This is a genomic window from Sphingomonas sp. SP4, assembly GCF_058313375.1.
This window is the reverse complement of record NZ_JBZFLE010000002.1, coordinates 925,673-1,147,508: the sequence shown is the minus strand read 5'-3', so window position 1 is coordinate 1,147,508 and position 221,836 is coordinate 925,673. Positions and strand designations below refer to the sequence as shown.

Here is a 221,836-nt window from a genome sequence, read left to right as displayed (position 1 = left end):
CCAGTACTGCGACAAACCGCCTCATCATCAAGTGGATTGCCCTCACCCGCGTGCAGCAGCGACGCCCGAATCATCGCCAAACGCCCACATACGTTCCAAATTGTAAAAACTTCTCACTTCGGGACGGAAAATATGCACGATTACGTCGTCCGCGTCGAGAAGCACCCAATCGGCGGCCGGCAGGCCCTCGATCCGGACGTTGCGTCCGAACTGCTCCTTGATCTTGTCGGCGAGCTTCGTCGCCATCGATGCCACCTGCCGCGTCGAGCGGCCGGAGGCGATCACCATGTGATCGGCGATGTTCGACTTTCCGGCGAGAGGGATGGACACAACCTCCTGCGCTTGGTCGTCGTCGAGCGATTGAAGCACGAGACGGTGGAGGTCTTCGACGTCATTGGAGTTGCTTCCGGCTTTGCCGGCGGCGGTCTCATCGGGACGTTCGGTCAAGGGGTCTCCTAGAGGACATTGGCGAACCGAAACGAGTAGAACGCTCGGGATGAGCATTCGTTCGCAGGTGCCAGTTGGGGTGTTGCGCGCGAATGGCGGTAGCGGACGTCGGATCGGGCGGCAGGCGAAGGAAAAGGATCGCCGGTGCACTCCAGTCCGTCCAGTGACTCGCCTGGCTGGAAGGATGGACGAACCTCCGCAACCAGCCCATCGCGCGTGCCGCGTGGGCAGCTGGATCATAACCGGGCCTGCGAATCACCGCAATTGGGAGTTCGCGGGCTAAGCCCCTCCAATCGCGCCAGAGGTGAAAATTCGGCAGAGTGTCGCTTCCGAGCAACCAAATGAAACGATGCTCAGGGAAACGGCGCTTCAGTTTCCTCACGGTATCGATGGTGAAACGCGTACCCTCGTGATGTTCGAAGTCTGTAGCGAAAATCGGCGCGCGGCACGCCATTCGCTGCGCCGATGCGAAACGGGCCTCAAACGGCGCCATGTCCTTGGCGCCTTCCTTCAAAGGATTGCCTGGTGACACGATCCACCAGACTTCATCCAACCCAAGCGCCCGCATGGCCTGAAGGCTGATGTGCCGGTGCCCGCGATGAGCCGGGTTGAACGAACCGCCGAGGAGGCCGATGCGCGCCATGAACAGCAGCTAGCATGCGTTGTTGAGGCCGCCTAATAGAGCGGCAGGGGTAAAGTGGATGGGCAATCTCGAAGCACTCGGAGACGCGGTAGCGGGCGGCCTGGTCGGCCGGGCGGTCGAGCCCAAGGCCGGCGAAGGGTTGGACGGCCATACCCATGAGGCCAATTGCCTGAACTGCGGGGCGCCGCTCGATGGACCCTTCTGCCATGAATGCGGCCAGCACGCGCATGTCCACCGCACTTTATCGGCCTTCTTCCACGACTTCGCGCACGGCGTGCTTCATTTCGAAGGCAAGATCTGGCGGACGCTGCCGCTGCTCGCCTGGAAGCCCGGAGAGCTGACGCGGCGATATATCGACGGGCAGCGTGCCCGCTTCGTCTCACCGATCGCGCTTTTCCTTTTCTCGGTCTTCCTGATGTTCGGGGTGCTGAGCCTGACCGGCAATGCGAACCCCCACATTGGGTCCAACAACGATCTGGCCGAAGCCGAAAGAGCCACGGTCAAGGAGATCGCAAGGCTTCAGAAGAAGCGTGCCGACCCCGCGACCGAACAGGCTGATCTCAAGGAAATCGATGAGGACATTCAAAGCGAGAAGAACGACCTCGCTCTGATCGAGGATCTTCAGAAGCGCGGCGTCACCGAGGCCACCTTCAAGCAGTCGACGGAGCACTTCACCAGCAGCGTTCCACTGATCGAGGAGGCCTATCACAAAGCGAAGAAGAACCCAGACCTGTTACTCTACAAGCTTAAGAGCAACAGCTACAAATGGAGCTGGGCGGTCATCCCTCTGTCGGTACCGTTCGTTTGGCTGCTCTTCCCGTTCAGCCGGCGCTACCGGCTCTACGACCATACGGTCTTCGTCACTTACTCGCTCAGTTTCATGACGATTTTGGTGTCGGTGGGCACCTTATTGGCGGTGGCAGGAGTCAACGCGATCGCGCCGCTTTTCCTCTTCATCCCGCCGATCCACATGTATCGCCAGCTGCGCGGCGCCTACAATTGCACGAGGTGGGGGGCGCTGTGGCGCACCACCGTCCTCGTCTTCGTCGCGGTGATCGTCCTCTGCGCGTTCATCCTGATGATGGGCGCGCTCGGGATCTTCGACTAGGCGCCAGCCGCGGCAGGGCCGCCGATCGTACCGGCCTTCGGACGCTTCGCCTTCGGGATCGACGAGCCTGCCGAAGGAATGGCCGGGCCCTTGGTGCCGCCACGGTCGATCGTCTCGCCCGCGAGCACCTTCTTGATCTCGTCGCCCGAGAGCGTCTCATATTCGAGCAGCGCCTGGGCCAGTTTCTCGAGTTGCTCGCGATGCTCGTCGAGGAGGTGCTTCGCGCGGGAGTAGCCGTCCTCAACGACCTTGCGGATCTCGTTGTCGATCGCCTGAGCGGTCTCGTTCGACATCTGGCGCGACCGATTCACCGAGTAGCCCAGGAACACTTCCTCTTCGGGCTCCGCGTACTGAAGAGGGCCGAGCGCATCCGACATGCCCCAACGTGTGACCATGTCGCGCGCAAGCTGCGTGGCATACTGGATGTCCGACGATGCACCCGACGACACCTTGTCGTAGCCGAAGATCACTTCCTCGGCGACGCGGCCGCCCATGGCGACGGCAAGGTTCGCGTACATCTTGTCGCGGTGATAGCTGTAGCTGTCCCGCTCCGGCAGACGCATGACCATGCCGAGCGCGCGCCCGCGCGGGATGATCGTGGCCTTGTGGATTGGATCGGACGCGGGCTCATGCAGCGCGACGACGGCGTGACCGGCCTCGTGATAGGCCGTCATGCGCTTTTCGTCCTCGGTCATCACCATGGACTTGCGCTCGGTGCCCATCAGCACCTTGTCCTTGGCCTCCTCGAACTCCTGCATCGCGACGAGCCGCTTGCCCTTGCGCGCAGCAAGGAGTGCCGCCTCGTTAACGAGGTTTGCCAGGTCGGCGCCTGAGAAGCCGGGCGTGCCGCGCGCGATGACGCGAGCGTCGACGTCCGGAGCCAACGGAACCTTCTTCATGTGGACGCTGAGAATCTGCTCGCGGCCGTCGATATCGGGACGGGGCACGACGACCTGACGGTCGAAGCGGCCCGGGCGCAGCAGCGCCGGATCGAGCACGTCCGGACGGTTGGTCGCGGCGATGATGATGATGCCTTCGTTGGCTTCGAAGCCGTCCATCTCGACCAGCAGCTGGTTGAGGGTCTGCTCGCGCTCGTCGTTGCCGTTGCCGAGGCCTGCACCGCGGTGGCGGCCGACCGCGTCGATTTCATCGATGAAGACGATGCAAGGTGCCGACTTTTTGGCCTGGTCGAACATGTCGCGGACGCGGCTGGCGCCGACGCCGACGAACATCTCAACGAAGTCCGAGCCGGAGATAGTAAAGAATGGAACGCCCGCCTCACCCGCGATGGCGCGGGCGAGAAGCGTCTTACCTGTACCCGGAGGACCAACGAGCAGCGCACCCTTCGGGATCTTGCCGCCCAGGCGCGCGAACTTGCCCGGGTCCTTGAGGTACTCGACAATCTCCTGAAGCTCTTCGCGAGCCTCGTCGATGCCAGCGACGTCCGCGAAGGTCACGCGGCCCTGCTTTTCTGTGAGCATGCGCGCGCGGCTCTTGCCGAAGCCCATCGCGCCGGAGCCGGCGTTCTTCTGCATCTGACGCATCACGAAGAAGCTGATGCCGAGGATGAGCAGGAAAGGCAGCGAGTTGTAGAGCATGTACAGCCAGATGCTGGTGCCTTCATCGCCCTTCGCCTGGACCGCGACGCCCTTCGAAATCAGAAGGTCCGTGACCTTAGCGTCAGCCGGAGCCGTGGTGTGGAAGGTTTCACCCGTGGAAAGCTTGCCTGTGATCTGCGAATTGCTGCCCGCCGCATTGGCGATCGTGACCGCGCGGACATTGCCCTCGTTCACCTGCTTGACGAAGTCGGAGTAGGCGACCGAATTGCCGGTCTGCGAACGCGATCCGCCGTCGATCAACTGGACGAACAGGACGAGTGCGAACAGCACACCGACCCAGATCAGCAGGCTCTTCGTCCAGGGATTGCCAGGCTTCTTGTCTTTGTCGTTCATCTCTCGTCTTTCGGGGCCGCGGGTGTCCCACCCTCAATAGCTTGCGTCTAAAATAGGCTCATTGAGACTAATAACAATGCGAGCCTTGTAGCGAGGTGAACGCCTTCGTCCCGGAATTGGCCATCAGGCTCCCAGCGCTTGCTTCTCAGGATAGGGCGTCGAGTCATCCGCGCGGTCACGGAGGCCAAGGCGATTCCGAAGAGCAAACGCTAGAAATGCCCCCATCGGGATCAGCCAGAGCACACGCATCGAATACCGATCATGAGGCGTCGAAATCGCTCCGCAGACGAAAATGTCCGCTCCGATTCCCAACAGCAAGACTGCAAGGAAGAGTCTTAGGCTCTTGTCATTTTCTCGCCGGAGAAAGGTCCAGATCACCAAACCAAAACCGAGGAGCGTCGCTGCCAGTGAGGCGAATTCCGTCGCGCGGACGGGCATCGCGTGGCGGTAAGCGCGGCTGCTTTTGAACTCGTCAGCCGCGCGGCGCGGAAGCTTGCCGATCAGGTCGCCGTCGAAGCTATTGAATTCGCTCAACTGCCATTTTCCGGCTTGGTCGATGACCGATCCTGCGGTGCTGCGGATGACGTCGAGCGGCCGATCCGCGATTACTGCGAGTACGAAGCGTGGCTCCTCACCCGCAATGCGCCGGCGCTCGTCATTGCTGACCGTCGAGAAAATGCCCTCGTTTTTCGTCTCCCCCCACAACATCCCGTCGCTCGAATGCGAAAGGCGATCGAGGTGATTGCAAAGGGCGAAGCCGCTCCCCGGGCATGTTTCCTTCAGATATGCGGCGCCGGGACCATCGGCGATTATCCGCGCCATCAGGAAAGGTGGCCGGACGGGCGCATCGCCGCTGGCTGCTTTCACAGCGCCCGCAAATAGCAGCTCGCCAATTATGCCAACGCCAATAGCGCATGCAACTACGCCAATCGACCGAAGGTCGGGGATTCGCCAGAGCAGCCGAGCGCCAAGCAGAATCGCGACCACGATCAACAAGATCAGGATGTTCGAGCTATGCGTCAGCGCGCTCCAACAGAGCATACTGAACCAGAAGAACTTTTCGCTCGAACGAAGTGGCGGAGAATGCACGAGCAAGTGGGCCGCGGAAAGTATGCCGAGGCCGACGAATATGTCTGGCGTCAGATAGCCGGTGAAGAATGCGAGCGAACTTGCAACCGCTAGCAAGATCGTAAGCCCCAGAAACGGACGCAACGGATCACGATGGTTACGGATGCAGCGGCTGACCGTAAGATAGAGGCATAGCGAAGCAAGGATTGCTTGAATCATCGCCGCCAGGCGAAGTCCTGCTATGCGGTCCGCAATGTAGAGGAACGCCCCATAATAAATGGAGCGACCAGAAAGCGTCGCGGGACGGGCCTGGTCCTGCGGCTGAGTCGACGGAATTGCACCAGCCGGCCTCGCAGTGGGTTGGTAGCGATCGATAAAGCGATCGGTCCAGTCGGTGCTCACGCCGAAGATTTTGAACGCGGCCGCATCGGCACCGCGGACATAAGTCGTCGTATCTGAGAGGAAGAAGGGCGATCGATTGACTAACGTCGGCCAGAGTAGGAACAGCGCACCTAGCAGGACCACAGCCGCCTTCACGAACGGACTGCTCGAGGCGCGTGGCCTACCTGGCGAGACTGTCTCGGCCTTCACGCGCTTAACGCCCCCAAATCAGTCCCCGGTTCCTCAAGAACGCTTCGCGACAAGAAAGTGTCAATCGCCGATTGGTTTGCCGGCTCGAAAGCGGACATTAGCAAGCTGTCAGGGCCTGCGTGGAGGTGCTCTGCCGAAGCGCCATTCTTCGCCGCCCCGACATAGCACGCCACGGATTGAAGCTTGGCCTCCCCTGTCGAGCACCTGCATCAGCTGGCTGAGCTCTCGACCTCGTAGCTCGGCATCGCCTTCCGTCGCGAGGCGCCCAACGGCATTCTGCACAATACGGCGGCGAATCTCGGTCGGAGCTTCGGAAGGCCGGTAGACGATTTCCGCACCGCCATTCGTCACCGAATGTGCCCATTCCTGCCTAGCAGCCCAATCAAGCGCGGCTTCGGCATCTCCCAGATGAGCCGCGCTCGCCGCGATGGGATCCGCATCAAGCCATTGGGCTTCCGCCAAGGCGCGGCGCATGCGCACCCGTTCGAATTGCTCGTCTTCATTGCTCGGATCAGCGGCCGGATCCAAGCCGGCTGCGGAGCAGATTTCAGCAAGTTCTCGCCGTCGCCAGCCGAGTAATGGCCGAAGCAATGGAACGTCGCTGCCCGGAATGGTGGCCAGCGGCCGCATGCCGGCTAGACCGCGAACACCCGCGCCTCTGATCAGTCGCATCATCAGTGTTTCGGCTTGGTCGTCGAGGTGATGGGCGGTCACGAGGGCATCGAGCTGCCGTTCCTTCGCCCACTGCTCGAGCAGTCGATAGCGTTCCTCGCGGGCGCGCTGCTGGATGGCGGATTTGGGCTTGTCGTTCCACTCGGCGGTAAGGATGGCATGCGGGACACCGAGCCGTCGGGACAAGGCCCCCACATTTTCCGCTTCGGCGCGGCTTTCAGCCCTAAGCGCGTGATCGACCGTAGCTGCTTCGATCCGCCCCGGCCGAGCAGCAGCCGCAAGAAGCAGCAGCGCAACGCTGTCGGGTCCGCCTGAAACAGCAATACCGATGCGCGCATCGCGCGCGATCAGCGCGTCAATGTCGCGGGTGAAGCGCTCAACTTGTGCTGGGTCGGGAGCCATCCCGACCGCATTAGCACATTAGCTGCACCGCGCCTGAGCTTTGGCGTCCGTCTCGAGCTTCTTGAGGTCGGGGCGGATCTTGGCCCCGTAAACTGCATCCAGCTCCTGGTATGCCTTGCAGGCCTGACCCGGCTGGCCGAGCTTCATCAGCGCTTGCCCGAGATAAAGCAGGCTGTCGGGCGCGCGCTCTCCCGCCGGATTGTTGCGGTAGTTAGCGAGCAAAGCCTCGGCAGCAGCGCGCGAATCCCCCTTGTCGAGGAGCGAACGCCCGATGAGATTGTTCGCGTAGCTGACCCGGCGATGCTTCGGATAGGCTGAAGTAAAGGCGCGCAGCGACGTGATCGCCTGGTCGTAATTGCCCGCCTCCCAAAGCTTGAAGCCTTCGGTGTAAGCATCCTCGCCGGGATCGCCCTCCGGCCTCGCGGCCCCAGTAGTAGTTGGCGGCGTGACGCCCGCGCTGGCGCCCTTGGGCGGCTTCGAGTTGGTTGGCTTCTGCGTCGCCGGTTTGGGCGTGGGGGCAGTCGTAGCAGGCTGCGTGACGACGGGCGCGACCGTGGCGGCCTCGCTCATCCGCTGTTCGAGCGCACCGATGCGCTGATCCTGATCACTTCGCGCCTTCGCGAGATCGGCCTGAATCGTCTGCAACCGGTGGCTATTCTCCTCCGATTGCCTGAGCATATCGGCCATCTGCCGCTCCAGCGCGTCGAGCCGCTGGTCGAGCGTCGCTACGGACGATTGGGTCGCAGCGGGCTCTCCGGCAAAGCCAGCCGTGTCGGCAGGGCGACCGCGCGGAAAGACTTGGCGCTGCACCTGCTCGACCTGGCGCTCGAGCCGATCGATCCGCTGCTCGGGGGTCGCCACCTGGCGCTGCGCGCTGGCACCCGCGGACATGAGCGCGACGCCTGCGCAAGCGAGCAAGCTGAACTTACGAATTGATTCCACGGGACTTCCCCACCCTGAACGTAACTCGACTGTGCCCCGCGGCGCCTTTCGCCGCGATGAATCCTATTCGCCCGTGTTCGTCGTCGCAGGCGCCTCGGTTGCCGGCGCTTCGGCGGCCGGGGTTCGAGTTGGTGCTAGACTACGGGGGCGAGCACGCTGCGGCGCTGGCGTCGGCGCGGTTGCGGCCGGCGGAGGCGATGCCGGAGCGCCGGCACCAGCCCTCATCAAATCGGCCGGCAACAGGCTGACGTTGCTGACTGTCATAGCTGGAGCGCCAACCGCGGGGGCAACCTGATTGCCGACCTTCACCTGGAGCGCTTCCGGCTTACCTGTCTTAAGCACCGGCGCGGTTGCGGTTGTCGGCACAGCATAGGTCTGCCCAGGCTGGAGCATTCCCGAGTAGATCGTGGGACCACCCTTTTCGCTCACCTGGAACCAGACCGGCGCTGTCGCGACGAGCACGACGGGCTGCCCAGCCGGGGGTGCAGGTGAAGGCTGCTGCTGTGCAGGCTGTAGCGATGCCGGTGCTTGGGCGACTGCCTCAGGCACGTTGGTCGTCTCATCCGGCTGCTCGAGCGAGCGGTTGTTTAGCCAGCTCATCAGCGCCACGAGCACGACCAGGCCGACTATCGTGCCGATCACCAGCCACTTCGGCATGCTGCGGCGCGGATCGGCAGGCTCGAACGTCTCGACCGTGTTGGCGGTGAATCGCTGGCCGCCCATTTCGGCACGAAGCTGATCGCCAATCTCTGTTCGATCCAGCCCCACCACGCCAGCATAGCTCTTGGCGAAACCGATCGTGTAGGTCGGTGTGGGCAGGGAGTCCCAGTCAGCGACTTCGATGCTTGCGAGGTGCCGCTGTGGGATGCGCGTTTGGGCCGCAACATCCTCAAGGCTCAGCTTCTGCTTCTCGCGCGCGGCACGTAGGCGCTCACCGACCGTAGGCTCCTCGGCCTCGACTGGAATCTCTTCGACGGCTTCGACTTCGGGATCGCGCTTGGGCATATGTTCTGTTTGAGGGATGGGGCGGAGGTGTCAACCGTCCTTCACCGTCAAGATTCAACCGATGACGACGTTATGCTTCCGCGCCCAGTCGGCCAACGCCTTGCGAACATCCCTCGGAGGCTTCGCCAGTATTTGATCGAGCCGGCTGCGGACAGCCGCCGCGTCGAGCGAGCGGACCATCGCCTTTACCGGGCCAACCCCTGCCGGCGTAATCGAGAACATCTCCGCTCCCAATCCGATGAGCGCCATGGCCTCCAGCGGGCGCCCAGCCATTTCACCACAGATTCTCACCGGCACGTTCGCTGCACGTGCCGCATCGAGCACGCGCTTGAGGAAACGCAGGATCGCCGGGCTCAGCCAATCGTAGCGTTGCGCCAGGCGAGGCTCCGACCGATCTGCAGCGAACAGGAATTGGGTCAGGTCGTTTGTGCCGATCGACAGGAAATCCACGCGCGGCAGCAGCTGGTCGAGCATTTCCGCGAGGCTCGGTACTTCCAGCATCGCGCCGAACTCGATTTTGCTCGGGACTGGCCGGTTGGCCTTTACGGCCCATTCCACTTGTTGTTCGAACAGAGCGCGCGCCTCTTCATATTCCCACGGCTCCGAGATCATCGGGAACATGACGCGGAGCACCTTGCCGCCGGACGCCTCAATGAGTGCGCGCGCCTGCGCCTTCATTAGAGTAGATCGTTCGAGCGAAAGCCTCAGAGCCCGCCAGCCCATCGCCGGGTTCTCGGCCTCGTCCTGCACGTCGTGAAGATAGGGAAGCGCCTTGTCGCCACCGATATCGACGGTCCGGAACACCACCGGCTTGTCGCCCGCGGCCTCAAGGACCTTGGTGTAGAGCCGCTGCTGGCGGTCGCGTCCCGGCAGGGTTGCGGAAACGAGGAACTGGAACTCGGTCCGAAACAGGCCGATCCCGTCCGCTCCGCTCATCGACAGACCGGCAGCGTCCTCAGCCAAACCGGCATTGACCATCACGCTGACCTTCACCCCGTCGCGGGTCTTTGCGGGCAAATTCTTGATCGCGGCGAATTCGGCCCGACGCTTCTGGCTCATTGCCATGCGATGTTCGAAGCCAGAGAGCAGCGCGCGATTGGGACGGATGATTACGCTGCCATTGTCCCCGTCGACGAGGATGGGCTCGCCTTCCTCGACGCTATGGCGAATGTCGTGGAGACGCCCGAGGACTGGCACGCCGATGGCGCGCGCAACGATCGTCATGTGCGAGGTGAGCGAGCCCTCCTCGAGCAGCACGGCCTTAAGCTTGCGCCGGTCGTACTCCAGCAAGTCGGCGGGTCCGAGGTTGCGAGCAATCAGCACCGTATCGCGAGCGAGCCCACTCTGTGCCGCCGTACCCATCCTGCCGGAGACGATCCTCAGCAAACGACCGGAGAGATCCTCCAGATCGTGCATGCGTTCCTGGAGAAGCGGGTCGTCGATTTCGAGCATGCGCGCTCGGGTTCGCTGCTGCACTCGCTCGATGGCCGCCTCGGCGGTGAGGCCGCTGTCGATCGCCTCGTTGATCCGCCGTGACCAGCCCTCGTCGTAGGCGAACATACGATAGGTCTCGAGGATCTCCTTATGCTCGCCGGTCGTCCCGAACTCCGCCTCGCGCGCCATATTGTCGATCTGCTCGCGCATCCGGCGGAAGGCTGCATAGACCCTCGCGCGCTCAGCCTCCGTGTCCTCGGCGACGGTATGCTCGACGACAACACGCGGCTCGTGGAAGACCGCTTCTCCCTTTGCCATGCCAGCCACAAGTTTCAGGCCAGGAAGGCGTAGCGGCCCGGCGCTGCGCAACCGCCCGCGCCGCGAGCCGTCGGTCAGACGAGCTGCCGCAATCATTTCCGATAGTACCATCGCCACGGTCTGCAGCGCTTCGATCTCGACGTCCTCGTAGCGGCGCGGTTCCGCATGTTGGACCGCCAGAACCCCGATCGGGCTTTCCAGCCGAACGATCGGCACGCCGGCAAAGCTGTGGAAGCGCTCCTCGCCCGTCTCAGGCTTGTAGGCGAAGGCAGGGTGCTCGGCTGCTTCGGCCAGATTGAGGATGCGGCCTTCGGCAGCGATCGTGCCAACTAGGCCTTCGCCCATCCGGAGCTTAGTGACGTGCACCGCTTCTTTCCGAAGGCCGTGCGTGGCGAACAGTTCGAGCGAATTGTCGCGCAAAAGATAGATCGAGCAGACGTCGCTTCTCATAGCCGCAGCGATCAGGTCCACCACGTGATCGAGCTTCGACTGCGCCGAACCGCGCTTCGCCATGATCTCGTGCAGACCCGTCAGGATCTCTCGAGCGGAGGCGGCGGCGGTCGGTGGCATGGCCGTGCGCTATCAGATGCAAGGCTTCCGCGCCAAGCCGAAGCAGACGCGTCAAACAAATCCGCTAAGCTTGGCTCGTGGAAGAGGTCGATCTCCTCGTCGTCGGCGGCGGCATCAATGGCGTGGGCATCGCTCGCGACGCGGCGGGCCGCGGATTTTCCGTGATGCTGGTTGAGAAGGACGATCTTGCGAGCCACACTTCGTCGGCCAGCAGCAAGCTGATTCACGGCGGCCTGCGCTACCTCGAACAATATGAGTTCAGGTTGGTCCGGGAGTCACTCGCGGAGCGCGAGATTTTGCTCCGAGCTGCACCTCATATCGTCGAACCCCTGGAGTTCATCCTTCCGCTGACGAGCTCGTCCCGTCCGGCGTGGATGCTCCGCACCGGCCTCTTTCTTTACGATCATCTCGGGGGCGCGCGGTCTTTGCCCGGAACCAGTCGGGTCCGGCTGGCCGGGGATCACCGGGGAGAAGGCCTGCGGTCCTCACTGCAAGATGGCTTCAGCTATTGGGACGCGCGGGTTCAGGACAGTCGTCTCGTTATCCTGAATGCCGTCGACGCAGCCGAGCGAGGGGCGACGATCCTGACCCGGACCGAGTTGGTGTCGGCGCGCCGCGAAGGCGAGCATTGGATCGCCCGAATCCATCAGCCCGGCCACGAGCGAAGCGTGAGGACTCGCGCACTCGTCAACTCGGCGGGTCCATGGGTCGTCGACTTGTTCGAGCGAGCTGCCGGCGTGAAGCCTCAACACCACGCGAGGCTGGTCAAGGGCAGTCACGTCGTCCTTCCGCGACTGCACTCTGGCAATCACGCCTTCATCCTGCAGAATCCGGATGGGCGGGTGGTCTTCGCAATTCCCTTCGAGGGGCATACACTCGTCGGGACGACCGACGTCGAGATAGGGGGACCGCTGGATCAGCCCAGCATTACGGACGAGGAGATCGACTATCTCCTCTCTACGATCGCTCGCAACTTCAATGCGAAGCCAAGCCGCGATGACATCGTCTGGAGCTTTGCGGGAGTCCGAGCGCTCGCCGACGATGGCGATTCTAACGCCTCGGAGGTCACCCGCGATTATGTCCTCGATGTGGACGGTTCCCGACGAGAAGCGCCGCTGCTCAGCGTCTACGGCGGCAAGATCACGACTTATCGACGGCTCGCCGAACAAGCCTTGGATCGCTTGACCAAGTACCTCCCGAAGGCAGCAGGTGCTTGGACGGCTAGAGCAGTTTTACCTGGCGGCGATCGACCGGATCTCAATGCCTACATCAGCGAGCTCTCGAACCGCTATTCAGCGCTGCCCTCCGATCTCATCGCACGCTTGGCTCGAACATACGGCACCCGAACCGAACGGCTGCTTGATGGCGTCGAAACGATCGACGACCTGGGACAGCATTTCGGCACTAGTCTCTATGCTCACGAAGTGGACTACCTCGTGGGGCACGAGTGGGCGCGGACTGCCGAGGACATTTTGTTCAGACGAACCAAGCTCGGGCTGCAACTAGGCCTGGCAGAAGTCGGCGCGCTGACGAGATATCTGAGCTAGCCGCGGCTCTCCAGCGCCGAAGCAGCTTCGTCGACCAGTTCCTCGATGATCGCGGCTACGGGCTCCTCGCGATTGACCATGCCCACCGATTGGCCCGCCATGACCGAGCCGCTTTCCACATCGCCGTCGATCACCGCTCTGCGCAGGGCGCCCGCCCAATAATGTTCGATCTGGAGCTGCGCCTCGGCCATTTCGATGGCGCCTTCGTCGAGCTTCTGCGCAACCTCGCGCTGCTTGGCGGCGAAGTTGACCATCTCTTGATTCTTGAGCGCACGCACTGGGATCACCGGCAACCGCGGGTCGATTTGCACCGACGGAATCGCGTCGCGGGCCGAGGCACGGATGAATGCCTTCTTGAAGTTCGGGTGCGCGATGCATTCCGTCGAGCAGACGAACCGGGTTCCAAGCTGCACGCCTACGGCGCCCATCTCGAGATAAGCGGCAATCGCCTCGCCGCGTCCGATCCCGCCGGCGACGAATACCGGAATGTCCTTGCTCACCGCGGGGAGGATTTCCTGCGCAAGGACGGAGGTCGACACCGGACCGATATGACCGCCGGCCTCCATGCCTTCGATCACCAGCGCATCGACGCGCGACCGCATCAGCTTCTTCGCCAGCGCTAGCGCGGGCGCGAAGGCGGTCAGCTTGGCGCCGCTTGCCTTGATCCGGTCGATGGCCCCCGCGGGCGGAAGCCCACCCGCAAGTACGACATGGCTTACCCCGTGCTTCGCGCAGGTGTCGATCAGCTCCGACAGCTGCGGGTGCATCGTGATGAGATTTACCCCGAACGGCCGGTCGGTGCGCTTCCTGGTCTGTGCGATCTCGGTATCGAGCAACTCAGGGCTCATCGCGCCGCAAGCGATCACACCGAAGCCGCCGGCATTGGAGATGGCCGAGACGAGATTGCGTTCGCTGATCCAGCTCATCGCGCCGCCCATGATGGCAACTTCGCAGCCCAGGAACTCGGTCCCGCGATGCATCAGCTCCTTAAGCCGCGCATGGCCGACGGATGCGTGAACCGCACGAGCTTCCGCAATCAAACCCTCACCGCTCATGCCGCTTTCTCCGCATCCAAACCAAATGCAGTGTGGAGCACACGCACGGCAAGCTCGGTATATTCCTCCGGGATGAGGACGGAGACTTTGATCTCCGAAGTCGAGATGGCGAGAATGTTGATCCCGCGCTCAGCCAGCGTCTCGAACATCTTAGCCGCGATGCCTGCGTTGGAACGCATTCCGATGCCCACCGCGCTCACCTTCACCACGTCCGTATCGGTCATCAACCGATCGAAGCCGATCCCTCCCTGCGCCTTCTCCAATTCGGCGACGGCATGCGCCAGGGAGGCGTTCGGCACCGTGAAAGTCAGATCGCTGGGCGCACCTGTGCCGGCACCGCTCTGAACGATCATGTCTACGTTGATGTTGGCAGCGGCGAGCGGCGCGAAGATCGCAGCAACCGTCCCCGCTTTGTCGGGCAGCCCGGTCAGCGTGATCCGAGCCTCATTCTTGTCGTGGGCTATGCCCGTGACGAGCTGCCGTTCCATCTTGAGCTCCTCAATCTTGTCATCGCCGACAATCAACGTGCCGGGTTTGTCCTCGAAGGACGAAAGGACTTGCAGCGCCATATTGTAACGCATGGCGAGACCGACCGAGCGGGTCTGCAGCACTTTTGCACCGACCGACGCCAGCTCGAGCATCTCTTCGTAGGTAATCGCCGCCAGCTTTTTCGCCCGCGGGACGATGCGCGGATCGGTGGTGAACACGCCTTCGACGTCAGTGTAGATGTCGCAGCGGTCCGCTTTTACCGCCACTGCAAGAGCAACGGCCGACGTGTCAGAGCCTCCGCGGCCAAGCGTCGCGAGATCACCTTCCGCGGTGACACCCTGAAACCCCGGGATAACCGCGATCCCGCCCTTGGCGAAGACGCCCTCCAGGATGTCGGCCTCGATATGGTCGATCAGTGCCGAGGAGTGGCCGGAAGCCCGGATGGGCAATTGCCAGCCCATGTACGAACGAGCGTTCAGGCCCATGCCCGACAAGGTGATGGCGAGAAGCCCGGACGTGACCTGCTCGCCCGACGCCACGACCACGTCATATTCGCGAGGATCGTATAGCGGGGCCGCTTCCTTGCAGAGCTGGACAAGACGATCCGTCTCGCCGGCCATGGCGGAGACCACCACTGCAACCTGGTTGCCGGCGTCCGCTTCGCGCTTCACGAGTTGGGCGACATGGCGGATCCGCTCGATGCCCGCCATCGAGGTGCCGCCAAATTTCATCACGATGCGCGCCATTGCGCGCGGCTCTTAAACGCTGGTTCCGTCTGCGCAACCGCCGAGCCATTCCGGCATGGAGTCTGCGGCGATCAACCGATTGATACCGATCCGCGGTCGCACGATTGCCCAGCGATCGCCGTCGACCAGCACCTCGGGTGTCAGGGGACGAGAGTTATAGGTGCTGGACATGGCGGCTGCGTAAGCGCCCGCCGTGCGGAAGACGACGAGGTCGCCAGCCTCGACGCGATCCATTTCGCGGGAGGTGGCGAACGTGTCTCCAGTCTCACAGACGGGGCCGACAACGTTGGCGGACCAGCGTCCGCCCGAAGGCCGTACCGCGTCGATCTTGTGCCAGGCGTCGTATAGTGCGGGCCGCATGAGATCGTTCATCGCCGCGTCCACGATCACGAAGGGGCTGGTGACACCCGGCTTGATCCGGATCACCTTCGACAAGAGCACACCCGCATTCCCCACAATCAGCCGGCCAGGCTCGAACACCAGCCTTGCTCCCCAGTCACTCGCGAGCCGCCGCACCATCGCCCCATATTCCGCCGGGCTCGGCGGTGGCGCGGCTTCAGGATCGTAGGGAACGCCGAGACCACCGCCGAGGTCTGCGACGCGAATGTCATGCCCCGACCCACGCAGGCTTCGGATCAATTCTCCCACCAGCGCGAAAGCTTTCTCCAATGGATCGAGCGTGGTCAGCTGACTGCCGATGTGAACCGCCACGCCTTGGACCGAGAGGCCGGGCAGCGCACCGGCGCGCGCATAGGCATCGACGGCCTCGCCGATCGCGATTCCGAATTTGTTCTCCGCGGATCCGGTCGTGATCTTTGCATGCCCACCGGCCGTCACGTCCGGATTGACCCGAAAGCCGATCGGAGCTGTGCGGCTCATTGATGCAGCGACAGCGGACAAGGTCTCCGCTTCCTCGACCGATTCGAGGTTGAACTGATAGAGCCCGCCCTCGAGCGCGAGGCGCATCTCCTCCTCGGTCTTGCCGACGCCCGAAAATACGATCTTCTCAGCGGGTACGCCCGCCGTCCGTGCCCGGATATACTCGCCCCCCGACACCACGTCCGCCCCAAGGCCTGCGCCTGCCAATGTCGCAATCACGGCGCTGTTGGGGTTCGCCTTCACTGCGTAAGCGATGAGCGGATCGCCGAGGGGGCTCAGCGCCTCGTTCATTGCCTGTGCGTGCCGAAGCATGGTCGCCGTCGAATAGACATAGACCGGCGTCCCGACCGCAGAACCGATCGCCGAAAGCGGAACGTCCTCGCAATAAAGTTCGCCGTCGCGAAGTTCGAAATGGTCCATGCGCCCCCAACGCACAGCTCCCTTTCACTTTTCAACCCTTCGGCGCATTGAGCGGCCATGACCCAGTCGAGCATCGTCCCCAAAGAAGCCGAACTCTTCGGCAAGCTAGCAGCGGACTGGTGGGACCCGAACGGCTCTTCGGCCATGTTGCACAAGCTCAATCCGGTGCGGCTGAAGTATATTCGCGACCAGATCGACCAGCATCTGCAGTGCGACGAATGCGGGCGCACGCCGCTGACCGGCAAGACCGCGTTGGACGTCGGCTGCGGCGCAGGCCTTCTTACAGAGCCTTTGGCAAGGCTCGGGGCAACCGTCACCGGGATCGACGCCTCGCCCGAGGTCATCGCCATCGCGCGCGACCATGCTTCCCGGCAAAGCATGGAGATCAATTATCGTGCGGGAGACGTACAGGAGCTTGAAGGCCAGTTCGATCTGATCACCTGCATGGAGGTGATCGAGCATGTCGCCGACCCGGCCGCCTTCGTGAAAGCCTTATCGAAGCGCCTGGCGCCCAACGGCCTACTTATTATGTCCACGCCCAACGCGACCGGCTGGTCACGACTGATGATGATCACAATCGGCGAGGGCTTCGGGCAGGTTCCGAAGGGCACGCATGACTTCGACAAGTTCCTGGCGCCGGAGAGGCTGAAGGGCCTGCTCGGAGAAGCCGGCCTCAAATGCCTCGATGTCGAGGGCATCGCCTGGTCGCCGACACGCGGGCTGCACCTCAGCGACGATGTGAGACTTAACTACCTTATCTCCGCGGTACGCGCCTGAGCTTGGCTTAAAACGGAATTCCAATCGTCAGCATCAGCCGATTGCTTTTCTCACCGTCCGGCATCCCCGCTGACTCTACATGCGCATTCGCATTCACACCCGGGCCCAGCGTCGTCTCCGCCCGAATTTTCTTTGCGTCATACTTCTCGGGCAGCTTCGGGAGACGGTACGGATTGTCTCCCTTCGGCTTGGCGCAAACAACGATTTCGCCTGGTGATGTTGGCGTGCAGTCGGGGTTGGGAACAGCCGCGGCCGATGCTGCCGCGAGGAATTGAAAGACCGCGATCACGATGCGCGAATGAGCTGACTCACCGAAAGCTCCCCATCAATACTCGGCAAAACAGCCTTACAGGATCGGCTCGGCGCAGGAAACCAACGCCCCGCGCTTAATCTCCATTAACCATATGGCCCAAACGCGTGAGCTGCCTAAGCCTTTGAAATCTAGTTTCATAAGGCCGGGGGGCCGACCATGCGTTCACTGTTCAATTTCGCGTCGCGCGACATCGCCATCGACCTCGGGACGGCGAACACCGTCGTCTATCTCGCTGGCCAGGGCATCATCACCAGCGAGCCATCCGTGGTCGCGATGGAATATGAAAATGGCGTCCGGAAAGTCCGCGCCGTCGGCAACGACGCCAAGCTGATGATGGGCAAGACCCCCGCGAACCTGCGCACGGTGCGTCCGCTTCGCGCCGGCGTAATCGCGGACCTCGAAGTCGCGGAGGAGATGATCAAGCATTTCATCCGCAAGGCTCATGGCGGCCCCAGCCGCTTCTCGCGGGGTCCGGAAGTCGTGATTTGCATTCCGTCGGGCGCAACTTCCGTCGAGCGCCGCGCGATCCGCGACGCTGTCACCAATGCTGGGGCCGACCGGGTTTCTCTGATCGAGGAGCCGATGGCCGCAGCGATCGGTGCAGGCCTGCCGGTCGCTGAGCCCGTCGGGTCGATGGTCGTGGACATCGGCGGCGGCACAACGGAAGTGGGCGTCATCTCGCTGCAAGGGCTGGCGCTTTGCCGCTCGGCTCGCGTTGGCGGCGACAAGATGGACGAAGCCATCGCCTCCTACGTCCGCCGCAATTACAATCTGCTGATCGGCGACGGCACCGCCGAACGGGTCAAGCTGGAGGTCGGGTCCGCAGTTCGCCCGGGTGACGGGCAGGGTTTGACGACGCTCGTTCGAGGCCGGGACGTCGGACGCGGAATGCCTGGCGAGGTCGAGCTCAATCAGGCGCAAATCGCCGAAGCTTTGAGCGAGCCGGTGAACCAGATCGTAGAGGTCGTCCGCACAGCTCTCGAGCACACCCAGCCCGAGATCGCCGCCGACGTCATCGATCAGGGCATCACGATGACTGGCGGCGGCTCGCTCCTGCGTGACTTCGCGACGGTGCTCCAGGACTGCACCGGCCTGCCCGTGCGCGTCGCCGACGACCCCATGAGCTGCGTCGCGCTCGGCGCCGGCCGTACGCTCGAAGACCAGGTTTTCAGGGGAGCGCTCATCCCCGCTTGAGGTCGGCGCGGCGCTTCCCCCTCTCCCCAGCCCTGGAGCGCCGCGCCGCAACCTGCATCGGAGGTTCAGCGATCTGCTCCCGGCCTAACTTAGGTTAAGGCGCAAACTGCAGCGGCTCCCCAGTCTGCCTTACATGGATACGAGTGAGCTGAAAGTTCGGCTCGGTCGGATCCTCGCGGAAGAAGAGGGCGACGGGCCCATCGATTGGTTGAGAGTCGAGAACCTGTCGCATGCGTTGCTGGGCGAGTTGCAGATGCCCGTTCCTCTCATTGTGAACGAGTATCTGCGAGGTTCGGAACGACGCCAACAAGACATGGTCTTTGGGCATGCCCAACGCGGGCAACTGTTGGATTACCTCCGGAGCAAATCCGAGCCCAGCCTCTAGAAGTCCACCTTGTCGTAATGGCTGGGGGGAACGATGACCTCCATCCGCTCGCCGAGCAGCGGGCGGAAGCATGGGCGCGACTTCATCACGGCGTACCAGTCCTTGGTCTGCTTGTGCCCGCGCCAGTCGAGCGCTCCGAGATAGTCGATGACGCTGAGGTGCGCCGCGGCCGTGAAGTCGGCGAGGCTCAGCCCTGGTCCCGCGAGCCAGCGGCGGTGATCGAGCAGGTAATCGAGATAATCGAGATGCTCCGAGGCAATGCGCATTGCCTCCCGAAGGATGCGAGTGTCGGGGCTCTCACGGCTGACCAGGCGCTTGCGCATCCGCTCGTTCATCAGCGGCTCGACAGCCTCACGATAGAGTTTGATATCGAACCATTCGGTCATCCGACGGATTTCCGCACGCAACTGCGCATTGCCGTGGATCATCGGCATGCGATCGATGGTCTCGTCGAAATATTCGACGATTGGCTGTGAGCCAATCAGCGTGACGCCTTGGTCGGGCTCGACCATCACCGGCGTCTCGCCGGCCGGGTTCAGATCGATGAACTCGTCGCGCTTCTCCCAGGGGTTTTCGCGCACCAGTTCATGGCCGACGCCCTTCTCGGCGAGGACGAGCCGGACCTTGCGAGAAAAGGGACACAGAGGAAATTGGAAAAGCTGCCACATTTGCGGGCAGCTTTAACGCATGCGGCCCCCGCGTCTAGCGCTTGGGATAGTTGGGATCCGGCATATTCGCGGCAGCGCGTTCGAGCGATTTGCTCGCCTGCTCTAGGCCCTGCATCATCCCGGGGAGGGCCTGACCCATCGCCTTCATGCTCTGATGGATCATCGGCCCCGCCTGCGCCATCTGCCGCTGGAAGTCGCGATCGAAATTCGGATCGTGCTGGCGTGCGACGTCGCGCACCGTCATGTGTCGTTCGGCAGGGGTAGCTTGCCGCCCCTCGACCGCAGCCTGAACTTCACCGACCGGTAGATTTAGGAAAGCGCTCGACATTGCCTGCATCACGTTCGTCAGCTTGTTCGCCGTTGCCGGGTCGTTGAGCGTGCGCTGGATCTCGCGCGTATCCGGCATGGATTGTGCGAGCGCCGGCGACGCAACAAACAATAGAGGGAGCAGAATCAGACTCTTACGCATGCCCGCAGCTTATCACTCTGCCGACGGCAGATAAACTCAGCGCATCAGCAACCAGGCCAAGGCCACGGCGCCCGCCACGATGCGGTACCAGGCGAAGGGCGCGAAGCCGTGGCGAGAGATGTAGTGGACGAAGGCTTTCACCACGACGATTGCGACGACGAAGCTAACGACGAAGCCGACCGCGACGGTCCCAAAGCCGACGCCGCTTGCGCCCGCCATCAGAGTGTCATGATGCTTCACCAATTCGAGCGTCGTTGCCCCGACCATGGTGGGAATTGCGAGGAAGAAGCTGAACTCAGCGGCCGTGCGGCGCTCGACGCCCAGGCTGAGGCCGCCCATGATCGTCGCGCCCGAACGGCTGACGCCCGGTATCATCGCGAGGCACTGGACCAGCCCGACGCCGATCACGGTCTTGAGCGGCATCTCGGCGACGCCGACGATGTCCGTACGCTTCACCATCTTCTCGATCACCAGGATCGCGATGCCGCCGAGTATGAAGGCGATCGCGACGACGATCGCATTGCCGAGCAAGGCCTCGATCTTGTTTATCAGGAGGAAGCCGAGGATGGCCGACGGCAGGAACGCGATGATGATGTTACGGACGAAGCGAAACGACATCGGATTCCGCTTGATCAGCCCTTCGAGCACCGCCCAGAACGTCCGCCAGTAGAGCAAGACGATCGCAAGGATCGCGCCCAGCTGGATGATGACATTGAATGCTGCCCATTTCTCGGCGTCGAAGCCGAGCAGCTCGGTCGCAAGAATGAGGTGGCCCGTCGATGAAACCGGCAGAAACTCGGTGACGCCCTCGACGATGCCGAGGATGATTGCGATCAGCAGGATTGGCATCGCCTAGGCGTCGAGGCTCACGTGGTCGCCGTCAAGTTAATCCGCCGTCCGGCGAACTTTCCGCCCTTGTTGAACCGGCCGAGCCATTCGTAACCCACCGCGGCGAGCGGCGTCGGCTTGATCCCGAAGGCCTCGAGGCCGGGGAGCTCTCCGCTCGGCACATTGTCGCGCTGGAGCATCAGCCACTGGTCGCGCGAGAGCGGGGCGCCGGGCAGCCATCCGAGATAGGAGAGGAGGTCCGCAAAAACGTCCGGCGTCGGAACGATGTCGGTCTTCTGGCCTGTCAGCTCGAGGATCGCCTGATGCAGCTCGACCATGCTCATGACCTGGGGTCCGCCGATCTCATAGATCTTTCCGCCGTGGGTCTCTGGTTCCAGCGCCGCAAGCGCGATCGCCTCGCCCAGATCCCGGACATAGACCGGCTGGAACTTGCGTTTCGAGGCAATGACGGGAAGGAATGGCAGCCGCGCCATATTGGCAAAACGGTTGGTGAGCTCGTCTTCCGGACCGAACACCAGCGACGGACGGATGATTGTGGCGCTCGGGAAAATCCTGCAGATCGCCTCTTCGCCTTCGCCCTTCGTGCGACCGTAGTTGGACGCCGAGCCCGTGTCCGCGCCGATGGCAGAGACGTGGACCAACGACTTCACGCCAAGTTCACGAGACGCTTCAGCGACGTGACGGGCACCCTCGACATGAACTCTCGCCATTTGGCGTCCGAATGCGCCGCAGAGGTTCACGACGGCGGTGCAGCCGCGGATCGCGTGGCGGACCGCCTCTAGGTCGGTAATGTCGGCCTTCTCGAATCCGAACTGGCCGACCTGAGCCAGCGGCTGAATGAAATAGGCGCTGCGCGGGTCGCGGCTCGTCACCCGAACCCGGACGCCGCGCTTGAACAGGGATTCGCACACATACCGGCCGACGAATCCGCCGCCGCCGAATACCGCGATCTGGTCTTCTGCATGGGTGATCATGGGGTGGCGCGATAGCCTTAGCGTTCCTAGATTGACAAGGCAGGGCGAGCGCCTTTAAGCGCCGCCGCCTGCCAGAAAACAGACGCACCGTGCCCAGGTGGCGGAATTGGTAGACGCACCAGCTTCAGGTGCTGGCGCTCGCAAGGGCGTGGAGGTTCGAGTCCTCTCCTGGGCACCATTGCGCTGTATCCCAACGTTTCCGGACGTGTGACAAAACGGCAGAAATCTGCTAAAAATCAGCATCTTATGTCGCTCATTGTGTCTGACTGTGTCCCGGTATCCCAACTGAGTTGGGGGCATTTTTGGGGGCATGTGCGACTTCAAGGCTGGAGAAGCAGATGCCACTTACGGATGCTCAGGTACGCGTTTTAGCGCCCACGGGCCGGAACTATCGCGCCTACGATGATCGCGGTCTGTACGTTGAAGTGAGTCCGACCGGGTCGAAGCGCTGGCGATACAAGTTTCGTTTCGCGGGTAAGGAGAAGCGCCTAGCACTCGGTGTGTATCCGAAGATCAAACTGGCGGACGCCCGCAAGAAAAGAGATGCGGCTCGCCTCCAACTTGATGAAGGCAAGGACCCCTCGCTTGAGCGCAAGCGCGAGAAGGCCGGTAGACACCTTGCTGCTGCCAACACCTTCTCGTCAGTAGCTGAAGAGTTTATCCGTAAGCGTGAACGGGAGGGCCGAAAAAGCGCGACCATTAAGAAGATGCGCTGGTTCCTGTCCTTGCTTGAGCCCGCGATTGGCTCATTGCCTCTGAACGAAATCGATCCCTTGCTAATGCTGGCTCCTCTGAAGCAGCTGGAAGAGCGGGGGCTCCTCGAAACAGCCAAGAAGTCGCGGAGCTTTGCCAGTCAAGTATTCCGTCATGGAGCGGTGACTAGGAGGCCAACATCGAACCCTGCTGACCTACTTAGAGGCGCACTGATCGCGCCGCAGGCCAAGCACTATCCCGCATTGCTAGACCGGGCTGGGCTCTCAGCGTTTTTCAGGTCCGTAGACCAGTATCAAAGCCCCGTCACCCGGCTGGCACTCAAGATTTTGCCGCACATTTTCCTGCGCCCGGGTGAAATCCGGCTGGCGACCTGGGACGAGATTGATTTCGACAAGGCAGTCTGGGTGGTACCCGCAAATCGAACGAAGATGGCTCGAACGCATTTCGTTCCTCTGACCACTACGGTAATCGACCTACTGCGCGAAACGCATCGACTCACCGGTCCAACGGGTTACGTATTTCCGTCAATACACACGCGTCGACGCCCCATGAGCGAGAATACTCTCAATGGCGCGCTCAGGCGGATGGGCTTCAGCAAGAACGAAGCAACCGCACATGGTTTCAGATCGACTGCTTCGACCTTCTTGAACGTGAGCGGTCAGTTCAGTGCCGACGCGATTGAAAGAGCGCTGGCGCACGCACCGAAGAACGCGGTTCGCGCAGCATACCATCGCGGTGATCACTGGGATGAGCGCGTTCGGATGGCACAGTGGTGGACTGATTTCCTCAACGATCTTCAAGCGGACGAGTCTGCGAAAGAGCAATTGCAATCAATTGCACGAAAGCTCGAACTTGACGCCATCTCTCAATCGGAGAGGCACGACTCCATGACTGACATCATGGAGTATCGCCTTGAGCACTCTAATCACGATTGCTGAATTTCAGCGCACAATGAAAGTCAGCCGATCCACGGTCTACCGACTGATGGAACGCGGCCAAATTCGGCACCTTCACATTGGGCGAGCGGTCCGCATCCCCTCGGAAGATGTCGAGGTCCTTCTCGAACAGCTGAGTTCAGCTGCAAAGCTTCGCCTGCCGTGAAACTCAGTCTCGAACACGCCTCTCTAGTAGTTGAAGAAGCAGCTGCTGGAAGCAGCTCATCCCCTCTCAAAACGAAGGCTAACGTGACTCTTACAACGGCTGAGATGAAGCAGCGCGCGAGGGCCTCGAAGGCCCTCTCGAACGCGCGTCAGCGCTGCAACAATCCGAAGAATAAGGATTACAAGTGTTACGGTGCAATGGGCGTGAAGGTGCTCATTGGCTCAGTGGATGAGTTAATTGCGTGCATAGGGCTGCCACCAACCGGCCATTCGTTGGATCGGATCGATCCTCACGGCCATTACGAGGCGTGCAATGTCCGATGGGCTACTAACGCTGTTCAGGCCAACAATAAGAAGGCCTCAAAAGGAGGTTCCACCGCCTCGCTCCAAACGTTGATTACTCAGAACAAGTTCTTGGTGAAGCAAGAAGAGCAGAGGCCGAAGAGTACTGCCGCGTGGTGTGCGCTCGTGGAGTCGTTCAGCCGTGGAAAGCTATCGGCATCACTGAATACTGAGTTGCAGGAAACCCTGGGACTCGCGAAGTCTGCTCATTCAACGTTCGCGACGCACTACGTCCAATTTGGCTGCGAGAAACAGATCGTCTTTCGGCTTCCCGCACTATCGCTGCCGCATTCCATAGTTGAAGCACGGGGACCGTTGAAGCACGCGCCTAGCGAAAAGCACGTCAGCCTTTTTCGGAAACACGGGCTCCTATTCGGCCTCAGCCAGTTAGAGAGCGGACTAAATGTGCCTGCCCAAAGCCGATCCGATATCGATGGACTTACCAAAGCCGACAGCGCCCCTGGGATAACGTTCGTAGGCCGCCCATCGAGCGATGATCTTCGAAGCGGTTGGTTCGAAGTGTGGATGCTCGCTGCGGCGAGCCGACTGGTGCATATAGGGATCGGAACGGCGTTCTTTCCGGCGCTCACTTGTCTAGAAGTGCTCACCGAACTCGGCGGCCCAAGCAAATGGGATTTTTACAGGCATCCGCTGCTGGATGCTCGATTGGTTTTCATTCCGGATTTTCAGCTTGATTGTGGCGCTTGGGGATTTCTCGATGCGTCACAATTTGCGACGCTAGAGAAGCTTCTCAAATACCGCCTGGTGAACGGACACAAGACCATTGTGGGAGTGCAGGCCCCAGGGAAGCTGCCTCCAAGGCTTCAGAAATTACTTTTGGGCGTGTTCAACGTTCGTGCGATAGCAAACGGAACGACGCCAGCGGCCTGGCATCATGCCAACGAAGGAAGTTTTGCAATCAATTGCACTAATTTTTCCGCTGAGGTCGCATGAGGCGCAAATCGACCGATGATCCAATATAACCTTTTGCGCTTGGGAAGAACTCTAGCAATCTACCAGACAGCTCCAGCGTAACCTTGGACCCAATCCTATCGGCAGTCGCTTGGACAAACCTCGGACAATTTTCAGACAATCTCGGACAGTTTTGAGCTGATCAGGCTGTCCGAAACCTGTCCGGGGGCACCAATAAAGAGTGTCCAAGACAGTGAATTTGGACACCATGAAGGGATTGGCGCAACGACGCCATAATTACCCAAATACGGAGTAAAAGTATCTTCGTTTTCAGACAGTTACAGCTTTGTGCAATTAATTGCACATTTTCTTTGATCGGCTGAAAACTTAGCTACGCTCAAGTGAGGGGTATCTCCGGTTTGAGCCTCCCGAAGGAGGTTGAATGTCCGCGAAACTGTCGCCGATTGATCTGCGATTGGACCCCTGGTCTGCCAGTTCCCTGCTGCAAAAGGCGATACGCCGGGGAGAAGGCGAACTCGCGCAATTGGCAGCCCGTGCCTTCCACCGATTTAGAGGACCCTCGATATGGCACCGGCTATGCACGATTGCCGTCGAAGATATCGGCGTTGGCGATATCGACCTCCTTCATGAGATAGTTCGGACGGGAACCGACAAAAAGCTTCGCTCAGTGCTCGCCGACGACTCAGAGCTAATCGACGGCCTGTGCGTGCGAATGGCGGCAGCGAAGAAAGATCGGTGCGCTGATTATCTATACTGCGCGGTCACCAAACTGCCTGAAGCCCAAATTGAGCGCGTTGCGCTCGGAGGAAGCAAAGTCGAGGAACTGTTTGAGATTGCAACTGACGACGCTTTGCCTTTGGTTCGGCGCGGCGTTTCAGTTCTTTTGGGCTGCGAAGTTGCAGAAGGTCGAAAATGCGAGACGGCGCGTCTCGAACGATTTCTGACCGCCATGGCGTTTGAGGAGCCTGATTTGGAAGACGCCGTGCGGCGTCTTTCCTTCACTAGAGTTCACCCATTTTACACCCTTCTGCCTCTGATCTCGTGCCTTCGGCGACGCTCATGCGCGCCGGCCACTGTCGTTGAAGATGAATTGCCTCCGACCGTCATCCTGAATGGCATCCCACTCTATACCTTCGATAAGCATACTGCGGCGGGCAAAGCTGCCATCGCGAAGCTTGTCACTGAGAACGTCAGGCTAAGGGCAACGCTTGGGAGGTGGGTACCACGAGACCGATGGGTAGAGGTGACGGAAATCGCCGCGTTCTATGCCGATGCTGCGCCGGTCGCTCGACGCCTGAATTGGCCGACCGGCATCCTGCTATCCGAGTTGGGCTTTACAGCAGACATGCTGGATGCGGGCTGTCAGATCGAAGGTATGGCTGATGTCCTGAGTTGCCTAAGGGAAACGCTCCCCGACCTAAATCGGTTAAGAAAAGGCGCGGCGTTTCGAGTTTGTGCGGCCTAGAGGGTATTCAGAAGCCAATTGGAGCTTTCACGGTGATCGATCAGATCAGGCATACCGCCGCGACGTTGTTTTGATTGATCAAAGGTGCTCTGGTGCATCTCCGTGTAACACTTGGGAAAGGCGAGTGACGCATTGTCGAAGCCACTCGTCATCCGGCAAAGCCATCCCTTGGAGGCGCTCCCGAAGCAGTTCCTCTGACACAAATCGCTCGATTACTCCTCGTTCGACGACCCACCCGGGTGGGACCATCAGGGCGGCGAAATTCACCAAAGCTTGAGGGTCTTCGAGCTGGTCCTCGGCTGTGCTCCTGAGCTCAGGCGTCCAGCTGTTCGATTGCTCTAGAGCGAAGAGGGCATCAGCATCCTGCGAACCGCTAAGCCACCGGCCGTTGAACACCCACTCGCGATAACGGGGTAGTTCCGCCGCTAATAGCTCCCGGGTTTGATCGCGGTCGAATATGGTAGGCCCACCCCGCTCCGCCTGCCCTTCGATCATTCCGAAAGCAAACATGTGATAACGCAATGTGTCTGGCACCAGTCCGAAGTCGCCTGAGGCTCTCAATGCCGAAATGATACTTTGTGCGCGCGCACGCTCGTTCTCCCCGCGCGCACCGAAATCGACTAGGATTTCACGAAGGTCTCGCCCGATACTCCGCCCCTGCGTTCTTGTGGGCTGATCCCCGCGATCAACTTCGGCTGCCAGGGCGAGCCAAGCCGCATTGTCGTGCTCTTGGGGCAACTGCGGAAGCAACCTGTAAACCTGGCCTGCGAAGTCAGAGAGCCTACCCGCCTCCCGATACCGAGATAGGGCTTCGACCGTTGGATTTTGCCAATATTGGAAAACATCCCGACGGGACACCTGGAATGGTGGGTCTCCGAGATACAGCATCGTAAGGAGGTTTCGCCTCTGCTGGACCCGTCCAAATCGTACTTGATCTTGGGCAGCTCCTTCCCGAAGAACGGGGAAGAGAAAGGTCAGCAGCCCACTGACGCCCTCGGTCACATTCCCGAACACTAGTGGAACAGTCGGGCGACCCTCCGGCCTGCCCCTTTCGATCATCCGAGCCATGCTAGCGGCGTCATTCACAACCGCATCCAGGTCATCCCCGATCTGGTCACGCACGGCTGCAGCTTTTGTGCAAAGAGCAGCATAGCAGAGGACGTCTATCGAGTTCACCTCGCCAGCAACCATTGGTTCCATGGCCGTAAAGCTGCTGAGAAGGCGCTTAATATCTCTCGGCGTATCCAAAACTGGCCATAGGCATTCAAATGCATCCTCAAAAAGCCGTGAGTCTCCTAGGTCCGCAGCGTATCCGGCGTCTTCCAACCCAGCGAGCAATAGCGTCCGGACCTCATCGACAATCAGAGGTCGGAGCGGCACGGAAAACTGAATTACCTTTTCGAGGTAAGCTGCGCCATTTGGAGCATTGCCGTCGCCCAGGGCGAGTTCAACTCGCTCGCGATCAAACGCCACCAAATAAGAGATATTTGGCAAATCTCCGATGGCCTTTATGACGCGGGCCATTGCACGGACCTCTGACGGCTCAACTCGGTCGAGCTCATCGACGAGCACCACCACCGCCGCCGTCAAGACCTTAAGGCGAGCCTCTAGCTGGCGCCGCCTTGCAAGTGCTGATCGCTCTTTCAGTCGAGGGATCAATTTCGCAAGGACACCACTTCCTGGAAATGCCGCACTGAGAGATGGCTCAATTGCTTCGCGATACTGGTGGAGCGCCAGCAAAACAGAGCGGAGATCGTCCTCAGGACTCGCGCCAAGTTGCTGATCGAGTTCTTCGAAAAATGCTTGAAGCAGATCATCGCGACCTTGGAAAACCCAAGGATTGAACTCGACGACGTACACATTGGCTAGTCGCGAAAGATCGTCATTGAGAAGTCTAAGGATGCTCGACTTGCCCGAGCCCCAAGCGCCCGTGAGCCCGACTGCAAGTTGCGTGGCGCGTCTACCTTCCGCTTGTCCGCTAATCAAAATGCGCCGCAGATGACCGATTAGCGGAGCTCTCGCCAGGCGATCATCTTCGAGTTTCGTGATCGGCGTGTCCGGCTTGCTCATTCAACTGAAGTAATCAGGTGTGCACGAAACCTCCAGAGACCTTGCGAACGCACCTCAGCGTGCGAACCGTCTTCGCTCAGTGATTGCTAATCTTTCGCTCCCACCAGCGGTCCGGGAATGTACGACCGCTTCAGCGGAAGTAACATCTGGTATCGCGGCTCAAATTTGTCGTAATGAGCATAGATTAGTTCGATCAAATCGCTGCCATCAATTAGCCGCAGGTTTGGCTTTGAACGCTCGTAGTTGCGCGCGTCAGGCGAGTAGCCGCCTAGCGTGACGAAAAGCCCTTTTTCCCCGTGCTCGATTGCGCCGTGCAGCCGCTGCACGTCAGGCCTACCAATGGTACCAAGCACCTGCTTACACTGCACCTTTATTATCGGCTCCTCGAAGCCAAGTTCGTCTCGATGCGCGATCACATCGACGCCACCATCACCCGAAGCTTGGGTCACCCTGGCGTGGTAACCCATGCAGACCAACAGATGGGCTACGAAGTGTTCGAACTGATAAGGCGTTTGGGAATTCTTCAGACGCTTAACTATGAAGTCCTCAGTGGACTCCTGAACCTGCGCGCTCACTCGTTCAGCGGTAGACTCATCAATGGCTTCAGGTTGGAGCGTTTCACCTTCTAAAGCCGCCGCGAACTCGTCCGCATTCGTGCTGACCTGAAAAAGAGTGAGGGCCGAGCCAATCTCGTTAAGGGCCGCCTGAGAGAACGAGGACCTCGGAATGTGCTTCAGCCACTTTACCCGCCTGAGATTGGGATACTGTCGGTTGATCGAGGGGTCGTAGCGGTAATCGCTATCGATGAGGCCGATGTTGACCATTCGGTCGGGCTTGGATGGATAGATTACTACGTCGCCGACTTTCATCTCCCGCGAGAACCGCAACAAAAGACCCGCACCTACTGGTATCTCTCCCGGCTTTGCTTGCGGGTACACGCGAGCATAAGCCGCTTTCATCCCGTCGCGATTATCGGGCAATTTGCTCAAGTCGCCCATTTGATCCCAGCCAATGGCGACAAAGCCTTCCTCGACTGGCGCAAGTCCAAACTCACGCGGCATGTGTATGCCCCAGAAAGTGCGATCTGACACGGCGCTCTCCCTCACAGGCCAGCGTAGCGAGGCAAGATTGGAAGGCAACGCACCACCTGCCTTTCCAAATCCGACCCACTGCGCTCGCGAGCTCAACGGGTACCGTCAGACACTAACCGCCCAGTAAGTAGCTTTGAAGTAGTCGGCGCGGATGAGCGAGCGATGGGCTAGGCGCAGGAACATTCAACTGGTGCGCCAGGGTCCGTGGACTCAGGCCGGACGCTACACGCCCACCCGATCAGCCAGGCCTTCGGGCGCGGCAATTCCGATCCTACTTGGGGCAGTGTTCGCTGGACTGTGTGGCGGCCTGGCTTGGACCAACTGGCCGCAGCAACGTGCAGGCGCGCCATCGGCTGCAATCGAATGGAATGCCGTTGCGTCTGTGCCGACGAGGACGCCCGATGCCGAGGACCTTGCGTGGCAGCATCGCGCCACAACTGCGGGCGCTAGCATGGTACCATCTCGTTCCGCTTCGTCAGCTCAGCGAACTTCTTTTGGCTTTTGTCACACAGGCGGCGGGGCGAACTGCGTTGTCGACGGCGATACGATCTGGATCGGCGGTCAAAATGTGCGAGTTGCTGACATCGATGCACCCGAGACACATGAATATCACTGTCCGGAAGAAAAGGCTCTCGGCGACAGAGCTACGCAGCGGCTGATCCAGCTCGTGAATAGCGGTCCCGTCACTTTGCAGCCGATTGATCGGGACGAGGACGTCTTCGGGCGCAAGCTAAGGATGGTAATGGTCAGCGGGGCTAGCGTCGGCGACACGCTCGTGGGCGAAGGTTTAGCCCGACATTACGAAGGCGGGCGGAAGCCTTGGTGCTAATGTCCGCAACAGGCGGAAAGCGGACAATAGCTTCCGTGGCCAACCTCTGACAGCGAGCGCAGCATTCAAGCGTTGGCCCGTCGCGGCGGTCGGCTTGCGCGCCGTCCGGATGGGCCGGTATCAGCGGTCATGGCTGACGCAGCGAAGAAGACGAAGAAGGCGCACTGTCCCACGTGCGACGGGGAGCGCACATGCGAAGTCCACGGCTCGGTCTACAAGACATGGGACTGGGAGGATAAGTCCGGCGGATACTCAATGAACGGAGGCGTCGACCATTCGCTGCTCGAGTGCAGGGGATGTGAGACGGTGTTCTACGAGACCGAGAGCTGGGACAGCGAGGATATAGACCACTACTACGACGCGTTCGGAAACGAGCAGATTGAGGCCGCAAAGACATTTGCGACCTATCCGAAGCCAGCGACGAAGACCAAGCCCGTCTGGTTCGAAGCCATGCAAAAGGCTGACCCACAGCTGCATAACATCTTGAGTCAGATGTACGTGGCTCATGATAACTACGCGCACATCCTGACAGCCATTGGGCTTCGAACGGCTTTGGACCGGGCGACGGAAGTTCTCGGTATCGACCCAACCAAGACGTTTGATGACAAGCTTAACGAACTTCGCGATGGAGGCTGGATTGGACAGACTGAACGCGATGTCCTCGGCGTTGTCACCGATGCGGGCAGCGCCGCTGCTCACCGTGGATGGGAGCCGGACAGCGGCGAAGTCACTGAACTATTGTCGTCGCTGGAAGTGTTCCTCCACCGCGCGTTCATCGTTGGTCAGAAAGCGCTGAGCATTAAGAGCAGCATCCCGGCCAGGCCCAAGCGCATGCAGCTAAGAAGCAGACGCCCTGAGAGGCGCTAAAGGCCTGGCAAAATTCCCCAGGCGGCGACCGGATGTTCACTAATTGTTCTGATCCGCATATGCGGGGAAGATGTCCACCAAGCACATCCGCACCGTTGCTGATCTTCTCCGCTACAGAGCCTTCCTCACCATCACTTGTAGCAGCTGCGGCAACACCAATACGGTTGGCGGCTTCGATATCTTGAAGGCATCCAAATTTAGCGATCTTCAGACGTTCCAGCGAAAGCTTAAGTGCTCACTCTGCGGAGCCAAGAACCCCAAGCTCGATACAATCATGCCACCTAGGCGCTAGGATCGAGTATGGTTCGCTTACCGCGAAATTCAATTTCGACGGGCGTGAAGCGTTCGCCCGAGCCTAAGAGGACAGCGGAGCGCCGGATCGCCTGGACCCGCCGCGCCGCATCCTCTGGCGACTTGGCCTGAATGCCGAGCATCCATTTGTCGCCGTCGAACTCATACGAGATAATGAACTCGCGCACCGCCATATAATCTGAACGCATCCGAGTGGGTTTTGGTGCAATTCCGCGTAGAGTGGAAAGTTGCCGCTTTGCTCAGTCCGGCTTCCAACCCCTTGGGGCCTTTTGGCTGCAGGGATGCCAATCGTAGTCAACCGGGTAGACACGATAATCCGAGTAGGCCCAGCAAATGCCCCGTCGTTCGAGTTCGCTCAAGATGTGATCACGTTCCCGGCAGACTGCGTCGTCGGGTGTGTGCTGACCTCCCCGACACTCCGTGTTCAGAACAGACCACTGGCGTTTCAACTCTGGGGTGCTTTGGAAATACTTCGGGGCAGCTTCTGCGCGCGCGGTAAGTGCGAACAGGCCGACAAGGATGAAAACGCGCATACTCATTTGCCCTCGCTACGCCGTGTGAGGATCGGGACTACCAAAGTGTTGGGAAGGCCTCAAAGGGATAACGCCGCCGCGCGAGGGCGAACCTCTGCGATGGGTTCGAAGCGGCGAGCCTAGTCGCTAGCTGCGAGAAGGATGGCTGGATCAATTCCCATGGCCTCTGCTAAGCGACCGACTGCACGAACCGTCGGATTACGCAGCCCGCGTTCTAGCTCGCTAACATAGCTGCGCTTCATGCCAGCTTCTAAAGCAAGTTGCTCTTGGCTCATGCCGCGTGCTTGTCGTTGCTCACGCACATTCCGGCCAAGCAGGGCGACCAAGTCCATTTGGCTTCATCGCCAGAACACTCGCTTTAGGTCTGTCCCCCAATCGTGACATGTGCTTCGATCACTCGTTTCCATGGAAGGAGATGAGTGTGATGAAAATGCAAGTAGCAGTGCTAGCAGCCCTCGGTTTGAGTCCTGTCAGTGCGTCACCAGCGCCTGTTTTCTTGAAGTGTGAAATTGCCTACGTCGATGGCTCCAGTCGCGCTCACATTGACGTGAACCTAAACGAGAGCGCCGAAACAGCTGGTTTCACAATTGTCGAGACCGGCTACACCGTGCAGAAAATTCCCGCGGTCTTCGCGCCCGAGCAAGTGACTTGGGCGAATGAGACAACCAGTTATGCCGTGGATCGCTCCTCGCTCGCCCTCACAGAGATGCACTCAGTCGGAGGAATTGAGGTTCCTGATGCACGACGCACTGGCCAATGCGCACTGATGCGCCCGGACGCTAAGAGGAAGTTCTGACACTTCGACGATATGCCGCCTTTCTTATTGCTCTTTGCGGCTCATGTGAGACGATTTCTCACACAAACCACCATTCACCTGGGAAACAATGGCCGATTTTGTCGCTTACTTACGAGTCAGCACTCAGAGACAAGGTGCGTCCGGGTTGGGCATCGAGGCGCAACGCGGGGCCGTTCAAAGCTATGTCGAACAGGCCGGAGGCACTCTTCTTGAGGAGCATGTTGAAGTCGAAACTGGTAGCGGGAAGAGTCGACCCGTTCTTGTGCAATCAATTGCACAATGCCGCAAAAAGAGGGCCATCCTCCTTATTGCGAAACTTGATCGGCTCGCTCGAAATGTCGCCTTTGTGTCATCGCTGATGGAAAGTGGCATTGAGTTTGTTGCCGCAGATGCGCCCTATGCGAACCGGCTGATGATCCACATCCTCGCCGCGTTTGCCGAACACGAGCGCACGCTCATATCCGAACGAACAAAGGCCGCTTTAGCCGCAGCACGGCATCGGGGAGTGATCTTGGGACGGAATGGGCAAGTACTTGCAGCTCGCAACAAACAGGCCGCTCGCCTTTTCGCGGAAGAGTTGCGACCCTATGTCACCAAAGCACGGGCTGACGGCGCGGAAACCCTGGCCGAAACGGCGGCTGCGCTAAATGCATTCGACTGTCGGACACGAAACGGCTGCCTTTGGTCACCGTCCACGATTGCCCGTCTCCTCGCTCGCCTTTCCCATCAAATTTGAGACTGGTCCAGCTTGCCTTACAAGTTGCGAGCCGCTGCTTCGAAAGCCGTGGAGCGTTTAGCCCACGGACTGTGCAGAACAGTCAGTGAGCCCAGACATCAGGACGTGAGTTGCGGCTCGGCTGCAGTCCGCTACCAAGGAAGGTGAGCTGGTAAGCTGTTGGCGAAACCCGCAAACCTGTTCTAACGCCTGCCGATGTCGGTTCCACGTTTCTTTGATCTCGAGGCGCAGAAGATTGCGGCGGACGGTGAGCTAGTAGCACTCTTCACCTCGCATCCAGGTACGCTCGGTGCCTTCCGGGAAGCTCGATTGAGAACGTATCTACGTGACCACATCGGAAAGCGGCATGAGATAGCCTCGGGCTTCATTACCGATCATGATCCAGGAAGCACTGCGATTGTTGATCGGGCGTCGCGGCAGATCGACTGCCTCATCTATGATCCTTCCGAACGAGCACCACTTATTGCTGCTGACGCTTTTGTTGCTGTTCTTCCGCCCCATGTCGGTGGCTTCGTCGAGGTGAAAAGCGATCTGGGGATCGTCAGAAATTACAAGGGCGAGGTAACCTCGGAGGAGTTTCCACACTTAGACCGAAAAGGTGCTTTCCGCTGGTCTGGCACGCTCGTGGACGCGCTTCAGAATGTCAAAAGTGGCATCGAAGTTATGCGGCAGGCTACTGTTGCCCGCGAAGACTACTTCGTCGGGATATTCGCTTACGACGGCAATGGCCTCAACCAGTTCGAGGAAGCGCTTTCGTCAGGTCAATTGCTCAGTCAGTTGGGCATTAAGGACATCGACGATCTGCCCGATTGCATCTGCATAGTGACACGCGGCTGGTGGAGTTTTTCGCCATACGAGTGGAACGATGTCTGGGGCGACGACTATGACCCGGCGATCAGCTACCTCCTTTGTATTTCCGGTGATGATCTAGGTGGCGCGCCACTTCAGCTCTTCACATCTTACCTAGCGCACGTGTTTGACCAGCGCGCAAAGCTCGATCATCGAACCGGAGGACTGCGGTCGTTTGCGGGTCGTCAGGCCATCGTGAAAAACACGGCCATTGCGTTGCCTTGCCCTGGAAAGAGGCCATAGGGGCACCGGAGGCTGACCAGTCAGTCTCTACGTTCAGCGCCTCTGCGAAAGGGCTCGTTCGAGGACTTCCATCTGGGCTGACACGCCGAGACAAAGTGCTCCAGCGTAACTGTGCATGGACGCATCTTTGTTTGGCCACGCTTCGCTTGAGGTCTCGTCCCAGACTCTCATCCGGCCATATAGCTCGCGAATGGAGACAAAGGCTTCCAGCGCCTCGTCAGATTGAATGTCGTGGATGGGACAGGACGCCATAAGATCGTCAATCACCTGCCATTGTGGCACCCACCATTCGGAGAACCGCGCATTTTCATCGAATGCTCGCGTGACTACTGTCGTCATCAGCTCCCCCGCCATTCGAGCAGAAGCTAGGACGGTTTGACGCGCGCGGTCCCTCGCGAGCCGCCGTTCAAACAATACGGGGAACGAGACCGCCACAATCGCATAGAGACTACCAATCGCTTGGACCCAGCTGGCTAGCCCGCCATTCCGACTGATCCAAGGAGACGAATTATTGAACCAAAGGAGCGCAATCAGAAGCGATGAACCGGTAAGGACAAGTGCGCCGATTGCACTCACACGCGGCAGCGCTCGTTTACCGATGCCAGAACCACCCTGTTCCATCCTAAGTAGCTTGCCGGCTTGAGCCGTAGTGGGCAACTGGAAGTGAGGTAATCAGGCCACGAGATCGAGCGATAGCTTCGAGCTGTGGAGCCAACCAACCCATAGCCACAGGAAGTGGAGAAAATGCTCCTCGGTGATGCGTAAATGCCGGAGTTTTTCTGGCGGCATGGTTGTGTCTCCGCGTGGGTACTTTGCGCTGGAGAACGCAATCATGGCAGCGTTCGCGCCGCGAGTGTGATGGCCGTGCCTGTCGAGATAAGTCACGCCCCCATGAGCAAGTGCGTTGCGGAGACACTGCGCCCACTGTTCCGCGGACATCTTCGACGCAGCCATAACTGCGTCTTCGGATTGAAGTCCTCGTTGTGCATCGCGTGGGAACTCGTTCGCCAAGTTCAGGCCATCCGGGTAGTCGTGCTCGAAGAAACGCCAATGATCGGCTCGATAAAACGGAGCCTTTGAGAAGGGGCGCTGTCCTAACGCTTCATCGACCGCAGCGGCTAGCTCTGGCGAAAGCGCTCGATCATCCATGTATCCCTCTTCGCCCCTACTGGCACGCTCGCGATGACGCTTCACCCGCTCCAGCGGGAGCGTGATGATCGGCATTGCCATTGCGAAGAGGAAAGTGGTTGTTAGCGGGCCAAGGTCCTCTTCCCCCGGAACAAAGGTCTCACGCACTTGCGGCAGGAGCTTGTCGATCAGAAGGAGGCAGCGCTCCGGAAGCTCGCTGCTAAAGTGAACAGGTGTCCCCATCACTTCACCATTTCAGAAAGTCGTCGGACAGGATCGACTGGTTCGCCTCAAGCCAAGCCTTCGGTCGCTCGTAGTCGGGCATTAGCGATTTCACCAACATCCAAAAGTCGCGTTCATGCGTGCGATGCCGAAGGTGGGCGAGTTCATGGGCGACCACGTATTCGAGCACTTTTCGTGGCGCGAAGATCAAGTGCCAGTTGATCAGGACGTTCCCTCCTCGCCCGCACGATCCCCAGCCGCTGGCAAAGTCCTTTGCTCGAATTGATCGTGGGGTGAGGCCCAAGCGTTTCCCAATGGAGGCGGCTGCGTTGTTCACGTCGCGACGGGCAGATTGCTTGAGCCAGAGCTTTAGCTCGCTCGCGATCAAACGATCCGGATTAGCGTCCGCCCATTCGGGCAAATCAACGGTGAAGCCGTTTCGATAGATGATCTCAATCCGCTGCGCGTCCGTCCGGCGCACCGTCAGCGGCATTTTTCGACCTCGGTAGGGCACCTTGGAGCCGGTGCTGAAACGAGGAACGCCGTGACGACCCGCTGTGACAAATTCCATTTCTCGAACGGCATCGAACAGCCATCGCCGCTTGCGGTCCAGAAACCCCGCGATCTCATCTTCGTCATCGGTCGTCAGCGCGAGCACGTCGACGTGGCCCGGCGTTACAGTGATGCGGCGCTCCGAGGCAGTTGCAGAGCGGCGAAGCTCATAAGCTATTTCTTTCCGCCCTATCTGGAGCGTCGGCATTAGGCTTCCCCGTAGGCATGGATGGCGAAGTCCTCGACCTTCTCGCGGATGACTTGGGTTTCCCCGATGCCATGCTCGGTCAAGATACGCCGGACCTTCTGGCGCAAGCTACGCAGGTAATCATCCATGTGCGTGAAGGCCGGCTGCGTCGCCGCTGCGTCAGAATAGACGGCTCCAATGGCGATAGCCGCGTCCTGCAAGGTCGCATGATCCGCGTTGGACAAGACGGCTTCCATGATCCGTAAGATCGAAAAGGCGTGCTCATCCATGCCAAGATCGGCATGCGCACCCTGTTCCGCCTGTATTTCGTTTGCCAGTGCCTCGAAGTCGCGCAGGCCATCGACGGCTGCAATCTGGCCAGCCTCGAAACGGCGAATGATCTCCATTACCCGCTCCGAGAAGCGGCCGTATTGCGCCGGGTTCTTGTCAACCAATTCTCGGGTGACGCGGCGAAGCTCGGACGACTTGCGCACGAACGCTTCCTGCAACTGCTCCTGGTCCTTGCCCTCGATGGAGAAGTCATCGGCGAATTTCGGATCGGTGATGTTGCGCAGACGAATAGTGGTCGAAAGGCCAGTCGCATGGACGTGCTGTTCCAGCATCTCCCTGATCTTCCCGGAGTAGCTCCGATGATCGAGGCTCTCGTCCTTACTGATGGCTTGCGTCGCGAGACGCAGAAAGGCGGCTGCCCATTTCACTTCGGCGGTGAAGTCGAGGATGGCGGGATCGGGGGATAGGTCTGCATAGACCTTGATAAAGTCGCGGATTAGCCGGTGGAACTCGAACCAGTCGTCCTCCTGCCCCTGCGCCACGAGAGCGGCGGCAGAATACGCGGCGGCCTTTTCGTCCAGCCCGTCGAGTTTCATCGCCCGTTTCTGCGCTCGATAGCGGGCCTGGGCTTCCTTCAAGTCGTTTCGCAATATGGCGATGTCGCTCATCGCGTGTTCGACGTCTTCGGAGCGGTAGGACTTCAGCGCCTCGTCGAGATGGTTGGTGACGCCGATGTAATCGACGATCCGCCCATTTGGCTTTTCGATGGTGCCGCCTCCGCCACCGGTGAAAGCATGGGTCCTGTTCGTCCGGGCGATGGCTTGCAGTAGGTTGTGCTCCTTCAGCGGCTTGTCGAGATACATGACATGCTCAATGGGTGCGTCGAACCCAGTGAGCAGTTTATCGCAGACGATAAGGAAGCTGGGTTCCTGCCCGCGTGCCTTGAACCGCTTCTTTGCGTCTTTCTCGGCAGCATCATCGAGAAAATGCGCCTCCAGTTCCCCTCGTAGTGCGGCAATGTCGGGGTTCTCGCTGGGCTTGTTGTCCTCTTGGCTCTGGGAATAGACGCAGGCAATCATGGCGTCGGCTTTGGCTTGTGCTGCTTCGGCGTCCATGCCGTCGCGTTCCAACTCGGCGGCTATTACGGCGGAAAGAGCGGCCCGGTAGAGGATCACCGCCTCCCGATCCACGGCTACGATCTGCGCTTTGTAGCCGTCGGGCTGGCAGACCACCTTGAAGTGCTCCCAAATGTCGAGCGCGATCAAGCGCACACGCTCTGGGTGCTTGGCAATGGTGGCGAGGGTTAGGCCCTTGCGCTTGAGTTCCTCGCGCTTGTCGTCAGGCAGGTCCACGAACCACCGGTCGAACAGGATGTCGATCTCGGCCTCGTTGATCGCCCAATCCGTTTTGCGACCTTCGTAGAGGATCGGCACAGTCGCACCGTCGCGCACGGCATCGTCGATCCCGTATTTGTCGAGATAACCTTCCCCCGCGACGCTAAACCGGGCGTAAGTGTCCTTGTCGCTGGATTTGATGGGCGTGCCCGTGAAACCGTAGAAATGGGCGTCCGGCAGGGTCGCTTGCAGGAACGCGCCCAAGTCCTTCTCTTGCGTGCGGTGGCACTCGTCCACCAGAACGATCCAGTTGGCCGAGTTGGGGATCGGTTCCTTCGATCCGGCGAACTTGAAGATGGTGGACAGAAGGATTTGTCCGTTGCCCCCCCGGTTCACCGCTTCGCGCAGCGCCGTCACCGATCCGCACTGCACCGGGTTGGGCAGGCCACAGGCGACGAAGGTCTTGCTGATCTGGTCGTCGAGATCGATCCGATCAGTCAGCACGAGAATGTTGGGATTGGCGAGCGTCGGCGCATCGAGTGTCAGGTGGGTCTTCAACTTTAGGACAAGGAACACCATCGTCAGGCTCTTGCCGCTGCCCTGTGTGTGCCAGATCAGCCCCTTCCTGTGCCGTCCCGATGCAACCCGTTGCACCGCCTTGTTGACCGCCCGAAACTGCTGATAACGGCAGATTTTCTTGATCTTGTTCCCGCGCTCGGGGTCCACCTCGAACACAATGAAGTGCGCGAGCAGGTCGAGCAGGCGCGACGGCTCGCACAGGCACCATAGGTCTTTCGCCAGCGCGTCGGAAAAGTCATCCCGGCTTCGCGGCCAAGCGTCAGGCCACGGGCCGTAGAACTGCGCTGGCGAGCCGGTCGCGCCATATTCAGTGTGCATCCCGTCTGTCAGGACGTTGAACGCGTTGGAATAGAATAGGCGGGGGATATCCCGCTCATACTGACGGATTTGCTCGTGCGCCTCGTCGCCAGTCGCGGTGCGCTTCAACGGAGATTTGGCCTCGATCACCACCAACGGGATGCCGTTCACGAACAGCACCATGTCGGGCACGCGTGGGCGTTGCGCAGCGACGCGGAACTGGCCGGTAACGTGGAAGAAGTTGCGGTTAGGGTTCTTGAAGTCGATCAGCGCAATCGGTCTGTCGCGGTTGTCGCCGGACAGGCGGCGCGAATACCCGCCGCGCAGCTTGCGCTGCCACTCTTCATTATCGGACAGTGTGGCTAGATCGTTGTAGATCGCCTCGGCATCCCCCGCGCCGATGTTGTTGAGCTTGCACAGCGCCTCTATCAGCACTGACTTGAGGACGACCCGGTTCTCCTCCTCGCGCATTTCCAGCGCCTTGGCTGAGGAGAGCACCGTCCAGCCTATCGCCTCCAACGCATCGAGCGCGGGCTTCTCGGCGAGGCGGTATTCGTTCACACAGGCACCCGCACGCGACCCGATAAAAGGTCGGCAGTGAGAGCTGCCTTGACGGCCTGATAAGCTTCGCACGACCGCTTCGCTGCATCGCGTGCTGTACCGACGTCCTCCAACAGCCCTGCAATACGGACCTGTTGCTCCAGAGTCGGGAAGCCGAACTTGAGCTTACGGAAGGTCCGCTGCTTGATGCCTTTTGCGGTCGAGCCGGTAGCATGAGACCAAATCAGGCGTTGTGCCGGCTTCGAGAGAAGCAGCCATTTCAGAAACTTTGGATCAAGCGCACCAGTCTTTGGGACGAGTGTCAGCGTTCGCTGGCCAAGAGCGGCGCGAATGTTGGGAAACTCCGCGACATTCCCGAGCGGAGCTTCCGTCGTGAACATGATATCTCCGGTCTTGGGAAGCCCTCGACGCATCCAACCATCGTAGTCATCCTCAGAGATGTATTCGCGAGGCTCGAAGTCGAGATAGCCAAACCGAACGTTCTTGGCTGTAAGGAGCGGTATTCCATAATCCGACTTTGGCGGCGGGACACCCCGATAATCTATGATGTTGTCGAGTAAGTCCTCTAGAGGGCGGTGGGGCCACCCATCACCATCTTCCGAACACGGTGCCGCAAAAAGTTCGTCCGACAGCGCAGCAAGCGTAAGCTCGGATTGGCGGAGCGCTGCTTGGCTTGCGGCAACTGCCTCATCAACTGACCGGAGCACCTTCGCGATGCGCCGCTGCTCGTCGAGTGGTGGGAGTTGCCAAATGAGCCGCCTCAAGTCCTTGGTCGAGAGATGCTTGACGGTCGTGCCACTAATGGTTTGCTCAAGTTCCAAAAGTGCGGGCTGCACCCGGTAGAACAGGTAACCTTCGTCAATCGTATCTGGCTGGGCTGCCGATAACTTCAATACCCGCTGATTAAGTAAGGCCTTACCGCCCTGCCATCGCACTGCCGAGAAATCCCCGTCCATCCCTACCAAGATGTCGCCATGCTGCACCGTGAAAGTTTCATCATAATCGCCGACGTAGCGGGCTGCGGTAGTCGCCTGGCCGAGATCACGGATACGGATAAGCGGAAGTCCTGCGCCTGACTCGGAAGTAAAGTTTTCCGATTTGAAGGCGAAGCCGGGAAGCATTGCCACAACATCAGCAACGCTGACCTCATCCCACTCCGCTGTCGGTGCCTCGGCGTCCCAAACGAGCTGAGCCGCCTCACTCGACATAGCCAAGCCTCTTGAGGTGCTCGAACATCACCGCTTCCGCGTCGTTGCGCTTAGCGATCAGGTCTTTCATCTTGGTGACTTCCGCCGCAACATCGACCGCCTCGGCATCTGCGACGGTCTGCACATAACGGCTGATGTTGAGGTTATGGCCGCTTACGGCAATCTCCTCGACCGGGACTACGCGCGCCAATCTTTCGACATTGGCAAAGCGGTGAACAGCATCAGCCAAAGTGCGAACATGTTCGTCGGTCAGGAAGTTCTGCGCCTTGCCGGGCTGGTAAGTGGCATCGCCGTTGACGATCAGGACTTTGCCCCGCCGCTCGTTTGGCTTCTTCTTGCGGCACACTAATAGGGCGGCAGGGATACCGGCTCCGTAAAACAGATTGGGTGCGAGGCCCACGACCGCTTCGATCACGTCTGCGGCTAGCATGGCCTCTCTGATCCGCCCCTCAGCCCCGCCTCGAAACAGGACACCATGCGGCACCACTACCGCCAGCATCCCGTCATCCTTTAGGCTAGCGAGCATGTGCTGCACGAAGGCAAGGTCGCCATAGCCTTTGGGCGGGCAGCCATATTCGTCGCGCCCGAACGGATCGCCGTTCTGCCAGACATCGTAGCCCCACACCTTTTCCGAAAAGGGCGGGTTGGCCAACACGCGGTCGTAGGCCCCGACGCCATGGACAAAATCCCGCGCCTTGGGATCATATCGCTTGGGGGAAAGGATAGTGTCCCCCTTGGCAATGAAGGCGTCGTCCACGTCGTGCAGGAACAGGTTGATCTCGGCGATGCCCCACGTGGCGAAGTTCTTTTCCTGCCCATAGAGAGACAGGCTGCGCGCGTTTTCACCCCGATCCTTAAGATACTGCACCGCCTCCAACAACATGCCCGCCGAGCCGCAGGTGGGATCGTAGATCGACATGCCGGGGCGCGGCTCCAGTATCTCGATCATCAGCCGGACGATCTGGCGCGGCGTATAGAACTCACCGCCCTTCTTGCCCGCGCCCTCGGCGAACATCTTTATGAGGTACAGGTAGGCGTCGCCCAGCATATCGGCTGGCACATCGGCATTGCGAAGACGATGCTTCTCGAAATGGGTGAGCAGCTTTTCCAGCAGGGCGTCAGAGAAGCGATCCTGATTGGCGAAATCTACTGACCCGAAGACACCACGCAGTCGCAGGTTGGCATCTTCGATGGCTGCCAACGCATTGTTGAGCCGCTGGCCGATCAGTGTGGACTGATGACGGACGGCCTCCCAGCGGTGCTCCTTCGGGATGTGGAAGCGGTGCTCGTCCGGGTCGGCAGCCTCCTCGCGGTCGCCAGTTTCGGCCAAGAGGGCCTCGAACTCCTCATCCCACACGTCGCACAGGCGTTTGTAGAAGAGCAGGCCGAAGATATATTGCTTGTAGTCCCCGGCATCGACCGTGCCGCGCAGAATATCCGCTGCGCCCCAAAGATGTCGTTCCAATGCCTGCTGGCTAAGTTTCCCCACGCTAGTCCCCTGCTACCCGCTGCGTCTTCTAACAACCGGTCAGAGGCCGACAAGGCGTAACCCAGCTAGTCAGATGCACAACCAACTCCTCAATGGACGAGGGAGTATGTTGGAGCCTTACCAACAGAGCGGGGGCATCTTTGGGGGCATTCTTAGCTTCGAAACGGCTTTGTCTATCGGAAACGAGGGTCCTCTCCTGGGCACCACTGCACTCCTACGTAACTGATAATTAAGAAAAACGGCGGACTAGAGCCACTTAGACGCGATCCGACGCTACAAAGCGGCGCTACAAAGCGCCCCGTTGGGGAGCACGTCTGGTGGGAGTTCAATTGCCTTATATTCGCCCGTTGAAGTCGGGCCGGTTAGAATACCGACGACCATTTCCTAAACAGCTACGCACTCATGTCGGGCGGAACGAACTCATCGTTTCCCTCCAGGCGAAAAGCATCACGGAGCCCGGCGCGCTGGCGCGGTATCGCGCTGCCAACGAAAACTATGAGCGGCTGGTAGCGAGCGCCCGAAAAGCCCTTGCCGCTTCGTTCGATGAACTGGACGCCGCCAAGATTGTCTGGCTGGCCGAGGCCCACAAGACTAAGCGGTTGGCTGAGGACGAACGCCAACGAATCATCGGCTCGGTGGACCGCAATTGGCATGAGGCCAACAAGCAGGGCTACGAGACCGTTCTGGAGGACTGTAGCGGACCCGAAATCCGAGACATGTTCAGGGATACGGCAGTTGCTCTAGCCGCCCAACAAGGGTGGTGTTTCGACACCCAGTCAGAGGCCTTCGCGAAGCTTTGCCGAGAGCTACTGAAAGCGACGCTGTCCGCAGTCGAGATACAGCTCGCCAGGGACAATGGAGTCCCGGTGGACACGCCGACAATCGCAGCCCCACCGCCTGGAGCTACAACGGTTCCCAGCAGCCCATACAAGGTCGGTGCCAGCTTCGTTTCATTGGCCCGCGAGGCGCTCGACCGCCCTGCCTTCGGCATCAGCGTCACCACGAAGCAGGCTACCATGACCGCGTGCCGGTTCTTTGAGGACCTTCATGGCCCCCTGCGGCCCGAGGCGATCACGCGAGCGCATGTGGCCTCTTTCATAGATATGCTGGGGCGGTCGCCCGGCAAGCGTGCACACAAGGAGCGGAGTTGGCCGCTGCCCAAGCTCGTGACCGCCTACGCGGGCAAGGAGTTCGCCGCCCTGTCGGTCAAGACGGTGAAGCAACATGTGGGGACGCTCTCGGCCATGTGGACGAAGCTCCAGGACATTGGCCAGATAGGCGAGACAGCAGGCAATCCGTTCTCCCGCCACAAGTTCCCCAAGGTCCGCCGCACCCAAAAAGAAGGTTTCACTCTCGGTGAGGTCCAGACCATCATCGACCTTCCGCTGTTCACGACTGGCGAGCGCCCACAACGCTCCAAGGGCGAGGCCCTCTATTGGGTTCCAATGCTGTTGTGGTGGACGGGAGCGAGGCCTGAGGAGATTTGCCAGCTCATCGTCACGGACCTTCGCCAGGACGATGAAACCGGCGAGTGGACGCTGACCATCACCGACGAAGGCGCACATCCGCGCAAGGGCCAGCGTCGTCTCAAGGCCGGTGATGGACGGCGAACCTTCCCTATTCCGCGCTTTCTCCTCCGCCTCGGTTTGCTGGACTACCGGGACTGGTTGATTAAGCACGGTGAGAGTGCGCTGTTCCCAAGGCTCGGCACGAAGGGCCAACGCAAGGAGCTGTTCGGCGGCTTCACGGAAAGCTGGGGTGCTTATTTGAGGAAGCACAATGCGCTCCCGCCAGGGAAGCTCCCAGCGCGCGAGTTCCGACATACGTGGACGACGGAGGCTAGGCGTTGCCGCGTTCCAGAGGACGCCAGAGCCTACATTCAGGGCCATTCGCGCACGCATCAGGGGCAGAACAGCCGCTACGGTTCACATGCCCCGCTCGGGGGCGAGATTCACAACATTACCTACGAGCGCATCGACTTTTCCCGCGTGCGTCCGTGGGTCAAACCATATGAATGATACAATGTAACATAATAGCCACAGCTCGCACCCAATCACCTCGCTTTTCGGCGGAATCAAGCCGCTGTTGGAGCGAAGTTGGGCCAGCCGAAATCTTATTAAATCCGCTGCTCGCCTGCAAAACGGGGATGCAGTCTGCATAGGTCAAACGAGAATGAAGTCTGTAGAAATGCCGCGTCGGGGAAGCTGGGCCAAGGACATGGCCCGCCTCACGAAGCTAGAGAAGAAACCACACCCCGTCGTCACTCCCGATCGCCTCGGTATCCACAACCTCCTTATCATGGATGCGCTGTTCCAACCTCGGGGCCAGAGCCTGGGGTTCTGCCCTGGTGCATCGGCCAAGCATGTCACGACAATGGCCAACGCGGTGCGTGACGGGCGACTATTGGACCCTATGGCCATCGTCGCCTTTGGGGATCGTTGGGTTCTCGTAGACGGCCACCATCGTCTTGCTGCTTACCGTGACGCGGCGTTCACAGGCGACCTGCCGGTCAGGGCCTACGATTGCGACAAGACTGGCGAGGACCGCGTAACGTGGGCAATGGCCCTCAGCACCGCCCTGAACGCCAAGGACAAGTTGGCCATGAGCGCCGACGACAAGAGTGACTCGGCGTGGCGGTTGGTCGTTCTCGTCGGTGATGACTTTTCAAAACGCCAGCTCGTGGATGCGACCACGGTCAAGGAGCGAACAATCGCCTACATGCGTGCCGTGCGGAAAGCGCTCCTTGGCGCGGGTTGGACTCAGGAGCGGCTATACGAGACGACCTGGAAATCGGCCCGGTGGGAGAACGAGCGGCTCAAGGGTAACGACAGCGAGCCAGACCCTGATGCGGAGGATAAGCGCTTGCGCCAATTGATGCGGAAGTTGTCCCCCGCGATTCAAGAACGGCTTCCCGCTGGTTTGCTTTTGGAAGCCCTAGAGCGGTTGCGGCCCGGCCTTGAGTTGGAGCTGGAAACGGCCATCCATTACGCCAAGGCACAGCGGCGAGACGAGGCCTTGGCCGCGTGATTGTAGATTGCCCCAGTGCCTACGTTGTGGACGGCGACACGCTCCGATGCGGTCACGAGCGCATCCGTCTCCTCGGGATCGACGCCCCTGAGATTGAAGCCTGTCCACGCTGGCGGACTTGCGTTCCGGGAGACGGCCAAGCGTCCAAGCGGAGCTTGATAGCCGCCATGACGATGGGTCCGGTCCGCTACCAGCCGGTCACTAGGGACCACTTTGGTCGTCAGGTAGCCGTCGTGTGGGCTGGTGGGGTGAACCTATCTTGCTGGCAGCTTCAGCGAAGCCAAGCAGCCTATGTGGCCAAGTGGGATAATGGTCGGCTGGTCGGTCGCGCCTGTGGTCGCTAGGCCGCTGGGCCGACGCCCACGGCATACATCAGGACAAGCGTCCTCAGAGCTGGGAGCATGACTCGCGGTCGCAGAGCCAAGCCCACGACTGCCGAGAACGCCAGCACCTGAGGTGTAACGTCCCCTAGTGCGGACAAAGCGGACAGTGGGCGAGCACAGCAGCTATCCCCGAAGCCGCGCTGAATAGAAGCGTGACAATCGCAATCTTCATGGTCGCCCCAACGATTACGGAATGGGCATATCACAGCGGTCTAGTGGATGGAAACGGACGCGCCGAGCCGCGCCCGTCCCCCTGTTCGCGGCCAGTCCATTCGGCTCGCTCCCAGACCTTGCTGGCGCGACCAAACCTACAAGGCAAGAAAAAGGGCGGCCCGTCCCTCCATCTCCCAGACCGCCCTTCTACAAGCCGGACTCGCGGGAGGGGGGTCCGACGATTTCCCACAAACAAGCCTGGTGCCTTTGGGTTCCTAAGGCTGTAGAACGAACACAGAACAGATTCGGGAAAATTGAACTCGATGCTCCGCCTTGACGACCCCAACGACAACCGTGGCCGAGGCTGGGTTCAGCTCACGGACGAGGAGCTAATCTCGCTGTTCTATCTCGGCTTGAAGCTCGCCCGCAGGTGCCATCGCCGTGACCTTACTGACCGAAACTCCATAAAGTCTGACGCGGCGGCCCAAGCCATCGCCAGGCACCTGATGGACCGAATGAGGCACTACGCCGTCTTTGGGGCCGCTCGCCCCATCAATGGGCCATCGTGTGGCCCGAGTGGTCACAGCGACTAGCTTCCCGAAAGGGGGACGGAGTCAGTCCCTTAAATCTAGGTCGCCCAGCGTGGTCACAAGTCGGTTACGTTCCCAGACCTCAACCTTCCGTGCGTCATGGTCGATTTGGCGAGCCTTTCGCACGGCCTGCTCGTCACTGTCCGCGTCAACCCAGTCGGCGAGGTCAATGCCACCCCGCTCGCTTAGGTAGTAGAGCCTGTAGATTTGTGAGGTCATAGGGTCGCTCCTGCAAATCAGCGGGAGCTTTCATTTACTCTCGGTCGCCGTCGAGCTGGGCTTACGGTTCGGCAATGTGTCCTCGCTACGCCCTTATTGTGGACTACGCACCAAAATAAGTGAGTCCGTAAAACAGGCTACATGCCTCGGTAGGGCTCACAAGCGACGCCATCCCCGTCTCCGTCCAGCTCCTGACGGTAGCCAGGTTGACCCTCGTTCAACGGCGCTACTCCAGCCGCCCGAGCTGCGGCACAGTTCGGGTAGTAGACCGGGAGCCCGAGAGCCCCCGTTGCCGCTGGTCCATCAGGGCCCGAGCGAACCTTGGCGGTGTTGACGATGGAGACGACCGCGAGGAGCAAGCAGCACCCGGCGAACAGCGGATAGGCGCTCAACGACCCCCGACGACGATAGGGGCGATGGTTGCCGCGTCGGCGTGGCTTGAAGGGGTGGCGGCTCGGCATAGGAAGTGCCGATAGCCGACTTGTGTAAATGGTCGGTTGAGCGCCGGAGGCTAATGTCCGTTTACGACCCATTGCGGACGTTGCAACGGAAGCTAATCTGCGCCCGGATTTCTTTGGGGATGCTTATGCAGGACATCCTACGCCGGTTTGAGATCGGCTTCGCTGGTGCGACCCTCGGTCTCGTTTTGGCCGAGGAAGTGTTTGGCGCGACGGGGGTTCGTTTGCCGCAAACGATCGCGTTGGGATTACTCCTGCTAACCGGCACGATCCGCATGGTGCACAACGCAGCCTACGGGCCTCGTGATATTGGCCAAATCTAACGTCCGATTTCGACCCATTGCGGACATTAGGCAGACGCGACAATCTGATCGAATGTGTCACTTCGTAACCTTGATTGCGCCCACCGATGACGTCGCCGCCGTCCGTTCAGTGATGGAGCGTCATGGTCGAGCAGCAGAACCGATAGACAATCCCTCGATCCGTAAGGTTCTGCGCGAAGGCGAGCGCCAATATCTGACTACTCGTGGGCATTGTGACTGCGGCACCGTCCTTGCGCCTCGCCATGACACGCCCGAGGCGTTCGAAGACAGGCTTGCCAAGGAAGAGGTTCGGATGAGGCGGAAGGGCTGGTCGGAGACCAAAATCACCCGGGCCATCGAGGACCGCCGCAAGGCTGATGCAAAGCCTAGCGGTCGTGGCTCAGACAGTCTCGCACTCTGGAACGCCGCTCTGCATGACCTCCGAGAGGAGCTAAAGCTTCCGTATGCGGGACTATTCGTCAGGTTCTATTCGGGAGCGATTGCCACCGAAGACTTCAGTGCCTCGCGTCGAGAGGTGACAAAGGGCGTGCCGTGGCAGGATGCGCTTGCGACGTTGGAACACGATGAGGTGACAATCCTCCGTTGATGTCTGCTTTCGACCCCTTGCGGGCGATCGGACCCAAGTTAAAGTTGCTATATGGACAAGCGCATTTCCCTGTATTCGCTCGTTGGCCTGCTTCTGGGGTTCTTCATCTACGATTGGCTCAAGGGTGGGTTCGAGAGCGCTTTGCGCGATGCGCCCCTTCGTGCCGGTATTCTGCTTGTTCTGGTAGGTATCAATTGGCTGGCTAAACGGCGTTTCGCTAGTAAGGCCTAACGTCCGCTTTCCACCCATTACGGACATTAGTGTCGCGGCGGCGTAAGGTCCCAAACGGTCGTGTAGTCGGGGTTCACGACGTCCTCCCTCGTCGCCCGTAGGCGGTATGTTCCAGGCTTGGCTGGAACGAAGGCCCTCAGGTCAGGTGGGAGGGTGTAGAACTCGCCCGAGCGGCTCCCCTCCAGCCTCAACGTGACGCCCTGCTCGGGATCCGTGCTCATCACCGTCCCGTAGAACTGATCCAGCCGCTCTCCGGTCGGCTCGTTGTGGGTCATGCCGACGAGGACGGTCGCGCCCACCAGCTTCTCCGCTCGGGCGTGTTCCCACTTGGGTCGGTCGGGGTTCTTGTCGGACGGGCTCAAGCGTCTCAGAAGGCACGCTGTGCGGCGACCTGGCACGTCGCGGTCATCTTCTGCCCAGCAATCTCCCTGAGCGTTCCATAGCCCACCAGTGACCCGTCAATGCGAGACAGCGTGACGTGGGCTGCGGCTGTATCCCAGGTCACCGTGTCGGCTGAAAATGTCGCGGGCCACGATTTGAATATGCCGCCCGCGTTCACGTCCGCTCGGTTGTGCCGTTCATAGAGAGCCACGCTGACCGGCGCGTTGTTGGAGTCTCGACAAGCCAGGAGAATGGGCTGCTCGTCGGTGGGAGGTGGCAAGAGCGTTCCAGACTCCATCGCCTCACGAACCTTTCGTTCCCGACGCCGCTCACGATCCGCAGCAATGGCTGCACCAAGGTTCGCCATACTGCGATTGATGTTCTCTTGGTTCTGCTGCTGGATTTGCTGCTGCTGTGCCGCGAACCCTCCCCAGTTTACGGTCGATTGGGGAGGCGCCGCTGTGGTGGTGGTCGTGCATTGGACCTGGTTCGGAGTGTAGCTGTAGCAGTTAGTGTTTCCGGTCTGCTGACCCTGAGCTGCGGTTCCAACGCATAGCCCAACGATGAGGGTCAAATACCTACGCATGACCGTTCCCCTTTCGCGAGGGTTATAAACAGAAATCAAAGAGCAAGGAACTCCGCAACCGTGTTCTAACTCTGCTCGCCTAGAGCCCTCCAGACGCTCGTGCGGCCCATGCGCAGCTCCTTGGCGATAGCTGAGGGACCCATGCCCGCCTCACGCAGCTCACGGACTCTGGCGACGTCTACGGAGGGCTTACGGCCCTTATACACCCCAGCCGCCTTCGCCTTAGCGATCCCCTCCATCTGGCGCTCCCGCCGCAGAGCCGTTTCGAACTCCGCGAACACCCCGAGCATTTGGAGGAAGGCCTTACCGGCTGGCGTGGACGTATCTACAGGCTGCTCCAGCGCCTTGAGGTGGACGCCCTTGGCCTTGAGGTCCCTAACGATTGACTCAAGGTCCAGCAGGGAACGAGCCAGGCGATCGATGCGGGTGACGACCAGGGTGTCGCCAGTTCGCAGGAAGGAAAGGACCGTAGCCAGCTCTGTGCGCCCGTCGCGGCTCGTCCCGCTCTTCTTCTCCGACCGGATGACGGTGCATCCAGCGGCTCGCAACGCCGCCTCCTGAATAGCGCAATCCTGGTCCTGCGTGCTGACGCGGGCGTAACCGATGATGGTAGACACTGGACGTTCCCCTGTCCCAATAGACCCTAAGACCTGACCGGGGTATTGTTCCAGAACGACCTAGTCAACCCAAATGGAACGCTTATTACGTTCCACCGTGCCGTTCCGGGAGGGTATACTCTATTGAACCTGTCGGCTGTCGGGCTCGAACTCGATACTATGGACCCAAGGACAGGAGGGAGTTTCATCGTGGGGCCGATGACTTGGGATGCCATTGCGACGTTTCTGACTGGTCTAGGCGCGGTCACTGGAGCGGTCGTCGTTGGGCTCCGACAAGTTGCAATTACACGCGACCAGACAGCGATAGCGGCTCGACAAGCCGACATTCTGGGGGAGCAGACAAAGCTTGCCCGACTAAGTTTCCATGAGACGCTGTTCGACCGTCGCATGGCAGTTTACGACGACGTCCATCGATTCCTCTCCAGCATAATCCAGTATGCTGCTCCGCCTTCCAAAGAGCTGGAGATGGCGTTCTTGGGCGCCACACAGCGGTCGCGGTTCCTTTTTCGCCCCGAGGTCAGCGCCGCTCTCAGCGACCTTTGGAAGAAGGCCTGCGCCTTCGAGGCGCTAAAATCGGCGATGTTCCATGCTTATCAGACGGAGGGTCACTATGGCGAAGGCAATCCTGAGAAGGAATCGGAAATGCTCAAGGAGTTCCTCGCCCGCATCGAGGAGCTTCCTGAGTTGTTCGGTGCCGAACTCCAGTTGGGAGAGGCCTAAGGCCTCATTCGACCGAGAAGTCGGACCGGTCAGTTTGGTCCCCCCATCTTGGGTCCCATATCGCCATTCTCGGTGGTTCCATCCGACCCCCCCGGCACCCAGTGACTCAAAAAATTCGCTAAAGGCGAACGACTGTTGTTGTGATGGTCCCACCAGGCGGCGCGCCTGTCGTCTCCCTGGAAACAGCTGGTAGGTTGGACGGATGAACCAAGAGTTAGACCCCGCAGAGGAACCCAATCCGCGCATTGTTGCTGCTGTCGGTACCGCGTTGGGAGCCGCAACGGCGACAGCGACAGCCACCGTCCGACGGAACTTTTCAATCCCCCACTTGAACGCCGCCGACCATTTTGCAGTCGTCCTGGCCAATCACGAAACCACGCACGCTGGCGCTGGCTGGGGACCGCACGTCGACTTCTGTAGTTGGAATGGATCAGCAGCCATCATTTTGAGCTTCTCGGCGATCGAGGCTGCGGTTGACGAGATCGAAGACGACCTGGGCCTTCCCAAGGAGCTGACGGACGTTCTCGAGCGCTCCCCGACGCTAGAACATGTGCAAGCGCTTCTGGCTCACCGAGGCTGCCCCGCCTTCGACAGAGGGGCTGAACCCTTCCAGAGTGCCGATCTGCTGCGAGCCCTACGTAATGGCCTAGTGCACCCCAAAGCGGAGTGGGACAATGCACGAGACAGGAACCGGCAACTCAGTCGGAAGGTCGTAGGAGCGCATCTTCCTCTTAGCCCGTTCCAGACCGACCCCGACCTCGCGTTCCCCCACGGCTGCATGTCGGCTGGGACTGCGAAGTGGGCGGCGGACTCAGCGCGGTCGTTCATCCGTGAACTGCGATTGCGACTGGAGCTACCGGCGACGGCTTAGGCCCGCGAGCCCGAGTGTCTTGGCGGCGACTTGCAACTCACTACATCCTTCTGACCATGGAGAATGACGGCCTTCCGAATATCGATAGGATCCGCATGTTCGTCATCGATGCGGATGGACACGCACGTTCCGACGTATGGTTTGTTCACAGCCACGGGGACCATGTCTACGTGGCGCCTCGGAAACTCGGTGGTGCGCTCAAGCTGAGTTTGCATCCGGCTGGGGCGGCCAATGACGGGTGCGATTGTCAATTTGGTCATCCCAGAAACCATGCAGAGCATCAGGAAGCCCTCGGCTTCCAACCGATGCGACCGCTCCGATGGATAAGGCGGCCTACACCTGAGCAGGGGGCTGTGCATGTCGTATCGGTGTTGTTCCCGACGGATTATTTAGGATTGGCTCCCTTCCCGCCGGAGGAAGGCAAAACTAAGCTCGCTATTCCTGTGGCGCCGCCAGGACATGCTGTTGAGGCCGCGCTTTTCATGTCGAAGCAGGCGCCCAGCGAATTGGAGGAAGCGTTCCTCCGTAAGGGTGGAACACCGCTCATCTATATGGACTTGCCATCGGGCGAGTTTGTCAGCCTCGTGGTTCGTCACAGGCCCCTGGATGATCTCCAACCGGAGCTGGACAAGCTGCGGAACCTGTCGCCCACGCCCCTGAGCGGAGCTCCTCAAGCCGGTGAGGCTATAGAAGGCCGGGCAATCATCGTCGGCGAGCCGCCCAAGAACGGCGACGCCTTTCAGCTTATTGAGGTTGGCCCCCTCACGGTTAGTAGGGACACCGACTCAGCCACTTGAGGCGCTACAAAATGGCGCTACAACTGAGCCGGTCGGGGCGAGTTAATATTGGCTCTAATCTGCCGTTTTAGGGGGCGCCGTGTCCGTTCCTCTCCTGGGCACCATTCTCCCTGCGGGAGAGCCGTCACCCTTCCTTCTTAGACTCCGGCATCGGATGATGCTTCGTGCCGCGCGACGGTCCATCGACCCGCTCGAGCGAGGATACGCGGCACCGCCGCCCCCTCACCACCACTGATGAAAAGCGATCGAAGGAGTTGGATGCGCCCGTGTCGAACCTGATCGTGTTGGTGAAATCCAGCCCGTGGCAGGGAGCGTTCAGCTTCGCCTTGAACCACTGACGGTTGCGCGCCTGCACGTAGAGCGTGCGATTGTTTGGGGCCGTCCAGTCCCGAATGCCACCGTGGTTCACGAAGGGGATGGAGGCGTTGCGCCCCTCAGCCATCGAGCCAAGGCCAGCGATTACGACGAACGCACCGATGCCAAGCGAGATTCTCTTCATCTGCGCACCTCCTGTCGGAGCCGCGCCCCTTACCACTTCAAGCTTGTTGAACGAAGCGGTAGCGGATCACTTGCCCGGCGGCCGCGCATTCACGTCCAGCACGCGGCCCTTCGCGATCGACGGCCCGCTCGCGAGGTAAGCTTCGAGCGCATCGAGATCGAGGCCGGCGTCGAAGGCGTCCGCAGTGCTGGCGAAGACCGAGAAGCCATCGCCGCCAGACGCCAGGAAGTTGTTCACGGTGACCCGATAGGTCTTGGTGGGATCGATCGGCTTCCTATCCAACGTCATGTCTACGATCCGCTGCCCCTGTGGCCGTGACAGATCATAAGCGAACCGGAAATTCGACGAGGGGACTAGGAGCGAGGCTACGGCGGATTTCCCATCCTTGGTCGCGAATTGCTGCTCCAGCAACGCCTTCAGCTGTGAGCCCGCCAGCGGCTTCACGACCAGATTGTTGCCGAACGGCTGCATCGCGAAGATCTGCCCATAGGTGACCGTGTCATCTGCTTGCGGAGTGATCCCTGTCCTAACGCCGGTCGCGTTGATGAATGACAGGTCGGCACGGCCGCGCTGGTTCGGCCAGGTGGCGGCGAGCTGAGCGTCCGCGATCAGGTCGCCCGCAGGAGATTCGCCGTCCGTTTCCGACTTAGGGGCAGGCGCCGAAAGCTTGCCCACCACACGAGCTGCCGCCGGCGCGGCCGCGTCGCGATAGCGCCGAACCAGTTCTAGGACCCCTTTATCTTCACCAAGCTCCGGCCGAACGGGCAGATTGGTCGCGGACCTGTCGGAAAGAGCGCGCGTCGATCGTTCGAAACTCAACCGGATATCCGACACCAGGAAGCCGTACTTCCCCGCGCTTGTCAGGAGCCGGTCCGCGCCGCCACGCTGTAGCCGGCAGGCATAAGCATAATGTGTATGCCCGGAAACGATCACGGAGATTGCAGGATCGAGCTTGTCCAGGATGTCGAGGATCGGACCCGCCAAACCAGCACAGCTAGACTGCTGGTATGTGTCGGGCGCCTTCGCACCCTGATGGATGAGTAGCACGATCGTGTCCGCGCCAGCCGCCTTCAACTTGGGCACCAAAGCATTCGCGGTCGCCGCTTCGTCGGCAAACGTCAGCCCTGCGACACCGGCAGGAGTCACCAGCGTCCGCGTGTCCTTCAGCGTCATGCCGATGAAGCCAATCGTGATCGGACCGAATTTCCGGACTGCGCTGCCCGGGAAGATCGTCTTGCCAGTGGAGTCCGAAACGTTCGCCGCAAGGAATGAGAAGCGGGCGCCAGCGAACGGCTCCAACCGGCAAGGCGTTCGCGTCGTATACTTTTCGCAGCCGCCCCGCTGCATGCGCAGCAGCTCGAGACGGCCCTTGTCGAACTCGTGATTTCCGACGGCATTTAGCTGCAGGCCAACCTTGTTCATCGCCTCGATGGTCGGCTCATCGAGGAAATAGGCAGACACCAGCGGCGACGCGCCGATGAGGTCGCCCGCCGAGACGGTGATCGTGTTGCGATGCCCGGCGCGAAGCTTCTCAATAGTCGCCGCCAACGCACTCACGCCGCCAAGGCGCTGCTTCATCTGATGGCCCTCCGCGAGCTTGATGGTCGGTGCGTCCGCGGGCGAATCGAGATTGCCGTGGAAATCGTTGAACGCGAGGATCTGGACCTCGACCGGATCACTCCCCGCCGACTTGGCACCAGATGCGACGGACGGCTCTGCCCCGACCAAAAAAAGCAGGGCTGTTGCAAACAGGTAACTACGCATTTGGAAGGCTCAGGATTCCTACAGGAAATACCGGATTGCGGTCGATAAAGACCGACTAAGACGGTTGCGTGACGGGCGATTCGGTTGGTAGCGCTACCGCGTTGTCACAAATCTGACACATACTTCAATTCTTAGCGTCACCCGTCATCAATCGAGCAGTCGCAATCCAACCCTAGCGGCCGCTCATCCGACAATTGTTGTTAGTGTTCCTGCGAGGGGGTTTCCCGTGAAGAAGTTCGTATTGCTGTGCACGACGGCAGTTCTGCCGTCGGCTGTTTTCGCTCAATCTACCGGTTCGACGGAATTCGAAAAACAAACCATCACCATCACTGGCAAGAAGCAGCGCTCCGTCGGCGGCGTTGAGGTGCCGCAAACGCCGAAGGCTAAGGTCATCCTGACACAGGAGGTGATCTCCCGGCAGAACCCCGGCCAGACGATTCTCGATACGATCAATCAGGTGCCGGGCGTCAGCTTCCAGAACAACGACCCGTACGGTTCCGGCGGCGGCACGCTGACCATCCGCGGCTTCGATTCCAGCCGCATCAGCCTGACGTTCGACGGCATCCAGCTGAACGACTCTGGGAACTATGCGATCTATTCGAACCAGCAGCTCGACCCCGAGCTGATCGAGCAGGTCAACGTCACGCTCGGTTCTACCGACGTCGACTCCCCGACGGGATCGGCAGTCGGTGGCACCGTGAACTATCGTACGATGGTTCCGACTGAGAAGATGGGTGCACGCATCGTCGGCTCGCTGGGCGAGTATAACTACCGCCGCATTTTCGGGCTCTTCAACACCGGTGCGATGGGCCCGTGGGGCACGCGTGCTTTCGTCGCAGCGTCGGTCGCCAAGTACGACAACCCGTTCAACAACTACGGGAAGATGGACAAGAAGCAGATCAATGCTCGCGTCTACCAGCCACTCGGTTCCAATGGCGACTTCGTCTCGGTCGCAGGCCACTACAACGAGAACCGCAACAACTTCTTCGGCTCGCTGCCGCTGCGTTGGGATACGACCCGCGTCGTCAACGGGAACACCGTTCCGCGGATCGTTGGCCCCAACACCAACAACCGCTTCCCGCGTAACGCCGGCGAGCGTGAGTACAACATCAATTATCCGTGCACGATGGCGGTTGGCCACTCGGGCGTAGCTGACTCTGTCGCCCCCTCCACAGGCCCTGATGGCGCTCCGGACCCCAATGGCGATTACGCCAGCTGCGGCACTGAATTCGACCGGCGCTATAACCCGTCGAACACTGCCAATATCCGCGGTTCCTCCAGGTTCACGCTTGGCGAAGGCCTCGTGCTCACCGTCGACCCGAGCTATCAGTATGTGAAGGCGAACGGCGGCGGCACCGTGACCGGCCGTGAAGGCGTCTACACCAAGAACGGTGTCACTTACACGGGCTTCATCGGCGGTTCCTATTGGTTCGGCCGCGACCTCAATGGTGACGGCGATATCCTCGACACCTGCACGCAGACGGCCACCGGTGGTTGCACCAGCGCCACGTCGAGCCGCGGCGTGACGCTGCTCGCTCCGAGCCAGACGCATACTGACCGGTTCGGAGTAATCGCGAGCCTGCGCTACGACATCAACCCGAACCAGTCAGTTCGCTTCGGCTATACTTGGGACCACGCCCGCCACCGGCAGACCGGTGAACTAGGCTTCCTACGCGCCAACGGCGAGCCGTTTGACGTCTTCCCGATCAATGATCCGATCTATGACGTAAACGGCGGACTGATCGAGAAGCGCAACCGTCTGTCATACGCCATTCTGAACCAGGTCTTTGGCGAATATCGCGGTGTCTTCGGCAACTTCACCATCAACGCGGGCCTTCGCTCGCCGTGGTACACGCGCAAGCTCAACAACTACTGCTTCGCGACGGCTTCGAACGGCTTTGTCGACTGCTTGCCGACGGAAGCTTTGAACGACGCCTACGCGGCTGCCAATCCGCAGGTGGTGGATCCGGTCACGGGCGCGATCACCGGCTACTCGCCTCCGCAGGGTCGCGACTTCAAGTACCACGAGCTGCTTCCGAACATCGGCGGGATCTACAACATCACGCCGAGCATCAGCGTGTTCCTGAACTATTCAAAGGGACTGTCGGTGCCGAGCACGGACAACCTGTACAACAGCTTTTACTTCCCTGTCGGCACCCCCGGGGCGGATCCGAACCCCGAAGTCACCAACAACTTCGACGGCGGCTTCCGCTATCGCAGCGGCAAGATCCAGGCGCAGCTGTCGGGTTGGTACACCAAGTTCCGGGACCGTCAGGCCTCGGCCTACGACCCTGAGTTGGACCGCACCGTGTTCCGCAATCTCGGAGATGTTCAGAAGTACGGCATCGACGGCTCGTTCGCTTATTCGCCGATCCGCGACCTGACATTCTACGCGTTCGGCGCTTGGCAGAAGAGCAAGATCGCGGACAACATCCAAATCGGCCGCTTCACCAACGGCGTCACGTCGTGTGACGATCCGGCGGCGACTGCCCTCATGTGCGCCTTCACGGCCGGCAAGTATGAGTCGGGTGTTCCGAAGTACATGTGGGGCTTCTCGGCGAACGGCCGGAAGGGCCCGGTTGAACTCGGCATCGAGGCGAAGCGCACCGGGCCGCGGTATGTTTTCGACACGAACCAGCCGACGTTCACTCCCGGCACGCCGGTGGCGACTTCAACGACCACGGTGTTCCCATCGCAGGCTCCGGCCTACTGGCTGGTTAACCTGGATGCCCGGTTCCACCTCGACAAGGTGACGCCGCAGCTGAAGAACACCTACTTCCAGCTGAACGTCTACAACCTGTTCAACAAGTTCTACGTTGGCGGGTTCAGCGGCGGCCTCAACCAGGCTCTCAGCGGAACGAACTACGGCAACCCAGGCTTCGTCCAGATCGGCGCCCCGCGCGCAGTTCTCGGATCGATCAACGTCCAGTTCTAATTCGATTTCGTAAGCGTACCGGAGGCCGGGTGGGACCATGTTCCGCCCGGCCTTCTCTTTTGTGCGACGCCTGAGGACGCTAGTGGCGGTGCATGCCGCTCTACAGCCTTGGCGATCTGAGGCCTGAAATCGCAACCGGAGCGTGGGTCGCACCTTCGGCTGACGTGATCGGCAACGTCCGCGTCGGGGCCCGCGCGAGCGTCTGGTTCGGCGCAATCATCCGCGCCGACAATACCCCGATCATCATCGGCGAGGACAGCAACGTCCAGGACGGCGCGATCGGCCACAGTGATCCCGGCTTCCCGCTGATCATCGGCGAGCGGGTGACGGTGGGCCACCAGGCAATCCTTCACGGCTGCACGCTCAAGGACGATTGCCTCATCGGCATGGGCGCGCGCATCCTCAACGGTGCGGTCATCGAAAGCGATTGCCTCGTCGGCGCCGGAGCCCTCATCACCGAAGGGAAGGCCTTCCCCGCCGAAAGCTTGATTGTCGGCTCACCGGCGCGCGCGGTTCGGTTGCTCACCGATGCCGAGAAGCAGGCGCTGCGAGTTTCCGCTGCGCATTATGCGGAGAAGGCTGCGCGCTACGCGGCCGAGCTCAAGACGGCTTAAGCGACTTGCAGAATCTCTGCTGCTCTTCGGGCGACGACCGCAGCCGCGTATCGATGTAATAAGCCGCAGCCTCTCGGACATATTGACGATGGTCCGGCGGGATGAAGCGCGCTGCGGCACTCTCCCATTCCGAAATGCATTGGCTCTTCGGCACAGCCGAGCGGCCGCACCGAACAAACTCATTGTAGGCAGCACGCCACCGCATGAAGTCGGCGCGATCCATCACGTCCCCGTGCCCAGGAATCAGTGTACTGAACGGCGTCGCTGCAATCTCGTCGAGCGCACTGCTCCATCCATCTGGGCATGCAGTATCCATGAAGGGAACGAGCCCAACCACCAGATCCCCAACGATCGCGACATGCGTCTTACGATCGTAAATCCATACGTCGCCTTCAGTTGCCGCGAACTTTGCGAGATGCACATCGAACATTCGGCCGCCGATGCTCATTTGCTCTGATTTCGTGATTGGATCGGTCGGCCGCAGCGTCTCCGGATGATCAATCCTGGAGCGGCCACGCATGATTTGCGCCTTCTGACCCGTGGGAGTTTTCGGATCGGCCAAAAGCTTGTCGCTCTGCGCACGGTTCTGATTGAGAAATGCCACAAGCGCTCCTTCTATTGCAGCGCTCCCGAACACCCGCACGTGCTTATAGGCCTGCCTGATGTCAGCGTTCCCGGTCGTATGATCGAGATGCCAGTGGCTGTTGACGACCGCGACAATGGCTCGTCCCCTCCGTCTCGCATAATCGAGGATCGCTCGCGCGTGCTGCGGCGACCTCCCCGTGTCGAACACGATCAGCCCGTCGCGCGCATCGAGGACTATCGTATTGCCGTCAGGCCCCTGCCAATCGAGCGGCACACGGCCCGGAATGACATGAAGGGGTTCCGCGCGAATTGGCGACGCGCAGGCGACCAGCATCGAAATCGCTGCGGCGGCAATTCGCATCCGCCGATTTGCGACTGTTCATCCCAGAAATGGAATGACGTTTCGTCGGCCAGCAATCGAAGGGCGACCAGCCGACGAACGACGGATCAGTACACGCGCGCCTTCGGCTTGATGTATTCGATGTCCTCGGTGAGCGTGAACTCGTGCACGGGGCGGTAGTCGATCTTCACCCCGTCGGCCGGCGCTTTTCCACCCCACGCGTCGAACCAGGCGACCGTGTGCTTCATCCAATTCTTGTCGTCGCGCTTGGGATAATCTTCCTGCATGTGCGCGCCGCGGCTTTCCTTGCGGTTGGCGGCGCAATGCATGGTGATCACCGCCTGGCTCAACAGGTTGTCGAGCTCGAGCGTCTCGACGAGGTCGCTGTTCCAGATGAGGCTGCGGTCGGACACGCGAACGTCGGCCATCCGAGCGAAGATCTTGTCGATCCGCGCGACGCCTTCGGAGAGCGAGCGGTCGGTGCGGAAGACGCCACAGTCGGCCTGCATCGTACGTTGCATCTCCAGCCGGATCTCGGCCGTCGGGCTGCTGCCCTCCGCATGCCGGAACTTGTCGAGGCGCGTGAGCGGCAGCTCGGCCGAATCCTTCGCCAGCTCCTCCTGGATCGCGCCCTTCTTGATGGTCTCACCGAGACGCAAGCCGACAGCGCGACCAAACACCACAAGGTCGATCAGGCTGTTCGAGCCCAAGCGGTTCGCGCCGTGGACGCTGACGCAGGCCGCTTCGCCGACCGCGAATAGGCCGGGCACAACCGCGTCCGGCATGCCGTCCTTCAGCGTGACGACCTCGCCATGATAGTTCGTCGGGATGCCGCCCATATTGTAATGAACCGTCGGCACCACCGGGATCGGCTGGCGCGTCAAATCAACGCCGGCAAAGGTCATCGCGGTTTCAGTGATGCCGGGAAGTCGCTCGGCCAGGATCTTCGGATCGATGTGGTCGAGGTGAAGGAAGATGTGGTCCTTGTGCTCGCCTACGCCGCGGCCTTCGCGAATTTCCATCGCCATCGATCGCGACACCACGTCGCGGCTCGCTAAGTCTTTCGCGCTCGGTGCATACCGCTCCATGAAGCGCTCGCCTTCAGCGTTGGTAAGATAGCCGCCCTCGCCCCGGGCGCCCTCTGTGATCAGCACACCCGCGCCGTAAATGCCGGTGGGGTGGAACTGGACGAACTCCATGTCCTGCAGCGGCAAGCCTGCGCGAGCGACCATTGCATTGCCGTCGCCGGTGCAGGTGTGCGCCGACGTCGCAGAGAAATAGACGCGCCCGTATCCGCCGGTCGCCAGCACCACGGCCTGCGAACGGAAGCGATGGATCGAACCGTCCTCGAGGGACAGCGCGACCACGCCGCGGCACGCGCCGTTTTCCATGATCAGGTCGATCGCGAAATATTCGATGAAGAAGTCCGCGTCATACTTCAGGCTCTGCTGATAGAGCGTGTGAAGCATCGCATGGCCCGTGCGATCCGCGGCCGCGCAGGTCCGCTGAGCAGGCGGGCCCTCACCCATATTCTGGGTCATGCCGCCGAATGCACGCTGGTAGATCTTGCCCTCGGCGGTGCGGCTGAACGGCAGGCCCGAATGCTCGAGCTCGATCACCGCCGCCGGAGCTTCGCGGCACATATATTCGATCGCGTCCTGGTCGCCGAGCCAGTCCGAGCCCTTGACCGTATCGTACATGTGCCACTGCCAATGATCGGGCCCCATGTTGCCGAGGCTGGCCGCAATACCGCCCTGCGCAGCAACGGTATGGCTGCGGGTCGGAAACACCTTGGTCACGCAGGCGGTCTTCAGGCCCTGCTCGGCAGCTCCCATTGTGGCGCGAAGGCCCGATCCACCGGCGCCGACGACCACGACGTCATAGCTGTGGTCGATTATCTGGTAAGCGCTCAAGCGACTGCCCCGAATACGATCTGGCCCAGGGCGTAGAGCGCCAGCGCTCCGCCGCCGACTGCGAGGAACAGGAAGAAGGTGTTCCACGCGAAGCGGCGGCCTTCCTCATGCACATAATCGTCGACGACGACCTTTAAGCCGTCGAGGCCGTGACGGAAGGCTACGACGATCAGCAGCGCCATCGGCACTGCGGCGCTTGGGAGCCGCAGCCATTCAATCACCGTCTGCCGGTCGAGCTTGGGGAGCAGCAGCAGCGAGGAGATCAGCCAAACACCGAGCAGTAGCAGCGCAATGCTCGTGACCCGCTCGGTCAGCCAATGCTCGCCGCCTTCACGAGCAGAGCCGAGGCCGCGGACCTTGCCCAGCGGCGTGGAGCTTTGACCGAGGCTCATGCGTGCGCTCCCATGAGGATGTAGGCCCAGAGGGCTGCCGTCAGCAGAACCGACCCAACGATGGTCATGATTGCGAACGCCTTGTTCGTATTCAGCTCGAACGCCGCGCCGGTATCCATGACGAGGTGACGGATGCCCGACAGCAGATGTTGAAAGAAGGACCAGGTCAGGCCGATCAGGACGATCAGCCCGATCGGGCTGCCAGCCAGCTTCGCGAAGTCGAGATAGGCGCTCTGACCCTTGGCCAGCGCAAGCAGCCACCAGGTCAGGACCGTAAGGCCTGCAATGGACAGCGCAACGCCCGTTGCGCGGTGAAGGATCGAAACGACCATATGCGGGCCCCACCGCCACACACCAAGGTGCGGCGAGAGTGGGCGTGGATGTGAGCTTGCCATGGGGCGCCCGCTTAAGACGCGCGCTTGAGCTAAGCAAGATTCGCGACCCCGCCTAACCCACCCTTAACCATTCTGCGCCAAACAGCCGGGCAACAAGATTGCCGAGAATGTGGAGACCGGACTGATGAGTGGCGCGACTGGACCGCTGCAGCGACTGACCGACGAACAGGTGAAGGCGCGGCTTGCCGCCTACAACCCCGACGGTTCTCTCGACCGCGACATCGTGCTGCTGCGCGACAATTGCGCCGACATCATCGCCGCCGAAGTACTGAGCCAGTTCGGGCCGGAGCGGGCGAAGCGCTATCTCGAAACGCATTCGAACAAGGTCGATGCGGCGTGGGTTCAGGGAGTCGCCGAGTACGGTCGCGAAATCTATCGCAACAAGACCTCCGTGCCCGCCTACATTGCCGCACGCACCCAGACCGCCAGCCGTATCGTCGGCAAGATCGCGCAGAGCTTCACCAGCGATCCGGCGCTTCTCTCCGGCTGCGTCAGCGCCTTCGTGCGGCTCAGCACGTTTGAAACCGACATCATCCTTGCGCAGGTCGCCTTGCTCGAGGCGATCGAAGCCGCCGACATTCGCGGCCGCGAAAGCGAGCAGTTCGAACGCCGCGTGGCCGAGTTGGTCATCGCAAGCACCGAGCAGTCCAAGTCCTTGACCGACCGCACCCGTTCGACTGCCACGTCGGCGCGGGGCATGCTCGGCAAAACCAGCGAAGTCGCTGCTGCCGCCGAGCAGTCGGCCGTCGCCATGCGCGAAGCCGCCCAGACGGCCGCCGGCCTCATCCGCGCGATCGAGGATGCGCGTACGGAGGTGGAAGTCGCCGCTGGCGTCGCTACCCGCGCGGGCGACCAGGCCAGCCAGGCGGTGAAGGTCAGCAAGGCGCTTTCGTCCCACGTCGAAGCGATCGAATCAATCCTGAGCCTGATCCGCGACATCGCTGGCCAGACCAATCTCCTGGCGCTCAACGCCACTATCGAGGCGGCACGTGCGGGCGATGCCGGACGCGGCTTTGCCGTCGTTGCTCAGGAAGTGAAGAGCCTCGCGTCGCAGACCGCTCGCGCGACCGACGACATCACGGCCAAGATCACCGCGATCCAGCAGGCCACCCGCCAGACGGTGGACGCTAACAGCTCCATCCAGGGAACCGTCGAGGAAGTGCAAACTTCCGCGGACCGCATTCGCCAGGCGATGGAGCTACAGGCCCAGACCGTGACGATGATCACTGCCGCCGTGGACGAAACCGCGCTAGCCGCCGATTCGATGAGCTCGACCATTGCCGCGATCCGCACCGACACCGAAAATGTCGCCAAGGACATCGATCAGGTGGAACAGGGCTTCAACCGCTTCAGCGATCAGATCGCCAACTTCAAGTCGACGGCCAAAGCCTTCGTGAATGGGATGGCGGCCTAAGCGCCGCTAAGCGTCACCCGTTCGGGTTGCACTGGCGAGTTTCCTTATACTCGCCGGACGCCGACCGCTCCTTGACGGTGACGCAATTGCCCTGACGCTGCTCTTCGCGCCAGCTGCCGTCGGGCTTGGTCACGCGGTTGCCCGACTTGGGCACGCGCTTCCCGTCCCGGATTTCCCAGTTGAAATTGCGCGGCGTCTGCTGAGACTGCTGCGCGAAGGCAGGCGTCGTGAGACCGGCCGTCGCCATCATGGCAACGCCGCCAAGCACCAGCAGGGACTTGCCGATACGCATCTTCACAACACTCCTTGCGCGCCCTCTATCTGCCAGTGCGTTAACGCGCGCTGACAAGCGTTCGCTACCCTAAACGGGCTTCTTCGGCAGGATATGTCGTAAGTCTCGCCCCGAATCGCAATGGGGCGAAGGCCGACGGGCTGTTAGCCCTGGCGCGCCTTGAACCGACGGTTCGTCTTGTTGATGACGTACGTACGGCCGCGACGACGGATGACTCGGCAGTCCCGGTGGCGCGACTTCAGCGATTTTAGCGAATTGCGAATCTTCATGGCCGGGCGCCTGCTCGTGTCTCGTTACTAAGTTGTTGGAAAGGTCCGAGGACCGGCGGCTCCCCTAGAAGGGGTATCGCTCCAAGTCAAGGAGCGGCCGTTAACGTTTGCCGTCGCCGTTTGCACCCGATTCCGCGAGACCGCCGTTTGTGCCGCCAATGGCGCTGAACGTCATCTTTTTCGTGGCCGGCATCATCCTCGCCGGAATGACGTTGCGAGACGTGTTCGACACCGTGGTGGTGCCGGGCGGCAGCCGAGCATCCTTGAGGGTAGCTCACCGCTTGGTCTTCGTCCTCCTTCCGGTGTGGAAAGCAGTGCGTGGGCGCAGGCGCGGCCTCTCCACGACGTTCGCGCCGTTCGTCCTGGTGTCTTGCTTCATCATCTGGATGAGCATGCTCGCGCTCGGCTTCGGACTGATGGCCTATGCCTTGCGCGGCGATTTCGCCCCGGACCTCCGCGGCTTCGGCGATGCGGTTTATCTGTGCGGAAGCTCACTCGTGACGGTCGGTCTCAGTCACACCAACCCTGAAGGCAATGCGCGGTGGGTGGTTCTGGGCGCCGGCTTCTGCGGCCTAGCTGTGATGACCATGGCGGTGACTTACCTGCTCGAAGTGCAGAGCAGCATCGCTCGGAGAGACACTGGCATCATCAAGCTCAACACCTCAGCGGGCGATCCACCGTCGGCGCTTTCGCTACTCGAACGCTTCGCCGCGATCCATAACCGGCAGGCGTTCAGCGAGGTGTTGGAGGAAGGCCGCAACTGGTGCGCGACCGTCCGGCAAAGCCACTCGACGCATCCGTCGCTTATCTACTTCCAGTCGGTCGGAACCGGCGCCGGTTGGCCCGCGGCGCTCGGCGCGCTGCTCGATCTCGGGCTGCTCTTCGAGATGCTCATCGACGAACGCGAGCTGTACGGCCGCGCACTGCTCCTGCGCGAGGAGGGCAGCCGCATGGCGCGAGAACTGGCCATGGTCATCTCATTGGATCGTGAGGATCAGGCTCCTCTGGAAGATGATCTGCGGGAGGCAGCGCTTCGAATCGAGCAATGCGGATATCCCGTTCGCGAAAACCCTGACTTCGCGGCCATGGCAGATCGCCGAGCCGAATATCAGGGGTGCGTCGATGCAATTGCCGACCACCTGGGCAAGCCAACGTCCCTCCTCGTCCGAAAAGCCGACTCGCGCTCCTAGCGCAGTGTCATCTTATCGCCGTGGATCTCCACGGAGGCGAATTTCGTCAGAAACGTCTGCCCCAGGAGCGACTGCTGTCCGCCGTTCAGGACCATCGCCGGCATATTGTCGACGCTCTTTTCTCCCAACGAGATCTTGTCGATGGTCACGAACTCCCCGTGAACGCTTCCGTCGGCGCCCTGCCCCACGACATTTGGCATGCCGATCGACGTCGCGATTCCGGCCCGACGCGCGTCGTCGCGCGACAGCGCAATCCCCGTCGCGCCCGTGTCGATCAGCATGCGGATCGGCGTCCCGTTGATATCGACGTCAGCATAGAAATGGCCGTTCTGCTCTCGCTGGAGCTGGATCGCACCATCGACGTTTGCGATCATCTGCGTGGGCCCAGTTTCGGCCTCGGCGCTCGCTTGACCGACGATATGCGTTTGCTGAGGCCCGACAGCTTTCGGCGGCGACCCGACACCGGTCAGCATCGACGCGGTGACGCCGATCACGAGCACGATGATCAGATAGGCCCGCAACATCCGCTGAGATTAGGCGGGGCGCGGTAAAGGAACGACTAAGCGGCTGAACTCCGGCGATCCTGGAGCTTCCGCTCCCACGCGAGTGCGTCGCCGACAATCTTGTCGATTTCCTGGTAGCGAGGCTTCCATTCGATCGTCTCGAGGATACGCTTGTTGGCCGAAACGAGCGCCGGCGGATCGCCCGCGCGCCGCCCCTCCATTACTCGCTTGATCGGCAAGTTGGTCAGCCGGTCGACCGCATCAAGCACCTCGAGCACCGACAGGCCGCGCCCGTAGCCGCAATTGACCACGAGGTTCTCACCCGGATTTTCGATCAGCCACTCGAGCGCCGCGACATGCGCAGCGGCGAGATCGGTCACGTGGATATAATCGCGGACGCATGTGCCGTCCGGCGTGTCGTAATCGGTACCAAAGACTGAGATGTGATCGCGGAGGCCGACCGCCGCCTCGACTGCCACCTTGATGAGATGCGTCGAACCCTTGCCTTGCTGGCCCGTGCGCAGCTGCGGATCGGCACCCGCGACGTTGAAGTAGCGCAGGGCGCCATAGTTGAATGGATGTGCGGCCGATGCATCTCGCAGCATCCACTCGGTCATCAGCTTTGAAGCGCCGTACGGGTTGATCGGCTCCTTCGGGTCCTCCTCACGCACCATCGACGTCTCAGGTGCGCCGTAGACCGCTGCGGTCGACGAAAAGAGGATGTGCTTCAGCCCACTCTCGACCGCCGTGCTCAGAAGAGCATGCGTCGCGACCGTGTTGTTCCCATAGTAAGCGAGCGGCTTCTCGACCGATTCCGGGACCACGATCGACCCCGCGAAGTGCATGATCGCCTGAATGCCCTGCTCGGCGAAAATTCGCTGAACCAACGCGCGGTCTGCGATTGATCCTTCGTAGAAAGGCACATCGTCCGGCACCGCGCTGCGTGAACCGGTCGACAGATCGTCGATCACCGAAACGCTCCACCCCGCGTCCTTGAGCGCAAGCATGGCGTGGCTACCGATATATCCGGCTCCGCCGGTGACGAGGACTGGGACTTTACTCATAGGTCGGCGCTAGCGAACGCGCGACGAACGCGCCAGTGCCATGGGCTGAGGCCCTCGGTTTGCCTCATCCGCACCGTCGCACTATCAGCCGCCGCGAACTTCATCATCACCGAGTAACAGCGCATGACCCTCACGATTTCGAACTCGTTCGACGCCGGCAACATCCGCGTCGTCAAGCACGACGACGATCGCGTCGACCTTGAGATCGTGAAGGATCACATGAGCGACTTCTACCAGTGGTTCTACTTCCGCGTCGCCGGAGGTGCCGGACGCGAGGTGACCTTGCGCATTACCAATTGCGCAGGCTCGGCCTATCCGAACGGCTGGCCCGATTACAAAGGCGTGATGAGTCTCGACCGCGAGGAGTGGGTGCGCATCAGCGACACGAGCTATTCGGACGGCGTCCTGACGATGAAGCTGACCCCACCGCAGGACGTCGTGTGGATTGCGTATTTCGCCCCTTATTCAATGGAGCGACACCACGACCTCGTGACGCAAACCGCAACCATCCCGGGCGTCGAATATCGTTCGCTCGGCAAGAGCCTCGACGGCCAGGACATCGATTGCCTGACCATTGGCGATGGCCCGCTCAGCGTCTGGCTCTATGCGCGCCAGCATCCCGGCGAGAGCATGGCCGAATGGTGGATGGAAGGCGCGCTCGAAAAGCTCACGGACGAGGACGATCCCGTCGCTCGTGTGCTTCGTGCCGAATGCACTTTCAACGTCGTTCCGAACATGAACCCCGACGGATCACGTCGCGGGCACCTCCGCACCAACGCCGTCGGCGTAAACCTCAACCGTGAGTGGCACGCTCCGTCGGCCGAAAAGAGTCCCGAAGTCCTTTGCGTTCGCAACGCCATGGACGAGACCGGCGTCGACTTCGCGATGGACGTGCACGGCGACGAAGCCATTCCAGCCAACTTCCTTGCCGGCTTCGAAGGAATTCCTTCGCTCACTGACCGCCAGCAGAATCTGTTCAATTTGTTCGGCGAAACGCTTGAGCGAATTTCGCCCGATTTCCAGCGCGAGCAGGGCTATGAGATTCCGGCGCCCGGCCAGGCGAACATGTCCATGTCCACGACCCAGCTGGCCGAGCGCTACGGTTGCGTGTCGATGACGCTCGAGATGCCGTTCAAGGACAATTTCAACCTGCCCGACGAAGTCTACGGCTGGTCTCCACAGCGTTCGAAGTACTTGGCTTACGCCTGCCTGGACGCGCTGAACGGTGTCCTTCCGGAACTCAAAAAGGCGGCGGCTGAACGCGCCTCTGCCAAGCGAGAGAAGGTCGAAGCCTGATGCCGACGCTCGTGCTGCTGCGACACGGACAGTCGCAGTGGAATCTGGAAAATCGTTTTACCGGCTGGTGGGACGTCGATCTTAGCGAACAGGGAATCCAGGAAGCGCGCGCAGCCGGCAAGCTGATGTGCGAGAAGGGGCTGAACTTCGATGTCTGCTTCACCAGCGTCCTCACCCGAGCCATCCGCACTTTGCATCTCGCACTGCACGAGATGGACCAGCTGTGGCTGCCAACCTCCAAGGACTGGCGGCTTAACGAACGTCACTATGGCGGGCTGACGGGTCTCAATAAACAGGAGATGATCGACAAGGTCGGGGCCGAGCAGGTCAAGATCTGGCGCCGCTCCTACGACATTCCGCCGCCACCGCTGGACGAGGACAGCCCCTACAACGTGAGCGGCGACCGCCGTTACACCGGCATAAATGTGCCCCGAACCGAAAGCCTTAAGGACACGATCGCGCGAGCACTTCCTTATTACGAGGAAGCGATCGTTCCCGCCTTGCGGGAGGGCAAACGTGTGCTCGTTGCTGCGCACGGCAATTCTTTGCGCGGCATCATCAAATATCTATCGAACATCAGCGATGATGAGATCGTCGGTCTCGAAATCCCGACGGGTAAGCCGATCGTCTATGAGCTGGCCGACGATGTGTCGGTGCTGAAACGCTACTACCTCGACGAGGCTTAAGCGGCCGCTTTCCGCCGGTACATTTCCTCGTCGGCGCGCGCCATGACGGTCTCGACGGTATCGCTCGCTTCGATCACGCCGACACCGATTGCCACGCTCAGCGGCAACTCGTCGCCGTCATGGACGAATTCGCAGCAGGCGATCTGGTCGATCAGGCGGCCTGCCGTCTCATGAGCCACGGCCTCGGTGGCACTCTCCAGCAGGATCCCAAATTCGTCGCCGCCGATTCGCGCGACCACGTCGCTCTTGCGAACGCCGCGCGCCAGCAAGCCAGCTACCTGGATCAACGCTTCGTCACCAGCCAGATGGCCGAACGAATCGTTGATTGCCTTGAGGCCATCGACGTCCACGAAGAGCATTGCGGCCTTGGTGTCGTAACGGCTGACGCGCGCGATAAGCCGTTCCAGCTCGCGCAGAAAACCGCGCCTGTTCGGCAAATCGATCAAGCTATCCTGATGCGCGAGGTGGTCGAGTTGCTCGACGCGTTGCTGCAACTGCGCAACTTGAGCGCGAAGCCGACCTATCTCTGCAACGAGCCGCTGTACGTCCTCGTCTTCGCTCACTTGCTCAGACATTGCCCCCGAGCCTGCCCCCTGTACGGACTGATGACATAGCGCGATTCCAAGACCTTGAAAATCCAGTGGCTTTACGGATGCGGTCAAGGTTGCGGGACTCAGCCGATCCGAGTGGCGTTGCCTACGCCGAATCCGCCCCCTAAACGAGCCTCCACTGTTTCACTGTTTCAAGGCGGGACGATGACGGAGCCGCAAGTCGGCATCATCATGGGCAGCAGCTCCGATTGGGAGACGATGCGTCACGCCGCGGACACGCTCGAACAGCTCGGGATTGCGCACGAAAGCCGTGTCGTGTCCGCGCACCGGACGCCGCAGCGGCTCTACGATTATGCGCATTCGGCCAAAGAGCGCGGCCTCAAGGTCGTGATCGCCGGCGCAGGCGGTGCCGCGCACCTTCCCGGCATGACGGCCTCGATGACATCGCTTCCGGTTCTCGGTGTTCCGGTCGAAAGCCAGGCGCTCAAGGGCATGGATAGCCTGCTGTCGATCGTACAAATGCCGGCTGGAATTCCGGTCGGCACGCTCGCCATCGGCAAGGCTGGCGCGATCAATGCTGCACTGCTTGCCGCAGCCATGCTGGCAACCTCGGACGACGGGCTCGCCGCTCGGGTCGAAGCATGGCGCGAGAAGCAAACGGGATCGGTGGCTGAAAAACCCGAATGACCATCCCACCAGGTAGCGTGATCGGAATCGTAGGAGGCGGCCAGCTCGGCCGCATGTTGAGCATCGCCGCGGCGCAACTCGGCTACAAATGCCACATCTTCGACCCGCATGAGCATACTTGCGCAGCGGACGTGGCGGCATCGTTCACCCGCTCGGACTACGGGGACACGGCCGCCCTGGAGGTGTTCGGAAAGGTCGTAGATGTCGCAACCTACGAATTCGAGAACTTACCCGTCGAGCCGCTAAAAGCACTCGGCGACAAGCTTCATCCGACCACGCGCTCTCTCGCCGTTGCGCAGGACCGGGCGGTCGAAAAGCAATTTATCGAGGATTGCGGCGGGCGCGTTGCACCGTGGCGATCGGTCGACGACCTGGATGGCGTGATCAACGCTGTCGAGCAGCTCGGTTGCCCGGTCGTGCTCAAGACGCGGCGCTATGGCTATGACGGCAAGGGCCAAGCCTGGATCCGCGGACCCGAAGACGCCGATGCGGCTTGGGAGGCGATCGGCCACGAAGCGGCCGTCGCTGAATCGGGGATCGACTTCTTCGCTGAATTCTCCGTCATCGTCGCGCGCTGGGCGGACGGCCGGCACACCTTCTGGGACTCGCCGGAGAACCTCCATCGCGACGGCATCCTTCGCCGGTCGACAGTACCCTGCAGCGACGAGGTGGCGCTCCAGGTCACCGAGGCTCGCGAAGCCGCGCTGCGCATTGCCGAGGCGCTCGGCCACGTCGGCGTGCTGACCGTCGAATTCTTCGCGAGCGAGGACGGGCCGATCATCAATGAGATCGCCCCGCGCGTTCACAACAGCGGGCACTGGACGATCGAAGGCGCGGTCACGTCCCAATTCGAGCAGCATATCCGCGCGATCTGCGATTTGCCGCCCGGTTCAACCGAGCTGGTCTCCGCCGGCGCGACCATGGACAACCTCATCGGCGACGACATCGACGCCTGGCCGCAGCTAGTGGCTGAGCCGGGCGTTCATCTGCACCTCTACGGCAAAGGCGAATCGCGCCCCGGCCGAAAGATGGGTCACGTCACTCGGGTGCAGCGCTAGCATTCTGTCTCACCGGGGCACAATCCGTCCCGACTCAAGACGCTTACGGCCGTTTCCCCCGACTTCGTTCTGGGTCCTTGTCCGGATGGCTGCTCCGCCAAACTTTCAATAGGTTAAGAGCTGCGTGGGACCATAGGCTCGAAGGGGCTGACCTATGGTATATTATCGGCTGTACGTGCTTCACGGCCCGAGGAACGAGGTCGAAAGCTTCCGCGAATTTTCCGCCGACGACGATGCCAGCGCGATCGCATTAGCTGAGCGGGAGCGCGCCTTGAATCCAATGGAGCTTTGGTCGGGGCACAGGAAGGTTCACCGCTGGGACACGGCAGAACAACAGATTTTAATAGGGCCGTCCGGTCGCAAGACGACGTAGCGACTGCGCGATCGTATCCAGCTTGAGCAATTCCTCACCGAGTTCGACCGAGATGCCCGGTGCGTTCACGAGCATTTCGCAGACCTGGTCGAGCGCTGCACTGATTGCCGGCAGTGATTCGACCGAGCTGCTAGCCTGCAGCTTGGTCGGCACCTTCCCGCTGTTACGGATCGCAGCGACAACCCCGTCGACGCGCTGCTGGCCGCTATGGCCGACGCGCTGGACCCAATTGGTTACATCGATCTCACGGTCAAAATTGACGCCGCACTGCCCGCGCCCCTGCCAGGCGAGTTGACCCACTGCGATGAGCTTGCCGCGTTTCAGGCTGACCCGCGTACCGACGGGAGGAATAGAGTTCCCGTCCAGCAACGCTCCGCTCGCGGAGATATTGCGGATCCGGACTGCGGTCACACCCTTGCCCGTGTCCAGCGTTGCGGTCAGGAAGACGTTGGATCGCCCGCCCTTCCGATGGTCCGATACTGTTGCGGATGCGCGAGTCACCCGCAGTTTAGAGCAGCCCAGGCGTTACAGAGTCGTTTAACCGACTTTAGATTTTCGCCAACGCCAACGCAGACGACTTAGGGCGCTTCGACAACCTCGATCGGCATGCCTAGCTTTTCGAGCTGCGGGCGGACTTTGGCGGCATCGCCGACGACGATCCAGGTGAAGCCGTTCGGATCGAGGGCTCCACGCACGGCTTTGTCGAGCGTGGCGGGCGTCTGCGCCTGATAGCGCGCAGGCAGCGTCACATAATAATCGTCGGGGCGCTTGAGCACATCCATGATCATCAGCGCGCTCAACAGGGTCGACGACGTCTCGAACCTACCAGGGAGGCCGTTGACGTTATTAGCGACGGCGCGATCCCGTTCTTCCGCAGTCACGCCTTTGGTCGTCAGGAACTCATTGATGTCCTGATTGATCGCGGCGAGCGAGTCTCCAGTCCGGTCAGCCTGCACGCCGGCCGATACCATGTACGGCACTGCATGCTCGACTACCGAGCTGTCGCCGCTGATTCCGTACGACCAGCCCTTGGTTTCACGCAGGTCCATGTTCAGGCGCGAAAGGAAGGTCCCACCGAGTACGTCGTTCCCCGTGTCGAACGGTACGATGTCCCCGCGTGGATCGATCGGCAGCAATTGCCCGCCGATGATCGTCGACTGTGGGGCCCCTGGCCGGTTCACGATCAGGATCTTAGGCGACGTCGGACGCGGCGGCAGGGCCGGGAAATTCTTCACGCCCTTCGCCGCCGTCGGTGCAGACCACTGACCAAAGCGCGCTTCGAGCAACGGTTGGATCTCTGCGAGCGGGCGATCTGAAACGACGAAAATCTTCGCGTCATCCGGCCGAATCCAGCGCTCGCGGAAGGCAATGAAGTCATCGCGGTTGAACTTGGCGATCGCCTTCGGATCGCCGGCGGGCGGACCGCCGTAGGGATGGTTCGCGCCATATAGGACCGAAGGAAGGACGCGGCTCGCGACGCGTGTCGGGTCCTTCTGCTGCTGCGCAATGGCCGTGAGCAGCTGTGAGCGGAACCGCTCGATGTCGTCGGGCCGGAACGCAGCATCCTTGGTGACATCGCTCATCAGGTCGAGCGAAGGCGCCAGGTTCGGCGACAGCGAATTGAGCATAATGTAGGAGCGGTCGCCGCCGTTCTGCGTACTGACGTCCGCTCCGAGCCGCTCTTCCGTCTCGGCGATTTCCTGCGAGGTGAGCTTGGCCGTTCCTTCGTCGAGCAGGCCCATCGTCATGTCGGCGAGGCCCCGCGCCTCCGGGCTGTCTGCAGCGGTGCCAGCGTCGAATGATAGCGCGACCTGAGTGACCGGAACTGCGGTACGCTGAGCATAGGTTACGGGAATGCCGTTCGACAGCTTGGTGCGGAAAATCTGCGGGAACTGCAGCGAGGCCAACTGCCCAACCGGCGGGATTGGACGATTGCCCTTCACAGCTCCCTGGTCCTTGGCGGACTTAGGCGGTGTGACGGCCTTGGATTCAGTGTAGGCTTCACGCTCGCCGGGAGAGAGAACAATGGTCAGCGCCGGTCCGCGCAGCCACTGCTGCATCGCGGCTCGCACCGCCGCAGGCGTGATCTTCGCATAGGTCGCAAGCGTCTTTTTGTAGAAGTCGCTGTCGTGCGCGTAGGTCTGGCCTTCGGCGAGCGAGTCCGCCTTCCCGCCGAACCCCCCGACCTTTTCCAGCCCGCGGATCTGCCCCGACACTTCGCTCATTACCGCGCGCTCGACCTCGTCTGCGGTCGGACCCTTCGCGATATAATCGGCCAGGATTTGGTCGAGCCGCTTTGACACGAGCGCCGGATCGACGCCGGGCTTCACGTAGGCGGAGACGCTGAAGATGCCGGCGCGATGCAACGGCGTCAGCCCCGCACTCACGGCAAGAGCGACCTTTTCATCGCGGACCATGATCTTATCGAGCCGCGAGCTAGCGAGTCCGCCGAGCACCGATCCGCCGATGTCGAGCGCAGCGAGCTGCTTGTCGAGCAGCCCGGGAACCGCCCAGTAGCGCTGAATGATCGTGGTCGCGACCGCGTCCTTCAGCTCAACGGTCTTGGCCTTCGCCAGGCGCGGCACGGTCGCCATCGCAGGGTGGTTGACCGGTCCGGCCGGGATCGATCCGAAATACCTCTCTACCAGCGGCTTCGCCTGAGCAGCGGTGACATCCCCCGCAATGACCAGCACCGCATTGTTCGGCCCATAGCGATCGCGAAACCAGTTCTTCACGTCGGCCAGGCTCGCAGCGTCGAGATCGGCCATCGAGCCGATCGTCGTGTGGTGGTAGGGATGACCCGGCGGGAAGAGATTGCCCAGCAAAGCATATTGGGCAAGTCCGCCGGGGCGGCTGTCGTTCTCTCGCTTTTCGTTCTGGACGACGCTGCGCTGGTTATCGAGCACGCCCTGCGTGACCGCGCCGAGCAAGTGACCCATGCGGTCGCTCTCCATGAACAGCGCCCGGTCCAGCGCTCCTGCCGGAACCGTCTCGAAATAGTTCGTCCGGTCCTGCGACGTCGTGCCGTTATAATCGGTGGCGCCGACCTGCTGGAGGTAGTTGAAATAGTCGCCTGGCAGGTTCTCCGACCCGTTGAACATCAGATGCTCGAACAGGTGTGCGAAGCCGGTCTTGCCCTTGGGCTCGTCCTTCGAACCGACATTGTACCAGACGCTGACCGCCACGATCGGCGCCTTGTGGTCTTCGTGGACGATGACCGTCAGGCCGTTCTTCAGCTTGAACGTGCTGTGCGGAATGGAGACCTGGTTGACCAGCGTCGAGATGGGCACCGTCTTCGGCGCGTCGGCGGCGAATACGGGAACACTGAGCGCCGTTGCTGCAGCGAGCAGGCCGACGCGGCTCAAATAACGCATGGTTTCGGAATCTCCGGTGAAACTCTGATCGATACGGCGGAAAGCTTAACGGCGATCAGGGCGCGCGCAACGGCTCTAGGCGCAAGCGCCGCAATTTTCGATCAATGGAGGTGCTGCGCTCAGGCGCAGCGCTGAACGGCGCGAACCAGCAACCGATCTGCACCGGCGAGGCGGATTTCCCGCGAGGAACCGCGGTCCGCGACATCGATGAAGTAAGGCTGGCGAACGCCGGTGGCGCCGACGTTGGAGAAGGTCCCGCCGCCATCTTCCTTCGGAACGAACGCCCATGCACGACCGGCCCGGTCCTGCTCGGCAGCGAAGCACTGTGCAAATGGCGCAACGCCCTTCGCGGTGCTCAACGAGATCTGAGGCGCAGCGCCCACGACAGGGACCGCGGCCGAAGCTGCGAGACCGATCAGTGCAATGCGCATCAAATGTCTCATACTGGAACAATATCCGAAACTTTTGCGGACGGGAAGTCCGTAAACAGAACGTTAACTGTCATCAATTGCAAAACGGCGCAACTACAACGGCGTACATGTCGCATCCCGGCACAGTGATCGAAGCTCCGAGGGTTATCCCCAACAATCTTCGTTTACGATTCCAAGCGCTTGCGGAAACCTAATCGGTGGTTAATCGTAGATTTTGTGTCATATTGGCACTCCAGGCGTCCGGGGAAAGGCGCTCGAAACAGGGATGAACGAGGCGTTCGCGCGTAAAATTAGCAAGAGGGGCCGCCGGCAAAGCCGGAAGCGGCAGCGGCTGATCATTGCCGGCGGCGGGGCATTGTCCCTCGCCGTCGCAGCCGTCTTATCCGTCGCAAGCTTGAGTGGCGTCGATCTCGTCAGTGCTGCCGCTGCCAAGGCGCAGAGCTTCATCGACTTGATGCGCCAGCGCTCACCTGGCGAACGGACCGAAGCACATCTCAACAAGATCAAGCACAAGCATTATGCCGTGTTGGCGGAGCGTGCGCTTCCAGACATTCCCGCGCTGGCACCCTACCGCCCGCCCGCCGCAATCTTGGCCGAGGCGCTGCAGCCTCAGCCGCCGCTGCTCGCACCCGCGGCGCCAGTGCTGGCACAGGCGTCGGCACTTCCGGCCTTCTACACGCCGCCCGGCGGAGGGATCTTCGTGTCGCCGCCGCCCGGAACGCCTGGCGGGCCGGGTATTCCAGGTGGCCCAGGTGGCCCGCCGTCGACACCGCCCGACACGCCTCCCTCCACGACTCCTGCCGTTCCGGAACCAGCTAGTTGGGCAATGATGATCATGGGCTTCGGTCTCGCTGGCTTCGCCCTTCGGCGCCGCAATGAGGATCAACGGGCGGCCATTGGCTGAACAGCTCCACAATGCCGCAAACCATCCTGTTCTGGGACAGGCGCTTCTTGCCCGATTTCGGCGCATCTTCGGATCGCATACGTCGGATGCACGACATTGGGAGTGCTTCAAGATGAATATTCGTACTGAGATCTACGGCGTCACGCCCTCCGCGGAATCTCCGCTTGTTCAGTACAAGAACCCGCAGGGCAGCAAGGCTGACGACCTGCTTTCCATCTCCGTGGCTCGCTCAAGCGGCCGTCGCGGCAATACGCGTCTCGAGGATCGCGAGCCGATGTTCCCCGAGCCCGCGCAGGCGAGTTGGAAGGGCGCTTCGCACAACATCGAGCTGCTCAATGTGTCCGGCAGTGGAGCCATGATCCGGGGGCCATTCGTGCCGTCGCTATGGGATCGCGTCGAGCTCTCGGCGGACGATTGTGTCGTCGAATGCAACGTGGTGTGGCTGAAGGCCGACCGCATCGGCCTCGAATTCGCGCACACGCAGGGGCAATGAAGCTCCAGATCGCCATGACCGGCTTCGCACTGGGGAGCGCTGCTGCTGCGGCGCTTTTCTCAGGTCATGACGATCGCACGAGCCATGTCGCGGCTCCGGCCGCTCATGCGACTGCGCTAGCGATGCCGGGCCGCATCATGATCACGCGGGCAGCGCTCCGAGAAGCTTATGCAGCCGGCCTGGTCGATCGGCCGATCAAGAGCATCCTCAACGTTCCAGGCCGGATGAGCTACGGCGACTATCGCTGGAACGACGCAGGTGTACCCGCCGGACCGACCTGGGTTCGCGTTGATCTCAAGTCGCAGCTAATCTCAGTGTTCCGCTCGGGCCATGAGATTGGCACGGCAGTCATCCTCTACGGCACCGATGGTTATCCGACGCCCACGGGCAAGTTCCCGATCCTCGCCAAGTTCAAGGATCACAAGTCGGCGACCTATGACAATGCGCCGATGCCCTACACCTTGCGCCTGCGGAACGACGGCGTGTCGATCCACGGCAGCAACGTTCGCTGGGGATTCGCCAGCCATGGCTGCGTCGGTGTCCCGACCGCCTTTGCCGCCAAGCTGTTCAACGCGGTGAAGACCGGCGACGAAGTCATGATTGTCGGCGACAAGGGCCACGCATAGAGAATGCCCCCGACTTTGGCCGGCGGCACCATCATAAAATCAAGTTGAGCTAGGCGGCCTGACCGAGCGGAGCCGGAGTGCGCCCCCGACGCATCGCGAAGCCGATCGCGCCGAAACCCATCAGCATCGTCATCCACGTTCCCGGCTCTGGAACCGGTGGCGGAGGCGGTGGAATTTCAGGCACGGTTTGGCCCGGCGGAGTGTCGCCCCCTCCGCAACAACCACCGCCTCCGCCTGGGGGTACCTTCGATCCGCCACCCGGCGGACCGACGAGGACACCGCCCGGAAGCGGCGGCTGGAGAAAAGCGACCTGAGGCGGCGGCGCAATGTCGACTGGCACAATGGCCGATGCCGACGGCGCAATCAGCTCGGCAAGATTGGCGGGCACTGCGGGCGGTGTGGCGGGACCGCGCTCCGCAAGAACGCGGTGCACACTCTTGGTCAGCTGCGCCTCGGTGCGGGCACCCGGGGAACGCTGATCCATCATGTCCATGAAGCTTGCAGCGCTCGCTGCTGCAGCATCGGTCAGGTTGGTCCCGGTAAAGCCGGCGACGCCAACTGCAGTCGCGAGAGCGAACGAGAACGCGCCCACGGTCGCCATCAAGCGTTGGCGGCGCTTGCGCCGGACAATGGCTTGCCGCCTCCGGCGAAGATGCCGGATGGTGGAGTCCATTTTCATCTGCGCATGTGCGCTCATTGAGGTTCCCGTCGCTCCTGACGCGCTACAGGCGGAAGCCACGTGACTTCGGCATCGCCTGCATCGCCAAAGCGGCCGTTTTCTTCAACAGCCGTGCCGCGACCGACCCGTTTTGGGTCAGGCGGATTCGAAGCCGTTGCGGGTGACTGTCGGGGAGCAGACGAAGAGGCACATCGAAGCCGGCCAGTGCGTATCGCCGGTGCGCAATGACAGAGGCTTGCATGAACCAGGTCAGCATCATCACTCTCATCAGCGTGATCGCCACGGCGGCCGCACCCGTCGCGACGAGCGCGGCGACCCACGGTGTGACGATCAGCACGGAGAAGTCCGTTGCGCAGTTCGGCGGATGCTTCGTCGATGCGCAGGACCGCGCTGCACAGGCCTGGGCGTATGTCCCGAAGGCCGACGGGGGCACCTTCTCCAACGCTGGAGCGAAGACGTCGGCCGGCACCTACTTCCTCGCCGTGTCTGACCGTGGCCAGGTTCGAGAGCTCCGCCTCGAATCGCCTATGGCTGCAACCATCGACGCCCGCGTCGCGAAGGCCGTGAGCCAATGCGCCTGAGAAATCGCCTACTGCGAGAGCGCCTCCAGCGCGTTCGAGAGCGGGCCAACTCGGCCCGATCGACCCTTGCCACGGTGCGCGCCGAGGCGGCCGAGCGCGAGCTCGTCAGTCTCCCGCCTCCACCGCCGCCGCTCGCGGACGCGATCTGCGGCAAGGGCTGCGATTGGGTCGACCAAGCGGAAGGCAGACGCCGTACCGCGCGCAATGCGGTGAGCGGGGAGATTCTCGTCCGCCGGCTCGGCAGCTTCGGTTTCCAGGTCCATCTGCGCGATCTTTCGCTGGCCGGCTGCCAGATCGAGCTGATCGACATGGTCGACCTAAACGACCACGTCATCACGCGCCTCCCCGGCCTGGAGCCGCTCGGCGCGACCGTCAGCTGGGTCGACGACCGCTCAGCGGGCCTGCACTTCGATCGACCAATTCACCCGGCCGTATTCGAGCTGCTGCTTTCGCGGCTGGTGTGAGAGCCGACGACGCTTAAGCGCATCTAGTGGCCTTTCGGCGTCTCCATGATCTCCGTCAGCACGCCGCCCATGTCCTTGGGATGGACGAAGAAAACCAACGTGCCGTGAGCACCGATGCGCGGTTCGCCTAGAACTCGGGCGCCCTTGGCTTCGAACTCTGCCTTTGCCGCGTGGATTTCAGGAACCTCGAAACAGACGTGATGCTGGCCGCCCAGTGGGTTCTTCTCAAGGAACTTCACGATGGGCGAGGCTTCCCCGAGCGGCTCGATAAGCTCGATCTGGCTGTTGGGCGTGTCCACAAAGCAGACACGCACACCTTGCGCGGGGAGGTCGAAAGCAGGCCCATGCGGCTCCGCGCCGAACATCCTGCGGTAGAGGTCGAGGCTCTGCTCGATCGAGGGGGTTGCCACGCCGACGTGGTTGAGGCGGCCGAGTTTCATATTCTCTCTCTCGCTTAGGTGCTTACGGTCACTATCGTCACGGACAGCAGCGCTTTTGCCGTGACTTTAGCGGGAGCGGGTGGGTTTTCGAACAGTTGCAAAGAGCCAGTTGCGCAGCCTGGCATATGTGGCGCGTCGTAGGACAGGATTAATGCTCGACCTTCACTTCGGTCGTCACCGAATTGGCGATGAAACAGGCCTCGTGCGCGCGGTGGTGGAGGTCGGCGAGGGTCGCCTCGTCGGGCGGGTCGCCGGCCCAGGTGACGTGCGGCCAGAGCGTCACTCGGGTCATCGCCATCTTCCCGTCAGGGCGCTTGTCTAGCACGCCTTCGGCCTCATCGACATAATTCTCGACCACGAACCCTGCGCGCCGCGCGAAGTCGAGGAAGAAGAGCATGTGGCAAGAGGAAAGCGATGCAATGAACGCCTCCTCGGGGTCCACGCCATGCTCGTCGGACCAAGGCGCGGGGACAATGTGCGGGCTAGCGCTTGCAGGAACGACCGCACCGCCATCGAACACCCATTCGTGGGCGCGGCTGTACTGCCCGTTGCCGAAACCTTCGTCGCCTTTGCGGCTCCAACGGACGGTGGCGGTGTAGGTGCTCATGTCAGACTCCGAACAGATAACTCACGATCGCCAGAGCGAAGAGAACGAGCGCTGGCCAGACGACTGCCAGTCGGGCTTGATTGATGGAGACGGCGCCTGCTCTCACTTTCCGATAGGTCGGTTGCGAGATCGCAAACGCTAACAATCCAGTTGTTAGCGAGATGATGAGCAAGGCGATCAGTTCCGCGAAGAAGTCTTCTTGCAACCTTCCCGAATTGAATGCCCAAAGGAAATACGGCGGAAACATCGCTGCGGATCCAAGGAGATAGAGTTGCCAGCCTAATGGGAGCTTGGTCACAGCGGGATGTTGTCGTGTTTCTTCCACGGATTCTCGAGCTGCTTGTTCCGCAGCTTCCGTAGACCCATCGCCACACGCCGCCGGGTCGAGTGGGGCATGATCACCTCGTCGATGAAGCCCTTGCTCGCAGCCACGAACGGGTTGGCGAAGCGCTCTTCATACTCGCGCGTGCGCTCGGCGATCTTCTCGGGATCGCCGATGTCCTTGCGGAAGATGATCTCGACCGCACCCTTGGCGCCCATCACGGCGATCTCCGCGGTCGGCCAGGCGTAGTTCAAATCGCCGCGCAGATGCTTGGAGGCCATGACGTCATAGGCGCCGCCGTACGCCTTGCGCGTGATCACAGTGATCTTCGGCACCGTCGCTTCGGCATAAGCGAAGAGCAGTTTCGCCCCGTGCTTGATGATGCCGTGATGCTCCTGCCCGACGCCTGGGAGGAAGCCGGGAACGTCGACGAAGGTTACGATCGGAATGTCGAACGCGTCGCAGAACCGCACGAACCGAGCCGCCTTCTTCGATGAATTGATGTCGAGCACGCCGGCCAGCACCATCGGCTGGTTGGCGACGACGCCGACCGTACGTCCCTCGATCCGGATGAAACCGACGAGGATGTTCGCCGCATGCGCCGGCTGGATCTCGAAGAAGTCGCCTTCGTCGGCGACCTTCCGGATCAGTTCGTGCATGTCGTACGGCGTCGTCGCGCTCGGCGGGACGAGCGTGTCTAGGCTTTCCTCGACCCGGTCGATTGGGTCCTCGCACGGCCGCTCGGGATCGTCGTGTCTGTTGCTGAGCGGGAGGAAGTCGAAGAACTCGCGGGTCGCCAGCAGAGCGTCGATGTCGTTCTCGAACGCCACGTCGGCGACACCCGACTTGGTCGTGTGCGTGACCGCACCGCCCAGCTCTTCCTGCGTCACGACCTCGTTGGTGACGGTCTTCACCACGTCCGGGCCGGTCACGAACATGTAGCTCGAATCCTTCACCATGAAGATGAAGTCGGTCATCGCCGGCGAATAGACCGCGCCGCCGGCGCACGGCCCCATGATCAGGCTGATCTGCGGGATGACGCCGCTGGCGAGCACGTTGCGCTGGAACACTTCGGCATAGCCGGCGAGGCTTGCAACGCCCTCCTGGATGCGTGCGCCGCCGCTGTCGTTGAGGCCGATGACCGGCGCGCCGACCTTCATCGCCATGTCCATGATCTTGCAGATCTTCTGGGCGTGGCGCTCGCTGAGCGATCCGCCGAACACGGTGAAGTCCTGAGCGAAGACGCAGACCAGGCGGCCGTTGATCGTGCCGGTACCGGTGACCACGCCGTCCCCGGGGATCTTCTGCTTGTCCATCCCGAAGTCGGTCGCGTTATGCTCGACGAACATGTCATATTCTTCGAAGCTGCCCGGATCGAGCAGCACCGACAGACGCTCTCGAGCGGTCAGTCTTCCCTTGGCATGCTGCGCCTCGATTCGCTTCTCGCCGCCACCGAGCCGAGCGAGCTCGCGACGCTTTTCCAGTTCCTCAATCGTGGTGGCCAAGGGTTTCTCCTGTGAGGGGTCGCCTCCTTCCACGAGGCGTTCGTCGGGTCAATCGGGCGCACTGGCGAATGCTGCAGTGCAACATCGATAGATTCTGATTAACTTCCATCAAGGTTGCGGAACCGTAATGCCGTTCCCCCCGTTCATCCGTGGTATAGCCACAACACGGAGGTAAAACGCAAAATGCTGACTCGCGTCGGGGTGCCAGTAGAGTTGGAAGCCGAGCCCTCGGCGGCTAATCCCCAACCTTCTACATTGATTTGCTTTTCGCACCTGCGGTGGAACTTCGTGTTCCAGCGGCCGCAGCATCTCATGTGCCGTTTCGCGCGGGACATGAACGTCATTTACTGGGAAGAACCGGTCGAGATCGGCGCGAACGAAACCGCCTATCTGCAGGTTCGTGAGGCGGAAGATGCGCCGGGCCTTCGGGTCGTCGTGCCGCACCTGCCCGCGAACATGCCGGAGGAAGCCCGCGAGGCGGCCTTAATGCGCCTGCTCGATGCGCATGTCGCGTCGCTGCATGGCTCGCTCATCGCCTGGTACTACACGCCGATGATGCTGACCTTCTCGCGTCATCTCGACACTGCCCTGACCGTCTTCGACGTGATGGACGAGCTGTCGAAGTTCAAATTCGCCCCCACCAAGCTGCTGGATCTGGAGCAGGAGCTGCTCGACAAGGCCGACATCGTCTTCACGGGCGGATCCAGCCTGTTCGAAGCGAAGAAGGACCGGCACTCCAACGTGCACTGCTTCCCGTCGTCGGTGGATCGCTGCCACTTTGCGAAGGCGCGCGCCCGCCAGTTCGATCCAGCGGACCAGGAAGACCTGCCCAAGCCGCGCCTCGGCTTCTACGGTGTCATCGACGAGCGGTTCGATACGGAGCTTCTCGCCAAGATCGCGGAGCTGCGGCCGAACTGGTCGTTCGTGATGCTCGGTCCGGTCGTGAAGATCTCCGAGGATGATCTGCCGCGCCGTCCCAACATCCATTATCTGGGCGGCAAGACCTACGATCAGCTGCCCTGCTATCTGTCGGGCTGGGACGTCGCGCTGATGCCCTTCGCGATGAACGAGTCGACGCAGTTCATCTCGCCGACCAAGACGCCGGAATATCTGGCGGGCGGAAAGCCCGTCGTATCGACGCCGGTCAAGGACGTCGTGCGCCACTACGGCCACATGCAAGGCGTTCAGATCGCATCGACGGCGGAAGAGTTCGTCGAAGCTTGTGACCGCGCGCTCGAGCTGTCGCGCGACCCGGAGAGCGGTTGGCTCGCGGAGGCCGACGTGATGCTGTCGGCGACCAGTTGGGACACGACGCAGGCCCGCATGGCCGGGCTCATCCACGACCTTCTTGGGACTCGGATGAGCTCCACGTCTTCGATCCTGGTGGCAGCGGAATGAGCGCGTTCCTGCTGAACGGCGCGCCCCAGGCCGGGCGACGTTACGATTATCTGATCGTCGGGGCCGGTTTCGCCGGCTCCGTCCTCGCCGAGCGTCTCGCCAGCCAGCATGGCGCGCGTGTGCTGCTGATCGATCGGCGCGATCATGTCGGCGGAAACGCCTATGACGAGCCGAACGAGGCGGGCATCCTGTACCACAAGTACGGACCGCACATTTTCCATACGAACAGCCAGCAGGTGTTCGATTACCTATCGCAGTTCACGGAATGGCGCCCGTACGAGCATCGCGTCCGCGCCGTTGTCCGCGACAAGCAGGTGCCCATCCCCATCAACCGCACCACGCTCAATGAGCTGTTCGGGCTCGATCTGAAAACCGACGAGGAAGCGGCCGAATATCTCGCGTCGCGCGCCGAGCCGGTGGACGAGATCAAGACGTCCGAGGACGTCGTCATCAATGCGGTCGGACATGAGCTCTACGAGCTGTTCTTCCGCGGCTACACCCGCAAGCAGTGGGGCCTCGATCCGTCGGAGCTAGACAAGCAGGTCACGTCGCGGATCCCGACGCGCACCAACACCGACGACCGCTACTTCGGCGACACGTACCAGTACATGCCGCTCGAAGGTTATACGAAGATGTTCGAGAAGATGGTCGATCATCCCTTGATCGACGTCCGCACCGGCGTCGACTTCGCCGAACTGAAAGACCGTGCGGACGAGATCGCCGATCACATCATCTTCACCGGCCCGATCGACGAATATTTCGACTTCCGCTTCGGCAAACTGCCGTACCGGAGCCTGAAGTTCGATCACCAGACGCTCGACAAGGAATGGCACCAGGAAGTCGCCGTGGTGAACTATCCCAACGAGCAGGTGCCCTACACTCGTATCAGCGAGTACAAGCATCTGACCGGCCAGGAAGCGCCGGTGACGACGATCACCTACGAATATCCGTCGGCCGAGGGCGACCCATATTACCCGATCCCGCGTCCTGAGAATCAGGAGCTGTTCAAGAAATATGAGGCGCTTGCGGACGAAACAGAGAACGTGACGTTCGTCGGCCGCCTCGCGACCTATCGCTACTACAATATGGACCAGATCGTCGGACAGGCGCTCGCGACCTTCCGCCGCATCGATGAGAAGCGCGAGCGCGAAGGCCTCGAGACGGCAGTCGCCGCCGAATAAGCCCAATCAGGGAGCATCGAACGCCTTTCGCATCGGCGCTGCCGGTCATATGGGCATCCGATGCTCCCACCTTTGGACCCACCTGAAGTCTCGACGGATTCGACGCCTGCAGTTCCAGCCCGCGCGTCTCGAACTTACACCAACCCGATTCTCGATTGGGACTTTCCCGATCCAGCCGTGATCCTGGCGCCTGACGGCTTCTATTATGCCTATGCAACGCAGACCCTGCGCGGCGAGCAGTGGATCAACATTCAGGTCGCGCGTTCGGCGGACCTGATCCACTGGGAATATCTCGGAGATGCGCTGCCCGAGAAGCCAAGCTGGGCGCACACGACGCAGGACTTCTGGGCGCCGTACGTCCTTTTCGATGGCAAGCGCTACTTCATGTATTATTCGGCAACGCACGACGCCTGCCACGACCCGCACCGGGGCCATTGCCTAGCCGTCGCCACCGCGGACTCGCCGTTCGGGCCGTTCGTTGACATGGGCGTGCCGCTGCTGTTGGGCGTAGGCTTCGAATATATCGATCCGATGGCCTTCGACGATCCGGTCACCGGCAAGCACTGGCTCTACTGGGGATCGGGGTTCCAGCCGATCAAGGTGCAGGAGCTCGCCCGCGATCGAATGTCCTTCGAACCCGGTAGCGAACCGGTGAACCTCGTGTGGCCAAATCCTGTCGAAGGCGCCTTCCCAAGGCTCGTCGAAGCGGCGTGGGTGATCCGCCACGATGACTTCTATTATCTCTTTTATTCAGGCGACAATTGCTGCGGTCCCGACGCCGAATATGGCGTGATGGTTGCGCGCTCGAGTCACCCCACGGGCCCGTTCGAGAGCCTCGAAGAAGCGCGCGGCGTGCCCCACAGCCTGATGCTGTTCAAGAACGAACGTTGGCTCGCTCCCGGGCATAACTCGATCATCGAGGACAAGGCGGGCCAGACCTGGATCGTCTATCACGCGATCGATGTGAACAAGCCGAGGCAGCGGCAGGAAGATGAGATCAACAGCCGCCGGATCCTGCTGATCGACAAGATCATCTGGAAGGACGGCTGGCCCTATGTCGGAACGCCGTCGGACGGCCCGCAGGCCGCACCTATCGTCTAGCCGCACGGCCTGAACAACAGTCGCGCCCGTTGGTTGTCACAACGGCTGACGGCTGAAAGGCAGGCGATGCACGGCAAGGCGTCCCGGAACGCGATCTTCCCGACCTTTTTCATGGCGGGTTTCGAATGCTCGACCTTCGTTTGGAAGGATCGAGAACGGAAGGACTATGTCGCCGCCACCGGGCACGATCGCCATCTGAAACCCGATTTCGCGGCCGCGATGGATCTCGGCATCGGGGTCGTCCGCGAGGCTATCCGCTGGCCGTACGTCGATCTTGGAGACGGCCGCTACGACTGGACCAGCGTCAAAGAAGTCCAGGACGCCGCGACAGCGTGCAAGATCACGCCGATCTGGGATCTGTGCCACTACGGCCTGCCGGACAATTGCGACCCCTTTTCGAAGGAATGCCGGGAGCGCTTCGTGGCTTATTGCCGAGCCGCCGCCCAGTTCGTCACCAGCACGGCCGAGCCGCCGTTCTTCTTCACGCCGATCAACGAGATCACCTTCTTCTCCGCAGCCGCCAGCGATCTCGAATGGATGTACCCTTTCGCCAAGGGTCGGGAGAAGGAACTCAAGCGCGCCCTGGCCCACATGGCGATCGAAGGGGCGAAAGCCATCCGCGAAGTGAGATCGGATGCACATATGGTGCACGTCGATCCGATCGTTCACGCCGTACCGCCGCCCGATCGCCCCGACCTCGCCGACGAAGCCAGGGATGAAGAGCACCGCGAAGCGATGGAGGCGTGGGACATGTTATGCGGGCGCGTTGCGCCGGAGCTGGGCGGGTCGCCCGAGATCCTCGATATCGTCGGCGTCAACGTCTACCACTACAGCCAGGTGCAGCTCGACGCGGACAAGAAGCGCGAGACGCTCGGGCCGCGTGATCCTCGACGAAAGCCGCTGAGCGACCTGCTGAAATTCGCTTGGGACCGATACCGGCGCCCGATCATCATCGGCGAAACCAGCGGCTTTCAGGACAATCGCGCCGAGTGGCTGCGCATGTCCATGGAAGAGTCGCTGAAGGCGATCAACGATGGCGTCGATCTCCACGGAGTTTGCCTCTACCCCTTCGTGGATGTGCCGGACTGGTGGAGCCAGAAGTGGGCGAAGATCGGCATCTACGACGTTGCCGACAAGCAGGCGTTCGAACGCGTTCCCTGCGATCCTTACATCGAGGAGCTACGGCGGTGGCAGACGCTGCTCGACCAGCCGGAGAATGTTGAGCCGGACGGATACGGAAACGACTGGGGCCGAGTGCAGCTATCCGAGGTCCGCGACTACGCGGAGAAGTGGGAGAAGGAAGCGGTCTAGCGGCGGCTAGCGACCATCTTCGGTCGATCCGCACGAACGTTGTCGAACAAGGCGCGCTGTACTTCGAACTCAGCGAGCAGGCGTTGGTCCACGTGCCGGCTGCCGTCGGCAACCACCGTCGAGAACAGCCCGGTCTCGGCATGCCGAGAGTTATCCCATCCCGGATAGGCCGTGATCGGGTACCAGCAGATGCCACGAATGTCGGTGCCGCGGCTCATCGCATCGCGGACTTCATTGCAAACATAGTGAAGCCACGACGGCTTGCCCGACCCTTCGGCTCCTGTCTCTGAAAGCATGACCGGCTTTCCGTAGCGCTCGGCCATCTCGACCAGCATGTCGCCAAGTGGCCGGTACTCGTGATGGCCCATCGGGATGGTCGGCCCGCGGTGATACCATTGGTTGTGCGGGTAGAAGTTGAGCCCGATCACGTCGACCAGCGACGGGTCGCCGCCAAGTTCCGGCCTGCTCCTGCCCATGATCCAGTCATAGGCTTCGTACATGCCCTGCAAGTTCTGCTGCGCGGCGCGCACCGTCTGGCGGCGGCGATCGTGGGGGGCGATGTGGATCAAAGGCTCGGCCCAGATGACCGTCGACTGCGGCCAACGCTGCTTGATCGCCTTCGTCGTGACGATGGCCGTGCGGACGAGCTGGTCCTTGAACCAGCCCTGCTGTCCGGGTCCGACGGGCGGGAAGTAGCCATCGTCGACGGCCCAGGACAGGAAATTGATTTCGTTGAGGGGACAGACGGTCGGCGCACGTCCGCTCACCGACTCCTGAACCTCCAGCGCGGCGAGGGCGAACTCGGTGAAGCGTTCAGGGAAGTCCTCGGCGCCCTGATCGATGCAATCGGGCGAGCCATAGTGGAACAGGTCCCAGATCACCTGGAGCCCGACCTGCTCGGCGGCCTCAAGCATCGGCATCCAGCTCGACCAATCGAACTTTCCCGCATTCTTCCCAATCAGGTGCCAGCGAAGCCCGTCGCGGATCGTCTTGAAGCCAAGGTCGGAGCACATGCGATAATCGCGCAGCGCATGCTTGTCGTGACCGGTCGCCTTGATCAGGTCGAGCCGCACGCCGTCACGGCGCCGGTGCGAAGAGCATTCGAATCCGGCCTGGAAGAAGCTGTCGAACATCCCGCTTTCATCCCTCATGGTGGCCACCAATGCGTCAGGATCGAATTGGAGCCGTATCGATCGCAGAAATAGCACAGCTGGACCGGCTTTTTGCGACCAAGCTGACATTTGGCACAATCGCAGGGCTCGTGCTTTGAGCAGATCAGGAGGAACGGCTGATGCGCCAGAACTGGCCCGAGCGCCTGTACCTGGTCCGCCACGGACAGAGTCAGGGCAATGTCGCACGCGACGCGGCGGATGAGGCGGGGCTGCACGAGATCGACATCGACGTTCGCGATGTCGACGTGCCTCTTTCGCAACTCGGCATCAAGCAGGCCGAGGCGGCGGGCCGCTGGTTCGCCTCGCTGCCGCGTGACCAGCGTCCTGAAGTCATTCTGTCCTCTCCGTACGTCAGGGCTCGTCAGACGGCGGAAATCATCTGCAAGGCGGATGCGCTTGCCGGGGGGCCGACAAGGACGATCATCGATGAGCGGCTGCGCGAGCGCGAATTCGGGATCTTCGACCGGCTGACCACGATCGGCATCCGCCAGCGCTTCCCCGAGGAGGCCGCGCACCGGAAGCGCCTGGGCAAATTCTATCACCGTCCACCCGGCGGCGAGAGCTGGGCGGACGTCATCCTGCGCCTCCGCTCGGCGATGAACACGATCAACCTCCACTATTGCGACAAGCGCGTGCTGATCGTCTGCCACCAGGTCGTGGTGCTCTGCTTCCGTTACATCCTCGAAGGGCTGGACGAAGCGGCGATCCTCAAGATCGACAAGCAGGCCGACGTGCTCAACTGCGGCATCGCAGCCTATGATTTCGAGCATGACGCACAGGGTTTGTGCGTCCCGGAGCTGACCCTATGGAACCACGGCGCGCCGCTCGAAAGCGAAGGCGCCCCGAAGACTTCCGCTCCGGATGCGATGACGGGGACGCGGTGAACCTCGATCGCGCCGCGCTCGACGCGCATCCGCTTCCGCCGGTCGTGGACGGCGACAAGGAGACCAAGGGCCGCATCCTGATCCTCGCCGGCAGCCGCGAGGTGCCCGGTGCGGCGCTTCTGACCGCGACCGCGGCGATGCGAGCCGGCGCCGGCAAGCTTCGCATTGCGACGTCGGAGAGCGTCGCCGTCGCGCTCGGCATCGCCATGCCCGAGGCGATGGTGATCGGCATGCCCGAAGACGCCGATGGAGGACTCGCGCAAGCGGCGCTCGAGACCATTGCGCAGGATGCTGCCAAGGTCGACGCAATCGTCGCTGGACCGGGCATGTCGACCGGCGGTATCTGCGGTCAAATCGCCGATGTTCTCCTTCGCTCGGAAGCGTGTCTCGCGCTCGACGCCGCCCTGCTTCACAGCCTCGAACCGGCCGCCGAGCCACGCTCAATCCGGCCCGTTTTGCTGCCTCACGCAGGTGAGCTCGCATCGCTCCTCGATTGCGATGAAGATGAGATCGAGCGTGAGCCGATCCGCTGCGGCAAGCGAGCTGCCGAAGCCTACAACTCAATTGTGCTGGTGAAAGGCGTCGTCAGCCACGTCGTCACGCCAGACGGCAGTTGCTGGACCTATGAAGGCGGCGCCTCCGGCCTCGGGGTGTCCGGCAGCGGCGACACACTGGCCGGGATTGTTGGTGGCCTGCTCGCACGCGGAGCGGAACCGCTCAACGCTTTGCTTTGGTCGGTCTGGCTGCACGGCGAGGCGGGCGCACGGCTCGGCGAGAAGGTGGGTCCGATCGGTTTCCTCGCCCGCGAAATCGCGGACGAAGTTCCGGCCCTTCTACCCGGCTGAGCTGTTGCCCCCGTGATAGCGATCGAGCTCATCGCCGATCAGCCGAACCACGTGGAGCACGTTGGTCGAACCCGCCGTGCCAAACGGAATGCCGGCCATCAGCACGATTCGCTCGCCGCCCTTTGCGATCTTGTGGCGCAGCGCCATGCGCTTGCCCTTCTCGACCATCTCTTCGAAGCTCGTGACGTCGCGGGTGTGCACCGCATGAGCTCCCCAAAGCAGGCCGAGGCGGCGGGAGGTGTGGAGCGACGCGCTCATCGCCAGCAACGGAACCGGCGGCCGCTCGCGCGCAATACGCCGCGCCGTCGCGCCCGAGCTGCTGTAGCAAACCATCGCCACCGCGCTGACGGTCTGCGCAATCTGCCGCGCCGACCCCGCGAGCGCGTCGGCGGTCGTCGGCTCCAGCCGGGTCTGCGTGAAGTGAACTCGAGCCATGTAGCTCGGGTCCCGCTCGACCGTGTTGGCGATGCGGTCCATCATCTGCACCGCCTCGCACGGATATTGGCCGGCGGCGCTTTCCGCCGACAACATCACAGCGTCCGCGCCATCGTAGATCGCCGTCGCAACGTCGCTAACTTCGGCACGCGTTGGCGTAGGCGATGTGATCATCGACTCAAGCATCTGCGTCGCAACGACCACCGGCTTGCCGAACTGTCGGGCAGTGGCGACGATCTTGTTCTGAAGCGGCGGCACCGCCTCGGGCGGAAGCTCGACGCCGAGATCGCCGCGCGCGACCATCACGGCATCCGAAAGCGCAATGATGTCATTGAGCCGATCGATCGCCGCCGGCTTCTCGATCTTCGCCAAAAGCGCGGCACGCTCACCAATCAGAGACCGAGCCTCGGCAACGTCCTCAGGCCGCTGCACGAATGACAGTGCGATCCAGTCGGCGCGCTGATCGAGCGCGAACTGCAAGTCGTCGCGGTCCTTGTCGGTCAGCGCCGGGATCGGCACCAGCACGTCTGGCACATTCACGCCCTTGTTGTCCGACACGGGCCCGCCGACCTTCACCTCGCACACGATCTTGTCGTCGCTCACCTCGACCACGCTGAGGCGGACCTTGCCGTCGTCGATCAGGATGTTCGTGCCGGGCTTTACCGATTCGAACAGCTCGGGATGCGGCAGCAGGACGCGCTTGTTGTCGCCGGGCGTTTCGTCGCGGTCGAAAATGAAGCGCATGCCCTTTTCCAGCACGGCCCTCTTGCCCTCGAACTGGCCGACTCGAAGCTTCGGCCCCTGCAGGTCGAACAGGATCGTCGAGGGGCGGTGAAATTCCTTTTCGAGCGCGCGGATATGCTCGACCAGCTTCGCCTTCTGCTTCTGGTCGCCGTGGCTCATGTTGATTCGGAAAGCGTCGGCACCGGCGAGGTAGAGCCTGCGGATCATCTTGGCGTCGCTCGATGCGGGACCGAGCGTCGCGAGGATTTTCACTTTGCGGGTACGTGGAGGAAGAAGAGTGTCGGTCACCGGCGATCCTGAAATGGGCGGGCCTGCCTTAGCCGCTTGATATGATGGTTCAACCCGCTAGAGCCGCGCTTCACACGTTAAAAATCGGAGAGTGGGAACATGGCGGACGGCACCGTCGCGGTCGATCAGTTGCGGCTATTCATCGAGCGGATCGAGCGTCTCGAGGAGGAAAAGAAGGGCATCGCGGACGATATCCGCGACGTCTACGCCGAGTCGAAATCGAACGGCTACGACACCAAAACCATGCGCGCGATCGTGCGCCTGAGGAAAATGGAGACGCACGCCCGGCAGGAAGCCGACGCGCTGCTGGAGACCTATCGCCAAGCGTTGGGCCTGGAGTAAGGAAGTTCGGGGATCCTGAGGGGTCCCCAAAAGTACCACTTTTTGGGGTTGGCATGGCAGGTCATTCCAAATTCAAGAACATCATGTACCGGAAGGGGGCGCAGGATAAGAAGCGCTCCGCCCTCTTCTCCAAGCTCAGCCGCGAAATCACCGTCGCGGCGAAGATGGGGCTTCCGGACCCTGAGGCGAATGCGCGGCTGCGCGCCGCGGTCATCGCGGCTCGCGCTCAGTCGATGCCGAAGGACAATATTCAGCGGTCGATCGACAAGGCCTCGGGCAGCGACGCCGAGAATTACGAAGAGATCCGCTACGAAGGTTTCGGCCCGGGCGGTGTCGCGATCATCGTCGAGGCGCTGACCGACAACCGCAACCGCACCGCGACCAACGTGCGCACGGCATTTTCGAAGAATGGCGGCAACCTTGGCGCGAGCGGAAGCGTCAGCCACGGCTTCGAAAGGCTCGGCCTCATCGAATATCCGGCGAGCGCCGGCGATGCCGACAAGGTCCTGGAAGCAGCGATCGAAGCGGGCGCCGACGACGTCGAATCCGACGACGATGGCCACCGCATCTGGACCAGCGTCGAGAACCTCCACGAAGTGTCGAAGGCGCTCGAGCCTCTGCTCGGCGAAGGCGAAGGCGCGAAGCTGGCGTGGCGGCCGTCGACTCAAGTCGAGGTTCGCGGTGACGAAGCCCAGCTGCTGCTGAAGCTCATGGACGCGCTCGACGACGACGACGATGTCCAGACGGTCTGGGGCAACGAGAAGGTCCCGGACGAGGAGCTGGAGAAGTTTGCCTAAGGTCCTGGGTCTCGACCCAGGGCTCGGCACCACCGGCTGGGGGATTATCCAGGCCGAGGGCAATCGCCTCACTCACATTGCGAACGGGCAGTTCAAGTCCGACGCCGCTTTCCCGCTCGGGCAGCGCCTGGCCCGGCTTGCCGATCAGATCGAAGCGATGATCGTCGAGCACCGGCCGGAATTCGCCGCGGTCGAGGAAGTGTTCGTCAACAAGAACCCGCAGTCGACGCTGAAGCTGGGCCAGGCTCGCGGCGTCGCAATCATGGTGGCGGCGCGCTCCGGAATGCCTGTCGGCGAATATTCCCCGGCGGTGGTCAAGAAATCGGTCGTCGGAACGGGCGCTGCCGACAAGGCGCAGATTCACGCGATGATTTCGCGCCTGCTGCCGGGAACGACCATTGCAGGTCCAGACGCTGCGGATGCCCTTGCCGTAGCCATTACGCACGCACATCATCTGGCTACGGCGCGCCGCATCGCTTAAGCCTTACGGCTGATGATCGCGCGCCTTTCAGGACTCCTCGCCGAAACCAGCAGCGACAGCGCTGTGATTGACGTCGGCGGCGTCGGCTATCAAGTGCAGCTGAGCGCGCGCACGCTCAATTCGGTCGGCCCCATTGGCGGCGAAGTCCTGCTGCTCACAGAGCTGCAGGTTCGCGAAGACGCCTGGACCCTGTTTGGCTTCGGATCGCAGGCGGAGCGCGATGCCTTTCGCGCACTCACGTCCATCCAGGGCGTGGGGGGCCGTTTGGCTCTCGCAATCCTGTCGGTCCTCGCGCCCGACGAACTCGCTCGTGCCGTGAGTCAGGGCGACAAAGCGATGATCGGTCGCGCCAATGGCGTTGGACCAAAGCTCGCAGCGCGCATCGCCAATGAGTTGCAGGGCAAGCTGGGAGCCACCGGACTTGGCGGATCGGCGCCCGCTCCGCGCGCTGGGGCCGCGGCCGACGCCCTTTCCGCGCTCGCCAATCTCGGCTTCAAGCCGGCCGACGCGAGCGCCGCCGTCAACGCGGCACAGGACGAACTTGGCGAAGATGCAACTCTCGACGCGCTCGTAAGGCTGGCACTGAAGAAAGCGGCGAAATGATCGTTGCCGTCTACAGCGTGAAAGGCGGTGTAGGGAAAAGCACGCTGGCGGTGAACCTGGCGTGGGCGAGTGCGACATTGTCGAAGCGGCGAACCCTGCTGTGGGACCTCGATGCCCAAGGCGCCGCCAGCTACGTCCTTGGCCAAGAGCTCGGCGCCAAGTCGGCCAAATCCAGCATTACGCGGGATAACGACGTCTCGGGCCTGATCCGCGCTTCGAATGTCGCCGGCATTGACGTCTTGCCCGCCGATGAATCCCTTCGGACGCTGGATTACGCGTTCCATGACCTCGGCAAGCGCAAGCGCCTCGCGCACATCGCCGAGGACCTCTCCGCCTCCTATGACCGCGTGATCATCGACTCCCCGCCGGGCCTGACCGACACTTCCGACCAGATCATGCGCGCGTCGGACATTGTGGTCGTGCCAGTAATCCCCTCGCCGCTCTCCCAGCGCTCGCTCGACGTGATCAAGGAATATGTCGGCCGCAAGAAGGGCCCGAAAGTGATCCTCGCCCCCGTCTTCTCCATGGTCGACCGCCGTCGCGCTCTCCACCAGTCCGAGCTCGACAAGCACTCCGGCTGGCCGTGCATCCCAATGGCCAGCGCCTTCGAAAAGATGAGCGAAGAACGTAAGCCCATCGGCGAGATCCTGCCTCGGTCTGCGCCGCCGGTCTTGGCGGTGACCGAACTGTGGAAGCGGATCGAGAAGGCGTTGGCGAAATGACGACGCACAGTGCTTCCTGCCGTTGCGGCCAGCTGCGCGCGGTCGCCCATGGCGATCCTGTCCGCGTCTCAGTCTGCCACTGCCTGGCTTGCCAGAAGCGCACCGGCAGCGCTTTCTCGACCCAGGCGCGATGGCCTGCAGAATGCGTCGAGTTCGAAGGCGTTTCGACGCAGTGGGCTCGGACCGCGGACAGTGGTCAGAAGACGACCTATCATTTCTGTCCAGAGTGCGGCTCGACGGTCCATTACAGTGGCGGCAATTTCCCCGACGTGGTGGCCATCCCGCTCGGTGCGCTCGACGATCCCTACATCGTCGACAGTCCGGACTATTCGGTTTGGGAAACGCGCAAGCACGACTGGCTCGACATCACCGATCCAGACGTCGAACATAGAGACTGATGGCGACCGACCCCGCACGCATTACCACGCCCGAACGAACCGCCGAGGACGCGGACGCTGCGCTGCGCCCGAAGAGCCTCGACGAGTTCATCGGTCAGCAGGCGGCACGAGAGAATCTGCGCGTCTTTGTCCACGCCGCGAAAAGCCGCGGCGAGGCGCTCGATCACGTATTGCTTCACGGCCCGCCCGGCCTCGGCAAGACGACACTCGCCGGCATCCTCGCTCGCGAAATGGGGGTCGGCTTCCGCGCCACCTCTGGCCCGGTAATCGCCAAGTCCGGCGACCTCGCAGCGCTTTTGACGAACCTTGAGGATGGCGACGTCCTGTTCATCGACGAGATCCACCGCCTCAATCCTGCAGTCGAGGAAGTGCTCTATCCCGCGATGGAGGACCGGGCGCTCGACCTGATGATCGGCGAAGGACCGTCCGCGCGATCGGTGCGGATCGATCTTCCGCGCTTCACGCTAGTGGGGGCAACGACGCGGCAGGGCCTCCTGACGACGCCGCTCCGCGACCGCTTCGGCATTCCCGTCCGGCTCAACTTCTACACCATTGAAGAATTAGAGCAGGTCGTCCGCCGCGCCGCGCGCCTGCTCGGAGCGGACCTGACCGAGGATGGCGCGCGCGAGATCGCCCGTCGCTCACGCGGCACACCGCGCATCGCGGGCCGCCTCCTGCGGCGCGTCCGCGACTTCGCCCATGCCGCCGGCAACGACACGATCAACGCCGAGGCCGCTGACCGCGCACTGTCGCGGCTGGAGATCGATAGCCTCGGACTCGACGCCATGGACCGCCGCTACCTGCACATGATCGCCGACCTCTACGGCGGCGGACCGGTCGGTGTGGAAACTCTTGCCGCCGGCCTCAGCGAGCCGCGCGACACGATTGAGGACGTGATCGAGCCCTATCTCATTCAGCTCGGCCTCATCGCGCGAACTGCACGTGGGCGGTGCCTAAACGGCCGCGGCTATACCCATCTCGGCTTACCGCAGCCGCAAGGCAGCCAGGGTGGATTGTTCGATCCGGGAGGGACCTCGAAGTAATGCGTCACCTGTTCCTGTTCGGCGCCGCCGCGCTTGCGGCCGCCACTCCGCTTTCCGCTCAAACCCCCGCACCGGCCGCTCCTGATTACACGAAAGATTCGAGCTGGCTCTGTCTGCCGGGCCGTAACGACACCTGCTCGACGCCGCTCGCGACAACGGCCCTCAACGCAAACGGCTATGGATCGACCGGCCAGAGCACTGTTGCCAAAGATCCACCGCTCGACTGCTTCTACGTCTATCCGACGGTATCGCGCGACCAGGGTCTCAACAGCGATCTCAATGTTAGCGAAGAGAAAGGCGCCGCTCAGTCGCAGTTCGCGCGCTTCGCCGGCGTCTGCCGAACCTTCGCGCCGATCTACCGCCAGATGACGCTGGCAGCGATCGCCGCATATTCGGCAGGGGGCAGCATTGATGTAGCCGCCGCGACCGCATACCGCGACGTTGCCGCCGCTTGGCGCAATTACCTGACGACAAGGAACAACGGTCGCCCGTTCGTCTTGATCGGCCACAGCCAGGGCAGCCTGATGCTGCAACAGCTGATTTCGCGCGAGATCGAGACCAACCCGGCCGTCGCCGCCCGCATGAAGCTTGCGATCATGCCCGGCTTCAACGTGCTCGTGCCGACCGGAAAGCTCGTCGGCGGGACGTTCAAGAAAACACGGCTCTGCAGCCAGCCCGGAGAGACCGGCTGCGTGATGTCCTGGGTCAGCTTCCGCGAGAAGAACGTGCCCCCGATCGGCGCCATCTTTGGCATCTCGGACAAGCCCGGAATGACCGTCGGCTGCGTCAATCCCGCGCTTCCGGGCTCCCGCGACTGGGTGAAGCTCGACAGCTATTGGTATTCTCGGTCGGGCCTGCCTGTCCCGGGCGGACCCATCACCTGGTCAACCGAAGGAGCGCCGCCCTCGCCCTATCTTCGCACCGACGGACTCGTCTCCGCGAAGTGCGTTGCCGACGGGCCGCGCGGCTACCTATCGATCCGCACCAACCACAGTCCCGGCGATAAGCGCACCGACCGTGTCGGCGGCGAGGTGGGTCTGTTCGGCATGTTCCTGCCCGGCTGGGGAATGCACTTGTCCGACATGTCCGAAGCACAGGGCGACCTGATCCGCCAGGTTGGTGATATTGCAATGGCGGAAGCTAAGGCTCGATCCAGAACAGCTGCTCGACGCTGAGGTCCAGCGCCTTCGCCAGCTTGATCGCGAGCATCGCCGAGGGCGTGAACACGCCGTTTTCCACCGTGTTCACGGTCTTGCGCGTCACGCCTACCTGTTCAGCGAGCTCGGCCTGAGTGAGGCCAAGCTCGGTTCGTCGTTCCTTTAGTCGGTTCGCCAGGGTCTCAGTCACCTTTCAGCGCTCGGCGCTCCAACAAGCCGAAACGAAGCACCGCCGCGGCGATCCCGACCGTCATGACCAGATGCAGCGCTTCGCGTCCGCCAATCGGCTCGAACAGGCTGACGACATAAAGCACGATGCAGGCGGCCATGCTGACGATGAAGCCCAGCTGATAAGCGGAATTGCGATTGGCCAACGTTGCTTCGTCGTTCGCGAGGGCCCGCACTTCCTTTGAATAGACCCACCCGCCGCCGGTCGCGAGAGCGAGCACCATCACCACCGACATGACCAGCCAGGCGCCGATCTGGACGCGATCCACTGAACGGTCTCCAGCGCCGGCGCCCGTGAAGAAGCTCAGTTGCTGGATGAGGAAGAAGACGCCGAGCGCCGGAAAGGCCCGCGCACGCCGCTCATTCCATTCCTCCGCTTTCTCTGCCGCATTCTTCGCCATCGATTGCCCCTTGTAACCTATAAGTTACATGTAACCTTCGCGTTACATCGGAGTCAAGCGGGGTTGCCGCGGCGGGCTTGCTCGTTAGAGCGGCCCTGATGACGCGCGATCTCGACACGCCCTATCGCGGCGGCTTCGTCGGTACGGAGCACCATTTCGCGCTCAGCGTCTATTTCGAGGACACCGACGCCTACGGCATCGTCTATTACGCCAATTATCTGAAGTTCATGGAGCGCGCCCGGTCCGACTTCATCCGCGCGGTTGGCGTCGACCAGGCAGCAGAGCTTCGGGCCAGCGGCAGCGCCTACGCCGTGGTCGAGGTCGACATCCGCTACAAGCGGCCGGGCAAGCTCGGCGACGACCTGCTGGTCGTCAGCACGGTCGAACAGGTCCGCGCATCGTCGGTCGATATTCATCAGCGAGTCATGCGCGGACCGGAACTGTTGACGGACGCAAACGTCACGGCAGCCTTCCTCGACGGGCAGGGTCGACCGCGGCGCCAGCCAAAAGAATGGGCCGAAAAGTTCAACGCAATCATCTCAAAGGGGCAATGATCTTCAAATCGCTTCGAATGGGCCTGCTGTTTGCGGCTGCCGGCCTCGGCGCCGCGGCACAGGCGCAGCAGCCCGGCAACGCAGCGGCGACGGTGGTCGCCGTGCCGCCGCTAGCTACGCCCGACGATCAGCAGTCGGCCTCGCTTCGCATCGCATGGGACGCGTCCAAGCTGATCGCCCAAGACCTGAGCACGACGTCGGAGATCATGCCGCTCCCGCCGGTGCAAAAGGATTTCTACTCCTACCCCGAAGTCACGGCACCGAGCTTTCCAAAGTGGCGCTCGAACAACGCCAAGTTCCTCGTGACAGGTTTCGTGCAGGCGCGGTCTGACAAGCGCATCACCTTCGGCTGCTACGTCTATGACGTGGACAAGGGCCGCGAAGTGTCGCGCAAGGGCTTCGTGGTCGACCCTGCCGACTGGCAGCGCGCCGCGCATAAATGTTCGGGCCTCGCCTATACCGCGGTGACCGGAGCTCCCGGCATTTTCGACACGCGCATCACCTATGTCGCTGAAAGCGGCATCGGCACTGCCCGGAAGGAGCGCATCGCGATCATGGACAGCGACGGCACCAACCATCGCTATCTGACGGCGGGCGAAACCATGGTGCTGACTCCGCGCCTGTCGCCCCGTGCGGCGCGTGTCGCCTTCGTCAGCTTCGCCGATGGCCGGCCGCAGATCCAGCTGCTTGAGATAGCCTCCGGCAACAAGCACCCGCTCGTCGCGAACAATGCAATCACCTTCGCGCCGCGTTTCTCGCCTGACGGCAACCGAATCCTCTTCTCGATGATGGTGGGGCCCAACAGCGACATCTACGTCGCGAGCGCTCAGGGGGGCGCGCCGCAACGCCTGACGACCTCGCCGGGCGTCGACACGGATGCGAGCTTCTCTCCCGACGGAAGCAAGATCGCCTTCGAAAGCGACCGTTCGGGATCGCAGCAGATCTACATCATGAACTCGGACGGATCGGACCAGCGGCGCATCAGCTTCGGCGGCGCGGCTTATGCCTCGCCGCAGTGGAGCCCAGACGGCGAATGGATCGCCTTCACTCGCCGCGAGCCCGGCGGCCGGCGGATCGGGATCATCAAGCCGGACGGGACGGGCGAGCGCATCCTGTCCAATGGCCCCGGCGACGAAGCCGCGGCCTGGGCGGCAAGCAGCCGCGAATTGATTTTCGAGCGCAGCGATGCAGCCGGCCGGCCGTCGATCTACCGCGTGTCGCTCGACGGCAGCGAGCCGCGCAATGTCGCGCTGCCGCAACCCGGATCCGATCCGGACTGGTCTGGAGTGATGGACTGATGCGCCGATTGATTCTCAGCATCTCGGCGATCGCATTCATTGCGACTGCCGCGTCGGCGCAATTGCCGGGCCTTCGCAAGCGCACTGGCCCGCCTGCGGCTCAGCAGGCCGGACCTCTCGCGGGCATAGACGCCGCGAAGGCGGACTTCCTCGCTCATTCGGGCGGCGACACCATCTTTTTCGGCGTGGGATCGTTCGGGCTCAGCCAACCCGCGAGAACCACGCTGGCGGCGCAGGCAATCTGGCTGAGGCAGCATCCGGAAGTCTCGGTGCGCATCGAAGGGCATGGCGATTCCGGCGACACCCGCGATCACGCAATCGCCGTCGGTGCGCGGCGCGCTCAGGAAGTCCGCGAATATCTCGTACTAATGGGCGTACCGGCCCCCCAGATCACGACATCCAGCTGGGGCAAGGAACGCCCGGGTTCACCGCGGGCAGTCACGGTATTGGTTCAGTAAGGCTCCTGCCTTCGCAGGAGCAGCTCGGCATTACGCAGCGCGGCGCTGGTAGCCGCAGGCGCTCAGCCAGGCGCGAGCCTGACGCTGTGCTTCGGCGATCTCACGCGCAGTCATCTCGACAGAGATTTCCGCCCGGCATTGCTGGCCGCCGGTGTGTCCTGACAGAGCGGCGAGGTTGAACCACTTATGAGCTTCGATCAGGTCCACCGGCGATCCGCCGCGACCCGTGGAAAACGTAATCCCGAGCTCGAACAAGGCATCGACGTCGCCTGCTTCGGCATCGGCGATCCGGCTCTGGATCAGGAACTCCGCACTCTTCTGACTAATGGCACCCATGACTGTCCCCCACTCTCCTGTTGAACGGAGATTGAAGGGCTGATCGCAAAAAAATGGTTAACGCCATTTAGCCATGCAAATTAGCCACTTAAATGGCGATATTGTCGATCAGCCTCGTCGATCCGATCTTCGCGGCAGCGATCAATCGCATTTTGCCGCGGGGTTCATCGAGCGGCTCCAACGTATCTGAATCGACCAGTGCGAGATAGTCGATGCGCAGGAAGCCGGCATCGATCAGCGCCTGCTTTGCATGCCTCAGCGCAGATCCAACGGGCGTTCCCGCCATGATCGCCTCGCGCGCAGCGCTGAGCGCGGTGGGAAGCGCGGCCGCGCGCGCCCGCTCCTCCTCTGAAAGATAGAAGTTGCGCGATGACAGCGCGAGATTGTCGCCCTCCCGCACAGTGGGAACACCCACTACCTCCACGGGAAGTGCCAGGTCGCGGACCATCCGTCGAATGACCGCAAGTTGCTGAAAATCCTTCTCGCCGAACAGCGCAACGTCGGGGCCAACGGAGAGCAGCAGCTTGGCGACCACCGTGGCGACACCATCGAAATGGCCTGGTCGAGCCTCGCCCTCCCAGCGTTCCGAAACGCCTGAGACGCTGATCTTCGTCGAAAAGCCGTCCGGGTAGATGTCGCTCACCGATGGGAGCCAAAGTAGGTCGCAGCCGGCTTCCTCTAGCATCCGTGCGTCTTCGGCTTCCCGGCGCGGATAGCGGTCGAGATCTTCACCCGCGCCGAACTGCAGCGGATTGACGAAGATGCTCGCCGCGACTTTGTCCGCGCGGCGCTTCGCTTCGGCGATCAGCGCCATGTGGCCAGCGTGCAACGCGCCCATGGTTGGAACGAGCGCGAGCGTGCCTTCGCGCTTCAGTTTAGCGACGGCTTTCGCTAATTCTTCACTTCGCCGAATGGTTTGCACGCTTGGAGCCCCTCAGTTAATCTTTGCGTGGGCGCGGCCGTAAGAAGCCGCGAGGGGAAGGGTCAAGTCATGGTACAGCCGCATTTCATCGTCTTCGCCAACGAAAAGGGTGGCACCGGCAAGTCAACGACGGCCGTTCATACTGCGATCGCGCTTGCTGCTTCGGGTCATCGCGTGGCCGCGCTTGACCTCGACAGCCGCCAGCGGACCATGACCCGCTATCTCGAAAACCGCGACGCGACGATGCGCCGGCTCGAGCAGCAGCTGCCGCAAGCGACCTACGAAGTCCTGCAGGACCAAACCGAAGAAGCGCTGAACGCCGCCATCGCTCGCCTGTCTCAGGACGTGGACGTGGTCGTCATCGACACGCCGGGCCGCGACGACGCCCTTGCACGAGCTGCGATCCTGCGCGCCGACACGCTCGTCACGCCGATGAACGACAGCTTCGTCGATCTCGACCTGATCGGCCAGGTCCATCCGGAGAATTACAAGATCACGCGGCCGAGCTTCTACGCCGAGCTGATTTGGAACAGCCGCACCGCGCGCGCGAAGCAGACCGGCAAGAGCGTCGACTGGGTCGTGCTCCGCAACCGCCTGCAGCACATCCAATCGCACAACCTGCAGCGCGTTGGCGCCGCCTTGGATGAACTTGCTCGCCGCGTCGGCTTCCGCGTCATTCCGGGCTTGGGTGAGCGCGTCATCTACCGCGAGCTTTTCCCCAAGGGCCTGACCTTGCTCGATCTTCAGCAGATCGGGGACCTCGGCATCGGCCACATCACCGCGCGCCAGGAGCTTCGCGAGATGATCGCGGGCCTCGGCATTCCGGGACAGGAAGAGCAGAAGCTGGCCGCCGCTGGCTAATGGCGCAAGGCGCGGCTATCGCGCCGGCATGAGTCACGCGTTCAACAGCACCATCCTGCGCGAATATGACATTCGCGGAATCGTCGGCGACACGCTTACTGAAGCGGACGCTTATGCACTCGGTCGCAGCTACGCGGCCATGGCCCGCGAGGAGGGCGCTCGACGGATCGCGGTCGGCCGCGACGGCCGCACCCACAGCGGGATGCTCGAAGCCGAGCTGATCCGCGGCCTCACCGAAGGCGGAATCGACGTGCTGCAGACCGGCATGGGCCCAAGCCCGATGCTCTACTTCGCGACCTACTATCTGGACGTCGACGGCGGGATGCAGGTGACCGGCAGCCACAATCCTGCCGACTATAACGGCTTCAAGATGCTGCTGAAGGGCCGCTCTGTGTTCGGGCAGGAAATCCAGGCGCTCGGAAAGCGCTCCGCTTCCGGCCACTGGGGTCAAGGCAGTGGCACCGTCGAGGAAGTCGACATCCGCGAAGCCTATGTCGACCGCCTGCTCGAAGGTTTCTCCGGCAAAGCTTACCGAATCGGTTGGGATGCCGGGAACGGGGCGGCTGGACCGATCCTCGACATGCTGCTCGACCGCTTGCCGGGTCAGCATCACGCGATCTTCACCGAGGTCGACGGCCGCTTTCCGAATCACCACCCCGACCCGACGGTCGAGAAGAACCTCGCTGACCTGAAACAGCTCGTCGCCGACAAGCAGCTCGACTTCGGCATTGCTTTCGACGGGGACGGCGACCGCATCGGCGCGGTCGACGGCAAGGGGCGCGTGATCTGGGGCGACCAGCTCCTGATAATCCTCGCCGTGCCGGTCCTCCAGGAACTCCCGGGCTCGACACTCATCGCCGACGTGAAGGCAAGCCAGAGCTTCTTCGACCGCGTCGCGGAGCTCGGCGGCCAGCCGCTGATGTGGAAGACGGGCCACAGCCTCATCAAGTCGAAGATGAAGGAAACGGGCGCGCCGCTGGCGGGCGAGATGAGCGGCCACATCTTCTTCAAGCACCGGTGGTACGGCTTCGACGACGCGCTCTACGCCGCGGTCCGACTGATCGAGGCGGTTAGCGCCAGCGGGAAATCCCTCACTGAGATCATGGACGCCATGCCGAAGACCACGGCGACGCCGGAGCTTCGCTTCCAGGTCGACGAAAGCCGTAAGTTCTCGATCGTCGATGAAGTCCGCGACCGCCTCTCCGCCGACGGCGCCAAGGTCGACGCAACGGATGGCGTGCGCGTCAGCACCGACGACGGCTGGTGGCTCCTGCGCGCCTCGAACACGCAGGACGTGCTCGTCGCCCGCGCCGAATCCGCCGACCAGGCAGGCCTTGACCGGCTCGTCGCCCAGATCGACGACCAGCTCGCCAAGTCCGGCGTGGAACGCGTCGACGCCACGCACTGACACCCGAGGGGAATCACATGAAGCGCCCGATCATCGCCGCTGCGGCCCTCGCCGCGTGCTCCACCGCCACCGTCGCAGCGCCCATGCCGGACGCCGTCAAGCGCGACGTCCAGTGCTTCGTCATCTACGGCTCGATCACCGGCCAGGTGAAAGACGACCGCCAGCGTGCAGTCGCCCGAGCGGGGACCATGTACTACCTCGGCCGCATCGACGCGCGCGCGCCCGGCCTCGACCTCGCCCAGGCGGTTCGCGCGGTCGTCCCTGCACTCAAGGCCAGTGCCAAGACGATCGGCCCGGCATGCGAGGCGCAGCTCAACCAGCGCGGCCGCGCCTTGACCCAGCTCGGCGAGGCGCTCCGCAAGTCCCGCTAGGCGTCCCTCATAAGAACCTGCCAAGACGTTTCGTATGTGCAACCGAGCAGGCGCTCGGGTGTTGACGGCCCGTGCCTTGGGCGGGCCGAGGGGAATCGAGTAGCGTGACTGATCTGCTTTCCGACGATCCATTCCGGCTGCTGGTGCAGTCGATCGTCGACTATGCCATTTATTTGCTGGACCCGAACGGGAACGTGACGAGCTGGAATGCCGGTGCCGAGCGCATCAAAGGCTTCCAGGCGGAAGAGATCGTCGGAAAGCATTTCTCCGCCTTTTACACTGACGAGGACCGCGCTGCCGGGATGCCCGCGAAGGTTCTCGAGACCGCGCGCCGGGAAGGGAAGTTCGAGGGGGAGGGCTGGCGGGTACGCAAGGACGGCTCTCGCTTCTGGGCCAGCGTGGTCGTCGATGCGATCAAGGACGGCGAGGGCAACTTGGTCGGCTTCGCGAAGATCACCCGCGACATGACCGAAAAACGCGCCGCGCAGCAGGCTCTGCTGGAGGCCGAACGCCGCTTCCGGATTCTCGTCCAGGGCGTCACCGATTACGCCATCTACATGCTGGACCCCGAGGGGCGGGTGACCAACTGGAACGCCGGGGCTGAGCGCATCAAAGGCTACTCGCCTGACGATATCGTGGGCGAGCATTTCAGTCGCTTCTACACGCCCGAGGATCTCGAAGGCGGGGTTCCCAAACGTGCGCTCGAAACGGCGCGAGAGGCGGGCCGCTACGAAGCCGAAGGTTGGCGGGTTCGGAAGGATGGATCGCGCTTCTGGGCAAGCGTTGTGATGGACGCAATCCGGGACGAAGACGGGGAGCTGATCGGATTCGCGAAGATCACCCGCGATCAGACGGAAAAGCGTGAGACGCAACTGCGTCTGGAAGAATCCCGCGAACAATTATTCCGCTCGCAGAAGATGGAGGCGCTCGGACAGCTCACCGGCGGCCTCGCCCACGATTTCAACAATCTGCTCACGGCGATCCTCGGAGCCGCCGACCTTGCCACGCGAAACATCCAGGATCCGGAGAAGCTTCGGCGGATGCTCGACGGCATCCGCAATTCGGCTCAGCGCGGCGCCACCCTAACCAAGCAGTTGCTCGCCTTCGCCCGCGCGCAGCCGCTCGAGATCAAGCAAATCGAGCTCAAGGATTTCCTGAGCGACGTGATCACGCTTGTCCGCCCGTCACTACGCTCGGACATCGAGCTCGTCACCGAATATTCCGATCAGATCTGGCCAGTCGACGCTGACGCCGGTGCGCTGGAACTTGCGATTCTCAATCTCGCCTTCAACGCGCGCGACGCGATGAAGGACGGTGGCACGTTGAAGATCAGTGCGCAGAATGTCGTGCTGAACGGCCAGCCGGACTGCCTCAAGGGCGAACATGTCGCGCTCCGGGTCAGCGACACAGGCATGGGCATGTCAGCGGAAACGCAGGAGCGCGTGTTCGAGCCCTTCTTCACGACAAAGAGTTTCGGCGAAGGCACCGGGCTTGGACTTAGCCAGGTATTCGGCTTCACCAAGCAGATCGGCGGCGGCGTGACCCTCGAATCTGAGCTGGGCAAAGGAGCGACCTTTACGCTTTACCTGCCTGCCAGCCGCGGAGCGACCGTCGCGGAAAGCCGCTCGAACGGATCGCAGGCACTGGGGCGCGCGCTCGTCGTCGAGGACGACACTTTGATCGCGGAACTTGCCGCCGGCATGTTGGGTGAACTGGGTTTCGATGCGATCGTGGCGCACAGTGCGAAGGAAGCGCTCGACCGCTTGGCTGCGGGAGAAAAGCCGAAGCTGGTCTTCACCGATATTGTGATGCCAGGCGGAATCAGCGGCATCGAACTTGCCCGCAAGGTCCGCCAACGCTTCCCCGAACTGCCAGTACTCCTGACCACAGGTTACAGTGAGCAGGTCAGCGGAACTCACGGCTTCGAAGTGCTGCAAAAGCCGTACGAACTCGAAAGTCTCGCTGCCGCGCTCGGAAAGATTCTAAAGCGAGAAATCGCCACCAGCTAGGACACTTACCAGTCGCGCCTTGACAGTCCGCCCAAATTGGGAGCCTCATCCAATTCGGCCGCGCAAGTGGGCCGCGGCTGTTGGAGGGGGAAGACCAATGGCAACGACTGCACAAGTCCGTACGCCCGTGCACCTCTGGATCGTGGGTGTCCTGTCTTTCTTGTGGAGCTGCTTCGGCAGCTACGACTATTTGATGACCCGCCTGCGCAATACCGACTACATCGCGTCGGCCATGCCCGGCGTGGACCCGAACACCGCGCTCGACTGGGTCGATGCAATGCCGATGTATGCGCAATTCGGCTGGGGCCTTGGCGTTTGGCTCGCGCTTCTCGGTTCAATATTGCTTCTGGTGCGCAGCCGCTGGGCAGTTTGGTCCTACGGGGTATCACTACTCGGCGCCGTTTTGAGCCTCGGCTATCAGCTGCTCCTTGCGCCGCCGTTACCCGGTGCCGAAGGACTGATGTACAAGCTGATGCCAATCGTCATCATTCTCGTCGCGCTTGCCTTGTTCCTTTACGCGCGAGCGATGGCGAAGAAGGGCGTGCTCCGGTAGAACTGTTGTTGCGGCAACGCCGCACTTGTTTGCGAATTGTTGCGAGTGACGGCTTCTCACTTGCACGCCTGTCAGCAATCGCCACGATGCTTTCCTAACGCTCGGTGCTTTTAGCCGAGCTTGGGGGAGGGATCATTCATGTTGTCCAAGCGCTTCCGTCGCGCGTTCGCTTGCGCGTCGCTGATTAGCATTGCTGCTTCTTCAACGCCGGCCGCGGCGCAGCAGATCGACCGCATCGTCGCATTCGGCGACAGCTATGCCGACACGGGCAACGCATTCGCGCTCGGTTATGCCAATCCGCAACTGTTGGCGATTTATTCGACCGGGCGGTTCTCCGGCGGCAGCAACTATATCGATGACCTGTCCCACATCCTCCAGGTGCCGGTTCAGAACTTTGCGATCGGCGGCGCCTTGGGCGGCACGAACACCACAACGCTTTGTTTCGACCCGGTCTACGGAGCGCCTTTGTGCGGCAAGGGTCTGCAATATGAAGTCGACCAGTTCCTTGATGTCGGCACTCAGTCACCAGTCTTTCCGGTCGCGTCGACCACGCTTACGCGCAATGACCTGCTGGCGATCTCCATCGGCGGTAACGATGCGCGCGTCTACCAGCAGGGCGGCGGAACACTTGCAAACGCGGCCGCTGCAGGCACCGTGGCAGCCGCGGCAACGAGCGTGCAACTCGACCGCCTGGCCGCGCTCGGCAACCCAACCATCAGTTTTCTCGCGCTGAACGGCGCCGTAGCGCCCGAAGTCGCCAACGATCCAGCCGCGCAAGCCATCCGTGGCACGTTCGCGACCGCTTACTACTCCTCGCTTCAGCCGACGCTTGCCGGCTACGCGGCGAACGGCTCCATCGTCCATTACCTCGACGGCCAGCTGTTGCTTCAGAACGTCGCCGCAAATCCCTCGGCCTTTGGGATTACGAACGGGCTCGTCTGTCCGATCTTCCCCGATCCGACCTGCATCGTGAACTCGAACGGCTATCTGTTCTACGGCGACGCGCTTCACCTGACGTCGCAGGGCTTCAACATCGTCGCCCGTTACGTTGCGGTACAGCTCAACGGACCGCTGACGCTGCAAGGGCCCTCGGACATGGGCTTCGACACCGCGCGGCAATGGGGAAGGACGCTCAACAGCCGCAGCGATTTCTACGGACGTGGAGACGTCAAAGAAGGCATTCGCGTTTATCTGGTCGGCGACGCTTTCTCTCGCGATCTGGCCCAGAGCGATGAAAATGCCGCATTCAAGGTGCGCGGGACCGGTGTAACGCTCGGCGCAGAGTACGGCATGCCTGCCGGCCTCGTGGGCATCGCGGTCAACTACAGCAATCCAAGAGCCGAATTCGGAAACGAGAGCGCGCGAGATTCCTCGCACACGTGGCAGATCGGCGCTTACGGCAGTCTCAGCTCAGGCGGCCTCTTCGGCCAAGGCTACATCGGTTACGGCAAGGACAGCATCCGCGTCCGACGCCTCGGCGTTGTCGAGAATATGAGCGCCAGCCCCGACGGCAACCACACCGTGGCCGGCGCCAAGGGCGGCTATCTCATGCCAGTCGGCGGGCTGAAGGTCGGACCGATCGCAGCGATCGACTATGCCCGTGCCAAGGTCGACGGCTACACGGAGAACGGCGACCCCGCGCTCACGCTGAATGTCAGCAGCCAGAGCCTGCAGGCTGTCACCGGTCAGATCGGTTTCGAGGCGCGCGGCGATCTCGAGGGCCTCCGTCCCTTTGTCGATCTGACTGCGGAACATGACTTCAGCGGGGACAGTCGCCTGATCCGATTCTCGCAAACCAGCGCCCCCGTCATCGTCAATGAGTGGGCCGTGACGCGCGACAAGGAGACGTACGGCCGCGTTGCCGGCGGTGCGTCGGCCGACATCACCAGCCACATCAGCATCGACGCTTACGCCTCCACTACACTCGGCCACGACCATGGCGAGGAAATGGGCGGCCAGCTGTCGATCAGGGCCCGCTTCTAGGCGGGAAGCCCTCCATGCTCCTGCTGGAGCGCGAGGAACTGGCGGCGCGTGGAAGGGCCGAAAGTGCGGAAGCTGGGGTTGGGCGCTGTTCGGTAATCGGCGCGCCTGACCTCTAGCCCCGGCGTTCGGATCTCCGCGACGTTCAGCCCGTAAACGCGCGCAGCATTCAGGCCGAAGATCTTCCGCTTCACCTCGGGCGTGAGCGCCGGATAGCCGTACTTCTCTTGATACTCCGGGCTGATCTGAAAGGCGCGGAAGGCCTGAATCTGATCCTGCGGACTTCCGTACCAGATCGAATCCGTGCCCCAGATAATTCGGTCCTCTCCGAAGGTCGTAAGGAGTTTGCCCAAAACATGCGCGGCTTCATCCGGCCGGCTCATGAAATGACGCCATGTCGAGCCAAGTTCGGCGTATAGGTTGCCGCTGTTGCGCTGCAGACGGGCTCCCTGATACGCCTTGATCAGCCGGTCGACGCCTTGTCCCCCGGGATTGTAAGGTCCCTCCTTCACACCGGGCTGAAACGCCGAGTGGTAGACAAGGAACGTCAGGTCCGGGTTGGCCTTGGCCGCAATGCCCATATCCCGCGGCGAGCTCATCTCCTCCTGCATGCCGTAAAGCGACACGCCCTTGTGCACAGCAAAGGTCCTCACGCCGAGCTTCCGCGCCTGATCGAACACTCGGGCGGCCAGTTCGCCATCGAGCATGTAACCGGCGCCATTCGGTCCCCACTGCGGATAGAGCTTCCAGGCTGAGATCTTATGCTGGGCCTTCCAGGCCATCGCGTCGATCTCGCCCGGGATGTTGGGCAGGATGCCGCCGTGAATCAGCGCGCGGTGCTTCCCGCCGCCCAGTCTCTCGATCAATGAGCGAGCCTCGCCCGCGTAAGCGATTGGCGTAGGATTGCCGTCATCGGTTCCGAACAGCGCAGACACCACGCCCGCGTCAGTGTCGCTGTCGAGAAAAACTTCTTTGACCAGCGACTGGGCCGAATAGCAGTCGTATTCGCCTTCCTTGCATTTCTGCGCCTGCGCGAATGCCTGGCTCAACGCGGAGCGCCATTGCTCTCCGGCCTCTCCCTTCGTCCACTTGCCGTTCGGATCGACGGTATGCAGCTGGACGTCGAAGATGAACTCATTGCCGCCGAGGGTCTGTGCGGCAGCTGCCTCTTCAAACGTCGCGCCGTCTTCCAGCGCGTAGCTGCCGCCCGCCTGCGGATTGACGCGATTGCACGCCGCCAGGACAGCGGCCGAGCCCATCGCGCTCGTCAGGAAAGCTCGCCTCCCCATCCCAAGCCGGCGCGAATTCTCGCTGGCGATCTCATGCGCCATCGCGTTCGCGGCCCGCTGCGAAGCCGTCTTCGGGAGCGGCAGGAACTCTCCGTTGGAAGTGCCGTCGAACCGTATCGGAAGCCGAGTGCCGTCGGGGTCAAGATCGTGCGGGTAAGCCATGGCCGCCACCCTCCTGTTCGGGCGGACAGGCTATCCGAACGTTAGCTGCCGCAAAGCGTCTTTCGACAAACGGTAGCGATCAGCGCGAGCCATGGCGCCTGCGAACGGCATCTTCCCAGCCTACCTCCGGCAGACCATGCGCGGCCCGCGCCTCAGGGCTTGAGTAAAATTCGAGGGCCCTGCGGACGTAGACGTCTTCATCCTGGAACCGCGCCGCGCTGCGCTGGCGCGCCTGTTCTCGTCGCTCCTCATCTTCGCTCCAAGTGCGGGAGCTGAGCCATTGCTCCAGCATCTCAGCGATCGAGCCATGTTCTTTGGCGAACGACCGGCGCCAATAGCCACCATGGATATCCTGCATTCGCGACGGATCGTATGTGGTGATCCCGCCTGTCTCCAGATCCACGCAGCCGATTTCCTCGTCACATTCCCAGATCGGCAGCAGCTTCGCGGGCCAGGGCTCGCCTCCAGGGCCCTGCGGCTTCGACGTAAGCTTGCGATATAGCGCAAGCATCTTGGCAAGACTCACCAGCCCTTCGCCCGGCCCAAAGCCACCATCAGCAATCCGGTACAACTGGCGCAGAGGCTCGGGCAGCGAAAATCCCAGCGTATCGTCGGCGTGTGCGAGGGCCGCTTCGGTCGCCGGTGCGCCGAGCTTTCCGCCCGCACCAGCTTTTACCATGACCATACCCGGACCGGGGCCAGTCACCATGCTGAGCTGAGGCATCCCGACAACCGGCGCGATCTTGCTCAGGCCTTTCATAAGTCCCGCCAGACCCGAAAGTGCATGCGTCGGGATGTGCTGGGCATTGCGCTCCAGTTCATCCTCCATGTCTTCAACACCGAAGGGCCGAGAGCGTCTTTGTGCTCCCGCCATGTAGGTTCGCCGCTGCGGATCCAGTGCTCGAGCTTGGACGCGCGTAAAAAACTCGGCCGGAAGTGCCGGCAGATGGGCATGATTGATCGTCCGCGTCTTCTCCTCATCGGCCGCTCGCCTTGCTTCCCTGTCGGCTTCGACCCGCTCCCTGCGCGCAATCTCCTCGGCAGGCGGGGCCCAACCGGCGTCTGGGCCGCCTTCGATAACCGTAGGCGTTTCTACCCACCGCTCCAGCCAGGCCTCGACCGTCGGCGATTGCGGCACGAAGGACGCCAGCCACTTCTTCTCGCTCGCCTTCTTCGGGGGCTTGGTCCAAAGCAGCACTTCGCCGCTATTCCGGTCCACGCAAATCCGCTTGCCATTCATGTACACGATCGGAAGCAGCGCTTCGGGCCATTCGCGGCCGCGCTCCTTCAGCATGTCGGCGCGCAGCTTCGAATAATCTTTCGCCCAGTTGGACAGGCGCCGGATGCCCCACGATGGTCCGAACCCGCCATCGCCGATCTCCAGGTAGAGCTGGCGCAATTGGTGGGGAAGCTTGAACCCAAGCGCTTTCTCAACCTTCCCCACAGCCGCTTCGCTCATCGGCTCGATGGGCTTGAGCGGGTCGACATCGGCAGGCTCATGGCTGAAGGCGGCACCGACCAGCATGCCAACCAAGCCGCCGGACGACGCGTGCTTCCTGCGCAGCTCCTTTGGCATGCGCTGGTAATCGCCCTCGCCGGTGCGGCGCCAGTCGTCCTTTATGCGCTCGCGAACACGTTCGATCAGCGCGGCTTCGATGCTACCCGCCATCGCAAATTCCCCCTGTAGCAGGCGAATTTACCAGCGGATCGCAACCAGAACGTTAACCCCGGCGTCCGCCGAAGCGAGTCCTCTGCTGCTTGCCGAACCGGCCCTTTCGAGTGCCCGGCTTGCCCTCCGTCGAGTTGCCGAGCGGACGCGGCGCAACGCGCTCGTCGTGCGGGATTCCGAGGTCGTCTTCCTCCAGTCGCCGGATCTCGTCGCGAAGCCGCGCTGCTTCCTCGAACTCGAGGTCGGCGGCTGCCTTGCGCATGCGTTCTTCGAGGTCGGCGATGTATGCCTTGAGGTTGTGACCGACGAGGTGCGGCCGCTCTTCATCGCCGGTGTCCACAACCACGCCGTCACGCGTCGCGACGTGCGCGATGATGTCGGCGACGCTGCGCTTCACGCTCTCCGGCGTGATGCCATGCTCGGCGTTATATTCGAGTTGCTTCTCGCGGCGTCGGTTGGTCTCCGCGAGCGCGCGTTCGATCGAGCCCGTTACCGTGTCGGCATAGAGGATGACGCGGCCTTCGACGTTGCGGGCCGCGCGGCCGATCGTCTGAATCAGCGACGTCTCCGACCGGAGGAAACCTTCCTTGTCCGCATCGAGGATCGCGACCAGTCCGCACTCCGGAATGTCGAGGCCTTCGCGCAGCAGATTGATGCCGACGAGCACATCGTAGACGCCCAGACGCAACTCTCTGATCAGCTCGATGCGCTCAAGCGTCTCGACGTCTGAGTGCATGTAACGAACTCGCAGGCCCGCCTCATGGAGATATTCAGTGAGGTCCTCGGCCATGCGCTTGGTCAGCGTCGTGACGAGCGTCCGATAGCCCTTCGCAGCCGTTTTCTTGGCTTCGTTGACGAGGTCGTCGACCTGGTCCTCGACTGGCTTGATCTCCACCGGCGGGTCGATGAGGCCGGTGGGGCGGATCACCTGCTCGGAGAAGACGCCCCCGGTCTCGTTCATTTCCCACGGACCCGGCGTCGCCGAAACGAACACCGACTGCGGACGCATCGCTTCCCATTCGTTGAAGCGCAGCGGGCGGTTGTCGATACAGCTCGGCAGCCGGAAGCCGTATTCCGCCAGTGTGATCTTCCGCCGGTGGTCGCCGCGAGCCATCGCGCCGATCTGCGGCACGGTCTGGTGACTCTCGTCAATGAACAGAAGCGCGTTGTCGGGCAGATATTCGAACAAGGTCGGTGGTGGCTCTCCCGGCAGCCTGCCCGTCAGGAAGCGAGAATAATTCTCGATGCCGGCACACGATCCCGTCGCCGCGATCATCTCCAGGTCGAAGTTCGTCCGCTGCTCCAGCCGCTGCGCCTCCAGAAGGCGTCCTTCAGCCGTCAGTTCCTTCAGCCGTTCCGCCAACTCGTGACGGATCGCTTCCATTGCCTGCTTCAGCGTCGGCCCGGGCGTCACATAGTGCGAGTTCGCATAGACCTTGATGCTGTCGAGGCTTGCGACCGACTTACCGGTTAGCGGGTCGAATTCGGTGATCTCTTCGATCTCATCACCGAAGAAGCTCACACGCCACGCCGTGTCCTCATAGTGCGACGGGAAAATCTCGAGATTGTCGCCGCGCACCCGGAAGTTGCCGCGCGCGAACGCTTGGTCGTTGCGCTTGTACTGCAGCGCGACGAGCTTCCTGATAACCTCACGCTGGTCCTCCGCGCTGCCCTTCTTCAATGAGAAGGTCATCGCCGAATAAGTCTCGACGGAACCGATACCGTAGAGGCAGGATACCGACGCAACGATGATCACGTCGTCGCGCTCCAGTAGCGACCGCGTCGCCGAGTGGCGCATGCGGTCGATCGCCTCGTTCACGCTCGACTCCTTCTCGATGTAGGTGTCGGTGCGCGGAACGTAAGCCTCGGGCTGGTAGTAATCGTAGTAGCTTACGAAATACTCGACGGCGTTGTCCGGGAAGAAGCTCTTGAACTCGCCATAGAGCTGCGCCGCGAGGATCTTGTTCGGAGCGATGATCAGCGCGGGCCGCTGCACCGTTTCGATGACCTTCGCCATCGTAAAGGTCTTGCCGGAGCCGGTGACGCCGAGCAGCACCTGGCTCGTCTCACCATTCTCGGCGATTCCTTCGACCAGCTCGCGGATCGCGGTTGGCTGGTCGCCTGCGGGCTCGTAATCCGACACGATCTTGAAGAGCTTGCCGCCCTCAGCCTTTTCCGGGCGCGCGGGTTTGTGCGGCACGAATGCCGGCGAGGTTTCCGGCTCTTCGAGCGAGGTCCTGATCTGGATTGCCATCAAAGGCTATATGGTCACCGTGACCTCTTCGAACAACGGAGGGCCAGCTTCTCCGTTCAAAGCAGACGGCGCCTACTTTGAAAGCACGATAACCATCGTTGGTTGGGCGGCGTTGGCCGCCGTCCGTGCAGGCGGCAGTTGGGTTGCAGCAGTGATCCGCGATGGATCGATGCCGCGATTCAAGATTTCGGTTTCGACCCGTTGGGCGCGCTTCTGCGCCAATGCCTGACGAGCGGCTGCGTCTCCACCCTCGTAAGCGACGACATAAAGGTGGGCTTTCAATTGCTGGTTGGACTGCAGCAAGCCAGCGAGACGATCAAGCCGCGCCCACCCTGCTTCGGTCGGGTCGGCTGTATTCGGTTTGAAGTTTCGCTCGCCAAGCGTGAATGCCTGGGTGCGATGCGCACCAGTGTTGAGCCAACTTACGATTTTGCCGCCGAATGTGTGGGCTCCAAGATATTCCGTATCGCCGCCGATAACGACGAGTTGATCGTCGCCGGAGTCCCCCTTTGCCACCACCGACACCGGCCGCATTGCCGTGACCAGGCTGTGCGCCACTGCCAAGATCATCACGGCTACGATCGCGACCAGCAACCATATGGCTAGCTTGGCTTTTCGATCCATTGCGCGGCGGGCGGTCATCGGCGAACACTCTGTGATTGGTCACCGAATTTTACCCGCCCGCGACACTCGAACTATGCGGGTTTCTATAGAGAGGCGGAGCGGATGAGAGCCAATTTCCCACCCGCCTGGCCCAAGAGTCCTTCAGAGGGATGCGCCTTGATCGCGGCGATCATATTGCTCTCCGGCAGCAGGAGGCGGGCCAGCTGTCCCGGACCCATCGCGGCGCGGTCGCTGTCCTTGCTCCCCGTCTCCGCCAGCGCTCAACCGCTCACGGATCCGATCTACCACACGGTTGATGAGCGGCGATCGCGCAGTTGCCAGCAACCAGATCGCTCCGCCCACCATCATCGCGACGGGCAACGGATTTTCCTTGGTCAGGCGCCACGCCTCTTCAGTCCATTCCATCGCATCCTCGCCGATGATCGACCGCGTCATCTCGCGTGGATTGAGCTTGTTCTCCAGCTTCTCGACGGTCTCTCCCCCATCGCGTCCTGAGTCTCGGCGACGTCCTGCTCGATGGCCGAAGCTTCATCTTTGGCGTTAGCGGTCATGGCGGTGTCCTTCATTTGAGTTTCCGGAAATAGCGGACGGAGCGCGTTCGAGCGTCTCGCGCGTCCGGTTCATGCGGAGCGAACTCTGCTGGATCTTCTTCCGCCCCGCGGCGAACATCGCATATGCGACGATCATCGAAACGGCCGCGACGATGAGGGTTCCCGCCCACAGCGGCATCGCCTTGTCGAGAAGGAACGACAGACCCATTAGCATGACGCCGAGTCCGGCAATGCCGACGACCGCCGCGCCTGCCATCGCGCCGGCCGCCTGCATCAGGTCGTCCATTGAAGCGCGGACCTCGGCCTGGACCAGCTTCGCCTGCTGCTCGGCCAAGTGACTTCCCTGCTCCGCAAGCTGACGGAGCAGCTCAGGAATGCTTTCTTCGTCGCGACGTTCATGCTGGCTTCGCTGTTCAAAGCTGAACGCACTCCGCTCGTTATATTTGGTATCGCCTCCCGGGCTGGGCGCGCGTGTTCTCATGTCGGCCATATCGGCTCTCCTGTACGCAAGTTACTGATCTGTAGAGCAAACGGCGCGCGTCGTTGGTCGTTGCTGGCGTTCCGCATGCTCAACGACGCCTAGTGGTTGGATCGCGGCTCAGTCGTCTTCATCCTCGTAGCCGACGAGGTTCAGCTCGCAGGCCTTGATCTGGTGCGTCATGCACCAATGCTTGAGCGCTTCTTCGCGACCGTGGGTGATCCAGACCTCCTGCGGCTTCAGCTCACGTATGGTCGTTGTGAGTTCGTCCCAGTCGGCGTGGTCGGAGATGATCAGCGGCAGCTCGACGTTCCGTTGCCGGGCACGCTGGCGAATGCGCATCCAGCCTGACGCCATTGCTGTCACGGGATCGGGGAGCCGACGCGACCATCGGTCGTTGAGCGCTCCCGGCGGCGCAATCACGACATGTCCCGCCATCTCTTGTTTCGTCGCGCTGCCCGTATGGCGAAGCTCGCCCAGCGCCACGCCGAAGCTTTCATACAGTTGGTTCAACCGCTCCAGCGCGCCGTGAAAGTAGATCGGCTCCTCATGTCCTCTGGCCCGCAGCTCGGTAATGATCCGCTGCGCTTTCCCCAACGCATAGGCACCGACCAATACGCAGCGGCTCGGGTCGGAGTGGAGCCGATGCAACAGCCGGTCGATCTCGCTGCCTGTGTCAGGATGACGGAACACCGGCAGTCCGAAGGTCGCCTCAGTGATGAAGATATCGCAGGGCACAGGCACGAAGGCAGGGCACGTCAGGTCGGACCTACGTTTGTAGTCGCCAGAGACCACGACCTTCTCGCCTTTATGCTCCAGCACGATCTGCGCGGAACCGAGCACGTGGCCGGCGGGAACAAAGCTGACGTCCACCTCGCCGATGCGGATGCTTTCGCCGTAAGTGATCGGCTGACCACTCTGCGGACCACAGCGCACTTCCATGATCGCCAGGGTCTCCGGCGTCGCCAACACCGCGCCGTGCCCGCCGCGGGCGTGATCCGAATGACCGTGCGTGACCATCGCCTTCGCGCGCGGCTGCGAAGGATCGATCCACGCATCCGCGGGACGCACGTAGATCCCCTCGGGGTGAGATTCGATCCAGGAACCTAGCCGGGCCATCGGGCACTATATAAGCGAGAAACCCGAGAGTTCCCGGGGAGGAGAAGCAAATGGACGAAACCCAGTGGTGGATTATCGACATTGTCTTGCCGGCGATCCTGCTGATCGTGCTGATCTGGCTGGTGATGAAGCGTCGCTCAAACCGCACCAGCGGCCCGACCGAGGCCGCGACGCGCGATCTTTATCGCGAGGAAGAGCAGCGCCGGCGCGAGGGGACTGACGACCTCTGAACGAACGCGCGCTTCCGCCAGCCGTCCGGCAATGGTTTGAAAGCAAGGGCTGGGCGCCGCGCCGGCACCAGCTGGAGATGTTGTACCTTGCCCGGCGCGGGCGGAGCGGTTTGCTCGTGGCAGCCACAGGCGCGGGTAAGACGCTCGCGGGATTTCTTCCGACCATCTGCGATCTGGCGGAACAGCCGAGCGAAGGGCTGCACACCCTGTACGTGTCGCCCCTGAAGGCCCTGGCGGTCGACGTTCAACGCAACCTGATTGGCCCCGTGGAGGAGATGGGCCTGCCGATCCGCGTCGAAACGCGCACCGGTGACACCCCGTCGGATCGCAAGGCGCGGCAGCGGGTGAAGCCGCCTCAGGTGCTGCTGACCACGCCGGAATCGCTAAGCCTGCTGCTGAGTTATTCCGACGCAGCCACGATGTTCGAGAATCTACGGACGATCATCGTCGATGAGGTCCATGGCTTTGCCAAGGAGAAGCGAGGCGACCTCCTGTCGCTGTCGATGGCTCGATTGCAGAAGCTTGCGCCCGATCTCCGGCGTGTGGGGCTGTCGGCGACGATCAGCGACCCTGACGCCTATCGATCATGGCTCGCCTCGGACGCCGACATGGAAACGGTCGACCTCGTGCTCGGCGACCCCGGTGCAGAGCCTGATCTATCGATCCTCATCCCCGAGAATCGCATTCCGTGGGCGGGCCACTCTGGCCGCCACGCCGCTCGCGAAGTGATGAAGCTGATCGAGGCGCACAAGACCACGCTCGTATTCTGCAACACGCGCAGTCTTGCCGAGCTGATCTTCCAGGACCTGTGGGCGGTGAATGACAATGGACTGCCGATCGGCATCCATCATGGTAGCCTTGCAGTCGAAGCGCGCCGCAAGGTGGAGGCAGCGATGGCCGCCGGCAAGCTCGGGGGGCTGGTCGCGACAGCCAGCCTCGACTTGGGCATCGATTGGGGCGACGTAGACCTGGTAGTGCAGATGGGCGCGCCGAAGGGCAGCTCGCGCCTCTTGCAGCGGATCGGACGCGCCAACCACCGGCTCGACGAGCCGAGCAAGGGCATCATCGTCCCGGGCAATCGCTTCGAATATCTCGAAGCTCGGGCGGCGCTCGATGCGATCGACGATGGCGAGCTAGATCCCGAGGTATTCCGACCTGGGGCGCTGGACGTTCTTGCCCAGCACATTCTCGCGATGGCTGTGGCGGCGCCGTTCCAGCAGGATGAGCTGCTCGCGGAAGTCCGCTCCGCTGCGCCTTACGCCGGACTGAAGCAGGAAACTTTCGAGGAGATTCTCAACTTCATCGCCACGGGGGGCTACGCGCTGAAGGCCTACGACCGCTTCCGCCGTCTCGTCCCAGAGCAAGGCGGCATGTGGCGCATCGCCCGGCCCCAAATCGCGCAGCAGCATCGGCTCAACGCCGGCGTCATCGTAGAGCAGCCGCTTCTCACTGTTCGCTTTCGCAACGGCCGCAAGCTCGGGACGATCGAAGAAGGCTATGCGTCGACACTCGCGCCGGGAGACCTGTTCTTCTTCTCCGGCCTGAGTCTGGAGGTCGAGCAGTTCAAGGACGCCGACATTATCGTGCGAGCATCCTCGAAGTCGGGCCGGATCGTGACCTACGGCGGGCAGCGCATGTCGATGTCGACCCACCTCGCCAATCGGGTCCGCCACATGCTCTGCGACCGCAACGACTGGCACCGCTTCCCCGAAGACGTCAGCGAATGGCTGGAGGTCCAGTCCGAGCGTTCGGTCTTGCCTGAGCCGCATCAACTACTCGTCGAGACATTTCCCCACGAAGGCCGTCACTACATGGTCGCCTACAGCTTCGAAGGCTGGAATGCGCACCAGTCGCTCGGCATGTTGATAACCAGGCGGATGGAGACGGCGGGGCTGAAGCCCCTTGGGTTCGTCGCGAACGACTATGGCCTGGCTTGCTATGGGCTTGAGCCGATCACGGACCCGAAATCGCTCTTCTCGCCGGACATCCTGGAGCAGGAGTTCGTCACGTGGGTCGAAAGCTCGATGCTGCTCAAGACAGCGTTTCGAGAAGTTGCCGTGATCGGTGGCCTCGTCGAACGCCATCATCCCGGCAAAAAGAAATCCGGGCGGCAAGTCAGCTTCTCGACCGACCTCATCTACGATGTCCTGCGACGCTACGAACCTGGGCATCTCCTTTTGCGAGCCGCATGGGACGATGCCCGTCGCCGCATGACGGAGCTCGGACGCCTTGTGAGGCTCGTCGATCGGGCGTCCGCAACCATGCTTCACGTCGAACTCGACCGAATTACGCCGATGGCAGTGCCGTTGATGGTGATCGTCGGGCGTGAGGCGCTGCCACCTGGGGCGGAAGCCGACGAATCGCTACTTATGCAAGCCGAAGAGCTGGCGAATGCGGCGATGCTGCTCTGATCTTTCATTGCTGCTTCATCCAACTTCTGCGACGCTTCGGCGATGAAACGCGTGTTCCTGCTTGTTGTCCCGGCCCTACTGTCCGGATGTGTGGTCGGCACCGTCGCCAAGACGGCCGTCGACGTTGCCACCTTGCCCGTGAAGGTCGTGTCGGCCGGCGTCGACGCGGCGACAACAAGCCAGTCGGAAGCCGACGAGAAACGCGGTCGCGAAATGCGCAAGCAGGATGAAGAGCGCGGAAAGCAGGCGCGCCTGGCCGAGCAACGCTGCCGAAAGGGCAAGCCGCTCCCCACCGACTATTGCGCGCAGGCGGCCCAGCGCTGAGATACTTCCTCGACACCGAATATAATGGCGTCGGCGGTGCGCTGCTGAGCCTGGGAATGGTGCCCGATGACGGTGATGAGCTCTATCTCACCTTCCAGACCGACGAACCCATCGTCGATTGGGTCCAGCGTCACGTCGTCCCATATCTCGACACGGTGCCCGAGCAGCTTTCCTGTCCGCGCCTCACCCGACACGACGCAGTGCATGCGCTCGAACGCTACCTGCGGCACGATCCGGAGCCGATCATCGTCGCCGACTGGCCGGAAGACATTGCTCAATTCTGCAACCTGCTAGTCACCGGTCCCGGCAAGATGATTGACCTTCGGCACCTGACTTTCCGTCTCGTGCCGATGAGCAATTTCAGCACGGCCGCTAACAGCAGGGTGCCGCACAACGCGCTACATGATGCGCGCGCGCTTCGCGATCACGTGCTGGAGCTAGAGTAGCCCTTATTCCGCGGCGGCGACGGCGCGGTGCATCGGCAGACCGGCTTCCTCGCGATCGATCCAGGTCAGCTCATTGAGGCTGAGCGGACGACCGTCCTGGGCCTGGACGCAGATTCGGCGTACCGGCTTGTGGTCGCGCGCATCGGCAAGGACTACGTTCATCTGGCCGTAGCCCCAGTCCTCGCCCCACTGACGTAATGCCAACAGGGCGGGCAGCAGGCCTTCGCCTTTCGGCGTCAGGGAATAAATCACCTTTCGACGGTCTGACGGATCCGGGTCACGTTCCAGAATGCCGCCCGCGACGAGTCGCGACAGGCGGTCCGAAAGGATGTTGCGGGCAATTCCAAGCCCGGCCTGGAACTCTTCGAAATGCTGAAGACCATTGAGGGCGCCACGAAGAATCAGGAACGCCCATTTCTCACCAATCAACTCAACCGCAGGCGGAAGCGGACAGGCGAGTGCCGCCTCCTTGAAGCGGTCGATATGCGACGTAAGCGTCTCTACTGACATACCGCCTTCTCCCCTGATGAATCTCATTGAACCACAAAGGAGTTCCAAAAAACAGTTGCGAGTTGAAACTATATTGCTTATTGGTTTCGTATCGCAACTGATAACAGGAGAGCTCTGCGATGCTTCGCACCCTTTTTGCCTTTTCTGCGCTTGCGCTGACGGCCACCGCTGCGACTGCCGCTAGCTATTCCGCCAAGCCCGTTGTTGCGGTCAGCGACCGCTTCGTCACCCGCGACGTCATCTGGAATTGCGGGACCGCAGGCTGCCAGGGCGCGACCGAGGAAAGCCGCCCGGTCGTCCTTTGCCAATCGCTCGCAAAGCAGGCGGGCCGAATCGAAAGCTTCCTCGTTGATGGCCGTGCGCTCGCCGCGGCCGACCTCGAAAAGTGCAACAGCGCCGCGAAAGAGCAGCGCGGCAAGGCCCTCGCAGCCCAATAAGATCCCCCTGGGGCGGCGTGGTTACCCTCCCTCTGCGCCGCCCCCTTCCTTTCGCGCTTGCACAACAGCGCTTCGCTCCCCCATCTTAGAGCCGTGCTTCGACAGTATGAGTTGGTCGAGAAGGTCCGGACCTACGACCCCGACGCCGACGAGGGGTTGATCAACCGCGCCTACGTTTTCTCGATGAAGGCGCATGGCTCACAGGTTCGGGCATCAGGCGATCCATATTTCAGCCATCCGATCGAAGTCGCCGGCATCCTCACCGATCTGAAGCTCGACGATCAGACGATCGTCACTGCGATCCTCCACGACACGATCGAGGATACTCTTGCCACTACTGAGGAGATCGAAAAGCTCTTCGGGCCGAACGTTGCGCGGCTGGTCGACGGTGTCACCAAGCTGAGCAAGATCGAGGCGCAATCGGAGAGCGAGCGAGCGGCCGAGAACCTTCGCAAGTTCCTCCTCGCACTTTCGGACGACATCCGAGTGCTGCTCGTGAAGCTCGCCGACCGGCTCCACAACATGCGGACGCTCTACCACATCCCGTCGGAAGAGAAGCGCCGCCGCATCGCGCGCGAGACGATGGATATCTACGCGCCGCTCGCCGAGCGCATCGGCATGTACGAGATGATGACGGAGATGCAGACGCTCGCATTTCGGGAGCTCGAGCCAGATGCATTCGCCTCGATCACGCGTCGGCTGAAGCAGCTGCAGGATCAGGGTGGCGATCTCGTCAACCGCATCGGCCTCGGCCTCCAGCTCTATTTGGCCGACAACGGGCTTCAGGCCGAGGTGACTGGCCGCCAGAAGCACCCCTATTCGATCTGGAAGAAGATGGCCGAGCGGCACATCAGCTTCGAGCAATTGTCGGACGTGATGGCCTTCCGGATCATCGTTGACGACGTCGGCGAATGTTATCGCGCGCTTGGCCTGATCCACAGCCGCTGGCCGATGGTCCCGGGCCGGTTCAAGGATTACATCTCGACGCCCAAGCGCAACGGTTATCAGTCGCTCCACACTTCCGTGATCCACGATTCGAAAATGCGGATCGAAATCCAGATCCGGAGCCGTGCGATGCATGAGCAGGCCGAACGCGGCCTCGCGGCGCACTGGGCCTACAAGGAGGGCAAGCCCAAGGGCGAAGTGAGTATTCCGTGGGTCGACGATCTCGTAGAAATCCTAGACCACGCAGAGAGTCCCGAAGAGCTGCTCGAGCACACCCGGATGGCGATGTACCAGGACCGGATCTTCGCCTTCACACCAAAGGGCGAGCTGATCCAGCTGCCGAAGGGCGCGACGCCGGTCGATTTCGCCTACGCCGTTCACACCGACCTCGGCGACCGCACAGTGGGAGCGAAGGTCAACGGCCGCGTCGTGCCGCTGCGCACGATGCTGGAAAATGGCGACCAGGTCGAAATTCTCGCCTCGGAGGCTCAGCACCCGCAGCCGTCGTGGCTGCGCTTCGTCGCCACCGGCAAGGCGCGCGCGGGCGTGCGCCGCTTCGTCCGCCACAAGGAACGCGACGAGACGATCCAGCTCGGCCGCCAGATCTACGACGAGATTGTCGCGCGTCTTCCCGCGGAGCTCGACAAGGACGCACAGAAGCGCGCCCTCAAAAAGCTCAAGATCGAAAATGAAGACGAGCTGATGATCGCGATCGCGCGCAAGCGGGTCAGCGATGAAGCGCTGATGGAAGCCCTGATGCCGGGCTCAGCCGGCGGAGATGTGGCCCCCCGTCCGCTCGGCCAGCGCAAGGCGATCTCAATCAAGGGCCTTACACCCGGCGTCGCTTATCACCTCGCACAATGCTGCCACCCGATCCCAGGCGATCGCATCGTCGGCCTTCGCCGCGAGGATGAGGAAATCGAAGTCCACGTCATCGGTTGCGACACGCTCGCGAGCGGCGTCGATGCTGACTGGCTCGACCTCGCCTGGGGCGAAGGTTCGGACGGCGGCGCTGCTCGCCTGTCCGTGATCCTGCGCGACATTCCGGGTGCGCTCGGCACGATGTCGGGCATCCTCGGAGCCAAGCACGCCAACATCATCAATCTTCAGCTGGTCCACCGCGATGGCAGCTTCCAGACCTTCCATCTCGACATCGAGGTGCACGATCTCGCGCACCTGCACGCGATTATCGCCGCGTTACGCGATGCTGAGCCCGTGAGCTCGGTCGAAAGGATTTAGCGCCTACGCGCCGCCTGACGTTGCTGCCGTGCGTGTGCGTCATTGGCGGCTAGGACCGCGAGCATCACAAGGTCCGACGCCGTCGCCGTCATCGTCGCGATCTGTACCGGTTGCTCAAGCCCAAGGATGTACGGCCCGAGCACATTCTCGCCGCCGAGCGCCCGCAGGAGCTTCGCCGAGAGGCTCGCCGACTGAAGGCCGGGCATCACCAGGATGTTGGCCGGCCCGCTCAGCCGCGAGAACGGGTAGTAGCGACGCTGATATTCGTAATTGAGCGCCACATCAGGTGCCATCTCGCCTTCATATTCGAAATCTGCCTTGAACCCGTCGAGCAGCTTCACGGCGTCGCGCAACGCTTCGACGTGCATGCCCGGAGGATTTCCGAAGGTCGTGTAGCTCGAAAAGGCTACGCGCGGCTCCAGCCCCATGCGCTTAGCGAAGGACGATGAGCGCATTGCGATCGCCGCATATTGCTCGGCTGTCGGACGCTCGGTGACGGCCGTATCAGCAATTAGGATCGTGTGATTGCGGCTGACGACGAGGTTGATACCGAACGGCGTCGCGCCCGGTTCATCGTCGATCACGGTGCGCACCTGCCGCAACGACTGGCTGAACGGCCTCGTCGTCCCGGTGATCATCGCGTCCGCTTCGCCGAGCGAAAGCATCGCCGCAGCGAAATAGTTACGGTCTTGGTTGACCAGCCTCTCGACCTCGCGCCGCAAATAGCCGTGCCGCTGATGCTTCTCGTAGATGTGGTCGACCGCGCGGCCGACCAGCGGCGAGTTGCGGCTGTTGAGCACCTCATATTCGCGCGGATTCTCGACGCCGAGTTCGGCGAGCAGGTCGTAGACATCTTCGCGACCGACCAGCACCGGGGTTCCGTAGCCACCTTCCTTGAAGGCGATTGCGGCACGCAGCACGTTTGGCTCCTCGCCCTCCGCGAACAGCACGCGCTTCGGGTTCGCCCGCGCACTCTCGTAGGCGAGACTCATGACGGCGACGGTCGGGTTAAGCCGCGCCCGCAGCTCCTGGCGATACGCCTCCATGTTGGCGATCGGCTTTTGCGCAACGCCGCTCTGCACTGCTGCTTCGGCGACCGCCGACGATACCGTCTCCATTAATCGCGGATCGAACGGCGCGGGAATGATGTAGTCGCGGCCGAAGCTCTGCGACCTGCCGCCGTAAGCCGCAGCCACTTCCTCCGGCACCGGCTCACGCGCCAACTCGGCGATGGCCTCGGCGGCTGCGATCTTCATCTCATCGTTGATTGCCGTCGCGCGTACATCGAGCGCGCCGCGGAAGATGAAGGGGAAGCCAAGGACATTGTTGACCTGGTTCGGGAAGTCCGAACGTCCGGTCGCGATGATCGCATCGGGCCGTGCCTCCATGGCCAGCGGCGGCCAGATTTCCGGATCTGGGTTAGCCATCGCAAAGATGATGGGCTCCTTGGCCATCGTTTTCACCATCTCGGGCGTCAGCACGTTAGCCGCGGACAGGCCGAGGAATACGTCGGCACCTACTAATGCTTCGGCAAGTGTCCGCCGGTCGGTGTTGACCGCATGTGCCGATTTCCACTGGTCCAGGTCGTCGCGGTCCTTGGTGATCACGCCCTTCCGGTCGCACATCAGTACATGATCCTGGCGAACGCCCATTGCCTTGATCAGCTCGGTGCAGGCGATCGCGGCCGCGCCGGCGCCATTCACGACGACCTGGATCTCGCCAAGATGGCGCCCGGTGAGGTGGCAGGCGTTGATGAGCCCCGCCGCCGTGATGATCGCGGTGCCGTGCTGGTCGTCGTGGAAGACAGGGATGTTCATTCGTTCTCGAAGTGTCTGCTCGATGATGAAGCAGTCAGGCGCGGCTATGTCCTCGAGGTTGATGCCGCCGAACGTGGGCTCGAGCAGCTCAACTGCATCGATGAAGCGCTGCGCGTCCTCCGTCTTCACTTCGATGTCGATCGCATCGACGTCGGCGAAGCGCTTGAAGAGGACGGCCTTGCCTTCCATCACCGGCTTGGACGCAAGCGCTCCCAGATTGCCGAGACCAAGGATCGCGGTGCCGTTGGAAATGACTGCGACCAAATTGCCTTTGGCCGTATAGTCGTAGGCACACCCGGGATTCTCGGCGATGGCGCGCACGGGCACCGCGACGCCCGGCGAATATGCGAGCGCCAGATCGCGCTGCGTCGCCATTGGCTTGGTGGCGACGATCTCGACCTTCCCCGGCCGTCCGCGCGAGTGAAACTCCAGCGCCTCGGCTTCGGTATATTTGACGTTGCTTTCCGACATGGCGTCGGGCCTTAGCGGACTGGCGCGCAAAGAGTCACGATATGACCAATCGAGAGTCGCGCGCGCGGGTGTGAGCGGCTACGAATCAACCATGGCACGAGCCGACGCCCCGACACCGATGATGGCACAGTACCGGCGCCTCAAGGATGAGGCCGCGGACGCTTTGCTGTTTTACCGGATGGGCGACTTCTTCGAATTGTTCTTCGAAGATGCGAAGATCGCCTCGGCCTGCCTCGACATCGCCCTGACCAAGCGCGGTGAGGACGCCGGTGAGCCGATCCCGATGTGCGGCGTCCCGGTGCATTCTGCCGACTCTTATTTGGCCCGACTGATTAAGGCGGGCCATCGTGTCGCCATTGCCGAGCAGACCGAGAGCCCCGCCGAAGCGCGCAAGGCGCGCGGCTCCAAGGCGCTTGTCGACCGCGCCATCATCCGTCTCGTCACCCCTGGGACGTTGACCGAGGAGACCTTGCTTGAATCCTCCGCGGCAAATTGGCTCGCAGCGGTGGGTAGGGCCGGTGAGGATTGGGCGATCGCAGCCGCGGACATATCCACAGGCCGCTTCGAGCTGATCGCCTGCGGTCCCGGCGAGCTTGCCGCCGAGCTGGCGCGCATCAGCGCTGCCGAAGTCATCGCGGATGCTTCCATTCCGGGGGTGCGCACTTCAGCCGGTAAAGGAGGCTTCGACAGTCTGGCAGGTGAGCGCGCGCTGAAGACACGCTTCGGCCTGGGGACTCTGGACGGCCTCGGCTCACCTTCGCGAGCGGAGCTTGCGGCAGCAGGCGGATTGCTCGCCTATCTCGATGCGACGCAGAAAGGCGCCGGCATCCTGCTCGACGCGCCTCGCCGGATTGCACGCGCGAGCCACATGGCGATCGACGCGGCGACCCGCGACAGCCTCGAACTCACACGTTCGATCGCCGGATCGGTGGCCGGAAGTCTGCTGGGCGAGGTCGATCGGTGCCAAACGGCCGCCGGACGCCGTCTGCTCTGCGAAGACATCAGCGCGCCGCTAACCAGCCGCCAAGCCATCGAAGCTCGGCTCTCCTTGGTTGCCTGGCTCCATGAGGATGCAATTCGACGCGAGCGTGTCCGCGCGGCGCTGAAGGCGATGCCCGACTTCGCGCGAGCGCTGGCTCGGCTGATGGCCGGCCGCGGATCGCCGAGGGATCTGGCTTTGCTACGTGACGGCTTGGGCGCCGCCGCTTCGCTCAAGTGCGAATTGGAAGATGAACCTGAGCGCCCATCGCTACTCGACGCACTACTGCCGAGGCTTGGCGGTCACGATGAGCTTGTCGACCGATATTCGCGCGCGCTGGTTGCCTCACCGCCCATAGACGCCTCCAAAGGCGGCTACATCGCCGAAGGCTATGATCCGCAGCTTGATATGCTGCGCGACTCCGCGTCCAACGGCCGCCGCGCCATCGCAGCGCTAGAGAGCCGCTACCGCGATTCGACTGGCATCGGCTCGCTGAAAATCCGGCACAATGCGGTGCTCGGCTATCATATCGAGGTTTCGGCCAAGCACGCCGACCGGCTGATGGCGCCCGATAGCGGATTCACGCACCGCCAGACGCTTGCCGGCGTCGTGCGCTTCAACTCCCCCGAACTGCACGAAGAGGCGGCGCAAGTGGTCGAGGCCGGGGGCCACGCGCTCGCTGCCGAAGCGGCGCACGCTGAAGAGCTCACGTGCCTCGCGGTCGCCGCGGCTACGCGCATTACCTCAACGGCTGAAGCGATCGCCCGCATCGATGTCGCCGCCTCGCATGCACACCGTGCGGCGGAAGGCAGCTGGACGGCACCACAACTCACTGACGAAGCCTGCTTCGAAATCGACGCTGGTCGTCATCCCGTTGTCGAAAGCGCACTCAAGGACAGCGGCGAGCGCTTCATTGCCAATGATCTTTCACTCGGATCGGCCGACCGCCTCTGGCTGATCACGGGCCCGAACATGGGCGGCAAGTCGACGTTCCTGCGACAGGCAGCGCTAATCGCCGTGCTCGCACAGGCCGGCGCCTTCGTTCCCGCCGCGCGCGCAAGGATCGGCATCGTCGATCGCTTGTTCAGCCGGGTGGGCGCGTCGGACAACCTCGCTCGCGGCCGGTCGACCTTCATGGTTGAGATGGTTGAGACGGCGGCGATCCTGGCGCAGGCAACGCCCAAGAGCCTCGTCATCCTCGACGAGATCGGTCGTGGCACGTCGACCTATGACGGTCTCGCCATTGCCTGGGCCGTGGTCGAGGCGATGCACGATCAGGTGAAGTGCCGTACCTTGTTCGCTACCCACTATCATGAGCTTACCCGACTAGCCGGGAGACTCGATGCGCTGTCGCTGCATCACGTTCGGGCCCGCGAGTGGAAGGGCGAACTCGTCCTGCTTCATGAAGTTGCCGACGGTGCAGCTGACCGAAGCTACGGCGTTGCGGTCGCCAAGCTTGCCGGCCTTCCGCCGGCAATCGTGGCACGCGCTCGTTCCGTGCTCGCAAAGCTCGAAGCTGGTCGTGATGCGACCGGCGGGATCGCAGCCGGGCTCGACGACTTGCCGCTGTTCGCAGCGGCTGCCGAGTCGGAGCATGCCCCTGATCCGCTCCTGGCCGCATTGGACGACGTCGACCCCGACAGCCTCACCCCTCGCGAGGCGCTAGAACAGCTTTACAAGCTCAAGCGGATCGCGGCCGAGCGAGCATCATGAGCCTGTACGACGTCCACGAACAGCGCGCGGTCATCGATCGCCGCGCGGTTGCGGAACGGTTGCAGGAGCTCAAGCCCGGGAAGAAGCTCGCGGCGGAAGCGACGTCCGTCCTTCGTGGTGCGCTCGAATATGGCCGCGCGGAAATCGCCAAGCGCCTGACTGAAGAGCCCGGCAACGGCCGTGCCGCGGCGCGAGCCACCGCTTTCCTTCACGATCAGCTTGTCCGTCTGGCCTATGAATTCGCCAGTGATCGCCTGCTCGATGCACCCGTTGAAGGGCTTTCGCTTATAGGTCTGGGAGGTACCGGCCGGGGCGAAATGGCTCCGTACAGCGATCTCGATCTTATGTTCCTGACGGCCAAACCTCCGACGCCGGAACAGGAGAAGCTGTCTGAGGCGATGCTTCACCTGCTCTGGGACCTGAAGCTCAAGGTCGGCCACTCGGTCCGCTCGATCCCCCAATTGATCGCGCTCGCGAGGAAGGACATGACGGTCCGGACTGCGTTTCTCGAAGGCCGCTGGCTTTGGGGCGACGACAAGCTGTTTGACGCCGCCATGCGCAAGTTCCGTAAGGACGTGGTCGCGGGCAGCGCTGCCGAATATGTCGCCGCCAAGCTCGCGGAACGCGATCAGCGGCACGTGAAGATGGGCGACAGCCGTTACGTCGTCGAACCCAATGTGAAGGACGGCAAGGGCGGCCTTCGTGACCTCCATACGCTGTACTGGATTGGCAAATATGTGCACGGCGTCGAGCGGCCTTCCGAGCTCGTCGATGCAGGGCTGTTCACCGCCGAAGAGTTCCGCCGCTTCGACCGCGCCGAGCGCTTCTTCTGGTCGGTGCGCTGTCACCTGCATTTGCTCGCAGGCCGCGCCGAAGAACGGCTGACCTTCGACTATCAACCCCGAATTGCGGAGATCATGCATTACGCCGAGCGGCCGGGGAAATCGGCCGTCGAGCGCTTCATGCAATTCTATTTCCTCAATGCGAAGACGGTGGGAGATCTAACCGGCGTTTTCCTTGCGCAGCTGGATGAGCAGCTCGGCAAGAAGGGCTTTCGCTTCGCCCTCCCGACTATCCGGCGGCGGCCGAAGCGCCTCAGCGGCTTCGTCCTGGATCGCGGTCGGATCACGATCCCGTCGGACGACTATTTCCGCGCGGATCCAGTGCGGCTGCTCGAGATGTTCGCGCTTGCGGCTCGCGAGCGTCTCGAGATCCATCCCGCAGCGATGCGTGCGGCCACACGCGATGCGATCCTGATCGATCGTGACATCCGTCGTGATCCGCGCGCCAACGAACTCTTCATGGAGGTACTCACCTCGATGAACTCGCCGGAGGTGGTGCTTCGATGGATGAATGAAGCTGGAGTGTTCGGAAGGTTCGTGCCCGACTTCGGTCGCGTCGTCGCTCAGATGCAGTTCGACATGTACCACCATTATACGGTCGACGAGCATTCGATCCGCGCCATCGGCCTGCTCGCTGCCATCGACCGCGGCGACCTCAAGTCAGACCATCCGCTCTCGACCGCACTCATCAAGCAAATCGCGTCTCGCCGGCTGCTCTATGTCGCCGTCCTGCTGCACGACATCGCCAAGGGGCGCAAAGGCGATCACAGCGTCGTCGGCGCAGAAATCGCGCTGAAACTGGGCCCACGTTTTGGGCTCGACGCAGCCGAGACCGAGACGGTGTCATGGCTGGTGCGCTATCATCTCTTGCTGTCATCGACCGCATTCAAGCGCGACCTCGCCGATCCCAAGACGATCGACGACTTTGTTCGCCAGGTGCAGAGTCCGGAGCGTCTTCGTCTTCTGCTCATCCTGACCGTCGTGGACATCCGCGCGGTCGGCCCGAGCGTATGGAACGAATGGAAGCGAACGCTTCTACGCACCTTGTTCGAGGCCGCCGAAGAGCGGCTTCGGCTGGGCCACAAGCAGCATGGCCGGGCCGAGATCGTCGAGCAGCGGCAGAAGGAGCTCGCTACCGAACTGGGTTGGAAAACTAGCGCGATCCGCGCCCACGCAAAGCGCCTTCCAGACAGTTACTGGCTAGCAGAGCCGCTCGCCTGGCAGATCGCCAACGCGCGACAGGTTGCAGCTGCCGAAGCACATATCGGAGAGGCGAAGCCGAACGTGGTAGTGGAGGACGATCCTGAGAGCGGAGCCACACGCGTCAGCGTGTTCACGCCCGACCGCGAGGGTCTATTCTACCGCATCTGCGCGGGAATCGCGGGAACCGGGGCGAACATCATCGATGCTCGCATCCACACCACACGCGACGGCATGGCGCTCGATAACCTCCTCGTGCTCGATAATCGCGGCAAGCCCTATGCTGACCGGCGGCTCCGGACGCGGCTGGTTCGCGCGATGGAGAACGCGCTCACCAGCGAGGAGCCGCCCAGATTGCCCACGTCTGACGTGCCGGCGCCGCGAAGCGCAGCATTCGAGGTGGCGCCGTCAGTTGCCGTCGCGGATCGTGCTTCGACACGGACCACGGTCGTCGAAGTGAATGCGCGCGATCGTCCAGCGCTTCTCGCGGCGCTAACTGCCGCAATCCACGGCGAAGGCCATCAAATCCACAGCGCGCATATCGCTACCTATGGTGAGCGTGCTGTCGACGTTTTCTATCTTACGCGAGCGGACGGAAAGAAGCTCGCCGAGAAGGACGTCGATGCGCTGCGGGGCGCGTTGCTCCGAGCAGCAGCCGAGTCGCAAAAGGCACGCGCCGCCTAAGTGAAAGGGCCCCGCAATCGCTTGCGGAGCCCTCTCTAACTGAAGGCAAGTAACCTCAGCCGCGTTCCGGCGCCGCTGGCGGCGGTGGAGGAGGCGGCGGTGCCGGGCAGGTGTCCGTCGCCAGAATGACCGAGCCGTCCGGGCAGGTCTGCGTCGCAGGCGCGGGCGGCGGAGCGGGCGGCGCTTCGTAGACCGGCGGTGCTTCGCGGTGGAATCCCAGCTTTCCAAGCAAGGTCACGCCGAACGTCCGCGGCTCGCCGAGGAACGCATTGTAGAGCTGCGTTGCGCGATTGAAGAATCCCGCCTCAACAGCTCTCGTCGTGCTTCCCGGAGTGCCCTGAACCGGCGAGTCGAACGCGACCTGCTCGAAATTCTTGTTGAACAGGTTCTGGGCCCAGATCTGGATCGCCCAGGCATCGCCTTGCGCGACACCAGCACGCGCGTTGACCACAGCGAAGCCCTTCTGGTTCTTCTCCAGGTCGAGATCGGACCCGGTGTTGAACTGGCTCATGTAGCGTACGTCTGCGTACAGGAGGCCGTGCAGGCCGCTGGCGTTAATCGGCGGCGTCCAGGCGACCGAACCCGTTACCGTCCACTTCGGCGCATTCGAAATACGACGCCCCGGCAACTGGAAGAGAGCGGGGGACAGCGGAGCGCCATTCGCGCCGACCAGGTTGTTGCGGTACTTCGTATTCGCCATCGTCACGCCGCCGTTGACCGACAGATTGGCCATCGGGCGCGTGAAGGCTTCGAGCTCGAAGCCGACGTTCTTAACGCCCGCACGAGTATCACCGTCGCACGCGCCGGTCCGTGGATTATTGTCCGTATCACCGCCATCGAGCGAGTTATCGCAGCTGTTGATGTTCTCGACGATGAAGTTGAGACCATTGAAGGTGTTCAGCTGGAAGTTGCTGAGCAGCTGATGGAACAAAGTCAGGTTCACATCGAACCAGCCGCCCTTGTACTTCGCGCCAACCTCTACGGCGTCGTTGGTCTCGGCCTTGAACTCGAGGTTCGCGCCCGAGGCAACTACACCGCCGCAATTAGGCTGCGTTGGGCTGACGCAGATTGCGCCAAAGCCCGACAGCGGCGGAGTGCCTGGAACTGCGTTGGCACGGAACAGTGCCGAGCGATCCAGGTTGAAGCCGCCCGCCTTATAGCCGCGCGAGTAGCTTGCGTAGGTCAGGAGCCGATCGGTCGGCTTATAGCTCAGCACCACCGTGCCGGAGACCTTGTTCTCGGTCAGCTTGTCGCGGATGTCGAGCGTTCCTCCAGGCGCGCTCGGGATCACGCACGGCAATTGCGCGAGCGAGACGAATGGCGAGCTCGAGATGACCGTGCACAACGTGTTGTTGTCCGACAGATCGCCGACAAGCTTCTTCTGCTCATGCGTATAACGAGCACCGACCGTGACCTTCAGTTGGTCGGTGATCGAGACGATGTTGTGCGTGAACAAAGCCCAGTTGTTGGTCGTCTGGTCCCAACGATCGTCCAGACCGGCCCCGCTAAGCGACAGCGGCCCGAGAGCCTGCGCAGCCACCAGGCCCGCGTTCGTGAATCCGCTTGGCCCGAACGGGGCCGTGCTGAAATCGATCGCCGGCAGGAACGGGGCAAGCGGTAGGCCGCCGTTCGTATTATTGAGCTGGGCGAAAGCACCCAGAGCCGTAATCTGGCCTCCCAGCGTCTGCGCTAGTGGGAGGTTACCCGCCGCCAGTGCCTGATTATACTGCGCTACCAATCCGACGAGCGGCGCATCGCGAACCCCAAGTGCAACCTGCCGATTGAAGCAGTTCGGCGACACGCCCGGCGCGAGGATCGCTGGCGTCGACGCAGCCGCGAAATTCGCGGCGACGACGCAGTTGGCATAGCGGTTGTAATCGGCTCCGTACGTCAGGTTGTCGACGACGCGCAGCTTCTCGTTCGAGTAGTAACCACCGACCAGCCAGTCGAGGTGCTTGTTGAAGGCCTGACCCTGCAGCCGCAGTTCCTGGCTGAACGTCTTGAACTGGTTGTAGGAATCGCCGTTGCTGTCGCGGAACAGGATATCCAGATTGTTGAAATCGGCGTCCTGGCCGCGCGTGTACTTGTTATAGCGGTAGGCGGTGATCGAGGTCAGCTGGCCCCAGCCGAAATCGTAACCACCCTCACCCGAGACACCCCAGTCATTGACGTTGCTCTGATAGTCGCGGCCAGGCGTGATCGAGACTTTGCGCTGAAACGGCCGGTCTTCAATGACGCCGCCGAGCGCGCGCTCGATGCCAGCGATGGTCGATGGCTGATGCTCGATCTGCCCGTTGACGAGAACTGTATCGAACGTGGGCAGATAGGGTGCCGCACAACATTCCTCGCGTAGCCGCGAGTAGTCAGCGATCAACCGGAACGTGAAATCGTCGCTCGGCTGGTAGAGCAACTGTCCCCGAAGCAAACCGCGGTTCCGGTCGTTGACGTCGTGGCCGGAAATCACATCGGTCAGGAAGCCATCGCGCTTCGCAAAGACCGCGTCGACGCGAGCGGCTAATGTACTTGTGATTGGACCGGTCGCGCTGGTCTGGACGCGAATGTAATCGTAATTGCCGATGTCGATCTGGCCCGACACCTCCGGCTCGAACTTTGGCTTCGCTGTGATCACAGAAATGAGACCCGCGGACGTATTGCGACCGAAGAGGGTTCCCTGCGGTCCGCGCAGCACTTCGATGCGCTCGACAGGGCCGAGATCGGTCAGGCCGATGCCGGCGCGCGCGCGATAGACCCCGTCGATGAACATGCCGACCGAGCCTTCGAGGCCAGGGTTGTCGCCGACGGTTCCGATGCCGCGAATGCGCGCAACTGCAGCGCCCGACTCCGAAGAGGTGGACGATACCAGCAGCGACGACACGAGCTGGTTGAGCTGCCGAATGTCGTGCGCGCCGGAGTCCTGAAGGTTCTTCGAGGTGACCACGCTGACTGCCAACGGTACGTTGGACAGGGCCTGGTTGCGCCGCGTCGCCGTGATGATGATGTCGGTTGTGTCGACCGGCTGCTGTTGCTGAGCGAGATCGGACTGCAGGCCCTGCTGGGGAGCTTGGCCGCTCGCAGGCTGTTGCGCCTCCTGCTTGTCGGTATCGGTGGTGGGTTGTGCAGTTTGAGCGAATGACGGAGTCGCCAGAACGCTCAGCCCGGCCGTGATCAGCCACGCAGATTTGCGCATCATATTTCTCTCCCCCTCGGACGTGACTGACGCCCGGTCTGGGGAGAGGCTAATGCGGAACAATAATCAAAGGAAGCGATGCCATCAGTGCAGATCAACAATGCTTCTTCGCTGCAGCAATTTGGCAACAGGAGTGTAAGTAAGCAGGACGCCAGGGCTTAGGCGTAGCTTTCTAGATAGCCACAGCGCCGGCAACGAGAAGTCGTCACCGGCAACTGTTCTTTCCCGCTCAGTTTGATGCCTGTCCAGAAGCTCTTCGCCGGCTCGCCAGCCACCCACTTAGCGGCAGCGAGCCCACCGTGGATGCAATCGGGGACAAATCCCCGCTCCATTGTGCCCTGACAACGCAAGCAATGGACTGAGTTCGGCGTGACCACGCTTACTTGGGCGAGAGCACCATCAGCATCTGGCGGCCTTCCATTCGCGGATGCGCTTCGACCTTGGCCACTTCTGCAGTCTGTTCCTGGACGCGGCGGAGAACTGCCATGCCGAGCTCGCCGTGAGCCATCTCGCGACCGCGGAAGCGCATGGTGACCTTCACCTTGTCGCCTTCCTCGATGAACTCGAAGACCTTCTTCATCTTCGTGTCATAGTCGTGGTCGTCGATGTTCGGACGCATCTTGATCTCCTTGATCTCCTGCGTCTTCTGCTTCTTCCGCTGCTCGTTGGCCTTCTTCTGCGCCTCGTACTTGTAGCGGCCGATATCGAGGAACTTGGCGACAGGCGGATCGGAATTGGGAGAAATCTCGACCAGGTCGAGCCCAACCTCCTGTGCCTGCTCGAACGCTTCGCGCGTAAACATCACGCCCAGATTTTCACCGTTTTCATCGATCACCCTGACCTTCTGGGACTGGATGAATTCGTTGAAGCGGGGGCCACTCATCGGTGGCGGCGGCGCCATTCCTCGGCGCGGATAGGGCGGTGGTATAGCGAAGTCTCCGTGATTGTTGTTGGTCTGTACTGGAATTAGGCATTCGCGAGACTTCTGAAAAGTCCAACCGCGCGAATGTGAGTCATTTTTGCCGCGACCTGTGTCGGACTCGCGTCAACGCACAAGCCTCAGGACCGGATAAGGCCGGCCCTGACCGTCCAGTGGAGAGCGATCCTCTACGCGAAAGCCCAATCGCTCATAGAAGGCGCGCGCACCATGGTTCTGCTCGTTGACCTCCACGCGCAGTTCCCCCTCGCCGGATGCGTCAAAGACTTCGGTGAGCAGGCGGCCGACACCACGCCCATGGACCGAAGGGTCGACGAACAGCGAGTCGATCTCGCGCCCAGATCCCCCCAGAAACGCGACGGGAGTATCTTCGGCGTCGGTGGCAACAAGTAGCTCCGCGCTCGGCAGGTAATCTTCCGCCACTGCGCGATCGATCGCGGCACGATCCTCAGGCGTCACAAAGTCGTGCGTCGCGGCTACCGCGCGGCGCCAGATGTCCAGCAACGCAGGGAAGTCCGAAAACCGAGCCGCACGAATGCGGAAGTCGTCGCTCACGAACGCTGGTCGGGCGGCACCGCTTCCGCGGCGATCATCGCGACGGCTTCGTCGACACTCATCATCTTCTGATGCTCGTCGCTGCCTAGGCGGCGAATGGCGACCGTGCCTTCTTCCGCTTCGCGTTTGCCGACGACGAGCAGCAGCGGGACCTTCTTCAGCGAGTGCTCGCGTACCTTGTAGTTGATCTTCTCGTTGCGAAGGTCGGTCTCGACGCGAATACCGGCGGCGGCAAGCTTCGCCGCAACTTGGCCCGCATAGTCGTCCGCATCCGACACGATGGTCGCTACGACCGCCTGCACCGGCGCAAGCCACAGCGGGAACTTGCCCGCATAATGCTCGATCAGAATGCCGATGAAGCGCTCGAAGGTGCCGATGATGGCGCGGTGGAGCATCACCGGGCGGTGCTTCTGCCCGTCCTCGCCGATGTAGCTGGCGTCCAGCCGCTCCGGCAGCACGGTGTCGGCCTGGATGGTGCCGACTTGCCAGGTGCGACCAATCGCGTCGGTCAGGTGGAACTCCAGTTTGGGCGCGTAGAAAGCACCCTCACCCGGCAGCTCTTCCCAGCCAAACTCTTGGGTCGCGCGGCCTGCCTTGGCGACCGCATCGCGAAGCACCTGCTCCGCGCGGTCCCATTCTTCGTCTGAACCGTAACGTTGCTCCGGACGCAGCGCGAGCTTGATCGCGTAGCTGTCGAAGCCGAGGTCGCGGTAGACGCTGTCCAGCAGGTCGCAGAAGGCGACGATCTCGTCGACCAGCTGCTCGGTGGTGACGAAGATGTGCGCGTCGTCCTGCGTGAACTGACGCACCCGCAGGATACCGTGGAGCGCACCGTGCGGCTCGTTCCGATGGCAGCAACCGAACTCCGCCAGGCGCAGCGGCAGGTCGCGGTAGCTCTTGATGCCCTGGTTGAAGATCAGAACGTGCGCCGGGCAGTTCATCGGCTTCAGCGCCATGAGATCCGCAGTGCCGGAAAAGATCTGCGCGTCGTCGTCGGTCGACGGGATCTCGTCCGGAACGACGAACATGTTCTCGCGATACTTGCCCCAGTGGCCGCTCTTCTCCCACTGCCGGGCATCCATCAGCTGCGGCGTCTTCACTTCGAGATAGCCAGAGGCATCGAGCCGGCGGCGCATGTACGCCTCGAGCTCGCGCCAGATGATGTAGCCGTTCGGGTGCCAGAAGACGCTGCCGTGCGCTTCGGCCTGGAGGTGGAACAGGTCCATCTCCTGACCAATCTTCCGATGGTCGCGCTTCGCCGCTTCTTCGAGCCGGACGAGATAAGCGTCGAGCTGCTTCTTGTTCAGCCACGCCGTCCCGTAAATGCGGCTCAGCATCGTGTTCTTGGGATCGCCGCGCCAGTAGGCGCCTGACACGCGAGTCAGCTTGAACGCCTGCGGGTCCAGCTTCCCAGTCGAGGCCAGATGCGGGCCGCGGCAGAGGTCGATCCAGTCGGCCTCGCCATGGCCGGTCTTGTACATGGTGATCGGCTCGCCCTCGGGCAGCTCCATCACCCACTCGGCCTTGAACGCCTCGCCGTGGTCGATGAAGAATTGCCGCACCCGCTCGCGGTCCCAGACCTCGCGGACGAGTGGCTTATCGGCCGCGATGACGCGCCGCATCTCTTCCTCGATCGCCGGCAGGTCTTCCTCGGTGAAAGCACCATGCTCCGCCGTCGGGGCGAAATCGTAATAGAAGCCGTCGTCAGTCGCTGGACCGAAGGTGATCTGCGTTCCCGGAAACAGGTTCTGCACCGCCTCGGCGAGGACGTGCGCAAAGTCGTGCCGCACAAGCTCCAGCGCATCCGCCTCGTCGCGCGCGGTGATCAGCGCGAGCTGCGCATCGCCCTCGAAGGGGCGCATGATATCGCGGACCTCGCCGTCGATCTTCGCGGCAAGCGCAGCCTTCGCAAGCCCCGGCCCGATGGCGGCAGCCACGTCTGCGGGGGTCGATCCCTCCGGCATCTCCTTCACCGACCCGTCGGGAAGAGCAATCTTGAACATCTTGGTCATGGAGCGCGCCATGTAGCGACGCGAGACAAGGCTCTCAACCGCTGGCGTGACCGACCTATTGCCAAGAGCGCGCAGCCGTTGCAGCTTCCGGCCCGCTCGGGGGAGCTGGGGGTATTGAATGGATGCTTACGCTAGCGCCGCTGCGGCGGGGGATAGCCGCGCGGTAAGGTTCACGGGCAATTGGCGCGAATATCTGCCGATTGCCGTCACCAATGCCCTGTTGATCGTCTGCACGTTGGGCATCTATCGTTTCTGGGCCGCGGCCCGGCAGCGGCGATACCTGTGGTCCAGAACCTATGTGATCGACGACAGCCTGGAATGGACGGGCACGGGCCGAGAGATGTTCTTCGGCTTCCTGATCGTCATCGCGATTCTCGCGCCATTCTTCCTGTTCATTCAGTTCCTGTTCCCGGCGCTAATCGCTCGCGGCAAAGAGGAAGCGGCGTTCGGCGTATTCACCCTGTTCTATATCGGCATCATCTATCTTGGCGGCTTCGCCCGCTTCCGGGCGCTGCGCTACCGCCTGTCGCGCACTTACTGGCACGGGATCCGCGGCGGCAGCGACGATCCAGGCTGGAATTACGGCGGTGAGTATCTCGGGCGGTTCGCTCTGTCGGCGATGACCATGTTCATCATCTATCCGTGGGCGGCGACGCGTCTGTGGAACTCGCGCTGGAACGCGATGAGCTTCGGCCCACTTGAATTCCGCGCCAATCTCAACGCCGAAGGTCTCAAGGGGCGCTGGGCGCTCCTCTACGCCGCGCCCTTTGCAATGATGCTGGTCATTTTCCTGCTCGTGATGATGGGGGCCGCTGCCGTCGCTGTTACCGGCAATCTGTCCCGACCGGCCCTGACGACGATCTTTCTGGCGTTAGCCGCGCTTTTCTACCTCGCGATCCCGCTGGCGACGCTGCACTGGTACGCGAAATATTTTCGCCGTGCAGCCGATGCGACCTCCCTTGGAGATCTCGAATTCGGCTTCGACGCCAGCACCATAGACTGGCTTAAGCTCTTTCTAGGCAACCTCGCTCTAGCGGTCGTGACCCTCGGTTTTGGCATCACTTACTGGGGCTATCGCAACTGGGCGTTCATGGTGCGCCATCTGCATGTCTACGGCACCATCGACGTTGCTCACCTTACGCAATCGAAGACGCATGCGCCGCGCGAAGCGGAAGGCTTCGCGGACGCCTTCGACGTCGGCGCGATCTGAGCCGATGATCGAGGGTCGTCTCTACGACGGCGTGACCGGCCATCCGCACGAGGTGGCTGTAGCATTCGACACTACCGGCATCAGGCTGAGCCAGACGGGCGGGTGGTCTGACGAGGTCGAGGCTGCTCAGCTTCGGCGTCTCGACGGTGGTCCTGCCGAGTTGCGCTTGGGGCGCAAAAGTCAGCCTGGCTGGAGGCTTATCCTTCCACCCGACACTGCCGCGCAGGTGCGGGAGCTGCTTGGAAAGGAAGAGCGCTACGGCCGCTGGATCGACCGTGTGGGACTCGTACCAGCACTGGTTGTTGGTGGGCTTCTGACGGCAACGGTGCTCGGCGTGGGCTATGTGGCGCCGCACTGGCTCGCGCCACACGTACCGCTGAGCTGGGAGCGAAATGTCGGCGGCGCCATCGTCGGCGACTTCGGCGACCTGCGCTGCCGGAACGACAAGGGCCAGAAGGCCCTGGAAGAACTCGTCGAGCGGGTCGCCCCCGGCGCAACGAAGGGCCCCGATGCGATCAAGGTGGCTGCGCTGGATGTCTCCATGTTCAACGCCGCGGCACTTCCAGGCGGCTACATTGTGGTCTTCAAGCCGGCGATTACCGAGACGAATGGCGACGCACTCGCCGGCATCCTCGCCCACGAAGTCGCCCATGTTCGGCGCAGGCACGTCACAGAGGCATTGCTGCGTGAGCTCGGGATCGGCGCCCTCGTCCGCATGTTCGCCGGCAATCTCGGCGCAAATGCCGAGCAGCTCGTGTCGCTAAGCTACACGCGGCAGAATGAGGGCCAGGCCGACGCCGACGCGATCCAGATGCTGAAAAAGGCCGGCATTTCACCCAAGGCGACCGCTGCGCTTTTCCAGCGATTGTCCAAGGAAGCGCCTGAGTTCAGCGCACAATTCCTGCAGAGCCATCCCGCCAGCGACAAGCGAGCCGTGAATTTCGCGGCGAGCTTCGATCCGAGGGCCGTCTACCGTCCGGCCTTGGATCGCGCTTCCTACAATGCCCTTTACAACGTCTGCGGAAAGCAACGAGTCGTAAAGCGTCCTTGACAAGTCGCATCTCCAGCATGTAAAGCTTCCTTTACCAAGGGATAAGGACGCTTGACATGATTCGGACCTCTGCCTGGAAGCGCTACAACTGGCGCGTGGTTTGGCTGAGCCTTGCCTACGCCGCTCTCCTTCTGCCCGCCGTTTACGGGTTCAAGCATGGCTTGGTACCCGGCGCAGTTCAGTATTTCGTCGCCGTTCTCCCGGCCTTGCCAATCATCGGCATCTTCGTCGCGATCGGCCGCTACCTGATCGAGGAGCAGGACGAGTACGTCCGCATGTTGATGGTCCGCCAGACGCTCTTCGCGAGCGCCTTCGCGCTTAGCGTCGCTACGGTCTGGGGCTTCCTCGAGAACTTCGATCTCGTCGGTCACGCCGACGGTTACTGGGTCGCCATCTGCTGGTTCGCAGGGCTGGGCATGGGCGGCATCGTCAACAAGCTTACGCTCGGCGACGGAGGCTGCTGATGGAAAACTTCACTCCTGCCCAACGCGCCCATACGCGCCGTAGCTTGTGGCTGCTCCTAGTCTATGCGCTCGTCTTGCCTCCACTTGTTTGGCTTCATGCGACGCACCGTCTCAGCCCGGCAATCTCGCTCGCGATGGCCCTCGTGGCATCGATTCCGCTGCTCGGTGTCTTTGCCAGCTGGGGCCGATACCTCTCGGACGAGCGTGACGAATATCATCAGGCCATGACGCTGCGGCGGATCGCCATCGCCACCAATGCGACGATGGGCGCAGCGATCGTCTGGGGTTTCTTGCAAGCGTTCGGCGTGATGCCGCTGGTGGAGGCCTATTGGATCCCGTTCGTCTGGGTGATGATCCAGGGCTTCGGCGCGCTCTTCGCGACGCTGTCGCGGCGCGGCGCCAAGGCGACGGAGGAATAGGGCGATGGAGAACCGCCTTCGTCTCCTGCGCGCCGAGCGCAATTGGAGCCAGCAGGATCTGGCTGAGCGGCTCGAAGTCTCGCGGCAAAGCGTGAATGCGATCGAGACAGGCAAGTACGATCCCTCACTGCCGCTCGCCTTCCGCATTGCCGAGCTGTTCGACCTGTCGATCGAAGAAATTTTCGTCTCACCGTCACGGCGCAGCTCGCGCGCCATCTGAATTTCGAAAAGGGGAACTCTCATGTTTCGCATTTGTGCGCTGATCCTTGGCGTCCTCGCCGCGTCCACGTTGGACTGGACGCCCGCTCACGCCGCGGCCCCAGCCGCCGAACAGAGGCTTAGTCGGATTACTATCCGCAGCGTTGGTCAGGGATCGCCGGTCGTATTGATCCCAGGGCTCGCCTCGTCAGCTTCCGTTTATGACGGTCTCGCCGCCAAGATCGGACCGAACCACCGCCTCATCTTTGTCCAGGTCAACGGTTTCGCCGGCAGTCAGCCGGGCGCCTCGCTGAACAATCTGTTGCCGGGCGCGGTTGACGAGCTCGCGGCATGGCTGGCTGCCAACCACATCGCAAAACCGGCCGTGATCGGCCATTCGATGGGCGGTTTGATGGCGCTGATGCTCGCCAAGAAGCATCCAGAGGCTGCTGGCAAGCTTCTGATCGTCGACGCGCTGCCCTTCTACGGCATGCTCTTCGGTCCGTCGGCCACTCCGGACGCCGTCCGTCCGGTGGTCGAGCAGATGCGCGCCGGTCTCGTCAGCGGAAACAGCCCCCCGCAGGTTCCGCCCCACATGTCGAACACTGACGCAGGCAAGGCGAAGATCCTGGAATGGCTGAAGTCGTCGGACCCAAAAACCGTCGGCGAGGCGCTAGTCGAGGATGCAACGACCGACGTTCGCGCTGATCTCCCGTCGATCAAGCAGCCGGTGACCGTCCTCTATGCTGTGGCAAGTCCCACTGCGAAGGCGATGGTCGAGGGCCTTTACGCCGACGCTTACAAGGCGCTGCCGGCAGTCAAGCTCGTGCCGGTCGAGAACAGCGAGCATTTCATCATGCTCGACCAGCCCGCGAGTTTCGACGAAGCCGTTGTGACCTTCCTGCGCTAGGCGCCGGCAGCCACTCCGACGTTCACCGTCAACTCCATGTCCGCCTTGAGCAGCTTGGAGACGGGGCAATTCCGCTTCGCGTCCTCGGCGAGGGCGCGAAGCCTTTCTTCATCAAGGCTCGGAACGTCGGCCGTCAGCGTGAGGTCGGACCGCGTGATGGCAAAGCCTTCGCCTTCCTGATCAAGCTTCACGCGAGCCGTCGTCTCCAGCCGCGCGTCGGTGATCCCTTCCTTTGCCAGTGCAAACGACAAAGCCATGGTGAAGCATCCTGCATGAGCGGCCGCGATCAGCTCCTCGGGGTTGGTGCCTCGCTCGTCGCCGAAGCGGGTCTTGAAGCCATAACGCTGGTCCTGCAGCACGCCTGATTGGGTCGTGAGCGAACCGACGCCCTCCTTGCCGGTGCCTTGGTATCGCGCGGTTGCGGAGCGGGTGATGGCCATGCTTCTTCTCCTCTAGGCTTCGACGCGTCCAAGCGCTTCGTCGACGATCGCTTCGGCGCGCATGAACAGCTGAGTATCGATGACGACCCCCGATGCTGCCGCATTCTCGCGTACCTGCTCGGGTCGGGATGCGCCGATAATCGCCGAGGCGACGTTGGGCTCCCGCAGCACCCAGGCTAGCGCAAACTGAGGAAGCGTCAGTCCGGCCTCCTCGGCAATGGGCTTCAGCCGCTGCACGGCGCGAAGCACGTCCGGCTCCAGTAGCCGGTCCATGAAGCCGCTCATGCTCTCGCTCGCGGCGCGGGAATCGCGCGGCGGCGGGCGATCGGGATCATATTTGCCAGACAGCACACCCTGCCCAAGCGGGGACCAGACGATCTGTGAAATGCCGTTCGCCGCACACAGAGGAATGACCTCGTCCTCCGGCTCGCGCCAGAGCAATGAATATTGCGGCTGGCTCGACACGAATTTCGCGAACCCGTGCGCGTTGCACAGGTCGATCGCCGACTGGATCCGCTCTGCAGGCCATTCCGAAAAGCCGATGTAGCGCGTCTTGCCGCTCTCGACCGCGCGGGTCAGCGCTTCGAGCGTTTCCTCGAGCGGCGTGTCCCAGTCGTACCGGTGGCATTGGTAAAGATCGACATAGTCGGTACGCAGGCGCCGCAGGGACGCATCGAGTTGCTTCTCGATCTGCTCGCGCGACAGCCCTCGATCCGTCTCGGACATGGGGAAATAGAGCTTCGTTGCGAGTACATAAGAGTCACGGGGACGGCCCTGAAGGGCCTCTCCCAAAAACGACTCGGCTGCACCCCGTCCATAGATGTTGGCAGTGTCGACGAAGTTGATCCCCTGATCGAATGCCTCGTCCAGGCAGGCCCGCGCCTTGTCCGCCTCGACGCCAACTCCGTAGGTCAGCCAGGAGCCGAGGGAGATTTCGGATACGTTGAGATCGCTATCGCCGAGCTTCCGGTATTTCATGGAGAGCCTCCTCGAATTCGCAAGCGTATAACAGCATCGTCGTTGTAAGTTCGCGCTGAACGTCGGTGGTGTATCGTGTTCTAAGCACGGCTGGCGCGATATCGCAGGCTGCCGGTAGGAGAGAGTGATATGCCTGTCTCGCTAATCTTGAGCGCATTCCTCTTGGCCGTTCCCGCCACGACTACCCAGCCCGCACCAGTGTCCCACCCTCCAATCACTATCACGCAGCAACAAATCGCCGGCCGTGAGCAAACGGTCTGCCGTTGGATGGGCACCGGTACTATTTTCCCCAAACGCATATGCCTGGCGCCCGAGGACTGGGATAAACTGGAAAGAAATGCGGAGGATGACCTTCAGCGCATGCGTGAAATTCAGCATCAAAGATGCTTCGGCATTCGGTGCTGATTAACAACCAAGTTGGCTGAAGGTAACTCGTTGACTCGTCGGTATTTATTCGCTGGCGCACACTTGGATTTGTGGTAGATTGAAGTCGTCAAACGGGGAGGGGGTTTCCATGTTCGACGACACTCTGCGTGAGAATCTCAAGAACATTTCGATCGGTCTCGGACTGTCTGCCGTCGTCATCGGCGCTGCGCTGACCGTCGCGTTCTGGTGATCTGACGCGGCCCCGGCCGCGTTCGATCAAAAGTGTCGCGCCTGGCGTGAATCCGTCTAGTTGGGCGGATGACGTTGGAGTTGCGCCACCTGGATGTCGGCGAACGCTGCATCGCCTACCGCCTTCGCGCCGGCGGCTCGCCTACCCTCGTCTTCTTCCCTGGCTATGCGTCGGACATGGAAGGCACGAAAGCCTTCGCGCTGGATGCCTTTGCAGAACGGAGCGGCCTCTCGATCCTCCGCTTCGACTATTCCGGCACGGGATCCAGCGGTGGCGAGTTCGAAGAAGGCACGCTCGCGCTGTGGTTGGAGGAAGCACTCTGCGTTATCGACCAGGTCACCGAAGGCCCACTCGTTCTGATCGGTTCATCGATGGGTGGATGGATTGCACTTCACGTCGCCCTCCTTCGCCCGGAACGAGTTCAGGCGCTGGTCGGAATCGCCGCTGCACCGGACTTCACCGAGTGGGGCTTCACGGATGGCCAGAAGGAAACATTGCTCGCGGAAGGCCGCCTCGAAGAGCCGAACCCCTACGGACCTGAGCCGCAAATCGTCACGCGCTCTTTCTGGGAGTCGGGCGAAGAGTTGCGCCTGCTGGACGCGCGTATCGACATCACATCTCCGGTAAGGCTGGTCCATGGCGAGCGCGACGAAGACGTACCGCTCGACATCGCCTTCCGCACCATGCGCGCGCTCCGTTCAGCCGATGTCCAGCTATTGACCATCAAGGGCGGCGGGCACCGGCTGTCCGAACCCCATGAGATCGATGCGATCCTGCGGACGGTCGCTTCCCTGCTGGAGCCGAACCAATGATCCTCGCCATCGCCGCCACAATAGCCGCTGCCGCTCCCGCGTCCACTACTCCCGCTGCGTGCCCCGACGTGGGCACGCCCGATGCGCTAGTCTGTAAGGCGCTCCAGGCGCAGAACGCCGGCGACGAGCAAGGCGCTGCCGAAGCATTCGAGGCAGCAGCGAAGGCGTCGTCCGAGAAGGATCCGAAGACCTCTCGTCTCTACGCGGCCGCCGGCAACATGTGGATCGCGGCCGGTCAGGCGGGGAAGGCCGCGCTCGACATCGACAAGGCCCTCACCCTTCCCGGTCTCGAAGGCGAGCAGCGGGGTGAGGCCTTGCTTGACCGAGCCCGAGCTGCCGAGTCCCAAAACGATTTGAAAACCGCCCGCGCACGGCTGAACGAGGCGCGCGCAACGATCGCCGAAGACCCATTCTATTGGTATTTCTCTGCGGCCCTCGCGATCCGCGAAAACGATCCGGGCACGGCCCAATCCTCGATCGGCCAGGCGCTGAAGCTTGCGCCCAGCGATCCGACGATCCTGTTCGAGGCTGGTCACGTCGCCCACTTCACTGGCGATGAGGTGGGTGCTCGCGATTATTGGACGCGTGCATCGGCGGGCGATCCCAACGGCCCTACCGGAAAGGCGGCGCGGGATGCACTGAAGATGCTGCCCGCGCCAACCACCGTCGTTACAGAGCCGAAGCCTCAGCCCAAGTCGTAATCGATCGTCGTCACGACGCGGACTTTCTGGAACGGCGAGCTTCCGCCCGATGAACCGCAGTCGTCACAATCCTCGCCGTCACGCGCGCCGACCGAGAAATAGCCCTGGCTCGCGGTCTTCATCTTCCCGACCGCGACCCCGCTGTCGTGCGCGAACTGCTCGGCGCTCTGACGGGCGTTCTTGTTGGCTTCGGCAATCATCTGCGGCTTCAGCCGGTTGAGCCCTGTGAACGTGTAGCTGATGCCGCTCCCTGAAAGCTCGACGCCGTCCCGCAGCAGTTGCGCCTGTTGCGTATAGGCGTCGCGCGCCTTCATGACGTCATTCGTACGGAGCTGAATTGACCGGCTGACGACCAGCTTCTGCGGGCCGACCGGCTTGCCTGAATTGTCCCGCTGCTGCTCGCGATTGAGGGACACATCGGTATCCGTGACTTCGCTGGGCTTGAAACCCGCCCGCTGGAAGAATGCGCGCACTGCCCGCGCCTGATTGTCCGTCGATTGCTGAACCGAATTGAGATCCTCGCCCTGGTGCGAGAAACTGACCGACCAGGTCGCCAGGTCGGCGGTGACGTTGCGTTCGGAAACGCCGCGCACCGTCACGTTCCTGTGCTCCGCCATCTTGGAACGGCGCAAGCCGTCTCCCAGCGCGTAGCCGCTTGTGGTGAGACCAACCGCAAATATCGCGACCGCGCCTAAAAGGACGGCACGGCTGTCCTGCAGCTTCTGGATCATCTGTGTGATACCCTGCGTTCGTCCGCATTGACGAGCAGCCACCGGTCACGATCGCCGGTCACGGCTGCGACGAACCGTGCTTTTATAGCGATGAGTTGAGACGAAGCGAAATGAAATTCCTGCATTCGATGATCCGAGTGTCCGATCCGCACGCCACTGTTGCATTTTTTCAACTGCTCGGCCTCAAGGAGCGAAGGCGGATGGACAATGAGGCGGGCCGGTTCACGCTGATCTTCCTCGGCGTGCCGGGCGATCCTGGGGGCGAGGTCGAGCTCACGCATAATTGGGACGAGTCCGGATATGCGGGCGGCCGCAACTTCGGCCATCTCGCCTACCAAGTGGATGACATTTACGAGACCTGCAGCCGGCTGATGGATGCCGGCGTGACGATCAATCGGCCGCCGCGCGACGGCCGCATGGCCTTCGTCCGCACACCCGACAACATCTCAATCGAATTGCTTCAGAATGGCGCCGCGCTGGCGCCCGCGGAGCCCTGGGCTTCGATGGCGAACAGCGGCGAATGGTAAGTTGGCGCGACCGGCGCTTCCTCGACCTGGTCGGGGTCGAACAGCCGATCATCCAGTCGCCCATGGCCAACGTCGGCGGCGTCGATCTGTGCGTTGCTGCGTCTCGTGGCGGCGCGCTTGGGTCGCTGCCTTGCGGAATGCTTCCGGCAGATCAAATCCGCCAGCAGCTCATTGCGGTTCGAAGTCAGACTCATGGACCGGTGAACCTCAACTTCTTCTGTCACCACATGCCTCACCAGGTCGACGATGGTAGCTGGAGGGCTCTTCTCCTGCCCTATTACACCGCTTTGGGCGTCGATGAGCCGGCTGCTGGCGCCCTCAGATTGCCCTTCAACGATCGCAGCTGCGAGGTGGTCGAAGAACTCCGGCCGAAAGTCGTGAGCTTTCACTTCGGACTGCCGGACGAAGACCTGTTCGATCGTGTCAAAGCCACCGGAGCGACGATCCTCGGCTGCGCAACGACGGTCGCCGAAGCAATCTTTTTGGAGGACGCAGGCGTCGATGCGATCATCGCGCAGGGTTATGAGGCCGGGGGCCACACCGGGCGGTTCCTGGAGAGCAGCGATTGGCGCGAAGCACCAGGCCTCTTTGCCCTCATCCCGCAAGTCGTCGACGCCGTTTCTGTGCCGGTCATCGCGGCAGGCGCAATCGCTGACGGACGTACGATCGCGGCCGCTTTGACGCTCGGCGCGAGCGCGGTTCAGGTCGGCACTGCCTATCTCCATTGTCCCGAGACCTTCCTTCCGGATGGGCACAAGGAGATGCTCAAGAAACGCCAGACGATCATGACCAACGTCTATAGTGGCGGCATCGCGCGCGCGGTGCGTGGCCGTCTCATCGACGAGATTGGACCGATCCGCTGGGAGGCACCGCCCTACCCGCTCGCGGGACTTGTCATCTCGCCGTTGTTCGTCGCGGCCATGGAACGTGAAGACTATGGATTCCTGCCGAGCCTCGCCGGCCAGAATGCAGCCCTTGGTGAGCCGATGGGCGCGACGGAACTGACGCGCAAGCTCGCCAGCGACGCGCTGGCGGTGCTCGGGCATCAGAGGTAAAGGCCTGGCGCATGGAGATCGTCGCGGTCCCTGCCTTCAGCGACAATTATATCTGGCTCGTCCATGACGAAGACAGCGGCCAGACCGCGGTCGTTGACCCCGGCGACGCCGCCCCAGCGCTAGAAGAGGCCAAGCGGCGCGGTTGGACCATTTCCCAGATCTGGAACACTCACTGGCATCCCGATCACACCGGCGGGAACATCGTCATCAAGGAAGCGACCGGCGTGCTGGTCTCGGGTCCCGAACGGGAGGACATTCCGGCGCGAGACATTCCCCTCTCCGAAGGCGACGAGATCCGCATTGGCGATCATCGGGGCCGCGTCATCGAGGTCCCCGGCCACACGCTCGGTCACATCGCCTTGATCTTCGACGAGGATAAGGTGGCGTTTGTCGGCGATACTTTGTTCGCCATGGGCTGTGGCCGCCTGTTTGAGGGCAGCCCGGAGCAGATGTATCGCTCTCTTCAACGACTGACCGAACTGCCCGATGACGCCCGCCTCTACTGTGCTCACGAATACACGCTCGCGAACGCGCGGTTCGCTGAACATGCGGAGCCTGACAATGCGGCAGTCGGCCGCCGCCTCGAAGAAGTGAAGGCGCTGCGCGATGAGGGGAAGATCACGGTTCCGACCACTGTCGCGCAGGAGCGTGAAACCAATCCCTTCGTCCGCGCCACAGACGTGGAGGAATTCGCTCGTCGCCGCACCGCCAAAGACAGCTTTCGTTAATGATCGAAAGCGCTCTGGAATAGCGGCGCAGAGATATGGTTGAGGTCGCAATGCATGCCAAGGATATGCAGCACGCGTCGTCGATCTGACGAGCCGCATGCCGGTAGGTAGCTGCACCGTAGGCGAAATTGTGCCATATGGCGTAACCGCTGGAAGCTGACGGGTGCGGAGAAAAAGAGAAGAAAAGCGAGGTTCGATATGCGCAAATTGCCAATGATGATCGTCGGCGTCGCCCTTCTTGCGGGTTGTACCAATGCTCCGCAAACGGCGCAGGACGCTCAGGGAGTGGCCCGCCTCCAGGCGATGCTTGCCGGCAAGACTGCCGAGGCCAAGATCACCTGCATCCCTTCCGTCTACTCCGGCAACGCTCCTAGCGTGGTCACCAACAACAACGTGGCATTCTACGTGAACCCAAGCCTGGTCTACGTCAGCGACGTCGAGGGAAGTGGCTGCTCCGATGCGGCTGACCCCAGCAACATCATAATTACCAAATCGTCCAGCGCGCTGGGACTTTGCTCGGGCGACGAGATGAGGATCATCGACCAGCAGACGAAGGCCCTCAAGGGCGCCTGCGTCCTCAGCAACTTCACCCCATACCGGCGAGCCGGCTAGCGCCGGTATAGTGCGGCGAGCCGCTCGCCGTAGACCTTGTTGATGACGTGACGCCGGATCTTGAGTGACGGCGTCAGCTGCTCGTTCTCGATCGTAAAGCCCTCGTCCGCGAGGATGAAACGCCTCACACGTTCGATTACCGACAGGTCGGCGTTCACGCGATCGACCGCCTTCTGAAGGCGCTGCTGCAGGTCTGGCTTCGAGGCAATCTCCGCTTCTGGAACCAGCAGCGCGACCAAGTGCGGCTCGCGATCGCCGTAGACCATCGCCTGCGCGATCTCCGGCTGGAGCGTCAACATTCCTTCGATCCGCTGCGGCGACACATTGTCGCCCTTGTCGTTGACGATCAGGTCTTTCTTGCGGTCGGTGATGACGATCCGGCCCTTCTCGTCGAAATGCCCCACATCGCCTGTCGCGAGCCAGCCGTCCTTCAGGACGCGCGCGGTCTCCTCCTCGTTGCGCCAATAACCATGCATGACGTTCTCGCCGCGAACCATGATCTCGCCATCCTCGGCGATCCGGACCTCGCAACCGGCTGGCGGCCCAACCGTGTCGAGGCGAATGCCGACGCGCGGCCGATTGCAGCTGATGAGCGGCGCCGCTTCTGTCTGGCCGTAGCCCTGCAGGAAGGTGATCCCCAGAGATTCGAAGAAGATGCCGACCTCAGGATTGAGCGGGGCGCCGCCTGACACCCAAGCCTTGACCCGGCCGCCCACTTTCTCCCTGATCTTGCGCCGAAGCGTCAGTGCGAGGATTCCATCCATCGGGAGATCCCAGGGCTTGAGCTTCCCTTCATATTTGTCCGAACCGATCTTCAGCGCGCGCTGCAACAGGTACTTCGACAGCCCGCCGCTGCTTTCGATCGTCTTGATGATGCGTGAGCGTAGCATCTCGAACAGCCGCGGGACGACGACCATGATCGTCGGGTGCACTTCTTCGATATTGGAGGCGAGGCGCTCGAGGCTCTCGGCGTAATAGATTTGCGCACCCAAGGCGATCGGGAACATCTGCCCGCCGGTATGCTCGTAAGCATGGCTCGCGGGCAGGAATGACAGGAACACTTCGTCGTCCCAGCCGAAGTCGCTTGAGATGATGTCGGTGCAAGCCTCCAGGTTGCAGAGGATCGCGCCGTGATGCTGCTGCACCCCTCGCGGCGCACCGCCCGTGCCGCTCGTATAGATGATGCAGGCGAGGTCTCCGCGAGCGACCTTCTTTTCGCGCTCGCGCAGCCCTTCGACGTCCGCTTCCCCAGCCGTAAGATCCGCCCAGTGATGGACGTTAACCCAGTCCGGCGTCTGCCCGACCCGAATGTCGTCGATACCAATGATGTGGTGGCATTCGCTCGACGTCAGCACGGCGGGCACCAAATTCTTAGCGAGCTTCTGGTTCGACACTATAACGGCGCGCGCACCCGAATTGCCCAGGATGTGCGCGTGATCGCGCGTCGTGTTGGTCGTGTAGGTCGGAACCGTCACACAACCTGCAGCCATGATGGCGAGGTCGGCGATCAGCCATTCCGGACGGTTCTCACTGACCAGAGCCACCCGGTCGCCGGGTTGCAGACCAATGGCCCGCAACGATGCCGAAAGGGCCGCAACCTGCCGCGCCGCTTCATTCCAGCTGATCGACTGCCATGCGCCTTCACGCTTGGCCCAGAGAAATGGCGCATCGCCCTTCTCCTGGGCGCGCGTCAGGAACATGGAGACGAGGTTTTCGAACCGTTCGAGTTGCCGAGCCAAAGTTCCCCCTTATTCCGAAACGACAGCGCCCTCGCTGCGCGGATCGGCCGCACCCACCCAGCGGCCATTTACGAACTCGACCGCATTGCCCTTGAAGGTCGTCGGCGGACGGTAGTCGATACTTGTATGACCCAGCGCCTGCAGCTGCGGAGCGATGCCTTCCAGGAACGTGCCGCGCTCCAGATACACCGTATCGCCGCCCGGTGCGAAGATCGTCGGAAGCGCAACGGCTTGCTGCGCACTGAGATGCCAGTCGATGACGCCGATGATTGCCTTTGCGACCTGGGCGATGATGGTCGCGCCGCCCGCCGCGCCGACTGCCAGACGCACGTGGCCATCGGGGCCGTAGACGATCGTGGGACTCATCGAACTACGGGGACGCTTGCCGCCTTCCACGCGGTTCGCGACCGGCACGCCGTTGTTGGTAGGCGTGAAGCTGAAGTCGGTGAGCTCATTATTGAGATAATAGCCGTTGACCATCAGCCCCGAGCCGAAGCCGCTTTCTATGGTCGACGTCTCGGAGGCGACATCGCCCCATTTATCGACGGCGACAAAGTGCGAGGTTCCATGCTCTGCCGGTGACAGCCCCGGGGCCATTGCAGGTGCGCCCGGCGGTGTTCCCGCGGCAGCAATCGCGATCGTCCCATTCGGTGAGATCAGCGCAGAACGGCTGGCGAGATACTTCGCGTCCATCAACCCAAGGGTCGGCACATGGACGAAATCCGGATCGCCGAGATACTGATCACGGTCGGCATACGCGAGCCGCATGGACTCCGCGATCAAGTGCCAGCTCGTCGGATTGCGCGAGCCGAGACCGGTCAGGTCGAACCGTTCCAACTGCTTCAGGATCGCGAACACCGTCGTGGCGCCGGATGAGGAAGGCCCCATCCCGCAGATTCGGTAACCGCGATACGTGCCGCACACCGCCTCACGCGGCTTGGCGTCGTAGGAAGCGATGTCGCCAGTGGTCATCGGTGCGGGATTGTGCGGCGCCCTGCTGACCGCAGCCGCGATCGCCTGCGCGTTCGGGCCAACGTAGAAGCTATCCGGGCCACGCGCAGCGACCCGCTCGAGGAAGGCAGCGAGTGCCGGATTGCGGATCAGCGTGCCGACCGGCAGCGGATTGCCGTCCGCGGCGTAGAAGATGCCGCGCGCTTGGGCCGTGAAGGCCCCCGTCACGCGCGCACTCGCCAAGGCGTTGTGCAGGCGCGGCGTCATCTTGAACCCGTCACGCGCCAGCTTGATCGCTGGCTCGAACAGTGTCGCCCAGGGCAACTTGCCGTAGCGCTGATGCGCGGCCGCCATCATCCTGATGTTCCCGGGAACGCCAACGCTCTTCCCGCCCGGCTGCGCCTCCGAAAAGGGCATCGGCTGGCCGTCGACCAGGAACCAATTGCCGTCGGCGGCATGAGGCGCCGTTTCGCGCCCATCGAACGTGACTGCTTGTCCGCCCCGATCCGAGTAGACGAGATAGCCGCCCCCGCCGATGCCCGAGCTCTGCGGCTCGACCACGTTGAGCGCGAGCAAAGTCGCAAACGCTGCATCAACCGCACTGCCGCCCTTCCGAAGCATCTGCGCTCCGGCGTCGGCTGCACGCGGATCCGCGGCGCTGACCATTCCGGGGACGGCGGCTTGGGTAGAGGCAGGACTGGCGGCGCAACCGGCAAGCGAGACGAAGCCGGCAATGGAAACAAGCAAACGAAGGCGCATCAGCGTGCGCTACCCGGTCCCTACCGCGTCGGCAATGTTGGCGAAGCCGTGCTGCTTCATCCGCTCTGCAAGGCCCAGCGCGATCCGTCGCGCAATGCCTGGCCCTTCGTATACCATGGCCGAGTAGAGCTGGATCAGGCGCGCACCGGCACGAATTCGTTCCCACGCATCATCCGCAGTCGCGATCCCGCCAACACCGATCAGCGGGATCTCTCCGCCCGAAGCGGCCCGGAAGTCGCGCAGTGCCTTCGAAGCGAGGGGCTTGAGCGGCGCACCAGACAGGCCGCCGGTCTCACCCGCGTAACGCGATTTCAGCGGCGGACGGGATACCGTCGTGTTCGCAACGATGATCGCATCGATGCGCGCGTCGATTGCGGCGCGCACGATCTGCTCCGGCTCAGCTTCGCCAAGATCGGGTGCGACCTTCAGGAAAATCGGCTTGCCACTGCGGACTTCCTGCACGGCGCCGAGCAATGCTCGGAGCGCGCCCTCATCCTGCAATTGCCGAAGCCCCGGCGTATTCGGCGAGCTGATGTTAATCGTGATGTATCGAGCGACCGGCGCCATCGCGCGAACGCCTTTCACGTAATCCGCAATACGATCGGCGCTGTCCTTATTCGCGCCGACATTGACGCCGATGATCCCGTGAAAGTTGCTGCACCGTTGCAGCCGCTCGAACGCCGCCGCCTGCCCTTCGTTGTTGAAGCCCATCCGGTTGATGACGGCTTGATCCTCCGCAAGTCGGAACAGCCGCGGCCTCAGATTGCCCTCCTGTGGACGCGGGGTGACCGTACCAACTTCCACAAATCCGAAGCCGAAGCCGAGCATCTGTGCCGGCACCTCGGCATTCTTGTCGAAGCCAGCGGCCAGACCGACCGGGGAAGGAAACTCCAGGCCTGACAGGGTCGTGCGGAGGGAATCGGGAAAGCGCGGCGGCTGCCGCTTCGGCAGCAGACTCAACGCCTTTATGGTCGCCCGATGCGCTGCTTCCGCGTCGAGCGCGAAGGCAAATGGGCGAAGGAGCGGGTAGAGGCGCACATTCTGCGTCTGTCATCGCGGGCGCAATGAAGCAAATCCGGCACCTCGGCGGTTGAGTTTCGCGGGGCAACGCACTAAATCCTACCGCAGAACTCCGAATTATAGCTGATGCGCCTGACTCACCTCGCCGATTATGCGGTCGTGTTGATGACCGCCGCCGCTCGCCGGCCCAACGCCGCGCGCCTGAGCGCGACTGAGCTCTCGTCCGAAACGGGCGTGCCGTTGCCCACAGCCCAGAAGCTGATGGGGCTGCTCGCTGGCTCGGGCCTGCTGAGCAGCGTCCGCGGTGCAGGCGGCGGCTTCACGCTGGCCAGACCGGCAGGCGAAATCAGCCTGGCCGACATCGTCGAAGCTGTAGAGGGTCCGATCGCGATGACCGTCTGCTCGGGCCACGAGGGCGTGTCCGACTGCGCGTTGGACGCCCACTGCCGGGTCAAGCCGCACATGGGCATCGTCGGCAATGCGGTCCGCGGCGCGCTCGGCGCTGTCAGCCTCGAACAGCTGTGCGCACCTGCGCAGGCAGGTGCCCAGTCCAACAACAAGGAGTCCTGGGCTCCTGCGTTCGCAGAGGCACCGCGGGCATGACCGAAGACATCCGCAACCGCGAGGCGCATGAGGCCGCCGAGAAGCTCGCCGAATATGAATGGGGCTTCGTCTCCGACATCGAGCAGGAGTTCGCGCCCAAGGGGCTTAGCGAAGACACTGTCCGGTTCATCTCGGCCAAGAAGAATGAGCCGGAGTGGATGCTCGATTGGCGGCTCAAGGCGTATCGCGCCTGGCTCGAGATGGAGGAGGTCAGCTGGGCCAAGCTCGACATCCCGGAAATCGATTACCAGGACGCTTATTATTACGCGGCCCCCAAGGCGAAGCCGAAGCTTCAGAGCCTGGACGAGCTCGACCCGGAAATCCGCCGCACCTACGAGAAGCTCGGCATCCCGATCGAGGAGCAGAAGGTCCTCGCGGGAGTCGAAGGTGCCGCCAAGGTTGCCGTGGACGCGGTGTTCGACAGCGTCAGCGTCGCCACCACCTTCCGCGAGGAGCTCAAGAAGGCGGGCGTCATCTTCCTCAGCATCAGCGAGGCGATCCGCGAATATCCTGAGCTGGTGCAGAAGTATCTCGGCTCCGTCGTCCCCCAGCGCGACAATTATTTCGCCTGCCTCAACAGCGCGGTCTTTTCCGACGGCACGTTCGTCTACGTGCCCGAAGGCGTCCGCTGCCCGATGGAGCTGTCGACCTACTTCCGCATCAATGCGGAGAACACCGGCCAGTTCGAGCGCACGCTGATCGTCGCCGACAAGGGCGCCTACGTCTCCTACCTCGAGGGCTGCACCGCGCCGATGCGCGACGAGAACCAGCTGCACGCTGCGGTGGTCGAGATCTTCGCGCACGAAGACGCCGAGGTAAAATATTCGACGGTCCAGAACTGGTACCCCGGCGACAAGGAAGGCCGCGGCGGAATCTTCAATTTCGTGACCAAGCGTGCGCTCTGCTCGGGCGACCGCTCGAAGGTCAGCTGGACGCAAGTCGAGACCGGCAGCGCGATCACATGGAAATATCCGAGCTGCATTTTGAAGGGCGATGGCAGCGTCGGCGAATTCTACTCGGTCGCGCTGACCAACAACCGCCAGCAGGCCGACACCGGCACCAAGATGATCCACATCGGCGCCAACACACGCTCAACCATCGTATCGAAGGGCATCAGCGCGGGCCGGTCGAACAACACTTATCGCGGGCTGGTGCGCGTGCTCCCGCGCGCGGAAAACGTGCGCAACTTCACCCAGTGCGATTCACTGCTGCTTGGCGCCGACTGCGGGGCGCACACCGTGCCGTACATCGAGGTCAAGAACCCGACCGCGACGATCGAGCATGAAGCGACGACTTCGAAGATCAGTGAGGACCAGCTCTTCTACGCAATGTCGCGCGGGCTCGATCAGGAGGCGGCAGTCGCGTTGATCGTCAACGGCTTCGCCCGCGAAGTGCTGAAGCAACTGCCAATGGAGTTTGCTGTCGAAGCACAGAAGCTACTCGGAATTAGTTTGGAAGGTTCAGTCGGATGATGCCGCTGTTATTCCTCGCGGCGGCATCGGCCGATCTCGATGCGCTCGATCGAGCGGTGGCGAGGTGTGATCGAACCGCTGCGAACCCTGTCTTCGCCGGCGAAGCTGCGCGACGCAGCCAGTTCATGCTCGACACCTTCCGCGATCAGGAAGCCATCGTCGCGGATCGTCTGGCGCTCGCCGATCACCGTCGCGAACTCCGCGAGGCTGGACCGATCAAGGCGAGCGAGCAGAAGGTCCTCGACCTCCAAGACGCCGCTATTGAAGACCGCCAGCGCGCGCTCAATGACAAGCGGATGCTCGAAGGAATCCGCCAGGACGCGATGGACAACATGCGTCGCTATTTCCTGACCAACTGCCCCGCCGGGAAGGACATCGGCAAGTAAGATGCTCGACATTTCGAACCTCCACGCGACCGTCGCCGACAAGGCAATTCTCAACGGCGTGACGTTGCACGTGCCTGCGGGCGAGGTGCACGCGATCATGGGTCCGAACGGGTCGGGCAAGTCGACGCTGGCTTACACGCTTGCCGGCCGTCCGGGCTATGAAGTGACCGAAGGCGACGCGAGCTTCGAAGGCCGCGATCTCATCGCGATGGAGCCGCACGAGCGCGCCGCTGCCGGCCTGTTCCTGGGCTTCCAATATCCGGTCGAAATCCCGGGCATCTCATATCTTCAGTTCCTGCGCGAGAGCCTCAATTCGCAACGCCGTTCGCGCGGCGAAGCCGATTTATCCGGCGCCGAATTCATTCGTCTCGCACGCGCACAGGCCGAGCTTCTCGGAATGGACGCGGAGATGCTCAAGCGCCCCGTCAACGTCGGCTTCTCAGGCGGCGAAAAGAAGCGCGCCGAAATGGTCCAAATGGGCATCATGGCGCCCAAGTTCGCATTGCTCGACGAGACCGACAGCGGGCTCGATATCGACGCGCTGAAAGCCGTCGGCGCTGGCATCAATCGCATCATGCGGAGCGCCGACAAGGGCGTGCTTCTGATCACCCACTATCAGCGCCTTCTGGACTATGTCGAACCCGACAAGGTGCATGTGCTTCAGGCCGGGCGAATTGTGCGCAGCGGAGGACCCGAACTCGCGCGTGAATTGGAGCGCGAAGGTTATGCGGAGGCGGTTGCATGACCGCTCCATTTCCAACGCACAGACAAGAGGAGTGGCGTTACGCCGACCTCGACGCGCTGAAGCCCGTTTGGGAGGCGTTCGCCGAGCCGGTAACGCTCACCGTTGGTGCAGGCGAAAGCATCGAAGAAGTTTGGCTTCCCGTCGCGGATGACGTGCAATTGCGGCGCGTCCAACTCGCGCTCGGCAGCGGGGCGAAAGCACGCATTTTCGCGCTCAACAATGCGCCTGTTTACGGACGCATCGAGCTTGAAGTTTCACTGGCTGACGGCGCGGATTTCGAGCTGTTCGGTGCGAATATCGGCACCGGCGTTTCGACCAACGAGTTCGTCACCAACGTACGTCACATCGGGCCGGGCGGACGCTCGCGCCAGGTGATCCGTTCGGTGCTGAACGGCAAGGCCATCGGCTCCTATCTCGGCAAGGTCGAAGTGGCGCGTGGTGCGCAGCAAACCGATGGTGAACAATCGGTCAAAGCGATGCTGCTCGACCGCGGCGCAACCGCGAACTGCAAGCCCGAATTGGAGATCTACGCGGACGACGTGAAATGCGCGCATGGCGCCTCCGTCGGTGAGCTTGACGCGATGCAATTGTTCTACGCCGAAAGCCGCGGAATGGACCCGGCAACCGCCCGCGCATTGCTCCTCGAAGGTTTCATCATGGGCCTGTGGGACGGCGCGCAAGATCCGGACGCGATTTGCGAAGCAGCGCGCGCTGCATTGCGGAGAGTCGTATGAACGCCCCTGCCCGCATCAATTCCGCGCTGAGCGTTCGCGACCAATTTCCCGCGATCGTCGGCTGGCACTATCTCGACAGCGCCGCAACCGCGCAAAAACCGCAAGCGGTGATCGACGCGATCACAGACGCCTACTCGCGCGATTACGCCACCGTGCATCGCGGCGTGTACGAACGCTCCGCAACCATGACCGCGAGCTACGAAGCCGCTCGCGCAGCCGCGTCCAACCTGATTGGCGGACAACCTAACGAACTGATCTTCACGCGGGGCGCAACCGAAGCGATCAACCTCGTCGCGCGCACACTTCCGAAGAACGGCCGCAACCGCGTCCTGGTGTCGCAGCTCGAGCATCACAGCAATATCGTCCCGTGGCAGCTCGCCGGGTTCGAGATCGACGCTGTGCCGCTCACGCCGGACGGTCAGATCGATCTGGATGCGGCGGAAAGGATGCTCACAGAAGAGCATCGCGTCGTCGCATTCGCGCACGTGTCGAACGTGCTCGGCTCGATCCTCAACGCTAAGCGCGCGGCGGGGATCGCGCATTCGAAAGGCGCGCTGCTCCTGCTCGATGGATGCCAGGCGGTACCGCGTCTTGGGGTCGACATTGTCGACGTGGACGCCGATTTCTACGCCTTCTCCGCCCACAAGCTTTATGGACCGACAGGCATTGGCGCCCTGTGGGGCCGCGCCGAGCTGCTCGCGCAAATGCCGCCGTGGCAGGGCGGCGGCGCGATGATCGAGAAGGTCACGTTCGAGGAGACCACTTTCCTCGATCCGCCCGCGCGCTTCGAAGCCGGAACGCCGCATATCGTCGGCGCCGTTGGGCTTCACGCGGCAGTAAACTGGATCGAGAAGATCGGGACGGACGCGATTCACGCTCACGAATGCGCATTGGTCGGACAGACCCGCGACGCGCTACAGAGCATCCCTGGCGTGACCGTTTACGGCCCTGAGGACAGCGCCGGAATTGTCAGCTTCAACGTCGACGGGGTTCACCCGCACGACACGGCCACCATATTGGATGACGCGGGCGTCGCTGTCCGAGCCGGCCACCATTGCGCGCAGCCGTTGATGCGCTGGCTAGGCGTCGAGTCGACCGCTCGCGCGAGCTTCGCGGCGCACAGCGACAGCTCGGACGTCGAAGCACTCGTGCGCGGTATCGACCAGGTGAAGAGAATCTTCGGATGAACGAGGAACGCAGGATTGAGACGGAAGAGGTGGCGGGTGTCCCGACCCCTCCGCGCGCCCGCGTGACTCCCGAATTCGAGCGCAAGCGCGACTATCTCACCGGCTTCCTGTCGGGCGAGAAAGAGGAGGACCCAAAGGGCGGCGCCGGAAGCGATCTGCAATCGTCGGTCGTCGACGTGCTCAAGTCCATCTACGATCCCGAAATCCCGGTCGACATCTACGAGCTCGGCCTGATCTACGATGTCGAGATCAGCGAGGATGGCGACGCGACGATCACCATGACGCTGACGACGCCGCATTGCCCGGTCGCGGAGTCGCTTCCGCAGGAAGTAGAGGTCCGCGTTCTCTCCGTCCCGGGCATTCGCGACGCGGTCGTGAACCTCGTCTGGGATCCGCCGTGGGATCCGTCGAAAATGAGCGACGAAGCCCGCCTAGAATTGGGAATGTTGTGAACAAGCAAACCAAGCTCCGCGCCCGCCCAGCCGCGATCACGCTGACGCCGTCGGCTGAGCAGCGCATTGCGGACTTAATGAGCCGCGCGCCCGAAGGTGCGATCGGCGTTAAGCTTTCGACGCCGCGCCGCGGCTGCTCGGGCCTTGCCTATTCGGTCGATTACGTGACTGACGAACAGCCGTTTGACGAGAAAATCGAGACGCCTGGCGGTACCTTTTATGTCGACGGCGGGTCGGTGCTGTACCTCGTCGGATCAGTCATGGACTGGCGCGAGGATGATTTCGCCGCGGGCTTCGTGTTCGACAATCCGAACGCCAAGGGCGCATGCGGCTGCGGCGAAAGCTTCACTGTCTGATCATCCGCCGCGCAGAGCCGACGGATCACGCTATTTGGGCGACGATGCTCGCCCGGCTTCACTCGGACCTGACCGCCAAGGAGTTCGAGGCGGAACTCGACCGCTTCACCAGGTTGTCCGAACCCTACGTTGGCTTTCTCGCCTTTGAAGGCGAGGAGCCGGTCGGCGTGATCGACGCCCGAATCCGCAATTATGCTGAAGGCGCGCCGGACCTGCGCGCTGCCTACGTCGAGGACATCTGGATAGAGCCGGAACACCGTGGCAAGGGCGTCGCCTCACAGCTGCTCGCCGCAGTCGAAAGATGGGCTCGCGATCAAGGGCTGAATTGGCTCGGATCGGACGCACGTCTCGACAATGAGGCCAGTCACTCCTGGCACCGATCAATGGGCTTCGAGGAAACCGAGCGATTGGTCGTGTTCGGCAAGCCGCTGGACTGACGCGAAGCTTCACCGTCTGATCTGAAAATGATATTCAACGCGGCAGAAAGGAGATCGTGATGCTCCTCTTTGCCGCTGCTTTGATTGCAGGCATGCCTCCCGCGCAAGCTGTCGCCCAAGGCTCCTTCTCGCCCGGGCCGACCACGGAAAAGAATTGCCCGCGCACCAGCGCCTACACGGCCTGGCAGCGCGGCAAACCTGTCAGGCCGCAGAAGCTGAACGAGCTCCCCCCCGGCAACATGTATTCCGCCGTCTATCGGCGCATTGGCGAGTGCGAAGTTCCGATCGTCGTGCGCTACGGGGTGGGCGGTCGCTGAAGTTTTGCAACCAGCCGAAGGGGGGTCCGGCATGTCGCGCATCGCTTCGCTAATTGTCTCAATGGTCTGTTATGCGATCTTCTTCGCGACGTTCCTCTATCTTATCGTCTTTGTGGGTGGGTTTGAGTTCGCCCCAGTCACGGTGGATTCCGGTCCATCCGCGCCGCCGATGGCAGCGGCGACGATCAATCTCTTCCTGATCGCCCTCTTCGGCCTACAGCACAGTGCGATGGCGCGCCCGGGCTTCAAGCGATGGTGGACTAGCATCGTGCCCAAGCCGATCGAACGCAGCATCTATGTTCTGTCCGCCAGCATTGCGCTGATTATCCTATTTCTCTGCTGGCGGCCGATCGACACGATCGTCTGGAACGTCATGAACCCCATTGCGCGGGACCTTATCTGGCTGTTGTTCTGGGCCGGCTGGTTCACCGTCCTGCTCAGCACCTTCCTAATTAACCATTTTGAGCTGTTCGGCCTTCAGCAGGCTTGGTTCCACGTGCGCAACCGGGAAGCCGCAGAGCCGGAACTGCGCCAGCCATTCTTCTACCGTTGGATAGCGCACCCGCTCTATTCCGGCTTCGTCCTCGCCCTTTGGGCGACGCCGACCATGACTGCAGGACATCTGCTGCTCGCGGCCGGCCTCTCGGTCTATATCCTGATCGGGATCCGCTACGAGGAGCGGGACCTCGGCGACCTCTTCGGAGAGGAGTACCGCCGCTATCGCGCGGGCGTCGGGATGCTTGCACCGAGATTCCGCCGCTAGCGCCGCTTGCCCCCGCCCGCCGGCGGCGGTTAGTGCGGCCCAGCCATGGACCCGCGCTACGCCCATATCCGCGACTGGATCTTCGACCTCGACAATTGCCTTTACCCGGCGTCGACCGGTCTCTTCTCGCTGATCGACGAGCGCATGGGCGCCTATATCCAGCGGTTGCTCGGCTGTGACCCTGCCGAAGCTCGCCGCCTTCAAAAGGCGCATTTCCATGAGCACGGAACGACGCTCGCGGGCCTCATGAAAGAGCATGACGTCGATCCGACCGACTTTCTCGAAGACGTTCACGCCATCCCGCTCGACCGGGTCGCTTGCGATGCTCGGCTGAGTGACGCGCTCGGCCGCCTGCCCGGCCGCCGCTTCGTCTTCACCAACGGCGATGCGCCTTATGCCCGCCGGGTACTCGAAGCGATCGGCGTGCATGATCATTTCGAGGATCTTCACGACATCCATGCAAGCAGCTACCGGCCAAAGCCCGATCCTCACGGCTATGCCCTGCTTTGCGAGCGGTTCGGCATCGACCCGAAGCAGGCGCTTCTTGCCGACGACATGGTGCAGAATCTCGTGCCGGCGAAGGCACTTGGAATGACCACGATCTGGGTCGACAACGGCTCGGAGCGCGGCAATCACGGTTATGACGAGCGCTTCGTCGACCAGCGCATCACCAACGTGGGCGAGTGGCTCGAATCCATCCTAGGGGACAATGAATGAGCGATTTGCAGCGGGTCATCGAGCACGCATGGGAAGAGCGCGATTCCATTGGGCCGGACACGAAGGGGGCCGCGCGGCTGGGCGTCGACGCCGCACTGACGGCACTCGATAACGGCACCTCGCGGATCGCCGAGAAGATCGACGGCGAATGGGTTGTCAATCAGTGGCTCAAGAAGGCCGTGCTTCTGTCGTTCCGCCTGTACCCTATGGAGGCCATGTCGGGCGGGGTCGGCGGCTCGCATTGGTGGGACAAGGTGCCGCCCAAGTTCGCCGGCTGGGGCGAAAATGACTTCGCTGCCGCCGCCTTCCGCGCAGTCCCTGGCGCGATTGTTCGCCGCGGCGCCTACATCGCGCCCGGCGCGGTGCTGATGCCGAGCTTCGTGAACATCGGAGCGCGCGTCGGAGAAGGCACGATGGTCGATACATGGGCGACCGTCGGAAGCTGCGCGCAGATCGGCAGCAACGTTCACATCTCGGGCGGCGCCGGGATCGGGGGCGTGCTCGAGCCCCTGCAGGCGGGACCCGTGATCATTGAGGACGATTGCTTCATTGGCGCCCGTTCGGAAGTCGCCGAGGGCGTGATCGTCGAACGTGGGTCCGTTTTGTCGATGGGCGTGTTCCTAGGTGCTTCGACCAAGATCGTCGATCGCGCGACGGGCGAGGTCCACTACGGCCGCGTGCCCCCTTATTCCGTCGTCGTTCCCGGTACGCTTCCAGGCAAGGACAGTGGTCCAAGCCTCGCCTGCGCCGTGATCGTCAAGCAGGTCGACGAGCGCACCCGGTCCAAGACCAGCATCAATGAGCTCCTCCGGGACTGATAAGCTGAGCTTATAACCCGGACTCGCGCATTTGTTGGCGCTGCGGACGGCCGTTCCTTACCTCCGCGAGGCCATGAAACCGGTCGATCCACAAACGTTTGAGCGCAAGCTCGCGGAAGGCTCGGAGGGCGCAGACACCTATGGAGTGCCGGTGATCCGGACCGTCATGAACCGCAGCGACTGGCTCATCCTCGGCACCCTCGCCGTCATCTGGGGCGGTGCCTTTTTCTTTATCGGCGTTGCCGTGAAGCACGTGCCGCCGCTGACCTACGTGTGGATGAGGCTGACGATCGCCGCGATCGCGATGTGGACCTACCTCAAGGTGCGCGGACAGAGCCTCGGTCTGCCGCGGCAGGTGTGGGGCGCAATCTTCCTCCTCGCAATCCTGAACAACGCGCTGCCCTTCACGCTCTTCGGCTGGGGTCAGACGCATATCGCGAGCGGTCTCGCATCGATCCTGAACGGGACCACGCCTATCTGGGGCGTCGTTGTCGCCCACTTCATGACGCACGACGAGCGCATGACCCCGCGCAAGATCGCCGGCGTGCTGCTGGGGTTTGGCGGAATCGTGACGATGATCGGTCCGTCGCTTCTCTCGAGCCTCGGCACCAATGCGCTGGCACAACTCGCCTGCGTCCTGGCCTCGCTCAGCTACGCGCTGGCGGCCGTTTGGGCGCGGCGCTTCCGCAAGATCGGCGTGTCACCGCTCAGCGTCACCACCGGCCAGCTGACCGCGGGCGCCGTCGTGATGCTCCCGCTATCGATGTTCGTAGACCAACCCTGGACGCGCGCGTTCCCCCCGCTCAGCGCCTGGGCCGCGATCACCGCGCTCGCGCTTCTCTGCACCGCTTTCGGTTACGTGCTCTATTTCCGCCTGATCGACCGCGCCGGCGCCACCAATGCCTTGCTCGTAACATTGCTCGTCCCGCCAGTCGCGATCCTTCTGGGAGCGCTCTTCCTCAACGAGACGCTGGCGCCCCAGGACTTCCTCGGCCTGGGCCTGATCGCGCTCGGGCTAGTGGCGATTGATGGGCGACTGGTCAGCCTTTTGCGGGTGCGCCGCCTTCAGACAACAGTTTAGCGGCCTCCGGGCTCGTCCAGTCGAGATCGCCGATATACCGCCAGACCTCTCTGCCCTTGCCGTCATAGAGGATGGAGGTTGGAAGCACTTCCGCGCCCAGCTTACCCGAAAGCGCCATCTTCGAGTCCTGGTAGGCCGCCAGCTCCGGCGCTTTGGATTCCAGGAACGCGACGACTGACGGATGCGGTCCGCTATCCTGGCTGATCGCGACGACCTGAAGCGTGCCGTCCTTTGCATGCGACTTGGCCAGCTGGCTGAGCGTCGGAAGCTCCTTCACACACGGCGCGCACCAGGTTGCCCATAGGTTTACCAGCGTCGGCTTTCCTGAAAGTTCGGTCAGGTTGGTTTCTTCGCCATCGGGGTCATTGAAAGCCACGTCGGGCGCTGGCTGACCTTTATGGCTGCGGTCGACCCCCTTCACCTGTCTCGCATCAGCCGCCGGAGCGGCTTCGTTCGACCGTTGCGGCTCGGGCTTGTGACAGGCTGCTAAAATGAGAATTCCGGCGGCGATGAGGAGCGTGCGCATGGACGGCGGCGCTAGCGCAAGCGGCACCGAACGGCTAGTCGGGGGGCGATGAAGCCGCTGCGCCTCCTCTCGCTCGTCGTGATACTCGGCCTCGCCGGCTGCGGGCGCGTGGCAGAACTCAAGCCCGCCCCCGGACAAGCCATGCCCGTCAAGCCGCTCATGGCCCGGACGACTCCGACCGTGCAGGAATTGCTGACAAGGCCACCCAGCGCAAAGCCGGACCGGATCGACGAACTTATGACGCGCTCGCAGCCGCGCGAGCCAGATCCGTTCGATCTTCCGCCGCCGACCGGAGGCGCTGCCGAGCCCCATCCAATGAGCACCGACCCGCAGCCGGTATCGAACGGGACCGCACCGGCGCCTTCAGGAGAGTAAGCTTACATGGCAAATCGCGTTCGCAAGGCGGTGTTTCCCGTCGCCGGTCTCGGCACCCGCCTGCTTCCGGCCACGAAGAGCATCCCCAAGGAGATGATCACGGTCGTCGACCGCCCGCTGATTCAGTACGCTATCGATGAAGCCCGCGAGGCAGGGATCGAGCAGATGATCTTTGTCACGGGTCGGGGGAAAGCAGCACTCGACGACTATTTCGACATCGGCTTCGAGCTTGAGACGACGATGCGTGAGCGCGGCAAGAGCCTGGACAAGCTTCAGCCGTCACGCTCCGGCTTCGGTGAGATCGTCAGCGTCCGGCAGCAGCAGCCGCTCGGACTCGGTCACGCGGTGTGGTGCGCGCGCGACATCGTCGGCGATGAACCGTTCGCCGTCTTGCTCCCGGACGAGTTAATGTACGGCAAGCCCAATTGCCTGGCGCAAATGGTCGAAGCCTATGGAAAGGTGGGCGGCAACATCGTTGCTGCGCTCGAAGTACCTGCGAGCGAGACGCATCAATATGGCGTGATCGACCCCGGGCCTACCGACGGCCGCCTCACCGAGATTCGCGGGATGGTCGAGAAGCCGCCGCAGGGCACGGCGCCCTCGAACCTGATGCTGCCCGGCCGCTACATCCTGCAGCCGCAGGTGATGCGAGAGCTTGACGCGCAGGAGCCTGGCGCAGGTGGAGAAATTCAGCTGACCGACGCGATCGCCAAGCTGATCGGAAAGCAGCCGCTCAATGCCTATCGCTTCGAGGGCGAGCGCTACGACTGCGGCAGCGCTGCGGGGTTTGTGATCGCCAATCTCGCCATGGCCTTGGAACGCGCTGACGTCGCTCCAAGCGTCCGCGAGTTCATCGCGTCGCGCTGACCTCGACCTGGGCAAGCCGGTCCTTTAGCTCGCCGATCTCGATCGCGCGCTCGACCACGCGCGCGTCGAGCGCGGCATTGTCTTCCTGCAGTCGCTTGAACGTCCGCGCGCGTTCAATCCGGCGATCGATGCGCGCGAACAAGACCTCGAAGTGGAAAGGCTTCAGGATCACGTCGTCTGCCCCGGCCTCATAGGCTTTCACCGCGTCCTCCGGCTTCGACTTGCCGGTGATCAGCATCACGGGAATGTCGCGCCACATCACCTCGTCGCGGATCAGGCGCGTCAACTCGGCACCTGTCATGCGGGGCATGTTCAGTTCGGCAAGCACCAGATCGATGTGCACGCGGTGAAGCTCTGCAACCGCGTCCTGCCCATTCTCAGCGGTCGACACGCGATAACCTGCCTCGACCAGCCTGCGGGCCATGACGCCGAGGTTGGCCTTGTTCGGCTCGACCACGAGAATGCGCGGCCGCTCTTCCAACGATGGGTGAGTTATCCGAACTTCCATTCGGCTGCCCTAGAACAATTTGGTTAATGGCCATTCAACGCAGGACCACGGCCATGAGCAGAAGCAGCAACGCAAGAATGATGAAGACGAACAGGATCAAGACCGAAAGTGGAAGAAAGACCCCGGTTCGGTTGTCGTAGCGATATGCAATCCACGGCAGAGACAAGAAGCCTGCTCCGACGAGGCCAGGCCCGCCAAGTAGCCAAACTAAAACCGCGGCGACTGTAGCAACCGGCGCGACGGACCAAGCCGTATAACGCAGGCTCCGCCGGTCAGGCCTGGAGATCAGGGTTCCAGCTCGACGTCCCAATAGAGATAGTCGCGCCAGCTATCGTGCAGATAGTTGGGCGGGAATGCCCGGCCATGCTCCTGCAGCTGCCAGCTCGTCGGCCGGATCGGCTCGTGCATGATGTGCATGTGCGCTTCCGCAGGCGTCCGCCCGCCCTTGCGCAAATTGCAGGGAGCGCATGCCGTCGCGACATTCTCCCACATTGTGCGTCCGCCCTGGGCACGCGGCACGACGTGATCGAACGTCAGCTCCTTCGCCGAGCCGCAATATACGCAGCGGAATTTGTCGCGGAGGAACAGGTTGAACCGGGTGAAGGCCGGATATTCGTTAGGCTTCACGAACTGCCGGAGCGCAATCACCGACGGCAGCTTCAGCGAGCGGCTCGGCGAGTGCACCTCGCGGTCGTAATGGGCAACAATGTCCACGCGCTCGAGGAACATCGCCTTGATCGCGGTCTGCCAGGGCCAGAGCGACAGCGGGTAGTAGGACAGCGGCGTGTAATCGGCGTTGAGCACCAATGCCGGGCAGCTATCGGGATGGCGGATCAGCTCAGGATGATACATGCGAGCGCCACAAGCCTTTCGTTCGGTCGAACCGAACTGCAGCTCCCCGGCCTCGTCGCACTCAAGGAGGAGAGGGCCCGGCCCGTCTTCCCTTGTTGACCGCCGGATGCCAACCCGGCGTGACATGCGTATGACACCACTTTCAATGACTCCGGGTCAAGAGTCCTTTCGGCAACACCTCAAATGTTCATGACGCGATTCGCGCCGTCGCCGACCGGGCGCCTGCATCTCGGGCACGCTTTCAGCGCCGCGCTGGGACATGCCCGTGCGAGCGAAAGCGGCGGCAAGTTCCTCCTGCGCATCGAAGATCTCGACCAGACACGTGCGCGACGGGAATTCGTGGACGGCATCTACGAGGATCTCCGCTGGCTAGGCCTTGAATGGAGCGAGCCCGTCCTGATCCAGTCGCGACGGACGGATGCCTATGCCGCGGCGCTCGAGCAGCTGAGAGGCGAAGGGCTGGCCTACGCCTGCTTCTGCACGCGAGCCGACATCGCGCAGTCGCTGACCGCGCCACACGGCGACGCCGCAACGTCCTACCCAGGCACATGCCGCGCCTTGTCGGACGACCCCGAGCGCCGAGCAAACACGCCGCACTGCTGGAGACTCGATTCAGGCAAGGCACTTGCAATCGCGGGGCCACCGACTTGGCGCGAGGCCGACGGTCACGGATTTTCAGCGAGAGAGCCAGACATTGGCGACGCAATCCTGGCCAGGAAGGACGCGCCTGCTTCCTACCACCTGTCGTGCGTCGTCGATGACGCGACGAGCGGCGTCACCATGGTCGTGCGCGGCGGCGACCTTCGTCCCTCAACGCCCATTCAGCGGCTGCTTCAAACGCTGCTGGATCTGCCTGAGCCGATCTACCTTCACCATCCGCTCGTCACGCACGAAGACGGCCGCCGCCTTGCAAAACGAGACCTCTCACCGACGCTCGCCGCGATGCGCGACAGCGGGGTGGACGGCCCCATGCTCGTGAGACAGCTCCTAGATGGCGTCCTCCCATCTGGCTTTCGGCTTCAGGACGCCTAAATAGCGCTCATGACACCCCTCCTCATGATCCTACTCGTACTCGCCATGGGGGCGACCGCCTACGTCCTCGTGCGCGGCGTCATCGCCATGGCTTCAGGCAAGGACGTTACCGGCGAGCAGCAGCAGAATTACATGCGCAAGCGCGTCCTCTTCCAGGCAATCGCCATCGTCATCGTGGTCCTGATCCTGGTGGTCGCGGGCCAGGCAGGCCACTGAGCCCGGCCGCTTGGTCAAGCTCAACAAGATCTACACGCGCACCGGCGACGGCGGCAGTGCAGGACTCGTCGATGGCAGCCGGGTCAGCAAGTCGAGCCTCCGGATGGCCGCGATCGGCGAGGTCGACGAGGCCAACGCGGCGATCGGCGTAGCACTCGCCGCGCTTGGCGGAGCCGAACCGGCCAGGGACCTGCTGCGTATCCAGAACGACTTGTTCGATCTAGGCGCGGACGTTGCCACGCCGGGCCACATCGATGGCGCACTTCGCATCATCGCGAGCCAGGTCGAACGGCTGGAGCAAGAGATCGACGCGATGAACGCCGACCTCGCGCCGCTCACCAGCTTCATCCTTCCCAGCGGCTCGGCCGCCGTTTCAGCGTTGCACCTCGCGCGGGCGGTAACGCGCCGCGCCGAGCGGGCAGCTGTCGCACTCAGCGAAAGCGAACCGCTGAACCCGCATCTTCTCGCTTATCTCAACCGCCTGTCAGACCATCTGTTCGTGGCGGCCCGTTTCGTCGCGCGCCGGATAGGTGGCGACGTCCTCTGGCAGCCCGGAGCTACGCGCACCTAGACCAAAGCAGGTACCCGACGCGGGGCACAAAGGCAGGCGCGCGTCGTTATGCTTCCGTTCCACATTCGCAACGGAAGGCTTTGCCAGTGGCGTTGAGCGCGATTGCCCTGAACTGCACGCTCAAGCGCGCCGGATCGGAGCCGTCCTCCACGGACAAGATGATCGACCTGATCGCGGGCGAACTACGCAAGCGCGGCGTGGAAATGCGCGAGACGATCCGTGTCGCCGATCACGACATCAAGCCAGGCGTGACGTCGGACGAAGGGCCGGGGGACGCGTGGCCAGACGTTCGTAGGCGCATCCTCGACTGCGACATCCTGATCTTCGGAACGCCAGTCTGGCTCGGGCAGATGTCCAGCCTCGCCAAGCGCGTGCTCGAGCGCATGGATGCCTTCCTCAGCGAGACCGACGACCAGGGTCGGATGCCCAGCTTCGGCAAGGTCGCGCTGGCCGGCATTGTTGGCAATGAGGACGGCGCACACCACATCACCGCGACATTGTTCCAGGCACTGAACGATGTCGGATGGACCATCCCCGCTGGAGGGTCCGATTATTGGGTGGGCGAAGCGATGCAGAAGACGAACTTCATCGACCTTCCGAAAGTACCGGATCCGGTCCAGCAGGGCGCGGAGATGCTCGCCTCCAATGCTGTTCACCTCGCAACTATGCTAAAGGCGCAGCCCTATCCGGGAGTGCCGCAGTCCAAGTGAACGCTCCGTCGCCGCTCCAGCGCCCTGAGCGCAATGTCGACCAGCTTGCGTCGCGCCTGTTCGCAACGCGCAAGCTGACGCTCGACTTGGCGGCACCGCTGAGCGACGCGGACGCGACGATCCAGCCGTTCCCCGATGCGTCGCCGGCCAAGTGGCACCTCGCGCATACGACATGGTTCTTCGAGACGTTCATCCTGCGCGATCATGTGCCGGGCTATCGGCCGTTCGATGAGCGTTGGGCGTTCCTGTTCAACAGCTATTACGAAGCCGAAGGGCCGCGGCACGCACGTCCCCGCAGGGGCATGCTGAGCCGTCCTTCGCTCGATGAAGTGCGGAGCTATCGCGCTCATGTCGACGAGGCGCTGGAGAGAGTTTTGCCTTCGCTTCCGACCGCGGCGGTGGAGCTCATCGAACTTGGCATCAACCACGAACAGCAGCACCAAGAGCTGTTCCTGACGGACATCCTGGCGACTCTCGCGGAAAACCCGCTCGAACCAGCTTACGCCGAGCTCCCGCCACCCGCGTGCTTCCCCGTCGAGCCGCTGACGTTCCTTCGAGGGCGAGAAGGCATCGTCGAGATCGGTGCAGCTGGCGACGCCTTTGCATTCGACAGCGAGACGCCACGCCACCGCGCGTTCCTATCGGGTCATGAGCTCGCCAACCGCAAGGTTACGAACAAGGATTGGCGCGAGTTCATTGAGGACGGCGGCTACCGCACGGCAACGCTCTGGCTGTCCGAAGGCTGGGACTGGGTCCAGCGGGATTCCATCGCGGCTCCGCTCTACTGGCACGATGATGGGACCGAGTTCACCCTCGGCGGACGCCGCGAGATCGACGCCGCCGCGCCGGTCGCTCACATCAGCTATTTCGAGGCGGACGCCTACGCCCGCTGGGCTGGAGCGCGCCTCCCCACCGAAGCCGAGTGGGAGGATTTCGCTTCCTCGGCCGACTCGAACCTCGGCAACCAGCTCGACGAGGCGGGAGCGGCAATCCCTAGGCCGGGCGGCAGCATGTTCGGCGACGCGTGGGAATGGACGCAAAGTGCCTTCGCTTCCTACCCCGGCTTCTCGCCGGCAGAGGGGGCCGTGGGCGAATACAACGGCAAGTTCATGAGCAGCCAGTTCGTGCTAAGAGGCGCGAGCTGCGCCACGCCGCGCGGTCATAGCCGCGCTACCTACCGCAATTTTTTCCCGCCCGCCGCGCGCTGGCAATTCACAGGAGTTCGCCTTGCTCGCGACGCTTGACGCCCAGATGGACGATCAGACGCGGGCTTTCCGCGACGATGTGCTCGCGGGTCTCTCCGCGCCCACCCCGGCCATTCCGGCGCGTTGGCTCTACGACCTGCGGGGGTCGGAGCTATTCGACGACATCACTCGCCTGCCGACTTATTATCCCACGCGGACGGAAACGACGCTGCTGCACGACATCATGCCGGAGGTCGCTGCGCGCGTTCCCAAAGGCGCCGCAGTGGTGGAGTTTGGCGCCGGATCGGCGACAAAGACGCCGATCCTCCTCGAAGCAATCCAGCCCGCCGCCTACATCCCGGTCGATATTTCCGGCGACTATCTCGAGCAGAGCGCTCGCGATCTCCAGAGGCGCTTCCCTGCAGTCGAGGTCATCCCCGTCGTGGCCGACTTTGCGCGACCCTTCACCTTACCCGCTGGCATCGAGCATCTGCCGAAGCTCGGCTTCTTCCCGGGGTCGACCATCGGCAACTTCGTGCCATGGAGCGCGACCGACCTGCTGCGTCAGTTCCGGGGATTGCTCGGCCCCGGCTCTCAACTGCTCATCGGCATGGATCGCGTGAAGCCGGTGGAGCGCCTGCTCGCCGCTTATGACGATCCGCAGGGCGTGACCGGCGAGTTCAACCTCAACCTGCTGACCCGCATCAATCGGGAGCTCGGCGGCGACATCCGGGAAGACGCTTTCCGCCACGAAGCGCGCTGGAACGACATCCTGTCGCGCATTGAAATGCATCTCGTCGCCACCCGCGACGTCGAGTTCAGCATCGCCGGGCGCAAATTCCATTTCTCGAAGGGCTCCTCGATCCACACCGAGAACAGCCACAAATATGGCCAGCGCGGCGGCAGGGTCCTGCTGCTTGCCGGCGGATGGACCCCGCACGCCGAATGGACCGACGCCGAAGAGGATTTCGCGGAGATCCTTGCAGTCGCCGAACCTGAGAGGTTTGCGCCGTAACTTTCGCCCGGCTAAGCCGCCCCTATGCTTCTCGCCCTTGTCGACATCGCGAATCTGCTGCTGACCGTCCTGACCTGGATCATCATCATCCAGGTAGTTCTCAGCTGGCTGCTCGCCTTCAACGTTCTCAACGTCCACTCGCAGGGCGTGCGCGCCTTCGCCATTGCGCTCGACCGTATCACGGCGCCGCTCTATCGGCCGATCAGGCGCTTGCTGCCGGACTTCGGCGGGATCGATTTCTCCCCGTTCGTCATCCTGATCCTGATCCAGGTCCTGCAACGGCTGCTCGCCGGCGTCGCCACTCAATATTACGTGGGCGGATGACCGCGAGGCTGATCGACGGAAAGGCCTTCGCGGCCGGTCTTCGCGAGCGGGTCGCGGGATTCGCCGCGCAATTCACATCGAACCAGGGTCGCCCGCCGGGCCTCGCGGTGGTCCTTGTCGGCGAACATCCGCCGAGCGCTGCTTATGTACGCTCCAAGGCCAAGGCGACACGTGAGGCCGGCATGGAGAGCTTCGAACACAAGCTCCCCGCCGACGTTTCGCAAGGCCAGCTTATGGCATTGGTCGATGAGCTGAACGCCGACCCCGCCGTCGACGGCATCCTCGTCCAACTGCCGCTTCCACAACACATCGACGAGACTGCGATCATCCTTCGCCTAGATCCCGACAAGGATGTCGACGGCTTCCATCCGATGAACGCGGGCCGGCTGGCCGTCGGATTGGAAGGGCTCGTTCCCTGCACGCCGCTCGGCTGCCTGATGCTGCTTCAGAATGAGCTCGGCAATCTGAGTGGTCTCGATGCCATCGTGGTCGGCCGATCGAACATCGTCGGCAAGCCGATGGCGCAGCTCCTCGTTCAGGCCAGCTGCACGGTCACGGTGGCCCACTCGCGGACGCGCGATCTGCCCGAGGCCCTCAGGAAGGCGGACATCGTCGTCGCTGCCGTTGGCCGGCCCGAGCTGATCCGCGGCGATTGGCTGAAGCCCGGCGCGGCCGTCATCGACGTCGGCCAGGAGCGCGTCGAACAGCCCGACGGCACGCGCAAGCTGCTCGGGGATGTCGCCTTCGACGAGGCGCTTGAAGTAGCCGGCGCAATCACGCCCGTTCCCGGCGGCGTTGGGCCGATGACCATCGCCTGCCTGCTTCGCAACACCGTCGTCGCCGCGCACCGTCGTGCGGGGCTTGCAGACCCGGAGGGCCTATGATCGCCGCGTTCCTTCTTGCTGCCGCTTCCCCAATTCCGACCGCTGTCGACGTCGAATATGAATTCGCGATCGACGCTCAGCAGCACGGCCAGTGGACCGCGTTCCGCAAATGGGCGGACAAGGACGCGGTCATGTTCAATCCGCAAGCCGTTTGGGCGCGGGACTATCTGGCGGGCCGCAAGGATCCTCCTAAGTCCGTGCGCTGGTGGCCCGCCCACAGCTTCCTGTCCTGCGACGGCCGAACCGCGGTGAACACCGGCCCTTGGGTCGCCGGCGATAACAAGAGCCACGGCACCTTCACGACCGTGTGGCAGCGCAACGGCTCGACGTGGCGCTGGGTGTATGACGGGGGCACCACCGATAAAGGCCCAGCATCTCAACCGCCACGCCCGCAGATCCACCGCGCCACCTGTCGCGGGAAGGCGCCGGGTGCACCGATCATTCCACCACCGCCACTGACGCCGAACCAGTCGCTGAAGACGCCCGTCGACAACGGCCGCGGCGAATCCGCCGACAAGACGCTCGGCTGGGACTGGAAAGTCGAGAAGAATGGCGCCCGCAAGTTCCGCGTCTATCAGTGGAACGGCAAAGGCTACGCGCAGGTCCTCTACAACGACATTCCCGCAGAATGATTGAACTCTTCGGATCGGCGTTGGTCACCTTCCTGGTGATCATCGATCCGCCGGGCTGTGCACCGATCTTCGCAAGCCTGACGCGCGGCGCGAGCCGTGCGGACCGCCGGTCGATGGCGATCCGCTCCTGCGTCATCGCCTGGGCGATCCTGATGTTCTTCGCCCTGCTTGGGCGCCCGATGCTTCACGCGCTAGGCATCAGCCTGGCCAGCTTCCGCATCGCGGGCGGAATCCTGCTCTTCTACATCGCTGTCGAGATGGTGTTCGAAAAGCGCACCGAACGCCGCGAGGGCCGGGCTCATTCGATCGAGGGCACGCCGGAAGCGGAGGACATCAGCGTGTTTCCCATGGCCATGCCGATGATCGCGGGGCCGGGCTCCATCGCCAGCGCCATGCTTTGGATTTCACGCGCGGAGACCACGATCCACGTCTTCATCGTGCTGTCGGCAATCACCGTCGTCATGGTGATGACCCTTCTAACGCTGCTCGCTGCGGAACCCCTGATGCGGCTCGTCGGCGAAAAGATCGAGGCGGTTATCACGCGCATTCTCGGCGTGATATTGGCGGCGCTAGCGGCTCAATTCGTGATCGACGGCCTGAAGCAGAGCTTCCCAACGCTGGCCTAGCCAACCACCTTCCACATCCGGAACGGCGACTCCTTCGGCAGCTGAACCGGCGCCAACCAGTTCGGTACCTGGCCCTTCTGCAGCTGCGCGTAAAAGCCCTTCGGCGCCTCGGCCATGAAGATCGTCGTGGTCGATGCGCTTGGGCACGTCAGCAAATAGGTCGAATGATATTTGGTGATCAGGCGATGTGCCTGGTCCGCATCCCCACGGAACGCATTCATCACATCGGCGATCTGCTCTCCGTTGCGGTGATAGGGTCCGGCGATTGAATCGTGATGGGTGACCGTGATCAAGCGAGGCCCAAGATCGATGAACGTGAACACCACGCCCTTCGGCTGAAGCGCAACGGGCCGCAGTCCCCACATCGACGCGCAGCCGGCATTCGCCTTTCCGACCGCCTTTTCACGAGGCGTCGACGCCTTTTCGGGGATCGCCAGGAAGATCAGCGGAATCGCGGCGCCAACCGCGACAACCACAACGCCAACGGTCGCCAGCACCCGCGGGATCGTCGACGTGAGCCGCTGCGCCGCCGGCACCAAGTACCAAGCCAACGTAGCGGCACCGATGGCCGCCATCATTTGCGCCGCCGGTCCAGTGCGTGTCTGCCACAGCAGCAGCACGGCCGCGGCGATGGATGGAACGGCGGCTCCCACCACCCGCCGGAAAAGATCGCGATCGCCGCGCTTCATCCAAGCCAGGAGGATCCATCCGATAGTGCCGGTGATCGGTAGCGCCACGATCAAGGCCGCCGTGCGCCAGGCATGCTTATAGACGGGCAGCGCTTCCTTGACGTGGCTCAACCACAGCTGATTGACCTCGTCCGAAACGCCCTCGAGCCGCTGAAGGCAGTGCGGCCAGGTGAGTACATGGAAGCCTGCAATGATTGCACCGGCGCCGAACGCGAGGCCGAGCCGCTTGCGCCAGTCGGCAGGCGAAACCAGCGAGAGTCCATACATCAACGCCGATGCGACCACCGCATCCGAGAGCCACACCGGTGACAGCGCGTCGCAGACGGGGGCGCGATTGTCGTATGAAGCGAAGATCAGGAAGGCGAGGGCGGTGGATCCGCCGAGCGATACGGCATAGGTCCGCAACCTCAGCCGCTCTTCAACATCATCCACCCAGAACAGCACGACCGCGACACCGGCGAGGGCCAGGTAGATGATCATCTCCAGCCCAATCGCAAGCGACAAAGCGGTCGAAATGCCGAGGACGAGCCCGCCCCGCGCCCCCTTGGGATCTGCCAACGCCGAAATGCTCAGCGCTAACAAAGCAAGCTGCCAGCCATGGTGATCGATGCGCTCCGGCATGAACATGCCGGTCGTCGAGCCCGCGCAAAGCACTGCACCAAATGCGATCGGATAGGCGCGTGGGTCGATAAGCCGCCGTGCGGTCAGCGCGACCGAGAACAGCAGCAGGAAATAGGGCAGCAACGGCGCGATCGCGACCGCCCAGCGCTCCGCGCCCGCGCCGCCAAGGAAAGGCCGCAGCCCCAGGATCAGCCCGGCGATCGGCAAGTCGACCAGCCGCGACCAGTGGATATTCGCGCCCGCCGGCGGGTTCAGGCGATAATTGCGAAGGTCAAACCAGCCCTGGCCGTGAAGCAGGCCGCGGACCTGCATCATCCGCATATTATCGTCGGTGTCGCCGAGCCTGAAGAAGTGGATGTTGCTGAGGTTGCTGAGGATGAACCAGGCGCAGAATATCAGCCAAAGGACAACGGTAATCCGCTTCCAATGGCGGTCGAGCAGTTCGACGAACCGCTCTTCAAATGTCTGCTCCTTGCGCACCAGCATGTTTCCGGCTCTAGCCGCTGAAGTCTAAACGGCAAGCAAACCCGAAATGGCGACGAGATTAAACCTGAGTAATCAAGAGTTCGCGCAGCTGACGCGCTTCGCGATCGTGGGCTTCTCCCTCGCGGGCGTTTATTCGGCCATCTATTGGAGCCTCGCGACTTATGTGATGTCGCCGATGCTGGCGGTCGTCATCGCATTCCTCATCGCAGTTTCGATCGGATTCGTGCTGCACAGCCGCTGGAGCTTCCGCGGCCACGGCAAGCGCGAGGATCGCGCGATGAAGCTGAAGTTCCTTGCCGTGCAAACCTCGGGATTCTTCCTCAACGAAGCCTTCACCTGGTTCCTGACCGGCCCCATGCAGGGCCCAACCTGGTGGCCGCTGATCCCCGCGATCTTCGTCACGCCGCTCGCGACCTACATCCTCAACCGGCAGTTGGTTTTCCGCTGATGGAGCGCGTCGTCTACGAGCAGATGGCGGAGCTGGACGAGCGCCACTGGTGGTATCGAGCCCGTCGCGAAGTGCTCGCTTCGCTCATCCGCCGGTTGGCCTCGCCGCCCCGAAATGGACAGATCCTGGAGATCGGCTGCGGCACGGGCCACAACCTGCCGATGCTCAGCCAGTTCGGCCATGTCGACGCACTCGAGCTCGACGAGGAAGCGCGCCATCATGCCAAAAAGCGCCTGGGCCGGGAGATCATGAGCGCGCCGCTCCCCGAGCTCGCCGGGGTTCCGGATCGCAAATACGACCTGATCGGCGCATTCGATGTCATCGAGCATATCGACGACGACCGGGCAGCCATCGCGTCGATTGCCGGCAAGCTGAAGCCGACCGGCAAGTTCGTTATGACGGTGCCCGCTCACCAGTGGATGTGGTCGGCGCACGATGCGGTAAACCACCACAAACGCCGTTATTCCAAGGGCGCGCTGAAACGCTTGATCGAGGGATCACCACTGCGGCTCGATCGCATCGGCTACTTCAACAGCCTGCTCTTCCCCGTCGCGGTCGCCGAACGCATGTCGTCCAAGGCTCGCGGCAAGGACGACGCGGATCTGGTTTTGCCGGCGGCGCCGCTCAACAAGGCTTTGGAACGCACCTTCGCGGCTGAGCGCCACATGATTGGACGGATTCCATTGCCGCCCGGGCTATCGCTTTATGCCGTCGCCTCCATGAAGCCGGTAAAGCACTGATCCCGGTCCCCGCCACACCATGTCTAGGTCCGCGACCAGCGTCTCATCGTAAGGCGGTACGTCAATCAGCCACACATAGTCGAAATCGTCGCGCGGCAACGCGCTAAGCGACTCATTGATCTGCCTGTGGAGGCGATCCCGGCAATTATTGGGGCGAACGAGCTGGGATGGGTCTGCCGCGAAATAGCCGGCCGAGCGATATTTGAGATCGAGCAGGTTGATGCCTTCGAGCAGCCACTGGTCGTTCGAGAAGCCGTTCTTCCGAACGATGACCATCGCGCCAAGGTGCGCGTTGCGCAGCGGCGGCCAATATTCGGCACAAGTCATGCCGGTGAGCGAGATTACGCGGGCACCTTCGCCCACATGGTTGAGCGCCTCGAGTTTGGCCATTTGATCATCGGCGGCACGCGCGAGGCTGACGGTGTTTGCGACCGTGCGCGTCGCAAAGAACAACAAGCTCAGCGTCACAAGGACGTGCGCCGTCCTCCCGTGCTGAGTACCCCTGAAGCGGATGGCGAGCAGCCCGACGGCGATCAGATAGGGCACCAGCCGCATGTCGGCATAAGCGGAACCGAATACGATTCTGGGCAGCAGCACGAACGACGCCGCAAGGACCATCGCCGAAAAAACGAGGTTTCGGGAAAGCGTCAGTGTCTTTCCGAAAATGCGGTTCGCGATGGCGTAGAGAAAGACGAGGGTGGGCAGCGCAACCGAAGCAATGTCGAACCACTTCCAGCGGTCGCGCAGTGCTGAGTAGATCCACACCCACTTGAACTTCCATTCGAACCAGCCCGAGGTCTGGCCGCCGTGCGTCTCGCTCCGCCAGATGAGCATGATCAGGATCGGTCCCGCCATGACAGAAGCGCGCAGCGCTGCTTCTAGGCCCGCTCGCCACCACGTCCGGCCGCGATCGTGAAGCCGCACCGCTTCTGCAGAGAAACACAAGAGGCCGAGGAGTCCCCAGCCGTAGGTGTGGGTGAAGAAAAGGACGAGGGAGATGGGTACGAACACCCATTCGCGAGCGACCGTTCGATCGAGCCGACCAAGCCTCAACCACAGCCCGAACGCGAGAAACGCGAGGGCCACCGACAAGGTGAAATTCACAAAACCGAACAGGAACGGGAACCCGTAGATGAATGGCAGCGCCAGAAACGCGGTTGGCGGAATCCGTCCGTGAACCTCGCGGGCGACCCACAGAAAGCCAATAGCGGTCAGCGGCGGGATCAGCATGACGATGAACTTCACCGCCGGTTCGAGGCCCATGATCGGTCCGAGCGCCAGCACCAGCAGGTCGACACCCAAATTGCCGATCAGAGCCCAATGATAGTTGAAGTATTTCTGCAGCCAGATCGACTGGTCGAGGTCGAGCTCGACCCGGTAACGGCCCATGTGCCCGAACAGGTCCACCAACGGCGGGATCGGCGGGTAGAGCAATGGCACCATGGTCGCGAAGACGATGAGCGCCAGAAACCAGCGCGACTCCCACCAGGAAGCCGGCTCATTTCCCCCATGTGCCGTCGGTGCCGCTGACACCGCCATTGCTACGCCCCACGAAATTGAACGGCGCTCACTAGCGGGGTGACGCCATTTGTCCATGCGCAACAGAGAGGGCGCTTGCCTAATCGCTCGCGATCGATGACCGACGGCTAACGAAACATTAGCCATGCCCGGCTAGACACGGCGCCGTCGGAACCCCGAAAGGTGTTGGATGAGGGCGCGGGCCATTACGAGTTCTGAGCCAAGGCGAATGGCACAATGGATGGTCTGGGCGTTTGCATTGGCCATCATGCTGGTACTGTTCATGCGCGACCTGCTCACGTTCGACCACGGCGCGATTTTAGGGGGGGATTTCTGGGGTCGCGACTTCATCAATATGTGGACCGGCGGTCAATTGGTCCGCTCAGGCCGCGTCGACGTGCTGCTGAACTTTCATTCCTATGTCGATTATCAGCGAAGCCTCTTCGGCCAGATCGATCCGCATAACTACTCGTACCCGCCGGTCACGTACCCGCTCGCCGCCTTGATCTCCGTGCTGCCGTATTGGGCCGCCCTGCTTGCCTGGCTCGGCGGAACCGGCACTCTGTTCGCTTATGCCTGCCGCCGCTGGTGGCCGACGGCGGCAGGACCGTTCTGGCTCGCGGCGCTAACTCCGGCCGCTCTGCTGACAGTTTGGGACGGCCAATATGGCTTTCTGATCGGCTCTCTCTATTTGCTCGGCTGGCAATTGCTGGATGAGCATCCGCAGCGCGCCGGCGTCGCGTTTGGATTGATGTTGCTCAAGCCGCATCTCGCTGTCCTTATACCGATCGTTTTGTTGGCTCGGCGCGACTGGATGGCAATTGCGAGCGCTGCACTGACAGTCGTTGTACTGGTCGCAGGATCGGTCCTCTGCTTCGGCTGGGAACCGTGGTCCGACTTCCTCTTCCGGACCGGCGCGGCGCAAACTTCGATGATCAATGCGGGCCACACATTCTACAGCTTCCTCGCCACATCGACCGCGACAGCTGTGATGCAATTTGGGGTAGGTTGGACGGTAGGCCTGCTCGTTCACGCCGTCATCGCGACAGCGGCGATAGCGCTCGTTTGCATTGCCGCACTGCGCAGGATCCCGACGAGAGATCTCGCCTTTCTCACCGCGACCGGTACATTCTTGGTCCTTCCTTATGCGTTCAATTACGATCTCACGGTCGTTTGCGTGGGCGCCGTTGTCCTGATGAACAGCGCAGTCGTCAGCGACCTTGAGTATAAGGCGGCTTGCTACGGGTTCATGTGCCCAGTGCTCGGAATGATGGCGGCCGTCGTGGGCCTCCCGCTCATGCCAGTCATGTTGATCGCGCTGGCGGTCGCGCAATTCCATTGCTGGGTGATGCGCGGAACAAGGCTGACAGCCGTTCAACTGCCCGCAAGTTTACGAGGATTAGTTTCTCCTCAACATTCCTGAGGAGGTAGTCGATGAAAGTCCATTTGATCGGCGTGACCGCCGTTGCTGTTTTCGCCGCAGGCGCAGCGTTCGCGCAAACTACTCCCACTTCGCCAGCACCGCCTTCGAAGCACGCGCGCTTCGACAAGACCGAGACTCGCGCGGATGTGCAGGCACATGTGCAGAAGATCTTCGCTCGCTTCGATGCAAACCATGACGGCTTTATCACCAAGGACGAGATCGCCGTTGCTCAATCCCAGTTCGCAGCGAAGGCGCAGGAGAAAGCCAAGCATTTCGATCCGTCGAAGATGTTCGACCGCTTCGACACGAACCATGACGGGCAGATCACGAAAGCGGAAGCCGACGCAGTGCGCGCCGCCCGCGCAGCCGCTCGCGCCAGCAAGACTGACACTTCCCAACGTCCGGTTCGGGGCGACAACATGTTCGCTCGTTTCGACGCCAACAAGGACGGAGTAGTCACGCGGGCCGAATTCGATGCCGTAATGTCCACGCGCATGGCCCGCTTCGCCAACGCGGGCATGCACCGCCGCTTTGGCGGCCACTTGTTCGAAATGGCCGATACCAACAAGGACGGGAAGGTGTCGCTAGCGGAAGCGCAGACCCTTGCGCTGCAGCACTTCGACCAGGCCGATCTCAATCACGACGGCAAGCTGACTCCGGACGAGCGGCGCCAGGCGCGTCAGACCATGCGCGGCATGCATCACCCGGCCTGATTGTAGGCAAGATGGCCCGGACCTTTCCGGGCCTTTCTTCACTCCGCGAATTCAGGCTCTTCAGACCGGCGCCGCCTGACGGCAGGCTTCTTGGGGGTATCGGCTTCGGCTGCGATCTTGCGATAACGTTGCTCGGTCTCGAGCATGTAATCGCGCGTGATCGGCACGGCGTTTCGATCGCGCACGTACTGGACCTGGTAATTGCAGGCCGCGCCGTCCTCAAACATCACGATCCCGCCGGCGAGGTAGAATTCCCACATTCGGAAGAAGCGTTCGTCGTACATCGCCTCGATCGCCGGCCGCGCCTTGATGGCGCGCTCCAGCCAGTGGCGAAGCGTGTAGGCGTAGTGCCGCCGTAGATTCTCGATGTCGCTTGCGATCAGCCGCGACTTCTCGCTCGCTTCCGTCATCTGGCTGATCGAGGGAAGGTGGTAGCCAGGGAAGATCCACTTGTCGGTGAATGGATCGGGCGAGTCTGACGGCCCACCGAGCTTGCCGATTGTGTGCAGAAGCATCACGCCATCGAGCTTCAGCAGGTCGCGGCACTTAGCGAAGAACTCATCATAGTGTTTCGCGCCGACATGCTCGAACATCCCGACTGACACGATGCGGTCGAACTGCTCGTCGAGGTTTCGATAGTCGATCAGCTCGAACTTAACATGATCGGAGACACCGGCGTCCTTGGCCCGCTGGCGCGCGATCTTCAGCTGGCGTTCGGATAGAGTAACGCCGAGAACGTCAACGCCGGCTACCTTATGGAGGTAGAGCGCCATTCCACCCCAGCCGCACCCGATATCGAGCACGCGCTGACCCGGCTTCAGCGCCAACTTCGCCGCGATATGCGCCTTCTTGTCTGACTGCGCCTGCTCCAGGCCGTTCTTCGGATCCGTGAAGTAAGCGCAGCTGTACTGCTTGTCGTCGTCGAGGAAGAGTTCGTAGAGCTCGTCCTTGAGGTCGTAATGGTGAGCGACATTCTTCCGCGCCCACTTCAGATTGTTCCGCTTGAACAGCTTGAGCAGGCTCTTGCGGCCCTTCGCCTTGGACAGCGTCTTGCGACCACTGCCGCCATCCTCCCAGCGATTGGCCCCGACGATCAGCTCGAGCAGGTCGAGGATCGTGCCGTCCTCGATGACCAGCCGCCCATCCATGTAGGTCTCACCGATCCCGAGGCGCGGATTCTTGAGGATGTCGAACGCCACCTTGCGGTCGGTGAAGCGCACCGTGAGGTGCTTACCCCCGCCCTTGCCATAGGTCTGCGGCGGCTTGCCGGGCAGCAGCAAGGTGATGCTGCCCTTGCGCAGCAGCTTGTCGACGAGCTTCCCGATCAGCGCCATGCTCTTTGAAACTCCGTTGCGTTCAAGCACCGATGGCACGTGTCGAGCGCGCCCGCAAATTAATGGTCCTTGCGGTAGTGTTCGCCGGCGAACGCCCAGCGCAGCGTCTGCGCGACGCCATAGGTCGCGCCTCGCACGACCGGCGGCAGCATCGGCCGGGACAGTCCATGCATATCGCGGGCAAAGGTTGGCATCAGGTCGACTGCTGCATTCATGATCAACGGCTGTACGGCTGCCTCTGCGAGAGAAGATGCGGAAGGTTTGAGGACGAGGTCGCGGAATTCCCGCGTGCGATCGTCCGCCCGCAACTCGGTACGGAAGTCGGCGATCAGTCGCTCTGCCTCGGCGCGAGTCCGGGGTACGGGATCAGCATTGAGCAGCCGCGCGACCTCTCCGCTCTCGGCGAAGTAGGTGTCTTGGTCCCGGCCGCTCATCCGCGGCTCGGCGTAGCGCCGCCAGCTGTCGAGAAAGTTCACCGCCCCCGCGACGTGTACCCAAGCGAGCAGCCACGGATCGGTCGCCCGATATTCGGTACCGTCCGGCAGAGTGCCGCTGACTTGCTCGTGGATGGCTTTGACCTTCGCGATCGCGGCCAATGCTGAATCCCGCTGCGCGTAAGTCGTCGTGGCAATGAAGCGTGCCGTACGCCGCAACCGCCCGAGCTGGTCGTGCTCCACGTCGCTATGATCCCACACCCCGCCGAGCGCCTTGGGGTGAAGCATCTGCGTCAGAAGCGCTGCGATGCCGCCGACCATCATCGAGGTCACATCGCCGTGCACGCGCCGGATCACCGAGCCCATCGGGAACAAGGCGTCGGGCGATGCCGGGACCGGCTTCTCGCCCCTCGATTGATCGTTGAACGTCGCCCGGACCTGTCTCACCAATGCTCGGCGGACCGGCGACAACATGACTAAGCCGCCTCGCGGCTCCGGCGCTTTCGCTCCGCAGCGGTCTTGAGCTGGCCGCACGCAGCATCAATGTCGCGTCCGCGCGGCGTCCGCACAGGTGCGGAGATACCGGCTTCGAAGACGATGTTGCTGAACGCCTTGATACGCTCATCGCTCGAACATTCGTATGGCGCCCCGCCCCACGGATTGAACGGGATCAGGTTCACCTTCGCGGGCAGCCGGTAGTGACGGATCAGCCGCACCAGCTCACGCGCATGCTCGTCGCTGTCGTTCTTGTCCTTCAGCATCACATATTCGAACGTGATACGCCGCGCATTGTTCGCGCCCGGATAAGCCGCGCAGGCCTCAAGCAGCTGCTCGATTCCGTACTTGCGATTGAGCGGCACGATCTCGTCGCGGATTTCCTTCGTCACCGCGTGCAGCGACACGGCGAGATTGACGCCGATCTCCGCGCCTGCGCGCTCCATCATCGGCACCACGCCGCTGGTCGACAGTGTGATCCGGCGGCGCGACAGGCCAAGCCCGTCGCCGTCCATCACGATCTTCAGCGCGTCGCGGACATTCTCGAAATTGTAGAGCGGCTCGCCCATGCCCATCATCACGATGTTCGTGAGCATCCGGCCCTCGGGCTGGCTCGGCCATTCGCCGAGCGCGTCTCGGGCAAGCATCACCTGACCGACGATTTCCGCTGGTTCCAGGTTACGCACCAGCGCCATCGTGCCCGTGTGGCAGAAGCGGCAGTTGAGCGTGCACCCGACCTGGCTCGAAACGCAGAGCGTTCCACGATCCGCGTCGGGGATGAACACCATCTCGAAGTCGTGGCCGTCGTGGGTCTTGAGCAGCCACTTGCGCGTGCCGTCCGATGAGACCTGCGCTTCGACCACCTCGGGCCGGGATACGATGAAGCGCTCCGCGAACCAGCCGCGCTGCGCTTTCGCGATATCGCTCATGTTCGCGAAGTCCGTGACTCCGCGATTGTAGATCCAGTGCCAGACCTGCTTCGAGCGAAGCTTGGCCTGCTTGGGCTCCAGTCCCGCAGCCTCGAATTCGGCGCGGATCGAGTCCTTCGAACGGCCGACCAGCTCGACCTTGCCGTCGGCTCGCGGCTGCACGGTCCTGGGCACGGGCACAGGGTCAACAGCGCCGGGAATCGGCATCAGATTGGTGTCGGCACTCATGGCGAGCCGCCTATCTAGGTGCGATTACTGGATTTTGCCAGCACCGCGAAGCGCGCATCGCGCCGCCGCCGCATCGATCGCCGTCGGAGCGCCTTCCAGCACATAGGGGTCGAAGAAGCGAACGCCCGCGCCGTCGCGCGCTTCGATGCTCATGTGACCGCCGTCGCGGGCGGCAGCGATGATCGCTTGCTCCTGGCTCGCGCCGCGGCTCCACGCCTGGTCTCCGCGCGCGACGAGCAGGAACGGCTGATCGCCGATGTGCAAGACGACACTGGATCCGGGGCGCGACACCCGGCTGAGTTGGGCATGAAACTCGCCCCAGCGCCGATGATCTGGGGTGAAGGAAAATCCCGCAACCGCCTGAACCTTCCCCTTCGGCGCGATCTTGGCCGAGCGGGTAAGCGCCTCGCAAACCGCGCCGCGATCGATCGCGGCCCAGCCGCCACCGGCATATAGGACCGAGCCCCGCGCTAGTGCCGCCGAGCCAAGCAATCCGAGAGTAAGGAGGATGAGATTGCGCCTCACGCAGCAGGGCTAGCGCGGATCAAAGTGCGAAGCCACTGCGGCTCAAAATCATCAGTAACGGATGAATAACCAACCGAACTTGTTGTTCATTTTGCATTGTGCCAAGCAGCCGCCGCTCGGTTTGTATTTGATTCGTAAGGGGAGCGTATCATGGACCTGCCGAGCAACTTTCAGCTGTCGCGCTCGACGCTCTAGCTTCCCACCACAAAAATGCATTTTGCTGAGCTTCTCAGCCGCGCCGCGGCTGAGTTGGCGCTGTTTGCAGGCGTGGGTTTCCTGCTGTTCGGCGTCAACGACCTTGTCGTCGACATCATCTATTTCACGCGGCGCTGGTGGCGACGGGCGACCATCTACCGTCGTCATCGTCCGGCCTATGCGAGCTACTGGGTTTTCAACAAGCAGCCAGGATTCATCGCAATCCTGGTGCCCGCCTGGGACGAATCCGCCGTCATCGCATCGATGCTGAAGGCGACGCTTAAGCGTATCGACTATGAAAACTATCGGATCTTCGTCGGCCATTATCGCAACGATCCGGCGACGGCGGCCGCAATCGCAAGTGTCGGCGATGACCGTGTCAAACCTGTTCAAGTCGACCGCGACGGTCCGACCACCAAGGCCGATTGCCTGAATCACCTCTACGACGCGCTAGTCGCACATGAGACGGAAACCGGAATTTCAGCCAAGGCGATCGTCCTGCACGATGCCGAGGATGTCGTGCACCGGTTCGAGCTCAGGATCTTCGACGGACTGATCGACCGCGCCGCCGTTGTCCAATTGCCGGTCATCCCGCTGATCGACCCGCAATCGCGCTGGATCAGCGGCCATTATTGCGACGAGTTTGCGGAGGCGCACATCAAGGAATTGGTTGTTCGCGAAGCAGTCGGCGCGGCTATCCCGCTTGCTGGCGTCGGATGCGCGATTTCTCGCAAGGCGCTCGCCCAGCTCGCCGCGACGCAGGAAGGCAAGCCTTTTGCGGGCGCGAGCATGACTGAGGACTATGAGCTTGGCCTGAGATTGGGTGCTCTTGGCCACAAGACGATGTTCGTGCGCATTCCCGCACAGCCCGGCGAGGCGGGCGTCGTCGCCAGTCGAGGACACTTCCCAGCAACGCTCGGTGCCGCGGTTCGGCAGAAGGCCCGGTGGTTAGGCGGCATTGCCCTTTCCGGATGGGATCGCCTCGGCTGGAGCGGCGGGCTTGGCGAACGGTGGATGCGCATGCGCGACCGGCGCGGACCCCTTGCCGCGATATTGCTCGTCGCCGGCTACATCGCGGCCTTGCTGTGGTCTCAGCTTTGGCTCGCGGAGTTGCTAGGCGCGCCGGTCCAGGCGCGCATGTATCCGGCCCTGACCATCCTGCTCGCGATCAATTTCTGGCTTCTCGCGTGGCGAGTGCTCATGCGCATGGGCTTCACCACCTCGGCTTACGGCTGGCGCGAGGGGCTGCGCTCGATCCCGCGGCTGGTGGTCGGCAATGTGGTCGCGATGCTGGCCGCCGCCCGCGCCTTGTCGCTGCACTTCAGCGGCGGTGCGAAACGCTGGGACAAGACCCGGCACATCTTCCCGGCGGAACTGCCACAGTGAGGCCGTCGCTCCGCTTTCTTGGCTTGGTGGTGGCAAGCTGGGCCGGTGTCCGTGCCTATTCTGTGGGCTTGCTGCCGGGCGGGTCCCTCCGCTTGGTCGAACGCAGCGAGGCGAAGACTGCGCCGCCGATTGTCGCAACCGAGTTCCCGCCGATCCAGCCCATTCAAACGGCGGAGACAGCTCCGCCAATGCCCGCTTATCAGCCGGCTTATGGTTATGGCTATGGCCCTCCGCAGGTCTTGCCGCTTCAGGTCAGGCCGGTGATGGTGCCCGTTTATTATGGAGCGCAATCCGTTCCGGTCGCTTCCCCGCCGCTTCCGCCCGGAAGGCTGGCGAATGCGCTTCCGATGCCTGATCAGCCCATCTACGCCGATCTCCCGCCGTTGAACGACTATCCAATGTCGCGGCTCGCTTCGATGTCGTTCCCGCTGCGGCAATCGAGCTCGGTCCCGGCAACGCAAAGTACACGAGCACTCGATCCGCGCCGCCTCGATCGACTGCAGCTCAGCACCTGGGCACTGATGCGCGGCCGCGAAGGTCAGGTGGTCGGCCCGACATCGCTCGCCAGCGGCGGGCAACTCGGCGGCAGCCAGGCCGGCGCCCGGCTCATCTACAACTTCACCCGCCAGATCGCCGGGTCGTTCCGGATGTCGAGTGAGATCGGCCGGAAGGGTGCTGAGTTTGCAGGTGGCGTCCGCGTCCAGCCGCTCGTCAGCGTTCCGGTATGGATCACGGCGGAGCGTCGCCAACGCCTTGGACAGTACAGCAACGGTCGCAACGCCTTCGCGATCTTCGCTGAGAGCGGCCTTTATCAGCGCCCACTGCCCGCCCGGTTCAGCCTCGATGCCTACCTCCAAACAGGCGTAGTCGGAATGAAGAGCCGCGACTGGTTCGTTGACGGCGCAGCCGCGGTCACCCGTCCCGTCTACAAGAACTATTCCGTTGGCTTCGGCGTTTGGGGTGGCGCACAACCAGGCTTGTATCGCCTGGATGCAGGTCCGCGGGTGACGATGAAGGTGCGCAATAACGTGCGTATTCACCTCGACTATCGCCAGAGGCTGGCGGGCAACGCGCAGCCGGGGTCGGGACCCGCGGTCACGCTGGCCGGGGATTTCTAGCCGGATCGGCTTGGCCCAAGCGGTTGTTTGCGGTTAGTCCTTCGCGCGCCGATGGACATCTACCTTCCGATCGCAGGCCAATCGGTCAACGCAGTGCTGATCATCGTCCTCGGGTTCGGCGTGGGCGTGCTGTCCGGCATGTTCGGCGTGGGCGGCGGGTTCCTGACGACCCCCCTGCTCATTTTCTACGGGATTCCACCGACGGTCGCGGTCGCCTCGGCAACGACCCAGATCACGGGCGCCAGCGTGTCCGGCGCCATGGTCCACATGCGGCGCGGGGGCGTCGACATGAAGATGGCGGGGGTCATGATCGTGGGAGGCCTGCTCGGCTCATTTGTCGGCGCGGCGATGTTCCGGCTTCTGCAGTCGACCGGCCAGATCGATGTCGTCATCGGCCTTCTCTACGTGCTGATCCTCGCTTGGATCGGCGGCCTGATGTTGAAGGACGCGCTGGTCACGCTCGGCTATCTCAAGCTGCCCGCAAAAGGACCGCAGCCGCGGCACAACCGCTGGGTTGCCTCGCTTCCGCTAAGATGGCGCTTCTATAGCTCCGGCCTGTACATCTCGCCCGTAGCGCCGCTCGCACTCGGTTTCATCGCAGGTGTCCTGACCGTCTTCCTCGGCATCGGCGGCGGCTTCATCCTGGTGCCCGCCATGATCTACTTGCTCGGCATGCCCGCGCGTGTCGTGATCGGGACCAGCCTGATCATGATCCTTTCGGTCAGCGCCGCCACGACCATGGTGCACGCACTCACAACCCGCGCGGTGGACATCGTGCTCGCAGGACTGCTGCTCGTCGGCGGCGTGATCGGCGCGCAATATGGCGCGATCCTGACAACCCGCATCAAGCCGGACTACCTGCGTCTAGCACTTGCCATCATCATCCTTCTCGTCGCGCTGCGCATGCTCCTCGGCCTCGCCTGGCGCCCGGACGAGATCTTCTCGATCGAGTATCTGTGAGAGCGCGCCTCGCCACCCTCCTGATCGCGGCGCTCGCACCACTGCTGATCGCAGCGGACAAGCCTGTGCTCGTACCCGACATTTCGGCGCGGCAGGTGCAGATCAAATACAGCTTCACGGGTGCCCAGTTGCTGCTGTTCGGCGCGGTGGTTTATCCCGGCGGCCGCGCTCCCGACCACCCGGTGGATATCGCCGTCGTCTTACGCGGCCCTGTCCAACCGATCCTAGTTCGCGAAAAACAGAAGATCGCAGGCATATGGATGAACGCGGATTCTAACCGCTTCCGCTCCGCGCCTTCATTCTACGCCGTCGCATCTTCTCGGCCGATTCTCGACCTAATCGATGACCGGACCGCCGCTATCTATGAGCTCGGTCTGCACAATTTGCAGCTTTCTCCGGGCGGCGGTGCCCTTCCAGAGAAAGAGCGAAGGTTCGAAGCCGGCCTGCTGGACCTTAGGCATCGGCAGGGCCTCTATGCGGAGAATCCGCGCGGCGTCGAAATCACCGATGGCGTTCTGTACCGCGCCGTGATCACCATCCCGAGCCAGGTTCCCGTCGGCACATACACGGCCGAGACCTTCCTCATCGACCACGGCAAGGTCATCGCTGCGGCTACCCGCGACATCCAAATCGATAAGTCGGGGTTTGAGCGCTATGTCGCACTCGCCGCACGCCGACACGAAGGACTTTACGGCCTTACCGCTGTAGCGCTTTCGCTCGGCCTCGGTTGGGCCGCCGCCGCCGCCTTCCGCCGGCGGTTCTAACAGAAGCGACTAAGCCAATTTTAACCGCTCTCGCGTACGTCCGAGGCAAATCAATTGCTTTGGAGTGCGTTAGCCCATGGACGATCGGCCAAATCTGAGCGAATTCCTGAACGAAGTCAGCAGCTTCAGCGAGGAAACCTCCGCTTCGAAGGCTCCGTCGGCAGCCAATGCAGCGGCGTCGATCGGCCAGGTTTCTGAAATTGCGGGCTCAGGCTCGCAGATCTGGATGGACGGCGCGGCGCTTGCGACTCTGCAGACACATTCCGATCCTTCGGTCGCGATGTCCGGCCAGGTCGGCAGCCAGGTGAAGATGGTCGTCGGTAACAATTGGCTGATTGCGAACGTGCGCACGATGCGCGCGGGTGAGCAGGGCCAGATCCTCGCTCACGTCGACTTCCTCGGCGAAGGCACCAAGGAAGCCAGCGGCAAAGTCGGCAATTTCCGCCGCGGCGTGACCCGCTACCCGATCCCGGGCAGCCCGGTGTTCGCCGTCACCACGGAAGACCTGCGGAGCGTCTTCGCTGCGAGCGACGAGCCCCACATCGAAATTGGCACGGTGTATCCGACGGACGACATCCGCGGCGCTCTCTACGTCGACCCGATGCTGTCGAAGCACTTCGCGGTCCTGGGATCGACCGGTACCGGTAAGTCGACCTCCGTTGCGCTGATCCTGCACCGCATCTCGCAGCTTTCGCCTGAGGGTCACATCGTGATGATCGACCCGCACGGCGAATATTCGGCGGCCTTCAAGAGTTGCGGTGAGATCTTCAACGTCGACAATCTGCAGCTGCCCTACTGGCTGCTGAACTTCGAAGAGCATTGCGAAGTCCTGCTGACGACGCAGGGCCAGGACCGCCAGCGCGACGCCGACATCCTCGCGAAATGTCTGCTCGCGGCGCGTACCAAGGGCAAGGACGTCAGCCAGTACGGCAAGGTCACTGTCGACAGCCCGATCCCGTATCTGCTCGCCGATCTCAACGGCATCATCGTCAACGAGATGGGCAAGCTCGATCGCGCCGGCGACACGCTCCCATTCCAGCGCCTGAAAACGAAGCTCGACGAGCTTCGCGCAGACCCCCGCTACACCTTCATGTTCTCTGGCATGCTGGTGTCGGACTCAATGCCGCAGCTGTTGGCCAAGATGTTCCGCCTGCCGAGCCAGGGACGACCGATCTCAATCGTCGACGTGTCCGGCGTTCCGTCCGAAGTCACGTCGGTGGTCGTGTCGGTCCTTGCACGCATGGTGTTCGACTATGCGATCTGGTCGCGCACCGAGGCTCAGCGCCCGCTGCTCCTCGTCTGCGAAGAGGCTCACCGCTACGTCCCGAAGGACGAGAACGCGAACGGCCAGGCAGTCCGCAAGATCCTCGAACGTATCGCCAAGGAAGGCCGTAAGTACGGCGTCTCGCTCGGCCTCATCACGCAGCGTCCGTCCGACTTGGCCGAAGGCGTTCTCTCGCAATGCGGCACGATCGTCGCGATGAGGCTGAACAACGAACGCGACCAGGCCTGCGTGCGGGCCGCAATGCCCGAAGGCGCACGCGGTTTCCTCGACGCCATCCCGGCGCTCCGCAACCGCGAATGTATCGTCTGCGGCGAAGGCGTCGCCATCCCTATCCGCGTCCGCTTCGACGACCTTGAGCCGGAGAAGCGCCCGGCCTCGTCCGATCCGAGCTTCGCCCGCTTGTGGCGCGAGACCGGCGACGAAGCCGGAATCATCCAGCGCACCATCAAGCGCTGGCGCGGTCACGGCCGCTAAGGAAAGCACACTTGGGCCCATCGGGTTTTCCCTGATGGGCCTTTGAACAGCTTTGCCTATCCCTGAGGGCTACCGTCCAAGGGATTCTGCTCATGTGCCGAACTGCCGTTCTAGCCCGCGCCAGGTTCGCGGCTTTGCCTATGCTGCTCGGGTGCGCATCGGCTGCTCAGGCCCAAGAGGCCGCGGTCCAACCGACTGACGCCGCGATGGCGCAGCCGCAGGACCCGGCTGCCCCGCAAGATCCTGCCCCTGCTCAGGATCAGGCAACGAGTGACGCCCAGACTACGACCGAACCTAAGGCGATAGTCAACGACGGCAAATGGCACTTCGCAGGGATCGGCTACGTTTGGTTCGCGGGCGCCAAAGGCAACGTCGACGTCCTCCCCAGTCCCATCAAGCCTGTTGGCATTGATATGAGCTTCGGCGACATCCTGAAGCTTCTGAAGTTCGCGTTCATGGGCGCGGCGGAGGTTCGCAAAGACCGGCTCGTCTTTCTGGGCGATCTCATGTGGGTGCATATAGGCGATAGCAAGGACCTGAAGATCCGCGACGTCGACCTACTCAGTGGGAAGGTCAGCAACAAGACGCTGCTCATGACTGGCCTGGCGGGTTATCGCGTGGTCCAGATCCCCAACGTGAAGCTCGATCTTTTGGCTGGCGGCCGCATCAACGGCTCGACCGTCGAAGCGACGCTGTCAGGCCCCAATCGGACCGTATCCGGCAAGATCAAGAAGACCTGGCTTACCCCGGTGATCGCAGCCCGGCTGATGGCGGGGCTTGGCGGCAAGTGGAGCGCGACGATCTACCAAGACCTTGGCGGCGTATCGAGCTCGAACCTGACTTGGCAGAGTATCGCCACCCTCAATTATCAGGTCAGCCGCAAGATGACCCTTGGAGCCGGCTACCGCTATTACAAGGTGAAGTACGAGACTGGTCCCAATTACGTATACGACCAAGTCTACCGCGGCCCGGTACTGGTCTTCCGCACCGACTTCTAAAGGCACATTCCTGACATGAAGATTCGCAGCATCATGCTGGTCGGCGCCTTGTGCGCTTGCAGCTTGCCAACCCCTGTCTTGGCTCAAGAAGTTGCGCGGGACGGCCGGCCGATCCTCGCCGTCGCCTCGACGCTGAAGAATGGCGAGTTCGTCTGGGCGCCGGAGCTCGCTCCCGAGGGCCCTGCACTGGCGATCGTAAACCTGGAAACGCAGCGGCTGATCCTCTTCCGGAACGGCGTTCCGATCGCTGCATCCACCGTCTCGAGCGGCAAGTCCGGTCACGAGACCCCGACTGGCGTCTTCGCGATCCTGCAAAAGGAGAAGGAGCATTATTCGCGCACCTACGACAATGCGCCGATGCCAAACATGCAGCGGCTCACCTGGAAAGGCATTGCGCTCCACGCCGGCAATCTGCCCGGCTTCCCTGCATCGCACGGGTGCGTGCGCCTGCCGCCCAAATTCTCGGCGCTACTCTTCGGCGCGACGAATCTGGGAATGACGGTGGTCATTACGAGCATTCCGGCCGCACCTTTGGCTTCGGCCACGCCCGACCTCGCAGTCGATCGTCCCGCGCCATCCGCTCCGACGCTGACCAATGCCGCGTACCAATGGAATCCGGAGCGCGCGAAGGACGGCATCGTGTCGGTGGTCGTCAGCGCTGCAGACCAGCGCGCGATCGTCTTGCGCAACGGCGTGGAGATTGGATCAGCGCCAGTCCGTATCAGCGGTCCGGTCGACGCGCCCTTCGCTTATGTGCTGCGCGAGTGGGACAATACGGGCCAGCACTGGCTCAAGCTCCAATATGCGGGTGCCGGAGCCAGCATGGACGTCTCGCCCGGTGAAGGGAAACGATTCGATACGCCCGTCATGTTCCGTCACGCAGTGTCATCCGTGCTTCGGCCTGGCAGCGTCATCATCGTCACGCCGCAGTCGTTCAAGGCCGGGAGCACGGGCACGTCTCAGACGGTCATCGAAGCGGACGACACGACGCGCTAGCGGCAATGGCGCCGATCAGCCGCTGCTGAACCTCGCCCAGCATCGAAGCTAGTACCGTCCGACGCAAACAACAGTCGGACTGCCGTAGGCGACCGCGAAATCCAAGGCTGCATTCCTACCTCCCTTATCGGAGGGCGGGAGACGACCATGGATTTGAACTACCTATTTCATCGCCAGCAGATCGAACGGACCCGCGCCGACGAAGCTGACGGCGAAGAAGCTCGTATCGCCCACGAGAAGTTGGCGCGATGCTACGAAGCGCAGATCAGCAACGCGACGGAGGGGCGCATTAGCTTCCAAAAGCAAGGTGAGGACGACGCGGCAGACTGCTCCCTTTAACTCCGGCTACCACTGTGCGCAGCGCGCCAGCCGTAATGCGTATCGGGCTTCCAACGCGCGAGGATTGCTCCACGAACGTTGGCCGGAACTGGGACCTTCCGGCATTGGGAGCTGACAAGTTCAAGCCATCCCATTTGCCAAGGCTCGGTTCCGATGGAATTGGCCATGGAGCGTCGCGCCTCTTGCAACAACTGCAACGCGGATGCCCGGTCGCCGAAGTCGCAGCGAATGTCGGCCATTTCGACGAGGGTCATGCCGAGGAATGGGTGTTTCGTCGCGGCTGCGATTGTTCGCGCTTGTTGCAAGGGCGCTTCGGCAGCGTGCTCCTTGCCGATGCCGCGTAGCGCCACGCCAAGATTGAGGAGTGGAAAGACAAGTTCCTCGGTCCCAGGGCCCCGTGCCCCCTCCTGAATTGCAACCGCCTCGCGAAGTTGCGGCACGGCCTGCCCGTATGCGCGCCGCTCTATTTCCATCCGCGCGACGTTGTTAAGGGCGAGGGCGTACTCCGTATGCTTCCTGCCCAGGACCTGCTCAGCAAGCGGAAGTACGCGCCGGAAATAGCCTTCGGCCGCTTCGTTATCGCCTTGAAGGTAGGCAATCGAGCCCAGCTCGTTCAGGTCCTGAAATGCTAGCGGGTGAGTCTCGCCTTGGCGCCGCAGCCGGATCGTCAAGGCCTCATCGTAAGCGACGCGCGCGCGTGGATAGTCCTTCGCTCCAGTTAGCACCTTGCCGAGCGCCTCGAGGTCACGCGCAACGTCGACTTGCCCCGGAGGGCCACGTGACCGGTCGATACGCAGTGCCTCCTGGATTGCGCGTTCGCCTTCTTTGGGCCGGTCGAGATAGCCCAGCGTTTCGCCTTGCCCGGCCAAAATTCGCGGCACGAGATCCGCTCGGCCTGATGCAGGGTCCCGAGCCAATGCAAGCGCCTTCGAATAGGCATCGTTCGCGGCGGGATCATCAGTTTGCCAGTTACGGATCTCGGCAAGCGCGAGATATTGGCGCGCGCGCAGCCCCGGATCGAGTCCAGGCGTTTTCATGCTTTGCTCGACGAGAGCACTGGCACGGCTGAGCAAGCCGAGATTTCCGTAAACCTCGCCCAAGGTCGTCTGCAGCTCGGCACGGACAGATGGTTCGTTGGCCAACTCGCGCTGGACCCGCGCCGCTCCACGATCGACGACTTCACGTGCGGTGATTGTCGCCCCCCGGGCCTCGGACGGATCAGCGACGGAAAACATGCTCTTCACGAACTCGACGGTTCGCTCCGCGGTCAGGGTCTTGCGCCTCGCGAGGTCACGCTGCTCGATTGCCTCCTTGCGCGAAATGAGCGCGAACGCCGACAGGGCACTAGTCGCGAGGAGTGCTAAGCTCAGCACTCCGGCGAGGACTGCCAGACGATGCTGGCGACGCAGATGTTCACGTTGACGCAGCTCGTCGTACGGAAGGCCGGTTATCCCGGCCAAGAGCTTTAGACGGGCAACTGTCCGGCTGTCCTGTCCGGGACGCATGTCCGATGCGAGCGGTTCACTTCCGCCTCCCTCGAACAGCGCTTGAGGAAGGCATTCCTGCGCGGGATCGCCGCCTGCCACCCGCGAGGCGTTGGGTTCACCAGCGACGATCAGGCATTGGATGCGACGGCGCCGTCCCAGCGCGGTAAAGCTGCGGATTTCCTCGTTGACCCAATGCGAACGGGCGCCGTGCGGTGAGCAGATGACAATGAGTGAGTGGGACTGTTCCAACGCTTCCCGCACCGAAGCTGCAAGATCCGAAGACGCGGCAAGCTCCTCACGATCCTGGAAGATCGGAGGCAATTTGCCCTGCAGCGGCCCGATCGCTGTTGGCCGCCCCTGTAGCCGTTTGGGGAAGCGATAGGTCTCGAGGGCGCGATGCAGCCAAGCCGCCGTACGCCGGTCACGATGATTGTAGCTGATGAAGGCCGCGTAGCGCATCGGCCTCGTGCCTAGGGGGCTAGGCGAGCGCGATCTTCACCGAACGACGGCGCAACGCCAGACCGATCAGTCCGAAGCCCATCAGCATCATCGCCCACGTAGCCGGTTCCGGAACACTGCCCGTTGCGTAGAGGGGCGTGAACCGAGTAGCCGCATTGACCGAGCCGTTCGAAACATCAGCCGTCGACACGAAGTCCGTATCCGCCGGGTTAGAGCCGACCAGAAGCCCATTCGAATTCTGTACCAGCTGCGTGAGTAGATCGCTGCCCCAACTGAACCCGATATAGGCGCCGGCCGGCGGATTGAACTCGGGAGGAAAAATTTCGGGCCGATAGGCGAGCCCGGCGGTGGCCCCGACCCACCCGCTGTCGAGGTCATTGGGATCCTGAGTACCGTTGCCCGCACCGAGCTGGACCTGCATGTCCGGGTTTAGGAAATTGTCCCTGTCTGCCTGGGAAGTGAAGAAATTGAAGCCCCAGCTCGGTGGGTCAACGCCGAATCCAGAATCGAAATATGCGCTAACGAAATACGTCGTGCCGATGGTGGCGTCGTATCCTGGGGTGAAGAAGATCACGCCACCGTATGTCGACGGATCGGTGATATCGAAGTTGGTGGGCAGGAGCGCGTTGATGCTGACGATGCCCTCTTGGTAGATATAAGCACTGTTGAAGACACCCGAAGCGCTGATATCCACTGCACTGCAGCTCGCTGATCCGAGCGAGCACGCTGTCTCTGAACCGGCTATTGGATCATTGATCTGGGTGCCTCGACCGGCGGAAGCAGGCTGAGCTGATATCAATGCGAGAAACGCTGCGGCCGGCAAAAATCCTGGAACGCGCGTATGCAACATGGCTGCCCCCTGGTTGCTTAACTTTCATTAACCATAGCAGGACTAACGTCGGCTAGCCAACTGTTATTGGCCGAAATTTCCCTCTGGCGGACGTGAAAGAGCCTCGCTCCGACCCATCATCCGACGCGCTCGTATGAGCCGCCGACTAATGCCCTGCGGCCGAGTCGCAGGTGAATCAACGCGGTTAGGCCCGCTTCACCCCGACGTTGAGCAATGCCTTCAGCCGCGCCTTCACGGCGTTTACGACACTCGCATCGGCGACCTGAACGCTGGCGAAGCGCACGGACAGCGGGTTCACTGGCGTGCCGTCCTTGCGGACTTCGAAGTGAAGGTGCGGGCCGGTCGAAAGGCCGCTTGAACCAACGTATCCAATCAGCTGCCCGGCATGGACGTAGGACCCCGGCGCAGCGACGATCTCGCTCATGTGGCTGTAGCTGGTCATCAACCCGCCGCCGTGCACGATCCGAACCTGGCGCCCGTATCCCCCGGCCCAGCCTGCAGCGGCGATTTGTCCATCCGCCGCAGCAACGATCGGGCTCCCCCAGCTCGCGCCGATGTCGAGCCCGGCGTGGAAGCGCGAGAAGTGCAGGATCGGGTGATAGCGATAGCCGAAATAGGAAGTGATGTGCCCCGAAACGGGCAGACTTAAGCCGCTCGATGTGGGCTGCGGACGCTCCGCATTGGCGGCGTCGATCCACTCGGTACGGCCGTTCGCCGTCCACTTCACCAGCTGAAGCTCAGGCTCGCCGATGCGGCTAAGCCCGGCGTAAAGCAGGTTTGCGCCTGAGCCCAAGACCATGTCGAAGCTGGCGTTTGGCGAAACGCCGCCGACGTCGATCTCGGTCGCAAGCGCGGCCAAATATTGCGCCGCGACCTGCGGGCTCGCGCCGGCTGCGCGCAGCGACCAGTAAAGTCCGTCGCCGACTCGCCCGCGAATCCGCAACGGTCCGTTGGCGACTGTCTCCGTTCTCACCGGCGCGGCGACAGGCTCGACCGGAACCACGCGCTTCGGCACGAAGTCGACTGGCTGGACGGCGTCGGTCGCAACCATGCGCATGCCGGTCGCTCCGCCGTTCGATAGCGGCGCAATCGCTAGCGCCTGCCATTGATGCTGATCCTCGCCAACTCCCGTGCCGACGCGCGGCAGCGAAGCCCAGGCGACGCCGCTGCACAGCAGCGCCAGGATACCCGCGCTCTTCCAGCCCCCCAGAGACCATGGCACGCGCGGCAACGCGAAGGCCAAGGCTTGCGCACGCGTCCGCCTCCCGAAGCGCTGTACCTGAACCGATGACGTCAACACGGGACCCTGTGTCCCGAATCGAGGTTAAGACCCTCTTAAAATGGCGACAAAAGGAACCTTGCGCGCGGCGAAAGCGCTGCCACATTGACGATGATGGCGCGCCGTTCTGACGCTCCGGTCCGGGCGATCCTGGGACCAACCAACACCGGCAAGACCCACTTGGCGATCGAGCGGATGTGCGGCCATTCGTCCGGAGTCATCGGTTTTCCGCTCCGCCTGCTCGCCCGCGAAGTCTACGACCGCGTCGTCGCAATCAAAGGCGAGAAGTCGGTTGCGTTGCTCACTGGCGAGGAGAGGATTCTCCCGCCTCAGGCTCGCTATTTCCTCTGCACGGCCGAAAGCATGCCGGTCCCTGGCGGCGACAGTCACCACGACGACGACCTTCAGCGCGACTTCGCCTTCGCCGCCATCGACGAAGCCCAGCTCGGCATCGATCCCGAGCGCGGCCACGTGTTCACGGATCGGATGCTCCGCGCGCGGGGCCGTGAGGAGACCTTGATCCTCGGCTCCGACACGCTGAAGCCGATCATCCGCGAACTGCTGCCCGAAGCCGAGATCGTCAGCCGCCCGCGCTTCTCGACCTTGCGTTATTCCGGCAGCGTCAAGCTTTCCCGCCTGCCGCCACGCTCGGCCGTCGTCGCCTTCTCCGCCGAGCAGGTCTACGCGCTTGCCGAGATGCTGCGCCGGTTCAAAGGCGGCGCTGCCGTCGTCATGGGCGCCCTCTCACCCGCCACCCGCAATGCCCAGGTCGCGATGTTCCAGCGCGGCGAAGTCGACTACCTGGTCGCCACCGACGCTATCGGCATGGGCCTCAACATGGATGTGACCCACGTCGCCTTCGCGGGTTTGGAGAAGTTCGACGGGCGCCGCGACCGACGCCTCACCATCGCCGAAATGGCCCAGATCGCAGGCCGCGCAGGCCGTCACCAGAAGGATGGGACCTTCGGCACCCTCGGCCTGTCCGAAGAAACGAGCGGCTTCAGCGAGGAAGAGGTCGCGGCAATCGAGGAGCACCGCTTCCGCCCACTCGACAACGTGTATTGGCGCAACGCCGATCTCGACTTCGCTGACGTCCGCACTCTCATCCGCAGCCTTGAGACAAAAAGCGACGATCCCATTCTCCGCTCGGCTCCCGAAGCCATCGACCTCTCGGTACTTAAACTCCTTGCCGAAGATCCCGCCGTTGCCGCACGCAAAGGCGCCCAGGCGCGACGTCTCTGGGCGGTCTGCGGCCTGCCCGATTTCCGCAAGGTCGGCCCGATGCACCACGCGCGGATGGTCCGCCGCCTGTTCAGCTACATTGGCGAAGGCGGCCACATCCCTCATGAATGGTTCGCCGCTGAAGTCGCCCGTCTCGACAATATGAGCGGCGACATCGAGGCGCTGGCCGACCGACTCGCCGGCATTCGAAGCTGGGCGTACATCGCTCACCGCGTCGACTGGCTGAAGGAGCCCGCAAAGTGGGCGGAGCGCACGCGCGAAGTGGAGGCGCGGCTTTCAGACGCACTCCACGAACGCCTCACGCAGCGCTTTGTCGACCGCCGAACCGCGGTGCTCGTGCGCGACATCGGCGCCCGTGGAGCAGATGCGCTGCCGGTCACCGTTGCTGCGGACGGCGAGGTCAGCGTCGGGCCCGAGCCGATCGGCCATCTCTCCGGCTTCGAATTCCGCGTCGATCCCAACGCGCGTCTCGCCGACAAGCGCCTTTTGCTCGCGGCAGCCGAGCGCCGCCTCGGCGACGAGTTGGATCGTCGCGCAAAGGAACTGGTCGACGCACCCGACCACATCTTCGCCATAACCGCCGAACAAGGGGGCACCGTGGCGATCACCTGGCAGGGACATGTGCTTGCAAGGCTCGCCCCAGGCAGATCGCTGCTCGAACCCGCCGTCCGCACCGCTCGCGCGCTCGATCGCCTTTCGGCGGCAAGCCGCGCCGCTCTCCGTGAACGCCTCGAACGCTGGCTCGATAATCAGATCGACAAGCAGCTCCGCCCACTGAAGATCCTTGCCGCCGCCGCGACCGATCCTGCTAGTTCACCGGGCGTACGCGCCCTTTCCGCCATGCTCGCCGATGCTGGCGGCGTCCTCCAGCGTAAGGCCGTCCTTAGCGCCATTGCTCATCTAGAGCGGGCGGACCGTCAGGCCCTGCACCGGCTTCGCGTCCGCCTCGGACCGTTAGACGTCTTCGTCGATCCACTGCTCAAGCCGGTCTCGCAGTTCTGGCGCGCTGCCCTTCTCTCCGTCCGCACCAATCAGCCGATGCCCGCGCTCCCGGCACCGGGTGCAGCCACTCTCTCATCGGAAGCCGACGCTCGCGGTGCCGCGCTCGCCTATCGCCGCCTGGGCCGCGAATGGATCCGCATCGATCTGGCCGACCGCCTCGCGAGCCATGCCCGCAAGGTCCGCTCTGTCGGCGGCGACGATCCGGTGAACGCCGATCTTGCCACCTCGGTCGGCCTGTCAGAAGCGGCCGTCACCCGGCTGATGGGCGAAGTGGGCTTCACCAAGGCCGGTGAAGCCTGGAAATGGCGCGGCCGCCATGCCCCCCGCGGCGAACGCAAGCCTCAGTCCCACGCCTTCGCCGAGCTCGCCAAGCTGAAGAAGAAGTGAGGATCGACCGCTTCCTCTTTTTCATTCGCTTGCTGAAGAGCCGCACTCAGGCTCAAGGCGTCATCGATCAAGGCTACGTTCGCATTGACGGCAAGCGTGTCGAAAAGCCGAGCGAGGAGGTCCGCGTCGGAAGCGTGATCGCCCTGCCGCTCCGCGGCAAGGTGCGCATCCTCCGCGTCATCGCCCTGCCCGAACGTCGCGGCCCGGCCGGCGAAGCGCGCGCCTGCTATGAAGAGCTGGGAATTGACGAGGCCAGCGCACCCTCTTAGCGAACGGGCCCAGAGGAGCGAGATTCAATGACCTACGTCGTCACCGACGCCTGCATCAAATGCAAATATATGGATTGCGTCGAGGTGTGCCCCGTTGACTGCTTCTACGAGGGCGAAGTGATGCTGGTCATCAATCCGAACGAGTGCATCGACTGCGGCGTCTGCGAGCCCGAGTGCCCGGCCGAGGCGATCCTCCCGGATACCGAAACCGGTCAGGAGAAATGGTTGGAGCTCAACGCCACTTTTTCGGCGGAATGGCCGAACGTCACCCGCAAGAACGATCAGACACCGCCGGATGCGGACGAACATAAGGGCGAAGAAGGCAAGTATGACAAGTACTTCACGCCGGAACCGGGCAAGGGCGACTGAATTCGTGACGGAAGTTCAACGACTTCCGGAAACTCTTCGCTATTGGTAGAGTTTAGCCCCTAAACAAAGGGGTTCGTCCATAATGCGTCTCGCCATTTGCGCCGCGGTTGCGGCATGCATTGCTTCACGCTCGCTCGCCCAATCGACGACGGCTACGCTGCCCACGCCCGAAGAACTCAGCAACCGGGACATACTGACGGTGGGTCTCGGCGGTGGCATCGTCCCGACTTATGAAGGCTCCAACGATTATCGCATCATCCCCGTCGGAGCGGTGCGCGGGCGCTATCACGGGATCTCGTTCAACACCCAGGGCGCGTACCTCTACGTCGACGTACTGCCTTCGACGAAGAAATTCAGCTTCGACGCGGGACCGATCGTCGGCGCGAAGTTCGGCCGCAACCACTCGAAAGACGATGTCGTCAAGCTTCTGCCGAAACTCAATACGGCAATCGAAGCTGGCGGGTTCGTAGGCGTCACCTTCCGAGGCGTGACCAATCCCTACGACTCTGTCTCGCTGCGTATGGACGTGCTCCACGACTTCGCGAATGCGCACCAGTCGACGACCTTCAGTCCTAACCTTGGCTTCTCGAGCCCCCTGTCCCGCTCGACGTTCGTCAGCGCCAACATTGGCGCCGAGTTCGTCAGCAACCGTTTCGCCGATTACTATTTCGGGATCACGCCTGCTGATTCCGCCGACACAGGCGGCGTTCTTCCGGTCTACAATCCGAGCGGCGGAATGAAGAATTGGAAGGCCGGTCTGCTGCTGAACCAGTCGCTCACCGGCAACTTGCTGCACGGCTTCTCGATCTTCGGCGTCGGCCAATATTCGCGGCTGGTAGGCGACTTCAAACGAGCGCCAATCGTCTCTGACCGCGGAAGCGCCAATCAATGGGTCGGCGCGCTGGGCCTCGCCTACACCTGGTAAGGACGCGCTCCGCTTAGTGCCGCTTTAGGAGTTCCGCGACGATCAGGTCGGCTGCCTCTTCGGCGCTCAGCGCGGTCGTATCGATATGGATCTCCGGCGCTTCTGGCGGCTCGTAGGGGCTGTCGATACCGGTGAAGTTCTTCAGTTCGCCGGCGCGCGCTTTCGCATACAGACCCTTCACGTCGCGCTTCTCGGCTTCGTCCAGCGGCGTGTCGATAAAGATCTCGATGAACTCGCCCTCCGGCACCATCCGCCGCACCATGTGCCGCTCGGCCCGGAACGGCGAGATGAATGCCGTGAGCACGATCAGGCCCGCGTCGGCCATCAGCCGCGCGACCTCGCCGACACGGCGGACGTTCTCGATCCTGTCCGCCTCGGTGAAGCCGAGATCGCGATTGAGCCCGTGACGGACATTGTCGCCGTCAAGAAGGAATGTGTGCCGTCCGCGGGCTGCCAATTTCTTCTCGACCAGATTGGCAATGGTTGACTTGCCTGCGCCCGACAGACCCGTGAACCACAGCACGGCCGGCTTCTGGCCTTTCAGCGAGGCATGGGTTTCGCGGCTGACTTCCAAGGGCTGCCGATGGATGTTCAGCGCCCGCCGCAGCGCGAAGTGGAGCATGCCCGCCGCGACCGTCGCGTTGGTCAGCTTGTCGATCAGGATGAAGCCGCCAAGCGCCCGATTGGGTGCACTGGCTTCGACTGCATATGGCTCGAATACGATCTCGCGGTCCGTCGAGACCGTAGCCACGCCAATCGAATTCAGATGAAGCGTCTGCGCCGCGAGATGCTCCAGCGTGTTGACGTTGATCTCAAACTTCGGGTGCTGGACGGTCGCGGTCGCAGTTTGGGTTCCAAGCTTCAGCCAATAGCCGCGGCCGGGGAGCATCTCCTGCTCATCCATCCAGACGATCGTCGCCTCGAACTGGTCGGCGGCTTCCGGTGGAGCATCCGCAGCAGCGATCACGTCGCCGCGCGAGCAATCCACTTCGTGCGTGAAGGTCACGGTGACCGACTGTCCGGCCACGGCCTCCTCGAGGTCGCCGTCCGCCGTTACGATCCGCTGGATCCGCGTCGTTCGTCCCGAAGGCAGCACGCGAATGTCCTGCGAGCGAACGACGGTTCCCGATGCGATCTGGCCGGTGAAGCCGCGGAAGCTCTGGTCGGGCCGATTAACCCATTGCACCGGCAGCCGCAGCGGCTTGGCAGCGTCGGAATCCCTCTCCAGCGGCACCGTATCGAGATGCTCGAGAAGGCTCGGCCCGGAATACCAAGGCATGGCCTGGCTTCGCTCCGTGACGTTGTCCCCCTTCAGGCCCGAGACGGGAATGGCAATCCACTGATCGATGCCGACTTGCGTGGCGAATTCGCGGTAGTCGGCGGCAATCGCCTCGAACGCTTCCTGGTCATAGTCGACCAGGTCCATCTTGTTCACTGCAAGCACGAAGCGGCGGATGCCCACCAGGTTCGCCAGGTATGAGTGCCGCCGAGTTTGGGTCAGCACACCCTTACGCGCATCGACAAGCAGCACCGCAAGGTCGGCGGTCGAAGCGCCCGTGACCATGTTCCGGGTGTATTGCTCGTGCCCCGGCGTGTCCGCGACGATGAACTTACGCTCCGGGCTCGCGAAATAACGGTAGGCGACGTCGATGGTGATGCCCTGTTCGCGCTCGGCGGACAGGCCGTCGACCAGCAATGCGAAATCGATCTCCTCCCCCTGCGTGCCATGACGCTTGCTGTCGGACTCAAGCGCCGCGAGTTGGTCGTCGAACACCTGCTTGCTCTCGTACAGAAGCCGCCCGATCAGCGTCGATTTTCCGTCATCCACGCTGCCACAGGTGATGAAACGCAACAGCTCCTTGGCTTCCTGCTCGGCAAGCCAGGCTTTCACATCCACAGGAGCGTTCAAAAGTAACCCTCCTGCTTCTTCTTCTCCATGCTCGCGCTCCCGGCGTCGCGGTCGATCGCGCGGCCCTGGCGCTCGGAGCTGCGGCTGACGAGCATCTCCGCGACGATGTCCTCAACGGTCACGGCATCGCTCTCGATGGCGCCAGACAGCGGATAACAACCAAGGGTCCGAAAGCGCACGCGGCGCGTCTCGGGCTGCTCACCGTCCGCTAGCCGCAGCCGCTCGTCATCGATCATCAGGATGAGGCCGTCGCGTTCCACCGTCGGACGCTCGGCCGAGAAATAGAGCGGGACGATCTCGATCTTCTCGCGCAATATGTATTGCCACACGTCGAGCTCGGTCCAGTTGGACAGCGGGAAGACGCGCATGCTCTCCCCCTTGTTCTTGCGGACATTGTAAAGCGACCAGAGCTCGGGCCGCTGGCGCTTCGGGTCCCAGCGGTGGTTGCGGTCGCGAAAGCTGAACACCCGCTCCTTGGCGCGGCTCTTCTCCTCGTCGCGCCGAGCACCGCCGAACGCCGCATCGAAGCCATATTTATCCAGCGCCTGCTTGAGCCCTTCCGTCTTCCACATGTCGGTATGCAGCGGCCCATGGTCGAACGGATTGATGCCCTGCGCCTCGGCTTCCGGGTTCTTGTAGACGATCAGCTTCACCGCGGGATCGGCGCCGACCTTGTCGCGCAGCGCATACATGTCCCGGAACTTCCAGGTCGTATCGACATGGAGCAGCGGGAACGGCAGCGGCCCCGGGAAGAACGCCTTCTTCGCCAGGTGCAGCATCACCGCGCTGTCCTTGCCGATCGAATAGAGCATCACCGGGCGCTCCGCCTCGGCAACCGTCTCGCGCAGAATGAAAATGCTCTCGGCCTCAAGCCGGTCGAGATGCGTAAGCTGTTGTGCGTTCATGATTCTGGAACGCCCCTTGCCCGGTTAGTCTCTCCAAGGAAAGCCGTCCCGCGCGCTGCTGTTCACTTAACGCTCATCCGCGAGTAGCCTAGAAATGCTCGGTGCACTTCGGATGGAGGCAGTTGTGGTGAAGATCGTGATCCTTGGCTTGTCAGCGGCTGCTGCCCTCGGCGCGCCGGTCGTAGCACAACAGCAGAAGCAGGTACCGCCCGCCAGCCCCAGGCCGGTGACGCGGGCCCAGGTCACCGAAAAGATCGACACCGCCTTTGCCGCGAGCGACAGCAATCACGACGGTTTCCTCAATGCCACTGAACTGCAGGCAATGCAGAACAAGGGATTGCAGGCGATGCAGGCCGCCGCTCGCGCCAAGCTCCAGGCCGAGTTCAATCAGCTCGACACCAACAAGGACGGCCGTTTGAGCCCCGAGGAGTTCGCGGCCATTGCGACCGTCAGGGCGAACCAGACTCCGGCCGATCTCATCGCTCGCCTCGACACCAACAAGGACGGCAAGCTCAGCCCGGACGAGGTCAAGGCGCCGCAGCTCCAAGCCTTCGACCGCCTCGACAAGAACCACGACGGCACCGTCTCGGTCGACGAGCAGAAGGCAGCAGCGGCTGGGGCTCAAGCCCGGCGCTAAAAGCGGTCGCCGAACACCCGAACTCCGACGGTTGTGAGTCTTGAGGTAAACTGATAGTTAACGCGCGCTTTGCGGCCTAGGGGAGCCGCCAGCGAGTCGCGCGCCCACAACGCTCGAACACGGGGGAGCAGTCCATGCGACGTGCTACCAAGGGTTATTGCCTGGCCGCTTTCGCCGCAGCGCTCCTTGCTGCGCAGCCGGCCTATGCGGGCTACACGCCCGAGGTCGAACCGAACAATACGCAGGCCACGGCCCAGAACCTCGACCCCTATTTCGACCTCAGCGCCGATCCCGACGTCTACAATTCGACCCTCTTCAGGCACGCGGATGTCCGCGCGGCCTCGGGCACGACGAGTGCCGACTGGTATAGCTTTACCGTCGGCAGTGGCGGCATGCTTGGAGTCTTCGATATCGACGGAGCCTATCCCAGCTTCGATTCTTACATCGAACTCTATGACTCGGTCGGAAATCTTCTCGCATCCGACGACGACACGGGTTTTGCGGATTCAGGCAGTTTCCAGAACTTTCCCAATTATTCGTTCGATTCCTACCTCAGCTACAGCTTCGCCTCGCCCGGAACCTATGCGCTCCGAGTCGGCAGCTTCGGCGACCCTGCCATCGTCCCCGAAAATGGCTCCTACCAGCTCCACGTCTCGCTCGGCCTGCCGGAGCCCGGCACTTGGGCGATGATGCTGTTCGGCTTCGCCGCGATCGGCTTCGCGCTTCGCCGCCGCCGCACCCTCGCAACCGCTTAAGCCACCTGCCTGCTCACTGGCGCGCCGCAATATCGCGGCCTAAGGACGACTCTTCCCTGGGGGAGCGGTGACCGCCGCTTGAGAGGCCAGCACGAGCTGGCGACCCATCGAACCTGATCCGGCTGACACCGGCGTAGGGAGAAGGAGAGTCAAATGGCGGACGTCCCCGCACGCACTGAGCTTAAAGTCACCACTGGTCCCATCCGCGGCAGCCGCAAGATCCACGTCGGAGACCTCGGCGTCGCCATGCGCGCGGTCGATCTCGAGCCCTCATCGGGCGAGCCGCCCGTCGTCCTCTACGACACGAGCGGTCCGTACACCGACCCCGCCCGGCGCATCGACATCATGGCCGGCCTGCCTGAGCTCCGCCGCGACTGGATCCGCGCCCGCGGCGACGTCGAGGAAGTCACGCAGCGCGAGGTCCGTCCAGAGGACAATGGACAGCTCGGCCCCGACCGCAGCGGCGGCGTCCAGCCCTTCCCCAACGTCCGCAAGCGCGTTCTCCGCGCCAGGCCCGGCGCAAACGTCACGCAGATGCACTACGCCAAGCGCGGCATCGTCACGCCCGAGATGGAATATGTCGCCATCCGCGAGAACCTCGGCCGCGAGCAGGCGCTGAACGCCAACCGCGACGGCCAAGACTTCGGCGCCTCCATCCCCGACTTCGTGACGCCCGAGTTCGTCCGCGACGAGATCGCCCGCGGCCGCGCCATCATTCCCAACAACATCAACCACCCGGAAAGCGAGCCGATGGCGATCGGACGCAACTTCCTGGTCAAGATCAACGCCAACATCGGCAACAGCGCCGTCGCCTCCGACGTCGCGTCGGAAGTCGACAAGATGGTGTGGGCGATCCGCTGGGGCGCCGACACGGTCATGGACCTGTCGACCGGCCGCAACATCCACGACACGCGCGAATGGATCATCCGCAACTCGCCCGTGCCGATAGGCACCGTCCCCATCTACCAGGCGCTGGAGAAGGTCGGCGGCATCGCCGAGGACCTAACCTGGGAAATCTACCGCGATACTTTGATCGAGCAGGCCGAACAGGGCGTCGACTATTTCACAATCCACGCCGGCGTCCGCCTGCCCTACGTGCCTCTGACTGCCAAGCGAGTCACCGGGATCGTCAGCCGCGGCGGCTCGATCATGGCCAAATGGTGCCTCGCCCACCACCGCGAGAGCTTCCTCTACGAGCGCTTCGACGAGATCTGCGAGATCATGAAGGCGTATGACATCGCCTTTTCTCTAGGCGACGGCCTCCGCCCCGGCAGCACCGCCGACGCCAATGACGAAGCGCAGTTCGCGGAGCTCTACACCCTCGGCGAGCTGACGAAGAAGGCGTGGGCCCACGACTGCCAGGTGATGATCGAGGGTCCCGGCCACGTGCCGATGCACAAGATCAAGGAGAATATGGACAAGCAGCTGGAAAGCTGCGGCGAGGCGCCCTTTTACACCTTGGGGCCGCTGACCACCGACGTCGCCCCTGGCTACGACCACATCACCAGCGCGATCGGCGCGGCGATGATCGGCTGGTTCGGCACGGCGATGCTTTGCTACGTCACGCCCAAGGAGCACCTCGGCCTCCCGGACCGCGACGACGTGAAGGTCGGCGTCGTCACCTACAAGCTCGCCGCCCACGCCGCCGACCTCGCCAAGGGCCACCCTGCCGCGCGCCTGCACGACGACGCCCTCAGCCGAGCCCGCTTCGAGTTCCGCTGGCGCGACCAGTTCAACCTCTCGCTCGACCCCGACACCGCAGAGCAGTATCACGACCAGACGCTCCCTGCCGAAGGCGCCAAGACCGCGCACTTCTGTTCGATGTGCGGCCCGAAATTCTGCTCGATGAAGATCACGCAGGAAGTTCGCGACTTCGCCCGGTTGCAGGAGGAGAAGTCTGCGTCATCGGATGCGGACGCCGGAATGGCGGAGATGAGCAAGCGCTTCCAGGACGAGGGGGGCGAGCTTTACGTGCCTGCGGCGGAGGCAAAGCTTGGCTAAGATCCTGCTGCAAACGACCATTCCCACGACCGAGGACGATTGGTCGATCGCCCGCTTCAGCCGGCTTGCAGCGCTGCTGCGCGAGGCCGGGCATGACGTCGTCGCACGGGATCGCGACCCGCCTGGGGAGCCGGACTCCATACTCTCGACGATAGACGCCAGCGACTTCGACCAAGTGTGGCTGTTTGCAGTCGATGTCGGCAACGGCCTGACCAGCGAGGATTGCGCCGCGATCACCCGCTTCCGCCGCGGCGGTCGCGGACTCATGGTCACCCGCGACCATATGGATTTGGGATGTTCTGTCTGCACCTTGGGCGGAATCGGCGACGCCCATTATTTCCACTCGCAGCACCCGGACCCCGATCCGAGTCACCACCAGCGCGACGATCCCTACACGCTCGATATCGACTGGCCGAACTTCCATTCGGGCGCCAACGGCGATTTCCAGCAGGTCGAGATCGTCGGCCCGCCGCATCCCGCGCTTGCGAGCGCGGACTCGCCGACCGGGACGATCCGCTATTTGCCTGCTCACCCGCATGAAGGCGGCGTCGGCGCGCCGGAAGGCGAGGATGCGCGCGTGGTCGTGCGCGGCACGAGCAAGGCGACCGGCGCGAAGTTCAACATCGCAGTCGCCTTCGAGCCGGGTGAACATGGCGGGCCGGGCTGGGCCGAGAGCACCTTCCATCATTTCGCCGATTACAATTGGGATCCGAGCTTGGGCTGTCCGAGCTTCGTCACGGAGGCCCCCGGCGACGGCCTCGCCCGGCACCCCGAGGCAATGGACGACACGCGCCGCTATGCGCTCAATCTCGCGGCGTGGCTGGCGGGAGATAGCGATCGAGGCGAGCGCTTCCACGAGGAAGGTGGGGAGATTTACACGCCGGCGGAGTGAGATTCCGGTGACGGTGCACTCATATCGAAATCGGGGGTGGGCCGAAGCCCACCCCTCACGTTTTAGCCGCCCTGCTGTTCAAGACCCTCGACGGCCTTGCTCACCAGGATATTCACCGAGACGCGGCGGTTCTGCGCTTTGCCTTCGGCGGTTGCGTTGTCCGCCGCCGGGTCCGCCTCGGCCATGCCGGTCGGGGTCAGCATGCGATAGGGCGCCCAGCCGCAATGCTGCTGTAGATAGTTGACGACCTTGCTGGCGCGCCGTTCGCTGAGAACCTGGTTATAGTCCTCGCTTCCGACCGCGTCGGTATAGCCGACGACGAGCAGCAGTGCGTTGTCCGTTGCCTTGGCCTGGTCCGCAGCCGCGCAGAGCTGGGACTCCTCCTCACGCGACAGCGCCCATTTGCCGGTGTCGAAGTAGATGTTCGTCGTTCCCTTGATATTATACTTGTCGATATCGCCCACGCGCCCGCGCAGCGCCTCGGTCGCCGCTGCATTCTGGGCAATGGCCACATCATGCTCCCCGAAGCGCTGCGCAGTGCCGTTGCGGATCATCGAAGCGGTCTCGAGATTCTTGCTCTTGAGCCTCACCTGGGTCGCCACGAGAGTGCCCCCCCATTGCACCGTCTTGACGGTTACCGGCAGCCCGTTGAGCAGCGAGTCCGCGGCAAGCTTGTCGCGATCGAGGCCGAGGAAGCCCCCGCTGGACCGGATGTCGGTGGTGCGGGAGACGAGGATCGGAGTGCTGCTGCCATTGGCGCCAGTGACCTGAAACTGCCCGCCTTTGCGCGCGGAGATGATGCCGACGACGTCAGGGCCTTTGGGCAACCTGGTCAGATCGGCCGGCGTCTCGCCAGTCACGGTAATCTCATTCGCGTTCTGCACCTGCGCCGACAGCCCGCTCCAGGCTGGCACCGCAACGGCGGCCAACAGCAATGCAACCGTCGATCGTCCGAAAATCTTCACTAATCTTGCTCCTTCAAATTGACCGGCTCGACGCATTCGCGACTATTCGTCCGGCCGCCTTGGTCTGGTGTGTCGGGGGGTCAAAACTTCATCCAGCTCGCTGGAAAGATTGCGTGATGCAGCCTCCGCCCGAACCCCTCGGGCCGCCGACTGTTCAGGCCAACCTTGCGCGCAGATGAACGATTTCCGGGACTGTTTAGGCGCCGTTAAGTTAAGGGGTGATCAGGGCGCGCCGAGCGGCGGGCCGTTGCGGAGCCGGCGTGATTGACCAAGCGTGGTTCGCACAAAAGCGTGGAATCGTTGAACTTTTGAACCCGCGCAAATCTCGACGATTCTTGGCGCGCGACCCTGATCGCCTTTCGCCGAAGCGGCGCGGTTGCACGATGCATCGGCTGATCTGGCCTTCTACCGCTAAAGACGTGACGCGGGCATTGAGGAAAATCTGAGGATTTTCTCAACATTATCGTTGCAGCCCACTTTACCATGAATTAGATAGACAGCTCGCGCGCTTCCAACCCGCGCGAGGGAGTTCAACTCCGCATTGATTCCAAGCGATGCGAACCGATCAAGGGATTCTGGTTTCCTAACCGAGCAGAGGCCCGAGACATCCTTGGTCAAAAAGGAGGTGTTTTGATGGAGCATAATCAGATTCGGCACATGCTCCGAAGAAGTACCTGCCAATTGCCTATGTAAAAGTAGGTAGAACTCGCCGTTTCGGGGCGATGCTTACCAATTACTTAGTCCGACAATACTGTGTTGTTCAGGATCTGGTCTTTGTGAAGCTCGAAGCGGTTCAGATGGTAAGCATCGATCATTGAAGGCCGTGATCCGTATCCCATGGGGATCGGTGATGGCGAAATTTGAAGTGACGGTGGGCGACAATTTCGAGGTCGCCGGGTGTGAGATTAAGAGTGTGGATGATGTGGAGCGGCTCGCCGCTCTCGACGAACGTCGCCAGACGTTCATGCATCAGATGCGCTTGAGTTACGGCGTGTTGACCGCCTTCATTCTCGCTGTCGCGGCGTCAGCCGCGCTGGGCTGGCATGATGGTACGTATAACGAACTGGTGGCAACAGTCGCTTTCGGTGGTCCGTGGGCGGCGCTCGTGGTCGGACGCTATTTTAAAAAGGATTGATGCCTGCCCATGGCTAAGATCAAGGAGCCGTTGAGTAGCGGGACCAAACGAGTCCAGATGGATTTGCCACCTAAATCCGTTGAACGCCTCAAACGGCTCCAGGATCTTACCGAAGCCGTGTCATACGCAGAGGTTATGAGGAATGCGCTTCGGCTATACGAGGCACTAATCATTGAAACCGAAAACGGTAACGAAGTGCTGATCAGGCGGGGCGAGCAAGTTGCGCCTTTTCGGATTTTCGGAGCTTGAGAGTTTGCCGCACCAATCGCTAATTGCGGTAGTTAGCGGACGGCCATGTTCCGCCCGAACCGTCGCCTGTATCTCCAGAGAAATCGTGACGCGGCAGTGCCAACGTGAGCCGCACGAAGCTACAGCCTAAGCCGCCAGGGCTAGGCGAGCAGCTTCAAGATTTCTCAAGGCGTCCTCACGCCGAAAGAAATGTTCAGTCGACATAGCAACGGGCGTGCCGCGAACGTCGGTGATGTACCAACGCCACATCCAACGCTCATCCATGTGAACGAACTTTTGAAGTTGATCCATTTGCCACTCCTTCGTGAGGATGTGCCAAATGCTTCTTACTGCACTGCGCGTGGAAAGGTCTTCGATGAGCCGGAAGTCTCGCGTCTGGTATCAGGCCTAAGCCTCACGTCTCCGCCAGCGAGCCCGAGCTAAACCCGACCAATTTAGTCAGTCAGCTATGAAGCAATGCGATGCCTTTCGATCGGATTAGCTCATACGCGCCTCCCTCTACCAAGATGCAAGCGACTCACGTCAGCGTGTCGAACATGACGAGAACAAAGGCCGGGAACAAGCGGTGAACATTAGCTTATCCACAACTCGCGACGGTTTGGCTGCCTAAGCCCGCCCCAACCGCACCAACGCCTGATCCAGCGCCTGCAGGAATTGCGACCGGTCCGCCTTTGCGAACGGTGCCGGCCCGCCGACGATGTCGCCGCCTGCGCGAAGGTCGGCCATGATCGCCCGGGTCGCGATTGCGCCGCCGATGCTCGCCGACGTGAACGGCTTGCCATTGTGCCCGATGACGGTTGCGCCCGCCTTCAGGCAGCGATCGGCGAGCAAGATGTCGCCGGTGATCACCACCGTGCGCGCATCGGCCTCTCCCGCGATCCAGTCGTCGGCAGCATCGAAGGCGTCGGACACGACCACCCGCTCGATCAGGGGATGGGCGGACACGCGCAGATAGCTGTTGCTGACCACCCGCACCGGCACCTCGCGCCGGAAGGCGACGCGATATACCTCTTCCTTCACCGGGCAGGCGTCAGCATCGATTAAAATACGCACTGGCCCGCTCATGCGCGGGCTAGTCGTTTTTCAGATTCTCCAGCCCGCGCGCGCCGCCCTTCTGCGACGGGTTCGCCGCGATGGTCTTCGGCTTTTCCTTCTTCGGCTTGCGCGCTTCCTTGTTGGATCTCACTTGTCCCTTGGCCATCGTCACTCTCCTGCCGGGCGCCGGAGCGCCGCGTGGCCGTCGTCATAGCCGCTCGACAACGCCGTTCCTACTGCCCGCGCTCGCCTATTGAACCGTGGCGGCCGCCTGCTCGATCAGGGCCGCGATCTCCTTGGGATGCGAAATGAAGGCGACATGGCTCGCATCGATCTCGCTCGTCTTCGCGCCCATGCGCTTCGCGAAATAGCGCTCCAGCTCCGGGTTGATCGCATGGTCCTGCTTCGACACCACGTACCAGGCGGGGATGGTCTTCCAGGCAACTTGCGGAACGCTCGCGGCGAAGATCGGACTGTTGATCGGCTTTTGCGTGACCGCGCCGATGGCGGCCTCGGACGCAGGCAGGTCCGCGCAGAAGACGCGATGGAACTTGGCCGGGTCGATGTAAACGTAGCCGCCCTTGTCGACCTTCTGCGCCGTCGAGAGGTCGATCGGATATTTGCCCAGCAGCGCGCCGACCGGCTCGCCCGCCTCGGGTGCGATCGCGGCCAGATAGACCAAAGCCTTCACCTTGGGATCGCCGGCCGCAGCGCCGCTGATCACGGCGCCCCCGTAGCTGTGCCCGACAAGCACGACCGGCCCCGCTTGATCGTCAACCACGCGCTTGGTGTTGGCTATGTCGCCGTCGAACGACTGCAGTGGGTTCTGCACGGCGATCACGGGATAGCCGTCCGCCTGCAGGATCGAGATGACTTTGCCCCACCCGCTGGCATCGGCGAACGCCCCGTGGACCAGGACGATGTTCGGCTTGGCTGGCGGCGCTGCCGTTGCCGTCGCTCCCCAAAGCCCGAGTGCCAGCGTGATACCGATGCGCGATACAACCTTCATGCTCATGCAATGCTCCTGTCGTCGGGGAGGTGGGTACGCGTACAGAAAATCGGATGTTTAGTGCGGCATGTCCGTGAACTGGGGCAGGTCCAGCGCCGGTTCCCACGCCAGCCGCCGCTTGGTGAACATCTCCAGCTTCGGCTTGATGAACGAGGGATCGGTCAGGCTTGAAAGCTGGACGAACACCGTCGCCGGGAAATTATCGAGGTTCGCGGTGTAGAGCCGCGCGGCGCAGTTCGGGCAGAACATCCGGTCCAGCCCGCCGCCGCTGTCGGCTACATAATGGTATCCCTTCGGCTCACCGCTCAGCAGATTGAAGTCGCTGTCCGGCACGGCGAACCAGGTCGCTGCTTCACCCCCCGAAGCCTTCTTGCAGTCGAGGCAGTGACAGATCGCGATGAAGTCGGGATCGGTGTCGAACTCGAACGTGACCACGCCGCAAGCGCAACGTCCCTGATGCTTCTTCGCCATCGAGTCGCTCCTCGTCAGGAAGCGTCGACCGCTAATCCTTCCGGGCGACCATATCCACTGCTGTTAATTTGGGTTAGGCCAGGGGCCACCGGGCGCGCGTTCGAGTCGCGTAGGGATATCGCGCCGGGCTCCCTCCTTTGACGGAGTGCCCATGTCCTTGCGTCTCTCTATCCTCGCGCTGTCCCTCGCTTTCGCTGTGCCCGCCGGCGCCGCCGTTCCGCCTTATCCGGCGTCGTTCCACACGCAGGAAATCGCCACAAACGGCACGACCATCCACGTCCGCGTCGGGGGCAAGGGTCCAGCGGTGGTCCTGCTCCACGGCTATGGCGAGACTGGCGACATGTGGTCGCCGCTCGCGGCGGAGCTCGTGCGCGATCACCAGGTCATCGTGCCCGATCTCCGCGGCCTCGGCCTGTCGGCGAAGCCCAAGACCGGTTTCGACAAGAAGACTCAGGGCGAGGACGTTGCCGGGGTGCTCGATGCGCTTCATGTCGCAAAGGCAGACGTCGTCACTCATGACATCGGCAACATGGTCGGCTTCGCTTTCGCGATGGAGCATCCCGACCGTGTCCGCCGCTTCGTCCTGATCGATGCGCCGGTACCCGGCGTCGGCCCTTGGGAAGAGATCCTGAAGAACCCGCTTCTATGGCACTTCCGCTTCGGCGGGCCGGACATGGAGCGGCTCGTCGCCGGACGGGAGCGCATCTATCTCGATCGCTTCTGGAATGACTTCTCCGCCGACCCGAAGCATTTCGACGAGGCCAGCCGCGAACATTACGCCAAGCTCTACGCGCTCCCCGGGGCGATGCATTCGGGCTTCGAGCAGTTCCATGCCTTTGACCAGGATGCGATCGACAACCGCGCGTGGCTGGCGAGCAAGGGCAAGCTGACCATGCCGGTGCTCGCGCTCGGCGGGGAGAAGAGCTTCGGAAACCAGATGGCGGAAGTGATGCGCGCTGGGGCAACCGACGTGACTCCCGGCATCGTCCCGGGCTCCGGCCATTGGATCATGGAAGAAAATCCGGCCGCCACGGTGAAGCTCGTCCGCGACTTCCTCGACAAGCCCTGAAGTCGGCAGCGAAAAGGTGAACCGCCTTTGATGCAAGTTAAAAACCGGAACGGCTGACCCTCGACGGGGTTCGAGCACCGGCCTCCACGACTTGCCATGATCCCCCGGGACATACGCCTGGCGAACGGGGAGGCTTGTGCGGAGCGGTCCGGATGGTAGTCCCCCCTCCATCCGGGCCGCTCCAAAGGTCGACGCTGTCCTCATCTTAGCCGTGAAATTCCGACGGCGGTCAAAGGCACGTTCCTTCGATCCTGAGGAACGCTTGCGGCACTGCTTCGCTTGTACCGCGCGGTGGGGCTTGTTTCTCAGGAGTTAGCATGAACCAGAACATCATCTCTGCGGTCTTCGACAATCGTTCGGAAGCCGAAGCGGCGGTTCAGGAACTGCGCAGTGCAGGCGTCGATACCGGCCGCCTATCTGTGGTGGGAAGTGATGAAGGCCGCACGACAGTCAGTGACGGCGACGGCGCAGTGACCGACGATGATGCGGGCGAGGACGCCGTGAAAGGCGCGCTCGGCGGAGCCGGGCTCGGAGCGATCCTTGGCATCGCGGCTTTGGCGATTCCGGGCGTCGGTCCGCTGGCTGCTGCCGGGGCGATCGCATCCTCCGCCATTCCGGGCGCCGCGGCGATTGGTGCCGGTGCTGGTGCCGTCGCGGGCGGCCTGACCGGCTACCTCAAGGATCACGGCGTCAGCGACCAAGACGCCGATTATTATGAGGGCCGCATCAACGAAGGCGGCATCTTCCTCTCCGTCGACGCGAGCGAAGGCTCCCTCTCGGCGGAACAGATCCGTGAGATTTTGGCCCGCAACGGTGGGCACAGCGCCAGCCAGCCGCGCATGGCTTCGGCGGTTTAAGCTAAGGGGTTGGGCAGCGCGCCAGGCGATCGCTGCCCAACCGTCTTCCCCAATGCTGTTTTTCTTTTCCAATCGGTTCGGCTGCCTTTCCTCGCTCTTGGTCAGCGTGGTTGGCACCTTGCTCATCCTATTGCTCCTGGGCTGGATCCGCGTTTGAACGAACATCGCCCCCGCCCGTTGACCGGATATGCTTGAAAAACTTCCCCATTGGCTCGGCGCTGCGCTGACCAACGTGCGCTCCGGCCACGACAAGCTCACCCTGGCCCGCCTCGATCTCGAAGGTGCTCCTGCGCTGCAGCTGACCAGCCCGGCCTTCGCGCCCGGGGGCCGGCTGCCGCCACGCTTCACGGCCGACGGCGAAGGCGTGTCTCCGCCCCTGGTGTGGAGCGGCGTACCTGAAGGCACCGAAAGCCTCGCTCTAATCGTCGAGGACCCCGATGCGCCAACGCCGCGGCCGATGGTCCATGCGATCGTCGTGGACATCGATCCCAGCCTCAACGGCCTGCCCGAAGCCGCCATCCGTGCGGACGGCGACGGAGCCGGTGGCAAGGACGTCGGCAAGAACTCACGGCTGGCGGAAGGCTGGCTGCCGCCCGATCCGCCGACCGGCCACGGCAGCCACGATTATGTCTTTCAGATCCTCGCGCTCGGTCCCGGCAGGGACCTGGACGATGCTAGCCCCGGACGATCGGAATTCATCGATCTCGTCGAAGGCCGCGTCCTCGCCGCGGGCGTCCTGATCGGGACCTACTCGCGCGGTGAAGAAGCGGACGTGGGCGGCACGGAGGCCGCCGCAGCGCCCGCCTGACGCTTCAGGCCGTTGGTGCAGGCGCCAGCTTCTTTTTCAGCTGCGCCCTCAACGATGGTCCGGCCAGATGAGCGTCGATGTTGGAATAACCCTCGTCGCGCAGCGCGCTGCGGATCTGGTCCAGGCTGGTGACTTCGGGGGCCAATTGAAAAGCGCGTTCAATGATGTGGGGGTGTAGCATTTGGAGTCCTGAAAATTTCGCCCGCGTTACAAACGAGCGAAGACCCCGGTACGTTCCTACTGATCTGGGTTAGTGATGTCCGCCAGGCGCGCGACCCCCAATGAGACCGCGCGCCCTGGTGGCCTGAACTCTACCGGAGCCCGCCGCTGGCGGTGAGCTTCTCGCCGGTCAGCCAGCCGCTGTCGTTGGAAGCCAGAAACACGGCGATGCTGCCGATGTCCTCGGGCTTGCCTGTACGGCCGAGGGGGGTCTGGGCGACGATTCCGGTCTCGAACTCCGATCCGATGAAGCCCGCCGTTTGTGTGCCCTCGGTTTCGACAACGCCCGGGTTGATCGCATTGACGCGGATCTTTCGCGGGCCGAGCTCATTGGCGAGCACGCCGGTGATTGCATCCACCGCGCCCTTCGTGCCGGTGTAGACGGCAGATTCGGGCATCAGCACGCTGGTGACCGCCGAGGAGATGTTGATAACGCTCGCGCCCTCCTTGAAGTGGGGAACGGCGGCCTTGGTGGTCAGCAAGGTGCCGAGAACGTTGACGTCGAACATCTTGCGATACTGCTCTTCGGTCGTCGTCTCGATCGGCGAGAATTCATACACGCCGCTATTATTGACCAAGATGTCGAGCCGGCCGAATTCCTTCAGCGCTGCGTCCACGACGCCCTTGGCCTGCGCCTCATTGGACACGTCACCCTGGACCGCGACGGCGTTGCCGCCTGCGGCCTTGATGACTTCGACCACGGCGTCCGCACCGGCTTTGCTCGATGCATAATTCACCACGACGGCGGCGCCTTCGGCGGCAAGCGCCTTGGCGATTCCGGCGCCGATGCCTTTCGATGCTCCAGTGACGACGGCGACCTTGCCTGCAAGTTTCGACATTGCTTCTTTCCTTCCATGGGCGGCAGCCGGAGGGCCGTCTTCTCCCATAGTTCAGGAATATGGAACAATTGAACCAAGCTTCAAGACTGCCTATCTGAAAAGTCGATGAGACCCTTGTTGCATCCCTCTGCCGACTCCCTCCGCCCCGAAGCGATCCTCCATGCGCTTTCGGATCCCGAGCGTGCGGCCATCTTCGCCGGGATCGCCGGAGCCGAATGCGTGCAGCGCTGCTCGGCGCTGGCCGACGCGGGAGAGCGGGTCATTCCGAAGTCCTCGCTCTCCCAGCACTTCAAAGTGCTGCGGGAAGCCGGCCTTATCCGCTCAGAGCGGCAGGGCGTTGAGATGCGCAATTATTCCCGCTGCGAAGAGATCAACCAGCGCTTCCCGGGTCTGCTCCCCGCGATCATGGGCGCTTACGGACTGGGCTCGAGCCGCTCCCCGTCAGCTGACGAGGGGCGTTAGCGGCCGGGCTACTGCGGATTGTTGACCACCACATATTTGGTGCTCATCCCGGAAACGACCGGCTGGTACCAGCTCGAGCCACACTGATAGTAGGTTCCGGCACCAAAGGCATAAGGCGAGCAACCGCCCGGAAGAGCATCCCAATAACTGCCGATCGCGGCAGCGCCTGCGACCGCCGCCGCGGCGCCCCAGCCGGCGCCGTAATAAGGCGCCCAGCCCCCCTCGCAGCAGCCGTTCACGTTGTAATTGTAGTTTCGATTGATGGTGTTGTTATTGAAATTGTTGTTGTTGATGTTGTTCCGGTTGATGTCGTTGCGGTTGAAATTGTTGTCGTTCCCGCGATTGAAGTTGCCGCTGTCGCCCCGATCGCCGAATCCACCTGCACTATGAATGCTCGCGGCCGAGCTGCTGCGGATCCCACCGCCAAAGCCGCCGCCACCAAAGCCGCCGCCGCCGAAACCGCCGCCTCCGAAGCCTCCGCCACCGAAGCCGCCACCGCCAAAGCCGCCGCCCCCAAAGTGCCCGCCACCGAAGCCTCCACCGCCAAATCCCCCGCCACCGAAGTGCCCGCCACCGCCGCCGAAGCCGCCGAAGCCGCGAGCCTCAGCGCCGGTGGTGGATGCGACGACAGAAAGCGTTGCAAGGCCGATGAGCAGTCGGTTCCGATAGTGGGTCATTTCGATTTTCCTTTGGGCGCAGGGGCCGGCAGCGCCGTCTCGAATATGATCGACTTGTGGCCGGACGGCGGGGCGTAGGTGTAGGCCGCTCCCGCGGGCGGCGCCGGCGTTGTGGACCAGTTATAGACTGCGGAGAATTCCGGCATCGCCGGATCGTTGGTCATTGTGATGACCATCTTGCACGGCAGCGCATTGGCGCCCTGGCGGATCCATATCTGCCAGTCGACGTCCTTCTGCCGCACTGCATAATGATCGCAGGTCTGCCCGCCGATGACTTCCTTGCCCACCGGGAAAGCCGAAAGGATGCGGCTGTTGAGTCCTGGATCCTCGCCGAACATGAAAAGGTCGGCTAGCGGGATTTCGAGGCCCAGTTTCGACGATGCCTGCTGGACGACGTCCTTGATCGTCCCCGGCGCCGCCGCCGTGGCGTAGATGCCGTCGCGCGGAGCGGCCAAGGTGAGGTTCTTGCCGTCGTAATATAGCTCGCGGTCTGCGTTGCCCATTTTGAGCGAGACGTGCAGCATGTTGGGGCGACGCGCGACGAGATCGACGTTGCCGCCGAACTGCAGCTTCTGACCGGAATTCAAGACGTCCTCCGCAGTGAACTGCGTCTGGACGTTCATTTCCGGAAGGTTGCGAAGCGCCGCGCCCATGCGGTCGAGAGCCGCGAGGGTGGCCGGATCGCGAGTGACCGGTGGAACGGCTGGGGCGGGGGTCTGCGCTAATACTGGCGTGGCATATGCGAGTGCTATCACAGCGCTCGTCAGGAGGGCATGGCGACTCATCGGTTCTCCCTTCGCGAGGGGCTAATCTGATGGGCGGGAGGCTTGGCCTATCCGTATTGCCCCTGATGCAGCAGGGAGCAGAGACCCGCACTCGGGTCTGAGTTGAACCGATGGAACAGGTGCGAATCTCATCGATTCACCACTCATGAGCCAGATCATTTTCCGGCATTTGCCGCGCGTCGCCGTCGTGGAACGTCAGCTCGACCTGCACTTCCGTAACCGCTTGCTCGACGATGAAGCTGAAGAGCTGCCCCACCTGATCGACGACGTTTCGATCGAGCTGTTCGGCATAACGCGGCGCGATACCTTCTACTGGGCGCTGCCCGATCCGGTCAGGCAGAAGTACAGCCGCACCGGCTGGGAGGAACAGTTCGATTTGCTCGGGCGATATTCCCGAGACCCAAACGAGCTCTGGCATCCCTTCGATCTCGACATTCGCTGCGAGCAGGGGAGCACGCTACATTGCTTTGAAGTATTTGGCCGCCAGCTGGTCTGCGCCCTGCACGCTCTACACCCGCAAGCCGTGTTCGCCTTCAGCCAACGGAAGACCTCTAAGGCGGCCTAACCAGAGCGGGACAAACGGGCTCGAGGCTGTTCATGCTGTGAAGGCTGACGTGCGGATCGATCCGGAGTAGACAGGCTCCCGACCCATCCCACGGAAGGAACAAGGCAGGATGAAAGTAACCCACATCGCGGTCGCCGCGGCGCTTCTGATGACCGGCCAGGCGGCAACCGCCCAGTCCGCGACCGATGCCGGCTGTATCATCGTCAGCAACGCCTACATGAAGGCAGCCAAGGAGCCGCAGGCCCAGAAGCTCGCCGAGGCGTCACTCTATTTCTATCTCGGCCGCATCAAGGACGGCACGACCGCCGCCCAGCTGAAGGCATTGTTCGATGCGCAGGCCAAGACGATCAACGACACGACTGCGCCCAACATGATGAACGCTTGCCTCAAGGGCCTTCAGACCAAGGCCGAGCTGGCGCAGAGCGCGTCACCGGCTCCGCCGCCGCAGGCAGCACAGCCGCAAAAGCAGCCGACGACTCCGCCGAAGCGCTAAGCACTGGCGCTAGCTGGAAAAATACTGGCGCCCAGGGCAACGCATCGGGGCGCTCAAGCGTTTATGACCCGCCTCGTTCGGCCGGTTTTTGCCCCCTTTTGCCGGCCGTGCGGGGAGGGGAGACCCAATATGGCGAAGGTTCGTCCACCGGGCGGGCCTTCGCCATTTTCGTGCTCTCCTCCCGACTTTTCCGATCAGTCGCGGTTCGTCAGCGCTTCGCGGATTCGCGCGGCCAGCATCTGGCGCGAATAGGGCTTGGTCAGAAGCCGCACATGCGGGTCGAGGCGCCCGCCGTGAACGATCGCATTCTCGGTATATCCAGACGTGAAAAGGATGCCGATGTCCGGGATCCGCTCCTTCGCCTTGCGCGCCAGCTGCGGACTGCGCAGCGGTCCCGGCATGACCACGTCCGTGAAAAGCAGGTCGATCTTGATCCCGCTTTCCAAGATCGGAAGCGCACTCCCGGCATCCTTCGCAGTCAGCACTTCATAGCCGAGTTCCCGCAGCAGATCCGTCACCGTCGAGCGAACCTCTTCGTCGTCTTCGACAACCAGGATCGTCTCTGTGCCTCCGCTGGTGTCGAGGAGCTCCGGCCCGGCTACAATGTCCTCCGACTCGTGCGCCCGAGGCAGATAGATACGCAGCGTCGTCCCCTCGCCGGACTCGCTGTAGATCTTCACATGACCGCCCGATTGCTTCACGAAGCCGTAGACCATCGAAAGCCCGAGGCCCGATCCCTTGCCCTCCGCCTTAGTGGTGAAGAACGGCTCGAACACTTGGTCGATGATTTCCTTGGGAATGCCGGTTCCCGTGTCGCTGACGGCCAGCATCACATATTGACCGGGGTGGAGGTCGTCGGCCTCTGCCGCATAGACCTCGTCCAGGAAGGCGTTGCGCACTTCGATCGTAAGCTTGCCCATGCCGTCCATCGCGTCTCGCGCGTTGATCGCGAGGTTGAGCACAGCGTTCTCGATTTGCGTGGGGTCAACGAAGACGTTCCACAGCCCGCCTGACACAACGGTCTCGATCTCGATCGCCTCGCCAAGGCTGCGCGCAAGGAGATCCTCCATTCCCACGATCAGCTTGCCGATATTCATGACCTTGGGCTCGAGCGGCTGCCGCCGACCGAAGGCGAGGAGCTGGCTGGCGAGCTTGGCTCCGCGCTGTACACCGGCCATCGCGTTGGTGATGCGCCGCTCGGCGCGCTCATTGCCGAGGACGTCGGCCTGCAGGAGCTGAAGGTTGCCTGACACGATCTGCAACAGATTGTTGAAGTCGTGCGCGACGCCGCCAGTCAACTTGCCGATGGCCTCCATTTTCTGCGCACGCTGAAGCGCGACTTCCGCTGCGCGCCGCTCGGTAATTTCCTCAACCACACGCGCTTCCAGCGTCTCGTTGAGCTTGCGCAGCTCCTCCTGCGCGTGACGTCGTGACGTCACATCCTTGAACAGGACCGCGACTAGCCGATCTTCGGCGTCGCCGAGGCGGAATGCGGAGAGTTCGAGATAGCGGCCGGTCGCCACCAGCTCCTGCTCGAAGCGAATCGGTTCGCCGGTCCGGAGCACTTCGCCGTATCGCGCGATCCAGGCATCGGCCTCGTCGGGAACCATCTCGCGAAGCTTTTGGCCGACCACGTTGGGGATGCCGGCGTTGACCGCATAGGCGGCGTTGGCCTCGATATGGATATAGTCGCTTGCCGGCCCGTGCGGTCCATCGAGAAACTCAATGATGCAGAAGCCCTCGTCCATCCCGTCGAACAAGGTCCGGTACATGTCGGGACGCAGCCGCTCAGGCTTGGCGCGGGTTTCGCTGCCGCTGACGGAAAAGTCATTCACCCGACGGGCGTTAACAGCAGCAGCGGCGAATGAAACGATTAATTGCTGAGCTGGTCGCCGCCGCCCGTCACCGAGCGGCGGCGTAGTGGATCAGCAGTTACAGTTCTTGCAGGTGCAGGGCTTGCACCGGCACACGCCTTTCACGCAGCCGCAAGCGGTAGGAGCGGTCTTTTCGATCTTCCTGTCCATGTCGATTCTCCTTCTGTCCAACAGCGGACGAAGGGCTTATGGCTTCCGTACCATGGTACGGGATCAAGCAAAGAATTCGGATACGATCGGCGGTCTCGCAAAAGCTGCCGGCGTCGGGGTGGAAACGGTGCGTTATTACCAGCGGCGCGGCTTGTTACCTGAGCCTGCCCGGCCGCAGGGCGAGGTTCGCCGATATGG

Annotated in this window: 234 protein-coding genes, 1 tRNA gene and 1 riboswitch (2 of these 236 cut by a window edge); of the genes, 132 read left to right on the top strand and 103 right to left on the bottom strand. The window is 62.4% G+C overall.

Annotation, left to right across the window (positions count from 1 at the left end):
- The 3 genes in view from AC4GYV_RS15190 to AC4GYV_RS15180 are tightly spaced (at most 17 nt apart) and all read right to left on the bottom strand, a layout consistent with a single transcriptional unit that may run on beyond the window.
- A protein-coding gene (locus AC4GYV_RS15190; protein WP_491101539.1) for a serine hydrolase crosses the window boundary here: on the bottom strand, window positions 1-25 show its 5' portion. It extends 824 nt beyond the left edge of the window; only the first 25 of its 849 coding nucleotides appear in the window; it begins with the start codon at window positions 23-25; its stop codon lies off the left edge, out of view.
- A gap of 17 nt (window positions 26-42) precedes the next feature.
- Entirely contained in the window at window positions 43-447 is a 405-nt protein-coding gene (rsfS, locus tag AC4GYV_RS15185) for a ribosome silencing factor (protein ID WP_491101538.1), read from the bottom strand.
- Window positions 428-1,090 carry a nicotinate-nucleotide adenylyltransferase gene (locus AC4GYV_RS15180; RefSeq protein ID WP_491101537.1) on the bottom strand — a complete coding sequence of 221 codons (663 nt, stop codon included), beginning with the start codon at window positions 1,088-1,090 and terminating at the stop codon, window positions 428-430. The genes rsfS and AC4GYV_RS15180 overlap by 20 nt, the downstream gene beginning before the upstream one ends.
- A 58-nt stretch (window positions 1,091-1,148) precedes the next feature.
- Here AC4GYV_RS15180 and AC4GYV_RS15175 point away from each other — a divergent pair, with 58 nt between their 5' ends.
- On the top strand, window positions 1,149-2,198 hold the full coding sequence (locus AC4GYV_RS15175; RefSeq protein WP_491101536.1) for a DUF3667 domain-containing protein: 1,050 nt from the start codon (window positions 1,149-1,151) through the stop codon (window positions 2,196-2,198).
- On the opposite strand, the gene ftsH is transcribed toward AC4GYV_RS15175, so the two are convergent.
- From ftsH to ptsP, 6 genes are all read right to left on the bottom strand, one after another.
- Complete coding sequence (ftsH, locus tag AC4GYV_RS15170; RefSeq protein WP_491101535.1) at window positions 2,195-4,150, bottom strand: ATP-dependent zinc metalloprotease FtsH; 1,956 nt, start codon at window positions 4,148-4,150, stop codon at window positions 2,195-2,197. The two genes, AC4GYV_RS15175 and ftsH, sit on opposite strands and share 4 nt — an antisense overlap.
- A gap of 123 nt (window positions 4,151-4,273) precedes the next feature.
- Window positions 4,274-5,809 carry a hypothetical protein gene (locus tag AC4GYV_RS15165; protein ID WP_491101534.1) on the bottom strand — a complete coding sequence of 512 codons (1,536 nt, stop codon included), beginning with the start codon at window positions 5,807-5,809 and terminating at the stop codon, window positions 4,274-4,276.
- A gap of 108 nt (window positions 5,810-5,917) precedes the next feature.
- On the bottom strand, window positions 5,918-6,883 hold the full coding sequence (gene tilS, locus AC4GYV_RS15160) for a tRNA lysidine(34) synthetase TilS (RefSeq protein ID WP_491101533.1): 966 nt from the start codon (window positions 6,881-6,883) through the stop codon (window positions 5,918-5,920).
- An 18-nt stretch (window positions 6,884-6,901) separates the two neighbouring features.
- Window positions 6,902-7,825: a tetratricopeptide repeat protein gene (locus AC4GYV_RS15155; RefSeq protein WP_491101532.1), complete on the bottom strand. Its 924-nt coding sequence runs from the start codon at window positions 7,823-7,825 to the stop codon at window positions 6,902-6,904.
- A gap of 63 nt (window positions 7,826-7,888) precedes the next feature.
- On the bottom strand, window positions 7,889-8,830 hold the full coding sequence (locus AC4GYV_RS15150; protein ID WP_491101531.1) for a helix-turn-helix domain-containing protein: 942 nt from the start codon (window positions 8,828-8,830) through the stop codon (window positions 7,889-7,891).
- A gap of 54 nt (window positions 8,831-8,884) precedes the next feature.
- A complete protein-coding gene (gene ptsP, locus AC4GYV_RS15145; RefSeq protein ID WP_491101530.1) occupies window positions 8,885-11,152 on the bottom strand; it encodes a phosphoenolpyruvate--protein phosphotransferase in 2,268 nt (755 codons plus the stop codon).
- 77 nt (window positions 11,153-11,229) lie between these two features.
- Between ptsP and glpD the strand changes: the two genes are divergently transcribed.
- Window positions 11,230-12,699 (top strand): glycerol-3-phosphate dehydrogenase, encoded by a 1,470-nt coding sequence (gene glpD / locus AC4GYV_RS15140; RefSeq protein WP_491101529.1) that lies wholly within the window; start codon window positions 11,230-11,232, stop codon window positions 12,697-12,699.
- Here glpD and AC4GYV_RS15135 read toward each other — a convergent pair.
- The 3 genes from AC4GYV_RS15135 to lysA are packed head-to-tail and all read right to left on the bottom strand — an operon-like array spanning window position 12,696 to window position 16,288.
- Window positions 12,696-13,754, bottom strand: a complete 1,059-nt coding sequence (locus tag AC4GYV_RS15135) for an NAD(P)H-dependent flavin oxidoreductase (RefSeq protein WP_491101528.1) — start codon at window positions 13,752-13,754, stop codon at window positions 12,696-12,698. The two genes, glpD and AC4GYV_RS15135, sit on opposite strands and share 4 nt — an antisense overlap.
- Window positions 13,751-14,989 carry an aspartate kinase gene (locus AC4GYV_RS15130; RefSeq protein ID WP_491101527.1) on the bottom strand — a complete coding sequence of 413 codons (1,239 nt, stop codon included), beginning with the start codon at window positions 14,987-14,989 and terminating at the stop codon, window positions 13,751-13,753. The genes AC4GYV_RS15135 and AC4GYV_RS15130 overlap by 4 nt, the downstream gene beginning before the upstream one ends.
- 12 nt (window positions 14,990-15,001) lie before the next feature.
- Window positions 15,002-16,288 carry a diaminopimelate decarboxylase gene (gene lysA / locus AC4GYV_RS15125; RefSeq protein WP_491101526.1) on the bottom strand — a complete coding sequence of 429 codons (1,287 nt, stop codon included), beginning with the start codon at window positions 16,286-16,288 and terminating at the stop codon, window positions 15,002-15,004.
- Between the two features lie 57 nt (window positions 16,289-16,345).
- Here lysA and ubiG point away from each other — a divergent pair, with 57 nt between their 5' ends.
- Entirely contained in the window at window positions 16,346-17,065 is a 720-nt protein-coding gene (gene ubiG, locus AC4GYV_RS15120; RefSeq protein WP_491101525.1) for a bifunctional 2-polyprenyl-6-hydroxyphenol methylase/3-demethylubiquinol 3-O-methyltransferase UbiG, read from the top strand.
- Window positions 17,066-17,072: 7 nt separating this feature from the next.
- On the opposite strand, the gene AC4GYV_RS15115 is transcribed toward ubiG, so the two are convergent.
- Window positions 17,073-17,354 carry a hypothetical protein gene (locus tag AC4GYV_RS15115; protein ID WP_491101524.1) on the bottom strand — a complete coding sequence of 94 codons (282 nt, stop codon included), beginning with the start codon at window positions 17,352-17,354 and terminating at the stop codon, window positions 17,073-17,075.
- 180 nt (window positions 17,355-17,534) lie between these two features.
- On the opposite strand from AC4GYV_RS15115, the gene AC4GYV_RS15110 reads away from it, so the two are divergent.
- A complete protein-coding gene (locus tag AC4GYV_RS15110) occupies window positions 17,535-18,572 on the top strand; it encodes a rod shape-determining protein (protein ID WP_491101523.1) in 1,038 nt (345 codons plus the stop codon).
- 381 nt (window positions 18,573-18,953) lie between these two features.
- Here the strand turns inward: AC4GYV_RS15110 and AC4GYV_RS15105 are convergent, their stop codons facing one another.
- From AC4GYV_RS15105 to AC4GYV_RS15090, 4 genes are read right to left on the bottom strand one after another with little or no spacing between them, the layout of a single operon-like run.
- The gene (locus AC4GYV_RS15105) at window positions 18,954-19,625 is read right to left on the bottom strand and encodes a glutathione S-transferase family protein (protein ID WP_491101522.1); all 672 of its coding nucleotides are present in this window, start codon (window positions 19,623-19,625) and stop codon (window positions 18,954-18,956) included.
- Window positions 19,626-19,659: 34 nt separating this feature from the next.
- Entirely contained in the window at window positions 19,660-20,094 is a 435-nt protein-coding gene (locus AC4GYV_RS15100) for a hypothetical protein (RefSeq protein ID WP_491101521.1), read from the bottom strand.
- A 36-nt stretch (window positions 20,095-20,130) separates the two neighbouring features.
- Entirely contained in the window at window positions 20,131-20,943 is an 813-nt protein-coding gene (locus AC4GYV_RS15095) for an undecaprenyl-diphosphate phosphatase (protein WP_491101520.1), read from the bottom strand.
- A gap of 17 nt (window positions 20,944-20,960) precedes the next feature.
- On the bottom strand, window positions 20,961-21,917 hold the full coding sequence (locus AC4GYV_RS15090) for a complex I NDUFA9 subunit family protein (RefSeq protein ID WP_491101519.1): 957 nt from the start codon (window positions 21,915-21,917) through the stop codon (window positions 20,961-20,963).
- 91 nt (window positions 21,918-22,008) lie between these two features.
- On the opposite strand from AC4GYV_RS15090, the gene AC4GYV_RS15085 reads away from it, so the two are divergent.
- The 5 genes from AC4GYV_RS15085 (at window position 22,009) to AC4GYV_RS15065 (ending at window position 26,471) form a co-directional block, all read left to right on the top strand.
- Window positions 22,009-22,095 (top strand) — tRNA-Leu (locus AC4GYV_RS15085).
- A gap of 160 nt (window positions 22,096-22,255) precedes the next feature.
- A complete protein-coding gene (locus AC4GYV_RS15080) occupies window positions 22,256-23,569 on the top strand; it encodes a tyrosine-type recombinase/integrase (RefSeq protein ID WP_491101518.1) in 1,314 nt (437 codons plus the stop codon).
- Window positions 23,570-23,582: 13 nt separating this feature from the next.
- The gene (locus tag AC4GYV_RS15075) at window positions 23,583-23,732 is read left to right on the top strand and encodes a helix-turn-helix domain-containing protein (protein ID WP_491101517.1); all 150 of its coding nucleotides are present in this window, start codon (window positions 23,583-23,585) and stop codon (window positions 23,730-23,732) included.
- Entirely contained in the window at window positions 23,729-25,027 is a 1,299-nt protein-coding gene (locus AC4GYV_RS15070; protein WP_491101516.1) for a hypothetical protein, read from the top strand. The genes AC4GYV_RS15075 and AC4GYV_RS15070 overlap by 4 nt, the downstream gene beginning before the upstream one ends.
- 400 nt (window positions 25,028-25,427) lie before the next feature.
- Window positions 25,428-26,471 carry a hypothetical protein gene (locus AC4GYV_RS15065; RefSeq protein ID WP_491101515.1) on the top strand — a complete coding sequence of 348 codons (1,044 nt, stop codon included), beginning with the start codon at window positions 25,428-25,430 and terminating at the stop codon, window positions 26,469-26,471.
- Between the two features lie 78 nt (window positions 26,472-26,549).
- On the opposite strand, the gene AC4GYV_RS15060 is transcribed toward AC4GYV_RS15065, so the two are convergent.
- Together AC4GYV_RS15060 and AC4GYV_RS15055 are read right to left on the bottom strand one after the other, a co-directional pair.
- Window positions 26,550-28,541 carry a KAP family P-loop NTPase fold protein gene (locus AC4GYV_RS15060; protein ID WP_491101514.1) on the bottom strand — a complete coding sequence of 664 codons (1,992 nt, stop codon included), beginning with the start codon at window positions 28,539-28,541 and terminating at the stop codon, window positions 26,550-26,552.
- An 86-nt stretch (window positions 28,542-28,627) separates the two neighbouring features.
- Window positions 28,628-29,632, bottom strand: a complete 1,005-nt coding sequence (locus AC4GYV_RS15055) for a restriction endonuclease (protein ID WP_491101513.1) — start codon at window positions 29,630-29,632, stop codon at window positions 28,628-28,630.
- Between the two features lie 568 nt (window positions 29,633-30,200).
- Here AC4GYV_RS15055 and AC4GYV_RS15050 point away from each other — a divergent pair.
- Window positions 30,201-30,461, top strand: coding sequence for a thermonuclease family protein (locus tag AC4GYV_RS15050; protein WP_491101512.1), 261 nt, complete (start codon window positions 30,201-30,203; stop codon window positions 30,459-30,461).
- A 129-nt stretch (window positions 30,462-30,590) separates the two neighbouring features.
- On the top strand, window positions 30,591-31,328 hold the full coding sequence (locus AC4GYV_RS15045; RefSeq protein ID WP_491101511.1) for a DUF4145 domain-containing protein: 738 nt from the start codon (window positions 30,591-30,593) through the stop codon (window positions 31,326-31,328).
- A 281-nt stretch (window positions 31,329-31,609) separates the two neighbouring features.
- Here the strand turns inward: AC4GYV_RS15045 and AC4GYV_RS15040 are convergent, their stop codons facing one another.
- Entirely contained in the window at window positions 31,610-31,828 is a 219-nt protein-coding gene (locus tag AC4GYV_RS15040; RefSeq protein ID WP_491101510.1) for a hypothetical protein, read from the bottom strand.
- Between the two features lie 464 nt (window positions 31,829-32,292).
- Window positions 32,293-32,505, bottom strand: a complete 213-nt coding sequence (locus AC4GYV_RS15035) for a helix-turn-helix domain-containing protein (protein WP_491101509.1) — start codon at window positions 32,503-32,505, stop codon at window positions 32,293-32,295.
- Between the two features lie 552 nt (window positions 32,506-33,057).
- Here AC4GYV_RS15035 and AC4GYV_RS15030 point away from each other — a divergent pair.
- On the top strand, window positions 33,058-33,705 hold the full coding sequence (locus AC4GYV_RS15030; protein WP_491101508.1) for a recombinase family protein: 648 nt from the start codon (window positions 33,058-33,060) through the stop codon (window positions 33,703-33,705).
- 195 nt (window positions 33,706-33,900) lie between these two features.
- Entirely contained in the window at window positions 33,901-34,797 is an 897-nt protein-coding gene (locus AC4GYV_RS15025) for a DUF6602 domain-containing protein (RefSeq protein WP_491101507.1), read from the top strand.
- Window positions 34,798-34,830: 33 nt separating this feature from the next.
- Here AC4GYV_RS15025 and AC4GYV_RS15020 read toward each other — a convergent pair whose 3' ends face one another.
- The 6 genes from AC4GYV_RS15020 to AC4GYV_RS14995 form a co-directional block, all read right to left on the bottom strand.
- Window positions 34,831-35,136: a hypothetical protein gene (locus AC4GYV_RS15020; RefSeq protein WP_491101506.1), complete on the bottom strand. Its 306-nt coding sequence runs from the start codon at window positions 35,134-35,136 to the stop codon at window positions 34,831-34,833.
- A 333-nt stretch (window positions 35,137-35,469) separates the two neighbouring features.
- A complete protein-coding gene (locus tag AC4GYV_RS15015) occupies window positions 35,470-36,021 on the bottom strand; it encodes a hypothetical protein (RefSeq protein ID WP_491101505.1) in 552 nt (183 codons plus the stop codon).
- Window positions 36,022-36,172: 151 nt separating this feature from the next.
- Complete coding sequence (locus AC4GYV_RS15010; protein WP_491101504.1) at window positions 36,173-36,907, bottom strand: M48 family metallopeptidase; 735 nt, start codon at window positions 36,905-36,907, stop codon at window positions 36,173-36,175.
- Window positions 36,907-39,948 (bottom strand): type I restriction endonuclease subunit R, encoded by a 3,042-nt coding sequence (locus AC4GYV_RS15005; protein ID WP_491101503.1) that lies wholly within the window; start codon window positions 39,946-39,948, stop codon window positions 36,907-36,909. Before AC4GYV_RS15005 ends, AC4GYV_RS15010 begins: the two co-directional genes overlap by 1 nt.
- Window positions 39,945-41,156, bottom strand: coding sequence for a restriction endonuclease subunit S (locus AC4GYV_RS15000; RefSeq protein WP_491101502.1), 1,212 nt, complete (start codon window positions 41,154-41,156; stop codon window positions 39,945-39,947). The genes AC4GYV_RS15005 and AC4GYV_RS15000 overlap by 4 nt, the downstream gene beginning before the upstream one ends.
- Window positions 41,146-42,645, bottom strand: a complete 1,500-nt coding sequence (locus AC4GYV_RS14995; protein ID WP_491101501.1) for a type I restriction-modification system subunit M — start codon at window positions 42,643-42,645, stop codon at window positions 41,146-41,148. The genes AC4GYV_RS15000 and AC4GYV_RS14995 overlap by 11 nt, the downstream gene beginning before the upstream one ends.
- 329 nt (window positions 42,646-42,974) lie before the next feature.
- Between AC4GYV_RS14995 and AC4GYV_RS14990 the strand changes: the two genes are divergently transcribed.
- The 3 genes from AC4GYV_RS14990 (at window position 42,975) to AC4GYV_RS14980 (ending at window position 46,016) form a co-directional block, all read left to right on the top strand.
- Window positions 42,975-44,663, top strand: a complete 1,689-nt coding sequence (locus AC4GYV_RS14990) for a hypothetical protein (RefSeq protein WP_491101500.1) — start codon at window positions 42,975-42,977, stop codon at window positions 44,661-44,663.
- A 154-nt stretch (window positions 44,664-44,817) separates the two neighbouring features.
- Complete coding sequence (locus tag AC4GYV_RS14985) at window positions 44,818-45,672, top strand: hypothetical protein (protein ID WP_491101499.1); 855 nt, start codon at window positions 44,818-44,820, stop codon at window positions 45,670-45,672.
- Window positions 45,669-46,016 carry a thermonuclease family protein gene (locus AC4GYV_RS14980; RefSeq protein ID WP_491101498.1) on the top strand — a complete coding sequence of 116 codons (348 nt, stop codon included), beginning with the start codon at window positions 45,669-45,671 and terminating at the stop codon, window positions 46,014-46,016. Before AC4GYV_RS14985 ends, AC4GYV_RS14980 begins: the two co-directional genes overlap by 4 nt.
- A gap of 806 nt (window positions 46,017-46,822) precedes the next feature.
- Here AC4GYV_RS14980 and AC4GYV_RS14975 read toward each other — a convergent pair.
- Window positions 46,823-47,017 (bottom strand): hypothetical protein, encoded by a 195-nt coding sequence (locus tag AC4GYV_RS14975; RefSeq protein WP_491101497.1) that lies wholly within the window; start codon window positions 47,015-47,017, stop codon window positions 46,823-46,825.
- Between the two features lie 137 nt (window positions 47,018-47,154).
- Window positions 47,155-47,478 (bottom strand): excalibur calcium-binding domain-containing protein, encoded by a 324-nt coding sequence (locus tag AC4GYV_RS14970; protein WP_491101496.1) that lies wholly within the window; start codon window positions 47,476-47,478, stop codon window positions 47,155-47,157.
- 125 nt (window positions 47,479-47,603) lie between these two features.
- Here AC4GYV_RS14970 and AC4GYV_RS14965 point away from each other — a divergent pair, with 125 nt between their 5' ends.
- Genes AC4GYV_RS14965 through AC4GYV_RS14955 form a run of 3 tightly spaced genes read left to right on the top strand, consistent with a single transcriptional unit; the run spans window position 47,604 to window position 48,615 of the window.
- A complete protein-coding gene (locus AC4GYV_RS14965; protein WP_491101495.1) occupies window positions 47,604-47,798 on the top strand; it encodes a hypothetical protein in 195 nt (64 codons plus the stop codon).
- A 52-nt stretch (window positions 47,799-47,850) separates the two neighbouring features.
- The gene (locus tag AC4GYV_RS14960) at window positions 47,851-48,384 is read left to right on the top strand and encodes a hypothetical protein (RefSeq protein ID WP_491101494.1); all 534 of its coding nucleotides are present in this window, start codon (window positions 47,851-47,853) and stop codon (window positions 48,382-48,384) included.
- A 51-nt stretch (window positions 48,385-48,435) separates the two neighbouring features.
- Window positions 48,436-48,615 carry a hypothetical protein gene (locus AC4GYV_RS14955; protein WP_491101493.1) on the top strand — a complete coding sequence of 60 codons (180 nt, stop codon included), beginning with the start codon at window positions 48,436-48,438 and terminating at the stop codon, window positions 48,613-48,615.
- Between the two features lie 26 nt (window positions 48,616-48,641).
- Here AC4GYV_RS14955 and AC4GYV_RS14950 read toward each other — a convergent pair whose 3' ends face one another.
- From AC4GYV_RS14950 to AC4GYV_RS14940, 3 genes are all read right to left on the bottom strand, one after another.
- Window positions 48,642-48,890, bottom strand: a complete 249-nt coding sequence (locus AC4GYV_RS14950) for a hypothetical protein (RefSeq protein ID WP_491101492.1) — start codon at window positions 48,888-48,890, stop codon at window positions 48,642-48,644.
- A 92-nt stretch (window positions 48,891-48,982) separates the two neighbouring features.
- On the bottom strand, window positions 48,983-49,582 hold the full coding sequence (locus AC4GYV_RS14945) for a hypothetical protein (RefSeq protein WP_491101491.1): 600 nt from the start codon (window positions 49,580-49,582) through the stop codon (window positions 48,983-48,985).
- Window positions 49,583-49,647: 65 nt separating this feature from the next.
- A complete protein-coding gene (locus AC4GYV_RS14940) occupies window positions 49,648-50,199 on the bottom strand; it encodes a recombinase family protein (RefSeq protein ID WP_491101490.1) in 552 nt (183 codons plus the stop codon).
- A 45-nt stretch (window positions 50,200-50,244) separates the two neighbouring features.
- On the opposite strand from AC4GYV_RS14940, the gene AC4GYV_RS14935 reads away from it, so the two are divergent.
- The 3 genes from AC4GYV_RS14935 (at window position 50,245) to AC4GYV_RS14925 (ending at window position 52,587) form a co-directional block, all read left to right on the top strand.
- Window positions 50,245-50,919, top strand: coding sequence for a hypothetical protein (locus AC4GYV_RS14935; RefSeq protein ID WP_491101489.1), 675 nt, complete (start codon window positions 50,245-50,247; stop codon window positions 50,917-50,919).
- A 202-nt stretch (window positions 50,920-51,121) separates the two neighbouring features.
- Window positions 51,122-51,790: a hypothetical protein gene (locus AC4GYV_RS14930; RefSeq protein WP_491101488.1), complete on the top strand. Its 669-nt coding sequence runs from the start codon at window positions 51,122-51,124 to the stop codon at window positions 51,788-51,790.
- Between the two features lie 56 nt (window positions 51,791-51,846).
- Entirely contained in the window at window positions 51,847-52,587 is a 741-nt protein-coding gene (locus AC4GYV_RS14925; protein ID WP_491101487.1) for a hypothetical protein, read from the top strand.
- A gap of 124 nt (window positions 52,588-52,711) precedes the next feature.
- On the opposite strand, the gene AC4GYV_RS14920 is transcribed toward AC4GYV_RS14925, so the two are convergent.
- Both AC4GYV_RS14920 and AC4GYV_RS14915 read right to left on the bottom strand, forming a co-directional pair.
- Window positions 52,712-53,086 carry a DUF6491 family protein gene (locus AC4GYV_RS14920; RefSeq protein ID WP_491101486.1) on the bottom strand — a complete coding sequence of 125 codons (375 nt, stop codon included), beginning with the start codon at window positions 53,084-53,086 and terminating at the stop codon, window positions 52,712-52,714.
- A gap of 66 nt (window positions 53,087-53,152) precedes the next feature.
- Complete coding sequence (locus AC4GYV_RS14915; RefSeq protein WP_491101485.1) at window positions 53,153-54,850, bottom strand: bifunctional metallophosphatase/5'-nucleotidase; 1,698 nt, start codon at window positions 54,848-54,850, stop codon at window positions 53,153-53,155.
- Window positions 54,851-55,076: 226 nt separating this feature from the next.
- Between AC4GYV_RS14915 and AC4GYV_RS14910 the strand changes: the two genes are divergently transcribed.
- Together AC4GYV_RS14910 and AC4GYV_RS14905 are read left to right on the top strand one after the other, a co-directional pair.
- Window positions 55,077-57,785 carry a TonB-dependent receptor gene (locus AC4GYV_RS14910; RefSeq protein ID WP_491101484.1) on the top strand — a complete coding sequence of 903 codons (2,709 nt, stop codon included), beginning with the start codon at window positions 55,077-55,079 and terminating at the stop codon, window positions 57,783-57,785.
- A 92-nt stretch (window positions 57,786-57,877) separates the two neighbouring features.
- The gene (locus tag AC4GYV_RS14905; RefSeq protein WP_491101483.1) at window positions 57,878-58,399 is read left to right on the top strand and encodes a gamma carbonic anhydrase family protein; all 522 of its coding nucleotides are present in this window, start codon (window positions 57,878-57,880) and stop codon (window positions 58,397-58,399) included.
- On the opposite strand, the gene AC4GYV_RS14900 is transcribed toward AC4GYV_RS14905, so the two are convergent.
- The 4 genes from AC4GYV_RS14900 to sdhC all read right to left on the bottom strand — a co-directional run bounded on the left by AC4GYV_RS14900 (window position 58,386) and on the right by sdhC (window position 62,024).
- On the bottom strand, window positions 58,386-59,345 hold the full coding sequence (locus AC4GYV_RS14900; RefSeq protein ID WP_491101482.1) for an MBL fold metallo-hydrolase: 960 nt from the start codon (window positions 59,343-59,345) through the stop codon (window positions 58,386-58,388). The two genes, AC4GYV_RS14905 and AC4GYV_RS14900, sit on opposite strands and share 14 nt — an antisense overlap.
- An 86-nt stretch (window positions 59,346-59,431) precedes the next feature.
- Entirely contained in the window at window positions 59,432-61,237 is a 1,806-nt protein-coding gene (gene sdhA, locus AC4GYV_RS14895) for a succinate dehydrogenase flavoprotein subunit (protein WP_491101481.1), read from the bottom strand.
- A complete protein-coding gene (gene sdhD / locus AC4GYV_RS14890) occupies window positions 61,234-61,629 on the bottom strand; it encodes a succinate dehydrogenase, hydrophobic membrane anchor protein (protein ID WP_491101480.1) in 396 nt (131 codons plus the stop codon). Before sdhD ends, sdhA begins: the two co-directional genes overlap by 4 nt.
- Window positions 61,626-62,024 (bottom strand): succinate dehydrogenase, cytochrome b556 subunit, encoded by a 399-nt coding sequence (gene sdhC, locus AC4GYV_RS14885; RefSeq protein ID WP_491101479.1) that lies wholly within the window; start codon window positions 62,022-62,024, stop codon window positions 61,626-61,628. Before sdhC ends, sdhD begins: the two co-directional genes overlap by 4 nt.
- 124 nt (window positions 62,025-62,148) lie before the next feature.
- Here sdhC and AC4GYV_RS14880 point away from each other — a divergent pair, with 124 nt between their 5' ends.
- Complete coding sequence (locus AC4GYV_RS14880) at window positions 62,149-63,438, top strand: methyl-accepting chemotaxis protein (protein WP_491101478.1); 1,290 nt, start codon at window positions 62,149-62,151, stop codon at window positions 63,436-63,438.
- A gap of 13 nt (window positions 63,439-63,451) precedes the next feature.
- Here AC4GYV_RS14880 and AC4GYV_RS14875 read toward each other — a convergent pair whose 3' ends face one another.
- Both AC4GYV_RS14875 and ykgO read right to left on the bottom strand, forming a co-directional pair.
- Window positions 63,452-63,730, bottom strand: coding sequence for a hypothetical protein (locus AC4GYV_RS14875; protein WP_491101477.1), 279 nt, complete (start codon window positions 63,728-63,730; stop codon window positions 63,452-63,454).
- Window positions 63,731-63,873: 143 nt separating this feature from the next.
- Entirely contained in the window at window positions 63,874-63,999 is a 126-nt protein-coding gene (ykgO, locus tag AC4GYV_RS14870; protein WP_006833921.1) for a type B 50S ribosomal protein L36, read from the bottom strand.
- 158 nt (window positions 64,000-64,157) lie between these two features.
- Here ykgO and AC4GYV_RS14865 point away from each other — a divergent pair, with 158 nt between their 5' ends.
- On the top strand, window positions 64,158-65,189 hold the full coding sequence (locus tag AC4GYV_RS14865) for an ion channel (RefSeq protein ID WP_491101476.1): 1,032 nt from the start codon (window positions 64,158-64,160) through the stop codon (window positions 65,187-65,189).
- On the opposite strand, the gene AC4GYV_RS14860 is transcribed toward AC4GYV_RS14865, so the two are convergent.
- The gene (locus AC4GYV_RS14860) at window positions 65,186-65,713 is read right to left on the bottom strand and encodes a retropepsin-like aspartic protease family protein (RefSeq protein WP_491101475.1); all 528 of its coding nucleotides are present in this window, start codon (window positions 65,711-65,713) and stop codon (window positions 65,186-65,188) included. The two genes, AC4GYV_RS14865 and AC4GYV_RS14860, sit on opposite strands and share 4 nt — an antisense overlap.
- A 35-nt stretch (window positions 65,714-65,748) precedes the next feature.
- The gene (galE, locus tag AC4GYV_RS14855; RefSeq protein ID WP_491101474.1) at window positions 65,749-66,756 is read right to left on the bottom strand and encodes a UDP-glucose 4-epimerase GalE; all 1,008 of its coding nucleotides are present in this window, start codon (window positions 66,754-66,756) and stop codon (window positions 65,749-65,751) included.
- Between the two features lie 123 nt (window positions 66,757-66,879).
- Between galE and AC4GYV_RS14850 the strand changes: the two genes are divergently transcribed.
- Together AC4GYV_RS14850 and gpmA are read left to right on the top strand one after the other, a co-directional pair.
- Complete coding sequence (locus tag AC4GYV_RS14850; protein WP_491101473.1) at window positions 66,880-68,052, top strand: M14 family metallopeptidase; 1,173 nt, start codon at window positions 66,880-66,882, stop codon at window positions 68,050-68,052.
- The gene (gene gpmA, locus AC4GYV_RS14845) at window positions 68,052-68,738 is read left to right on the top strand and encodes a 2,3-diphosphoglycerate-dependent phosphoglycerate mutase (protein ID WP_491101472.1); all 687 of its coding nucleotides are present in this window, start codon (window positions 68,052-68,054) and stop codon (window positions 68,736-68,738) included. Before AC4GYV_RS14850 ends, gpmA begins: the two co-directional genes overlap by 1 nt.
- Here gpmA and AC4GYV_RS14840 read toward each other — a convergent pair.
- The gene (locus tag AC4GYV_RS14840; RefSeq protein WP_491101471.1) at window positions 68,735-69,313 is read right to left on the bottom strand and encodes a GGDEF domain-containing protein; all 579 of its coding nucleotides are present in this window, start codon (window positions 69,311-69,313) and stop codon (window positions 68,735-68,737) included. The two genes, gpmA and AC4GYV_RS14840, sit on opposite strands and share 4 nt — an antisense overlap.
- Window positions 69,314-69,493: 180 nt before the next feature.
- On the opposite strand from AC4GYV_RS14840, the gene purE reads away from it, so the two are divergent.
- Window positions 69,494-69,976 carry a 5-(carboxyamino)imidazole ribonucleotide mutase gene (purE, locus tag AC4GYV_RS14835; RefSeq protein WP_491101470.1) on the top strand — a complete coding sequence of 161 codons (483 nt, stop codon included), beginning with the start codon at window positions 69,494-69,496 and terminating at the stop codon, window positions 69,974-69,976.
- 17 nt (window positions 69,977-69,993) lie between these two features.
- Window positions 69,994-71,034, top strand: a complete 1,041-nt coding sequence (locus tag AC4GYV_RS14830) for a 5-(carboxyamino)imidazole ribonucleotide synthase (protein WP_491101469.1) — start codon at window positions 69,994-69,996, stop codon at window positions 71,032-71,034.
- Window positions 71,035-71,374: 340 nt separating this feature from the next.
- Here AC4GYV_RS14830 and AC4GYV_RS14825 read toward each other — a convergent pair whose 3' ends face one another.
- The 3 genes from AC4GYV_RS14825 to AC4GYV_RS14815 all read right to left on the bottom strand — a co-directional run bounded on the left by AC4GYV_RS14825 (window position 71,375) and on the right by AC4GYV_RS14815 (window position 75,212).
- Entirely contained in the window at window positions 71,375-71,908 is a 534-nt protein-coding gene (locus AC4GYV_RS14825) for a PilZ domain-containing protein (RefSeq protein WP_491101468.1), read from the bottom strand.
- A gap of 77 nt (window positions 71,909-71,985) precedes the next feature.
- The gene (locus AC4GYV_RS14820; RefSeq protein ID WP_491101467.1) at window positions 71,986-74,781 is read right to left on the bottom strand and encodes a M16 family metallopeptidase; all 2,796 of its coding nucleotides are present in this window, start codon (window positions 74,779-74,781) and stop codon (window positions 71,986-71,988) included.
- 119 nt (window positions 74,782-74,900) lie between these two features.
- The gene (locus tag AC4GYV_RS14815) at window positions 74,901-75,212 is read right to left on the bottom strand and encodes a hypothetical protein (RefSeq protein WP_491101466.1); all 312 of its coding nucleotides are present in this window, start codon (window positions 75,210-75,212) and stop codon (window positions 74,901-74,903) included.
- 265 nt (window positions 75,213-75,477) lie between these two features.
- On the opposite strand from AC4GYV_RS14815, the gene AC4GYV_RS14810 reads away from it, so the two are divergent.
- From AC4GYV_RS14810 to AC4GYV_RS14800, 3 genes are all read left to right on the top strand, one after another.
- A complete protein-coding gene (locus AC4GYV_RS14810; protein WP_491101465.1) occupies window positions 75,478-76,116 on the top strand; it encodes a PEPxxWA-CTERM sorting domain-containing protein in 639 nt (212 codons plus the stop codon).
- Window positions 76,117-76,228: 112 nt separating this feature from the next.
- Complete coding sequence (locus tag AC4GYV_RS14805) at window positions 76,229-76,609, top strand: PilZ domain-containing protein (protein ID WP_491101464.1); 381 nt, start codon at window positions 76,229-76,231, stop codon at window positions 76,607-76,609.
- Window positions 76,606-77,235 (top strand): L,D-transpeptidase family protein, encoded by a 630-nt coding sequence (locus AC4GYV_RS14800; protein WP_491101463.1) that lies wholly within the window; start codon window positions 76,606-76,608, stop codon window positions 77,233-77,235. The genes AC4GYV_RS14805 and AC4GYV_RS14800 overlap by 4 nt, the downstream gene beginning before the upstream one ends.
- A gap of 49 nt (window positions 77,236-77,284) precedes the next feature.
- Here the strand turns inward: AC4GYV_RS14800 and AC4GYV_RS14795 are convergent, their stop codons facing one another.
- Both AC4GYV_RS14795 and AC4GYV_RS14790 read right to left on the bottom strand, forming a co-directional pair.
- Entirely contained in the window at window positions 77,285-77,932 is a 648-nt protein-coding gene (locus AC4GYV_RS14795; protein WP_491101462.1) for a PEPxxWA-CTERM sorting domain-containing protein, read from the bottom strand.
- Between the two features lie 25 nt (window positions 77,933-77,957).
- Window positions 77,958-78,170 (bottom strand): hypothetical protein, encoded by a 213-nt coding sequence (locus tag AC4GYV_RS14790; RefSeq protein ID WP_491101461.1) that lies wholly within the window; start codon window positions 78,168-78,170, stop codon window positions 77,958-77,960.
- On the opposite strand from AC4GYV_RS14790, the gene AC4GYV_RS14785 reads away from it, so the two are divergent.
- Window positions 78,154-78,495 carry a hypothetical protein gene (locus tag AC4GYV_RS14785; RefSeq protein WP_491101460.1) on the top strand — a complete coding sequence of 114 codons (342 nt, stop codon included), beginning with the start codon at window positions 78,154-78,156 and terminating at the stop codon, window positions 78,493-78,495. The two genes, AC4GYV_RS14790 and AC4GYV_RS14785, sit on opposite strands and share 17 nt — an antisense overlap.
- Window positions 78,486-78,959: a PilZ domain-containing protein gene (locus AC4GYV_RS14780; RefSeq protein WP_491101459.1), complete on the top strand. Its 474-nt coding sequence runs from the start codon at window positions 78,486-78,488 to the stop codon at window positions 78,957-78,959. The genes AC4GYV_RS14785 and AC4GYV_RS14780 overlap by 10 nt, the downstream gene beginning before the upstream one ends.
- 23 nt (window positions 78,960-78,982) lie before the next feature.
- Here the strand turns inward: AC4GYV_RS14780 and mce are convergent, their stop codons facing one another.
- The 4 genes from mce to AC4GYV_RS14760 form a co-directional block, all read right to left on the bottom strand.
- On the bottom strand, window positions 78,983-79,399 hold the full coding sequence (mce, locus tag AC4GYV_RS14775; protein ID WP_491101458.1) for a methylmalonyl-CoA epimerase: 417 nt from the start codon (window positions 79,397-79,399) through the stop codon (window positions 78,983-78,985).
- 148 nt (window positions 79,400-79,547) lie between these two features.
- Window positions 79,548-80,006: an OsmC family protein gene (locus AC4GYV_RS14770; protein ID WP_491101457.1), complete on the bottom strand. Its 459-nt coding sequence runs from the start codon at window positions 80,004-80,006 to the stop codon at window positions 79,548-79,550.
- A 1-nt stretch (window position 80,007) separates the two neighbouring features.
- Window positions 80,008-80,304 (bottom strand): hypothetical protein, encoded by a 297-nt coding sequence (locus tag AC4GYV_RS14765; RefSeq protein WP_491101456.1) that lies wholly within the window; start codon window positions 80,302-80,304, stop codon window positions 80,008-80,010.
- Window positions 80,301-81,833 (bottom strand): acyl-CoA carboxylase subunit beta, encoded by a 1,533-nt coding sequence (locus AC4GYV_RS14760; RefSeq protein WP_491101455.1) that lies wholly within the window; start codon window positions 81,831-81,833, stop codon window positions 80,301-80,303. The genes AC4GYV_RS14765 and AC4GYV_RS14760 overlap by 4 nt, the downstream gene beginning before the upstream one ends.
- A gap of 183 nt (window positions 81,834-82,016) precedes the next feature.
- Here AC4GYV_RS14760 and AC4GYV_RS14755 point away from each other — a divergent pair, with 183 nt between their 5' ends.
- The 4 genes from AC4GYV_RS14755 to AC4GYV_RS14740 all read left to right on the top strand — a co-directional run bounded on the left by AC4GYV_RS14755 (window position 82,017) and on the right by AC4GYV_RS14740 (window position 86,824).
- The gene (locus tag AC4GYV_RS14755; RefSeq protein ID WP_491101454.1) at window positions 82,017-83,231 is read left to right on the top strand and encodes a glycosyltransferase; all 1,215 of its coding nucleotides are present in this window, start codon (window positions 82,017-82,019) and stop codon (window positions 83,229-83,231) included.
- The gene (gene glf, locus AC4GYV_RS14750) at window positions 83,228-84,412 is read left to right on the top strand and encodes a UDP-galactopyranose mutase (RefSeq protein ID WP_491101453.1); all 1,185 of its coding nucleotides are present in this window, start codon (window positions 83,228-83,230) and stop codon (window positions 84,410-84,412) included. The genes AC4GYV_RS14755 and glf overlap by 4 nt, the downstream gene beginning before the upstream one ends.
- Before the next feature lie 60 nt (window positions 84,413-84,472).
- Window positions 84,473-85,513: a glycoside hydrolase family 43 protein gene (locus AC4GYV_RS14745; RefSeq protein ID WP_491101452.1), complete on the top strand. Its 1,041-nt coding sequence runs from the start codon at window positions 84,473-84,475 to the stop codon at window positions 85,511-85,513.
- Between the two features lie 66 nt (window positions 85,514-85,579).
- A complete protein-coding gene (locus AC4GYV_RS14740; protein WP_491101451.1) occupies window positions 85,580-86,824 on the top strand; it encodes a glycoside hydrolase family 1 protein in 1,245 nt (414 codons plus the stop codon).
- On the opposite strand, the gene AC4GYV_RS14735 is transcribed toward AC4GYV_RS14740, so the two are convergent.
- Complete coding sequence (locus AC4GYV_RS14735) at window positions 86,821-87,975, bottom strand: hypothetical protein (RefSeq protein ID WP_491101450.1); 1,155 nt, start codon at window positions 87,973-87,975, stop codon at window positions 86,821-86,823. The genes AC4GYV_RS14740 and AC4GYV_RS14735 overlap by 4 nt on opposite strands.
- A gap of 140 nt (window positions 87,976-88,115) precedes the next feature.
- On the opposite strand from AC4GYV_RS14735, the gene AC4GYV_RS14730 reads away from it, so the two are divergent.
- Window positions 88,116-88,880, top strand: coding sequence for a histidine phosphatase family protein (locus tag AC4GYV_RS14730; protein ID WP_491101449.1), 765 nt, complete (start codon window positions 88,116-88,118; stop codon window positions 88,878-88,880).
- Window positions 88,877-89,725 (top strand): NAD(P)H-hydrate dehydratase, encoded by an 849-nt coding sequence (locus AC4GYV_RS14725; RefSeq protein ID WP_491101448.1) that lies wholly within the window; start codon window positions 88,877-88,879, stop codon window positions 89,723-89,725. The genes AC4GYV_RS14730 and AC4GYV_RS14725 overlap by 4 nt, the downstream gene beginning before the upstream one ends.
- Here AC4GYV_RS14725 and pyk read toward each other — a convergent pair.
- A complete protein-coding gene (gene pyk / locus AC4GYV_RS14720; RefSeq protein ID WP_491101447.1) occupies window positions 89,714-91,192 on the bottom strand; it encodes a pyruvate kinase in 1,479 nt (492 codons plus the stop codon). The genes AC4GYV_RS14725 and pyk overlap by 12 nt on opposite strands.
- Window positions 91,193-91,291: 99 nt before the next feature.
- Here pyk and AC4GYV_RS14715 point away from each other — a divergent pair, with 99 nt between their 5' ends.
- From AC4GYV_RS14715 to AC4GYV_RS14680, 8 genes are read left to right on the top strand one after another with little or no spacing between them, the layout of a single operon-like run.
- Window positions 91,292-91,534: a DUF2312 domain-containing protein gene (locus AC4GYV_RS14715; protein WP_491101446.1), complete on the top strand. Its 243-nt coding sequence runs from the start codon at window positions 91,292-91,294 to the stop codon at window positions 91,532-91,534.
- Between the two features lie 53 nt (window positions 91,535-91,587).
- Window positions 91,588-92,331, top strand: a complete 744-nt coding sequence (locus AC4GYV_RS14710) for a YebC/PmpR family DNA-binding transcriptional regulator (protein ID WP_491101445.1) — start codon at window positions 91,588-91,590, stop codon at window positions 92,329-92,331.
- On the top strand, window positions 92,324-92,812 hold the full coding sequence (gene ruvC, locus AC4GYV_RS14705; protein WP_491101444.1) for a crossover junction endodeoxyribonuclease RuvC: 489 nt from the start codon (window positions 92,324-92,326) through the stop codon (window positions 92,810-92,812). Before AC4GYV_RS14710 ends, ruvC begins: the two co-directional genes overlap by 8 nt.
- A 12-nt stretch (window positions 92,813-92,824) precedes the next feature.
- Window positions 92,825-93,415 (top strand): Holliday junction branch migration protein RuvA, encoded by a 591-nt coding sequence (gene ruvA, locus AC4GYV_RS14700; protein WP_491101443.1) that lies wholly within the window; start codon window positions 92,825-92,827, stop codon window positions 93,413-93,415.
- The gene (locus AC4GYV_RS14695; protein WP_491101442.1) at window positions 93,412-94,137 is read left to right on the top strand and encodes a ParA family protein; all 726 of its coding nucleotides are present in this window, start codon (window positions 93,412-93,414) and stop codon (window positions 94,135-94,137) included. The genes ruvA and AC4GYV_RS14695 overlap by 4 nt, the downstream gene beginning before the upstream one ends.
- On the top strand, window positions 94,134-94,535 hold the full coding sequence (locus tag AC4GYV_RS14690; RefSeq protein ID WP_491101441.1) for a GFA family protein: 402 nt from the start codon (window positions 94,134-94,136) through the stop codon (window positions 94,533-94,535). The genes AC4GYV_RS14695 and AC4GYV_RS14690 overlap by 4 nt, the downstream gene beginning before the upstream one ends.
- A complete protein-coding gene (ruvB, locus tag AC4GYV_RS14685) occupies window positions 94,535-95,578 on the top strand; it encodes a Holliday junction branch migration DNA helicase RuvB (RefSeq protein ID WP_491101440.1) in 1,044 nt (347 codons plus the stop codon). The genes AC4GYV_RS14690 and ruvB overlap by 1 nt, the downstream gene beginning before the upstream one ends.
- Window positions 95,578-96,753 (top strand): DUF3089 domain-containing protein, encoded by a 1,176-nt coding sequence (locus tag AC4GYV_RS14680; RefSeq protein ID WP_491101439.1) that lies wholly within the window; start codon window positions 95,578-95,580, stop codon window positions 96,751-96,753. Before ruvB ends, AC4GYV_RS14680 begins: the two co-directional genes overlap by 1 nt.
- Here the strand turns inward: AC4GYV_RS14680 and AC4GYV_RS14675 are convergent.
- Both AC4GYV_RS14675 and AC4GYV_RS14670 read right to left on the bottom strand, forming a co-directional pair.
- Entirely contained in the window at window positions 96,719-96,925 is a 207-nt protein-coding gene (locus tag AC4GYV_RS14675) for a helix-turn-helix transcriptional regulator (protein ID WP_491101438.1), read from the bottom strand. The genes AC4GYV_RS14680 and AC4GYV_RS14675 overlap by 35 nt on opposite strands.
- Window positions 96,918-97,364, bottom strand: coding sequence for a hypothetical protein (locus tag AC4GYV_RS14670; RefSeq protein WP_491101437.1), 447 nt, complete (start codon window positions 97,362-97,364; stop codon window positions 96,918-96,920). The genes AC4GYV_RS14675 and AC4GYV_RS14670 overlap by 8 nt, the downstream gene beginning before the upstream one ends.
- Before the next feature lie 98 nt (window positions 97,365-97,462).
- Between AC4GYV_RS14670 and AC4GYV_RS14665 the strand changes: the two genes are divergently transcribed.
- Genes AC4GYV_RS14665 through AC4GYV_RS14655 form a run of 3 tightly spaced genes read left to right on the top strand, consistent with a single transcriptional unit; the run spans window position 97,463 to window position 99,674 of the window.
- The gene (locus AC4GYV_RS14665) at window positions 97,463-97,918 is read left to right on the top strand and encodes a YbgC/FadM family acyl-CoA thioesterase (RefSeq protein ID WP_491101436.1); all 456 of its coding nucleotides are present in this window, start codon (window positions 97,463-97,465) and stop codon (window positions 97,916-97,918) included.
- Window positions 97,915-99,216: a Tol-Pal system beta propeller repeat protein TolB gene (gene tolB, locus AC4GYV_RS14660; RefSeq protein ID WP_491101435.1), complete on the top strand. Its 1,302-nt coding sequence runs from the start codon at window positions 97,915-97,917 to the stop codon at window positions 99,214-99,216. Before AC4GYV_RS14665 ends, tolB begins: the two co-directional genes overlap by 4 nt.
- Window positions 99,216-99,674, top strand: a complete 459-nt coding sequence (locus AC4GYV_RS14655; protein ID WP_491101434.1) for an OmpA family protein — start codon at window positions 99,216-99,218, stop codon at window positions 99,672-99,674. Before tolB ends, AC4GYV_RS14655 begins: the two co-directional genes overlap by 1 nt.
- 30 nt (window positions 99,675-99,704) lie before the next feature.
- On the opposite strand, the gene AC4GYV_RS14650 is transcribed toward AC4GYV_RS14655, so the two are convergent.
- The gene (locus AC4GYV_RS14650) at window positions 99,705-100,010 is read right to left on the bottom strand and encodes a hypothetical protein (protein WP_491101433.1); all 306 of its coding nucleotides are present in this window, start codon (window positions 100,008-100,010) and stop codon (window positions 99,705-99,707) included.
- Window positions 100,011-100,098: 88 nt separating this feature from the next.
- The gene (gene panC / locus AC4GYV_RS14645) at window positions 100,099-100,932 is read right to left on the bottom strand and encodes a pantoate--beta-alanine ligase (protein WP_491101432.1); all 834 of its coding nucleotides are present in this window, start codon (window positions 100,930-100,932) and stop codon (window positions 100,099-100,101) included.
- Between the two features lie 69 nt (window positions 100,933-101,001).
- On the opposite strand from panC, the gene AC4GYV_RS14640 reads away from it, so the two are divergent.
- The 6 genes from AC4GYV_RS14640 (at window position 101,002) to AC4GYV_RS14615 (ending at window position 108,117) form a co-directional block, all read left to right on the top strand.
- Window positions 101,002-101,793 carry a division plane positioning ATPase MipZ gene (locus AC4GYV_RS14640; protein WP_491101431.1) on the top strand — a complete coding sequence of 264 codons (792 nt, stop codon included), beginning with the start codon at window positions 101,002-101,004 and terminating at the stop codon, window positions 101,791-101,793.
- 28 nt (window positions 101,794-101,821) lie between these two features.
- Window positions 101,822-103,201, top strand: coding sequence for a phosphoglucomutase/phosphomannomutase PgmG (gene pgmG / locus AC4GYV_RS14635; protein ID WP_491101430.1), 1,380 nt, complete (start codon window positions 101,822-101,824; stop codon window positions 103,199-103,201).
- A gap of 17 nt (window positions 103,202-103,218) precedes the next feature.
- Window positions 103,219-103,572: a hypothetical protein gene (locus AC4GYV_RS14630; protein WP_491101429.1), complete on the top strand. Its 354-nt coding sequence runs from the start codon at window positions 103,219-103,221 to the stop codon at window positions 103,570-103,572.
- A gap of 104 nt (window positions 103,573-103,676) precedes the next feature.
- Entirely contained in the window at window positions 103,677-105,581 is a 1,905-nt protein-coding gene (locus AC4GYV_RS14625; RefSeq protein ID WP_491101428.1) for a hybrid sensor histidine kinase/response regulator, read from the top strand.
- Window positions 105,582-105,678: 97 nt separating this feature from the next.
- Window positions 105,679-106,134, top strand: coding sequence for a hypothetical protein (locus AC4GYV_RS14620; RefSeq protein WP_491101427.1), 456 nt, complete (start codon window positions 105,679-105,681; stop codon window positions 106,132-106,134).
- Window positions 106,135-106,272: 138 nt separating this feature from the next.
- The gene (locus tag AC4GYV_RS14615) at window positions 106,273-108,117 is read left to right on the top strand and encodes an autotransporter domain-containing protein (protein ID WP_491101426.1); all 1,845 of its coding nucleotides are present in this window, start codon (window positions 106,273-106,275) and stop codon (window positions 108,115-108,117) included.
- Here the strand turns inward: AC4GYV_RS14615 and AC4GYV_RS14610 are convergent.
- From AC4GYV_RS14610 to AC4GYV_RS14580, 7 genes are all read right to left on the bottom strand, one after another.
- Window positions 108,114-109,565, bottom strand: a complete 1,452-nt coding sequence (locus AC4GYV_RS14610) for an amidohydrolase family protein (RefSeq protein WP_491101425.1) — start codon at window positions 109,563-109,565, stop codon at window positions 108,114-108,116. The two genes, AC4GYV_RS14615 and AC4GYV_RS14610, sit on opposite strands and share 4 nt — an antisense overlap.
- Before the next feature lie 79 nt (window positions 109,566-109,644).
- The gene (locus AC4GYV_RS14605; protein ID WP_491101424.1) at window positions 109,645-111,234 is read right to left on the bottom strand and encodes an SMI1/KNR4 family protein; all 1,590 of its coding nucleotides are present in this window, start codon (window positions 111,232-111,234) and stop codon (window positions 109,645-109,647) included.
- Between the two features lie 52 nt (window positions 111,235-111,286).
- Window positions 111,287-113,488: an excinuclease ABC subunit UvrB gene (gene uvrB / locus AC4GYV_RS14600; RefSeq protein ID WP_491101423.1), complete on the bottom strand. Its 2,202-nt coding sequence runs from the start codon at window positions 113,486-113,488 to the stop codon at window positions 111,287-111,289.
- 72 nt (window positions 113,489-113,560) lie between these two features.
- A complete protein-coding gene (locus AC4GYV_RS14595; protein WP_491101422.1) occupies window positions 113,561-114,130 on the bottom strand; it encodes an OmpA family protein in 570 nt (189 codons plus the stop codon).
- 123 nt (window positions 114,131-114,253) lie between these two features.
- Window positions 114,254-114,547 (bottom strand): hypothetical protein, encoded by a 294-nt coding sequence (locus AC4GYV_RS14590; protein WP_491101421.1) that lies wholly within the window; start codon window positions 114,545-114,547, stop codon window positions 114,254-114,256.
- Window positions 114,548-114,652: 105 nt separating this feature from the next.
- Window positions 114,653-115,153 (bottom strand): phage holin family protein, encoded by a 501-nt coding sequence (locus AC4GYV_RS14585; RefSeq protein ID WP_491101420.1) that lies wholly within the window; start codon window positions 115,151-115,153, stop codon window positions 114,653-114,655.
- A 108-nt stretch (window positions 115,154-115,261) separates the two neighbouring features.
- Window positions 115,262-116,260: a ligase-associated DNA damage response exonuclease gene (locus tag AC4GYV_RS14580; RefSeq protein ID WP_491101419.1), complete on the bottom strand. Its 999-nt coding sequence runs from the start codon at window positions 116,258-116,260 to the stop codon at window positions 115,262-115,264.
- Between the two features lie 50 nt (window positions 116,261-116,310).
- Here AC4GYV_RS14580 and AC4GYV_RS14575 point away from each other — a divergent pair, with 50 nt between their 5' ends.
- The 4 genes from AC4GYV_RS14575 to AC4GYV_RS14560 are packed head-to-tail and all read left to right on the top strand — an operon-like array spanning window position 116,311 to window position 119,671.
- Entirely contained in the window at window positions 116,311-116,490 is a 180-nt protein-coding gene (locus tag AC4GYV_RS14575; protein ID WP_491101418.1) for a hypothetical protein, read from the top strand.
- The gene (locus AC4GYV_RS14570) at window positions 116,487-118,901 is read left to right on the top strand and encodes a ligase-associated DNA damage response DEXH box helicase (protein WP_491101621.1); all 2,415 of its coding nucleotides are present in this window, start codon (window positions 116,487-116,489) and stop codon (window positions 118,899-118,901) included. Before AC4GYV_RS14575 ends, AC4GYV_RS14570 begins: the two co-directional genes overlap by 4 nt.
- A gap of 42 nt (window positions 118,902-118,943) precedes the next feature.
- On the top strand, window positions 118,944-119,225 hold the full coding sequence (locus AC4GYV_RS14565) for a hypothetical protein (protein ID WP_491101417.1): 282 nt from the start codon (window positions 118,944-118,946) through the stop codon (window positions 119,223-119,225).
- Window positions 119,201-119,671 carry a hypothetical protein gene (locus AC4GYV_RS14560; protein ID WP_491101416.1) on the top strand — a complete coding sequence of 157 codons (471 nt, stop codon included), beginning with the start codon at window positions 119,201-119,203 and terminating at the stop codon, window positions 119,669-119,671. The genes AC4GYV_RS14565 and AC4GYV_RS14560 overlap by 25 nt, the downstream gene beginning before the upstream one ends.
- A 3-nt stretch (window positions 119,672-119,674) precedes the next feature.
- Here AC4GYV_RS14560 and AC4GYV_RS14555 read toward each other — a convergent pair whose 3' ends face one another.
- Entirely contained in the window at window positions 119,675-120,181 is a 507-nt protein-coding gene (locus AC4GYV_RS14555) for a winged helix-turn-helix transcriptional regulator (protein ID WP_491101620.1), read from the bottom strand.
- A gap of 119 nt (window positions 120,182-120,300) precedes the next feature.
- On the opposite strand from AC4GYV_RS14555, the gene AC4GYV_RS14550 reads away from it, so the two are divergent.
- On the top strand, window positions 120,301-120,618 hold the full coding sequence (locus AC4GYV_RS14550) for a CC_3452 family protein (protein WP_491101415.1): 318 nt from the start codon (window positions 120,301-120,303) through the stop codon (window positions 120,616-120,618).
- 93 nt (window positions 120,619-120,711) lie between these two features.
- Window positions 120,712-122,802, top strand: a complete 2,091-nt coding sequence (locus AC4GYV_RS14545) for a RelA/SpoT family protein (RefSeq protein ID WP_491101414.1) — start codon at window positions 120,712-120,714, stop codon at window positions 122,800-122,802.
- On the opposite strand, the gene AC4GYV_RS14540 is transcribed toward AC4GYV_RS14545, so the two are convergent.
- Window positions 122,799-125,090 carry an NADP-dependent malic enzyme gene (locus AC4GYV_RS14540; RefSeq protein WP_491101413.1) on the bottom strand — a complete coding sequence of 764 codons (2,292 nt, stop codon included), beginning with the start codon at window positions 125,088-125,090 and terminating at the stop codon, window positions 122,799-122,801. The two genes, AC4GYV_RS14545 and AC4GYV_RS14540, sit on opposite strands and share 4 nt — an antisense overlap.
- Before the next feature lie 91 nt (window positions 125,091-125,181).
- Here AC4GYV_RS14540 and mutS point away from each other — a divergent pair, with 91 nt between their 5' ends.
- Both mutS and AC4GYV_RS14530 read left to right on the top strand, forming a co-directional pair.
- The gene (gene mutS, locus AC4GYV_RS14535; RefSeq protein WP_491101412.1) at window positions 125,182-127,782 is read left to right on the top strand and encodes a DNA mismatch repair protein MutS; all 2,601 of its coding nucleotides are present in this window, start codon (window positions 125,182-125,184) and stop codon (window positions 127,780-127,782) included.
- Window positions 127,779-130,508 (top strand): [protein-PII] uridylyltransferase, encoded by a 2,730-nt coding sequence (locus AC4GYV_RS14530; protein ID WP_491101411.1) that lies wholly within the window; start codon window positions 127,779-127,781, stop codon window positions 130,506-130,508. The genes mutS and AC4GYV_RS14530 overlap by 4 nt, the downstream gene beginning before the upstream one ends.
- A 55-nt stretch (window positions 130,509-130,563) precedes the next feature.
- On the opposite strand, the gene AC4GYV_RS14525 is transcribed toward AC4GYV_RS14530, so the two are convergent.
- From AC4GYV_RS14525 to thrS, 4 genes are all read right to left on the bottom strand, one after another.
- The gene (locus AC4GYV_RS14525; protein ID WP_491101410.1) at window positions 130,564-133,698 is read right to left on the bottom strand and encodes a TonB-dependent receptor; all 3,135 of its coding nucleotides are present in this window, start codon (window positions 133,696-133,698) and stop codon (window positions 130,564-130,566) included.
- A 376-nt stretch (window positions 133,699-134,074) separates the two neighbouring features.
- Window positions 134,075-134,578: a translation initiation factor IF-3 gene (infC, locus tag AC4GYV_RS14520; protein WP_491101409.1), complete on the bottom strand. Its 504-nt coding sequence runs from the start codon at window positions 134,576-134,578 to the stop codon at window positions 134,075-134,077.
- Between the two features lie 162 nt (window positions 134,579-134,740).
- Entirely contained in the window at window positions 134,741-135,187 is a 447-nt protein-coding gene (locus AC4GYV_RS14515; RefSeq protein WP_491101408.1) for an acetyltransferase, read from the bottom strand.
- Window positions 135,184-137,199: a threonine--tRNA ligase gene (gene thrS / locus AC4GYV_RS14510; RefSeq protein WP_491101407.1), complete on the bottom strand. Its 2,016-nt coding sequence runs from the start codon at window positions 137,197-137,199 to the stop codon at window positions 135,184-135,186. Before thrS ends, AC4GYV_RS14515 begins: the two co-directional genes overlap by 4 nt.
- A 118-nt stretch (window positions 137,200-137,317) precedes the next feature.
- On the opposite strand from thrS, the gene AC4GYV_RS14505 reads away from it, so the two are divergent.
- Genes AC4GYV_RS14505 through AC4GYV_RS14480 form a run of 6 tightly spaced genes read left to right on the top strand, consistent with a single transcriptional unit; the run spans window position 137,318 to window position 141,451 of the window.
- On the top strand, window positions 137,318-138,409 hold the full coding sequence (locus AC4GYV_RS14505; RefSeq protein WP_491101406.1) for a YjgN family protein: 1,092 nt from the start codon (window positions 137,318-137,320) through the stop codon (window positions 138,407-138,409).
- Between the two features lie 4 nt (window positions 138,410-138,413).
- A complete protein-coding gene (locus AC4GYV_RS14500) occupies window positions 138,414-139,460 on the top strand; it encodes a M48 family metallopeptidase (RefSeq protein WP_491101405.1) in 1,047 nt (348 codons plus the stop codon).
- A gap of 56 nt (window positions 139,461-139,516) precedes the next feature.
- Window positions 139,517-139,924: a hypothetical protein gene (locus AC4GYV_RS14495; RefSeq protein WP_491101404.1), complete on the top strand. Its 408-nt coding sequence runs from the start codon at window positions 139,517-139,519 to the stop codon at window positions 139,922-139,924.
- Window positions 139,924-140,343 (top strand): hypothetical protein, encoded by a 420-nt coding sequence (locus tag AC4GYV_RS14490; RefSeq protein ID WP_491101403.1) that lies wholly within the window; start codon window positions 139,924-139,926, stop codon window positions 140,341-140,343. Before AC4GYV_RS14495 ends, AC4GYV_RS14490 begins: the two co-directional genes overlap by 1 nt.
- A gap of 4 nt (window positions 140,344-140,347) precedes the next feature.
- The gene (locus AC4GYV_RS14485; protein WP_491101402.1) at window positions 140,348-140,563 is read left to right on the top strand and encodes a helix-turn-helix transcriptional regulator; all 216 of its coding nucleotides are present in this window, start codon (window positions 140,348-140,350) and stop codon (window positions 140,561-140,563) included.
- Between the two features lie 21 nt (window positions 140,564-140,584).
- The gene (locus AC4GYV_RS14480; protein WP_491101401.1) at window positions 140,585-141,451 is read left to right on the top strand and encodes an alpha/beta fold hydrolase; all 867 of its coding nucleotides are present in this window, start codon (window positions 140,585-140,587) and stop codon (window positions 141,449-141,451) included.
- Here AC4GYV_RS14480 and AC4GYV_RS14475 read toward each other — a convergent pair.
- Together AC4GYV_RS14475 and AC4GYV_RS14470 are read right to left on the bottom strand one after the other, a co-directional pair.
- A complete protein-coding gene (locus AC4GYV_RS14475; protein WP_491101400.1) occupies window positions 141,448-141,891 on the bottom strand; it encodes an OsmC family protein in 444 nt (147 codons plus the stop codon). The two genes, AC4GYV_RS14480 and AC4GYV_RS14475, sit on opposite strands and share 4 nt — an antisense overlap.
- Window positions 141,892-141,903: 12 nt before the next feature.
- Complete coding sequence (locus AC4GYV_RS14470; protein WP_491101399.1) at window positions 141,904-142,869, bottom strand: aldo/keto reductase family protein; 966 nt, start codon at window positions 142,867-142,869, stop codon at window positions 141,904-141,906.
- 684 nt (window positions 142,870-143,553) lie between these two features.
- Between AC4GYV_RS14470 and AC4GYV_RS14465 the strand changes: the two genes are divergently transcribed.
- Complete coding sequence (locus tag AC4GYV_RS14465) at window positions 143,554-144,297, top strand: alpha/beta fold hydrolase (RefSeq protein ID WP_491101398.1); 744 nt, start codon at window positions 143,554-143,556, stop codon at window positions 144,295-144,297.
- Window positions 144,294-144,998, top strand: coding sequence for a tetratricopeptide repeat protein (locus AC4GYV_RS14460; protein WP_491101397.1), 705 nt, complete (start codon window positions 144,294-144,296; stop codon window positions 144,996-144,998). The genes AC4GYV_RS14465 and AC4GYV_RS14460 overlap by 4 nt, the downstream gene beginning before the upstream one ends.
- Here the strand turns inward: AC4GYV_RS14460 and AC4GYV_RS14455 are convergent.
- Window positions 144,983-145,771: an SIMPL domain-containing protein gene (locus AC4GYV_RS14455; protein ID WP_491101396.1), complete on the bottom strand. Its 789-nt coding sequence runs from the start codon at window positions 145,769-145,771 to the stop codon at window positions 144,983-144,985. The genes AC4GYV_RS14460 and AC4GYV_RS14455 overlap by 16 nt on opposite strands.
- Window positions 145,772-145,839: 68 nt before the next feature.
- Between AC4GYV_RS14455 and AC4GYV_RS14450 the strand changes: the two genes are divergently transcribed.
- The 4 genes from AC4GYV_RS14450 to AC4GYV_RS14435 all read left to right on the top strand — a co-directional run bounded on the left by AC4GYV_RS14450 (window position 145,840) and on the right by AC4GYV_RS14435 (window position 148,651).
- Complete coding sequence (locus AC4GYV_RS14450) at window positions 145,840-146,256, top strand: VOC family protein (protein ID WP_491101395.1); 417 nt, start codon at window positions 145,840-145,842, stop codon at window positions 146,254-146,256.
- Window positions 146,250-147,311: an NAD(P)H-dependent flavin oxidoreductase gene (locus AC4GYV_RS14445; protein ID WP_491101394.1), complete on the top strand. Its 1,062-nt coding sequence runs from the start codon at window positions 146,250-146,252 to the stop codon at window positions 147,309-147,311. The genes AC4GYV_RS14450 and AC4GYV_RS14445 overlap by 7 nt, the downstream gene beginning before the upstream one ends.
- Before the next feature lie 11 nt (window positions 147,312-147,322).
- Window positions 147,323-148,039, top strand: a complete 717-nt coding sequence (gene gloB, locus AC4GYV_RS14440; RefSeq protein ID WP_491101393.1) for a hydroxyacylglutathione hydrolase — start codon at window positions 147,323-147,325, stop codon at window positions 148,037-148,039.
- 198 nt (window positions 148,040-148,237) lie between these two features.
- A complete protein-coding gene (locus AC4GYV_RS14435; RefSeq protein ID WP_491101392.1) occupies window positions 148,238-148,651 on the top strand; it encodes a hypothetical protein in 414 nt (137 codons plus the stop codon).
- Here the strand turns inward: AC4GYV_RS14435 and AC4GYV_RS14430 are convergent.
- The 3 genes from AC4GYV_RS14430 to AC4GYV_RS14420 are packed head-to-tail and all read right to left on the bottom strand — an operon-like array spanning window position 148,648 to window position 153,138.
- Complete coding sequence (locus tag AC4GYV_RS14430) at window positions 148,648-150,351, bottom strand: AMP-dependent synthetase/ligase (protein WP_491101619.1); 1,704 nt, start codon at window positions 150,349-150,351, stop codon at window positions 148,648-148,650. The two genes, AC4GYV_RS14435 and AC4GYV_RS14430, sit on opposite strands and share 4 nt — an antisense overlap.
- A gap of 48 nt (window positions 150,352-150,399) precedes the next feature.
- Window positions 150,400-152,100 (bottom strand): gamma-glutamyltransferase, encoded by a 1,701-nt coding sequence (gene ggt, locus AC4GYV_RS14425; protein ID WP_491101391.1) that lies wholly within the window; start codon window positions 152,098-152,100, stop codon window positions 150,400-150,402.
- A gap of 9 nt (window positions 152,101-152,109) precedes the next feature.
- Window positions 152,110-153,138 carry a quinone-dependent dihydroorotate dehydrogenase gene (locus AC4GYV_RS14420; RefSeq protein WP_491101390.1) on the bottom strand — a complete coding sequence of 343 codons (1,029 nt, stop codon included), beginning with the start codon at window positions 153,136-153,138 and terminating at the stop codon, window positions 152,110-152,112.
- A gap of 108 nt (window positions 153,139-153,246) precedes the next feature.
- On the opposite strand from AC4GYV_RS14420, the gene AC4GYV_RS14415 reads away from it, so the two are divergent.
- From AC4GYV_RS14415 to AC4GYV_RS14350, 14 genes are all read left to right on the top strand, one after another.
- A complete protein-coding gene (locus AC4GYV_RS14415) occupies window positions 153,247-153,723 on the top strand; it encodes an RrF2 family transcriptional regulator (protein ID WP_491101389.1) in 477 nt (158 codons plus the stop codon).
- Entirely contained in the window at window positions 153,720-155,195 is a 1,476-nt protein-coding gene (sufB, locus tag AC4GYV_RS14410; protein WP_491101388.1) for a Fe-S cluster assembly protein SufB, read from the top strand. The genes AC4GYV_RS14415 and sufB overlap by 4 nt, the downstream gene beginning before the upstream one ends.
- On the top strand, window positions 155,192-155,581 hold the full coding sequence (locus tag AC4GYV_RS14405) for a hypothetical protein (RefSeq protein WP_491101387.1): 390 nt from the start codon (window positions 155,192-155,194) through the stop codon (window positions 155,579-155,581). The genes sufB and AC4GYV_RS14405 overlap by 4 nt, the downstream gene beginning before the upstream one ends.
- Window position 155,582: 1 nt before the next feature.
- Window positions 155,583-156,326: a Fe-S cluster assembly ATPase SufC gene (gene sufC / locus AC4GYV_RS14400; protein ID WP_491101386.1), complete on the top strand. Its 744-nt coding sequence runs from the start codon at window positions 155,583-155,585 to the stop codon at window positions 156,324-156,326.
- A complete protein-coding gene (locus tag AC4GYV_RS14395; RefSeq protein WP_491101385.1) occupies window positions 156,323-157,060 on the top strand; it encodes a SufD family Fe-S cluster assembly protein in 738 nt (245 codons plus the stop codon). The genes sufC and AC4GYV_RS14395 overlap by 4 nt, the downstream gene beginning before the upstream one ends.
- Window positions 157,057-158,247, top strand: coding sequence for a cysteine desulfurase (locus AC4GYV_RS14390; RefSeq protein WP_491101384.1), 1,191 nt, complete (start codon window positions 157,057-157,059; stop codon window positions 158,245-158,247). The genes AC4GYV_RS14395 and AC4GYV_RS14390 overlap by 4 nt, the downstream gene beginning before the upstream one ends.
- Window positions 158,244-158,699, top strand: a complete 456-nt coding sequence (locus AC4GYV_RS14385; RefSeq protein ID WP_491101383.1) for an SUF system Fe-S cluster assembly protein — start codon at window positions 158,244-158,246, stop codon at window positions 158,697-158,699. The genes AC4GYV_RS14390 and AC4GYV_RS14385 overlap by 4 nt, the downstream gene beginning before the upstream one ends.
- On the top strand, window positions 158,696-159,055 hold the full coding sequence (locus AC4GYV_RS14380) for a HesB/IscA family protein (RefSeq protein WP_491101382.1): 360 nt from the start codon (window positions 158,696-158,698) through the stop codon (window positions 159,053-159,055). The genes AC4GYV_RS14385 and AC4GYV_RS14380 overlap by 4 nt, the downstream gene beginning before the upstream one ends.
- Complete coding sequence (locus AC4GYV_RS14375; protein ID WP_491101381.1) at window positions 159,025-159,492, top strand: GNAT family N-acetyltransferase; 468 nt, start codon at window positions 159,025-159,027, stop codon at window positions 159,490-159,492. The genes AC4GYV_RS14380 and AC4GYV_RS14375 overlap by 31 nt, the downstream gene beginning before the upstream one ends.
- A gap of 59 nt (window positions 159,493-159,551) precedes the next feature.
- On the top strand, window positions 159,552-159,809 hold the full coding sequence (locus tag AC4GYV_RS14370; protein ID WP_491101380.1) for a hypothetical protein: 258 nt from the start codon (window positions 159,552-159,554) through the stop codon (window positions 159,807-159,809).
- Window positions 159,810-159,840: 31 nt separating this feature from the next.
- Window positions 159,841-160,572 carry a methanethiol S-methyltransferase gene (mddA, locus tag AC4GYV_RS14365; RefSeq protein ID WP_491101379.1) on the top strand — a complete coding sequence of 244 codons (732 nt, stop codon included), beginning with the start codon at window positions 159,841-159,843 and terminating at the stop codon, window positions 160,570-160,572.
- A 45-nt stretch (window positions 160,573-160,617) separates the two neighbouring features.
- Complete coding sequence (locus AC4GYV_RS14360; protein ID WP_491101378.1) at window positions 160,618-161,289, top strand: pyrimidine 5'-nucleotidase; 672 nt, start codon at window positions 160,618-160,620, stop codon at window positions 161,287-161,289.
- The gene (dapD, locus tag AC4GYV_RS14355) at window positions 161,286-162,107 is read left to right on the top strand and encodes a 2,3,4,5-tetrahydropyridine-2,6-dicarboxylate N-succinyltransferase (RefSeq protein WP_491101377.1); all 822 of its coding nucleotides are present in this window, start codon (window positions 161,286-161,288) and stop codon (window positions 162,105-162,107) included. The genes AC4GYV_RS14360 and dapD overlap by 4 nt, the downstream gene beginning before the upstream one ends.
- A 73-nt stretch (window positions 162,108-162,180) precedes the next feature.
- Window positions 162,181-163,188 (top strand): DMT family transporter, encoded by a 1,008-nt coding sequence (locus AC4GYV_RS14350; RefSeq protein WP_491101376.1) that lies wholly within the window; start codon window positions 162,181-162,183, stop codon window positions 163,186-163,188.
- Here the strand turns inward: AC4GYV_RS14350 and AC4GYV_RS14345 are convergent.
- Window positions 163,148-163,714, bottom strand: coding sequence for a TlpA family protein disulfide reductase (locus tag AC4GYV_RS14345; RefSeq protein WP_491101375.1), 567 nt, complete (start codon window positions 163,712-163,714; stop codon window positions 163,148-163,150). The two genes, AC4GYV_RS14350 and AC4GYV_RS14345, sit on opposite strands and share 41 nt — an antisense overlap.
- A gap of 48 nt (window positions 163,715-163,762) precedes the next feature.
- On the opposite strand from AC4GYV_RS14345, the gene AC4GYV_RS14340 reads away from it, so the two are divergent.
- Both AC4GYV_RS14340 and AC4GYV_RS14335 read left to right on the top strand, forming a co-directional pair.
- Window positions 163,763-164,089 carry a hypothetical protein gene (locus tag AC4GYV_RS14340; RefSeq protein WP_491101374.1) on the top strand — a complete coding sequence of 109 codons (327 nt, stop codon included), beginning with the start codon at window positions 163,763-163,765 and terminating at the stop codon, window positions 164,087-164,089.
- A gap of 6 nt (window positions 164,090-164,095) precedes the next feature.
- Window positions 164,096-164,956, top strand: coding sequence for a UTP--glucose-1-phosphate uridylyltransferase (locus AC4GYV_RS14335; RefSeq protein ID WP_491101373.1), 861 nt, complete (start codon window positions 164,096-164,098; stop codon window positions 164,954-164,956).
- Here the strand turns inward: AC4GYV_RS14335 and AC4GYV_RS14330 are convergent.
- The 3 genes from AC4GYV_RS14330 to AC4GYV_RS14320 all read right to left on the bottom strand — a co-directional run bounded on the left by AC4GYV_RS14330 (window position 164,940) and on the right by AC4GYV_RS14320 (window position 166,316).
- Window positions 164,940-165,464, bottom strand: a complete 525-nt coding sequence (locus AC4GYV_RS14330; RefSeq protein ID WP_491101372.1) for a response regulator — start codon at window positions 165,462-165,464, stop codon at window positions 164,940-164,942. The genes AC4GYV_RS14335 and AC4GYV_RS14330 overlap by 17 nt on opposite strands.
- Window positions 165,465-165,498: 34 nt before the next feature.
- Window positions 165,499-165,630 (bottom strand): hypothetical protein, encoded by a 132-nt coding sequence (locus AC4GYV_RS14325; RefSeq protein WP_491101371.1) that lies wholly within the window; start codon window positions 165,628-165,630, stop codon window positions 165,499-165,501.
- A gap of 119 nt (window positions 165,631-165,749) precedes the next feature.
- Window positions 165,750-166,316: an HNH endonuclease gene (locus AC4GYV_RS14320; protein WP_491101618.1), complete on the bottom strand. Its 567-nt coding sequence runs from the start codon at window positions 166,314-166,316 to the stop codon at window positions 165,750-165,752.
- Between the two features lie 183 nt (window positions 166,317-166,499).
- Here AC4GYV_RS14320 and gluQRS point away from each other — a divergent pair, with 183 nt between their 5' ends.
- From gluQRS to AC4GYV_RS14270, 10 genes are all read left to right on the top strand, one after another.
- On the top strand, window positions 166,500-167,348 hold the full coding sequence (gene gluQRS, locus AC4GYV_RS14315; protein ID WP_491101370.1) for a tRNA glutamyl-Q(34) synthetase GluQRS: 849 nt from the start codon (window positions 166,500-166,502) through the stop codon (window positions 167,346-167,348).
- A gap of 24 nt (window positions 167,349-167,372) precedes the next feature.
- Window positions 167,373-167,564: a twin transmembrane helix small protein gene (locus tag AC4GYV_RS14310; protein WP_491101369.1), complete on the top strand. Its 192-nt coding sequence runs from the start codon at window positions 167,373-167,375 to the stop codon at window positions 167,562-167,564.
- A 10-nt stretch (window positions 167,565-167,574) separates the two neighbouring features.
- Window positions 167,575-168,135 (top strand): cob(I)yrinic acid a,c-diamide adenosyltransferase, encoded by a 561-nt coding sequence (locus AC4GYV_RS14305; protein WP_491101368.1) that lies wholly within the window; start codon window positions 167,575-167,577, stop codon window positions 168,133-168,135.
- 86 nt (window positions 168,136-168,221) lie between these two features.
- Window positions 168,222-168,845, top strand: coding sequence for a flavodoxin family protein (locus AC4GYV_RS14300; protein ID WP_491101367.1), 624 nt, complete (start codon window positions 168,222-168,224; stop codon window positions 168,843-168,845).
- A complete protein-coding gene (egtB, locus tag AC4GYV_RS14295; RefSeq protein WP_491101366.1) occupies window positions 168,842-170,089 on the top strand; it encodes an ergothioneine biosynthesis protein EgtB in 1,248 nt (415 codons plus the stop codon). Before AC4GYV_RS14300 ends, egtB begins: the two co-directional genes overlap by 4 nt.
- Before the next feature lie 7 nt (window positions 170,090-170,096).
- Window positions 170,097-171,044, top strand: a complete 948-nt coding sequence (gene egtD / locus AC4GYV_RS14290) for an L-histidine N(alpha)-methyltransferase (RefSeq protein WP_491101617.1) — start codon at window positions 170,097-170,099, stop codon at window positions 171,042-171,044.
- A 24-nt stretch (window positions 171,045-171,068) separates the two neighbouring features.
- On the top strand, window positions 171,069-171,368 hold the full coding sequence (locus tag AC4GYV_RS14285; RefSeq protein WP_491101365.1) for a YggT family protein: 300 nt from the start codon (window positions 171,069-171,071) through the stop codon (window positions 171,366-171,368).
- Window positions 171,365-172,252 carry a bifunctional methylenetetrahydrofolate dehydrogenase/methenyltetrahydrofolate cyclohydrolase FolD gene (folD, locus tag AC4GYV_RS14280; RefSeq protein ID WP_491101364.1) on the top strand — a complete coding sequence of 296 codons (888 nt, stop codon included), beginning with the start codon at window positions 171,365-171,367 and terminating at the stop codon, window positions 172,250-172,252. Before AC4GYV_RS14285 ends, folD begins: the two co-directional genes overlap by 4 nt.
- Window positions 172,249-172,884 (top strand): hypothetical protein, encoded by a 636-nt coding sequence (locus tag AC4GYV_RS14275; RefSeq protein WP_491101363.1) that lies wholly within the window; start codon window positions 172,249-172,251, stop codon window positions 172,882-172,884. Before folD ends, AC4GYV_RS14275 begins: the two co-directional genes overlap by 4 nt.
- Window positions 172,881-173,510, top strand: coding sequence for a MarC family protein (locus AC4GYV_RS14270; RefSeq protein WP_491101362.1), 630 nt, complete (start codon window positions 172,881-172,883; stop codon window positions 173,508-173,510). Before AC4GYV_RS14275 ends, AC4GYV_RS14270 begins: the two co-directional genes overlap by 4 nt.
- On the opposite strand, the gene AC4GYV_RS14265 is transcribed toward AC4GYV_RS14270, so the two are convergent.
- Window positions 173,507-175,306 (bottom strand): AcrB/AcrD/AcrF family protein, encoded by a 1,800-nt coding sequence (locus AC4GYV_RS14265; protein ID WP_491101361.1) that lies wholly within the window; start codon window positions 175,304-175,306, stop codon window positions 173,507-173,509. The two genes, AC4GYV_RS14270 and AC4GYV_RS14265, sit on opposite strands and share 4 nt — an antisense overlap.
- A gap of 46 nt (window positions 175,307-175,352) precedes the next feature.
- On the opposite strand from AC4GYV_RS14265, the gene AC4GYV_RS14260 reads away from it, so the two are divergent.
- Both AC4GYV_RS14260 and AC4GYV_RS14255 read left to right on the top strand, forming a co-directional pair.
- Entirely contained in the window at window positions 175,353-175,754 is a 402-nt protein-coding gene (locus AC4GYV_RS14260; RefSeq protein WP_491101360.1) for a GtrA family protein, read from the top strand.
- Window positions 175,754-176,494: a class I SAM-dependent methyltransferase gene (locus AC4GYV_RS14255; protein WP_491101359.1), complete on the top strand. Its 741-nt coding sequence runs from the start codon at window positions 175,754-175,756 to the stop codon at window positions 176,492-176,494. Before AC4GYV_RS14260 ends, AC4GYV_RS14255 begins: the two co-directional genes overlap by 1 nt.
- Here AC4GYV_RS14255 and AC4GYV_RS14250 read toward each other — a convergent pair.
- The gene (locus tag AC4GYV_RS14250) at window positions 176,450-178,033 is read right to left on the bottom strand and encodes a hypothetical protein (RefSeq protein WP_491101358.1); all 1,584 of its coding nucleotides are present in this window, start codon (window positions 178,031-178,033) and stop codon (window positions 176,450-176,452) included. The genes AC4GYV_RS14255 and AC4GYV_RS14250 overlap by 45 nt on opposite strands.
- A gap of 208 nt (window positions 178,034-178,241) precedes the next feature.
- Here AC4GYV_RS14250 and AC4GYV_RS14245 point away from each other — a divergent pair, with 208 nt between their 5' ends.
- Together AC4GYV_RS14245 and AC4GYV_RS14240 are read left to right on the top strand one after the other, a co-directional pair.
- Window positions 178,242-179,435: a glycosyltransferase family 87 protein gene (locus AC4GYV_RS14245; RefSeq protein WP_491101357.1), complete on the top strand. Its 1,194-nt coding sequence runs from the start codon at window positions 178,242-178,244 to the stop codon at window positions 179,433-179,435.
- Window positions 179,436-179,446: 11 nt separating this feature from the next.
- Window positions 179,447-180,148: an EF-hand domain-containing protein gene (locus AC4GYV_RS14240; protein WP_491101356.1), complete on the top strand. Its 702-nt coding sequence runs from the start codon at window positions 179,447-179,449 to the stop codon at window positions 180,146-180,148.
- Between the two features lie 38 nt (window positions 180,149-180,186).
- On the opposite strand, the gene AC4GYV_RS14235 is transcribed toward AC4GYV_RS14240, so the two are convergent.
- From AC4GYV_RS14235 to AC4GYV_RS14220, 4 genes are read right to left on the bottom strand one after another with little or no spacing between them, the layout of a single operon-like run.
- A complete protein-coding gene (locus AC4GYV_RS14235; protein ID WP_491101616.1) occupies window positions 180,187-181,482 on the bottom strand; it encodes a class I SAM-dependent methyltransferase in 1,296 nt (431 codons plus the stop codon).
- 59 nt (window positions 181,483-181,541) lie between these two features.
- The gene (locus AC4GYV_RS14230) at window positions 181,542-182,390 is read right to left on the bottom strand and encodes an oxygenase MpaB family protein (protein ID WP_491101355.1); all 849 of its coding nucleotides are present in this window, start codon (window positions 182,388-182,390) and stop codon (window positions 181,542-181,544) included.
- Between the two features lie 2 nt (window positions 182,391-182,392).
- Entirely contained in the window at window positions 182,393-183,568 is a 1,176-nt protein-coding gene (rlmN, locus tag AC4GYV_RS14225) for a dual-specificity RNA methyltransferase RlmN (RefSeq protein WP_491101354.1), read from the bottom strand.
- Between the two features lie 24 nt (window positions 183,569-183,592).
- On the bottom strand, window positions 183,593-184,093 hold the full coding sequence (locus tag AC4GYV_RS14220) for a hypothetical protein (RefSeq protein WP_491101353.1): 501 nt from the start codon (window positions 184,091-184,093) through the stop codon (window positions 183,593-183,595).
- A gap of 210 nt (window positions 184,094-184,303) precedes the next feature.
- Here AC4GYV_RS14220 and AC4GYV_RS14215 point away from each other — a divergent pair, with 210 nt between their 5' ends.
- The 8 genes from AC4GYV_RS14215 (at window position 184,304) to AC4GYV_RS14180 (ending at window position 192,608) form a co-directional block, all read left to right on the top strand.
- On the top strand, window positions 184,304-185,674 hold the full coding sequence (locus AC4GYV_RS14215; protein ID WP_491101352.1) for a glycosyl transferase family protein: 1,371 nt from the start codon (window positions 184,304-184,306) through the stop codon (window positions 185,672-185,674).
- Window positions 185,671-186,792 (top strand): hypothetical protein, encoded by a 1,122-nt coding sequence (locus AC4GYV_RS14210; RefSeq protein ID WP_491101351.1) that lies wholly within the window; start codon window positions 185,671-185,673, stop codon window positions 186,790-186,792. The genes AC4GYV_RS14215 and AC4GYV_RS14210 overlap by 4 nt, the downstream gene beginning before the upstream one ends.
- 51 nt (window positions 186,793-186,843) lie before the next feature.
- A complete protein-coding gene (locus AC4GYV_RS14205; RefSeq protein WP_491101350.1) occupies window positions 186,844-187,752 on the top strand; it encodes a sulfite exporter TauE/SafE family protein in 909 nt (302 codons plus the stop codon).
- On the top strand, window positions 187,749-188,516 hold the full coding sequence (locus tag AC4GYV_RS14200) for a TIGR02186 family protein (RefSeq protein ID WP_491101349.1): 768 nt from the start codon (window positions 187,749-187,751) through the stop codon (window positions 188,514-188,516). Before AC4GYV_RS14205 ends, AC4GYV_RS14200 begins: the two co-directional genes overlap by 4 nt.
- Before the next feature lie 76 nt (window positions 188,517-188,592).
- Window positions 188,593-190,275, top strand: coding sequence for an ATP-binding protein (locus AC4GYV_RS14195; protein ID WP_491101348.1), 1,683 nt, complete (start codon window positions 188,593-188,595; stop codon window positions 190,273-190,275).
- A gap of 92 nt (window positions 190,276-190,367) precedes the next feature.
- Window positions 190,368-191,273 carry a hypothetical protein gene (locus tag AC4GYV_RS14190; RefSeq protein ID WP_491101347.1) on the top strand — a complete coding sequence of 302 codons (906 nt, stop codon included), beginning with the start codon at window positions 190,368-190,370 and terminating at the stop codon, window positions 191,271-191,273.
- Between the two features lie 15 nt (window positions 191,274-191,288).
- The gene (locus AC4GYV_RS14185; RefSeq protein WP_491101346.1) at window positions 191,289-192,269 is read left to right on the top strand and encodes a L,D-transpeptidase family protein; all 981 of its coding nucleotides are present in this window, start codon (window positions 191,289-191,291) and stop codon (window positions 192,267-192,269) included.
- A 147-nt stretch (window positions 192,270-192,416) separates the two neighbouring features.
- Window positions 192,417-192,608 (top strand): hypothetical protein, encoded by a 192-nt coding sequence (locus AC4GYV_RS14180; protein WP_491101345.1) that lies wholly within the window; start codon window positions 192,417-192,419, stop codon window positions 192,606-192,608.
- Here the strand turns inward: AC4GYV_RS14180 and AC4GYV_RS14175 are convergent.
- The 3 genes from AC4GYV_RS14175 to AC4GYV_RS14165 all read right to left on the bottom strand — a co-directional run bounded on the left by AC4GYV_RS14175 (window position 192,605) and on the right by AC4GYV_RS14165 (window position 196,626).
- Window positions 192,605-194,554 carry a tetratricopeptide repeat protein gene (locus AC4GYV_RS14175; protein WP_491101344.1) on the bottom strand — a complete coding sequence of 650 codons (1,950 nt, stop codon included), beginning with the start codon at window positions 194,552-194,554 and terminating at the stop codon, window positions 192,605-192,607. The two genes, AC4GYV_RS14180 and AC4GYV_RS14175, sit on opposite strands and share 4 nt — an antisense overlap.
- Window positions 194,555-194,573: 19 nt before the next feature.
- Window positions 194,574-195,248, bottom strand: coding sequence for a PEPxxWA-CTERM sorting domain-containing protein (locus tag AC4GYV_RS14170; protein ID WP_491101343.1), 675 nt, complete (start codon window positions 195,246-195,248; stop codon window positions 194,574-194,576).
- Between the two features lie 340 nt (window positions 195,249-195,588).
- Window positions 195,589-196,626 (bottom strand): M23 family metallopeptidase, encoded by a 1,038-nt coding sequence (locus AC4GYV_RS14165; RefSeq protein WP_491101342.1) that lies wholly within the window; start codon window positions 196,624-196,626, stop codon window positions 195,589-195,591.
- Window positions 196,627-196,797: 171 nt separating this feature from the next.
- On the opposite strand from AC4GYV_RS14165, the gene AC4GYV_RS14160 reads away from it, so the two are divergent.
- The 4 genes from AC4GYV_RS14160 (at window position 196,798) to AC4GYV_RS14145 (ending at window position 200,877) form a co-directional block, all read left to right on the top strand.
- Window positions 196,798-199,314, top strand: coding sequence for a helicase-related protein (locus AC4GYV_RS14160; RefSeq protein ID WP_491101341.1), 2,517 nt, complete (start codon window positions 196,798-196,800; stop codon window positions 199,312-199,314).
- A complete protein-coding gene (locus AC4GYV_RS14155; protein WP_491101340.1) occupies window positions 199,311-199,583 on the top strand; it encodes an RNA-binding S4 domain-containing protein in 273 nt (90 codons plus the stop codon). Before AC4GYV_RS14160 ends, AC4GYV_RS14155 begins: the two co-directional genes overlap by 4 nt.
- Before the next feature lie 27 nt (window positions 199,584-199,610).
- On the top strand, window positions 199,611-199,952 hold the full coding sequence (gene fdxA, locus AC4GYV_RS14150) for a ferredoxin FdxA (protein ID WP_491101339.1): 342 nt from the start codon (window positions 199,611-199,613) through the stop codon (window positions 199,950-199,952).
- An 82-nt stretch (window positions 199,953-200,034) separates the two neighbouring features.
- The gene (locus AC4GYV_RS14145) at window positions 200,035-200,877 is read left to right on the top strand and encodes a MipA/OmpV family protein (RefSeq protein WP_491101338.1); all 843 of its coding nucleotides are present in this window, start codon (window positions 200,035-200,037) and stop codon (window positions 200,875-200,877) included.
- A 13-nt stretch (window positions 200,878-200,890) separates the two neighbouring features.
- Here the strand turns inward: AC4GYV_RS14145 and cysN are convergent, their stop codons facing one another.
- On the bottom strand, window positions 200,891-202,786 hold the full coding sequence (cysN, locus tag AC4GYV_RS14140) for a sulfate adenylyltransferase subunit CysN (RefSeq protein ID WP_491101337.1): 1,896 nt from the start codon (window positions 202,784-202,786) through the stop codon (window positions 200,891-200,893).
- Complete coding sequence (gene cysD / locus AC4GYV_RS14135) at window positions 202,783-203,691, bottom strand: sulfate adenylyltransferase subunit CysD (protein WP_491101336.1); 909 nt, start codon at window positions 203,689-203,691, stop codon at window positions 202,783-202,785. The genes cysN and cysD overlap by 4 nt, the downstream gene beginning before the upstream one ends.
- 94 nt (window positions 203,692-203,785) lie before the next feature.
- Between cysD and AC4GYV_RS14130 the strand changes: the two genes are divergently transcribed.
- From AC4GYV_RS14130 to AC4GYV_RS14115, 4 genes are all read left to right on the top strand, one after another.
- Window positions 203,786-204,328: an EF-hand domain-containing protein gene (locus AC4GYV_RS14130; protein WP_491101335.1), complete on the top strand. Its 543-nt coding sequence runs from the start codon at window positions 203,786-203,788 to the stop codon at window positions 204,326-204,328.
- Between the two features lie 134 nt (window positions 204,329-204,462).
- Window positions 204,463-205,083, top strand: coding sequence for a PEPxxWA-CTERM sorting domain-containing protein (locus AC4GYV_RS14125; protein WP_491101334.1), 621 nt, complete (start codon window positions 204,463-204,465; stop codon window positions 205,081-205,083).
- Window positions 205,084-205,131: 48 nt separating this feature from the next.
- A riboswitch (TPP riboswitch) is annotated at window positions 205,132-205,241 on the top strand.
- Window positions 205,237-207,084, top strand: coding sequence for a phosphomethylpyrimidine synthase ThiC (gene thiC, locus AC4GYV_RS14120; RefSeq protein WP_491101333.1), 1,848 nt, complete (start codon window positions 205,237-205,239; stop codon window positions 207,082-207,084). (Overlaps the previous riboswitch by 5 nt.)
- Window positions 207,077-207,976, top strand: a complete 900-nt coding sequence (locus AC4GYV_RS14115) for a hypothetical protein (protein ID WP_491101332.1) — start codon at window positions 207,077-207,079, stop codon at window positions 207,974-207,976. The genes thiC and AC4GYV_RS14115 overlap by 8 nt, the downstream gene beginning before the upstream one ends.
- Window positions 207,977-208,038: 62 nt before the next feature.
- Here AC4GYV_RS14115 and AC4GYV_RS14110 read toward each other — a convergent pair whose 3' ends face one another.
- Window positions 208,039-208,941: an OmpA family protein gene (locus AC4GYV_RS14110; RefSeq protein WP_491101331.1), complete on the bottom strand. Its 903-nt coding sequence runs from the start codon at window positions 208,939-208,941 to the stop codon at window positions 208,039-208,041.
- Window positions 208,942-209,755: 814 nt separating this feature from the next.
- On the opposite strand from AC4GYV_RS14110, the gene AC4GYV_RS14105 reads away from it, so the two are divergent.
- Complete coding sequence (locus tag AC4GYV_RS14105; protein ID WP_491101330.1) at window positions 209,756-210,076, top strand: hypothetical protein; 321 nt, start codon at window positions 209,756-209,758, stop codon at window positions 210,074-210,076.
- Window positions 210,077-210,451: 375 nt separating this feature from the next.
- Here the strand turns inward: AC4GYV_RS14105 and AC4GYV_RS14100 are convergent, their stop codons facing one another.
- The 5 genes from AC4GYV_RS14100 to AC4GYV_RS14080 form a co-directional block, all read right to left on the bottom strand.
- Window positions 210,452-210,616 (bottom strand): hypothetical protein, encoded by a 165-nt coding sequence (locus tag AC4GYV_RS14100; RefSeq protein ID WP_491101329.1) that lies wholly within the window; start codon window positions 210,614-210,616, stop codon window positions 210,452-210,454.
- 315 nt (window positions 210,617-210,931) lie between these two features.
- Window positions 210,932-211,390 carry a YaiI/YqxD family protein gene (locus AC4GYV_RS14095; RefSeq protein WP_491101328.1) on the bottom strand — a complete coding sequence of 153 codons (459 nt, stop codon included), beginning with the start codon at window positions 211,388-211,390 and terminating at the stop codon, window positions 210,932-210,934.
- A 7-nt stretch (window positions 211,391-211,397) separates the two neighbouring features.
- Complete coding sequence (locus tag AC4GYV_RS14090) at window positions 211,398-211,526, bottom strand: hypothetical protein (protein WP_491101327.1); 129 nt, start codon at window positions 211,524-211,526, stop codon at window positions 211,398-211,400.
- An 84-nt stretch (window positions 211,527-211,610) separates the two neighbouring features.
- The gene (locus AC4GYV_RS14085; protein ID WP_491101326.1) at window positions 211,611-212,375 is read right to left on the bottom strand and encodes an alpha/beta fold hydrolase; all 765 of its coding nucleotides are present in this window, start codon (window positions 212,373-212,375) and stop codon (window positions 211,611-211,613) included.
- 51 nt (window positions 212,376-212,426) lie between these two features.
- Window positions 212,427-212,840 (bottom strand): GFA family protein, encoded by a 414-nt coding sequence (locus AC4GYV_RS14080; protein ID WP_491101325.1) that lies wholly within the window; start codon window positions 212,838-212,840, stop codon window positions 212,427-212,429.
- Window positions 212,841-212,991: 151 nt separating this feature from the next.
- Here AC4GYV_RS14080 and AC4GYV_RS14075 point away from each other — a divergent pair, with 151 nt between their 5' ends.
- The 3 genes from AC4GYV_RS14075 (at window position 212,992) to AC4GYV_RS14065 (ending at window position 215,574) form a co-directional block, all read left to right on the top strand.
- Window positions 212,992-213,909, top strand: a complete 918-nt coding sequence (locus tag AC4GYV_RS14075) for an alpha/beta fold hydrolase (protein ID WP_491101324.1) — start codon at window positions 212,992-212,994, stop codon at window positions 213,907-213,909.
- Window positions 213,910-214,226: 317 nt separating this feature from the next.
- Window positions 214,227-214,766: a hypothetical protein gene (locus tag AC4GYV_RS14070; protein WP_491101323.1), complete on the top strand. Its 540-nt coding sequence runs from the start codon at window positions 214,227-214,229 to the stop codon at window positions 214,764-214,766.
- Window positions 214,767-214,953: 187 nt separating this feature from the next.
- Window positions 214,954-215,574, top strand: a complete 621-nt coding sequence (locus AC4GYV_RS14065; RefSeq protein WP_491101322.1) for a YbhB/YbcL family Raf kinase inhibitor-like protein — start codon at window positions 214,954-214,956, stop codon at window positions 215,572-215,574.
- A gap of 4 nt (window positions 215,575-215,578) precedes the next feature.
- Here AC4GYV_RS14065 and AC4GYV_RS14060 read toward each other — a convergent pair whose 3' ends face one another.
- On the bottom strand, window positions 215,579-215,755 hold the full coding sequence (locus tag AC4GYV_RS14060) for a hypothetical protein (protein ID WP_491101321.1): 177 nt from the start codon (window positions 215,753-215,755) through the stop codon (window positions 215,579-215,581).
- Between the two features lie 130 nt (window positions 215,756-215,885).
- The gene (locus AC4GYV_RS14055; protein ID WP_491101320.1) at window positions 215,886-216,632 is read right to left on the bottom strand and encodes a glucose 1-dehydrogenase; all 747 of its coding nucleotides are present in this window, start codon (window positions 216,630-216,632) and stop codon (window positions 215,886-215,888) included.
- 105 nt (window positions 216,633-216,737) lie between these two features.
- On the opposite strand from AC4GYV_RS14055, the gene AC4GYV_RS14050 reads away from it, so the two are divergent.
- A complete protein-coding gene (locus tag AC4GYV_RS14050; RefSeq protein ID WP_491101319.1) occupies window positions 216,738-217,094 on the top strand; it encodes an ArsR/SmtB family transcription factor in 357 nt (118 codons plus the stop codon).
- 8 nt (window positions 217,095-217,102) lie between these two features.
- Here AC4GYV_RS14050 and AC4GYV_RS14045 read toward each other — a convergent pair whose 3' ends face one another.
- On the bottom strand, window positions 217,103-217,771 hold the full coding sequence (locus tag AC4GYV_RS14045; RefSeq protein WP_491101318.1) for a hypothetical protein: 669 nt from the start codon (window positions 217,769-217,771) through the stop codon (window positions 217,103-217,105).
- The gene (locus AC4GYV_RS14040) at window positions 217,768-218,556 is read right to left on the bottom strand and encodes a DUF2092 domain-containing protein (protein ID WP_491101317.1); all 789 of its coding nucleotides are present in this window, start codon (window positions 218,554-218,556) and stop codon (window positions 217,768-217,770) included. Before AC4GYV_RS14040 ends, AC4GYV_RS14045 begins: the two co-directional genes overlap by 4 nt.
- Window positions 218,557-218,701: 145 nt before the next feature.
- On the opposite strand from AC4GYV_RS14040, the gene AC4GYV_RS14035 reads away from it, so the two are divergent.
- On the top strand, window positions 218,702-219,121 hold the full coding sequence (locus tag AC4GYV_RS14035; RefSeq protein ID WP_491101316.1) for a hypothetical protein: 420 nt from the start codon (window positions 218,702-218,704) through the stop codon (window positions 219,119-219,121).
- A 109-nt stretch (window positions 219,122-219,230) separates the two neighbouring features.
- On the top strand, window positions 219,231-219,614 hold the full coding sequence (locus AC4GYV_RS14030) for a hypothetical protein (protein ID WP_491101315.1): 384 nt from the start codon (window positions 219,231-219,233) through the stop codon (window positions 219,612-219,614).
- Window positions 219,615-219,808: 194 nt separating this feature from the next.
- On the opposite strand, the gene AC4GYV_RS14025 is transcribed toward AC4GYV_RS14030, so the two are convergent.
- Window positions 219,809-221,449 carry an ATP-binding protein gene (locus tag AC4GYV_RS14025; protein ID WP_491101314.1) on the bottom strand — a complete coding sequence of 547 codons (1,641 nt, stop codon included), beginning with the start codon at window positions 221,447-221,449 and terminating at the stop codon, window positions 219,809-219,811.
- Window positions 221,450-221,690: 241 nt separating this feature from the next.
- Here AC4GYV_RS14025 and AC4GYV_RS14020 point away from each other — a divergent pair, with 241 nt between their 5' ends.
- Window positions 221,691-221,836, top strand: the 5' end (the start) of a protein-coding gene (locus tag AC4GYV_RS14020) for a MerR family transcriptional regulator (protein WP_491101615.1). 265 nt of this gene lie beyond the right edge of the window; 146 of the gene's 411 nt are visible here — the first part of the coding sequence; its start codon is at window positions 221,691-221,693; its stop codon lies beyond the right edge, outside the window.

Coding starts and splice junctions, on each gene's coding strand:
- AC4GYV_RS15180 (WP_491101537.1), bottom strand. CDS start 1,090: ATGGCGCGCATCGGCCTCCTCGGCGGTTCGTTCAACCCGGCTCATCGC.
- AC4GYV_RS15175 (WP_491101536.1), top strand. CDS start 1,149: ATGGGCAATCTCGAAGCACTCGGAGACGCGGTAGCGGGCGGCCTGGTC.
- ftsH (WP_491101535.1), bottom strand. CDS start 4,150: ATGAACGACAAAGACAAGAAGCCTGGCAATCCCTGGACGAAGAGCCTG.
- tilS (WP_491101533.1), bottom strand. CDS start 6,883: ATGGCTCCCGACCCAGCACAAGTTGAGCGCTTCACCCGCGACATTGAC.
- AC4GYV_RS15150 (WP_491101531.1), bottom strand. CDS start 8,830: ATGCCCAAGCGCGATCCCGAAGTCGAAGCCGTCGAAGAGATTCCAGTC.
- ptsP (WP_491101530.1), bottom strand. CDS start 11,152: ATGCCACCGACCGCCGCCGCCTCCGCTCGAGAGATCCTGACGGGTCTG.
- AC4GYV_RS15135 (WP_491101528.1), bottom strand. CDS start 13,754: ATGAGCGGTGAGGGTTTGATTGCGGAAGCTCGTGCGGTTCACGCATCC.
- AC4GYV_RS15130 (WP_491101527.1), bottom strand. CDS start 14,989: ATGGCGCGCATCGTGATGAAATTTGGCGGCACCTCGATGGCGGGCATC.
- lysA (WP_491101526.1), bottom strand. CDS start 16,288: ATGGACCATTTCGAACTTCGCGACGGCGAACTTTATTGCGAGGACGTT.
- ubiG (WP_491101525.1), top strand. CDS start 16,346: ATGACCCAGTCGAGCATCGTCCCCAAAGAAGCCGAACTCTTCGGCAAG.
- AC4GYV_RS15110 (WP_491101523.1), top strand. CDS start 17,535: ATGCGTTCACTGTTCAATTTCGCGTCGCGCGACATCGCCATCGACCTC.
- AC4GYV_RS15105 (WP_491101522.1), bottom strand. CDS start 19,625: ATGTGGCAGCTTTTCCAATTTCCTCTGTGTCCCTTTTCTCGCAAGGTC.
- AC4GYV_RS15100 (WP_491101521.1), bottom strand. CDS start 20,094: ATGCGTAAGAGTCTGATTCTGCTCCCTCTATTGTTTGTTGCGTCGCCG.
- AC4GYV_RS15095 (WP_491101520.1), bottom strand. CDS start 20,943: ATGCCAATCCTGCTGATCGCAATCATCCTCGGCATCGTCGAGGGCGTC.
- AC4GYV_RS15090 (WP_491101519.1), bottom strand. CDS start 21,917: ATGATCACCCATGCAGAAGACCAGATCGCGGTATTCGGCGGCGGCGGA.
- AC4GYV_RS15080 (WP_491101518.1), top strand. CDS start 22,256: ATGCCACTTACGGATGCTCAGGTACGCGTTTTAGCGCCCACGGGCCGG.
- AC4GYV_RS15075 (WP_491101517.1), top strand. CDS start 23,583: ATGAAAGTCAGCCGATCCACGGTCTACCGACTGATGGAACGCGGCCAA.
- AC4GYV_RS15065 (WP_491101515.1), top strand. CDS start 25,428: ATGTCCGCGAAACTGTCGCCGATTGATCTGCGATTGGACCCCTGGTCT.
- AC4GYV_RS15060 (WP_491101514.1), bottom strand. CDS start 28,541: ATGAGCAAGCCGGACACGCCGATCACGAAACTCGAAGATGATCGCCTG.
- AC4GYV_RS15045 (WP_491101511.1), top strand. CDS start 30,591: ATGGCTGACGCAGCGAAGAAGACGAAGAAGGCGCACTGTCCCACGTGC.
- AC4GYV_RS15040 (WP_491101510.1), bottom strand. CDS start 31,828: ATGCGTTCAGATTATATGGCGGTGCGCGAGTTCATTATCTCGTATGAG.
- AC4GYV_RS15035 (WP_491101509.1), bottom strand. CDS start 32,505: ATGGACTTGGTCGCCCTGCTTGGCCGGAATGTGCGTGAGCAACGACAA.
- AC4GYV_RS15030 (WP_491101508.1), top strand. CDS start 33,058: ATGGCCGATTTTGTCGCTTACTTACGAGTCAGCACTCAGAGACAAGGT.
- AC4GYV_RS15025 (WP_491101507.1), top strand. CDS start 33,901: ATGTCGGTTCCACGTTTCTTTGATCTCGAGGCGCAGAAGATTGCGGCG.
- AC4GYV_RS15020 (WP_491101506.1), bottom strand. CDS start 35,136: ATGACGACAGTAGTCACGCGAGCATTCGATGAAAATGCGCGGTTCTCC.
- AC4GYV_RS15015 (WP_491101505.1), bottom strand. CDS start 36,021: ATGCCGATCATCACGCTCCCGCTGGAGCGGGTGAAGCGTCATCGCGAG.
- AC4GYV_RS15010 (WP_491101504.1), bottom strand. CDS start 36,907: ATGCCGACGCTCCAGATAGGGCGGAAAGAAATAGCTTATGAGCTTCGC.
- AC4GYV_RS15000 (WP_491101502.1), bottom strand. CDS start 41,156: ATGTCGAGTGAGGCGGCTCAGCTCGTTTGGGACGCCGAGGCACCGACA.
- AC4GYV_RS14985 (WP_491101499.1), top strand. CDS start 44,818: ATGAAGTCTGTAGAAATGCCGCGTCGGGGAAGCTGGGCCAAGGACATG.
- AC4GYV_RS14975 (WP_491101497.1), bottom strand. CDS start 47,017: ATGACCTCACAAATCTACAGGCTCTACTACCTAAGCGAGCGGGGTGGC.
- AC4GYV_RS14970 (WP_491101496.1), bottom strand. CDS start 47,478: ATGCCGAGCCGCCACCCCTTCAAGCCACGCCGACGCGGCAACCATCGC.
- AC4GYV_RS14965 (WP_491101495.1), top strand. CDS start 47,604: ATGCAGGACATCCTACGCCGGTTTGAGATCGGCTTCGCTGGTGCGACC.
- AC4GYV_RS14960 (WP_491101494.1), top strand. CDS start 47,851: ATGTGTCACTTCGTAACCTTGATTGCGCCCACCGATGACGTCGCCGCC.
- AC4GYV_RS14955 (WP_491101493.1), top strand. CDS start 48,436: ATGGACAAGCGCATTTCCCTGTATTCGCTCGTTGGCCTGCTTCTGGGG.
- AC4GYV_RS14950 (WP_491101492.1), bottom strand. CDS start 48,890: ATGACCCACAACGAGCCGACCGGAGAGCGGCTGGATCAGTTCTACGGG.
- AC4GYV_RS14945 (WP_491101491.1), bottom strand. CDS start 49,582: ATGCGTAGGTATTTGACCCTCATCGTTGGGCTATGCGTTGGAACCGCA.
- AC4GYV_RS14930 (WP_491101488.1), top strand. CDS start 51,122: ATGAACCAAGAGTTAGACCCCGCAGAGGAACCCAATCCGCGCATTGTT.
- AC4GYV_RS14925 (WP_491101487.1), top strand. CDS start 51,847: ATGGAGAATGACGGCCTTCCGAATATCGATAGGATCCGCATGTTCGTC.
- AC4GYV_RS14920 (WP_491101486.1), bottom strand. CDS start 53,086: ATGAAGAGAATCTCGCTTGGCATCGGTGCGTTCGTCGTAATCGCTGGC.
- AC4GYV_RS14915 (WP_491101485.1), bottom strand. CDS start 54,850: ATGCGTAGTTACCTGTTTGCAACAGCCCTGCTTTTTTTGGTCGGGGCA.
- AC4GYV_RS14905 (WP_491101483.1), top strand. CDS start 57,878: ATGCCGCTCTACAGCCTTGGCGATCTGAGGCCTGAAATCGCAACCGGA.
- AC4GYV_RS14900 (WP_491101482.1), bottom strand. CDS start 59,345: ATGCGAATTGCCGCCGCAGCGATTTCGATGCTGGTCGCCTGCGCGTCG.
- sdhD (WP_491101480.1), bottom strand. CDS start 61,629: ATGAGCCTCGGTCAAAGCTCCACGCCGCTGGGCAAGGTCCGCGGCCTC.
- sdhC (WP_491101479.1), bottom strand. CDS start 62,024: ATGGCAAGCTCACATCCACGCCCACTCTCGCCGCACCTTGGTGTGTGG.
- AC4GYV_RS14880 (WP_491101478.1), top strand. CDS start 62,149: ATGAGTGGCGCGACTGGACCGCTGCAGCGACTGACCGACGAACAGGTG.
- AC4GYV_RS14875 (WP_491101477.1), bottom strand. CDS start 63,730: ATGCGTATCGGCAAGTCCCTGCTGGTGCTTGGCGGCGTTGCCATGATG.
- ykgO (WP_006833921.1), bottom strand. CDS start 63,999: ATGAAGATTCGCAATTCGCTAAAATCGCTGAAGTCGCGCCACCGGGAC.
- AC4GYV_RS14865 (WP_491101476.1), top strand. CDS start 64,158: ATGGCGCTGAACGTCATCTTTTTCGTGGCCGGCATCATCCTCGCCGGA.
- AC4GYV_RS14860 (WP_491101475.1), bottom strand. CDS start 65,713: ATGTTGCGGGCCTATCTGATCATCGTGCTCGTGATCGGCGTCACCGCG.
- galE (WP_491101474.1), bottom strand. CDS start 66,756: ATGAGTAAAGTCCCAGTCCTCGTCACCGGCGGAGCCGGATATATCGGT.
- AC4GYV_RS14850 (WP_491101473.1), top strand. CDS start 66,880: ATGACCCTCACGATTTCGAACTCGTTCGACGCCGGCAACATCCGCGTC.
- gpmA (WP_491101472.1), top strand. CDS start 68,052: ATGCCGACGCTCGTGCTGCTGCGACACGGACAGTCGCAGTGGAATCTG.
- AC4GYV_RS14840 (WP_491101471.1), bottom strand. CDS start 69,313: ATGTCTGAGCAAGTGAGCGAAGACGAGGACGTACAGCGGCTCGTTGCA.
- purE (WP_491101470.1), top strand. CDS start 69,494: ATGACGGAGCCGCAAGTCGGCATCATCATGGGCAGCAGCTCCGATTGG.
- AC4GYV_RS14820 (WP_491101467.1), bottom strand. CDS start 74,781: ATGCGTTATTTGAGCCGCGTCGGCCTGCTCGCTGCAGCAACGGCGCTC.
- AC4GYV_RS14815 (WP_491101466.1), bottom strand. CDS start 75,212: ATGCGCATTGCACTGATCGGTCTCGCAGCTTCGGCCGCGGTCCCTGTC.
- AC4GYV_RS14810 (WP_491101465.1), top strand. CDS start 75,478: ATGAACGAGGCGTTCGCGCGTAAAATTAGCAAGAGGGGCCGCCGGCAA.
- AC4GYV_RS14805 (WP_491101464.1), top strand. CDS start 76,229: ATGAATATTCGTACTGAGATCTACGGCGTCACGCCCTCCGCGGAATCT.
- AC4GYV_RS14800 (WP_491101463.1), top strand. CDS start 76,606: ATGAAGCTCCAGATCGCCATGACCGGCTTCGCACTGGGGAGCGCTGCT.
- AC4GYV_RS14795 (WP_491101462.1), bottom strand. CDS start 77,932: ATGAGCGCACATGCGCAGATGAAAATGGACTCCACCATCCGGCATCTT.
- AC4GYV_RS14785 (WP_491101460.1), top strand. CDS start 78,154: ATGAACCAGGTCAGCATCATCACTCTCATCAGCGTGATCGCCACGGCG.
- AC4GYV_RS14790 (WP_491101461.1), bottom strand. CDS start 78,170: ATGCTGACCTGGTTCATGCAAGCCTCTGTCATTGCGCACCGGCGATAC.
- AC4GYV_RS14780 (WP_491101459.1), top strand. CDS start 78,486: ATGCGCCTGAGAAATCGCCTACTGCGAGAGCGCCTCCAGCGCGTTCGA.
- mce (WP_491101458.1), bottom strand. CDS start 79,399: ATGAAACTCGGCCGCCTCAACCACGTCGGCGTGGCAACCCCCTCGATC.
- AC4GYV_RS14770 (WP_491101457.1), bottom strand. CDS start 80,006: ATGAGCACCTACACCGCCACCGTCCGTTGGAGCCGCAAAGGCGACGAA.
- AC4GYV_RS14755 (WP_491101454.1), top strand. CDS start 82,017: ATGCTGACTCGCGTCGGGGTGCCAGTAGAGTTGGAAGCCGAGCCCTCG.
- glf (WP_491101453.1), top strand. CDS start 83,228: ATGAGCGCGTTCCTGCTGAACGGCGCGCCCCAGGCCGGGCGACGTTAC.
- AC4GYV_RS14745 (WP_491101452.1), top strand. CDS start 84,473: ATGCTCCCACCTTTGGACCCACCTGAAGTCTCGACGGATTCGACGCCT.
- AC4GYV_RS14740 (WP_491101451.1), top strand. CDS start 85,580: ATGCACGGCAAGGCGTCCCGGAACGCGATCTTCCCGACCTTTTTCATG.
- AC4GYV_RS14735 (WP_491101450.1), bottom strand. CDS start 87,975: ATGAGGGATGAAAGCGGGATGTTCGACAGCTTCTTCCAGGCCGGATTC.
- AC4GYV_RS14730 (WP_491101449.1), top strand. CDS start 88,116: ATGCGCCAGAACTGGCCCGAGCGCCTGTACCTGGTCCGCCACGGACAG.
- AC4GYV_RS14715 (WP_491101446.1), top strand. CDS start 91,292: ATGGCGGACGGCACCGTCGCGGTCGATCAGTTGCGGCTATTCATCGAG.
- AC4GYV_RS14710 (WP_491101445.1), top strand. CDS start 91,588: ATGGCAGGTCATTCCAAATTCAAGAACATCATGTACCGGAAGGGGGCG.
- ruvA (WP_491101443.1), top strand. CDS start 92,825: ATGATCGCGCGCCTTTCAGGACTCCTCGCCGAAACCAGCAGCGACAGC.
- AC4GYV_RS14695 (WP_491101442.1), top strand. CDS start 93,412: ATGATCGTTGCCGTCTACAGCGTGAAAGGCGGTGTAGGGAAAAGCACG.
- AC4GYV_RS14690 (WP_491101441.1), top strand. CDS start 94,134: ATGACGACGCACAGTGCTTCCTGCCGTTGCGGCCAGCTGCGCGCGGTC.
- ruvB (WP_491101440.1), top strand. CDS start 94,535: ATGGCGACCGACCCCGCACGCATTACCACGCCCGAACGAACCGCCGAG.
- AC4GYV_RS14680 (WP_491101439.1), top strand. CDS start 95,578: ATGCGTCACCTGTTCCTGTTCGGCGCCGCCGCGCTTGCGGCCGCCACT.
- AC4GYV_RS14670 (WP_491101437.1), bottom strand. CDS start 97,364: ATGGCGAAGAATGCGGCAGAGAAAGCGGAGGAATGGAATGAGCGGCGT.
- AC4GYV_RS14665 (WP_491101436.1), top strand. CDS start 97,463: ATGACGCGCGATCTCGACACGCCCTATCGCGGCGGCTTCGTCGGTACG.
- tolB (WP_491101435.1), top strand. CDS start 97,915: ATGATCTTCAAATCGCTTCGAATGGGCCTGCTGTTTGCGGCTGCCGGC.
- AC4GYV_RS14655 (WP_491101434.1), top strand. CDS start 99,216: ATGCGCCGATTGATTCTCAGCATCTCGGCGATCGCATTCATTGCGACT.
- AC4GYV_RS14650 (WP_491101433.1), bottom strand. CDS start 100,010: ATGGGTGCCATTAGTCAGAAGAGTGCGGAGTTCCTGATCCAGAGCCGG.
- AC4GYV_RS14640 (WP_491101431.1), top strand. CDS start 101,002: ATGGTACAGCCGCATTTCATCGTCTTCGCCAACGAAAAGGGTGGCACC.
- pgmG (WP_491101430.1), top strand. CDS start 101,822: ATGAGTCACGCGTTCAACAGCACCATCCTGCGCGAATATGACATTCGC.
- AC4GYV_RS14630 (WP_491101429.1), top strand. CDS start 103,219: ATGAAGCGCCCGATCATCGCCGCTGCGGCCCTCGCCGCGTGCTCCACC.
- AC4GYV_RS14620 (WP_491101427.1), top strand. CDS start 105,679: ATGGCAACGACTGCACAAGTCCGTACGCCCGTGCACCTCTGGATCGTG.
- AC4GYV_RS14615 (WP_491101426.1), top strand. CDS start 106,273: ATGTTGTCCAAGCGCTTCCGTCGCGCGTTCGCTTGCGCGTCGCTGATT.
- AC4GYV_RS14610 (WP_491101425.1), bottom strand. CDS start 109,565: ATGGCTTACCCGCACGATCTTGACCCCGACGGCACTCGGCTTCCGATA.
- AC4GYV_RS14605 (WP_491101424.1), bottom strand. CDS start 111,234: ATGGCGGGTAGCATCGAAGCCGCGCTGATCGAACGTGTTCGCGAGCGC.
- uvrB (WP_491101423.1), bottom strand. CDS start 113,488: ATGGCAATCCAGATCAGGACCTCGCTCGAAGAGCCGGAAACCTCGCCG.
- AC4GYV_RS14595 (WP_491101422.1), bottom strand. CDS start 114,130: ATGACCGCCCGCCGCGCAATGGATCGAAAAGCCAAGCTAGCCATATGG.
- AC4GYV_RS14590 (WP_491101421.1), bottom strand. CDS start 114,547: ATGACGCGGTCGATCATCGGCGAGGATGCGATGGAATGGACTGAAGAG.
- AC4GYV_RS14585 (WP_491101420.1), bottom strand. CDS start 115,153: ATGGCCGACATGAGAACACGCGCGCCCAGCCCGGGAGGCGATACCAAA.
- AC4GYV_RS14580 (WP_491101419.1), bottom strand. CDS start 116,260: ATGGCCCGGCTAGGTTCCTGGATCGAATCTCACCCCGAGGGGATCTAC.
- AC4GYV_RS14575 (WP_491101418.1), top strand. CDS start 116,311: ATGGACGAAACCCAGTGGTGGATTATCGACATTGTCTTGCCGGCGATC.
- AC4GYV_RS14565 (WP_491101417.1), top strand. CDS start 118,944: ATGAAACGCGTGTTCCTGCTTGTTGTCCCGGCCCTACTGTCCGGATGT.
- AC4GYV_RS14555 (WP_491101620.1), bottom strand. CDS start 120,181: ATGTCAGTAGAGACGCTTACGTCGCATATCGACCGCTTCAAGGAGGCG.
- AC4GYV_RS14550 (WP_491101415.1), top strand. CDS start 120,301: ATGCTTCGCACCCTTTTTGCCTTTTCTGCGCTTGCGCTGACGGCCACC.
- AC4GYV_RS14540 (WP_491101413.1), bottom strand. CDS start 125,090: ATGTCGGAAAGCAACGTCAAATATACCGAAGCCGAGGCGCTGGAGTTT.
- mutS (WP_491101412.1), top strand. CDS start 125,182: ATGGCACGAGCCGACGCCCCGACACCGATGATGGCACAGTACCGGCGC.
- AC4GYV_RS14530 (WP_491101411.1), top strand. CDS start 127,779: ATGAGCCTGTACGACGTCCACGAACAGCGCGCGGTCATCGATCGCCGC.
- AC4GYV_RS14525 (WP_491101410.1), bottom strand. CDS start 133,698: ATGATGCGCAAATCTGCGTGGCTGATCACGGCCGGGCTGAGCGTTCTG.
- infC (WP_491101409.1), bottom strand. CDS start 134,578: ATGAGTGGCCCCCGCTTCAACGAATTCATCCAGTCCCAGAAGGTCAGG.
- thrS (WP_491101407.1), bottom strand. CDS start 137,199: ATGACCAAGATGTTCAAGATTGCTCTTCCCGACGGGTCGGTGAAGGAG.
- AC4GYV_RS14505 (WP_491101406.1), top strand. CDS start 137,318: ATGGATGCTTACGCTAGCGCCGCTGCGGCGGGGGATAGCCGCGCGGTA.
- AC4GYV_RS14500 (WP_491101405.1), top strand. CDS start 138,414: ATGATCGAGGGTCGTCTCTACGACGGCGTGACCGGCCATCCGCACGAG.
- AC4GYV_RS14495 (WP_491101404.1), top strand. CDS start 139,517: ATGATTCGGACCTCTGCCTGGAAGCGCTACAACTGGCGCGTGGTTTGG.
- AC4GYV_RS14490 (WP_491101403.1), top strand. CDS start 139,924: ATGGAAAACTTCACTCCTGCCCAACGCGCCCATACGCGCCGTAGCTTG.
- AC4GYV_RS14485 (WP_491101402.1), top strand. CDS start 140,348: ATGGAGAACCGCCTTCGTCTCCTGCGCGCCGAGCGCAATTGGAGCCAG.
- AC4GYV_RS14480 (WP_491101401.1), top strand. CDS start 140,585: ATGTTTCGCATTTGTGCGCTGATCCTTGGCGTCCTCGCCGCGTCCACG.
- AC4GYV_RS14475 (WP_491101400.1), bottom strand. CDS start 141,891: ATGGCCATCACCCGCTCCGCAACCGCGCGATACCAAGGCACCGGCAAG.
- AC4GYV_RS14470 (WP_491101399.1), bottom strand. CDS start 142,869: ATGAAATACCGGAAGCTCGGCGATAGCGATCTCAACGTATCCGAAATC.
- AC4GYV_RS14465 (WP_491101398.1), top strand. CDS start 143,554: ATGACGTTGGAGTTGCGCCACCTGGATGTCGGCGAACGCTGCATCGCC.
- AC4GYV_RS14460 (WP_491101397.1), top strand. CDS start 144,294: ATGATCCTCGCCATCGCCGCCACAATAGCCGCTGCCGCTCCCGCGTCC.
- AC4GYV_RS14450 (WP_491101395.1), top strand. CDS start 145,840: ATGAAATTCCTGCATTCGATGATCCGAGTGTCCGATCCGCACGCCACT.
- AC4GYV_RS14445 (WP_491101394.1), top strand. CDS start 146,250: ATGGTAAGTTGGCGCGACCGGCGCTTCCTCGACCTGGTCGGGGTCGAA.
- gloB (WP_491101393.1), top strand. CDS start 147,323: ATGGAGATCGTCGCGGTCCCTGCCTTCAGCGACAATTATATCTGGCTC.
- AC4GYV_RS14435 (WP_491101392.1), top strand. CDS start 148,238: ATGCGCAAATTGCCAATGATGATCGTCGGCGTCGCCCTTCTTGCGGGT.
- AC4GYV_RS14430 (WP_491101619.1), bottom strand. CDS start 150,351: ATGTTCCTGACGCGCGCCCAGGAGAAGGGCGATGCGCCATTTCTCTGG.
- ggt (WP_491101391.1), bottom strand. CDS start 152,100: ATGCGCCTTCGTTTGCTTGTTTCCATTGCCGGCTTCGTCTCGCTTGCC.
- AC4GYV_RS14415 (WP_491101389.1), top strand. CDS start 153,247: ATGCGCCTGACTCACCTCGCCGATTATGCGGTCGTGTTGATGACCGCC.
- sufB (WP_491101388.1), top strand. CDS start 153,720: ATGACCGAAGACATCCGCAACCGCGAGGCGCATGAGGCCGCCGAGAAG.
- AC4GYV_RS14405 (WP_491101387.1), top strand. CDS start 155,192: ATGATGCCGCTGTTATTCCTCGCGGCGGCATCGGCCGATCTCGATGCG.
- sufC (WP_491101386.1), top strand. CDS start 155,583: ATGCTCGACATTTCGAACCTCCACGCGACCGTCGCCGACAAGGCAATT.
- AC4GYV_RS14395 (WP_491101385.1), top strand. CDS start 156,323: ATGACCGCTCCATTTCCAACGCACAGACAAGAGGAGTGGCGTTACGCC.
- AC4GYV_RS14390 (WP_491101384.1), top strand. CDS start 157,057: ATGAACGCCCCTGCCCGCATCAATTCCGCGCTGAGCGTTCGCGACCAA.
- AC4GYV_RS14385 (WP_491101383.1), top strand. CDS start 158,244: ATGAACGAGGAACGCAGGATTGAGACGGAAGAGGTGGCGGGTGTCCCG.
- AC4GYV_RS14375 (WP_491101381.1), top strand. CDS start 159,025: ATGCGGCTGCGGCGAAAGCTTCACTGTCTGATCATCCGCCGCGCAGAG.
- AC4GYV_RS14370 (WP_491101380.1), top strand. CDS start 159,552: ATGCTCCTCTTTGCCGCTGCTTTGATTGCAGGCATGCCTCCCGCGCAA.
- mddA (WP_491101379.1), top strand. CDS start 159,841: ATGTCGCGCATCGCTTCGCTAATTGTCTCAATGGTCTGTTATGCGATC.
- AC4GYV_RS14360 (WP_491101378.1), top strand. CDS start 160,618: ATGGACCCGCGCTACGCCCATATCCGCGACTGGATCTTCGACCTCGAC.
- dapD (WP_491101377.1), top strand. CDS start 161,286: ATGAGCGATTTGCAGCGGGTCATCGAGCACGCATGGGAAGAGCGCGAT.
- AC4GYV_RS14350 (WP_491101376.1), top strand. CDS start 162,181: ATGAAACCGGTCGATCCACAAACGTTTGAGCGCAAGCTCGCGGAAGGC.
- AC4GYV_RS14345 (WP_491101375.1), bottom strand. CDS start 163,714: ATGCGCACGCTCCTCATCGCCGCCGGAATTCTCATTTTAGCAGCCTGT.
- AC4GYV_RS14340 (WP_491101374.1), top strand. CDS start 163,763: ATGAAGCCGCTGCGCCTCCTCTCGCTCGTCGTGATACTCGGCCTCGCC.
- AC4GYV_RS14335 (WP_491101373.1), top strand. CDS start 164,096: ATGGCAAATCGCGTTCGCAAGGCGGTGTTTCCCGTCGCCGGTCTCGGC.
- AC4GYV_RS14330 (WP_491101372.1), bottom strand. CDS start 165,464: ATGGAAGTTCGGATAACTCACCCATCGTTGGAAGAGCGGCCGCGCATT.
- AC4GYV_RS14320 (WP_491101618.1), bottom strand. CDS start 166,316: ATGTATCATCCTGAGCTGATCCGCCATCCCGATAGCTGCCCGGCATTG.
- gluQRS (WP_491101370.1), top strand. CDS start 166,500: ATGTTCATGACGCGATTCGCGCCGTCGCCGACCGGGCGCCTGCATCTC.
- AC4GYV_RS14310 (WP_491101369.1), top strand. CDS start 167,373: ATGATCCTACTCGTACTCGCCATGGGGGCGACCGCCTACGTCCTCGTG.
- egtD (WP_491101617.1), top strand. CDS start 170,097: ATGGACGATCAGACGCGGGCTTTCCGCGACGATGTGCTCGCGGGTCTC.
- AC4GYV_RS14285 (WP_491101365.1), top strand. CDS start 171,069: ATGCTTCTCGCCCTTGTCGACATCGCGAATCTGCTGCTGACCGTCCTG.
- folD (WP_491101364.1), top strand. CDS start 171,365: ATGACCGCGAGGCTGATCGACGGAAAGGCCTTCGCGGCCGGTCTTCGC.
- AC4GYV_RS14275 (WP_491101363.1), top strand. CDS start 172,249: ATGATCGCCGCGTTCCTTCTTGCTGCCGCTTCCCCAATTCCGACCGCT.
- AC4GYV_RS14270 (WP_491101362.1), top strand. CDS start 172,881: ATGATTGAACTCTTCGGATCGGCGTTGGTCACCTTCCTGGTGATCATC.
- AC4GYV_RS14265 (WP_491101361.1), bottom strand. CDS start 175,306: ATGCTGGTGCGCAAGGAGCAGACATTTGAAGAGCGGTTCGTCGAACTG.
- AC4GYV_RS14260 (WP_491101360.1), top strand. CDS start 175,353: ATGGCGACGAGATTAAACCTGAGTAATCAAGAGTTCGCGCAGCTGACG.
- AC4GYV_RS14255 (WP_491101359.1), top strand. CDS start 175,754: ATGGAGCGCGTCGTCTACGAGCAGATGGCGGAGCTGGACGAGCGCCAC.
- AC4GYV_RS14250 (WP_491101358.1), bottom strand. CDS start 178,033: ATGGCGGTGTCAGCGGCACCGACGGCACATGGGGGAAATGAGCCGGCT.
- AC4GYV_RS14245 (WP_491101357.1), top strand. CDS start 178,242: ATGGCACAATGGATGGTCTGGGCGTTTGCATTGGCCATCATGCTGGTA.
- AC4GYV_RS14240 (WP_491101356.1), top strand. CDS start 179,447: ATGAAAGTCCATTTGATCGGCGTGACCGCCGTTGCTGTTTTCGCCGCA.
- AC4GYV_RS14235 (WP_491101616.1), bottom strand. CDS start 181,482: ATGGCGCTGATCGGGAAGCTCGTCGACAAGCTGCTGCGCAAGGGCAGC.
- AC4GYV_RS14230 (WP_491101355.1), bottom strand. CDS start 182,390: ATGTTGTCGCCGGTCCGCCGAGCATTGGTGAGACAGGTCCGGGCGACG.
- rlmN (WP_491101354.1), bottom strand. CDS start 183,568: ATGAGTGCCGACACCAATCTGATGCCGATTCCCGGCGCTGTTGACCCT.
- AC4GYV_RS14215 (WP_491101352.1), top strand. CDS start 184,304: ATGCATTTTGCTGAGCTTCTCAGCCGCGCCGCGGCTGAGTTGGCGCTG.
- AC4GYV_RS14205 (WP_491101350.1), top strand. CDS start 186,844: ATGGACATCTACCTTCCGATCGCAGGCCAATCGGTCAACGCAGTGCTG.
- AC4GYV_RS14195 (WP_491101348.1), top strand. CDS start 188,593: ATGGACGATCGGCCAAATCTGAGCGAATTCCTGAACGAAGTCAGCAGC.
- AC4GYV_RS14190 (WP_491101347.1), top strand. CDS start 190,368: ATGTGCCGAACTGCCGTTCTAGCCCGCGCCAGGTTCGCGGCTTTGCCT.
- AC4GYV_RS14185 (WP_491101346.1), top strand. CDS start 191,289: ATGAAGATTCGCAGCATCATGCTGGTCGGCGCCTTGTGCGCTTGCAGC.
- AC4GYV_RS14180 (WP_491101345.1), top strand. CDS start 192,417: ATGGATTTGAACTACCTATTTCATCGCCAGCAGATCGAACGGACCCGC.
- AC4GYV_RS14175 (WP_491101344.1), bottom strand. CDS start 194,554: ATGCGCTACGCGGCCTTCATCAGCTACAATCATCGTGACCGGCGTACG.
- AC4GYV_RS14160 (WP_491101341.1), top strand. CDS start 196,798: ATGGCGCGCCGTTCTGACGCTCCGGTCCGGGCGATCCTGGGACCAACC.
- fdxA (WP_491101339.1), top strand. CDS start 199,611: ATGACCTACGTCGTCACCGACGCCTGCATCAAATGCAAATATATGGAT.
- AC4GYV_RS14145 (WP_491101338.1), top strand. CDS start 200,035: ATGCGTCTCGCCATTTGCGCCGCGGTTGCGGCATGCATTGCTTCACGC.
- cysD (WP_491101336.1), bottom strand. CDS start 203,691: ATGAACGCACAACAGCTTACGCATCTCGACCGGCTTGAGGCCGAGAGC.
- AC4GYV_RS14130 (WP_491101335.1), top strand. CDS start 203,786: ATGCTCGGTGCACTTCGGATGGAGGCAGTTGTGGTGAAGATCGTGATC.
- AC4GYV_RS14125 (WP_491101334.1), top strand. CDS start 204,463: ATGCGACGTGCTACCAAGGGTTATTGCCTGGCCGCTTTCGCCGCAGCG.
- thiC (WP_491101333.1), top strand. CDS start 205,237: ATGGCGGACGTCCCCGCACGCACTGAGCTTAAAGTCACCACTGGTCCC.
- AC4GYV_RS14100 (WP_491101329.1), bottom strand. CDS start 210,616: ATGGATCAACTTCAAAAGTTCGTTCACATGGATGAGCGTTGGATGTGG.
- AC4GYV_RS14095 (WP_491101328.1), bottom strand. CDS start 211,390: ATGAGCGGGCCAGTGCGTATTTTAATCGATGCTGACGCCTGCCCGGTG.
- AC4GYV_RS14090 (WP_491101327.1), bottom strand. CDS start 211,526: ATGGCCAAGGGACAAGTGAGATCCAACAAGGAAGCGCGCAAGCCGAAG.
- AC4GYV_RS14085 (WP_491101326.1), bottom strand. CDS start 212,375: ATGAGCATGAAGGTTGTATCGCGCATCGGTATCACGCTGGCACTCGGG.
- AC4GYV_RS14080 (WP_491101325.1), bottom strand. CDS start 212,840: ATGGCGAAGAAGCATCAGGGACGTTGCGCTTGCGGCGTGGTCACGTTC.
- AC4GYV_RS14075 (WP_491101324.1), top strand. CDS start 212,992: ATGTCCTTGCGTCTCTCTATCCTCGCGCTGTCCCTCGCTTTCGCTGTG.
- AC4GYV_RS14070 (WP_491101323.1), top strand. CDS start 214,227: ATGAACCAGAACATCATCTCTGCGGTCTTCGACAATCGTTCGGAAGCC.
- AC4GYV_RS14065 (WP_491101322.1), top strand. CDS start 214,954: ATGCTTGAAAAACTTCCCCATTGGCTCGGCGCTGCGCTGACCAACGTG.
- AC4GYV_RS14060 (WP_491101321.1), bottom strand. CDS start 215,755: ATGCTACACCCCCACATCATTGAACGCGCTTTTCAATTGGCCCCCGAA.
- AC4GYV_RS14055 (WP_491101320.1), bottom strand. CDS start 216,632: ATGTCGAAACTTGCAGGCAAGGTCGCCGTCGTCACTGGAGCATCGAAA.
- AC4GYV_RS14050 (WP_491101319.1), top strand. CDS start 216,738: ATGAGACCCTTGTTGCATCCCTCTGCCGACTCCCTCCGCCCCGAAGCG.
- AC4GYV_RS14045 (WP_491101318.1), bottom strand. CDS start 217,771: ATGACCCACTATCGGAACCGACTGCTCATCGGCCTTGCAACGCTTTCT.
- AC4GYV_RS14040 (WP_491101317.1), bottom strand. CDS start 218,556: ATGAGTCGCCATGCCCTCCTGACGAGCGCTGTGATAGCACTCGCATAT.
- AC4GYV_RS14035 (WP_491101316.1), top strand. CDS start 218,702: ATGAGCCAGATCATTTTCCGGCATTTGCCGCGCGTCGCCGTCGTGGAA.
- AC4GYV_RS14030 (WP_491101315.1), top strand. CDS start 219,231: ATGAAAGTAACCCACATCGCGGTCGCCGCGGCGCTTCTGATGACCGGC.